This is a genomic window from Streptomyces sp. NPDC003077 (genome assembly GCF_040611095.1).
In the GTDB taxonomy this organism is placed as follows: Bacteria; Actinomycetota; Actinomycetes; order Streptomycetales; family Streptomycetaceae; genus Streptomyces.
Window position 1 is genome coordinate 55,062 of record NZ_JBEXNM010000004.1, and the last position, 218,817, is coordinate 273,878.

The following is a 218,817-nucleotide window of genomic DNA, read 5'->3' on the forward strand; positions in this document are numbered from 1 at the left end:
CCGCCGGCGCCGTGCTGGTTGCCGGCGTCGTCGTACTCGACGTCGAAGACGAGTTCCTTGCGCTCGTTCGGCTTGAACACGGCTTCGGCGTTACGACCCAGGCTCACACGCTTCGGCATATCGAGATCCTCTTCCTGCTTGTAATTGGGGTGTCCGTACCCGTGAATGCGGGTGGAGTTGCGCTTGACGTGACGGCGGTAGACGCCGTCGCCATTGGAGGAACCGTCGTTGTTGGTGTTTCCGCCAATGGTCGTGATGGTGGTCTCGTCGAACGACTCGACGATCTCGGTGTGATCGCCGCCGCCGGGGCCGTAGAAGACGATGGCACCGACGCTCGGCGTGGAGTCGTACAGACCCCGTTCCCTGAACCACGCAACGCCGTTCACACAGGCCGCGTATTTGGGAATGATGTCGTCGTTCCCGGAGTACGCGGCGCAGTACGAAATGAACATCGCGCACCACGGCTGGTGGTTCATCGGGTACCAGACGCCGAACTTGTTGTCGTTGTTCGGGCCTTCCTTGTAGCCGATGTGCTTTGCGCACTCGGCGATCATGGACGATGCGGTATTGGCCATTGCGAAATACGCCCTCCAGTAGGGGTGCTGCGCCGACGAGGCGTCGATACGCGGTCGGTGGAATCGGTGAGCGACCGCGAAATGCGGCGGTCGGTGGTGAGGTTGCGGTGGAGCACCCGGGCACGTGGGCGCCGTACGGGTCCGTGGCGGCGCGCACGTCACGGACTCGGGTATCGGCCAGTCATCGGCGAAGCGATCGACTGGCGGCGCCAGTGGGCAACTCGCATGAGCGGCCATCTGGTTGGTGTGCCGCGGGATCGCGCTCACCGGGTCGTCGCACACGGAGTCGATCGCGGTCACGGCCGACTGGTGGCGCGGAACGGGATCAGCTGCGATGTGGGGCGTCGGTAACGGAGCGGCCCCGAGAGCTCGATGAGCTGGAGATGTTTCCGGGCATGCCGGAGACGGCTCCTATTAGATCACGGATTGATAACGGAAGCAACAGGGGGGACGAGCGGGGTTGTTGGGACGCACCTGATACTCCGTGATACGCGGGGCGGCACGATGTCGCAGCGCCCTGGTGCCTCCAGCGCCGCCCGTGGTGTCGGCGGCACCCCGTACCGTCCGCGGCACCCGCGTCATGCCACATCCCCCGAGAACCAGGTGGCGCCGCCCGCGCCCCGCGCCGCGGACAGCAGCAGGGGAAGGGAGGCCGGCCACTCCCACACCCGGTGCCCCTGTTCGTCGGCGCCGCACGCGGCTCCGGTCGTGCACGTGACAGTGGGCGGCTCGGCAGGGGCGGCGCTGACGCTGAGCGCGCCGCCGCACCCCGGGCAGGGCACCGGCAACGTACGGGTCGCTGTGATCGCTTCCGGAGTGAGCACCCGGGCGATGCGCCGCCGGCCGTCGCGCGTCACGCGGACCACCTCGTCCAGGAGGTGCGCGGGGAGCGGGTCGAACGGCGCGGTAACGGGCGCGCCGGTCCCGTCCCGCTCAGGTTGGGTGCCGGTCCCGAGCACCCGATCCTCGATCCACACGCAGGCCCAGTGCAGGCCGTACGCGCGCGAGCCCGCGGCCCGCAGGCCGTCGACCGCACCGGGGCTGCGCGGGTGCCAGTGCCGGGTGTCCGTGGCGGGCACGTGTTGCACGGCGTCGGCGAGCGCGTCCGCCAGCGCGAAGACGGACCGCTCGACGTGGACGGCGGTATCGAGGGCGTCGAGGTTGGCGGGCGCCGGGTGCTCGCGGAGGACGAGCGGCACCCGGCCGATGACGGGCGCGGTGGGAACGGCGTCGTCCCGCCCGCGGTCGTCGGTGGCGAGCTGGTCGAGGAAGCCGCCACGTTCCCGCGGGGGCCATTCGGTGACCCGGGGGCGTGCGATGGCGTCGAGGAGGTCACCCCACTGTTCGCGTATGGCGACGAGGTCGTCGACCGCGCGGCGTGCGAGCGGGGAGAGGGGGGAGGCGGAGGCGTTCGTCATGTGCGGCAACTCCTGTACGTAGGACGGGTCGTGCTGATGCGTGGGCGAAGGCGGCTGCTTACCCGTAGGGCGTGGCTAGGGCGGCAGCTCACCCTGAGGGCGAGGACAGCGGCGAAGGCGACGACGAGCCGCCCGCGCCCCCGGAGGCGGACAGCGCGGCGGCGTGGGCGGCCTGCCGCTGCGGGTGGGTGTGGTCGCGGAGTTCGGCTCCGGACGGCCGCTTGCACGGCATGGACCGACGAGCCCGGCAGTCGGCGCGCGGGCAGTCGACGGACAGCTCCGGGAAGCGTGTCCTGCGGTTGCCGATGCCTCGTTCGGCCAGTTCGGCCCGTAGGCGGGACGGCATCTCGCCGACCGCTGAGAGACGGGCGGCGAGCTCCGGCGCGGGCCCGCCGGTGGTGAGTTCGCGGAGCGTGGTGGGCGCTGCCGCCCCGGTGGCCACCGCGAGCCGGGTGCCGAGCAGTGCGGCGCGGTAGGCCGCGGGGTCGTCGGGATCGGCGTCGGGCACCGGATCGGTGTGCCGGTCCAGGGCGGCCCGGCGGAAGGCCTGCCACGGACGGACCACGTCGGCGGGCTTGATGGGGTACGGACTGGTGGCGATGTGGTGGCGCACGGCCTGCGCGGCGTCCCAGTGGCGCCCTTCGGGATGCGGCGCGGTGGCGGGTACGTCGGCGAGCAGTTCGTACCACTGGTCGAGGCGGTCGCCGGCCTCCGCCTGGTCGGCGGGGGTGGACCGGGGATCGAGGCGCGCGACGTACGCGAGTAGGGCGGCGGTCTCCTGGCGGTTCACCGTATGGACTCCTGGGGGCTCTCGGCGAGTGCCACGGCGAACAGTTCCGCGGCGGCCCGGACCCGGCGCGGTCCGGCGGGGAGGGGGATGACGTCGGCGTTCGGTGCGGTGGGGGCGCCTTCGGGGACGGGCGGGAGCGCGGCCCAGCCGGGCAGGAAGTAGCGGACGGACCTCGGGCGGCTGCGTGCCCGGTGCCATGCGGCGCACGCGTGCTCCACCAGCACGGCCATCGCGGTCCGTCGGCTGATCGACTCCAGACGGAGCCGGTCGGGGGCGGCCAGGTCCCAGGAGACGATGACGCCGGCAGCCGTCAGGGCGTCGCGCAGCGGCCGGAGACCCTCGGGCACGTCCGCGCACGTGGGGACGGTCTGTTCTACCTCCGTAGGAGGTAGAGGGTTCGGGCCGGGCCGGGCAGAGCGTGACGGGGGCACCGCGTCACTCTGTGACGGGCTGTTCTGACCTGGGGGAACGTGGGGAAAAGACGTCGAGTTCAGGAGTTTTCGGCTCCGCTCCTCCGGTGATTCGTCAGGCGAACGGGAGGCGCCGTGGGCGGGCTCGGTGACCGTTCCGGACGTGTTCCGCCGCGCCGCGGCCTTGTCTCGGGACCGCTGCTGACGCTCGGCTGCCCTGGTCCGGTCGTCTTCCACCCGCGCCCGGCTGGGGTTGTAGTTCAAGAAGTCGTGCATGACGTAGTCCCCCGGGGTGGGTTGGGGACACCGGGCGCACGCGTGCCCGTGCTCGTGCCACAGTCCGGCCGCGACGAGCTTCCTGACCTGTGGCGGTGTGCCGTAAAGCTGGACGACCACGCCCGGTATGGCGCCCTCGGTGAGGTGCTGGGCGGCGTAGGCGCCGGCGCGCAGCCACAGCCCGATGGCGGCGTTGCCCGCCTTCAGCAGTTTGGGGTGGGCGTGCGCGGTGTCGTCGATCTTGAACCAGGGCACAGGTGTCGCTCCTTGGAGAGGCGGCGCCCGAGGAAGGGGCCGCACGGCTCGTCCTCGTCCGTGTCCGGGGGCAGTTGGCGTTGGTGGGGCGGACTGGTGGCTCGTGACGGACAGCTGCCGTGGGGTGTGCAGCCGGAGGGGGAGACTCACGGAACCAGAGGTGAACGCGCTGGTGGCATGCGGTCCGCTGGGCGGCGGTTACGCGGGGCGGCTGCCCTTCCGCGCCAAGATGCGAGCGGCGGTGACGGTGAGGTCGTCCGCGAGGCGGATCGCCTCACGCGGGCTGAGTTCGGCATCGAGGTTTCCGGCCGCGACGACCTCCGCGAGCAGCGCGTCCCGCGTGCCGTCGGCCTGCGCCGCGCGCAGCGCGCGTTCGTGATCGGCCACCTCCGCGCACACGACCGCGTGGTCGAGGGCGCGGACGCTATCCGCGTGCGTGAAGAGCAGCGCGCCGATGACGGCGGGATCCTCGGCGTAGGCGAGGGAGAGCTCGTCGAGCAGTGGCGCCGCGCGGTCGGCGATCGGCAGCCGGACGGCGAGGCCGTCGGCGGTGAGCTGGGGACGGAACATGGGCACGCCTCCGGAAGCGAGCCGAACCCGGCGGGCCGGGCACGGCGGACGTGGTGAACGGGGAGGTGACGCGAGGGGCGGGGCGAGAGGAGGAGAAGGGCGAACAGGCGAAGCCGGTCCCCGTAATGGCCACCCGGCCTGCGCGGACGGAAGCGGGCCGGAGGGCCGGAGGGGGTGGCACGGTTGCCGTGAGGACGGGCGGACGCCGCACTCCAGGGGCGTGCTGTCCGCATCAGAAGGCGTTCTCCTCCGTCCCCTTCCGCCTCAGGCGGCGCTGTCCTCTCGCATCAGGTCGGCGGCCGTGAGTCCGTAGGCCCGCTCTATGGCCGCGAGACCGGACGGGTTGGGGGCGTGGCGCCCGGTCGCCCACCGGTAGGCGGCGAGGTAGGGGACGCCCATGCGCCGCGCCATGTCGGCAGGGGTGCGGTCGCCGAGCCCCTCGGCAGCGACGAGCAGGGCGGCGGGAACATAGGTGGCCATGCCGATCCTCTCGCGAAAGATCGAATCTCTCATGAACGAAACCTATCAGACTCGTTTCGTGCATGAAACGTAATGGCGGGGGCCGAGGGGTGACGGTGCCGACGACTCGTTGTCAGTACGTGGCGGTATGTTTGGGGATGTCAGTGACAGGTGATCATCGTCTGCCTAAACTGCCACTGGTCATTGGGTTCGGCGCGGTGCGGCGGGTGAGGTCGTAGGGGCGGCCTTAAAGGGGGAGGGAAGCTTGCGTAGCCTTGGTTCCGGCTGTGCGTATCTTTCATGCGCGATATCTTTCAGGTATGACATCACGCCCCGCCCATCACACACCGCAAACCTTCGCCACGTGGTTGCGCGATCAGCTTTCCGTCCGAGGCTACGCGGAGCGAGGGGGGCAGAAGCGTTTCTCGGCTGACTCGGGTATCAGTCCTGCCACCGTGTCCCGGCTGCTGCGCGCCGACGGGCTTCCCGACCTGCGGACCCTGCAACTCCTGTCGCAGGCGCTGCACGTTGCCCTGGGCGAGATCCTGGTCCGGGCCGGCGTAGCCGAGCCCGAGGACCTCGCCGCGGCTGCCCGGCCCATCAGCCCTGACCCCATCACGCCTGCACAAGCCGCCGCCGAACTCGGCATCACCGACCCGCAGGCCATCCACGTGTTCGAATCCATGGTTGGCGCTCTCCGTACGCCCGGAGACGGCCGCCGCGTGAGCGGACAGCACAGAGAAAGGCACCGCCTCGATGAGTAATCGCGCGCAGCTCGTCACTACCTTCACCCACACCGTGTTCGCCGCCGGCCTCGCCCTGGTCGCCGCCGGTGCCGCGGCGGACTCCCCCCGGCGTATGAGCATCGGAGCGGGTCTGACCCTCGGCTCCCTGCCTTTCGTCGTCGGCAGCCAGGTCCGGCGCCACCACAGCCTCGCGCGCGACGAGGCGGAGCAGCTTCGCCAGGAGGGCTACCGGTTGGGGCTCGACCACGTGGCCCGCGGTCTGCTCGTCGGCCCGCCCCTGCCGGCCGCCGCGGACCGCGCCCAGCCTGCCGTGCGCCACCTGCCCACCGTCCCGCCGTGCCCCGCGTAGGGGGGCTGGCGACACGGGGTAGCGGAATCGGCAGAGAGATCACGAAGACGGCAGCGACAGAGGACCGCGCACGCCGACGAAGGCACGGCCCACCCCAGGCAGCCCGAAGCCGGCCACGGGCCTGAAGGATCGCTTCGGGGAGGGCAAATCCCGCCGCCGGCCCCGACTTTCGCGGCCTTTTCGACTTCCGCGTCGGCCCCAACTGCCGTATCAACGTGCCCGAACGAGCGCGTGCCCCGCGCGAACAACCCGCGCCGACACTACCCGCCCCTCACTCGATAACGAGGCCGGGCCGACCCCAGGCCTCGGCCGGCGAACGCGGGCAATGTCTTGACGTGCGCTCCCGGCCCGCTCAATGTGGGAGTCCGTCCCACGCACTACCAGTGAGTAGGAGGCTTCGGTGATCGCTCCCGGTCACCTCGGACACAGGAACGGTCGCCTTGAGGACAGGGCCAGGGGAAGCGGGCGTCGGTGATGGCACCCGCGCCGGAGCCGGCGCAACGTCCATGGCGCCGCCGGGCCGTCCGGCCACCGAAGCGGACGGGAGGGCCGAAGCCGCCGTGAGCAGGTCCTCCGCCCACCCAGGCCACAGCAGGGTCCGTTCCACACCAGCCCACCACTGACCGGCAGTCGCCCACCGGATCGACACAGGGCGAGCCCTCCCCGCAAGGAGGCACCCGCCCCGAACCTTCGCAAGAAGGCACCCAGCCAAGCGCGCGGGCGCCCTACCGAGCTCCACGACCGGCAGAATTCCGTGACGCGCACGCACGACGAGCGCGCGCACGAGAACGCGCGCGAAGAAAAGGAGTTCCACGCCCTCATGGCCGACGAAACACCGGAGCCGTCGCCGACAACGTCAGCCGGCCAGGCAGCACCCACATCCCCCGCCCGACCGCGGAGCGGCACGACACACCAGAAGCCGTCCACAGGCGAAGCACCCCGGAATACCCCTGCGGCCACCCCACCCACCACCACCCCATCCCTCATCCACCGCACCCACCACCGCGGCGTCCTCACCCTCACCCTCGACTCCCCGCGCAACCGCAACGCGCTCTCCCGCGCCCTCGTCACCGAGCTGTACGGGGCACTGGCCGACGCCGCGCACGACGATTCCGTCCGGGCCGTCCTGCTCGCGCACACCGGCAACACCTTCTGCGCGGGAGCGGACCTTTCGGAGGCCACCGCCGCGGACGCGCCGACGGCGGGGCCACTCGGGCTGGCCCGCCTGCTGCGCACCATCGTGGAACTCCCCAAGCCCGTGGTGGCCCGCGTCACCGGCCACGTCCGCGCGGGCGGCCTGGGGCTGCTCGGCGCCTGCGACATCTCCGTGGCGGGTCCCGGCGCGTCCTTCGCCTTCACGGAGGCCCGGCTCGGCCTGGCTCCGGCCGTGATCTCCATGCCGCTGCTGCCCCGTCTCGACCCGCGCGCGGCGGCCCGCTACTACCTCACCGGCGAACGGTTCGACGCGCCCGAGGCCGCCCGCATCGGCCTGGTGACCCTGCACGCCGAAGACCCGGACGCCGCCCTCGCCGCCGTCCTGGACGGCCTGCGCAAGGGCTCCCCTCAAGGGCTGGCGGAATCCAAGAAGCTCGTCACCGCCGACATCCTGCGCACCTTCGACCGCGACACCGAGCCTCTCGCCGAGCAGTCCGCCCGTCTGTTCGCCTCGGACGAGGCCCGCGAGGGCATGACGGCCTTCCTCCAACGACGGGACCCGGCATGGGCACGGTAACCCCGGCGGGGACCACCGGCGCTGCCCGCACCACCAAGCAACCCCAGCAAGAACGCAGCCGGGCCACCCGCCTCAAACTGCTGGAATCCGCCATCTCCTGCCTGGCCGAACGCGGTTGGAACGGCAGCACCGTCTCCGTGGTCGCCGAACGTGCCGGCGTCTCCCGCGGTGCCGCCCAGCACCACTTCCGCACCCGCGAGGACCTCTTCACGGCCGCCGTCGAACACGTGGCGGAGAAACGACAGGCCGCCCTCAAAGCGGTCGCCGCCAACCTGCCCCCCGTCGGCTCCCTGGCCCGCACCCGCACCGTCGTCCGCGAAATCGTCGCCCTCTACACCGGCCCCCTCTTCCGCGCCGCCCTCCACCTCTGGGTGGCCGCCACCGACGAGGACCAACTCCGCGACCGCGTCACCGCCTTGGAATCCCGCGTCGGCCGCGAGGCCCACCGCACGGCCATATCCCTGCTCGAAGCCGACGAATCCCTCCCCGGCATCCGCGAAACCGTCCAGGGCCTCCTGGACATGGCCCGCGGCCTGGGCCTCGCCAACCTCCTCACCGACGACCGAGCCCGCCGCGAACGCGTGGTGGAGCAGTGGTCCCGGATCATTGACGAGGCGTTGAGCCCTTCGAAGGAGATGGGGTCGGGGACGGGGACGGGGGATCGACCGGGGTGAGGTCGGGGTTCTCCGGGAGTTTGTCGGCGCCGGGGCAGTGGAGGTGCTGGGCCATTTTGCGGGTGAGGGAGTAGAGGACGGCGGCGCGGGCTCTGTGGGCGTCCTCAGGCTTCATGCTGGACTGCGGGCCCGAGAGCCGGGAACGGAGGTACCGAGTGTTCCCTTTGCGCCAGCTCACCGGTATTTCACACTCGACTGTGCTGAAAGCCAGGTCGTTGGCTACGTAGGTTCCGGCGCCTGCCTCGAAATAAGCCTCACCAGGCCGGGAGGGCCTGGCGGGGGTGGATCCCCAGCCGAAGCTCAGTTGCATCCACTTGTCGTTCACATCGGTGGAATTCGCGCCGCAGGAGTCCACTTCGAGGGAACCCGCGTCGGGTGTCCCTGCTTTGAGTGCGGCTGCAGCACCCTTCAGGCCCTGCTTCGTGTCCTCCTTCAGGCGGGCGCCTGCGAAGAGCTTGCCGAATTCTCGTTGCGCCGAAGGGGGCAAAGATCGTTCGCAGAAAACTGCGGCCAGTTTTTCCGGGGGCGTGCCGTCGGAACCAGGAGCAGGATGGTCCGCTTCTCCGGAGCACCCGGCAAGGAGGACGGCAATAACTGCGACGCCGGAAATGTGGCGTGCGCGGGTAAGTATTCGCATCACTCGTCATCCGACTTGTAAGTGAAAGTGTCGTGCGTCTTGCCGTCTGCGTAACCCTGTTGGGCTGCGGCCACCAACTTCTGTGTGGTCTCCGAGTCCAGTGGGAGCTTGTGGGCTTCTCCGTAAGCCTTCGCGGGATATACGGCGTTGGCCTCTCCCGCCCTCCTGTATTTCTTGTCGGCTTCCTGTATGTCATCGGTCTTGTCTATTTCGAAGCGCTTGATCGCGTCGTCCACCTCGTGGTTTATATGAGTCCCAAGGGCGCCGCCAACGACTCCGGCGGCTATGGGTATGGCGACCGGTGCGGTGGTGCCTCCGGTAACCAGGCTGACTCCTCCGCCTATGACAGTGCCGACGCCCCACTTGACCCAGTCGCCCGTCTTTGCCAGTTCTTCCTTCTGCTTCTCCATGTCATCGTTGGCATCCGCCCGGATCTGGTCAAGGCGTGAGTTGTCGAGCAGCCCGTGCACTTCGGCACCGGCGTAAACCGCTCGGTGAGCCGTCGCCGGGTGTTTGTTGGGGTCGGCGTATTCCGATTCCAGGATCCCGAGGCTATAGGCCTGCTGGGCCTGGGACATCGTGGCGTGTGTATCCTCCGTCTGGCCCATGACGGCAATGAAATCCAGGGCTTGATCGCGCGTGATGGCAGCGTGCGCCTGTCCCTTCGTTTCATAGAGCGGGTGCATTCCGCCGTCCCGGTAGGTACCGAAATCCGCCATCCCGTTGTTCAAATCATCGATGTAAGCCGCCCCCATCTTGGCCACACTGTCCTCGCTCCCCGGCCTCTTGTGCAGCAACTCGGGGTGCTCGCCGTACACCTGCACCACCTGCTCCATGACCTCGGCCCCGTCCTTCGTCCGGTGCAGGGGCGGAACGGGCGCGTCGTAGGGCACGCCGAGCGTCGCGGATTCCAGGGCGTGGCCCAGGGCGTCGTGGCCGGCCAGCGTTTTGCTCTTGTCGCCGTAGATGCTGTCGGAGGGCCATTCCCGTGCGGGGTCGTCGGAGCCGCCGACCAGGTAGTCGAAGTTGTCGCGCTGCTTGAAGAAGTCGGCGGAGGCGGCGGGGTTGTGGCCCAGGGCTTGCATGAACCCCGTCATCGGGTCGCCACCCGCGTCGTTCTCGGCGCCGAAGTTCAGGCGGTCACCGTATATACCGGCTTGCCAAACCTGGTCGAGCCCGCCGTACTCCTTGGCCGTCTTCTTCTCGTACGAGATGAGCTGCTTCCCGTAGTCGGCCAGGAAGTCGTCGTCGTATTTGCCGTGCCGCATCAGGCTGCTCATGACCTGGAAGCCGTTCGGGCTGGAGTTTGAATGGTTGGGGACGTGTCCCGGGCCGAGCTTGAGCATGTCCGATTTCCAGGCTTCCATCGCCTTGCTGTCGGACTGGCTGGCCAGGGCCAGGGTGTGGCTGAGATCGACCTGCATGTTCTTGAGGATGGCCTGGCGTGCCTGGCTGAGCTGTCCGCCCTCCAGGGGGCGGCCGGTGAGTTCGGCCCAGAGCTGGAGGGTGCCCTTCGCCTTCATCTCCACGGCGAACTTCTCCGCGAACTCCTTGTCGCCCCGGTTGTTCTTGAGGAGTTCGTCGAGCTGCTTCAGTTCGGCGTCCGTCATCTTCGCGCCCTTTTTCGCGAGGTCGGTCGCGCGGACGGCGTCGGCGGAGTCGAGGGAAGTGACCAGGCCCTTGGCGTTGAAGTCCTGCTTGTTGCCACCGAGGTTGCGGCTCAGCCCCCAGCAGGCGGTCTCGTCCGCCTCGGCGGCGCGTTGCAGGATGCGCGTCAGGCGTGCGGCCAGGGCGTCGCACTGGTCCTGTTGCTTGCGTATGAGTTCGGGGCCATCCGGGTCGTGTATCGCGCCGCTGTCCTTGGACAGGTCGTGCAGCGGTGTGACCGTTCCCTTCCCGTCGACGCGCAGGCCTTGCTTTTTGGCCTCGACGTCCGCGACCTGGTGCAGTTCGGTTTTGGCCTGCTTCAGTTCCTCGTGCAGGGTGTTGAGGACGCCGTACACGGCCTTGGCTTCCGCCGCCGCGTCGGCGTATTCCTGCTTGGCTTGCTGCGTCTGCTGCTCGGCCTGGCCGGCGGTCGCGGCAGGTTCACTCCAGCCGGCGTCGCGGAAGGGGCGGTCCACGCGATCCGCGAACTCCGTCCCCAGGCCGGTGAATTTCTGCGCGGTCTCCTGCCAGCGATCCGCGGCCGACCGCAGCGGGCCGAGTTCGAGGTGATAAAGCTGTTCGTACTTCGGCACGCCGAGCTCCCCGTGATGATGGTGATGATCGTGGTGATGTGGGTGATCCGAGCAGTGGTGTCGGTGATGTGCGGCAGCGCTCTGATGGTGATCAGTGCGCTGAATACGGGCGATGTGGACGGTGCCTGCCGCGAAGGAAGCGGTGACGCCTGCGCCCAGCACGGCTGGGGGCGCTGATCAGGCCCGGCCGTCGGCGGAAACCGGAAAGGAAGTACGGAATTCCGGGCTTCCGCACGGGGAATGCCCGCCCTCAGCCGAAAGGCGACGTCTCCCGCGGGACCGACCGCATGGTGTGAGCGTTCGTCCGCTCCACGTTGTTGTAGCCGTTGCCCGTGCTCTCCAGGTTGTTCCCCAGCCCCGCCACGCGGTTGACCAGGGCCGAGCACTGCCCCGACCAGGTTTCCGCCAACCCGTTCAGCGCGGAGCCCAGGCCGCCGTCCCAATGGCCGCCGCTGAAGTTCCGGGACGCGGCACGGGTGTCGTCCACCGGGAGTTGACCGGCGGTCTTGGTGTCGCCCGCGACCTGGCGCGCTTGGGTCCCGGCGCTGATGAGTCGCGCCGGATTGCTGATCTTTGTGTTGCCTTCCGCCATGTATGTCCCCCTCGGCTCGCCTGTTCCCGGGCGCGCGGTGCGGCGCGCGTACGTTACGGGCGCCCTGAGGATAGTAAAGGGGAGCTCAAAGCGGCGCCCGGGCGAATCAAGGAAGTGACGGACGTGACACAGGGGGCGACAGCTGATTCCGGCTAACGGCCGGGCGGGACGGCGCGGTGGCCCCGGCGATCGGCCAAGCCGCGGACAAGGCAACGGGGTGCGGCCCCAAGGCCGCACCCCGCGAAGACACGTCATACATCAGCGGCGCAGAGCGCCCTCAAGCGCTCCAAGGGCGTACGTCCAAGCGCCCCGGAAACGCCCCCGAACCGACCAGGAAGCGCCCTGCAAGCGCCCCGAACGCGCCCCGAACGCGCCCCGAACGCGCCCCGAACGCGCCCCGAGCCCGCACCCGCGATCTCAGCCCCCCGCCTTCACCGCCCCCAGCCGCTTCACCGCCGCGTACCCGTCGATGTCGTGCGGGCTGCGGGCCGCCGGGCCGACGTACCGGGCCGACGGGCGGACCAGGCGGCCGGTGCGCTTCTGCTCCAGGATGTGGGCGCTCCACCCGGCCGTGCGGGCGCAGGTGAACATGGACGTGAACATGTGCGCCGGGACCTCGGCGAAGTCCAGCACGATCGCGGCCCAGAACTCGACGTTCGTGGCCAGCACGCGGTCCGGACGCCGGTTGTGCAGCTCCTCCAGGGCGGCCTTCTCCAGCGCCTCGGCGACCTCGAACCGCGGCGCGCCCAGCTCCTTGGCCGTACGGCGCAGCACGCGCGCCCGCGGGTCCTCGGCGCGGTAGACGCGGTGGCCGAAGCCCATCAGGCGCTCGCCGCGGTCCAGGGTCTTGCGGACGTACGCGGCGGCGTCGCCGGTGCGCTCGATCTCCTCGATCATGTGCAGGACGCGGGACGGCGCGCCGCCGTGCAGCGGGCCCGACATGGCGCCCACCGCGCCGGACAGCGCGGCGGCCACGTCGGCGCCGGTGGAGGCGATGACGCGGGCCGTGAAGGTGGAGGCGTTCATGCCGTGCTCGGCGGCCGAGGTCCAGTAGGCGTCCACGGCGGCGACGTGCTTGGGGTCGGGCTCGCCGCGCCAGCGCTTCATGAAGCGCTCCACGACGGTCTCGGCCTTGTCGATCTCCTTCTGCGGCACCATCGGCAGCCCCTGCCCGCGCGCCGACTGGGCGACGTAGGACAGCGCCATGACGGCGGCCCGCGCCAGGTTGTCCCGGGCGGTGGCCTCGTCGATGTCAAGGAGCGGTTTCAGGCCCCACACGGGCGCGAGCATCGCCAGCGCCGACTGCACGTCCACGCGGATGTCCCCGGAGTGGACGGGGATCGGGAACGGCTCGGCGGGCGGCAGACCGGGGTTGAACGCGCCGTCGACGAGGAGGCCCCAGACGTTCCCGAAGGACACCTGTCCGACCAGGTCCTCGATGTCGACACCGCGGTAGCGGAGCGCGCCGCCTTCCTTGTCCGGTTCGGCGATCTCCGTCTCGAACGCGACGACTCCTTCGAGTCCGGGTACGAAGTCGGACATCAGGCGGCTCCTCAAGGTTCGGGCGGCACGCGGCTCCTGACCAAGCGTCGTGCATGCCGTGCTGTCAGCGTCTGGCGTACAGGTCGGAACGGGTACGCGGCTGCGTCCGGCAGCTCGCGGTCCGGTCCGGCCATCCCAGTGATGCCCCGCCCGGGCGTTGGTCACCCGGCGGTCCGTCTCACGGCGGGCCGGCCCGCGGGCACGGCGGCGTGATCACCGGAAAACTCGGTGTGGTGCGTCTCTTCAGGGCGGACACGATATCTCGCCCTGTCCGAAGGCCACAGCGGGCCGAGCCTTGATTTTGGCCGGTCCGATAGCTGCGGGGAAGCGTGACATCCGGCACACTGGGCGATTCGCTTACGTAAGGGTTACCGCGGGGCGTCCAGGGGCAGACTTTCGCCCCTCCCGCCCACCTGTTCCCACGCGATGCTGCAAGATGAGGCCGTGCACTCCGCCGACGCGCCTGTTACCGCCTTCTCCGAGGTCCCCGACCCCTCGACCATGCGCAAGCAGTACCGCGCCGAGGGGCTCGTCGAGAGCGACCTCGCCACCAGCCCGTACGAGCAGTTCGCGCACTGGTTCACAGAAGCGACGGCGAGCGGGCTGCGCGAGCCCAACGCGATGGTCGTCTCGACCGCCGACGCCCGGGGCCGCCCCAGCTCGCGGACCGTCCTGATGAAGAGTTTCGACGAGCGCGGCTTCGTCTTCTTCACCAACTACACGAGCCGCAAAGGCCACGACCTCGCCGAGAACCCGCACGTCTCCCTGCTCTTCCCCTGGCACCCGCTCGCCCGCCAGGTGATCGTCACCGGTACCGCCGAACGGGTCGGGCGGGACGAGACGGCCGCCTACTTCCGCACCCGTCCGCACGGTTCCCAACTGGGTGCCTGGGCGAGCGAGCAGTCGTCCCCCGTCGCCTCCCGGGAGGAACTGGAGCGCGCTTACGAGGAGTTGGCCGCCCGCTACCCGGCGGGCGAGCAGGTGCCCGCCCCGCCGCACTGGGGCGGCATCCGGGTCACCGCCGAGACGGTCGAGTTCTGGCAGGGCCGCGAGAACCGCCTGCACGACCGGCTGCGTTACGTCCGCGCGGAGGCGGGGGCGCGCAACGGAGCGAACCCGGCCGCCGGGGGCGCGGGCAACGGCTGGCGGGTCGAGCGACTGGCACCGTGACGCCGGGGCGGCACCCCGCGCTTCCGGGCGCGTCGTGTGCCGCCTCACGCACCCGCGCGTCACCGCCCGCGCGCTTCGGATCGGCCGGGGCTCCCGATGGCGGGACGAGGTGCCTTCCGCAGGGGCGCGCGAGGAACGGTCGAACGGGCCCCGTCCGGAACGGCGCGCCCTGAGACGACGCGCGCGGGCGAGCGAAACGGCCCCAGAGGATGCATGCGGCCGAGCGAAACGGCGCCCCAAAGGACGCGTGAAAAACGCACGAGGAACGAAACGCAGGCGACCCGCGGGCTGCTCCCCCGCGCCTGAGCGGCGCATGGGGGCCGGTCGGACGAACCGGCAGCCCGCGGGTCGGGTGACTGCTTGGGATTGGGCCGGCTGCGTACGGAGTTCGTACGCCGGACCGGCGTTGCACTGATGCGACGACGGGCCGTCAGCCCGCAGTCACCTCACGCGTCCGGTGTGTGTACATCTGCCGAACCACCTCCCTTCTCGTGTACCGCCACCCTAAGAAGCAGTCCGGAGCCGGACAACCGAATTTCCCGCGGGCACCGATTTCCGCGAATGGGGTGTGGGCTGGGTCACGTTCGAGTTGAATGATCCGACGTGCAGCGCCTGCACCGCGTTCATCGGAACGTCTGCTACCGCGTTCATTGGGGGTGCCCGTGACTGCTTCGTCTCCGTCACACCGCTCCGAGGCCACCCCGGCCGAAGAACCGGACCGGACGATGCCCCGGGAACAGCCGCCGGAGAGCGACGACTCCGGCCTCCTCGCCGCCCTGCTGAACGGAATGGACGCCGCCCTGTGCGCCTTCGGGGCGGACGGCACGGTCACGCACTGGAACCGCGAGGCCGAGCGCCTCCTGGGATGGTCGGCGGACGAGGCGGTCGGCCGCCCTGGGCTGGCCGGCTGGGCGGTCCGCAAGGAGGACGCCGACGAGGTCCAGGCCCGGCTGCTGGCCGCGATGACCGCACCGGGCCGCCAGGTCAACGAGTTCGCGTTGCTGACCAAGGACGGGCGCCGGGTTCTCGTCCGCACCCAGTCCTCCGTTGTCACCGGCACGGACGGCACGCCCGTCGGCGTGTACTGCGCCTTCAGCGAGGTGCACGCGCAGATCGACCTGGAGCGTTCGATCGCGCTCAGTGAGGCGCTGTTCGACGACGCGTCCTGGGGCGTGGTGCTGGTCGACGCCGATCTCCGTCCCGCCGTCGTCAACGCGCACGCGGCCCGCGCCCTGGGGGTGGGGCGGACGGCCCTGTTGGGACGCCCGTTGGGGGACCTGCTCACCCAAGGGGCGGAGGAACTGGAAGGCGCGCTGCAGCACGTCCTCGCGGAGGGGGCGCCGCCCGCGCCCGCCGAGCTGTGGGTGACGCTGCGGTCCGCGGACGCCGAGGAGCCGCGCCGCTGCTGGCGCAGCGGCTTCCTGCGGCTGGCCTCGCCGCTGGCGGAGGAACCGGTTCCGCTGGGTGTGGGCTGGCTCTTCCAGGACGTGACGGAGGCCAAGCGCGCCGAACAGGAGGGCTCGCTGCTGCGCTTCCGCGCCCGCCAGCTGCACCGGGCGGGCCGCGCGGCGGCGGAGTGCGAGGACCCGCTGGAGGCCGCCGTGGTCCACCTCGACTTCGCCCTCGCCGGCTTCGCCGACCACGGCCTGGTGGACGTGGCGACGGGGGCGGAGACGCGGGGCGCACGGCGAGGCGGCACGGAGGAGGTGGACGAGCCGACGCGAGCCTCTGGTGAGCCGGGCGCGTCCGAAGTCTCTGAAATGTCCGGGATGTCCGAGGGGCTGTGCGCGATCACCGAGGAGAGCGCGGAAGGCCGCGGACGGGGAGCGGGCGGCGGGCTCGGCGGGCCGGGGCGGGCCTGGCCCCGGCTGACCCGCGTCATCGCCTCCCCGGCGGGCGCGCCCGGCCCGTCCGAGGCGGTCCCGGCGACCGGCATCCCGGTGGCGTACCCGCCCGGCCACCCCGCGCTGCAGGCGTTCGAACGGTGCGGCTCGGTCCGCGCCGGCGCCGGGTCGTCCGCGCCGTCCCCCGGATGGTCGGCGGCGCGCAAGTGGCCGGACGGCACGGTGCACGGGCTGTGCGTGGTGCTGCGCAGCCGCGGACGGACCCTGGGGGTGACCACGTTCCTGCGCGGGGCCTCCCGCCGCCCCTTCGACCGCGCGGACGCCGCGTACGCGGAGGACGTGGCCGCGCGGATCGCCGCCGCGCTGGATCTGGCGGGGGTGCTGGGGAAGGGGTGAGGGGGCGTTTCGCCGGGCCGGGTCGTCGTACGCGTACGTGCCTGGGCGTGCGAGGGGCTGCCGGGGCACGGGGAGCCGCCGGGGCGCGAGGGACCCACTGATCGTGCGTACGTTCCGCGAGACGCGCCCGATCGCTTCCGCAGGCGAGAAGGCCGCACGGACCGCGCTCGCCGCCGGTGCCAGGGCCTGCCGCGACCGCCGACAGAAGGCAGCCACCGCCCTTACCGCCAGCCACCGCCCCCACTGCGGGTAGCCGCCCCTACTGCCGGTAGAAGATCCGGTCCGCGTACTCCTGCATCACCCGGCCGTTCCACTCGTGCCCGCCGTCCACGTTGCCGGAGCGCAGCAGCGGCGGGTCGATGCCGCGGTCGGCCAGCGCGCCCGCGGCCGTCGCCATCATGGCCTGCATGATCGCGCTGGTGACGACGGTCGAGGCGGGCGCGAACGGCGCCTCGATGCCGGGCACCGACAACTCGGCGTCACCGACCGCGACCTTGCTGTCCACGACGATGTCGCAGTGGTCCTTGAGGTAGGTGCCGGAGACGTGCCGGGACTTGGTCTCGTCCGCGTAGGCCACGGACGTCAGCCCGACGACCTTCAGGCCCAGCGCCCGCGCGTTCATGGCCATCTCCACCGGGAGCGAGTTGCGGCCGGACAGGGAGATGATGACGAGCACGTCGCCGGGGTGCAGCGGGCTGGTGTCCAGGACCGCCCCGGCCAGCCCGTCCACCCGCTCCAGGGCGCTGCCGAGCGTGGCCGGCCGCACGTCCACACCGACGACGCCCGGCACGGACAGCAGGTTCACGACGGCCAGGCCACCGGCGCGGTAGACGGTGTCCTGGGCGGGGAGGGAGGAGTGCCCGGCGCCGAAGGCGAAGATCCGGCCGCCGGCGGCGACGGTGTCGGCGATCAGCTCGCCGGCCGCGTCGATGCGCTCGCCCTCCTCGTCGCGCACCCGGCGCAGCAGGTCGATCGCGGCGTCGAAGTACTGCCCGGTCAGCCGGTCGCTCTCACCCATGCCCGCGGGCCCCTTTCGTCGAAGGTCGTCGCATTCCGTCGGCTGCGGAACCACGGACACTCGTGGCGCGGCTCACGGTGCGGTCTGGACCCGGGCCCTGTCAATACGGGTGTGCGAGGTGATCCGTGAGTGGCGCCCGGCCAGGCGTACACCGGGAGGACAGCCTAGGACTCCTCTCCCGTAAGCGGGCGTGCGCCCACTGGTCCCCCGGTTGCGCGTACGGTGCGCAGTGATCTCCCGGAGAGACGTGGCGGTGGCCCCTTCCGGGAGGCGCGTGGGGGAGCGACGGTGCGGGTCGGCGCGCCGACCGTGCCCCGTTCCCCGGGCGGCGCACGGCGCCGGGACGGCCGCGTTGTCAGTGGGATGCGTCAGAATTGAATGCAGGGCCACCGCACGACTCATCAAGGGGCACGCATGTCCGGACTGATCGACACCACGGAGATGTATCTCCGCACCATCCTCGAACTGGAGGAGGAAGGTGTGGTGCCCATGCGCGCCCGGATCGCCGAGCGGCTGGAGCAGAGCGGCCCCACCGTCAGTCAGACGGTGGCGCGCATGGAACGGGACGGCCTCCTGACGGTCGCGGGCGACCGCCACCTGGAGCTGACCGAGGAGGGCCGCCGGCTGGCGACCCGCGTCATGCGCAAGCACCGCCTCGCCGAGTGCCTGCTCGTGGACGTCATCGGGCTCGAATGGGAGCAGGTGCACGCCGAGGCGTGCCGCTGGGAGCACGTCATGAGCGAGGCGGTCGAGCGCCGCGTCCTGGAGCTGCTCCGCCATCCGACGGAGTCGCCGTACGGCAACCCCATCCCCGGCCTGGAGGAGCTGGGCCAGAAGGCCGAGGTCGATCCGTTCCTCGACGCCGGGATGGTCAGCCTCTCCGATCTGGACGCGGGAGCGGACGGCAAGACGGTCGTCGTGCGCCGGATCGGCGAGCCGATCCAGGCGGACGCGCAGCTGATGTACACCCTCCGCAGGGCGGGCGTGCAGCCGGGCGCCGTGGTGAGCGTCACGGAGTCCCCGGCGGGGGTGCTCGTCGGCAGCAGCGGCGAGGCCGCCGAGCTGGCGACCGACATCGCCTCGCACGTTTTCGTGGCCAAGCGCTGACGCTCCGCTTGTGGGCCCCGCCAGGGCCCTGACCAGCATGTGAACCCGGCCCCGTCGGCTCGTCCCAGGGAGTCCGCTTTTACTCCGTTCGAACGGAGTTGGCGGAACACGAGCGGCGGGGCCGGTGGCGTGCCAGGCTGGCGCTGACGCATCCGTACGCGAGCCATGACGTGTTGCGCTGAAGACCTGGGGCTGAGCGGCTTGAGACGTGCGAGGCTGGACGAGGCTGCCGCCTTTCCCGCAGGTCGGGGAGGGGGCTCGGGGTGCATCCACGGAGTCCGGTACCGCATTCGCCGCCGGTGACCCCGGGCCCGGCCCCGGGGGCGCTCGGTACGCCCCCGCTCTGCCGCTTCGAGGGCGGGCTTCGGGCGGCGGCCGGACTCCGAGGGCCGTGGGAGACGACGGAGCCAGTCACTCCGCGAGGCCGTGTCGACGCCGCCAGGAGCTGTGCGCGTAGCCGCCCGCGAGGGTGGCCGGGGGATTCCGTTCCGGTCCGGAAGGGCGTGGGTGCCGGATGGGCCGCGGGGGCGGCGGGCGCCGACCTGTTTCGAGGAATCCCGGCCGCCGGACGAGGCCCGGGGGCTGAGGGCGCCGACGCGGTTCGAGACGCTGTGGGCGCCGACTCGGTTCGAGAGGCCGCGGGCGCTGGACGTTGCCCGGGAGCCGTGTGTGCCGGACGAGGCCGCAGGGCCGTGGGTGCCGACTGGGGCTCGGGCGCCGTGGCTGTCGGCTTGGGCCGGTCTGCCGTCAGAAGCGGTCGGGCCCGGCGGAGGCGCGCGGGCGGCGGTAAGGCTCTGGGCGACAACGAGGGCCCCGGCGCTGCGAGCTGCCGGGGCCCCGCCTCCCCATGTCCCCCCGTCAAGACCCGGAGCCCCGAGCTCTCAGGGTCTTGGGGCGGCAAGCTCCCTTCCCGGTGGAGCCAGCCTCCCCGTAGCTGTCTCCCCTCGGCGTGCATCGTCAATCCTGCGTGGCGGTCACTCGAACGAGCGGTATTGGGCGCAGGAACGTTGCTTTTCGGGTCCATGCGAATGTCTGTTCGATAATGTGGGGCTGCTCGAAGGATGAGTGGGGGTGCCAGGGCATATGGTGCGGCGCATCGACGTGACGGGAGCCGACGGCATACGGCTCGCGGCCTGGGAGTTCACCGACCCGCCCAAGGGCGAGGGCGAGGGCTGGCAGCACAACGGGCGGAAGCCGGGCGTGCTGCTGCTGCACGGCCTCATGGGCCGCGCCGCACACTGGGCGGACACCGCCCGCTGGCTCGGCGCCCGGTACCGGCCGGTCGGCCTGGACCAGCGCGGCCACGGCCGCAGCGAGAAGCCGGCGGACGGGCCGTTCGACCGCAAGACGTACGTCGATGACGCGGTCGCCGTCATCGAACAGCTCGAACTGGCGCCGGCCGCCGTGGTCGGCCACTCCATGGGCGCGCTCACCGCCTGGCAGCTCGCCGCCTCCCGGCCGGAACTGGTCAGCGCGCTGGTCATCTGCGACATGCGGGCCTCCGCCCTGGGCGCGGCCTCCCAGCGGGAGTGGGCGGACTGGTTCCGCTCCTGGCCGGTGCCCTTCGCCACGCTCGCGGACGTCCGCAAGTGGTTCGGCGAGGACGATCCCACCCTGGAACGCCCCCGGCCCGCCCGTGGCGAGTTCTTCGCCGAGGTGATGGCCGAGCGCGCCGACGGGTGGCGGCCCGTCTTCTCCCGGCGCCAGATGCTCAGCGCCCGGGACGCGTGGGTGCACGACGCCCACTGGGACGACCTGGCGCAGGTGCGGTGCCCGACGGTGGTGGTCCGTGGGCTGGACGGCGAGCTCGGCCGGGCCGAGGCGCAGGAGATGGTCCGTGTGCTGCCGCAGGGCGCCTACGCGGAGATCGCGGACGCCGGCCACTGGCTCCCCTGGGAGCAGCCCGAGGAGTGGCGCCGCATCGTCGAGCCCTTCCTCCAGGCGGTGATACCGACCTGAGCCGGGTACCCGGCCGGTGGTCGGCCGCTGGGGCTCATCTCCTGCCGTGGGTGAGGCCTTCCCGCCGGATACGGGTGGTCAGGGACTCGCCGGTGAGCAGGGAGCCGTAGCCGGTGGCCGACCACAGGCTCCGCTCGGGCGGGACCGTGTAGTACGGGACCTCGGCGCCGTCCAGCCGGTCGACGAGGACTTGCGGCGTCCGCCGTCCGCGCAGGGCGCGGAGGCACCCGTCGCACGCGGCCACGCGTATGTGATCGCGGTCGGCGGACGGACGCCACGGAACGCGGCGGAGGGCCGGGCCGTGGAGCGGGTGGAAGAAGCACAGCGGGAGCGCGTCGGGTGTCCGGGCGAGCGCTGCGCGGCCCTCGGAGACCAGGGCGAACACACCCGCGAGGTCGGGTATGCCACGGGCTTGGCCCAGCACGGTCTCGGCCGTCGAGCAGGACGCCAGCGCCGACTGCGCGCGGGCCGGTTCGGTGTGCGGGGCACGGGCCTCCTGCGCGAGCCGGGCAACCTCCTCGGCGGCCTGCTCCCGCAGCGCCGCGGCGTCCGCCTGGCGCGCGGCGGCGAACACCGAGCGGGGCAGGGCGAACGGTGCGGCCAGGTCACGCAGCCGGCTGCGGCGGCGGAGCAGCAGGAACGTGGCCGTGAGGACGAGGAGCGGCCCGGCGGCGAGCGCCAGCAGGCGGGTCAGCGTCGCGTCGGAAGCCTCGGGGGGACGCGTCTCGCTTTGCAGCGTCGAGGCCAGGTCGGTCCCGCACAGTGTCAGCAGCCACCCGGCCAGCAGTACCGTCCCCGTTCGCAGCACCGCTGCCACCCCCTTCGATCAAAACTTCGACCCGACGCTATCGCGCCTGCCCACACGCGTGCGCAGCCTGTGGATAACTCGCCCCGCGAGCACGCGATTCTCGGGTCGCGGCAGCTCAACGGCTTGATCCCAACCGCCAACGGCTGCTTCGGCCTTGGCGTGCCGCTTTGCCGGCCGGTCGCGCCGGTCGCGTTCGTCCCGTCGGGACTTCAGCGATCGGTGGTGGATTCGGCCGGGTGAGAGGGCTCACCGATGCCGGGTTGAGCGGCTTCACCGATGAGCGCCACCAGCGGCAGTCATCGATCAGCTCTCCCCGGCGTCATCGATCGGCTCCCCCGGCGGTCGGCGGTACCTCCGGCATGTCACCGGTCGGAGACAAGGGCCGCCGCAGGCGCTCGATGGGCCTCCACATGCGACATCGCCCGCGAAAAGCCCCGTGAACGGGACCTTCCGCGGGCGATGCGATGCGGTGGGACGCGGTGCGATGCAGTGCGATGTGATGCAGTGCCGCGACGCGAGACGAGGCGACGTGCCATGACGTGCCGTGCCATGACGTGACGCGGGAAGCCGCCGGCAGCCGAATCGAATCCGGGGCAGCGGCATCGGGGCAGCGGCGTCGCCCCGCCCCCGTTCACCTCACCCCTTGCTCACCGCCGTCAAGATCTCCGGCAGTCGTGCCGCGACCCGTGGCGCCGCCAGCCGCATGCCCAGCAGCGCGGCGCCGAACCCGTACGCCGCGCCCACCGGCAGCAGCACCCACAACAGCCCGCCCATGTCGGCCAGGTGCAGGAAGAGCGTCAGCGCGAGCAGGGGGGCGGCGAAGGCCGCGGCCACCAGGAAGCCGCCCAGCAGGCTGAACCACGCGATGGCGCCCTGGCCCGGGGCGACGTTCTTGTTGCCCTCGGACGGAATCGAGTAGGGGAAGAACACCGAGGCCAGCGCGCCGGTGGCGATGAGTGTGCCGAGCAGCGCCAGCGACAGCCCGTACACCTCGGCGAACGCCGACCACGGGCCGACGAGGGCGGCGGTGCCGACCGTCACCAGCGTCGTGTACGGGAAGGCGACCAGCACCAGCGCCAGGGCGCGCCCCCGCAGCTCCAGGTAGGCGTCGCGCGGTGTGGCGATGGTGGAGGCCACCATCCAGAAGGCGGAGGTGTCCTGCCCGAACTGGTTGTACATCTGCATGCCGAGCAGCGCCGAGGCCGAGAACGCCGTGTAGATGCTGCCGCCGCCCTGGATGAAGGAGATCACCGGGACCAGCAGGCCGACGCCGAGCGCCGTGGCCCAGGACATCTTGGATTTCGGGTCCCGCCACGCGTACCGCAGGGTCCGCAGCATGACCGTGCCGGTGCGCCCCTCCGGGAGGAGGCGTGTGGCCCCGCCGCCCTTCCTGGTGGCGCGGGCGGAATCGCGTCCGCTGTCCTTCTCGACGGCCTGCAGGGTGGAGGAGTCGGGCGAGGTCATCACGGTCGTGAGGGTGCGCTGCCACCACCACAGGAGCAGGACGAGCGCCAGCGCGGCGAGCCCCAGGCCCAGTGCCGCGCGCCCGTAGGCGCCCGTACCGGCCGCGTCGACGGCGTCGATCGCGGAGGCGGGCGGGATCCAGCGCAGCACGTCCGCAACCGGTTCCAGGACCGACAGCCCGTCCGGACGAGCCAGTTTCTGGACGCCGATGTTGACGCCCTGGGCGGCGAACGCGACGATCAGGCCGCTCAGTACGGCCAGGTCGCGGCCCCGGCGGCTGGTCAGCAGCCGCACGTTGGCGGTGGCCACGCCGCGGGCCAGCGCCACGCAGATCAGGAGCAGCAGGACGACGGCCAGGATGCCGGCGACCGCGGCGGCGGCCCCATGGGCCACCAGGATCACCGAACCGACCGCCAGGGCCAGCGTGAACAGCGGGCCGATGCCGATCAACGAGGCCACCAGCAGCGCGCCGGTCAGCGAACGGGGCCGCAGCGGCAGCATCACCAGCCGCGTGGGGTCCAGCGTCTCGTCGCCCCCGGGGAAGAACAGCGGCATGCCCGCCCACCCCAGGGTCAGCAGCGCGGCCAACAGGACGCCCAGCGCGCCGGCGTGCTCCACGCCGCGCAGCGCGATCAGCGCCAGCAGCACGCCCGCCGCGCACAGGAGCGCCATCACGAGGCCCGCCACGTACGCCGCGGTGCGACCGGCGGACTGGCGCAGCCCGTTGCGCAGCAAAGAGAGCTTGAGTCGTACGAAGACCGGCACCAAGGAGGCGGCCGGAGAGGCGGTGCTCGCGGTGCCGGTGCGTGCGGTGGCGGTCATCGGGCGCCGCCGCCGAGCCAGTCCAGGCTGTCGCCGGCCGTGCGGTCGCCCGCGCCGACGAGTTCGAGGAACGCGTCCTGGAGGGTGGTGGCGTCCCCGCGTACGTCCGCGAGCGGGCCGTCCGCCCGGATGCGGCCACCGGCCATCACCGCCACCCAGTCGCACAGCGACTCCACCAGCTCCATGACGTGGCTGGAGAAGATGACGGTCGCGCCGGACGCGGTGTACCGCTCCAGAACGCCGCGGATGGTCTGCGCCGACACCGGGTCCACGCCCTCGAACGGCTCGTCCAGGAAGAGGATTTCCGGGTTGTGCAGCAGCGCCGCGGCCAGGCCGATCTTCTTGCGCATGCCGGTGGAGTAGTCGACGACGAGTTTGCGCTGCGCGCCGGACAGGTCCAGCACCTCCAGCAACTGGTCGGCCCGCTTGTCGACCTCGTCACCAGGCAGGCCGCGCAGCCGCCCTATGTAGGCGAGGAGTTCGCGCCCTGAGAGGCGCTCGAAGAGGCGCAGTCCCTCAGGGAGCACGCCGATGCGGGACTTGACGGCGACGGGGTCGCGCCAGACGTCGTGCCCGCCGATCTCGACCACCCCGGCGTCGGGGCGCAGCAGGCCGGTCACCATCGACAGGGTGGTGGTCTTGCCCGCTCCGTTCGGCCCGACGAGGCCGATGAACCGGCCCGCGGGGAGCGTCAGGTCGATGCCCGCGACGGCGACCTGCTCGCCGAACTTCTTCCACAGCCCCTGGACGCGTACGGCGGTCGGGCCACCGGCCGTGCCCCCCACAGACGCGTCGTGGGGTGTCCCCCTTGGCGCGTCCGAACCGCCCCCGAGCGGAGCCGTCGCGGCTCGCTGGTCGTCGTGCCCTGGCTGGTTGGTCACCGGTCCTGCCCTTCCGTGTCCATACGGGGACCGGTCTCGCCCCCGTCCGTCGTCCCACGATACGGGTGGGGGTCCGGAGCGGCCGGGCTCCGAGATGGCGAAGTCGCAGGTGGCGACGGTGAACGCGAGGAAGGCCGTCGGCAGGACCGGGCGCGGACGGCATGTGCGCCGTGCACGAAGAAGGCCCGCCATCGAAGCGGCGCCCTCTACGGAGCGTCACTTCGGCGACGGGCCCTGGGGCCGGTCGTTCAGCGCCCGCGCGCCGCCGCTGTCTCCCGGCCGCAGGCGTAGGCGAGCGGGCTGATGAGCTCGTCCGCGTCGGGCAGCCAGCGGTTGGCCGGTGTGGGGCGGCGGGCCCACTGCACCGAGCCGTGCGGGCCCACACGGGTCGGCGGCGCCGCGATCCAGTCGCCTTCGCCGCGGGCGATCAGGTCGAGCGCGGCCGGCGGCCAGCCCAGGTTCCGCACCAGACCCGGGAGCTTCGCCACCGCTCCGGGCAGGACGAGGAAGAGCATGCGGCGGTCGGGAGTACGGGTGACGGGCCCCAGAGGGAGGCTCATGCGCTCCATACGGGCCAGCGCCAGGCAGCCCGCCGTCTCGGGGACGTCGAGGGCGTCGAACGTGCGCCCTGTAGGGAGCAGGATCGACGCGCGCGGCTGTTTGGTCCACATGCGGCGGGCGGCCGTCGCGCTGCCGGTGGCCAGCCCGGCCCAGTCGGGGGCGAGCGGGTGCGCGCCCGGCGCGGCGCAGTCGGGGGCGCCGCACGAGCAGCGCGGGCGTTCGCCGTCCTCGTACAGCCATGCGCCGGGGAAGACGTCCCAATGCCGCTCTTCCGCGTAACGCGCCGCAGCGTCGATGAGCTGCTCGCCGCGCTGCTTGGGGATCAGCGTGGCTCCTGTGACTCCAATGGTCTCTTCCACGTTGATGACAACTTGCCTCGTCACCAAGGGTTACGGCCGAGTGGGTGACGTACCCGGCGCACCGCTTCGGCCCGCAGGGCGCATGGATGCATGTCCGGGGGCGCGTGTGCGGCTACGGCACGGGAGCGGGTAGCCACCTGCGTGACGGGCGGAGAGGCCGCCCGGCGGGGGCCCGACCGGCACCGCGACGACCCCGGAAACGGCGGGGCCGGTCCCGGGCGGGCGCCGCGAGCAGCACGCGAGCACGGCACGCCGTCGCCAATTCCCCATAAGCATATGTCCGTCACGTATCACCGGGCGGAGCGCATATCCGTAATAGCGCAGATATTCCGGTGTCGCGGAAAACATGGTTGTCCTCGGAATGCGTCGGGAATCGACCCGCAGCTCCTGAAAACTCTTGTGAAACAGGGATATCGGGGATTACTTGGGGAATTGAGCAGTGGGAACGGCGTTCGCCGGTGAACGCGCAGCACTAACAGGGGGTGCAGCATGGCCGCCAGGCCGCTCGTCGCGCGGCAACCGAACGAACGGTTGCAGGCGCTCATCCAGGAAGCCGCCTGCTCCAACGCCGGGCTGGCCCGCCGCGTGAACATGTGCGGTGCCGAGCACGGCCTCGACCTGCGCTACGACAAGACCTCGGTCGCCCGCTGGCTGCGCGGTCAGCAGCCGCGCGGCCGGGCCCCCGCCATCATCGCGGAGGCTTTGGGGCGGAAGCTCGGGCGCACGGTCACCATCGACGAGATCGGCATGGCGGACGGCAAGAACCTGGCGTCCGGGGTGGGCTTGCAGTTCTCGCCGACGGTTCTCGGCGCGATCGAACAAGTATGTGAGTTGTGGCGCAGTGACGTCGGGCGGCGCGATTTCCTGAGCGGTTCGACGGTGGCGGCCTCGGCCCTGGTGGAGCCCAGCCGCGACTGGCTCATCACCGGCACCGATCCGCAGGTCGCGCGGAGCGCCGGGGCCCGGGTCGGAATGTCGGACGTCGAGGCCGTACGGGCGATGACGACGGCGCTGTGCGAACTGGACCACCGCTATGGCAGTGGCCATGTCCGCCCGGTGGTCGTGCATTACCTCAACAGTGTGGTTTCGGGCTTGCTGGCGGGCTCCTACAGGGAGTCCGTGGGGCGGGAACTGTTCGCGTCCGTCGCGCGGTTGACGGAACTCGGCGGCTACATGGCCGTCGACACGGGCCAGCCGGGGCTGGCGCAGCGGTACTACATCCAGGCGCTGCGGCTGGCGCAGGCGGCGGGCGACCGCGGGTTCGGCGGCTACGTGCTGGCCGCCAGCATGAGCCACCTGGCCGCCTCGCTCGGCAACCCGCGGGAGATCGCGCAGCTCGCGAGGGCCGCGCAGGAGGGCGCGCGGGGGCAGGTGCCGCCTCGGGCCGAGGCCATGTTCTTCGCCGCGGAGGCGCGCGGGCACGCGCTGATGGGGGACGCCCGCGCCTTCCAGACGGTGGCGGGCCGCGCCGTCGGGGCGATGGAGCGGGCCGACGGGGCGACGGAGAAGGGCGACGACCCGTCGTGGATCGCGCACTTCGACCGCGCCTATCTGGCCGACGAACTGGCCCACTGTCACCGGGACCTGGGCCAGGCGCTGGCGGCCCGCCAGCGCGCCCAGGAGGCGCTGGACGGGCACCCGGAGGGGCGGGCGCGCCGCCGCGCGATCGGGCTGGTGCTGCTGGCCAGCGCGCAGGTGCAGCAACGCGAGATCGAGCAGGCCTGCCATACGGGCACGCAGGCCGTGGAGTTGCTGAGCGGGCTGCGCTCCAACCGCGGCGCGGAGTACCTGGAGGACCTCCACCACCGCTTGGAGCCCTACCGGGACGAGCCGGTGGTACGGGAGTTCGGCACACGGGTCGGGCTGCGGCCGGCCGCCGCGTAGATGCCGCTCCCCTAGGGGGCCGGATTTCCCCTAGGGGAACGGCTTTCCCCTAGGGGCCCGGATCGACGGGCTCGGGGCACGCCGGGGGAGGGGAAGCGGCGTGCCGAAGAGCGCCGGTCCGGCGGCCGGTCGCGAGTGGAGGGGGCGAGTGCGGGGGACGAGTGCGGCGGCGGAGGAGGGGTGTCCTGGTCACGGCGGACGATCGTCCGGTGTGACCAGGCGCCTTCGTCGAACCTGCGGACGAACCGGTAGCGTGACCCGACGATTCCGTAAGTCCGCAGATAGTAGGAGTCCCGGTGACGCAGAGCGGTCAGGGCAACGACCCTCAGAATGCTGCGGGTGGACCCGCACCAGAGGGCGTCGCGCTGCCCACGGGCGGCGCCGCGCAGCCCCCCGCCCCCCACAGCGCGCCGTCGGCGGGACAGCCTTGGGGAGGGGCGTGGCCACCGGCGCAGCCGGCGCACGGACAGGAGCAGCCGCTCCCCTACGGGGCCGGGTCCGGGCAATTTCCGGGACAGGTTCAGGGGCCGGATCAGGGTGCGCATGCGGGCCCGCGGCAGGGATCGTTCGCCGGGCCGGGGACGTTTCCGGGGCAGTCGCAGAGCCATGGTCAGTACGCGTACGAAACCGGGCAGCACGCGTACGGAGCCGAGCAGCAGACGTACGAAGGCGGTCGGCAAGCGTACGGAGCCGGACAGCAGACGTACGGCTCCGATCAGCAGACGTATGGCTCCGCTCAGCCCGCCGGACCGGGCCTGACGCCACCGCCCGCGACATACGCCACCGGGCAGCAGCCCATACCCGCGCACGGGCAGCCCGGCCCGCTGGACCTCCCCCCGCACGGACAGCCCGCGCAGGCCGCGTACGGACCGGGCGGCCAGCTCCCGCCTGCCACACCCGCGGCCGGGGTGCCGTTGCCACCGGCCGCCGGGGCATCGGAGGAGACGCGGCTGCTGGCGCCCATCAGCTCGCGGACCGAGGCCCCAGGGGCGCCGCAGGCAGGGCCCCGCACCGAGGGAGCGCCGGGCACGCTCGGAGGCGCGTCCGGGCAGCAGGGCGGGTTCGCCACACCGGACGGAGCCCACCCTGGGTACCGGCAGAACGGACAACCGGGACACGCCGCACCGCCCGCCTGGCCCGGAACGGACGGCCACGGCGCGCCGCTCGCCCCCGGGGCGCCGCAGGCCGCCGGTCCACACGCCGCCGGTCCAGCCATCGGATCTCCAGCAGGGCCGCACGCTGCCGCGCCGTTGCCCCCCGCCGCCATCGATGACAGCACGCAGCTCATCACCCCGTACCGGGGCGAGAGCGGGACGCGGAAGCAGCAGGGCAGCGGGCAGCACCGAGGCCGGCCGGAGCACCTGACCAAGCCGGGCACCCCGGACGGCCCGTCCGCCCCCCACAGACCCGACGACGGCACGCACGGCGGCCACCCGTCTTTCCCCGGTGGCCAGGCGCTCCCGCCGCACGGCGACAGCCACCCCGGCTTCGCCGCGAACGCCCACGCGCCGCTGCCGTCCCCCGCCTCCCGGCCCGAAACCCCGGACGAGTCCACGCAGTTGCTGCGCCCGGTGAAGCAGTCACCGGCCCGGCCCGCAGGACAGCCGCAGCCGCGGCAGGCACCCTCCGCCCCGCAGCCGGGCGCCCCCGCGGCCTCCCCGTCCGAGGAGACGCAGGTCCTCCCGCCCGTCCCGGGTGGCGGCACCCCCACCCCGCCGCCCGGCGCGCCTTTCGGCGGCCCCGCAGGGGCTCCGGCCGATCGCCGGACGCCCGCCGAGTTCGACGGGCTCTTCCGCTCGGGCGCGGCAGGGGCCAGCCCGGCCCCGCCCGCCCCGCCGGTGGCCGACTCCACGCAGCGGCTGCCGGTCTTCGACGACTTGGGCCCGCAGCCGGACGGCCCCTGGGCGGGCCGCCGCGACGACCCGCCGTACGACGCCCCGGACGACGGCGGCCGGCGGCGGCGCCCGGCACGCGCCGTGGTGATCGGTGCCGCCGTCGTGGCGCTGGCCGGAGCGGGGCTCGGCGTGGGCTGGGCGCTCAGCGGCGGCGACGAGGAACCCACGGCCAAGCCCCAGAGCCCCGCCGGCACGCCCTCCGCGTCCGTCCCGGCGGCCGACAAGCCCACGAACGAGCCGAAGCCGACCGCCGACCCCGTGGCGGAGCAGGCCAAGGCGCTGGACGCGCTGCTCGCGGACAGCGGCAGCAGCCGCGCCGCCGTCGTCAACGCCGTCAAGGACATCCGGGGCTGCGACAACCTCAAGGGCGCGGCGAAGGACCTCCGGGGCGCGGCCGGGCAGCGCAACGACCTGGTGACCCGTCTCGGGAAGCTGCCCGTCGACAAGCTTCCCGGCGGTTCGCGGCTGAGCGCCTCGCTCACCGCCGCCTGGAAGTCCTCCGCGTCGGCCGACAACCATTACGCGGCCTGGGCCGGTCAGGTGGCGGGCAAGAAGGGCTGCCACAAGGGCAAGGCCCGCGGCACCAAGGAGACGGCCAAGGGCAACACGGCCAGCGGCGAGGCGACGAAGGCCAAGCGCGAGGCGGCGGCACTGTGGAACCCGATCGCCAAGAGGTACGGCCTGACCGAACGCCGACCGGAACAGTTGTGAGCCGGTCCGGGCGGTCGTGAGCCGCGGATCGGGGACGCGAGCGGGCCGGCCCGGCGCTCCCTGTACCACCGATCTTCGGATCGGTCACCCACCGACGCTCCGCCGATCTTCAGGGTTCGCTGAAGATCGGCAGCGAAGAACGTACGATCGAATACTGTGCAAGGTTCGGAGAACTCTTCCCGTCGCGGCCGTCGCTCCAGCACCATGGGCGGCATGCCGCTCAACGACATGCCGTGGTGGCGCTGGCGCTGCACCGTGCGGTCGGCGCTGCACATGCTGTCCGACCCCGTCTTCCAGCAGGAGACCTGGCTGACGGGCCGCCCCGGCTACGGGGACGTGACGGACGCGGTCTACCGGCTCGTCGAGGACACCTGGCTGGACAACTGGTCGGCGGAGAAGTACGTCGGAACGATCTTCCGGGACTCCCAGGAAGCCTCCCTGGTGGACGCGGCCGTCCTCCAGGTGCTCCGGATCATGCACCAGGTCGGCGCGGACGCCCCGGTGACGAGCTACCTGGAGCATCCCGGCTGGCCGGAGGCCGTACGGGCGGCACGGGACGCCCACGTGCGGATGGCCACGTCGGACGGCGACAACCCGGACGTACCGCCCGTGCCGCTGAACGTGCTGGCCATGATGACCCGGGGGATGACGGTCCGGGTGTGACCGGGACCGCCCGGCGGCGGGTGCCCGGCGGGCACGCGGGGCGAGAGGGCCGGATGATGTGCGACCCTATGAGGTCATGAGCCAGTCGCACCCCAGCACCCCCGACCAGTACGTCCTGACCCTGTCCTGCCCCGACAAGCAGGGCATCGTGCACGCCGTGTCCAGTTACCTGTTCATGACCGGCTGCAACATCGTGGACAGCCAGCAGTTCGGGGACCAGGACACCGGCCTGTTCTTCATGCGGGTGCACTTCGCGGCGGAGGCGTCGGTCGACCTGGAGAAGCTGCGGGCCAGCTTCGCCGCGGTCGGCGGCTCCTTCCAGATGGACTGGCAGATCCACCGGGCGGACGAGCGGATGCGCGTCGTCCTGATGGTGTCCAAGTTCGGGCACTGCCTGAACGACCTGCTCTTCCGGTCCCGCATCGGCGCGCTGCCGATCGAGATCGCGGCCGTGGTCTCCAACCACCAGGACTTCGCCGAGCTGGTCGGCTCGTACGACATCCCCTTCCACCACATCCCGGTGACGAAGGACACGAAGGCGGCGGCCGAGGCGCGGCTGCTGGAGCTCGTCGAGGAGGAGAACGTCGAGCTCGTCGTGCTCGCCCGCTACATGCAGGTGCTCTCCGACGACCTGTGCAAGGCGCTGTCCGGCCGGATCATCAACATCCACCACTCCTTCCTGCCGAGCTTCAAGGGCGCCAAGCCCTACCACCAGGCGCACGCGCGCGGCGTGAAGCTCATCGGCGCCACCGCCCACTACGTGACGGCGGACCTCGACGAGGGCCCGATCATCGAGCAGGAGGTCGAGCGGGTGGGCCACGGCCTGAGCCCCGACCAGCTCGTGGCGGTCGGCCGGGACGTGGAGTGCCAGGCCCTGGCCCGTGCGGTCAAGTGGCACAGCGAGCGGCGGGTGCTCCTGAACGGGACCCGTACGGTCGTCTTCGCCTGAGCCAGAGCCTGAGCCTGAGCCTGGTCCAGAGCCAGACCCTGAGCCGCCGGGCGCGCGGCGCGGGGCTTGTGCGCGGGTGTGCGGGAAGGCCCGGAACCCGTGGCGCGGCCTCTTGAAGGCTTGAAGGGCAGCCGGAGAAGCCCCTGAGGAAGCCGGAAGGCCGACCGCCGCTCAAGGGGCACCCGGAAGGACCCGACCACCCCCAGGGGCGGCCGGGTCCGGCCCGTCCCTCACAACCGGGACAGCGACGCCGTCGCGAACAGCACCTCGCGGATGGCCTCGCGCTCGCCGTCCTGTCCCGCGGCGGCCTCCTCGGGCGAGACGTGCCCGGCCGCGAGCTGGCAGAACTCGACGCTGTCCAGCGCGATGTGCGCCACCGCCCGGTCCGGCGTCCCCCGGGCGGCCGGGGAGTCCAGGGCTATGTACCAGTGCCCGCCGCCACTGCCCTCGACCTCCAGGTGCAGGCACCGGCCCGGGGCACCGGCCTCCACCAGGTACCGGGGCGGGGCGGCCAGTCCGGTGCGGCGCCGGTCGGCCAGCGCGCCGGGCAGCAGGCGGGCGGCCAGGTCGACCATGCTGCTCAGGTGGCCGGCGGCGGGTGGCTCGTACGGATAGTCCACCGCGTCGGCGATGTCGCCCGCGTGCATCCAGCACTCGAAGGCACGGTCCAGGAACGAGTCGCGCAGCGGTAGCGCGGCTTCGCCGTAGGCCACGTCCAGCTCGGCCACCCCGCGGCCGGCGAAGGACGCCGTGGTGATGAGGGTGTGGGACTGCTTCCGCCACGGGGCGCGTGCGGCGCGTGCGCCGCGGCCCTCAGGCACGGACCGCCAGAAGGCCTCCGTACGGGCGGTGGGGGAGGCGGGGGCGCGCGGCGCCGCGTCGCCCAGGGGGTCGGCGAGCCCGAGGGCGGTGGCGACCAGGCCGTCCACCGCCATGAGGTGGCCGATGACCCCGGCGACCGTCGTCCGGCGCTCGACCGGCCGCTCGCCCTCGAACCAGCGCAGCAGCACCGGCGCCCGCCACTCCGCCTCGCCCATGTCGCTCAGCAGCGCGTCCAGCCGCGCGGTCTCGGCGTCGTACGGCGTCGCCCACTCGGGGACGGGGATACGGGCCGGACGGCGGCCGAGGCAGCCCTCCAGCACGCGCGAGCGCAGCAACGGGTCGAGGTCGAGCGGGGCGGGCGGGCGCAGCAGCCCCACCGCGTCGCGCAGCCGCAGGGCCTCGTCGGCGCAGGCGGCGCAGTCGGTGAGGTGCGCCTCGACGGCCTCCGTCTCCTCGGGGGAACACGCGGCCAGCGCCCAGGCGCCCAGCAAGGACTTGAGCACCTTGTGCGGGGGAGCGGGCAACGCGGCGGGCGGGTCGGCCGGCGCGGGGTCCGCCTCCGGGCGGAAGGCGGGCTCGGGAGACGACGGGGGAGCGGCCTTCTCCGGTGGGCGGGGCGCGGGCCCGTTCCGCGGCGTGGCGCGGGGCGGCAGGTCGGGCAGCGGGCCGCGGTCCTCGGCGGCGGGGCGGGGAGCGGGGATGCGGGGCCGGGCGGCCGGGCCGTGGGGGCCGAGCCCGTAAGGGGTTTCACCTCGGGGCGCGTCGTGGTCGTGCGGTTCGTGCCCGTCGTCGTGGTCGCGCTGCCCCGGCGGGCCCGTGTCGTGGGGGCCGGTGTCCTTCGGGCGCCGAGCGCCGCCGTCGCGCTCGGTGCCGTAGGGGTCACCGTACGGATCGCCGTAGGGGTCTCTGTCCTCGTGCGGGCCGTAACCGTCCCAGTCCTCCGGGCGGTTCACAGCGACCGCCCGCGACCGGGGCCGGAGGACGGGGGGTCGACCGTGGCGGACCGCCCGCCGGGGAGCTCCCGTCCCGGCGGGTCCGGCTTTCTCGCGGCCAGGGGGGAGGGCGCGGGAGCGGGGGCCTGGTGGTTGTGCGCCGTGGAGAGCAGTTGCAGGCCCAGGCGGAGCCGGCGACGGGCCTCGTCCTCCGTGACGCCCAGGTCGGCGGCGGCCTGGCGGTAGTCGCGGCGCTGGAAGTAGGCCAGCTCCAGAGCGGCGCGCAGGGGCGCGGGCATGGAGGTCACGATGTAGTCGGCGCGGGCGGCGGTGGACGCCTCGCGGATCTTGCGTTCCATGACGTCGGGACCGGGGGCGTCCGGACCGTGGTGGAGCGCCGAGGCGGCCTCCGACTGGCGCAGCCGGTGGACGGCTTGGCGGTGCGTGAGGGTGGCGACCCACGAGCGCAGCGAGCCCTGCTTGGGGTCGAAGGAGTCCGGGTTCTCCCAGATGTAGCCGAAGACCTCGCGGGTGACGCGGTCGGCGGCGTGCTCGTCGGCGAGTACGCGGTGCGCGAGGCTGTGCACAAGCGAAGCGAAGCGGTCGTACAGCTCCCCGAGGGCCGCCGCCTCGCCGCGGGCGAGCCGTTGCTGCATCCGCCTGTCCCAGCGCGGTGGTGCGTCGTTGCCCATCAGGCTCCCATCCCTCGCCGTCTTGCCGCAGTGCAAACCGCCATAGCTCTCCACCGTGCCTCCGAATGTAGACGGGGGGTCCGACAGTGCGCGCCCTTTGTGGCAATCTGTGCGCGGGGGATGGCTGCGGATGGTATAGCGGTCGTCACTTTCCGGTGTGGTGGTCTGGTTGCGGTGACCTCTGTAGACCGTTGATGCCCAATTCCGGCCAGGTGTTACCCGGGTGTGATCGGACGAGAGGAAAAGAAGCCCGAACTTGGGCATAGCCTTGGCGAGCAGCGGCCCGCCGCCGGAACGCCTCGCGGATCGTTCCCGGACCGGCCCCGGACGGGTTTCGGTGAGGAGCGGCCGGGCAGTCGAGCGAGGAGAGTTGGTTCCGGACAGTTCGAGGAGGCATCCGGACCGCAAGCGAACGAAAGGCTTCGAGCGCGTGTCGTTGAAGGTGGCAGAGGCCGAACAGGGCCGCTGGGCCGTCCTGCGGGTGTCCGGCGAGATGGACCTGCTGACGTCCCCGGCCGTGCGCCAGCACGTGCACGACGCGGTCGCGGACGGCCGGCGCAGCGTGGTGCTCGACCTTTCCGAGGTTCAGTTCTGCGACTCCAGCGGCGTCGGCGTGCTCATCGCCGCCCGCCGCCTCATGCGCTCCTGCCAGGGCCGGTTGCGGCTCATCCTGCCCGCCCAGGGCGCGGTGGACGGCTCGCACGTCAACCGGGTGCTGGCCGCGCTGGGCGTGCGCCGCCTGTTCGAGGTCTACCCGGACGTGACGACGGCGGTGGACGAGGCCGCGGCCCCGCTCACGGCGTAGCGACGCCGCGCACCTTCCGAACGAGCCCGCATCCTGGGCTCACGACCTGGTCGCCACCCCAGGAGAACAGACGAAGCCGCCCCCCATAGGGAAGCGCACGCCCCATCAGGGCTGCCCGCCCCGCCCCGGAAGCCCCGCCGTGGGCCGTGCCGCCCACCGGGCGTCGTACGCGCTGAACCGGGGCCCGGTCGCCAGGATGACGACGGAGGTGCTGGCCACCAGCTCGTACGCCGTGGTCATCAGCGACAACGTGCTCTCGGCGGTCCGCAGCGAGGCGTCGAAGGAACCGGTCACCGCCAGCAGCACCACCATCTGAACGGTCAGGTAGAGCCGCGTTGCCGCGAGGAGCAGCAGCGCCCCGCGCACGTCGGCCCGGGCGCGGCACGCCAGGAACCCCAGGACGAGCAGCGCCACCACCGAGGTCACCGTGCGGAACTCCGGGGAGCCCGCGAGGTCCGTGCCGAAGGGGACCTCGCGCGCGGAGGCGTCCACCAGGCCGCGGAGGTAGCCGCCCACCGCGCCGCGGCCGGCGGCCGGCCCCCACGCCGTCCACGCCAGCACGAGCACGCCCATGATCAGGAACAGCACGCCGCAGACCCGGGAGATCCGGTGGTGCCACCGGGAGGCACCGGTGGCGCCCGGCGGCCCCGGGGCGGGGCGCTCGCCGGCGGGAACGAGCGCGAACAGCACCACCACTGAGGCGACCAGCTCCAAGACCCGGGTGGCGAGGTACCAACCACCCAGCGGATCGGCGGCGTAGCCCGTCCGGTACGTCTCGTGCAGCAGACCGACGCCCTCCCGCAGCGACAGGGCCAGCAGGACCGCCCCGAGCAGCAGCGCGGCGGTGCGCGCCGCCCGCCGCCGCGCCAGCAGCAGCCCGCCCACGGCCGCCGTCGCGACGGTCAGCGCCCACGCGTGCGGCCCGAACAACAGGGGTCCCAGTGCGGCGAGCGGGTTGAACAGTCCTTCCAGGAAGTCCCCGACGCCCAGGTCCGCGTGGAGGACGTCATACAGGGCCCACGCACCCAGTGCCGCTCCATACAGGAGCAGCGCGACGCCCGCCCGTATGTACGCGCCGCTGTGCCGGGCCGCGGCGCGGCCGGGGTGGGGTTCCGGCCGGACCTCCACCGTTCCGTCGTCCTGCATCACCATGCCGTCTCCCCGATCCGCAGCGTGGCCCCAACGGTCACGGTCGCGCGCGACGGCGCGCGCCGCGTCCCCGCGCCACAGCCTTCCCGCACCGTCGACGGCCCGCCGAAAGCCACCGATGGGCGTCCGCCCCCTCCTGCGGCCCCGCGACCCTTTCGTGCGGCGAACTCGACTCGATGAGTAAGGACGGTGGCGGACGGGGCCGGGGTTCCGTCACCGCGTGCGCGGACCCGGCGGATCCGCGGGCCGGGCGTTCGCTTTCGGGAACGCGGTCGTGTGCGCCGTGGCTCTTCGAGCCCGATCGGGGAGCCCTGGCCAAAGGTTGTGGTGCCCCGCCCTCCGCTGCGAGGACCCTGGGGCAAGATGGCCCCATGGGGAGCTTCGGGGGCGGAGGCCGGCTCATCGTCGGCCGCTACCGCCTGCGCGAGCGGCTCGGACGCGGTGGCATGGGAACGGTCTGGCTGGCCACCGACGAACTCCTTGGCCGCCAGGTGGCCGTCAAGGAACTGCACTTGGAAGCGCCGGACGACGACGGCCCCGCCCGCCCCGGAACGCACGCCCGCCTCCGGTTCCACGTGCGACGCGAGCGGACGATGCGGGAGGCGCGCACCGTCGCACGGATCAAGCACCCGAACGTCATCGTCGTGCACGACGTCGTGGAGCAGGACGAACGCCCCTGGATCGTCATGGAGTACGTGGCCGGCGGGTCGCTCGCCGACCGGCTGGCGACCGGTGGCCCCGTCGCGCCCCGCGAGGCGGCCAGGATCGGCCTGGCGCTGATCGGGGCCCTGCGGGTGGCCCACGCCCGCGGGGTGCTGCACCGGGACCTCAGGCCCGCCAACGTCCTTCTGGAATCGGGTACGAACCGGGTCGTCCTCACGGACTTCGGTGTCGCGCAGTTGTCGGGGGCCGCGACGCTCACCGAGACCGGCGGGTTCGTCGGCTCGCCCGAATACGTCGCGCCCGAACTGATCGCTGGCCGGGGCTCGGGGCCGGAAGCGGACCTGTGGTCGCTCGGGGTGCTGCTGTGCGCGGCGCTGAGCGGCCGGACCCCCTTCGGGCGGGACTCCCTGGCCGGCGTGCTGCAAGCGGTCACGCACGACGAGATCGCGTTCCCTGAGGCCGTCCGTCCGCTGCTCGGCGTCGTCCGAGGGCTGCTGGAACGGGACCCGGACCGGCGGACGAACCTCGCGGGCGCCGAGTGGATGCTGCGTGCCTACCTGCGGTACGGACGGGTGCCCGAACCGCCCGCCCCTGAGGACGCGACCCGCAAGGACGGCGATGAGGGACAGGCGGAGGCGGACGCGGAAGGGGATGCCGAGAGGCGCGCGGAGGGGAAGGCGAACGGCGCGGGCCGGGCGCACGGGGCGCCGCTCGCGGAGGCGATAGCCGACCGCGCCCTGGCCGCCGCGGCCCGCCCGCGCACGGGCCGGCTGCGCACCGCCCTGCTCGTGGGCCTGCTGGTCGCGGCGCTGGCGGGGCTGGGCGCCGGAGTGGCCGCCCTGATCGCCGCCTCGGACGACGACCACGGCGACCGCCCTCCGCGGCCCTCGGTTCCGTCGTCCTCGGTGACGGGGCCTCCGGCATCGTCGTCCTCGGAGGCGCCTTCCCGGGCGCCCTGGTGACGCGTGGCCCGGGGTGCGTCTTCTGGTGGTGCGTGCCCCGGAGGCGCGTCCTCTAGTGGCGCGAGGGCTGGAGACGTGCCCTTTGGTGGCGCGTGTTCCGGGGGTGCGTCTTCTAGTGGTGCGCGCCCCGGAGTTGTTCCCCTGGTGGCGCGTGTTCGGGGGACGCGTCCTCTGGTGGTGCGCGCCCCGGAGTTGTGCCCTTGGTGTCGCGTGTTCCGGGGACGCGTCTTCTGGTGGTGCGTGCCCCGGAGTTGTGCCCGTGGTGGCGCGCGTTCGGGGACGCGTCCTCTGGTGGCGCGTGCCCTGGAGGCGCGTCCTCTAGTGGCGCGTGCCCCGGAGTCGTCCCCCTGGTGGCGCGTGCCCCGGTAACGCGTTCCCTGATGGCGAGCACCCCGATCACCTCCCCACCACAACAGCCCACTGCTCGCCCCACCTCCCCCGACAACCCCCAGGCCAACCCCCGTACAGCCAGCGATCACTGGCAATATTGCCGCCCGCACGGAAATCTCGTTACTGACGGGTACCCAACGCGCTCGCTTGGGCCTACGCTCGCCGTCATGACGGACTCGCAGGACACGGGAACAGCCGCCGCCACCACGGGCACCACGCCGGTCGGCGGGAATCCGGTCGCGCCGACCGTTCCGGGCACCCGCACCGCCGCCGACGTGGTCACCCCGGAACTCGTCGCGCGCCTCACCCGGGGTGTCGTCGGCGGCGGACGGACCGCCAACCATTGCCCCTTCACCGGAGCGAAGCTGGCGGACCTGCCCGAGTCCACCCCGGGGGACGTCACCCTCGCCTTCGAACGCGCCCGGCAGGCGCAGCGCCGCTGGGAGCGGACGCCTGTCAAGGAACGGGCCGCGGTGCTGCTGCGCTTCCACGACCTGGTGCTGGAGCGGCAGGCGGAGGTGCTGGACCTGATCCAGCTGGAGACCGGCAAGGCGCGGTTGCACGCGCACGAGGAGATCCAGGCGGTCGCCGTCGCGGCCCGCCACTACGGGCGCAAGGCCCCCGCGTACCTGCGGCCCAAGGGGCACACCGGTGTGGTCCCGACGCTCACCAAAGTGGTCGAACTGCGGCAGCCCCGGGGCGTCGTCGGTCAGATAGCGCCGTGGAACTACCCCTTCGAGCTCTCCGTGGGGGACGCGCTGCCGGCCTTCGCCGCGGGCAACGCCGTCGTCATGAAGCCCGACACGGAGACCGCGCTCACCGCCCTGTGGGCGCGCGAGCGGCTGATCGAGGCCGGGCTGCCGGAGGACGTCTGGCAGGTGGTGCTCGGGGACGGGCCGGTGATCGGCCCGGCCGTCGTCGCGCACGCCGACTACGTCTCGTTCACCGGGTCCACCCGGACCGGCCGCGAGGTCGCCCAGGGCGCCGCCGCCCGCCTGATCGGCGCGTCCCTCGAACTGGGCGGCAAGAACCCCATGTTGGTGCTGCGTGACGCCGACGTGGAGAAGGCCGCGTACGGCGCGGTGCGCGGCTGCTTCTCCTCCGCGGGTCAACTGTGCGTCTCCATCGAGCGCCTGTATGTGCACGAGTCCGTCGCCGACGACTTCGTCCGGCGGTTCGCGGCCCGTACCAAGGCGATGCGGCTGGGCGGCGCCCTCGCGTACGGCGCGGACATGGGATCGCTCGTGGGCGAGCGGCAGTTGGAGACGGTGACGCGGCACGTGGACGAGGCCGTCGCCAAGGGGGCCCGGCTCGTCGCGGGCGGCCGGGCGCGCCCCGACATCGGTCCGCTCTTCTACGAGCCCACCATCCTGGAGGGCGTCCAGGCCCCGATGGCCGTCTGTGAGGAGGAGACCTTCGGGCCGGTCGTGTCGATCTATCGCTTCAGCGACGAGGACGAGGCGGTGGCCCTCGCCAACGCCACCCCGTACGGGCTGAACTCCAGCGTCTGGACCAGGGACGCCCGCCGCGGCCGGGAACTCGCCGCCCGGCTCCGTACCGGCACGGTCAACATCAACGAGTCGTACGCGGCCGGGTACGGCAGCGTCCAGGCGCCCATGGGCGGCATGGGCGACTCCGGCCTCGGCCGCCGGCACGGCGCCGAGGGCATCCTGAAGTACACCGAGGCGCAGACGATCGCCCAGCAGAGGCTGCTGCCCCTCGCGCCGTCCTTCGGGATGGACGACGAGCGGTACGCGGCCTTCATGACCCGCAGCCTGCGCGCGATGAAGGCGCTCCGCCTGCGCTGACGACCACCACCGACCCGCGTCGCCCGCCCATCAGGCGACGCGGGACAGGCCGCCCGGACGAGCCCCTCCGCACGGACGGACCCCTCCGCGCGGCCGGGCCCCACCCGCCGATCCGCACCCGCCGATTCCGCACCGCCTCCGCCCCTCAGGACCGCAAGGCTTCAGGACCTCAAGGAGAGCACGTGTCACGGGACGAGTCCGCCGCCGGGCAGCACCAAGGCCACGACCGCGAGGAGGGGGCCGAAGACCCCGGCACCGCCAAGGGACATGCCGTCGCCGGCGGTGGCGATGCCGCCGACGGCCCCGGCGCCGCCGAGGTCCGCGACAGCGCCGACGACTACGACTACGACGTCCTCGTCATCGGCTCCGGCTTCGGGGGTGCCGTCTCCGCCCTGCGCCTGACGGAGAAGGGTTACCGCGTGGGCGTCCTGGAGGCCGGCCGGCGGTTCACCCGTGCCACCCTGCCGAAGAACTCCTGGGACCTGCGCAACTACCTCTGGGCCCCGTCCCTAGGGTGCTACGGCATCCAGCGGATCCACCTGCTCGGCAACGTCATGGTGCTCGCGGGCGCCGGGGTCGGCGGCGGCTCGCTCAACTACGCCAACACCCTCTACGTCCCCCCGAAGCAGTTCTTCGAGGACCGGCAGTGGGGCCACATCACCGACTGGCAGGAGGAACTGGCGCCGTACTACGAGCAGGCCCGCCGGATGCTCGGCGTCCGCCTCAACCCGACGATGACCCCCTCCGACGTCCACCTCAAGGCCACCGCCGAGAAGATGGGCGTGGGGGAGACCTTCCACCTGGCACCGGTCGGCGTGTTCTTCGGGGACGGGCGGGACGCGGAGGGGACGGTGCGGGCGGCGCCCGGCGAGGAGGTCGCCGACCCGTACTTCGGCGGCGTGGGCCCGTCCCGGCGGGCCTGCACCGAATGCGGCGAGTGCATGACCGGCTGCCGCCACGGCGCCAAGAACACCCTGAACGAGAACTACCTCCACCTCGCCGAACGCGCCGGGGCCGTCATCCACCCGATGACCTCCGTCGTCACCGTCACCGAGGACTCCCGCGGCGGGTTCGCCGTCGGCACGCTGCCCACCGACGACAAGCGGCGCGGCCGGGCCCGGATCTTCCGCGCCCCCAAGGTCGTCATCGCCGCCGGCACCTACGGGACGCAGACCCTGCTGCACCGTATGAAGGACACACGGATGCTCCCGTATCTCTCGCCGCGGTTGGGCGAGTTGACGCGGACGAACTCCGAGGCGCTGGTCGGCGCGCAGACCGACCGCCGTCGCTACCGCAAAGCGCACGGCACGTCGCGGCTCGACTTCAGCCGCGGCGTGGCGATCACCTCGTCCATCCACCCCGACGCCGACACCCACATCGAGCCGGTGCGCTACGGCAGGGGCTCCAACGCCATGGGCAGCCTGACCACCCTCCAGGTGCCGGTGAGCTCGCGCGCCCCCCGCGCGCTGGCCTGGGCCGCGCACTGCGCCCGGCACCCGCTGCTGTTCTTGCGGTCGCTCTCCAACCGCCGCTGGTCCGAGCGCACCATCATCGGTCTGGTCATGCAGTCGCTGGACAACTCCCTGACGACGTACCGCAAGCCCGGCGGCCTCGGAAAGGGCCTGCTCACCGCCCGCCAGGGCCACGGCGCGCCCAACCCCCAGCAGATCCCCGAGGCCACCCGCGCGGCGACGCTGCTCGCCCAGGAGATCAACGGTTTCGCGGGCAGCAACATCGGCGAACTGATGGGCACCCCGCTGACCGCCCACTTCCTCGGCGGCTGCCCGATCGGCGAGGACGCCGACCGCGGCGTCATCGACCCCTACCACCGGCTGTACGGGCACCCCGGCATCTCGGTCGTGGACGGTTCGGCGGTCTCGGCCAACCTGGGAGTGAACCCTTCCCTGACGATCACGGCGCAGGCCGAGCGCGCGATGTCCTTCTGGCCGAACAAGGGCGAGGCGGACCCCCGCCCGGCCCCCGGCCGCCCGTATGTGCGCGTCGCCCCGGTGGCGCCGGTGCGCCCGGCCGTCCCCAAGGACGCGTTCGCGGCGCTGAACCTGCCGCTGCTGCCGGTGCCGGAGGTGCCGGGGAAGCGGAGGGGGTGAACGGGGGCGCCGCTCCCCGGTGGAGTCGCCTTCCCGGTGGAGCCGCCTCCCTGGTGGACACGGCGGGGGCCTGAACGGGAGAGCCGCCGCACCCGCGCGTCGGAATCGAACACGGCGGAGGGCCGCCCCTGGCCAGCAGGGACGGCCCTCTGTCCTGACTACCGGCCGGTGTTACGCGGCCGATCCGGCGTTCTTGCGGCGGCGGACGAGGAACATCGCGCCGACGCCCACGGCGACGGCCGCGCCACCCGCGATGGCGATGGTCGGCAGCGCGTCGGAGGAACCGGTGTCGGCGAGCTTGCCGGTGACCGGGAGCTCCTTCAGGCCGCCCTGCGGGGCGGGCTGGTTGACCGGCTTCTGCTTGCTGGGCTTGCCCTTCGCGTCATCGACGGGACCGGGCTTGGAGCCGGCGACGAGGACATCGAACTCGTAGTCGCTGACCTCGGTGGTGCCGCAGGTGTTCTCCGCGTCCTGGTAGGTGCCGATGGCGAAGGCGAAACCGTAGCTGCCGGGCATCTTCGCGTCGACCTTCAGCCGCATCTTGGCGTCCGAGTACTCACCGGGCTCCAGATCGGCGAGGGAGGCGAAGTAGCCGAACTCGTCGTCCACGTCCTGCCAGCGGCCCTCGTCGGCGTCGTACCACTGGACGGTCAGGTGACCGGAGACGTCGTCGAACTTGTCCTTGTCGATGGCGCCGACGTGGATGTACGCGTCCACGGACTTCATCTTCTGCTCGGAGACGTTGGTCGCCCGGAAGGTGAACCCGTGCCAGCCGGAACCGGCGACCACCTTGGTCGGCAGGCCGTGCAGCGTGGTGGTGATCGCGGCCTCGTCGGACGCCACCTCGCACTCATCCGAGGGCTCCTCGGACGGCTCGGAGGCGCTCGGGGCGGGGCTCGTGGAGCCGGACTCGGAGGGCTTGCCCGGGGCGGTCGACGGCGCGGTGGCGGTCGACGACGGGTCCGTGGACGACGACGGGGTGTTGCCGGGCTTGTCGCCAGGCTTGTCACCGGGCTTGTTTCCGGGCGCCGACGTCGTCGTCTGTCCGTCGGACGGCTCGGTGTTCGGGGAGGTGGAGGTGGACGCCCCCGGCGTCGGGGTGCCGGACGCGGAATTGGCGGAGGAGGGGTTCTCCTCCGCGTACGCGATGGGGGCCGCCATCAGGGCGGCGGGCGCGATGACAGCCGTCGTTGCGACAGCCGTCAGAGCACGGCGAAGCTTCATCGAGAAGACCTCTCGGGGTCTCGGCGCCGTGGTGTCGGCGCCGATTGGCGTGGGCCGTCGCGGTGGGGCGCGGTAGGGCCGTGCGATTACACGTACATGACTGGCCGAACGGGAGAAGGGTTGCCCTCCGAATGGCAAAACGTGAGGTGATCCCAGTCACATACGTCACGCGCGGCGCATGGGTTGCGGATAGGGGCGCGCGTTTCCGGCCAGGCCGCGCCCTTGCCCGTCGGCCGGCGGGGGCCACCCTTCTCGTCGGACGGCGGGCGGGGCGGGGCCGCTCATCGACGGGTGCGGGGGCGTCGGCCGACGGGTGCCCGCGGGCGCGTTCTCTCACCCGTACGGCGCGTGACCGGCCGCCTCGCGCCCTCGTTGATCCCGGTGCCACGCCAGCCAGGCGCGGCACCGCAGGACTACGCGTAGCCGCCGCCCGGCGGGCGGACACGCCGGAGCGATGAGACGCCGACTGGCGAAGCCATCCGCGTCGTGGGACCTCGCACCGGCGCTGTGACCGGTCAGCAGGGGACAGCAGCCCGGTCACAACCGATGGTGCGGCCGGCCCCGGGGACGCCCGAGGCCGACCGCGTCCATTTTTTCTTGGCTGGTGAGCGGCCCGGTGAGATCAGGCTCGTCCGGCTCCCTAGTGGGCGGCGGCCCGGCCCCTTCAAGCCCGTCCGGCGTTTGAGGACAACGCCTCCGGCGTTTACCGGTCCTCAAGCGCACCCGCCACCCGCCCACGAGCCTGCCCACAGGCTCACCGAGGTGGCGCCAGGAGGGCGGCGGTCCAGCAAAATCAAGCCCGTCCGGCGTTTGAGGACAACGCCTCCGGCGTTCACCGGACCCCAAGCGCACCCGCCACTCGCCCACGGGCCTGCCCACGCGCCTGCCCACGCGCCCACCGAGGTGGCCTCAGGTGGGCGGCGGCCCAGCTAAATCAAGCCCGTCCGGCGTTTGAGGACAACGCCCCCGGCGTTCACCGGGCCCCAACGCACCCACCACACGCCCACGAGCCCGCCCACACGCTCACCGAAGCCACCTCGAACCCCGGACGGCCCGGAAGGCCGCACCCCCGACAAGGAAGGCGCGGCCCAAGAGACGGCCCCGACGCTCAGACCTGCCCCCGGCACAGCTCCAGCAACGTCATCGCCAGCGCCGTCCCCGGCCGCCCGAGCTGCCCGCGGTAATGCCCGAGGATCTCCATCTCACGCGAGAGATTCACCCGCCGCCCACCCGAGGCGATGCGCTCGCGCTGGATGAGGGCCGACACGGTCATGCGTTCCTTGACGAGCCCGATGATCCGGGCGTCCAGCTCGTCGATCCGCCCACGCGCGTCCGTGATCACCGCGGCAGCCTCATCGGTACGCGCCCCGGTATCGGGGACGGGAATCCCAGCGGGAACGGAGCCCCCCGTGGAAACGGAGCCCCCCGTGGAAACGGGACCCCCCGTGGGGGCGGGGGCGCCCGCCGCGGCAACGGCGTCATTCACAATCCGAGTGCTCATGCTCATGTCTCCTGTGGTCATACGCACACGCCCCGAAGGCGCACACGTGGCGTACGCCCCGGAACCCGCCCGCCCGACCCGGAAAACACACAGCGCCCCGGGCCTTGCCGGCCCGGGGCGCCTGAGAAGTCGCGTGTCAGTGGTTCAAGCAGCACGACCATGGCAGCCGGACGGGCCGGTGCCATAGGTAAAGACGAAGGTCATCTGCTGGAACATGGTTTCCAGTATGTGCCCGTTAGAATCGAAAGCACAACCCGCACCACCCACCGCCGGAAGGCCGCCGAAGTGCCATCAGCGTCCCCTGCTGCCGCCCCCGACGTCGTCCTGGTCGTCGACTTCGGCGCGCAGTACGCCCAGCTCATCGCTCGCCGCGTCCGTGAGGCCCGGGTTTACAGCGAGATCGTCCCGTCCACCATGCCGGTGGCGGAGATGCTCGCGAAGAACCCGAAGGCGATCATCCTGTCCGGCGGTCCCTCGTCGGTCTACGCCGATTACGCCCCCCGTCTGGACCGCGAGCTGTTCGAGTCGGGCGTCCCGATTTTCGGCATGTGCTACGGCTTCCAGCTCATGGCCACCACTCTCGGCGGCACCGTCGACAACACGGGCGCCCGCGAGTACGGCCGTACGCCGCTGAGCGTCTCCAAGGCCGGTTCCACCCTCTTCGAGGGCACCCCGGTCGAGCAGTCCGTGTGGATGTCGCACGGCGACGCCTGCTCCGCCGCGCCCGAGGGCTTCACCGTCACCGCTTCCACCGATCAGGTGCCGGTGGCTGCGTTCGAGAACGACGAGAAGAAGCTCTACGGCGTTCAGTACCACCCTGAGGTCATGCACAGCACGCACGGCCAGCAGGTTCTGGAGCACTTCCTGTACCGGGGCGCGGGCCTGAAGCCCACCTGGACCACCACGAACGTCGTGGAGGAGCAGGTCGCCGCGATCCGCGAGCGCGTCGGGAACAAGCGCGCCATCTGCGGCCTGTCCGGCGGTGTGGACTCCGCGGTCGCCGCGGCCCTCGTCCAGAAGGCCATCGGCGACCAGCTCACCTGCGTGTACGTCGACCACGGCCTGATGCGCAAGGGCGAGACCGAGCAGGTCCAGAAGGACTTCGTCGCGGCCACGGGCGTGCAGCTCAAGGTCGTGGACGCCGCCGACCGCTTCCTGAACGCCCTCGCCGGTGTCAGCGACCCGGAGACCAAGCGGAAGATCATCGGCCGCGAGTTCATCCGCGTCTTCGAGCAGGCCCAGGCGGAGATCGTCGCCGAGGCCGGCGCGAGCGGCGAGCCCGTCCAGTTCCTGGTGCAGGGCACCCTCTACCCGGACATCGTCGAGTCCGGCGGCGGCACCGGCACCGCGAACATCAAGTCGCACCACAACGTGGGCGGGCTCCCGGAGGACCTGGAGTTCGAGCTCATCGAGCCGCTGCGGCAGCTGTTCAAGGACGAGGTCCGGATGGTCGGCACCGAGCTGGGCCTGCCGGACGAGATCGTCCAGCGCCAGCCGTTCCCCGGCCCCGGCCTGGGCATCCGCATCGTCGGCGAGGTCACCAAGGAGCGGCTGGACCTGCTCCGCGAGGCCGACGCCATCGCCCGCGAGGAGCTGACGGCGGCCGGGCTGGACCGCGAGATCTGGCAGTGCCCGGTCGTGCTGCTCGCCGACGTCCGCTCCGTGGGCGTCCAGGGTGACGGCCGTTCCTACGGGCACCCGATCGTGCTGCGCCCGGTCTCGTCCGAGGACGCCATGACGGCGGACTGGACGCGGATGCCGTACGACGTCCTCGCCCGCATCTCGACCCGCATCACCAACGAGGTCCGGGACGTCAACCGGGTTGTGCTGGACGTGACCAGCAAGCCGCCGGGGACCATCGAGTGGGAGTGACGCCCTCCGGGGCCGTCCGCCCACTCCGCGACGCGTGACACCGACGCCGCCGCTCAGCACCGCTGAGTGGCGGCGTCGGCGTTTTCGGGGCGTGTCAGGGCAAGGGCGGACGGATGGGGTGGGGTATGGCGAGCGCGGATGGGCGGGATGGTTCACGGGGAGGGCGGGCGGGCTCGGGGCGGGATGGGTTGACGGAACTCCGCCGCGCGACCGAGTATGGCAAGAGATTCCGTATAGCGGCATGGAAAGTCCACGTAGCGGAAAGGTGCCACTGGGTTGCTGTGGCAGGTCCCTCGGACGCCCGGCCGTCGTACGGATTCCCGCACCAGTCAGTGAGCAACACAGGAGTGGCGTCAATGAGCACGATCGGTTTCCTCGGCCTCGGCATCATGGGCAGCCCCATGGCGGTCAACCTCGCCAAGCCGGGCCACGCGGTGACCGGCTGGAACCGCAGCCCCGGCCGCGCGGACGCCCTGGTGGCGGCGGGCGGCAAGGAGGCCGCCACGATCGCCGAGGCGGTCGCGGACGCCGACGTGATCATCACGATGGTGCCCGCCTCCCCGCAGGTCGAGGCCCTCGCCTACGGCCCCGATGGCATCCTGGAGAACGCCAGGTCCGGCGCCCTCCTGATCGACATGTCCTCCATCACCCCGCAGACCTCCATCGACCTGGCCAAGAACGCCAAGGAGAAGGGCATCCGCGTCCTGGACGCCCCCGTCTCCGGCGGCGAGGCCGGCGCCATCGAGGCCGTCCTGTCCATCATGGTCGGCGGCGAGCAGGCCGACTTCGACGCCGCCCGCCCCGTCCTGGAGGCGATGGGCAAGACGATCGTGCACTGCGGCCCGCACGGCGCCGGTCAGACCGTCAAGGCCGCCAACCAGCTCATCGTCGCCGTCAACATCCAGGCCTGCGCCGAAGCCGTCGTCTTCCTGGAGAAGTCCGGCGTCGACCTCGCCGCCGCCCTCGACGTCCTGAACGGCGGCCTCGCCGGCTCCACCGTCCTGACCCGCAAGAAGGAAGCCTTCCTGGGCCGCTTCTACCAGCCCGGTTTCAAGCTGAACCTGCACCACAAGGACATGGGCATCGTCACCGACGCCGCCCGCACCGTCGGCGCATCCCTCCCCGTCGGCACCGCCGCCGCCCAGCTCATCGCGTCCGCCGTGGCCCGGGGCGACGGCGAACTGGACCACTCCGCCCTGCTGCGCGGCGTCGAGCTGCTGAGCGGCTACGAGGGCGGGCGCACGGAGTCCTGAGGTCCGCACCGCCGCGCCTCAGGGGCCGTACGTCAGAAGCCGCGCGCCGGGGGCGTGCGCCCGATGGGACGCAGAAGTCCACCGGCCGTGCGCCCGATGAGCGGCAGGGTCCCATCGGTCGTGTGCCCGATGAGCGGCAGGGCCCCACTGGTCGTGTGCCCGATGAGCCGCAGGATTCCACCGGCCGTGCCCCCGATGAGTCGCAGACCCCCGGGAGCCGTACGACTCAGGACCGTACGCGCCTGGAGGAGGCCCGCGATGCCCGAGCCGACGCCCATCCCCACCGACCAGTTGCACTTCGCCATGCCCCCGGCGCACAAGACCGTGGAGGAGGAGCGGCGCCACCGCCAGGAGCGGCTGGTGGCGGCGTTGCGCCTCTTCGGGCGGTTCGGTTACGAGGAAGGTGTCTCCGGACACGTCACCGCCCGGGACCCGGAGTTCGCCGACTGCTTCTGGGTGAACCCCTTCGGGAGGCCCTTCAGGCACGTGCGCGTGAGCGATCTGGTCCTGGCCAACCATGAAGGGAAGGTCGTCGAGGGCCGCTACCACGTCAACCACTTGGCGTCCGCGATCCACTCCCAGGTCCACGCAGCCCGGCCCGATGTCGTCGCCGTGGTGCACAGCCACTCCCCGCACGGCCGCGCGCTGGCCGCGCTGGGCGAACTCCTGGAACCGATCACCCATGAGGCGTGCGTCTTCTACGAGGACCACGCCCTGCACGACCACTACACCGGCGTCGTGGTGGGCGACGAGGAAGGCCGTCGGGTCGCCGCCGCACTCGGGCCGCGCAAGGCCGTGATCCTGCGCAACCACGGTCTGCTGACGGTCGGCAGCACGGTGGACGCGGCGGCCTGGTGGTTCATCACCATGGAACGCTCCTGCCAGGTCCAACTCCTGGCCAAGGCCGCCGGCACTCCCGTGCGGATCGGCCACCAGGACGCCACCGACACCCATGACCGGCTCGGCAGCGACCTGGTGGCGTGGATCAACTACCAGCCTTTGTACGAGCAGATCGCCCGCGCCGAGCCGGATCTCTTCGAGTGAGCGGACAGGGTGCGTACGAGGACCGACAGCTGATTTTCGGCGGAAGGCGCCCCTGAATCCAGCCTCCGGGGGTGGCCTTGGCAGCAGGCGGCCCGGCCTGGCTATGGCAGGAGACGGCACCTGGCGTGGACTGCGCAGCAGTTGGCCCGGTATTCCGCCAACACAGCGGGATACCGGGCCGTTCGCCACCGCCTTATGGCGCGTGTTCAACCTGCCTTTTCTCGACCCTACTTATCGTAGAGCGCCCACTGCTGGTCGGGATCGTCGTCCACGTGCTTGGCCTTTACCGGCTTCTCGTCCCCGTCCGTGGCTTCGAGGCGGAGATCCCGGGCCTTCTCGGGAATGATGGAGGTCTTCTCCAGCGCTGTGTTGACGACCCACCGCTGATTGAGCTGACCGGAAATGCACGGTTCCAGCTTGGCATGCTTGTCCTCACCCTTGAAGGTGAGGCACTTGGCCGCATGGGAAGCGGGAGCGGGCGGAGAAACCGGCCGGATCGTGTAGATGCCCACACCGGCCGTGGTCTTTCCGACACGGTCCCCTCTCCAGACCTGGTTGGTGTGGTAGGCGTATCGCGTCACCACTTCCTCGCCCCTGTACGAGTCGAGGTTGGTGTTGTGTGCGTCGTTCTGGATGGAATGCACCCAGGTGTTGATCGCGGCCGGCATCGGGGCGGGATCGTCCGCCTGAGCGGGGCCGCCGATTCCCAGCAGTGTGCCGGACAGCGCGGCGCTTGATATGAGAACGGTGCAGGTCTTGGCCGAGAGCTTCACGCATCTCTCCTTTTCGCGTTTTCCGCGGGTTTGCTTGCGCAGGGGCGGTACCCGGCTCTCACCCTCCTATTTGCGCGTCCGCTGCAATGGATGAAGCATTCGACCTGTGCGGACCGCATCGACTGGCCTCATTTCCCGGGATGCGTACAATGCGCCCTTTTCTGGGCTGGGAAAGGTGTAGCGCATACCTCCCTCGGGGTGGCGCGAAGACCCGCATCGACATCACCGGGGTCGCCAACCGCCACCCGCCCGACACGGGCTCGTCAACCCGGCACCCGCCCGCGCAGCGGGTCCGTCAACCCCTCGCACGACCATCACCCGCCTCTGACCTGCACTTATCACGTCGTCCGCAACCCCTTGCGGCACAATTCCACGCGTTTACCGGGAGTTGACGACGAGCGCGGCGGGGCGGTAGCGACAGTGGCGGTGGAGACGGCGGGCAGTGCGGGCGAGGCAGGGGAGTACGGGGGCGACAGCCACGAGTGCACCTGCGGCAAGTGCCCGCAGGGCGCCCGCGAGGGGCACCGGCAGGCGGCGGCTGCCTTCCTCGCGCTCCGCGAGGAGTTCGCCGCCGGGCGCGGGGTGCCGGCGGGGCTGGCCCATTCGGCGGGGGCCTCGCGGCAGTGGGTCTCGGACGAACTGGCGCAGTCGGCGCGCGCGGTGGCCGAACGCAGCGCGGCCGAGGGCGGCGCCTGGCTGGACCTGGTGTGGCGGCGCACGGTCCTGGTGCTGTGGTGCGGCATCGCGGCCCTGCTGATGGCGCAGTCGCTCACCGCCATCGACGGCGGGTGGACGAGGACCCGAACGGCCGGACTGGTGGCGGCCGTTGTCCTCGGTCTCGCCTTGACGGGCGCGGCGTGGCTGCACCGGGCGCGGGGCGGGCTGCTGGCTCCCTTGATTGGCGAGGACAACCGGCTGTCCACCTCCCGCGCGGTGGCGGCGGTGTGGCTGCTGCCGGTCGGGTACGCCGTGCTGATGTCGGCGGTCCGGCTGGCGCTGGCTCCGGACGCGCGGGAGCGGGACGCCTTGCTGGACGATCTCCAACTTCCGGGCCCGGCCGGTGTGTTGATCGTCGTTGCCATGACCTGCGGGGTGGCGGTTCTCGTCCGCCGCGTGGTGTCCGTACGGATCCAGACCCGCAAAGTGCAGAAGATCACCGCCGAGCGCCCACGGGGGCTCGACCTGCTGACGGACGACGCCGGACGCGGCAGCTTCGCCGACGCGCAGTACGTGCTGCTCAACTTGATCGCGGTGCTGTTCGCCCTGGCCCTCCTGTGCCGCACGCCGGGTCGGCTGCCGAGCCTGCCGTGGGTTCTGGTTGCTCTGGTGGCCATCGGTACGGCCACCTATCTGGCGGGCAAGTACGCGGAGGGCGGCCGTCCGGTCGTGCTCTCCGTCGTACGGGTCCGTGAGGTCGGCGACCTGGCCGCCCCGGTCCGTACCGGCGACGACATCGAGATCCGGGGCAGCGGCTTCGTCCCCCCGGGCGCGCAGTCCCCGGACCGGCTCGCGCGCACCATCGTCCGCATCGGCGCCGTGTACGTCCCGGTGCCCCTCGTCCCGATCACCGGCGGTTTCGCCAACCCCACGGACGACGTACTGACCGTGCCGGTGCCCGCCGACGTCGAGCCGGGCCGGGTGGACGTCCGCGTCATCACGGCGGCGGGCGTCGAGACCAACAGCTACGCGATCGACGTGGTGGAGTAGCGGGACGGGCGGGTGACGGTGCCGGGCTGCCGGGGCGCGCCCGCACCGGACGCCCGCTGAACGCGGCGTACCGCTTGCCCGTATCCCTCGGTGAACGCGCCCGGCCGGTGGACCGGCCACGCTGCCGGCACGGACGCGACCGATCAAGCCGCTAGCCTCGCGCGCTCGCGAGGGAACGGGCGCTCGCGAGGGAACGGGCGCCGATGATGTGACGCGCACCGCCACGAGATGCCCAGTACGGGCACGGGACGGGTTCCGGTCACCGGACGGGCAGCAGGGGCCGCGAGACGGGTACGGGTCACGGCGCGGGCGCGGGGTCCGGGCGCGGGTCACGGCACGGATACCGGCGACGAGGCGAGCACTGCCGACGGGGCGAGCACGTGTGTCACGCCGCGCCCCCGCGCCGGTATGGACGAGACGAGGGAAAGGCGGGCGTCATGGCCCACGTGGACCGTACGGCCGATACGGACCGGAGCGGCGCGGCACCGGCGGACGGCGGTGACCGCGGGCGCCGCCGCGGCGTCCTGGCCCGCTACGCCTTGCTCCCCCTGCGCGTCTTCCTCGGCGTGACGCTGATCTACGCCTCCCTGGACAAGCTCACGGACCCGGCCTTCTTCGCCGGCCACGGTGCCGGTTCGGTGGGCGAGATGATGCGGCAGGTACGCGACACCTCGGCCGTCCCGCAACTGGTCGACCTCGCCCTCAAGAACCCCGCCGGTTTCGGCTACGCCATCGCCTTCGGTGAGCTGGCGGTCGGCATCGGCACGCTGGTCGGCCTGTTCGGTCGACTGGCGGCCCTCGGCGGCGCGCTGCTCTCGCTGAGCTTCTGGCTAACCGTGAGCTGGGCGACCAAGCCGTACTACTACGGCAACGACCTGGCCTACCTGATGGCGTGGCTCCCCCTCGTGCTGGCCGGTACGTCGATGCTGTCCCTGGACGCCGTCCTGCACCGTCGCCGCCACCGCCAGGGCCGTCACGCCGTCGGCTGAGGCCCGCCCCCGGGCCACCTCACCAGGTGTCCCGTCCGCGAGCGTCGCCGCGCCTGATCGCTGTTCCTGATCGGTTCCTCCCTTCGTCCGTGACGGGTCCCGCGCTTTGGCCGCGGGGCACGCCCTTCGTACGTGACGGGCTCCTGCCCTCCGGCTGGTCAGTCGCCGTGGGACTTGCGGTCCCGGGTCATCCACAGCCCGGCTATGCAGCCGATCGCCACCACGCCGCACGCCACCTGGAGCACGAGCTGCTGTGCGTCGCGTTCGGCCGCGAGGCTGAAATAGACGTTGCCGGCCACGCTGAGCATGAGGGCGAGCCAGAGCGCGGGTTTCATTGGGGTCCTCCGTAGGTCTGCGGTGTGCCACCACTCTCCGGCACAAAGATCACCGGCACGAGAGGGATAACCCCCCAATCGAGGGTGCGGCCACCTGTACATCGGACCGTCGGACGCGTGCTTCGGTGCGGCACCTCCTCACTCTCCGGTGGGCGTGGATCGGTGGTGGTGCGAGCCGCGCAGCGCGGCGGTGATGCCCGCCAGGCAGAGCCCGGCCGGGATGGCCAGCACCGGCCAGGCTCCCGGTATGTCCAGGACGTCGAACGCGTCGAGTCCGTAGGCGCCGCCCACGCCCAGTGCCGTCAGACCGGTGATCAGCCGGGCGGGCTCGAAGTCGTGTCGCATCATGGGCGGGCTCCCGGGGTGCTCGGGGCGCTCGGAGCGCTCGGGGTGGGGGCCGGTGGCCCGGGCGGGGGTGAGGCGGGCTCGTCGCGGAGCACCTTGATCTCTCCGGCGCCGAGCTGGAGGTCGAGTTCCAGCGTGCCGTGCGGCTTCTCGCCTTCCTTGAGTCCCTTGGCGGGGAGGGTGTAGGTCTCCTCGTGACCGGGATCGATGTCGATGTCCCGGGGCGATTCGCCGGGCAGCGTCACGTCACCCAGGCCGATCCGGACGTGCATCCGCGCGGTGACGCCGTTCGGCACGATCACCCGGATCTGGCCCGCGCCCACGTCCGCGGCGGTGCGCACGGTCTCCCCGTCCTTCAGGTGGAGGTCGGACAGGTTCAAGGTGGCGCGGCCCGAGCCCAATTCGTAGGTGGTGTGCAGGGCCGCCACGTTCTCCGGCCGCCAGGTGCGTTGCCTCCAATCCGTGGTGATGTTCTTGGGGATGAAGACGGAGCCCGCGAGGAGCGCTGCCGTGAGGATCACCATGAAGATCGTGCCGCCGCCGGTCCGGCCGATCCAGGCGCTGAGCACCAGCCCGATGCCGAACACGGCCAGGGCGCAGGCCAGGCCCGTCTGCAGCATGACGGCCAAGCGGTGGTCGGGGAGGACGGAGAAGGTGCCCGCCGCGCCGGCGGCCATCGCGAGCAGGAAGGTCAGGCCGCCGATGGAGCGGCCGGTGCGCTGGGCTTTGCGCGGCGCCGCCACAGGGGTGGGTGTTATCGGCCCCATCGGCCCGGAATGTCTCCTATCCGTACCCGGCCCGACGGGGGCGCTGGGATCCGCCGTCCTGTGCCGGTATGCGTATTCGACGCTGAGGTGGGCGTCGCTCGGCCCCCAGAGGTAGTCCGCGGGGGGCTGGCCTTCCTTCGTCAGGGGGCTGCGCCACCAGGAAGGACTGTCCGGCGAGGGAGGGGCCACCGTCTCGGGCGGGGCGTCGGCGACCGCCTGGGCCGTGGCCGGGTCCACCGCTTCGGCTCCCTGCGTCTGTGCCCTGCGGCGCTGCCGGGACCAGTACGCCGACCCGGCGACGGCCAGCGACAGCATGACCGTGAAGGACACCATGCCACTTCTGTTCAGGGTGGAGAGGAAGAGGCCGCAGCCGACGATCGCGAACAGCAAGGCCGTCAGCGCCGCCCCCTCGACCCGGCCGGAGAGCAGCCTGCGCCCCTCGTTCTCCTCTTCTCCTTCCAAGGGGATCAGCAGCCAGGCGAACCCGTACGCGATCAGACCGACACCGCCGGAGACGGTGAGGACGACCAGGACGATGCGCAGGATCACGGGATCGAGGTCCCAGTGCCGGGCCGCGCCTCCGCACACGCCGGAGATGACCTTGTGCCGCCGGCTGCGGCGCAGGGGCGCGGGTGGCGCGGAGCCGGGCGCTTCGGGAGTCGCCGTCAGTTCCTCGGCGGGCGTTGGATCGGTCATGAGCCCATGGTGACAAGTTCGCGGACCGGCCGACATCCGTGAAAACCCTGGTCGATCCCTGAGACGGACTCAGGGTCCGGGTGGGGTTTGCCCGGAGCGGTCGCGTCGAGCCCCTGCCCACAGGCGGTGCCGCCGGGCGCGCCGACTATCGTTGCGCCTTGAAGGTGTAGGGGTCGGAGGGGCGTGCGGTGACGGAAGCGGCGGCGGACGACAGACAACTGGTCGCCGGGCGGTACCGCCTGCTGGAGCAGATAGGCCGGGGCGGCATGGGCACCGTCTGGCGCTCCCGGGACGAACTGCTCGGCCGGGAGGTGGCGGTCAAGCGGTTGCACGTGTCGCCCGGGATCGACGCGGACGAACTCGCGACCCGCAACGAACGCACCCGCCGCGAGGCCCAGGCAGCGGCCCGCATCAACCATCCGAACGTCGTGGTCGTCCACGACGTCGTCGACGACAACGGCCTGCCGTGCATCGTCATGGAATACGTGCCGTCCGGCACGCTCGGCGACCTCATCAAGGAGGCCGCGCGGGCGGACGGCACGGTGCCCCCGCACGAGGTCGCCCGGATCGGACGCGGAATGATCGCCGCGCTCAAGGCGGCGCACTCCGCCGGGGTCCTGCACCGCGACGTCAAGCCCGGGAACGTCCTGCTCGGCAAGAACGGCCGGGTCGTCCTCACGGACTTCGGCATCGCCGTCTCCACCGGCACCTCCACCCTGACAAAAACGGGCGAACTGATCGGATCGGTCGACTACCTGGCTCCCGAGCGGGTCAAGGGCGGAAGGCCGGGGCCCGCCTCGGACCTGTGGGCGCTGGGCGCCACCCTCTACCAGGCGCTGGAGGGGCGCCCCCCGTTCCGCAAGGCCACGGCGGTGGAGACGGCCTACGCGATAGCCATGGACCCCGTTGACCCGCCGCGCAACGCCGGCCCCCTGACCGGGTTGGTGACGGCGCTGCTCGCCAAGGAACCTGACGACCGCCCCACGGCACACGAGGTGGAGCAGGAGCTGCGGGCCCAGGCCGCGGAGCCCGAGACCGCGCTGATGCGCACGCCCGCCTGGGCCGCGGACGCGCCGTCCGGCACCACCTATTCCGCCACCCTCCCGCTGCTGCCCACGTCGGGCGGCGCTTCCGCGTCGGACGGGACGAGGACAAAAACGGGGGCCGGAGCCGACGCCGGAGCGGTAGCCGACGCGAAGGCCGGAGCCACCACCGATGTAGGGGACGGGGCCGGTGCCGGAAGCGCCGCCGGTGCCGGGCCCGACGCCCCCGCCCACGCGGGGGCCACCGCCGAGGGTTCCGGCAGCGCCCCTTCCTCTCTTTCCGCTCCCGTCGCCGAGACGGCCGCGACGACACCCATGGCCGGGTCGGCCGGGCCCGAAGCGCGCCCGGCCACGGAGCCGTCCGGCGCGGCCCGCGGTGGCACGACCCGCGGCGGCGCGACGCTGCTCGGCGCGGCGCGCGAGGAAAAGGGGACGGACCCGGCGGACGCGAGCGGCGGGAAGAAGCGTGGCCGCGCGGTCGTGTGGAGCGTCGTGGGCGCGGTGGTGGCCGTGGCCGTCGCGGGTGGCGCGCTGTACGCGGTGGACTTGTGGAAGACGGACGACGCGCCCGGCACGCGGGAAACGCTGCCGCGGGACCACCCGGCCTCGGCCAAGTCCACTCCCAAGCCGACCCCCAAGGCGAGCGAGCCCACCCCCGCCGTGAGCGAGCCGCCGCCCCTGCCCGCGGGCTACCGCCGCGTCGCGGAGCCCAGGCTGGGCATCTCCTTCCCCGTCCCCGAGGGATGGACCCGCGAGATCAGGGAGGGTGGCCGGGAGGTCAACTACGTCGACCCGACCCGGCTCGTGAACCTCAAGATCAATGTTCTGGACTTCGCGACCGCCGACCAGGTCGAACACTTCAAAGAGGTCGAAGCCGACTTCAAGGAGAAATACCCGGTATACAAGCGCCTGCGCCTCCAAGACACCATTTATCAGGGCGCTCCCGCCGCGATATGGGAGTTCACCTTCCAGGGCCGGACCCGTGAGTGGCGGGCCGCCGACCTCGGCTTCGGCCGCGAAGGCGGCAACGAGTACGCCATCTACCTCTCGGCCCCCAAGCAGCAGTGGGACACGTACGCGGAGATCTTCACCAACGTCAAGAACGGTTTCCAGCAGGCGAAGCAGTAACGAATCAGCTGTGGGCGGGTAAGGACGATCAGCCCGGGGGTGCCGGGCTTCGGGCCGCGCGTCCGTCGAGCCGAGAGCCGGGCCGTGTTTCGGAAGCCGGGCCGTGCTTCGGGGCTCGGGCTTCGGGCCTGCGGCTTCGGGCCTCGGCCTCGGAGAGGCGGGGGCCTATGCTCCGGCCTCTCCCACGTCCCCCGCGTCCCAGCTCCCCGCCGATGATCCGTGCCCCCGGCGTGACCCTGAGTCGGGGTCCGGGATCGATCAGGGAGTTCCCTGATGCTCCCCGGCCCCACGGCGTGTGACGATCGGGACATGAACACCGCAGCGCCCCGCGCCGACGGCCCCCGCGCCCCGGCGCACGACCTCGACGAGCCACCCGTGCGCAAGCTGTACCGCAGCGCCGACGGGCGGTTGCTCGGCGGTGTCGCACGCGGCCTCGCCGGCCACCTGGGGCTGCCTGTCGCTTGGGTCCGCATCGTCTTCCTCGCCCTGCTGATGGCGGAGGGGATGGGCGCCCTGCTCTACGCGGCCTTCTGGTTCATCGTGCCGCTGGGCGTCGGGGGCGTGGAGGTGCCCCGGCCGGCAGCGGACGCGAAGGGCCGACCGGACATACGAGGGGAACGGGAGAAGGACGGCAGACGGCGGCTGCTGGCCCGCAAGCCGGACAAGGGCCAGCTCCTGGCCCTGATGACCCTGCTCATCGGCGCGGGCATCGTCGCCTCCCGGTTCCAGCTCGGCCGCGTCAGCCACTACCTGTGGCCGGTGCTGCTGATAGCTGCCGGTGTCGCCCTGGTGTGGCGACAGGCCGACAACGCCCGCCGCGCCCAGTGGCTGCAGCTCGGCCGCCGCAAGGGCCTGATACCGGTGCTGCGCGGGGCCGCCGGCGTCCTGCTGGTCGTCGTCGGGGTGACGGGCATCTTCGTCCTGCAGGGCTCGGTCGGACACCTGGGTTCGGTTCTCCAGGCCGCGTTGGCCATCGTCGTCGGCATCGCGCTGCTGGCGGGCCCCTGGCTCGTACGGATGGTGCAGGACCTGTCCGCGGAGCGGCTGATGCGGATCCGCGCGCAGGAACGGGCCGAGGTGGCCGCCCACGTCCACGACTCCGTCCTGCACACACTGACCCTGATCCAGCGCAACGCCGACAACCCCCGGGAGGTGGCCCGCCTGGCCCGTTCGCAGGAGCGCGAGCTGCGCTCCTGGCTCTACAAGCCGGAGGGCCGGGGCAAGGACGAGACCGAGGAGCCGGACACCCTCGCCGAGGCGGTCCGCAAGACGGCGGCCGAGGTCGAGGACCATCACGGCGTGCCGATCGAGGTGGTCGTCGTCGGTGACTGCGCGCTGGACGAGAGGCTGGGCGCCCAGATGCAGGCCGCGCGGGAAGCCATGGTCAACGCGGCCAAGTACGGGGGCGAGGGCGGCCCGGTCCAGGTGTACGCGGAGGTCGAGGGCGGCCGGACGGTCTTCATCTCCGTGAAGGACCGGGGGCCGGGGTTCGACCTGGACGCGGTGCCCGAGGACCGGATGGGCGTCCGCGAATCCATCATCGGCCGGATGCAGCGTAACGGCGGCACTGCCCACCTGCGCAACGGCCCCGACGGGGGAACGGTGGTGGAACTGGAGATGGAGCGTGCCGAATGACGAGCACGCCGGGCGTCGGCGGGGACCGCGCGCGGCGGGGGATGATGACGCGGAACGAGTCGACGAGGGACGGACGGACGAGATGAGCAGCGACGCCGCACAGGAAGGCCGGAGCACGACCGGGACGGGGGCCGAGCCCGAAGCCGGCACGGCGGCCGAGCGCGCCCTCGGCGCGGCGGACCCAGCCCCGGCCGGTGAACAGGCATCGGCGGGCGAGCAGGCGCCGACCGGTGAGCAGGCTCCGGCCGGGGGCACGGCCACGGCTCAGCCCCGGACGGCGCCGGACGCGGAGGACGAGACCGGCGGACAGGCGCGCACCGTGCGAGTGGTCCTGGTGGACGACCACCGGATGTTCCGGACGGGCGTCCAGGCCGAGATCGGGCAGACCGAGCGCACGGGCGTGGAGGTGGTCGGCGAGGCCGCCGACGTCGACCAGGCCATCACGGTCATCACCGCCACCCGCCCCGAAGTCGTCCTGCTGGACGTCCACCTGCCCGGCGGCGGCGGGGTGGAGGTGCTGCGCCGCAGCGCCGCCATGATGGTCGACCCCGAGCGCCCGGTCCGGTTCCTGGCGCTGTCCGTCTCCGACGCGGCCGAGGACGTCATCGGCGTCATCCGGGGCGGTGCCCGTGGCTACGTCACCAAGACGATCACGGGGAAGGACCTGGTGGCGTCCATCTTCCGGGTGCAGGACGGCGACGCGGTGTTCTCGCCCCGCCTGGCCGGGTTCGTCCTCGACGCCTTCGCCTCCACGGACGCCCCGCCGGTGGACGAGGACCTGGACCGCCTCACACAGCGCGAACGGGAGGTGTTGCGTCTGATCGCGCGCGGTTACGCCTACAAGGAGATCGCCAAGCAACTGTTCATCTCCGTGAAGACGGTGGAGTCCCATGTCTCCGCCGTCCTCAGGAAACTCCAGCTGTCCAATCGCCACGAACTGACGCGGTGGGCGACGGCCCGCCGTCTGGTGTGACGACACTCAGCGCGAACCACACGGTCTTGCCGGTGCCGGTGCCGGTGCCGGTGCCGGTGCGGTAGGGGCGCGGGCGCACGCCGCCCCAGTCGTCCGCGAGCGCGGTGACGAGTGCGAGACCCCACGCGTCCTCCGCGTCCTCGTCACCGTCGTCCGGGTCCCGAAGCTCGGGTTGTTCGACGGCCGTGTCGGACACCTCCACGCGCAGCACGCCCGTGCGCAGGGAACAGCTCACATGGATCTCCCGCTCTGGGGAGACGTGCGCGTGAGCGCAGGCATTGGTGAGCAGTTCGCTGAGGAGGAGGGCGGCGGTGACGGTGGTGTCCGGCGGCAGATCCCACGCACCGGCCTGTTCCCGCAGCAGTTTGCGCGCCCGGCCGACGCTTCGAGGGTGGCGGGTGAACCGCCATGCACTCGGTGGGCGAGGGGTTAGTGCATTCACGGTTCAGACGATGACGGCTGCGGCGTAGCTTCGGGAGGGGCAAAGCAGGTACAAAGCCCGTTGTACCCGGTGTGCTCTGAGAGGGCTGCCGACGGTGAGAAAGCTCGGTCGCGACCAGCGGCGGTGTGGCGCTACTGCGGGAATCAGCTCAAGCTTTGGCGAACTCGGGCGGGAGTGACACGGGGAGAACCGCGCTTCCCGCCTCTCGAAGAGAAGACGCGTGAGGCACGGGTCGCTGCTCGATTGCGGAGGCAGGACAGGCTGAAGGAGCCGACCGTAACCTTCGGTTTCCTCGTCTATGAGGCTGCATTCCGGACCATGATCGGGGGAGCTGAGGTGATGAGGAAGCAACTTCTTCGGGTCGCGGACGTGAGTCGGCGGCGCAATTCTCCGTTCAGGTTCTGCCGATGACGAGGGCCTCGTCCTCCGCGCTCAGTGGCGCGCTGGTACTTCTGGAAACCGCTGATCACATGCGGTACGCGTTCGTCGAAGCACAGGAAACGAGTGCTCTGTATGCCGACGCTGAGAGGGTCAGTGCCTTTACGCAGCGCCATAGCGCGATCTGTGCGCACTGCTTGAGTGTTGAGGAGTCGGCGCACTTCATCGGAAAGTTGGCGGAGGAGCTATGAGCGGCGAGCTGATGTGGTTCAAGTCCAGCTACAGCGACGACGAGGGCGGTAATTGTTTGGAAATCGCCTACGCACGGCGGAAATCGAGTTATAGCGATGATCAAGGCGGCGCCTGCCTAGAGGTGTCTGCTCGTCCCGGCCTCGTCCCCGGCGCCGTCCGCGTCCGCGACTCGAAGGACAAAGCAGGGGCCCAACTCGCTTTCTCGGAGGCGGCTTGGGGCGCCTTCATCTCCCACGTGTCCGGGGCTTGAGCTTCGGGGGTCGGGACTCGGGTGGCTTGTCTGTGGAAGGGGTGGGTTGGGCACAACCCACCCACCCTCCCAGGCGGTTCCGCTCGAACGGGTTTAACTTTCTGTGTTCGGGTTGCGCCGCTGCGTGAGGGGCCCCTAGCGTTCCCAGCGCCACAAAGCGACCCCGGCGATGCTCCAACATCGGTCCGGGGTCTGGCCAACAAGATCCAGAACGAGAGAAAGGGATCTCGTGGCGTTCCACGACCTTAGCTCCGCGCCCTGCGCACCCGCACACCCCCGCGCCGCTTCCGGCTACGGAAAGCGTTCCGCCCCAGGTCAGGCCCCCTCGCGTCGAGACGATTTCGCGCATCTGCCGGAGCGGGAGGCGTACTTGGCGGCGTACATCGACCGGCTGTCGGACGGTTCGGCCATCGACGTGAAGACGCTGGCCGCCGTTCAGCCGCGCTATGGCCAGCAGGCCGTTCGTACCGCTCTGACCAGGCTCGATGAGGCCGGTCACCTGCGGCGGAGGCGGGAAGTGGTCGGGGAGGGGCGTACGCAGTGGGTGTTCCGGACGTACTTCTCGCGTACCGCGCGCCCGCTGGAGTGGTGGGGGCGATTTTTGGCGGGGGAGGTTGTTGAGGGGGCGGCAACGGAGGCCCCGTCAACCGCTGTTGAAGCTCCGAACTCGCAGCACCCGCAGCCGTATTCGCGGTCGCAGCACCCGCAGTCGCAGCACCCGCACCCGCACCCGGAGAAGCCCCCGCAAGCGAGGCCGCAGTCGGAGCCTCGTCCCCGTGGCCGGGCCGGGCGTTCGCAGGCGTACGAGGCGTTGGCCGCGCTGGGGGCCGTCGATTCGCGCATGATCTTGTCGGCTGCCGAATGCGCCCAGTTGGAAGACCTGGCCGCGCAGTGGTTGGCGCGAGGTGTCACGCGTCCCCAGCTCGCCGCCGCGCTGACCGCCGGGCTCCCCGCTCAGGTCCACTCGCCGGGTGCCATCGCCCGCCGCCGCCTCACCGACAAACTCCCGCCCGAGCCCGCCACGGTTTCCCGGCCGGGTCGGAACCTCGCCGTTCAGGCCGCGTCCGCCGCCTCGTCCGACCCCCTGACCGAGTGTGCGGAATGCCGGGCCCCCGCCCGCGCCTCCGGCCTCGTGGACGGCCGCTGTCGCCCCTGTCGAGGCGAAGGGCGCGAACCCCGCCCCGCCGATTTCGAAGCCCTCGCGCAGGAGGTTCATCGGCGTGCGGATGGGCTGCGGGAGATGGTTCGGGCTCACGCGGGTTCTCATGGCCGTACGTGAACCGGCGCGGGCGGGAAGGCCCGGTTGCGTAAATAAGGTCCAAAGGCGGGCAACCGGGACGCCGGGGAACGCCATCTAAGGCGACGGAAAGGCTCGCTGCTCCGTGGAGACGGGGGCCGGAACCATCCCCATGTCGTCCACGTCGCTGCGTCCGTATGTCGCGTCGGTGCGCATGCGGCGTGTGCGTCGACCCGTATGTGCCTCATGTCGCGGGACGCGTCCCGGCAGCACAGGTCCTGGAAGCGAGACAGATTCCGCGATGAGCCTCACAGGTACGCCGTTCTTCCTCACGTCGATCGCGTTGGTGGTCGTGGCGATCGTGTTGCCGCTGACGCTGTGGAGCCGGGTGCGGGGGCCGTGGCTCGTGCGTGGGCTGGTGCGGCTGGTGATGGTGCTGTTCGCGCAGGTCACGGCCGTCACGTTGGTGTTCGTCATCGTCAACAACGCGAACAGCCTGTACGACACCTGGGGGGACCTGTTCGGTACCGCCGATCATGTGGGGACCGCGCGTGACCTGGGGCCGGACGGGCTGGGCGGGACGCGGATCAAGGACGAGCCGAGGCAGGCGCAGGAGTTCGTTCCGGCGACGGACCCGGTGGTGGGGGCGGGGGTGCGGCAAACCGAATTCAAGGGGAAGGTTTCGGGCGTCAGCGGTGAGGTCTATGTGTGGCTGCCACCGCAGTACGACGATCCGGCGTACCGGGGGAAGAAGTTCCCGGTGGTGGAGGTGCTGCCCGGGTTCCCGGGGTCGGCCAAGTCGTGGCTGGGGACCTTGAAGGCCGGTGAGCAGTTGCGGCCCCTCATGGAGCAGGGGAAGGTCAAGCCGTTCATCCTGGTGGCGCCCCGTACGACGCTGCTGGGTTCGGTGGACACCGGGTGCGTCAACATCGCGGGGAAGGTGAACGCGGACAGTTGGCTGTCCGTGGACGTGCGGCAGATGGTGATCGACACCTTCCGGGCCGAAGAAAAGGCGGATTCCTGGGCGGTGGCGGGCTACTCCGCAGGCGCCCACTGTGCGACCAAACTCGCGCTGGCCCATCCGGACCGCTATCGCGCGGCGGTCAGCCTCTCCGGCTACAACGACCCGGCGCAGGAGCCCGCGTCCCTGGCCGGCCGGAACCCCGTGCTGCGGGCGCGGTCCAATCCGCTCAACATCCTGAAGGCCGCCAACGAGAAGGGCGCGCCGCCGCGTACGGCGCTGTTCGTCTCTGGGGCGTCGGGGGACGGTTACGAGGCGGGCCTCGCGCTCCAGAGGCTCGCGAAGGAACCGACGACGGTGCGGGTCGAGCACATCCCCGCAGGGGCCGGCGGGCACGGGACGGGCGTGTGGAAGGCGCAGGTGCCGGAGGTGTTCCGGTGGTTGAGCGGAGTGCTGGCGCCGTAGAAGCCGCAGGGGCCCGGGGGACGGGCGTTTGGGTCCGGCGGCGGCCCGTAACAGGGGGAGCGGGCCGCCGCCGTCCCTCTTGGCGGGGGCGGCCGACAGTCGCCGGGGCGGAAACCGGCGACGGTGGGGAGTCGGCCGCCTGGGTGAGGACGCTAAACCTCGTGCGCACGAAAGACGGCCGGGTTGCCGGGTAATGGCCGCTTGCGGTCGTACGGGGCGGGGTTCTGCATGGCTGTGACCGTGGGATGTGCGGGGGCGGACCGCTGCTGTGCTGAAAGCTGACCGGTCCCGTCATCCGGCCCATTCGGACGGGGCGTTCCGGCTGGCCCGGCTGTTCAGCCGGAGGTCGTTCCAGCCGACATTTGAAAAGCGGACCGACGGTCCGTACTGTTGAAGCGGACCGACGGTCCGTATTCAAGGCGAGCAGTGAAGGAGCACCCCCATGCCTGCGCACACCCCACCGGCGGATCTCTACCGCCACAGCCTGCGCCTGCTGCTGGACAAGGACATCGCGGCCTGGGTCGCCCTGTGGGCCGAGGACGGCGTCATGGAGTTCCCCTTCGCCCCTGAGGGCTGGCCCAAGCGCCTTGAGGGCAGGGAGGCCGTCGCCGCCTATATGCGTGGCTATCCCGATCACATCGACCTGCACGAGTTCCCCGAGCTGCGGATTCACCAGACGACCGACCCGGAGACCCTGGTGGTCGAGATGCGGGGCGTGGGCCGCCTGGTGCAGACCGGGGAGCCCTTCGACATGACCTACATCGCCGTCGTCACCGTCCGGAACGGGCTCATCACCTCCTACCGCGACTACTGGAACCCCCTCGCCTTGCAGGCGCCCGGCACCGACTTCGTCACGTCCGGCACCGGTTCCGGCACACGTCCCGAAGCCCGTTCCGGCACCGGTTCCGACGTGCCCGGGACGGACGGCGTCTCGTCCGATGGCGATTTCGTCGGGAGCGCTCGGTGATCAACAGCACCACCACACTGGTCATCGGCGCCACCGGCACCACCGGCAGCCGCACCACCGCGCAACTGATCGCCGAAGGTCACCGCGTCAAGGCCGCCAGCCGTCGCGCGGCGCCGCTCCCGGGGGCGGAGCCGGTCCGCTTCGACTGGTACGACCCCGGCACGCACGGCGCCGCTCTCGACGGGGCCGACCGCGTGTACCTCGTACCGCCGCTGGGCGACCCCGACCCGGCCGCCGTCATGCTGCCCTTCCTGCGGCGGGCCCGGGACGCCGGCGTGCGACGCGCGGTGCTGCTCAGCTCGTCGGCCGTCCCGGAAGGCGGTCCGGCGGTGGGGGTGGTGCACCAGGCGCTGCCCAGCCTGTTCGAGGAGTGGGCGGTGCTGCGGCCGTCCTGGTTCATGCAGAACTTCACCGGCGCGCACGCCCACGCCGACAGCATCCGCGAGGCCGGCGTCATCCTGACGGCGGCGGGGAGCGGTCGGGTGGGCTTCGTCGACGCCGAGGACATCGCGGCGGTCGCCGTGCGCGCTCTGACGGACGACCGCGCTCCCAATAGGGACCTCGTTCTCACCGGCCCTGAGGCGCTCAGTTACGACGACATCGCCGCGATCGTCACCGAAGTCGGCGGCCGGACCGTCGTCCACCGGCAGGTGAGCTACGAGCGCCAGCGGGAGCGGCTGACGGGCGTGGTGTCGCCCGAGTTCGCCACGATGCTGGCCGACATGGACCGCGCCATCGCGCAAGGCGCCGAGGACCGCACCACCGACGTCGTGCGGCGCGTCACCGGCCGCGCGCCCCACAGCTTCCGCGTGGTCGCCGAACGGGAGCTGGTGCGCGGCGGCAACTGAGGGGTGGTGGCCGGTGGCTCGTACGTACACGGCGCGCTATGAAGGGAACTCGTACGTGCACGGCGCGTTACGAAGGAAACTCGTACGTCGCCCCCCGTGTGCAGACGGATCGGCCTGCTTATCGAGGGCCGTGCGCCGCCCGCCCCTCCCCAAGATCGGCGATTTCGGGCGGATACGATCGATCACTATGGACGTAGTAATCAATATCTTCGTCGGTCTGCACATCATCGGTATCGCCTCGCTCCTCGGCGGCTTCCTCACCCAGATGAAGGCGATGAGCGCGGGCACGGCCCGTTTCGTACCGGCCATGCTGCACGGCGCGCTGACGATGCTCGTCACCGGCATCGTCCTGGTCGGCCTGAACCAGGCCCAGGACTACTCGGTGAACAACATCAAGATCGGCATCAAGCTGGCCGTGCTGGTCGTGATCCTCGGCCTGGTCTACGTGAAGCGGGACGAGGAGAAGGTCGCCAAGCCGCTGTTCGGCATCGTGGGGCTGCTGACCATGGTCAACATCTTCATCGCCGTGGTGTGGACGTGATGACGGGCTGATGATCCAGAGCCGTCACGGGGTGGGCAGCCTGTGGCGGTGGTTCGGTGGGCGGGGCGAGGTCCCGGAAGTCCCCGCCCCGCGCGCGTGTCCGTGGGCCGCGCAACTGCCTTTATGGGGATGAGGGTGGCCCCCTTTATGGGGACGAGGATCGGCCCGTTCCCCACCGGCTCGTCACAGCTCAGCTCGATTCACGGCAGCCCGCTGTGGCCTACGGCGGCTTGCTGCCGCTCACCGTGGCTCGCCGGCACTCACGACGGCCGGATGCTCCCGTAGATCGGCATCGTGTAGATCGACTCGACCCGTACGCTCGCACCCGGCTTCGGCGCGTGGATCATCTGTCCGCCGCCGATGTACATCCCGACGTGGCTGATGTCGCCGAAGAAGAACACCAGGTCACCGGGTGCGAGGGCGGACGTGGAGACGCGTTGGCCGACCTTGACCTGGTCCCACGTCGTACGGGGCAGGGAGACGCCCGCCGCCCGCCAGGCCGCCTGGGTGAGGCCGGAGCAGTCGTAGGAGCTCGGCCCGGTCGCGCCCCAGACGTACGGCTTCCCGACCTGTGCGCGGGCGAAGGAGATCGCCTGCCCGGCCCGTCCGGAGTACGAACCCGAAGGCGCGCCCGCGAAGGTGCCCGCGCTCTGTTTCCGCGTTTCCTGTTGGCGGCGGCGTTCGGCGGCGGCCTGCTGACGGGCCAGTTCCTGGGCCTTGCGTTTGGCCTCGGCCGCCCGCTTGCGTTCCAGGGCCGCGAGCCGGGCCTTCTCCTCGGCGGTCAGGCGGGCCAGCAGTTGCCGGGCCTGACGCAACTTGTCCTGAACGGCGCTCTTGTTCCGCTTGAGGTCGGCCTCCGTGTCCCGCAGCTGTTCCAGGCTCCGGGCGGCCTGGGCGCGCTTGCGCGTGGTCTGGGCCCGCTGCTCCTGGTAGTCGGTGACCGCCTGCTGCTGCCGGTCGGTCAGCCGCTCCATGAGGTGCTTGCGGTCGGCGAACTCCTGCGGCTCGTCGGCGAGCATCAGTTGGGCGGTCGGGCTCATGGCGCCCGAGCGGTACTGGGCGGAGGCGTAGACGCCGAGGTCGCGCCGGGCGTCGTTCATCTTCTGGGCGAGCCGGGCGATCTCGTCCTGGAGGGCTTCGACCGCGTCGCGCTGCCGGTCGGCGCGCTCCTTGGCCGCGTTGTACTTCTGGGTCGCCGTCCCGGCCTGGTGGTAGAGGTCGTCGACCTGCCGTTTGACCTGCTCGATGGTGGGCTTCGGGGCTTTGGGCGAGCCGGGCGCCGCGTCCGCGGCCTGGGCGAACAGCGTGACGGAGGCGAGCGCCGCGGTGGTGAGCCCGGCGGCGGCGCGGCGGACGGTCGAGTCGAGTAAGCGTGGGCGCGGCTTTCGGTGGGACGCCAAGGCCGGTGACTCCTTCCGTGGACCGCCTACCGGGTGAGCTGTCGGGTTCGGGCGGTGGCGCTGACGGAAGGGTTGCCCTACGGCCGTACGGTCTCCCGGGGGCTGCGGCCGGTGGCGTCGCCGAGCTCTCCAGGGGGCCGGACCGACCGATTCACCCCGGTGGTACGTGTGGGTCCCCGGCTCCGGACGCCTCGGGCGGTACGGCTCGTGGCAGGCCGGACTCGGCGGAGGCGGCCCGTGCCGGCGCTGTCACCGACGAGGGGTCGGGCCGTCTGAGCGAGCACGGTAGCCACCGGGTGCGAGTTCTGTGAAGGCTGGTGTTCGATATGGCCCGAATCCTTTTCGTGGTGCGTGGAACCCTTCCGGGCGGGGAGCGAGGCGGTTCCGGGGTGGACCGAGGGTGTCCGGGGGTGGACTGAGAGTCTCTGGGGGCGGACGAGGGCGCCCGAAGGTGCCCGAGGAGCGGCGGAGCTTCGTACGTCGCGTCTGCCCGTGCCCGGCCGCTCACTTCTCGTACGGAGTCCCTTGGCGCTCGTACGCCTCCGCCGTGGCCTCCTGTAGCCGTTCCGCAGCCGCCCGTACGTCCTCAACCAGCCGTTTCCCCTCCGCCGCCGTGGGATGTCAGTGGGTCGGCCTACACTCGGTGGGCGATGAGCAGCCTCTTTGACGACAGCTTCCTGGCGGATCTGGACCCCAAGGGCGAGGAACTTCCGCCGCCTCCCGAGGACGAGGACCGTCCGGCACCGGAGGAGATCCCGGCCGACCTCTTCGGGGACGCGTTCGACGTGCCGCCCGCCCCCCGGGACGCGTACTACCGGGACGGCGCCGCGCGCCCCGTCATCGACACGTCGTCGCTGCTCGTCGGGCTGAACGAGCAGCAGAAGGCGGCCGTGGTGCACACGGGATCGCCGCTGCTGATCGTCGCGGGCGCGGGCTCCGGCAAGACCCGCGTGCTGACCCACCGCATCGCGCACCTGCTCGGCGCGCGCGGGGTGCACCCCGGCCAGATCCTGGCGATCACCTTCACCAACAAGGCCGCGGGCGAGATGAAGGAGCGGGTGGCCGAGCTGGTGGGGCCGCGCGCCAATGTGATGTGGGTCTCCACGTTCCACAGCGCGTGCGTGCGCATCCTGCGCCGGGAGTCCAAGAAGCTGGGCTTCACGTCGTCGTTCTCGATCTACGACGCGGCCGATTCCAAGCGCCTGATGGCGCTGGTGTGCCGGGATCTGGATCTGGACCCCAAGCGCTTCCCGCCCAAGTCCTTCAGCGCGAAGATCTCCAACCTCAAGAACGAGCTCGTCGACGAGGAGGCCTTCGCGGCTCAGGCCGCCGATGGTTTCGAAAAGACGCTGGCCCAGGCGTACGCGCTGTACCAGTCGCGGCTGCGCGAGGCCAACGCGCTGGACTTCGACGACATCATCATGACGACGGTCCACCTGCTCCAGGCGTTCCCCGACGTCGCCGAGCACTACCGCCGCCGCTTCCGGCACGTCCTGGTGGACGAGTACCAGGACACCAACCACGCGCAGTACACCCTCGTCCGCGAGCTGGTGGGCCCGGCGGAGGACGCCGCCGAGCTGTGCGTGGTGGGCGACGCCGACCAGTCGATCTACGCGTTCCGGGGCGCCACGATCCGCAACATCCTCCAGTTCGAGGAGGACTATCCGGACGCCACGACGATCATGCTGGAGCAGAACTACCGCTCCTCGCAGACGATCCTGAACGCCGCCAACGCCGTCATCGAGCGCAACGAGAACCGCCGCCCGAAGAACCTGTGGACCGAGGCCGGCGCCGGCGCCAAGATCACCGGGTATGTGGCCGACACCGAGCACGACGAGGCCCAGTTCGTCGCCGACGAGATCGACCGGCTCACCGACGCGGGCGACGCCAAGGCGAGCGACGTCGCGGTCTTCTACCGCACCAACGCGCAGTCCCGTGTCTTCGAAGAGATCTTCATCCGGGTCGGGCTGCCCTACAAGGTCGTCGGCGGCGTGCGCTTCTACGAGCGCAAGGAGGTCCGGGACGTCCTGGCGTACCTGCGGGTGCTGGCCAACCCGGAGGACACCGTCCCGCTGCGCCGCATCCTCAACGTCCCCAAGCGCGGCATCGGCGAGCGCGCGGAGGCGATGATCGACGCGCTGTCCCTGCGCGAGAAGATCAGCTTCCCGCAGGCGCTGCGCCGGGTGGACGAGGCCTACGGCATGGCCGCCCGCTCCGCCAACGCCGTCAAGCGCTTCAACACGCTGATGGAGGAGCTGCGCACCATCGTGGAGTCCGGCGCGGGCCCGGCCACCGTCCTGGAAGCGGTGCTGGAGCGCACCGGCTACCTGGCCGAGCTCCAGGCCTCCACCGACCCCCAGGACGAGACCCGCATCGAGAACCTCCAGGAGCTCGCCGCCGTCGCCCTCGAATTCGAGCAGGACCGCGGCGAGGAGAACCCGGGCACCCTCGCGGAGTTCCTGGAGCAGGTCGCCCTCGTCGCCGACTCCGACCAGATCCCGGACGAGGACGAGGAAGGCGGCGGCGTCATCACCCTCATGACCCTGCACACCGCCAAGGGCCTCGAATTCCCCGTGGTCTTCCTGACGGGCATGGAGGACGGCGTCTTCCCGCACATGCGCGCCCTGGGCCAGGCCAAGGAGCTGGAGGAGGAGCGGCGGCTCGCGTACGTGGGCATCACGCGCGCCCGCGAGCGGCTGTACGTGACGCGCTCCACGATGCGCAGCGCCTGGGGCCAGCCCTCGTACAACCCGCCGTCCCGCTTCCTGGAGGAGATCCCGGACGAGTACGTGGAGTGGAAGCGGACGGGGCCCGCGACGCCGTCCGCGTCCATGGGCGGCGGCCGGTCGGGGTCCGGCTCGGGCTCCGGCTTCGGTTCCGGCTCGGGATTCGGCGGTTCGGGCATCGGGTCGTCGCTGTCCTCGTCCCGCTCCAAGGCCGGCCCGACCGGTTTCGCGACCCGGCGGGCCAAGGACCGGCAGGTCGTCTCGCTGGCGGTCGGCGACCGCGTCACGCACGACAGTTTCGGACTCGGCACGGTCGTCGGCGTCAAGGGCAGCGGGGACAACGCGGAGGCGACGATCGACTTCGGCGGCGAGAAGCCGAAGCGGCTGCTGCTGCGGTACGCGCCGGTGGAGAAGCTGTAGCTAGCGGTACGGCTGGTCGCCGTCGCGCCTTGTGGTGGGTGACGGCGGTGGGGACGAGGCCCGGCCGGGCTTCGTCCCCAGTGTGGTTTCCGGCGCGTGGCTGCTGGGGTTTCCGGTGCTGCCCGGTGTGGTTTCCGGCGTGTGCCTGCTGGGGTTTCGGTGCGTGCCTGCTGGGGTTTCGGCGCGTCCCCGTTGGGGTTCCCGGCGCGTGCCCGCTGGGGTTCCCGGCGCCCGGTCAGCTCGGGTCGAGGCCGCGGGTGCGCAGCCACGGCAGCGGGTCGATGGCCGAGCCGCCACCGGGGCGGACCTCGAAGTGCAGGTGTGGCCCGGTGGAGTTGCCGGAATTGCCGGAGTAGGCGATCTGCTCACCGGCCTTGACCGACCCCGAGCGGATCTTGGTGCTGCTCAGGTGGCAGTACCAGGTCTCCGTGCCGTCGGGCGCGGTTACGATCGCCATGTTGCCGTACGCGGAATTCCACTGGGTCCGCACGGTGCCGTCGGTGGCGGCCATGACGGGGGTGCCGTAACCGACCGGGAAGTCGATCCCGGTGTGCAGCGACATCCAGTTGACGCCCGCCTGCCCGTAGTAGGCGCTCAGTCCGTGCTGCGCGACCGGCAGCAGGAACTTGGGGCGCTCGCGCTCCTTGCGCGCCTCCTCCTCCGCACGGCGCTTGCGCTCCTCTTCCTGGCGCGCCTTGAGGTCGATGCGCTCCTGGGTGCGGCTGGCGCGGTCGGCGAAGTCGTCGGCGCCCGCGCTGAGGCCCGCGAGCTGGGTGTCGAGCTTGCTGTTGGCCACGGCGGACTGGACGGTGGGGACGCTGGACGCCGCCTGCGTGGTCGTCGTGTCCTTCTTCTCGCTGTCGCCGCCACCCAGCCCGCTGACGGACGCGGCGGCGACGGCGCACACGCCCATCGCCGCGACGGACGGCACGGCGACGGTCAGCAGCGCCGAGCGCTTGGCGGTGCGGCGCCTGTTCCGGCTTCGCGAGCCGCTTCCGGTGCCGCCGCGCGCACCGGAACCCTTACGGGCCCCGGACGCGGAACGCGAGCTCGGGATGCGGGGCGCATCGCCCGCGCCGGCGCCTTTGGCGTTGCCGTCCGCGACGTTGCCGTTTCCGGTGTCGCCGTCTTCGGTGGTGCCGTCCTCGGCGTTGCCGTTTCGGGGGCCGGGCAGGTCGGCGGGCAGCACCATCGGCGCCGTCATGGTCAGGGCCTCGGCGGCCTCGCCACGCTGATCATCAGGCGTGCCGCCCGGGGCCTGCCGGGAGGGGCCGGACTCCGCCTGGGGGCGCGCCTCTCCGCCCTGACGCGGGACCTCCCCGTAGGGGCCCATCCCGTAGGTGGTCTCCTCGTAGCCGGCGTTCTCGTAGACGCCCTCCACGTAGGCGGCCTTGCCGTACTCCCCGTACGCCCCGAACTCCTCGTACGAGACGACGTCGCCGTAGGGGGCGCCGGACTCGTCATATGAGGCGCTCGTCGCTTCGTACGGCGCACCGGCCTGTCTGTAAGGCGTGCCGGACTCCCCGAACGGGGCGCCGAGTTCCCCGTGTGAGTCGCCGGGCGCGGCCTGCCACGAAGCGCTGCCTCCACCCAGCGTGGCCGACCCCCACGCCGTGCTGTCCCACTGTCCGGTGGCCCCGGTGTCGTACGGGGTGCCGGTGCCGATGGGCACCTCGGGGACCCGCAAGGTGGGCTCCGGTGCGGCGTAACCCGCCACTCCCGCGCCGTACCCGCTCGTGTGGAACGTTTCGCTGGCCACCGCCTCATCCGCACCATGCGCACCGGCACCGTACGCACCGGCGGCGGACGCCCCGATTCCGTATGCGCCGGTGCCGTACGTGCTCATGTCGTACGCGCCCGTGTCGTAGCCGGTGCCGCCGTACGTGCCGTCGGTGTACGCGCCGGTGCCGTACGCGTTCATGCCGCCCGTGCCGACGGGGTAGCCGCCCGTGCCGTAGGACCCCGTGTCGAGGGAGCCGGTGTCGTAGGCCCCTGTGTCGTAGGCCCCGGCGAACTGCGCCCCCGCGCCGTACGTGCCGGTTCCGTAGGTGGCGGTGTCGTGCGCACCTGCGGGCTGCGTACCGGGCAGGGCGCCGAAGAGGGGGTCCGTGCCGCCGTATCCGGCGTAACCCGCCTGCGTGTCCTGTTGCCCATAAGGGGCGTACGGGTCGTAGGGCGGGAAATGCCCGGACGAGGCGGGGGGAGAGGGGTCGATCGGAGTCGGAACCTCCGACGAGTGACGGTCGTTCACCACCACTTCTCTTTCGCCTCGGCAGCAGGAGAATTAGCGGCGACTGTACCGGGCGGTACGCGACGGCGACAATCTTCGGCAGGTTTCACCCCGGGAGTAGGGACATTTGGCCGCCTAACGGCGGACGAAATGCGCGTTCTTGGCGCCGCGTTCGAAATTTGTTCGAGGTCAATGGGGGCAAAGTGAATAAGGCTGTCCGGGAGGTGGCCGTCATCGAAAGCGGCGGTCGTGATCGATGCGCCGGACGTGCTGCCAGGTGGACCGGACGACCAGGGAGGACGCGGCTCACGCCACCGAAATGGCGTGGTCCGTGCCCTGGGCCGCCTCCGCCGCCGTCAGGGCCTCGCGTATTCCGGCGGCGACCGCGCCGTTGACCGGCAGCGCGAGATGCCCGACGCCGGAGACCCGCACGCTGTGCGCGATCAAATCCGGATGATCGATGCGCGCCGTTCCCACCGGGACCATCAACTGGTCCAGGTCACTCCAGAAGCAGACGAAATGCGTACGGCAATTCGGCGCGGGGCGCGCCAACTCCGCTATCACCTCGGAATCCGGGCGCATCTGGCGCACGATCGGGTGGGCCGACATCACCGGCGCCACGCGGGTACCGGCGTGCGGCGTGCCGAGGGTGACCAGCGTGCGGACCCGGCGGTCCCCGCCGAGACGCTGTACGTAATAGCGCGCGATGAGCCCGCCCAGACTGTGGCCCACGACATCGACCCGCTGGTGCCCCGTGCGCTCGCAGAATCCCTCCACATGCCGCCCCAGCAACTCGGCGGCCTTGCGGATGTCGCAGGTGAGCGGGGAGTAGTTGAGCGCTTCGACGTGCCGCCAGCCGTGCCGGACGAGGGAGCGGCGCAGCAGGACGAAGATCGAGCGGTTGTCGATGAAACCGTGCAGGAGGAGGACCGGGGCGTGCGCGTCGTCCTTGGGAGGCGGGAGGGGCCGCGTGGACGAGGGCGTCCGGGCCCGCGCGGCCGAGGGATCCGGGGCGCGGGCCGGTCTGCGGCCCGGGTCCGGTTCCGGGTCCGTGCTCCGCTCGGAGGGCGCGCCGTGCTGGTTCGAGGGGTGCCGCACGGTGTCGTCGGGCTCCAGAAGCAGGCCGGCGGCGCGGCGTTCCTGGTGGATGCCGGTCGGATAGAGGAGTACGTGCCCGGCGAAGATCAGGAGATCGACGACCGTCGCGCGCAGCAGCGCGGAGGGGCGAGCCAGACAACAGAGAAAGGGCAGGGCCTTCATGGCCGACCTCCCGAATGGCACGCGGGAGGACGACTCTGTCCCCCGTGTGCCCTCTGGGGAAGCCGTAGGCGAACTCCTGTCACCCGTACGGGTAGCCGATACTTGACGCCCGTAGGCGGTGGCGGTAACGGCGGTATGCACGGACTCGGGCGGTCATCGCCGTACCGTGCGGCTGGCGGAAGGGCGACCCGATCCGACTGCGGCTCCCCTCGCGCCCGCTCCGTGCGCACCCCTTCTCCGGCGAACAGCGGCCGGATCGCGCCCTCGTCCGACGACGGGGGCGGGGAGGTGCGTCGAGCGCGACGCGTAGCGAACGTGTCCCATTATGTGATTTCCCCCTCCCTCAGGGTCACGAAACGGCTGGGTGCGGGATGCTGTCGATAACGTTCGTTCACGCTTGAGGCCGTCGACGCGGCCCACGCATTCGGTTGTCGGCTCGGCGGCCCTCACGTGGTCCGGGGCCGTACATGGCTTGGAGGCATTGATGGGTGTGACAGGTCCGATCCGCGTGGTGGTGGCCAAGCCGGGGCTCGACGGTCACGACCGGGGCGCCAAGGTCATCGCACGCGCACTGCGCGACGCCGGTATGGAGGTCATCTACACCGGTCTGCACCAGACGCCCGAGCAGATCGTCGACACGGCCATCCAGGAGGACGCCGACGCGATCGGGCTCTCGATCCTCTCGGGCGCCCACAACACACTGTTCGCCAAGGTGTTGGAGCTGCTGAAGGAACGGGACGCGACGGACATCAAGGTCTTCGGCGGCGGCATCATCCCCGAAGCGGACATTCCTCCTCTCAAGGAGCAGGGTGTGGCCGAGATCTTCACTCCCGGTGCCACCACCGCCTCCATCGTGGACTGGGTCAACGCCAACATCCGCCAGCTCGCCGCCTGACGGCCGCCCGGCCGCGTCGGCGAACCGCGCGGCCGAGCCGCTGATGTGGGGCGCCCGATGCGGGGCGTCTGATGTGGGGCCCGGCCAGGGTGCTGGTTCGGCGCCTTGGGCTGGGGGCGGTGCCGGTGTGGGCCGGGTGAGGGCCGGTGCCGGGTGCGGCGCGGGGAGCCGGGCCGACCGGCCTCACCCGGCCAGTTCGGCGAGCATCGCGGCGCGCATGCGCAGGGTGCCGACGAGCCGTTGGAAGGCCTCGGACCAGTAGCCGACGGCACCCGGTGAGCCGTCGGCCGGTTCGTCCGGTATCGCGGTGAGCATGTCGAGCCGGTCGGCCGCGGACGGGTCCAGGCAGCGCTCGGCCAGGCCCATCACGCCGCTGAAACTCCACGGGTAACTCCCCGCGTCCCGCGCGATGTCCAGTGCGTCGACGACGGCCCGGCCCAGGGGCTCGGACCAGGGGACGGCGCACACCCCGAGCATGCGGAACGCGTCCGAAAGGCCGTTGGCCGCCACGAACTCCGCGACCCAGGCCGCTCGCTCCCCGTCCGGCAGCACCGTCAGCAGCTTCGCCGGATCACGCGTGGAACCGGCGCCCGGAGCGGTGACGGCCTCCGCGGCCGGGCCATCGGGTGTGGGGGTGGGGGTGCCGAGCAGGGCGCGGGCCCAGGCGGTGTTCCGCTGGCGCACGGCGGCCCGGCACCAGGCGTCGTGCAGTTCGGTGCGCCAGCCGTCGGCCACCGGGAGGGCCACGATCTCCTCCGGCGTGCGGCCGTCCAGCCGCTGTGACCAGCCGTCCAGCGGCGCCGCTTCCACCAACTGCCCGAACCACCAGGAGCGCTCCCCGCGGCCCGACGGCGGCTTGGGCACGATGCCGTCGCGCTGCATGCCCGCATCGCATTCGTGCGGGGCCTCGATGACGATCGTCGGTGTGCCGCCGGGCCGTCCGGCGGCGCCTCCCCGGCCCTCGTCGCCTGGCCCCGGTGGGGCGGGGGAGCGGTCGAGGGAGACGCAGGAGCGGGCGCGTTCGGCCATCCGGGCGGCCAGCGCGGAGCCCGGCAGCGCGGACAGCAGCTCGGCGGCGGTGGATCGGACGTTGCGGCTGCGGTCGGACAGCGCCTGTTCGAGGAAGGGCTCGTCCTCGGGGGAGAGGCCGGTGCGCAGGGTGTCCAGGAACATCAGGCGGTCCTCGGCCCGCTCGGTGTCCCAGGTGCCGGCGAGCAGGTCGCGGCCGGCGCGGGAATCCCGGCGGCGCAAGGCCGTCAGCAGCGCCACCCGCTCGGCGAACAGCCCCTCCTCCCAGAGGGCCCGCACGGCCGCGGGGTCGTTGGCGTTCAGGAGGGCGGAGGTGCCGCCCGTCCCCCGGAGCGCGAACTTCCACTCGTCGTTCAGCCGGGCCAGCCACAGGGCGCGCGGCCCGGCCAGCGCGAGCGCGGCGGGCCGGAGGTCGGTGCGGGCGTGGGCGGCGTCGAGCAGCGCCGGGAGCAGGGCTTCGGGAGCCCGGTAGCCGCGCGCGTCCGCCGCCGCCAGCCACTGCGGCAGCAACTCGGTGAGGTCCGGTGCCGTGCCGCGGCGGTTGCCGGACGGGCCGCCGCGGTCGGCCAGCAGCAGGGCCAGTCTCCGCCGGGCGGCGGGCGGCAGGGGAGGGCGCGGATCGACGGGGGCGGGGCCGGGGCGCTCGTTCGCCGGTGCCGGGCGCAGGGCCGCCCGCCGCCGGACGGTGCTCACCGCTGCCGCGTCCAGCAGCGCGGCGGCGGGCGACCGGCCCGGACGGGCCGGTACGGGTGGGGTGCGCCGCTCGGTACCGAGCAGCGCGGTGGTCACGAGATCGCCCCAGGGGGCGGGAGTGCCGTGCATGTCGTACCTCCAAGCAGGCCCCGGTGCTCCGGGCACCGGCGGGCGGAAGGGACGGCCACCGCGGAGAGCGGTGGGCCGTCCACGGGTGTGGGTCAGGGTCGGTGGTTGTCGTCGTCCGAAGAAGACCGGTCGAAGTGGGTGGCCGGGAGGGAGGGGAGGCCCGGGGTTCGGGGGAGGAGGTTGCCTGTGCCGTGGTGGGAGGCGAGGTGCGGGAGCTGGTGGGGCTGCTGGAAAACGGTGTGCGGAATCAGTGGTCGTCCTTAGTCAGTCGGGTCGATGAGGATGCGCGCGACGAGATCGGAAGGGCGGGCGCGAGGGGCGGGGCCAAGCGGGCACCGGCCCGCGCGCGTGCCGGCATGAAGTGAGAGACCGGTCCGCGGTCGCGACGGGATCGGTACCAGGAGGAAACGGACCCCCGGCGGGCCCGCGGTGAGTCGGTAGTGGATCGAAGAGTCGATGGGTGATGACTGTCAGTGATCGGCGGTAATCGGCGGTGATCGGCAGTGATCAACGGGCGTCGGTGGTTCGTCGACGCGGAGGCCGGTTCGGTGGGTGAGGGGCCGGATCAGGGACGGGAGAGCCCGTCCGGGAACGGAAGGGTCGACCCGGGAGCGGAAGGGCCGGTCCGGGATGGGGCGATCGGTCTGGTGGTCCGGGCCCTTCGGCCGTAGGGAGCCGGGCTGTGCTGAGAGGTCCTCAGGTCACAGAGAGATCAGGTCACAGAGAGACCGGTTCCGGGTCCCAGACGGTGAGAGGGGTGAAGCCGCGGTGGCCGCATTCGCCGAAGACCGTGACGGGCTCCCCGCCGGATATGGACGCCAGTTGCCAGCGGCTGCACCGCCCTGACCAGCGCGGATCGAGGGGGAGCGCGGACTCGCCGTCCGCGTCGGCGAGCTGCCAGTCCCCGCTGCCCCGCCCGGGTATCGGTACGACGTCCGCCAGCACGACCGGCCAGGCGTCGAGCCAGGGGTCGTCGCGCAGCGCGTCGCCGTACGCGGCCAGGGCCGCGTCGACGCCGCCGCCCTGCGGTACGCCGCCGGAGGCCGTCGGAGCGCGGCGTTCGCCGAGCGCGGCGCGCAGCGGGCGGGCGCCCGGGTAGTAGGCGAGGTCGGCGTCGAGGACGAGGCCTGGCGGTAAGGCCAGGTCCAAGGGGCGGTCGGGTCCGGAGAAGGAGAGGTGCAGCGCCATGCGGCCGGTTCGTTCGCCCCGCATCCAGATCCGCCGTGCGGTGAGCCTGCCGTCCTCCCTGTCCTGTTGGCCGAGGACGAGCCAGCGGTCCCGGATCGTGGTGGTGTCCGGCCCGGACAGGACCTCCGCTGCGTCCGTGTTCAGGCCCACCCGTGAGCGCACCGTGGCGGCGAGCGGCGCCGGAAGCCGCTCGATGCCGAGGAATCCCTCGTCGAGCAGGTGGAGCAGGGCCAGCTCCTCCAGGAGGCGAGCGGGCCAGTCCGGGCCGGAGGCCGGGACGGAGCCCAACTCCCTCACCCGCGCGGCGAGCCCGGGCGCCTGGGCGTCGACCATGCGCGCGGCGGTCTCGTCCCACGGGCCGTATCCGGCCCGCTCCATGGACGCCAGCCCGGACAGCAGCATGTCCTCCAGGCGCTGCTCCAACTCCGAGGCCCCGGCGGCGATCCGCCGAGCCCGCGCCTGCGCCCGGCGCCGCGCGGCGTCCGCGTTGGCGGTGGCCCGGTGGCTCTCTGAACTGGCCGGGCTAACGGCGGCATTGGCCGCTGGCTCGGCCCTATTCCTGCGCGCGGTGAGCCACTCGTTCGCCCAGCGCGGTGGTTCCGCGCCGGTGGTGGGCACCGCGCCCCCGGCCCACAGCAACGACAAGGCCAAGGCGTGCTTGCACGGAAACTTGCGGCTCGGGCAACCGCACGCGAAGGCGGGCCCGGTGGTGTCCACGACGGTGCGGTACCGCGTGCCGCCGCTGCCTTCGCACAGCCCCCACAGCGCGCCGTCCCCGGCGCCCGCGTCCGACCAGGGCCCGGGCTCCGCGAGCCGGGCACCGGCCTTGCGCGAGGCGGCGTCAGGTGCCAGTGCGAGCACCTGCTCCGCCGTCCAGATCTCCCCCTGCTGTTCCATGCCGAAAACGCTAGGGGGTACCACTGACAATCGCTCTGACCAGCGGAAAGAGCGCTGAAACGGGGGTTGGGCGGCGGCGGTGGCCGTGCTCGGGCGGCGTGGCGTGGCGCGGACGCGTGCCGGGGGAGCATGCCGGGACGTGGCGGGGGAGCGGGCCGGGGCGTGGCGAGCTCGCGCCGACGGATCGTCCCGGGCCCGTCGCGCATCGGCCGCGCGGCGGTGAACTCGCAGGTCGGCAACGGTTTTCGGGCCATTGTCAGTGGTGTGGTGCAGGGTGGATTCCGCAAGCGGCCGGCGGGTTGCGGGGTGCCGGTAGCACACCTTGTGACGAGGGGGAGTCATGCCCGAGAACACCACTGGGACGATCGACGCGGAGGTGCTGCGTCCGCACGCGGAGGACGCGTTCGCGGACGAACTGAAGGCGCTGGCGTCGGCGGACGACCGCCCCCGGCCGGAGCGCTGGCGGCTGTCGCCGTGGGCGGTGGCCACTTACCTGCTGGGCGGCACTCTTCCCGACGGCACGGTCATCACGCCGAAGTACGTGGGCCCGCGGCGGATCATCGAGGTCGCGGTCACGACGCTGGCGACCGACCGGGCGTTGCTGCTCCTCGGCGTGCCGGGCACGGCCAAGACCTGGGTGTCGGAGCACCTGGCGGCGGCGGTCAGCGGCGATTCCACGTTGCTGGTGCAGGGGACGGCCGGGACGCCCGAGGAGGCGATTCGCTACGGCTGGAACTACGCCCGACTGCTCGCCCACGGCCCCAGCCGCGACGCGCTGGTGCCCAGCCCCGTCATGCGGGCGATGGCCGGGGGCATGACGGCCCGCGTCGAGGAGCTGACGCGCATCCCGGCCGATGTGCAGGACTCGTTGATCACGGTGCTCTCGGAGAAGACGCTGCCCGTGCCCGAGCTGGGGGAAGAGGTCCAGGCGGTCCGCGGCTTCAACCTGATCGCCACGGCCAACGACCGCGACCGCGGCGTGAACGACCTGTCCAGTGCGTTGCGTCGGCGCTTCAACACGGTCGTGCTGCCGCTGCCCGGCACGCCGGAGGAGGAGGTGGACATCGTCTCCCGGCGCGTCGAACAGATCGGCCGGTCGCTCGACCTGCCGCCCGCCCCCGACGGCCTGGACGAGATCCGCCGCGTGGTCACGGTCTTCCGCGAACTGCGGGAGGGCGTCACCACGGACGGCCGCACGAAGGTCAAGTCGCCCTCGGGCACGCTGTCCACGGCCGAGGCCATCTCCGTGGTGACCAACGGCTTGGCGCTGGCCACCCACTTCGGCGACGGCGTCCTGCGGGCCGGGGACGTGGCGGCCGGCATCCTCGGAGCGGTGGTCCGCGACCCGGCCTCGGACCGCGTCGTCTGGCAGGAGTACCTGGAGACGGTCGTGCGGGAGCGGGACGGCTGGAAGGACTTCTACCGCGCCTGCCGTGAGGTCGGCGCATGAGCACGCGGACGGCGAACGGGCCCGAGCCCCGTCAGCCGGCGGCCGGTCCGCTGCTGCTCGGGGTGCGGCATTACGGCCCCGGCTCGGCGCGCGCGGTGCGTTCCGTGCTGGAGCGGTACGAGCCGGAGGCCGTTCTCATAGAGGGCCCGCCGGAAGCGGACGCGCTGGTCGCCCTCGCGGGGGACGAGCGGATGCGCCCGCCGGTCGCCCTGCTGGCGCACGTGCTGGACGACCCGGGGCGGGCGGCGTTCTGGCCGCTGGCCGAGTTCTCCCCGGAGTGGGTGGCGATGCGGTGGGCCGTGGGGCGGGGCGTCCCGGTGCGCTTCATCGACCTGCCTGCGGCCCACACGCTGGCGTCGGTGGAGGTGCCGGAAGGCGGCGGCGGCTCCCGTTCCGGCTCCGGATCCGGCTCCGGCTCCGAGGCCGGGCCGGGGAGGGGGACGGACGCGGACGACGGTGCGCCGGAGGTGCGGATCGATCCGCTGGCGGTGCTCGCGGAGACCGCTGGGTACGACGATCCCGAGCGGTGGTGGGAGGACGTCGTCGAACACCGCGCCGGTGGGGAAAGGGATCGGGGCACAAGGCCGGGCAGCACCGGCGGGCACGTCGTCAGCCCGTCCGACGACGCGGAACGGCCGGACGTGCTCGCACCGTTCGAGGCGCTCGCCGAGGCGATGGGCGTGCTGCGCGAGACGTACGGAGACGGCGGGCACGGCCGGGACGCGGTGCGCGAGGCCCATATGCGGCTGCGGCTGCGCGCGGCCCGCAAGGAGTTCGGGGACAACGTCGCCGTCGTCTGCGGCGCCTGGCACGTACCGGCCCTGAGGGGCAAGAGCACGGTCACGGCGGACCGGCAGAAGCTCAAGGGCCTGCCCAAGGCCAAGGTCTCCGTCACCTGGGTGCCGTGGACGCACCGCAGGCTCACCCGGCGCGGCGGGCACGGCGCCGGGATCGCATCGCCCGGCTGGTACGGCCATCTCTTCAGCGCTCCGGACCGCCCCGTCACCCGCTGGATGACGAAGGTGGCCGGGCTCCTCCGGGAGGAGGACTACGCCGTCTCCTCGGCGCACGTCATCGAGGCGGTGCGGCTCGCGGAGGCGCTGGCCGCCATGCGGGGGCGCCCGCTCGCCGGACTGGCGGAGACCGGGGACGCGATCCGCGCCGTGATGGGGGACGGTTCGGACGTCCCCTCCGCCCTGATCCACGAGCGGCTGGTCGTCGGCGACGTCCTGGGCGAGGTGCCCGAGGAAGCACCGGCGGTACCGCTCCAGCAGGACATCACCCGCACCCAGCGCACGCTGCGCCTGAAGCCCGAGGCGGCGGAACGCGAGATCGAGCTGGACCTGCGCAAGGAGACCGACGCCGCCCGCAGCCGTCTGCTGCACCGTCTGCGGCTCCTCGGCGTCCCTTGGGGCGAACCGGTGTCCTCCCGCGCCAGTACCGGCACCTTCCGGGAGACCTGGCGGCTGCGCTGGGAACCGGAGCTGTCCGTGCGGGTCGCGGAGGCCGGAATATGGGGAACGACCGTGCTGTCCGCCGCCACCGCCAAGGCGGAATCGGACGCGGCCGGGGCCCCGGCCCTCGCCGACGTGACGGCCCTCGCCGAGCACTGCCTGCTCGCGGGCCTGCCCGACGCGCTCCCCGCGGTGATGCGCGTCCTGGCGGACCGGGCCGCACTGGACGCGGACGTCGGCCACCTCGCGCAGGCGCTGCCCGCCCTGGTGCGCTCCCTCCGGTACGGGGACGTGCGGGGCACGGACGCCGCCGCACTGGGCGAGGTCGCGACCGGCCTGGCCGAGCGGGTCTTCGTCGGACTGCCGCCCGCCTGCGCGGGGCTGGACGAGGAAGGCGCGTCGGACATGCGCCACCACCTGGACGCGACCCACCACGCGGTGGGGCTCCTCTGCCAGGCAGGGCGCGACGAGCACGGCGGAGCACGGGCCCGGCACGACACGGGGGACGACGAGCCGTCGACGCACCCCGCGCCCGGTGGGGAGGACGGCGGGCTGCGCGGACGATGGGCGAAGGTGCTGGACAAGCTCGCCGGTCGGGAGGCGATACCCGGCCTCATACGCGGACGCGCGGCCCGACTCCTGCTGGACGACGGGAGGTTGGCGCAGGACGGGGCGGAGCGGCTCATGGGGCGTGCGCTCTCACCGGCCTCCCCGCCGGCCGACGCGGCGGCCTGGATCGAGGGTTTCGTCGGCGGCGGGGACGGCGGCGGGCTGCTGCTGGTCCACGACGAGCGGTTGCTCGCCCTGGTGGACGGCTGGCTGACGGGCGTGCCGGGAGAGGCGTTCACCGACGTCCTGCCCCTGCTGCGCCGCACGTTCGGCCAGTACGAACCGGGTGTCCGGCGCACCCTCGGCGAACTGGTCCGGCGTGGACCCGATACGGCGGCGGGCCCGGCGGGTGGCGGTGGCGCCACCGGCGAGGAACCGGGCGCTCCGGGGTTCGGCCCGGGGCTGGACCGGGACCGTGCCGCCGCCGTGCTGCCCACCCTGCGCCTGCTGCTGGGGAGCGAGGAACGGGCGGGCACGCGGGCATGAGGAGCGGCCGTCGACGCGCGGTGGGCCGGGCCTGTGCAGAGGAGTTCTATGCCAAGGCGGTCTGTGCCAAGAAGGCCCGGGCCACGGAAGCCCGTGCCGACGACACCCGACGAGGAAGCGCGAGGAAGCGCGAGGAAGTGCGAGGGGGAGACGATGAGCGGTAGCAGTGAGCCGCAAGAGGAGCGGCTGCGGCGGTGGCGGCTGGTGCTGGGCGGCGGAGACGCCGAGGGCACGGGCCACGAGTTGCGGGGACGGGACGCCGCCATGGACGGCGCGCTGGCGGCGCTCTACGGCCGTCGGGGGGACGAGCGGCGCCCCGGTGGGGGCCGGGCGGGCGACGACCGGGGGGAACGCTCGGCGGGGCTGGGGGCGTCCGCGCCCGGCGTGGCGCGGTGGCTGGGCGACATCCGCACGTACTTCCCGACCTCGGTGGTGCGGGTCATGCAGCGGGACGCGATAGACCGCCTGGGGCTGTCCGCGCTGCTGCTCGAACCGGAGATGCTGGAGGCCGTGGAGGCGGACGTCCACCTGGTCGGCACGCTCCTCACACTCAACAAGGCCATGCCGGAGACGACCAGGGAAACCGCGCGGGCCGTGGTGCGCAAGGTCGTGCGCCAACTGGAGCAGCGGCTGGCGACGCGTACCCGCGCGGCGGTCACCGGGGCCCTGGACCGCTCGGCCAGGATCAGCCGTCCCCGCCACCGCGACATCGACTGGGACCGCACGGTCCGCGCGAACCTGAAGAACTACCTCCCCGAGTACCGCACGGTCGTCCCGGAACGGCTGATCGGCTACGGGCGGGCCGCGCGGTCGGTGAAGAAGGAGGTGGTGCTCTGCGTCGACCAGTCCGGTTCGATGGCCGCGTCCGTCGTCTACGCGTCGGTGTTCGGGGCGGTGCTGGCCTCGATGCGCTCCCTGTCGACCCGGCTGGTCGTCTTCGACACGTCGGTGGTCGACCTGACGGAACAACTGGACGACCCGGTGGACGTCCTCTTCGGCACCCAGCTCGGCGGCGGCACGGACATCAACCGCGCGCTGGCGTACTGCCAGTCGCGGATCACCCGGCCCACCGACACCGTCGTCGTCCTGATCAGCGACCTCTACGAGGGCGGGATACGCGACGAGATGCTCAAGCGGGTGGCGGCGATGAAGGCGTCGGGGGTGCGGTTCGTCACGCTGCTCGCCCTGTCCGACGAGGGCGCGCCCGCCTACGACCGGGAGCACGCGGCGGCACTGGCGGCGCTCGGCGCGCCCGCGTTCGCCTGTACGCCGGACCTGTTCCCGGAGGTGATGGCGGCGGCGATCGAGAAGCGGCCCTTGCCGGTGCCGGATGTGACGGGATGACAGCGCCCCCGGCCCGGCGGACAGCCCGGCCCGGCACGCTGCCGAAAGCCCGGCACGGGGCGCGCTGCCGAAAGCCCATCACGGCGCACATACGGAACGCCCATCACGGCACATGTACGGAACACCCGGCACGGCGCCCCTACAGATCACCGGCACGGCGCGCTTCCGGAAGGGCCGTACGGCCGCCCCACGGGAAATAGGGCCGTACGGCCGCCCTACGGGAAATGCGGTACGGAATCCGTACGGGAGGAGGGGGACAGGTTGGTCCCCGGAGGGGAAAGCGCTGGTCCGGGCCGTGGCGCGGAGTGCCGCGCCGGATCCCGGAACGGATCCGGTGCGAAGGCGGGTCGGGAGCACAGGTGCGCTGGTCGGAGGGGGGTGGGCCGCCGGGTTGGAGGGCGTGCTGAGAGGCCGTCGGGCGGTCCGGCCCGTGTGACCGTTATCACCGCCGCAGTGTGATCTGTGATTTAGGGCCGTAGGTCCCGCGGGGATAACCTGCGAGACGGACATGCCGCGTACCGGTCACCGCTACGCCTCCCTTTGTGACAGCGCAGTCACGTTGCCCATCGCGGCACGCCCATGCAGACAACGAACCGCGATCACTACGGCGATTCTGAGTAGACAAGGGACGGACGCGCGTGGACCTGTTCGAGTACCAGGCGAGGGACCTCTTCGCCAAGCACGGTGTACCGGTGCTGGCCGGTGAAGTCATCGACACGCCTGAGGCGGCGCGCGAGGTGGCCGAGCGGATGGGCGGCAAGGCCGTCGTCAAGGCTCAGGTCAAGGTCGGCGGTCGCGGCAAGGCCGGCGGCGTCAAGCTGGCCTCCGACCCCGAGGACGCGGTGGCCAAGGCCGGCCAGATCCTGGGCATGGACATCAAGGGCCACACGGTCAACAAGGTGATGCTGGCCCAGACCGCGGACATCGCGGAGGAGTACTACGTCTCCTTCCTCCTGGACCGCACCAACCGGACCTTCCTCGCCATGGCCTCCGTCGAGGGCGGCGTGGAGATCGAGGTCGTCGCGGAGCAGAACCCCGAGGCGCTGGCCAAGATCCCGGTGGACGCCAACGAGGGCTGCACCCCGGAGAAGGCCGCCGAGATCGTCGCCGCCGCGAAGTTCCCGGCCGAGATCGCCGACCAGGTCGCCGAGGTCCTGCAGAAGCTGTGGACCGTCTTCATCAAGGAGGACGCCCTCCTGGTCGAGGTCAACCCGCTGATCAAGTCCGGCGACGGCAAGATCATCGCGCTGGACGGCAAGGTCTCCCTCGACGACAACGCCGACTTCCGCCAGCCCGAGCACGAGGCGCTTGAGGACAAGGCCGCAGCTAACCCGCTCGAAGCTGCTGCCAAGGCCAAGGGCCTGAACTACGTCAAGCTCGACGGCGAGGTCGGCATCATCGGCAACGGCGCGGGTCTCGTTATGAGCACCCTGGACGTCGTCGCGTACGCCGGTGAGAAGCACGGCAACGTCAAGCCCGCCAACTTCCTGGACATCGGTGGCGGCGCGTCCGCCGAGGTCATGGCCAACGGCCTGGAGATCATCCTGGGTGACCCGGACGTGAAGTCCGTCTTCGTCAACGTCTTCGGTGGCATCACCGCCTGCGACGAGGTCGCCAACGGCATCGTGCAGGCGCTGGAGCTCCTCAAGTCCAAGGGCGAAGAGGTCACCAAGCCGCTGGTCGTGCGCCTCGACGGCAACAACGCGGAGCTGGGTCGCAAGATCCTCTCCGACGCCAACCACCCGCTGGTGCAGCGCGTGGACACCATGGACGGCGCGGCCGACAAGGCCGCCGAGCTGGCTGCGGCTAAGTAAGGGACGAGGACACCACAACCATGGCTATCTTCCTCACCAAGGACAGCAAGGTCATCGTCCAGGGGATGACCGGCGCCACCGGCATGAAGCACACCAAGCTGATGCTCGGTGACGGCACCAACATCGTCGGCGGTGTGAACCCGCGCAAGGCCGGCACCAACGTCGACTTCGACGGCAAGGAGGTCCCGGTCTTCGGGACCGTCAAGGAGGCGATGGAGAAGACCGGCGCGGACGTCTCCGTCCTCTTCGTGCCGCCGGCCTTCGCCAAGGCCGCCGTCATCGAGGCCATCGACGCCGAGATCCCGCTGGCCGTCGTCATCACCGAGGGCATCGCGGTGCACGACTCCGCCGCCTTCTGGGCGTACGCGGGCAGCAAGGGCAACAAGACCCGGATCATCGGCCCCAACTGCCCCGGTCTGATCACCCCGGGCCAGTCCAACGCCGGCATCATCCCGGGCGACATCACCAAGCCCGGCCGCATCGGCCTGGTGTCCAAGTCGGGCACGCTGACCTACCAGATGATGTACGAGCTGCGCGACATCGGCTTCTCGTCCTGCGTCGGCATCGGCGGTGACCCGGTCATCGGCACCACCCACATCGACGCGCTGGCCGCCTTCGAGGCCGACCCCGACACCGACCTGATCGTCATGATCGGCGAGATCGGCGGCGACGCCGAGGAGCGGGCCGCGGACTTCATCAAGGCCAACGTCACCAAGCCGGTCGTCGGCTACGTCGCGGGCTTCACCGCGCCCGAGGGCAAGACCATGGGCCACGCCGGCGCCATCGTCTCCGGCTCCTCCGGCACCGCCCAGGCGAAGAAGGAGGCCCTGGAGGCCGCCGGCGTCAAGGTCGGCAAGACCCCGTCGGAGACCGCCCGCCTGGCGCGCGAGATCCTCGTCGGCTGAGGTCGTTGACCGTGTGATCGTCGTCGGCTGAGGTCTTCGGCTGGGTTTTCCGGCCGAGATCGTTGGCTTGCGCGGTCGTTGGAGCCGGCCGTCTCCGGCTCCGTCTGTGGGCCCGCGTCCCCGGGGGGACGCGGGCCCGCGGTGTTCTGCGGCCTGGGGTGTTCTGGGGCCTGGGGTGTTCTGTGGCCCTGGGTGGGGCCGGTGAGGTTCTTCTTCACTGGTGGGGCGGGGTTTTGGGGCGTCCCCTCGCCGATGGGGCGGTGTTCCTGTTCACCGTTCCTCTTCACCGTTGGGGGAGGGTGCGATCAGTGTTCGCCCGGGGTGAGTCGGGTGTCCTGGAGGGGGTTTCGTCCGGCGGGTGGGAGGAGGTCTTCCGTCCCGCCGTCCGCGAGGTCCGAGCCTGGGCCTGGCGCCGGTCCATCGCTTCCGCCGCCCGTTCCGGAGCCGGTCGGTTTCTCGTGGGCTTGGGGGGACGGGGCCCTGCCGTCGCCTGCCGTGTCGGGGGCGGGCCCGGCGGTGGGCGCGCCGCCGCCCGGCTTCCGTGGCTGCTTGGCGTCGTGGCGCGGGTCCGGCGGGCGGTTGCCGCGCCCCGGCCCGTCCGACGCGTCAGCTCCCGGTGCGTGGTCGCCCGGTGCGCCGTCGTCCGGTGCGTGGTTGTCTGGCTGCCCGCCGTCGCGCGTGGGGGGCGTCCGCTTGCGGCCGTTCGGCGTGCCTGACGGGTGGGTGCCGTCGGCCCGCTCGTCCGTGTCCCGTTCGGTCCCGGGGTCCTCGCCCCGGTTGCGGGCGTCGTCGGCCTGGTCGGTGCCGCCGGGGTGCCGCGCGTTCGGTGACGGGCCCGGGCGGGACGGCGGGGAGGCGACGGCCGGTTGGTGAGCCGATGCGGCGGGCGAGGGGGCCATCGCCGAGCCGGTGGCCGGCAGGGTGGCCAACGGGTTCGGGGCGTAGACGAGGGTGAAGGCGGTCGCCGCCGCGATCATCGCGGTCAGGCCGAAGGCGCCGCGCGTCATGAGCTGGACGACGCGTTCGCTGCCGTCGCGGACGAGCCGGGGTTCGGGCGGTGCCACGGGATGGACGGCGGCCAGCGCCGTCAGCCGCTCGTGCAGGATCTCGCCTTGCCGGACCGGTGACACGCCCTTGAGCCGCAGCCCGGGCAGCCGGGCCGCGAGGGTGTCGCGGGCGTAGGTCAGCCGCCCGGCGGTCGCGGGCGTGCTGGCCTCGGTCTCGGCGGCGGTCTCGCACAGCCCGAGGCCGACGCCGTCGTGGAGCAGCAGGGTCCGGCGGTAGGGGGACGGCAGGGCCAGCAGCGCGTCCAACAGGGCCTGGTCCGCCGGGGGTACGGGCGGGGGAGCGGGGGCCTTGGGGGACGGTTTCCGTGCGGGCCCGTTTCCCGGGCGCAGGCGGTGCCAGGGGGAGAGCGCGTACTCGTACGCGGTCGCCCGCACCCAACCCGCCGGGCTCGGGTCCACCGCGACCTCGGGCCAGCGTTGCCAGGCCGTGTGGAAGGCCCGTTCGACGGCCTCCTGGGCCAGGCGCGGACGGCCGGTGAGGAGCAGCGCCTGACGGATCAGCGAGGGCGCGTGCCGCTCGTACAGCGCGTCGAAGGCAGCGGCGGCGCTCCTGTGGGCGGGGAGGGGAGAGGCGCCGGACGCCGGGGCGGCGCTGCCGTACGGAGGAGGCGCGGCCGGGGACGCGGGAGCGGGGCCCACGGACGGGGCGGCGGCAGGGGTAGCGGCGGGAGTGGTCAGCCGCTTGGTGCGCGGTGGGGTGCGTGCGGGTGCGGCCGGGCCGGCGGCCGGCGCCGGGGCCCGGGGGGCTCGCTGTCCGTCCGTTCGGTTCACGCCGTCGTGCCCGCGCTGGTTCATGCCCGCCTTCTCATGTGACCTGTGACCTGTGACCTGTGACCGCCCTGTGGGGCGACGACTCCGGCACCTCCTCGCGCAGGGGTGCGCCGCGTCCGCCCGCCCCCGCGAAAAGCAGATAACCATATCTTTTGCGACACGTCCGGCATTTACCTGCTACACGGATGAAAGGGATGTTGTTGGCAGCATGACCATGTGAGTCAGGTGACCGAGCACGGCCAGTCGGTGTCCGCGCCGAGCCGTACGCCCGCGCGCGGCACCGCCGCGCGGCCACCGGGCGGTCGGCGGTCCCCGGCGCGGCGCCCCCCGACCCTCGGTACCGGAGCGCTCGCCGGCGGACTGGCCGCGGGGCTCGGCCTCGGGTCGATCGCCGTCGTCGTGCTGCTCCTGTGGATCGCCTCGCCCTACCCCGACCACGGCTCGCCCCAGGCCCTGCGCCTCGCCGCCGACCTGTGGTTCCTCGCGCACGGCGCGGACCTCGTACGGACCGGCTCCGGCCCGCCGGCCCCGGTGGCCGTGACGCCCCTCCTGCTGACCGCGCTGCCCGTGTGGTTGCTGTACCGGGCGGCCCGGCACGTCCTCCTGCGGTCCGCGCGGTACGGGGACCGGCCGGACCGTTCCCAGCCGGACGGCCTCCTGGGCGGTCGGCCGGGCGGCCTCCCGGGCGACCAGCGGGGCGGCCTTCCGGGCGATCAGCGGGGCGGCCTTCCGGGCGATCAGCGGGGCGGCCTCCTGGACGACCCGGACGTCCCGCCCACGGACGGCGCCCTGCTCCGCGCGGTGCTCGCGGGCTACCTGCTCGTCGCGATGGCCGCGCTGCTGTACGCCTCGGCCACCGGGCCGCTGCGCGTGGCTCCGCTCGGGGCCCTGGTCTGCGTGCCGTTCGTCGCCGGGTGCGTGCTGGCGGTGGCGGCCTGGCGGGCCCTGGGACGGTCGGCGTTCACACCGCTGCCCGCCCCCCTGGAGCACCTACGCGAGGGCCTGCCCGCCGGAGTGCGGCGGCTCCTCGAACGTCACCGCCTCACCGCCGCGCTCCGGGCGGCAGCCGCGGCCTCGGCGGCGCTGGCGCTGTCCGGTGCGCTGTTCGGCCTGGTCTCGCTCGGGCGGCACGCGGGGGAGGTGTGGCACCAGTTCCTCCACCTGGCGCCGGACTGGCCGGGCCGCTGCTCCGTGGTCCTCGTGACGCTGGCCCTGCTGCCCAACGTCGCCGTCTGGGGCGCGGCGTACGGGCTCGGCCCCGGGTTCACCGTCGGCGCGGGCAGCGTGGCGGGTCCGCTGGGCGTCGCCGGCTACCCGTCCCTGCCGCCCTTCCCGCTCCTGGGCCTGCTCCCGGACGAGGGTGTCGGCGGCGCGCTGAGCTGGGCGACGGCCGTGGCTCCGGCGGCGGCCGGGGTCGCGCTGTCCTGGTACGCGGCGCTGCCGGCCCGGGCGGCGTACGGGCGGGGGAAGCCGGGGGACGGGCCGGGGCCCGGCACCGGTTCAGGGCCCGGCATCGGTGCGGGGATCGGCTCCCGGCCTTCGTCGCTCTCGGGTCCGGACGCGGTCCAGGTCGTGGTCGACGGGTCAGCGCATCCCTCGGCAGGCGTCTCAGCCCACGCCAAGACCGGCGCTCCCGGCGGCTCCGGGTCCGAAGGAACGATTCCTCCCGCGGCCCACGCGCCGGACGAAACCCCCGCGAACGCCCCTGCGCCGGACGCGCCGCACACCGCTCCCGCCCACCTCCCGGACGGCGGGAGAACCAGCGACGACGCCCCTGACACGTCCAGCACCTGGAACCCCTCCGTCCCCCCGCGCTGGGACTGGCGAGCCACCGCGTCCGTGGCCGCGCTCGGCGCCGGATGCTGCGGGGTGGCGATGACGATGCTCGCGGGGCTGGCGGGCGGAGCCATGGGCAACGCGGCGCTCGCCGACTTCGGCCCCGACCCCTGGCTCACGGGCCTCGCGGCGGCCGGGTGGACGGCCCTGCTCGGCATCCCGGGAGCGCTGATCCTGCACTTCTGGTGGCGCCACACCGGCCGGTCGGCGCGGCACGCGAAGGCCCCGGCGACACCGGGGCGACGCCGCCGACCCGACCGGACCCGCCCCCGCCGCGGCGGGAAAGCCCGCCTGCGGCCCGTACGCCGCCAACGCCAGGCCCCGCGCACGCGGCCCGCCCGCGAGAGCGGCCCGGCATCCCGCACGGAGCCGGCTCCGCCCCGTCACCGTCAGCCTCCCGCGGCGGCCCGCCCCACGCGGCGGCGTCGGTCCGCCCCGGCGGCCGGGCCCGCCCGCCACCGTCAGCCGCGCACCCGTACCGTTCCGTGGCGCCGTTCGCCGGACCCGTCCGCCGGGCGGGACCCGTCCACCGGGCGGGACTCGTCCACCGGGCGGCGGGCCGGACGGTCCCGGGGGCTGTTCCGGACGAGGACGAGGTCCCGCCGGGCCACCGCCCCGCCGGACGCGGACGTGGCCCCGGACGCGTACGAGGCCGCACCGCCCGACGCCCACCCAACGGCATGAAGCCCCGTCAGGCCCGTCAGCGCCTCAGACATGTCAGGCCCGTCAGGGCGGTCAGCCCCGTGCGTATCTCAGGTCTCGTTCCCCGTCCCGCTACCGCTGGATGCTCAGGAGCGGACGGAGTTGCTCGGGCAGCAGGTTCTCGCAGGACTTGGCCGCGGAGCGGGTCAAGGCGTCGTCCACACACGTGAAGTAGTCGCGGTAGACGAACTGGAGGGTGAACGTCGCCGCCACCATGACGAGGGCGAGCGAGGCCACGACGAGCCCGGCGACCGCCGCCGTCGTCTGGGGTTTGGCCGATGTCGCCCCGGCCGCCCCGGGCCCGGCCGCCCCGGAACCCGTCGCGCCGGAGGCGTCCGCACGGGGAGGCGCGCCGCCCGACACCGCCGCCACACTGGCCCGGCCTGTTCGCGTCCCGGCCTTCGTTTCCGCGCCGGGCTTGGCGCGCAGCGAACTGATGCCCCAGTAGAAAGCCAGCGCACCCAGGAGCAGAGCTACCTCCGGGAGGCTGAACAGGATGAAGAAGAAAGCCCACATGCCGGACAGCAGCGCGTAGCGCGCCCGCCGCTGGGCCGGGTCGGTGGGGTCCCAGCGCAGCCCGCCGGGGCCGCCCGGCCGCCCCGGGCCGGACTGGTTGCCCCGCCCGCCGGGACCGGTGCCGAAGCCGCCGCTCTCGCGGCCCGGCTGCCGGCTGCTCCACTGGCTGCCCCAGGACGGCGGTTGGCCCTCGCCGGAGGACTGCCGGTCCCCGTCCTGCCCGCCTTCCTGGGAGTGCTTGCCGCCGTGGCCCTGGGAGGAGGCGTGACGGGGGCGCCACGGCCGGTCGGGCGTGCCGGCGGGCGGCGCCGCGAAGGGGTTCTCCTGCTCCCCCTGCCGGCCTTTCTCCGTCCCCGAGGCCCCATCCGAGCCGGAGCCGGACCCGGAGCCAGAACCCGACCCGGAGTCGGGCCGGGACCCGGAGTCGGGCCGGGACCCGGCACCCGAACCACCCGAAGCACCCGAATCGGAGCCCCCGGAGCCCTCGGACCCCTCCGGCGCCCCGGCGCCCCCCGCCCCCGATGAAGCGGCGGACGACCAGCGCTCTCGCGGCAGCAGTACCGCCCCCGGAGCGGTCGCGGGGAGCGGGAGGAGGAGGGCAGCGCGGCGGCGTCGGTCCGGCATGTGGAGTCTGTCTTCCCCTTGTCTCGTCCGTCCCCCGGCGATCGGGCCGGTCGGACGGATTCCACGAACAACGTGCGTGCTCACGCCCGACGCTACCTCCCGCGACCGCCCCCGTCCCGTGGGGGCCGCTCGGTGTGCCGGTATCGTTGCTGACGGTCGGCGCCTTCGTAGGGTTCCCCGGTTTTCCGTGGTCCACGGCTTTGGGTGAACGTACAAAGCGACAGGAAATGGGGACGGGGCGAAGCCGGGCACCCCGCGAGACGCCCGTCCACCCGCGACGCAACACCCACCCGAGGTCCGAAACCGAGCCCCCCGGCCACCGACGGTGCCCACCGCCCGCCCTCACCACGCGAGAAAGAACCCCACCGTGAGCCCCACCGTGGCGTCCTCCGCCTCCGACTCCGACCCCGGCCGCGATCACGGCCCTGGCCCCGGCCACGCTTCCGGCCCCGACCACGGTTCCGGTTCGGTCTCGCCCGCCCGGCTCGTCGTGCTCGTCTCCGGTTCCGGGACGAACCTGCAGGCGCTCCTCGACGCCATCGCCGACCAAGGCCCCCGGGCGTACGGCGCCGAGATCGTGGCCGTGGGCGCCGACCGCGACGGCATCGCGGGGCTGGAGCGCGCCGAGCGCGCCGGGCTGCCGACGTTCGTGTGCCGGGTCAAGGACTACGAGGACCGCGCGTCCTGGGACCGCGCGCTGGCCGCCGCGACCGGCGCGTACGCACCGGACCTGGTGGTCTCGGCGGGGTTCATGAAGATCGTGGGCAAGGAGTTCCTGGCCCGGTTCGGCGGCCGGTTCGTCAACACCCATCCGGCCCTGCTGCCCAGCTTTCCCGGGGCCCACGGCGTACGCGACGCGCTCGCGTACGGCGCGAAGGTCACCGGGTGCACCGTCCACTTCGTCGACGACGGCGTCGACACCGGCCCGATCATCGCGCAGGGCGTGGTCGAGGTCCGGGACGAGGACGACGAATCCGCGCTGCATGAGCGCATCAAAGAAGTCGAGCGAACGCTGCTCGTCGATGTCGTGGGGCGTCTGGCCCGTCACGGCTATCGCATTGAGGGACGAAAGGTAGTGCAGCCCCGATGAGTGAGATTGGCGCCTCCGCGACCACGGAGACCACGCACGCGCCCGGCGCGGACGGCACGCGGCGGGCCATCCGCCGCGCGCTGGTCAGCGTCTACGACAAGACCGGGCTGGAGGAGCTGGCCCAGGGGCTGCACGCGGCGGGCGTCCAGCTCGTCTCCACCGGCTCGACGGCGGCCCGGATCGCGGCGGCCGGGGTGCCGGTCACCAAGGTCGAGGAGCTGACGGGCTTCCCGGAGTGCCTGGACGGCAGGGTCAAGACCCTGCACCCGAAGGTGCACGCGGGCATCCTCGCCGACCTGCGGCTGGAGGACCACCGGCAGCAGCTCGCCGAGCTGGACGTGGAGCCCTTCGACCTGGTGGTCGTCAACCTCTACCCGTTCCGGGAGACCGTCGCCTCCGGCGCCTCCCCGGACGAGTGCGTGGAGCAGATCGACATCGGCGGCCCCTCGATGGTGCGCGCCGCGGCCAAGAACCACCCCTCGGTGGCGGTCGTCGTCAACCCGTCCCGGTACGCGGACGTGACCCAGGCGGTCGCGGACGGCGGCTTCGACCTGGCCGCCCGCAAGCGGCTGGCGGCGGAGGCGTTCGCGCACACCGCCGCGTACGACGCGGCCGTCGCCTCCTGGTTCGCCGCGGACTACGCCGGTGACGGCGAGGCGTTCCCGGACTTCCTGGGCGCCACGTACACGCGCAAGAACGTGCTGCGCTACGGCGAGAACCCGCACCAGTCCGCCGCCCTCTACACCGAGGGCCGCGGCGGCCTGGCCGAGGCGGAGCAGCTGCACGGCAAGGAGATGTCCTACAACAACTACACGGACACCGAGGCCGCGCGCCGGGCCGCGTACGACCACGCCGAGCCGTGCGTGGCGATCATCAAGCACGCCAACCCGTGCGGCATCGCGGTCGGTTCGGACGTGGCCGAGGCGCACCGCAAGGCGCACGCGTGTGACCCGCTGTCCGCCTTCGGCGGCGTCATCGCCGTCAACCGGCCGGTGTCGGTGGCGATGGCCGAGCAGGTCGCGGAGGTCTTCACCGAGGTGATCGTCGCGCCGGACTACGAGGACGGCGCGGTGGAGGTCCTCTCCCGCAAGAAGAACATCCGCGTGCTGCGCTGCCCGGAGGCGCCGCAGGCGCTGGCCGAGTTCCGGCCGATCGACGGCGGCGGGCTGGCCCAGGTCAAGGACGTGCTCCAGGCCGAGGGCGACAACCCCGAGACGTGGACGCTGGCCACCGGCGCACCGCTGTCCGCCGACGAGCTGGCCGAGCTGGCTTTCGCCTGGCGGGCCTGCCGCGCGGTGAAGTCCAACGCGATCCTGCTCGCCAAGGACGGGGCCACGGTCGGCGTCGGCATGGGCCAGGTCAACCGCGTGGACTCGGCGAGGCTGGCGGTCCAGCGCGCGGGCGAGGAGCGGGCGCGCGGCTCGTACGCCGCCTCGGACGCGTTCTTCCCGTTCCCGGACGGGCTGGAGGTGCTGCTGGAGGCCGGCGTCAAGGCCGTCGCGCAGCCGGGCGGTTCGGTCCGTGACGAGCAGGTCATCGAGGCGGCGAAGGCCGCAGGCGTGACGCTGTACCTGACCGGGACGCGGCACTTCTTCCACTGATCCCCAGGAGCGGGCGCCGCGTGCCCTGATACGCGGCGCCCGTACACGCGGCGGCCCCCTTCCCGACCGGACGCGGGAAGGGGGCCGCCGCATGGGGCCGCTGGTGGCTCAGTAGCGCGGGCGGTTGAACCACGCCGCGCCGTCGGCCTTGGCCACGAACACGATGATCAGAATGCCGAAGATCAGGTGGATGAAACCGACCGTGATCATGAACAGGCTGATGGCGATCGTCAGGGCGCCAAAAATGATCGCCGCTATCCGCACGCCGTTGCCGCCCTTGGCGAACTGCAGGGCCAGCACCATCGCCGCGGCGGCGTAGAGCACGATGAAGATGATGAAGCCGATCAGCACGCCCTTGCCGACCCGCAGCATCTCCAGTGCGTCGGAGGTGGAGTAGAAGTCGGTGGCGGACGCCTTGCTCACCAGGTTCAGCGCGACCACGCAGCCGATGAGGCCGATCAGGCCGAGGCCGGTCAGCACGAACAGGAACACGCGGGCGGCCTTCACCCCGCCCGGCATCGCCATCGGGAACGGCATTCCGCCGCCGGGCATCCCGCCGCCCGGCATTCCGCCTCCGGGCATGCCGCCCGGGTAGGGCGCGTAGGGCTGGCCGGGCTGCTGCTGCGGATAGCCGTAACCCGGCTGCGGCGGACCCGAGGGCGGTCCGTAGGGGTTGTTCTGGTTGGGATAGCTCACGAGCGGTTCCTTTAGAGCTTGTGGGTTATCAGCGATTCCGGGGACGACCCCGTGCGGGGCTTCGTCATGATCATGGGTTTGTACGGCCGCTGTCCATCCCATATGGACGGCGGCCCGGTGCCATATAGACAGCGGTCCGCCCCATAGGGATGCCGACTCGTCCCCCTATGGACGTCGGCCGATATCCGAGGACAACGCTGTTTTCGTCATGCTGCTTTGCGGCAGGGTGCGGAGCTTTGCGGAAGGTGCGGTGCTTTGCGAGGGGACGGCGTTTTTGTCGCGGCGACCGCTTCGGTATGCCGTGCGCGCCGGTTCGCGCCCGGCCGCACGGTGTGTGCGGCCGGGCGACGTTTGCGAAGTGACGGGGCGTTGCCCACCGTTCGCCGGAATGGGACGCGCGGAACGGAACGTCCGGAGAAGCACGTCGGGAACGGAGCGTCCGGAGCGGAAACGTCCGGAACGGAGTGTTCAGTACGGTCGGAACGGAGTGTTCAGTACGGTCGGAACGGAGTGTTCAGTACGGTCGGAACGGAGTGTTGAGAACGTTCGGAGCGGGACGTTGGGAACGTTCGGAGCGGAACGGAAAGGCACCCGTGAAAGCGCGGCACGGGCCGCGCCCGGCTCACTTCGTGCGGACGACGACCGTGCCGAGGAACTTGTCGGCGAACGTCTGCGACTTCTCGTCCCACAGCGGCCACAGGTAGCCGATGTAGCAGGGCAAGCTGTCCACGATGTGGCAGATACGGCGCACGACGGCCATACCGAACCCGAGCGGCTGCCCGGTGGCCTCGCTGACGAGCTTGATGTTCAGAGCCTTCTTGCCCGGGGTCTGGCCGGTGGAGCCTTCCTTGGCGGCCATGAACAGGAACCCGATGAGGCCCACCAGACCGGCCAGCGACATCAGGATGAGGCCGCCCGTCGGGGGCCCCGAGGAAGCGACGGTGGTGGAGGCGCTGCTGTAGGCATCGCTGATGCACTGCGGGTCCCCGGCGCAGTGGGAGGTGTCGGGGAGGACGTTCTTGACGGTCTGGGAGACGACCATCACCCAGCCCACGACGAACAGGATTCCCGGCAGCAGCCCCATGATCAGGCCGTCGATGAGCGTGGCCCCGAGCCGGGCGCCCCAGCTCGCGTACCCCAGCGACATGCCCATGCCCGGCATGCCACCGCCCTGCGCGCCGTAGGGCGGCGCGGGGGGCTGCTGCGCGTACCCGCCGGCGTAGGGCTGGGCGGGCTGCTGCTGCGGGTAGCCGTACTGCGGGTCGGCCGGTGCCTGCTGGGGGTAGCCGTAGGGCTGGGCGGCGGGCGCCTGCTGCGGGTAGCCGTAACCCGGCTGGGCCTGCGGCTGCTGCTGGCCGTACGGTCCCGGGGCGGGCTGGCCGTACGGGCCGGGCGGCGGGGCCTGCGGCGGTTGTCCGTAAGGATTGTTCGGATCGCCGAAACTCATGGGCGGGGGTTCCTCCGTTGTGTCAGTCAGTGGGGGACGACGCGGCGTACTCGGAGGAAGAAAACGTTCAGATGCCCGCCCCCGATGATGCCCGCGGCACTGGGCGGCAATCTTTCTAGTCGCGCAATATTATTGTCCAGTCAAGATCGGGATGTGTTGTGCAAGTGCAATGATCCATTCCGGCGCGCATTCCGCCGCGGGCCCCTCCGGACGCAGGGCCCGTAAGGCGCATTCACCGCGCGGTAAGCCCGTTCGGCACCCGCCGCGATTGGCCTGCCGGCGGGGTTCCATACGTGGCGTACTCCGCCGAATACACGCCCCCGTGGTGCGCGGTCTTCGCCGGTCCTCGGACGGGAGGGGCCCACTCCCCGTGCCGTGCGCGGGAAGCGCGGATTGCGGGCTTCTTCTCCAGGCGGTCTCCAGGGGGTTCCCCGGCCGGTTCTTCAGCGCGTTCCCCGGCCCGTTCTCCATCGGGTTCCCCGGCCCCTTCTCCGGTCGGTGCGCCTGCCGGGAGCGGGTGCCCGGCCCGGTTCCCCGCGCGCCCTGATTGGAACGCGGGTGCCCCCATCCGGGAGGATGGGGGTATGAGCGCCCAGATTCTCGATGGCAAGGCCACCGCAGCCGCGATCAAGTCCGAACTCGTCACCCGCGTCGAGGCCCTGAAGGCCAAGGGCGTCCAGCCCGGCCTGGGCACCCTCCTGGTCGGCGACGACCCGGGCAGCCGCTGGTACGTCAACGGCAAGCACCGCGACTGCGCCCAGGTCGGCATCGCCTCCATCCAGCGGGAACTGCCCGCCACCGCCACCCAGGAGGACATCGAGGCCGTCGTACGGGAGCTGAACGAGAACCCGGACTGCACCGGCTACATCGTCCAACTGCCGCTTCCCAAGGGCATCGACACCAACCGCGTGCTGGAGCTGATGGACCCGGCCAAGGACGCGGACGGCCTGCACCCGACGAACCTGGGCCGCCTGGTGCTCAACGAGCCCGGCCCGCTGCCCTGCACCCCCTACGGCATCGTCCAGTTGCTGCGCCGCCACAACGTGGAGATCAAGGGCGCGCACGTGGTCGTCGTCGGGCGCGGCATCACGGTGGGGCGCCCGCTGCCGCTGCTGCTGACCCGCCGGTCCGAGAACGCCACCGTCACGCAGTGCCACACCGGCACCCGCGACCTGTCCGCCGAGCTGAAGCGGGCCGACATCATCGTGGCCGCGGCCGGCGTGCCGCACATCGTCAAGCCGGAGGACGTCAAGCCGGGCGCGGCCGTGCTGGACGTCGGCGTGAGCCGGGACGAGAACGGCAAGATCGTCGGGGACGTGCACCCGGGCGTCGCCGAGGTCGCCGGCTGGATCTCGCCGAACCCCGGCGGCGTGGGCCCGATGACCCGTGCCCAGCTGCTGGTCAACGTCGTCGAGGCGGCCGAGCGCGCCGCGGGCTGACCCGGCCGCGACCCGTAACGGACCTGGACAGGGGAAGGGACTGGCAACCATGGGGGCCGGAGCGCCCGCGGACGGGACGTCCGAGCCGCGGCGGACATCGCGCCGCTTTCCGCTGATCACGAAGGACACCGCCCGTCCGGAGGGCGGCGGCCGGGCCGCCCCCGGGGACGCGCCCGCACCGGCCCGGCAGTGGCCGCTGCTGGCGGTCATGGGCGGCGTCGCGCTGGGGCTGCTGGTCGTGGCCTTCGACGCGTTCCGCGTCGGCACGCTGCTGATCGGGCTGTCGCTGCTGGGCGGCGCGGTGCTGCGGCGGATACTGCCGACGGTGGGGATGCTGGCCGTCCGGTCCCGCTTCACCGACATGGCGACGTACGGGGGCCTCGGGCTGGCCATCATCCTGCTCTCCCTGATGGCCCAGCCCGCGCCGTGGCTGGAGATCCCGTTCCTGGACGACATCCTGCACTTCACGGTGCGGTGAGGCGAGGTGGAGCGGGGCGTGGGGCGCCAAGACGCGGGCGTGAGATGCGGGCCGCCGAACGCGGGGTGCGAGACGTAGTTCGCCGGGCGCGGGGCGTGTAGCGCGGGTGTGTGTGGAGGCCGGGGCCGATCGGGGGCCCCGGCCTCCGTGTGTTCGGTGGGGGGATCGGCCGGTGGTCCCGGCCTCCGTGCGTTTGAGGCGGGGGATCGGCCGGTGGCTCTGGGGGCTTCACCCGTCTGTCGGACGCGTTCCCCCATCCGCACGTCAGGACTCCCAAAGAATCCCGACGTCGAGTATCTTGACGCCAAGATAAATCGACGAGTCGCTGACCTCGCCGATCAGCTGCTGTGCGAGAGGGACGTTCCGCCTGATGGCCAAGATCAAGGTAGCCAACCCCGTCGTCGAGCTCGACGGCGATGAGATGACCCGCATCATCTGGCAGTTCATCAAGGACCGGCTGATCCTGCCGTACCTCGATGTCGAGCTGAAGTACTACGACCTGGGCATCGAGAACCGGGACGCCACCAACGACCAGGTGACCGTGGACGCCGCCCATGCCATCAAGGAGCACGGGGTGGGCGTCAAGTGCGCCACCATCACGCCGGACGAGGGCCGGGTCGAGGAGTTCAACCTCAAGGCGATGTACCGCTCGCCGAACGGCACCATCCGCAACATCCTCGGCGGCGTGATCTTCCGCGAGCCGATCATCCTGAACAACGTCCCGCGGCTCGTCCCCGGCTGGACCAAGCCGATCGTCGTCGGCCGCCACGCCTTCGGCGACCAGTACCGCGCCACCGACCTGAAGGTCCCCGGCGAGGGCACGCTGACCATGACCTTCACGCCGAAGGACGGCTCCGAGCCGATCGAGCTGGAGGTCTACGAGTTCCCCGGCGCGGGTGTCGCGCTGTCGATGTACAACTTGGACGAGGCCATCCGCGACTTCGCGCGTGCCTCGTTCCGCTACGGGCTGGCCCGGGAGTACCCGGTCTACATGTCGACGAAGAACACGATCCTGAAGAAGTACGACGGGCGCTTCAAGGACATCTTCCAGGAGGTCTTCGACGCCGAGTTCAAGGCCGACTTCGACGCCAAGGGCCTGACCTACGAGCACCGCCTGATCGACGACATGGTCGCCTCGGCGCTCAAGTGGGAGGGCGGCTACGTCTGGGCCTGCAAGAACTACGACGGCGACGTCCAGTCCGACATCGTCGCCCAGGGGTTCGGCTCGCTCGGCCTGATGACCTCCGTCCTGATGTCCCCCGACGGCCGGACCGTCGAGGCCGAGGCCGCGCACGGCACGGTCACCCGCCACTACCGGCAGCACCAGGCGGGCAAGGCGACCTCCACCAACCCGATCGCCTCGATCTTCGCCTGGACCCGGGGCTTGGCTCACCGGGGCAAGCTGGACGGCACGCCGGAGGTCACGGCGTTCGCCCAGACCCTGGAACAGGTCTGCGTCGAGACCGTCGAGGGCGGCCAGATGACCAAGGACCTGGCGCTGCTCATCTCCAAGGACCAGCCGTGGCTGACCACCGAGCAGTTCCTCGACGCGCTCGACGAGAACCTCAAGAAGAAGATGGCCGGTTGAGGGCGGGCGGTGGGCTGGGGCCGTCCGGCCGCCTGAGGACCGTTCCGGGGCTTGCGTTCGTCCGGTTGCCTGGGGTCCGTTCGGCTGCCTGAGTCCGTCCGGTCGCGTGGAATCGTTCGGCTGTCTGAGTCCGTCCGGCCGCCCGTCCGAGAACGTCCGGCTGTCTGAGCTCGTCCGACTGCCTGAGATCGTCCACTCGCGCGGGAACGTCCGGGCCGGTGACGCGGTGGTGGTAGCGCGCATGCGGCATCGGCGTGCGGCTCGTGCCTGACGGTGCCGGCCCCGCGCGTCGGCGGCGGCCCGTCCTCTCCCCCCAGGTGGAGGACGGGCCGCTGTCCGTGCCGCCGTCCGCCGACGGGTCCGGCGGACGGCGGGCTCCTGGGCGGGGCCGGAGGGCGCCGCGACGGGCTTCCCGTGGCGGCGGGTGTTCCCTTCGGCCCCTCGCGCACGTCACTTGCAGGACGGGCTGTTGCGGATGTCGATCGCGTAGAGCCGCCAGCCCGGGGTGACGTGGTAGCGCGAGTTCGGCCGGGCGCAGCTCCAGCGGCGCGCGCCACTGCTGTGGATGCCGTAGACGCGGGCCCCGTCGTCGTTCCGGCTGTTGTAGACGCTGGTGGCCTGCTGGGACTGACGGCCGAGCCGCTGGTAGCCCATGTCCTTGTACGCGCCGACCCGTCGGCCGCCCTTGTAGAAGCAGACGTACGGCCAGGGGCAGGACGCCCTGTCGGCCCGCGCGCTCTGCTGGGCCTCGACGACCGGTCGCTGGGCCTTCTGCGACGCGGCGGCGCTGGGCAGCGCACTCGCCGTGATGAGCCCGCTGCCGAGGACGAGTGCCGAGGTGCTGAGGGCTATGTACTTCCGTGCGTTCATGAGAGTTCCGTTCCTCCCCTGAGTGGTTTTCCCCGAGTGATTTCCGCTGAGTGATTTCTTCGTTCGATTCGGGCGTGCGATTTCCGGGCGACCGGCGCGCCGTTTGCCGCTGTCGGCCGTTTGTGCGATGGAGGTGCGGTGCCGGATGGTCGTGTGCTGCTGACCGCCCGGGGTGCCGGGGCATAGGGGCGGCGCGGGGTGGACCGCGCCGCCCGGTGAACACCACCGACTTTGCCGCCCGCCGCGTCGCATGCGCCAGGGTCGGCGGGAGAACTGGGATCTTGTGGGATGTCCCAGCCTCCGACCTGCGAAGACATTCCCGCCGAGGACGCCTTCATGGGACGTGCGCGGATCATCGCGATTGGCCCGATCCAGTGCGGTAAATGTGAGGGCGGGAACCATGCGCACCGTCTCCGTCATCATCGGCAGAAGAAAGGGGCGCGACGCCCCGGAATTGCAAACGCGTGTGGGGTGGAACATGCCGCGTTGGAAGGAATTACCCGCGCCGCTCGATCACCGAGCGCGCCAACTTGTCGTACAAATGCGGCGCTTGAAAGATCACAGCGGATTGAGCCTGATCGCGTTGGCCGCGAAGACGGCGTACAGCAAATCCTCTTGGGAGCGGTATCTCAACGGAAGGAAACTGCCCCCCAAAGAAGCCGTGGAAGCCTTGGCGCGCGCCTGCGGCGCCGACCCGGTGCGGTTGCTGGCCCTGCACGAAGTGGCGGCGGCGGCCTGGCCGGCCGGCACGGGGCCGGGGGCCGAAGAACCGCCCGGTGCTCGTCCCGGCGGTGACGACCCGCAGACCAAAACGGTGGGATCGGGCGGCGGTGAGGGGGCGGACCCCGGAGGGCTCCTTGCCGACGGTCACGCCGCGGCGGACCGGGGGACAGGGGCGGGGGACGACCCGGGAGGCGCTGCGGAGGAAGGCGGCCGGGAAGCGGGAGCGTCCACAGGTCGGGTCTCCGAACCGGTCGCGGTTCGGGCCCCGGGGCCGTACAGGGGCGGAGCGGACGACGGGAAAGGGCGGGACCGGGCGCGCCGGCGGGGGGCGCGCGTCGGGACGCTGGCCGTCGGTGTGGCCGCGGCGCTGCTGGGCGGGGTCATGGGCGGCGTCCTGGTGGCCCGGCCCTGGCAGGCCGAGGGCGGTGGTGGCGACGGTCAGGCCGCCGTGCGGACCGGGGCGTTCGTCCACGAGCCGGGGCAGGCGTTCCGGTGTCACGTGCGGCGTACGCGCGGGGTGTTGTCCGCCGGACGCAGTGATACGACGCAGGCCCTTCTGGGTAATGGGGCGATGGGCTGGCCGGTCGTGGAGGCGCAGTGCCTGCTGCTGTACCACGGCCATGATCCCGGGATCGTGGACGGCATCGTCGGCGAGAACACCATGCGGGCCGTCAAGCGTTTCCAGACCGCGGTCGAACTGCCCGCCGACGGCATCGTGGGACCGGACACGTGGGGGGAGCTGCGCCGATGAACGAGGTCGAGCCGTCCCGGTCCGTGGAGAACGTACGGCTGTCGGCAGGGTTGCGGCGGCTCCGTCAGAGCACGGGGCTGAGCCTGGCCGCGCTCGCCGACAAGACCGTCTACAGCAAGTCGTCCTGGGAGCGGTACCTCAACGGGAAGAAACTGCCGCCCCGGGGCGCGGTCGAAGCGCTGTGCCGACTGGCCGGGGAACATCCCGGGCGGCTGCTGGCCCTCTGGGAACTGGCCGAACCGGCTTGGGCCGGGCGTGCGCGATCGGCGGCACCTGGTGCGCCGTCCAGGGGGACCGGCGCGGTGCCGCCCGGCTTGCGGGGAGGAGCGTCTGCGCCTCTTGCCGCCTCCTCGTCCGCCGCGCCCGCCTCGTCGACCACACCCACGGAGTCGGTCGCATCGGGTGAGGGTTCTCCCACGCCCGCGCGCCCGGATGGATGCTCCGTTCCCGGCCCCCGGCAGGACACGAAGGGGCCCGGGAACGCGTACGACCGGAGGCACGCCGACGATCGCGCGACGGTGGACGAGCCTCGAACGGCAACCAGCCCCGAGCCGGCGGCATCGGGCCGGGACATGGCACCGGACCGGCGCTTCGAGCGGCACCAGAAGACGTACGACGGAGACGACGCCCCCGAACCGGCGCCCACCAAGGAACGCGCCCCTGCCCGCGGCACGGCACGCGCCCGGGACGGACGCGACGGCGACCGCGGTGAGGCGCCCGGCCTCACCTGGCGCCGGGCCGTGCCGGTGCTGATGAGGGCGGTCGGCGGCAGGGCGGGTCTCGCGCTGGCCGTGTTCTCCGCCGTGGTGGCGGCGGTCGTGGCGACGCTGATGGCGTCGGCGCCGTGGGGCGGCGCGTGGTGGAACCAGGAGGGGAGCGGGGCGCGTTCGGGCGCCGGGACGCAGGCGGGCGGCGACACCGTGCCGTCGTTCGCGGTGCTCACGGGTTGCCAGGGCAAGGCGTGCGACGGCAAGAACCCGATGTCGATGTCCTGCGGCAGGGAAGGCGCGGTGTCCACCGTTCTGGAGCGCACCACCGCGGGGAACCGGCAGGTCCAACTCCGCTACAGCACGGCGTGCGGGGCGGCCTGGGGACGGATGCGCAGCGGCCGGATCGGCGACCGCATGGAGGTCGCCGTGCGGGGTGGCCCGCCGAAGGGTGCGGAGGTCCTCGACAGGTTCGACGCCGAGGGGTATTTCGTCACGCCGATGGCCGCGGTCGGCAGGCCGTCAGGCATCCGGCTGTGTCTGGATCCGGTGGGTCGCGCACCTAGCGAGTGCTTCCTCACGCGGTGAGAATCCGACGAAGCCCCGCCTGGTCCTTGAGTCCTGGTGGTCGTCGCGACACCCCTGCTCAAGGGGGGCGATGCACTCCCAACTTCCCAAGGACAGAGGGGGCGGGGGCGCGTTCGCGGGAGAGGGAGGGGCGCGCGTGTGGGGCGCGCGATACCGGAACGCTCCCGTGCGCCCGGCAGAGGGGAACTGGCATCCTGACAGCGGACATCCCTGTGGGGCGGAGGGGCGCAACGCCTGGCGGCGGGCCCCTGGACAAGCAGCGGCAAGATCACTGATCGGCGCAGGCCACGCGTACAGGGCAAGAGGGGGAGGCTATGCCTCGTTGGAGGGCGCTACCGGAAGAACTCGATCCGCAGGTACGGGAGTTCACCACCCAGCTGCGCAGGCTCGTGGAACGCAGCGGGTTCAGTGTGGCCACCGTCGCGGACCGCACCGGCTACAGCAAGACATCGTGGGAGCGGTACCTCAATGGCCGGTTACTGCCGCCGCAGCGCGCGGTGGTCGCACTGTCGGAGGTGACCGGCGCCAATACGGGCCACCTGACGACGATGTGGGAGCTGGCCGAGCGGGCCTGGAGCCGGTCGGAGATGCGGCACGACGTGACCATGGAGGCCATACGGGTGGCGCAGGCGCGCGCCGCTCTGGGGGAGTTCGGGCCCGCACCGGGTGATCCAAAGGGCAAGGGGAAGGGGAAGTGGTCCAAAGGGCGAGCGAAGGAGGGCCGTTCATCCGAGCCCCCTGACCCGTCCGCGGGATCCTCAACGCCCTCCTTCCAGGCCGGGACGGCTTCTCCTGCTTCTTCGGCCGGGGCGGCGCCGCCCGGCGCGGGCTCGTTACCGGCCGCGGACGCCGGGACTTCCGGGTCGCCCGGGCCGTCCGCCCCGTCCGCGCCGTCCGCGTCGGCTCCGCGCCCGGCGTCGCCTTCTTCGTCACCCTCTGGCGCCTCGCCTTCCTCGCCTTCCTCTCCTTCCTCTCCGTCGGCGTCCTCGGCACCGCCTCCGGTGCCCTCACCCCCGCCGGTGGGCCGTTCGACGGCGGGTGGGGCGGGAGCCGCGCGGCCCGCGTCGTGGCCCGCGGTCTCGGTTCCTTCGGGCATGGCGTCCGGTGATGGCGGGCGGTCGCCCGGAGGGCCGCCGGGAGCCCCGTCCGGAGGGGGCGCCGGGGCCTCATGGGGCGCGGCGGCGGAGCAACCAGGCGAGGTGGAACGGCAGCGAAGGCGGTACCGCCTCACGATGTTCCTCGCCGGAATCGTGGGGGCGCTGCTCGTCATCGCCGCCGGCGTTCTGCTGCTGGACCTGCGCGGGGACGACGAGGGCCGGAAGGCGGCGCCCGCGCCGTCGCCCTCCCAGAGCAAGCGGGCCGATCTGCCGGCCGGGGTGAAGTGCGAGGGCACCGGTTGCGCGGGCAAAGACCCGGAGGAGATGGGGTGCGGCGGCCGGCACGCCACCAGCCCGTCCCGGGGGCTGGCGGGCGGCACGCTCGTGGAAGTCCGGTACAGCAAGGTTTGCCGCACGGCCTGGGCCCGGATCACCGGCGGTTCACTCGGCGACGCCGCCACCATCACCTCCGCGGGCCGCAGCGAGACGGCCACGTCGGGGCGGGACGGCGACGCGTACACGGCCATGGTGCCGGTGACCGGCGACCCGAAGAAGGTCAAGGCCTGCGGTACGACCGCCGCGGGCGTGAAGGGGTGTACGAAGCCGGCGGCCGGGTAGGGGCGGGCGGTCGGAGTCGCGGGCGCGCGGGCCAGGCGCTGACGGCCTGCCGCTGTGCAGGCGTGGCGTCGCGCAGGCGTGCCGCTGTGCAGGCGTGGCGCTGGGCGGTGCGCTGTCCGGGGGCGGGGCGTCCGTGCCTGGTCTGTCTTGTCCAGTCAGGCACGGAAGGGGAGGGGCGAGGGACCGGGGCACGCCCCACCGGAAGGCCCGTCAGGACACACGCACCGCGAGAGGCGAGCCGGCCTCCGGTGAGCCTTGCCACACCGGCCCGGGGCCTCGGCCCGGCGGCCGTCCGATAGCCTGGCCGCCGAATCTCTTGATACCAAGAGATCTCGGTAAATGGGCAGGGCCACCTTTCGCCGGCAATGGGGTAAGAGGGGCTTGCCCCCGGAAAACAGCGCGCAGGAGATCGCCATGACCCGCACTCCCGTCAATGTCACCGTCACCGGCGCCGCCGGCCAGATCGGTTACGCCCTCCTCTTCCGCATCGCCTCCGGTCACCTCCTCGGCGCGGACGTGCCGGTCAAGCTGCGCCTCCTGGAGATCCCCCAGGGCCTGAAGGCCGCCGAGGGCACCGCCATGGAACTCGACGACTGCGCCTTCCCGCTGCTGCGCGGCATCGACATCACCGACGACCCGAACGTGGCCTTCGACGGCGCCAACGTCGCGCTGCTCGTCGGCGCCCGCCCCCGTACGAAGGGCATGGAGCGCGGTGACCTGCTGGAGGCCAACGGCGGCATCTTCAAGCCGCAGGGCCAGGCCATCAATGCGCACGCCGCGGACGACATCAAGGTGCTGGTGGTCGGCAACCCGGCCAACACCAACGCGCTCATCGCCCAGGCCGCCGCGCCGGACGTGCCGCGCGACCGCTTCACCGCGATGACCCGCCTGGACCACAACCGCGCCATCTCCCAGCTCGCGCAGAAGACCGGCGCCCAGGTTTCGGACATCCGCCGCCTGACCATCTGGGGCAACCACTCCGCCACCCAGTACCCGGACATCTTCCACGCCGAGGTCGCCGGCAAGAACGCCGCCGAGGTCGTCAACGACCAGGCCTGGCTGGCCGACACCTTCATCCCCACCGTGGCCAAGCGCGGTGCCGCGATCATCGAGGCCCGTGGCGCCTCCTCGGCGGCCTCCGCCGCCAACGCCGCCATCGACCACGTCCACACCTGGGTCAACGGCACCGCGGACGGCGACTGGACCTCCATGGGTATCCCGTCGGACGGTTCCTACGGCGTGCCCGAGGGCCTCATCTCGTCCTTCCCGGTCACCACCAAGGACGGCAAGTACGAGATCGTCCAGGGCCTGGAGATCAACGAGTTCTCGCGCGAGCGCATCGACGCGTCGGTGCGTGAGCTGGAGGAGGAGCGGGAGGCCGTCCGCGCCCTCGGCCTGATCTGACCGACCGGTGACCGGGGGCGGGCCTCCCGTCCGCGCTCCGGCTGGGGCCGCCGCCCTTCCTCACCAGGCACGCCGCCGTTTCTTCCCGGACGGCCGGCTCGCCTTCCGACCCGAGCCCGTACAGCACCGCGAGGTCTGTACGGGCTCGGGTCGTTCCGGTTGAGGCGCGGCGGTGCATATCCGCGTCACCCGCGTTGTCCACAGCCCTCGGCGCGGTGGTCCCGTCCGTGCCTACGCTGCGTTTCCCGCGACGCTTCAGTCGCGGACAGACCATGTGGGCAGGGGGGGACGAGTGGGGGCATACCAGCGGACGGCACCACGACAACCGGAGGGCGGCGGCCCGGACCGGGGCTCCGAGCGAGGCCCGGACCGAGGCTCCGACCGAACCGGTCGAACCGGTCGAACCAGCCGGACCGGCCGAACCGGCGGCGGTGCCGGTCGTCCAGGCCGACGACGACCCGCCCGGCGTCAGCCCCGGTGCACGATCAGCGCCCACGTCAGGCAGCCGAGCGCGGCGGTGTTGAGGAGCGTCCGCACGACGTTCCAGCGGACCCAGCGCTCCTCGAAGTCGGCCCGCACCTGCGCCAGTTCGGAGTCGGGTAGGCGGCCCGGGTCGCCGGCGGCGTCGAGCCGGTTGTTGAGCGGGATGTTGACCACGCGGGTGATCACCAGGACGGCCACGTACAGGACGAGCGAGGCGAGGATCCAGGGCAGCGCGGACCGCCCGTCGTCCCGCAGGTGCAGCGCCGCGGCGACCGCCGTGAACACGGGCGTACCGGCGAAGACGAGGGCGAACCATCCATTGAGGATCGCCCTGTTGATGTGGCGCGTCGCCGTGACGAAGGTGCGGTCGTCGGCCCGGCGGAGCCCGGGCATGACGGCGCGCGAGAAGGCGAAGAAGAGGCCCGCGGCGAGCCCTGTCGTGATGGTGGCCACGACCAGCGCGGCGGTGCTGAACGACTCGTACATCTTTGGTGTTTCCTCCCCTTGCCCATGGTGGCCCGGCGGCACGCCGAAGCCCTCCCCTGCCATGGTCCGTGCGGTCGGTCGTCCGGTTCCCCGGCCGGTGGTGCCTCCTGTCGTCCGTCGAACGGAGACGGAAGGCGCTCCGGCCCCCTGTCGGAGCGGAAACCACGGCGCGGGACCGCTGCGAGATCCTACGAACGCCCCTCCTGCCCTGTCGTCGCCTACCGGCTGTGCGGCCCTGGAGCAGATGAGTCGATCAGGCCTGGGGCGGATGAGACGAGCGGCCCTGGGATCGACGAGTTGTCCGGTCCCGGGGCGGATGAGACGAGCGAGCCTCTCGCAGCTGAGACGCGCGGTGCTCGGCCGGATGAGCCGCGAGGATATCGGGCGGTCGGGACGCGCGGACATCGGCCGCAGGGACGATTTCCCCTGGCTGGGGAAACGCTGGAGTAAGCCCCCTCGCCTTCACGGACGCCACCCGGAACCGGATCGCCGTCAGCACGGGCAAGGCCCCGGCCGTCGTCCACCGAGCCCGGGGCCCCGGTCGCCACCCGTTCGGAGCAAGCGGGGGAGGGGCGCGAAGACCCGAGATGGGGCGCCCCGTAGGCGTCGGATCGGGCGGGACGAGGAGCCGTCCCGGCATGCGGCGCCCGGCGCACCACCGCAGAATCGAAGTCCGTGTGGAGGGAACCCGCGAGCGACGGACGCCGACAGTCCGGAGAAACGGTGACCGGCCGGAGAAGCGGCGACCGGCCGGAGCGGAGACGACGCGGAGGCAGGTGACGCCGGGCAGCGGGCGACAACGACAGGGCAAGACGACCAGCGGCGAGACGACCAGCGGCGAGGCGACGGGGAGGGGCGACCGCAGACGGCAGTAGGCGAGCCAACCGACGGACGAGGCAGGTGGCACAGGGATGGACGACACCACCGCGCGCACGGGACCGGTACCGGCGGCGGGAGCGGAGACGGCGGAGGCGGGCGTGGGCCCCGCGCCGCCCACGGGGCCCATACCGCCGCCCGCGCCGGTCGAGGCCGCGATGCGGGCGCTGGTGACCACGAAGGCGCACCTCATGCGGGGCGCCGACCTGAGGGAGAGCCTGGGCGCGGGCGACGACCGGTGGCGCGCTTTCGCCGCCCACTGGGAGGAGCTGTCACCGGACCGGTACGCCGCCGAGCGCGGCACCCGTCGGCTCCGCCGGTACGGGCAGTTCTCGTTGGACGCCGTCACGGGCGAGATATCCCCGCTCTCGCACGTCGCCTTCGTCCAGCCGGAGAACACCAACTACCTGTACGAAGGCGTGGACCGGGAATTCGAGCCGCTGACCGACGCCTTCGTGCGCGACCCCCTTTTCCGGGCCGTGATGGCGCTGCTCGGCCGGATCGGTGCCGTCCTGGACAGCACCCCGACGTGGACCGCGAAGGTGCACCCCTTCCGCGTCGTCGCCTCGCCGGACGGCGAGGGGGATCCCACTCCCGAGGGGCGGCACCGGGACGGTGTGACGCTGGTCAGCTCGCTCCTGATCGACCGGCGGAACGTCGCCGGCGGCGAGAGCTCCGTCACCACGCCGGAAGGCCGGCGGTTGCTGGGCGCCACCCTCAGCGAACCCGGTGACCTCCTGCTGGGGGACGACCGTCTCACCCTGCACGAGGTCACGCCCGTTCGCCCGGTGGACCCGGCGCAACCCGCCTACCGGGACGTTCTGGTGACGACCCTGACGGTGAGCAGCTGAGGCGCGGCCCGGTTAGCGCGCCCACCCGCCGCGAGGGGAGCCCGGTTCCCCCGGCTCGCGCCCGCCGCCCACGCCCCGTGGCGATCACCAGCGGTGCCGAGCACACTGGGCGGGGCCATCGTTCGCGCGCACCGGAAGGGGCCACCTATGACGCACCGCCAGGAACAGAACGGCCAGGTCGGCGGTCCGTCGTCCAGCCCTGGTGACCCCGGCAACCCCATGCCCGAGGGCGACGAGGACAGCTCTTGCCACGATGAGGACGAGTAGCGCGCCACGACGGGGATGAGCGGCGTGCCACGGCGGGGATGAGCGGCGGACCACGGTGGGGGCGAGTGGCGCGGCCGGGTGACCGGGCAGGGGGCGAGGGGACAGGACGTCCCGGTAGGCCGGTGAAGGCGTGCTGTGGGAGGCCGGAGTCGGCGGGTGAAGGCATCGTGGCGATCGACGCGTGCGCCGCGCTGTGGGCCGGGGAACCGGCTGGCCTCGCCGGTGAAGGCGCAGGTCGTGGACGTGTGTCCGCCCCGCCTCCGGCGCGGGCGGGGCGCGGTCTAGGCTGATCCGACGCGCGGCCGGTCGGCCGGTCGATGGTGTTCGGCGGTGTGGGCGCGCGGACGTACCGATCAGGACGTACGGGCGCAGGCGCGCGAGATCCACCGCGGTCCGGCGGCGCGGCGCCCGCCAACGGGGACATACGGGGACTCGGGGGAAGACGAAGCATGGCGGAGAAGAGACGACGGCGGCTGCGGTCCGGTGCGGTGGTGCTGGGCGGGATGGGGGCGCTCGCGGCGGCGCTCACCGCGTGCGGCTCGGAGCCGGACAAGCGGTGCGTGGACCGCAACAGCTACAACGCGTTGAAGGGTTACCGGATCCTCGGTGACGCGGCGTGCGCGCCCGGCGCTCGGCAGACGCCGAGCGGTTCGGACGCGACCCGCACGCCGGGCGCCGTACCCCACACGCCGAGCAAGAAGGCTCTTCCGGGTAAAGCGGGCAAGAAGGGCCTCGCGGGCAAGAAGGATTTCCCGGCCGCCCTGCCGAGCTCGCGTCCGTCCGCCGGCTCGTCGGCCAGCCGGGACCCGCAGTGGTACTACGACCCCACGGTGGACGGCCAGTGGGCCGATTACGGGACGTTCAACAAAGAGGCGGCCGTGGAGCGGGACGGTTTCGGCTCCGGCTCCGGATCCAGCGGAGGGTGAGGGCGGCCCGATGGAGTCCACGCACATAGGCCGGACGGGGTCCACGCGCACAGGCCGGATGAAGTCCACGCGCAGAGGCCCGTTGGGGTCCACGCGCACAGGCCTGATGGGGTCCGCGCGCACAGGCGAGCGCCCGGGCAGCGCGGGAAGGGCGGTGACCCGATGAAGCGGTACCGGATCGATCCCCGTCCCGGCTGGCAGGAGACCGTGGAGGCGCAGGGGCTGATCTACCCCCTGACCCGCCACGCGGACGGTGTGCTGCGCCCGTACTGGGACGAGAGCGCGTACTACGAGTTCTCGCTGCCCGAGGTCGAGGCCCTGGAAGAGGTGGTGGAGGAACTGCACGGCATGTGCCTGGCCGCCGCCGCGCACATGGTCGAGCACGAGCGCTTCGCCGACCTGGGCATCACCGATCCCCGGCTGGCGGGACTGGTCGCCGAGTCCTGGCGGCGCCGGGACGAACTGCCCTCGGTCTACGGGCGGTTCGACCTGCGGTACGACGGGACGGGCCCGGCGAAGATGCTGGAGTACAACGCCGACACACCGACCTCCCTGGTGGAGGCCGCGAGCCCGCAGTGGTTCTGGATGGAGGAACGGTTCCCCGGCGCCGACCAGTGGAACTCGCTCCACGAACGCCTGGTCGCGGCCTGGAAACGGCAGGCCGCCCTGCTCCCTCCGGGCGCGCCGCTGCACTTCGCCCACTCGGCGGGGGACGAACTCGGCGAGGACCTGATGACGGTCGCCTACCTGGAGGAGACCGCGCAGCAGGCGGGCCTGGAGACGGTGGCGATCTCCATGGAGGACATCGGCTGGGACCGGCTCGCGGGCCGGTTCGTCGACCAACGGCTCCGGTTCATGCGCGCCTGCTTCAAGCTGTATCCGTGGGAGTGGCTGACCACGGACACCTTCGGCCCGCACGTTCTGGACACCCTCGACAACGGCGGCGGCACCGGCAGCACGCTGTGGATCGAACCGGCCTGGAAGATGCTGCTCTCCAACAAGGCGCTGCTGGCGGTGCTGTGGGAGCTGTTCCCGGGCCACCCCAACCTCCTGCCCGCCTACCTCGACGGGCCGCGCGAGCTGGCCGCCCCGGACGGCCCCGGCTACGTCGCGAAACCCCTGCTCGGCCGGGAGGGCGCGGGGGTGACCGTCCACGAGCCGGGCGCGCCCGCCGCCACCGCTCCCGTACGGGAGGAAGCGTGCTGCTACCAGGAACTGGCCCCGCTGCCCGACTTCGACGGCAACCGGGTGGTGCTCGGCGCCTGGGTCGTCGAGGACGAGGCGGCGGGACTCGGCATCCGCGAGTCCGCCGGGCTGGTCACGGACGAGTACGCGCGGTTCGTACCGCATGTGATCCGCTGAGGTGAGACGGGGCGGGCGAGGACGGTTCGGGGCGGGCGGCCCGGGCGCGGCGGTTCGGCGCGCCGCTGATGGGCCCCCGCCCCTCCCCCTCTTCTGCGGGCCAGGGAATCCCCGCGTCTACCGGGCCACTGCCCCTACGGGAATTCCCCGCCCTTACGGGATCTCCCTGCCGCCATTAGATCTCCCTGCCCTACGGGAACGGCCCTACGGGAACGCCCCCAGGGGAACGCCCCCACAGGAACACCTCCACGGACTCACCCCGCCCCCAGCACCGCCCGGAGCTGGTCGAGCCCCCAGTCCAGGTCCTCCTTGCTGATGACCAGCGGCGGGGCGATGCGGATGGTGCTGCCGTGGGTGTCCTTGACCAGGACCCGGCGTTCCATGAGCCGTTCGGAGATGTGGCGGCCGGTGCCGAGGGCGGGGTTGACGTCGACGCCCGCCCACAGGCCGCGTACGCGGATCGCGTCCACGGCGCCCCCGCCGGCCAGCGGACCCAGCTCGCTCAACAGGTGCTCGCCCAGCTCCTTGGCCCGGTCCTGGTACTCGCCGGTCCGCAGCATGGCGATCACCTCCAGGGCGACCGCGCAGGCGAGCGGGTTCCCGCCGAAGGTCGAACCGTGTTCGCCGGGCCGGTACACGCCCAGGACCTCGCGCGAGGCCACCACCGCCGACACCGGCACGACCCCGCCGCCCAGCGCCTTCCCCAGGACGTACACGTCCGGGACCACGTCCTCGTGGTCGCAGGCGAAGGTGCGGCCGGTGCGGCCGAGGCCGGACTGGATCTCGTCCGCGATGAACAGCACGCCACGCGCCCGCGTCAGTTCCCGCACGCCCTTCAGGTAGCCGGTCGGCGGGATCAGCACGCCCGCCTCGCCCTGGATCGGCTCCAGGAGCACCGCGACCGTGGAGTCGTCGACGGCGGCCTCCAGCGCCGCCAGGTCCCCGTAAGGGACGATCTCGAAGCCGGGGGTGTACGGACCGTAGTCGGCGCGGGCCTCGGGGTCGGTGGAGAAGGAGATGATCGTGGTCGTCCGCCCGTGGAAGTTCCCTTCCGCTACGACGATCTTCGCTTGCCCGTCCGGGACGCCCTTGACCTGGTAGCCCCACTTGCGGGCCGTCTTCACGGCCGTCTCGATCGCCTCCGCGCCGGTGTTCATCGGCAGCACCATCTCCTTGCCGCACAGCTCGGCCAGCCGCGTACAGAACTCGGCGAACCGGTCGTGGTGGAAGGCGCGGGAGGTCAGCGTCAGCCGCTCCAGCTGGGCCTTGGCCGCGTCGAGCAGCCGGCGGTTGCCGTGCCCGAAGTTGAGCGCGGAGTAGCCGGCGAGCATGTCCAGATAGCGGCGTCCCTCCACGTCGGTCATCCAGGCGCCCTCGGCGGACGAGACGACGACGGGGAGGGGGTGGTAGTTGTGCGCGCTGTGGGCTTCTGCGGCGGCGATGCTGCGTTCCGTGGACGTCACCGTTGACTCCGTTCGGTAGGCCGTGCGAGCAGTGCGGCGGATCCCGCTGGGTGCGGGCCGCTGGTCCCTTTGTAACGCCGTGAGGACGGGCGACGGCCGACTTTGCCAGGACGCGTCCGGTTCGGTGGCGGTACGACTCGTGTTCGCCCGGCTGTCGCGTTCCGGGCGAGGAGGAGGATCGTCGCCTGGGTTCCGCTCGCGGTGGGGGAGGGGCGGGGCGCCGACCGCACGGGCCGATCCCTGGCCCGGCCTGCTCCCGGCCGCATGGCTCGTCCCCATGGCTCGTCCGCGTGGCTCGTCCGCATGGCTCGTCCCCGTGGGCTCGTCCCTTTGCGAACGGACCGCGACCGCGACCGTGACCGTGACGCACCGCAGTCACCTCGTCACGACACCCGCGCCCCGATTTCCTCCCCTCCCCCGTGGCTCGACCCGTTCGATTGCCCGACGGATTCCGGTCCCGGGCCGGACGCCGTGCGCGGACCTGAGACAATGAGTGCCATGGCTCTCGATCGTCCGCGTGTGCTCTCCGGCATCCAGCCCACCGCCGGCTCCTTCCACCTCGGCAATTACCTCGGCGCGGTGCGCCAGTGGGTGGCGCTCCAGGAGTCCCACGACGCCTTCTACATGGTCGTCGACCTCCACGCGATCACCATCCCGAAGGACCCGGCCGAGCTGCGGCTCAACACCCGCGTCGCGGTGGCGCAGCTCCTCGCCGCCGGGCTCGACCCGGAGCGCTGCACCCTCTTCGTCCAGAGCCATGTGCCCGAGCACGCCCAGCTCGCGTGGATCATGAACTGCCTGACCGGCTTCGGCGAGGCCGGCCGGATGACGCAGTTCAAGGACAAGTCCGCCAAGCAGGGCGCCGACCGCACCAGCGTCGGCCTGTTCACGTACCCGATCCTCCAGGTCGCCGACATCCTCCTGTACCAGGCCAACCAGGTGCCGGTGGGCGAGGACCAGCGCCAGCACATCGAGCTGACCCGCGACCTGGCCGAGCGGTTCAACGGGCGGTACGGCCAGACCTTCACCGTCCCGGCGCCGTACATCCTCAAGGAGACGGGCAAGGTCTACGACCTCCAGGACCCGTCGATCAAGATGAGCAAGTCGGCCTCCTCGCCGAAGGGCATCATCAACCTCCTCGACGACCCGAAGACCTCGGCCAAGAAGATCAAGAGCGCCGTCACGGACACCGACACCGTGATCCGCTTCGACGCCGAGGCCAAGCCGGGCGTCTCCAACCTCCTGACCATCTACTCCACGCTGACCGGGACCTCCATCCCCGAGCTGGAGCAGAAGTACGAGGGCAAGGGCTACGGCGCGCTGAAGGGCGACCTGGCCGAGGTCATGGTGGAGTTCGTGACGCCGTTCCACGACCGCACGCAGGAGTACCTGGACGACCCGGAGACGCTGGACTCCATCCTGGCCAAGGGCGCCGAGAAGGCCCGCGCGGTCGCGGCGGAGACGCTGGCGGCGGCGTACGACCGGATCGGGTTCCTTCCGGCGAAGCACTGACGACCGCGGCGCGGGGCCCCGCCCGGGGTCCCGCGCCGCGCCGCGCCGGGACCGCGAGGGACCCGGCGAGCGGCACGCGCCCGCGGGCACATTGGTGCGGGAGGGCGCGCGCCCCCGGGGAACAGCCCCGTCCAGCAGGAACACGGAGGGAGAACGCAGTGGGGACCGTTGGGACCGTAACGCTGGGCGTTTCGCTCGCGGTCCCGGAGCCGTACGGCAGCTTCCTGCAGGAGCAGCGCGCGGCCTTCGGAGACACCGCCGCCCACGGCATTCCCACCCACATCACCCTCCTGCCACCGACGGAGGTCCTCCGGGCCGAGCTCCCGGGCATCGAGGAGCACCTCGCCGAGGTCGCGGCGTCCTTCAGCCCCTTCCGGCTGCGGTTGGAGGGGACGGACACCTTCCGGCCGCTGTCCCCCGTGGTCTTCGTCAAGGTCGTCGAGGGCGAGGAGGAGTGCGCCGCGCTCCAGGAGCGGGTCCGCGCCGCCTCCGGGCCCTGCGCCCGTGAGCTGCAGTTCCCGTACCACCCGCACGTCACCGTCGCGCACGGCATCGACGAGGAGGCGATGGACCGGGCGTTCGCGGAGCTCAAGGACTTCGAGGCGTCCTGGACGATCGACGGGTTCGCGCTGTACGAGCAGGGCGCGGACGAGGTGTGGCGACTGGACCGCGAGTACCCGTTCGGCGCGCCCGGGACGGACGTCCCGCAGCAGGCCGATCTCTCCCGGCCGTCGGCCCCGTCGTTCTGAGGGCGGCCGGCCGGGTGTGGGGCCCGCCGTGGTGCGGGCCCTACCGATCTCGTGGCACCGAGCCGCATGCTGGTCGTCCCACGGCCGGTGGTGCGGCGGTGCTCCGGTGATCGATGCCGGACGGCGTACGAGTATCGAGTACCGGGTGATCCGCGCGTCGGCCGCGGCCGTTCTGCACCACGCACCGATGGCGTTCGGCACTGAGCACCACTGGGCACTGAGCACCACTGAGCACTGACGGCACGGCGTTCCGTATGCATAGAGGAAGCGCCCACAGCGTTCCGCACGAAGCCCGTCACATCCGGCACGAAACGCGTAACGCCTGACAGACATCGTCCGCAGCAGGCAGCAGGCAGCAGGCAGCAGGCAGCAGGCAGCAGGCAGCAGGCAGCAGGCGCGAGGCGTGGTGTGCTGGGGGCGTTTCGTGCGGAGTGCCGTGGCACCGCCCCACCGAGTCCCCGGCCGCACCGCCACCAGCCCTGCCGCCGGGTCTTCCGAAGGGACAGGCCATGCAGATCAGCATCATCGGCACAGGCAATGTCGGTTCCGTCCTCGCCCGCCGCTGCGCCGAACTCGGCCACGGCGTCACCACCGCGAACTCCTCCACCGAACGGGCCCAGGTCGCCCGGGATGCCGGCGCCGCCGACGTCGTCGTCCTCGCGGTGCCCTACGACGCGGTCGCCGGGCTCGACGCGCAGATCAAGGCGGCTCTGGCGGGCAAGGTCGTCATCGACGCGACCAACCCGCTGGCCGCCGACTTCCTGTCGCTGACCGTGGGCCACACCACCTCCGGCGCGGAACGGAACGCGGAGGCGCTGCCGGGCGCCCGGCTCGTGAAGGCGTTCAACATGGTGCTCGCCGCCAACCAGAACACCGGCACCCTGAAGGGGGCGGCGCTCTTCCTGCCCGTCGTCGGGGACGATCAGGACGCCAAGGAAACCGTGATCGAACTGGCTTCGCGGCTCGGCTTCGACGCCGTCGACGCCGGTCCGCTCTCCAACGCCCGCTACACCGAGCCCGTCGCCGAACTCCTCATCCAGCTCGCTTACGGCAGCGGCATGGGCACCGGCATCGGCCTGGGCCTGCTCCGCGGCTGAGATCCGGGGACGCCCCGGGGGACGGGTGCACAGCCTCCGGCTGTCGGCGGGCACGTGGCCCCGGGCGACGAGTAACGCGTTCCCCGGGCGACGCGCACGCGCTCCCCGGGTGACGAGTGACGCGGTCCCCGGGCGACGACTACGCGCTCCCCGGGCCACGAGTAGGCGAGACGCGGGCGGCAGGGTTCCGCCACTCGGGGGCAGCGGACATCGGCGCACGGTGACGAAGGTGGCGGCCGGGTAGGCGCAAGGCCATGGAATGGTTGAGCAAGCTGCCGTTCGTCGGCCCGGTCGTCACCTGGCTGATGACCACCCACCTGTGGCGGGCCTACGAGCGCATGCAACGCGTGCACTGGACCCGGCTGGCCGCCGCCATCACCTTCACCAGCTTCGTCGCGCTCTTCCCCCTCCTGACGGTGGCCGCCGCGATCGGTGCCGCCCTCCTCACCCCGGAACGGCTGCACGACCTGGAGGACAAGCTCGCCGAACAGGTCCCGGGGATCTCCGCGCAGCTCGACATCGGCGGGCTGGTCGACAACGCCGGCACCATCGGGGTGATCGCCGCCGTCGCGCTGCTGTTCACGGGGCTGGGCTGGATCGAGGCGCTGCGGGACTGCCTGCGCGCGGTGTGGGGGAAGGACGACGACGACAGCAACATCGTGGTCGGCAAGCTCCGGGACGGGGCGCTGCTGCTCGGCCTGGGCGGCGTCGCCGTGCTCTCCTTCGCCTGCTCGGCCTTCGCTTCGGCCGCCGTGGGCCGGGTGGCCAAGGCGCTCGGCCTGGAGGAGGGCGGGGCGGGGAGCGTGCTGCTGTCCGCGGCGGGGTTCTGCATCGCCGTCCTCGCGGACTTCCTCCTGCTGCTCTACATCCTGACGCGGCTGCCCGGGGTCCATCCGCCGCGCCGGTCGGTGGTCCTCGCCGGCTTCATCGGCGCGATCGGGTTCGAGCTGCTGAAGCTGCTGCTCAGCGGCTATCTCCAGGGCGTGGCGGCGAAGAGCATGTACGGCGCCTTCGGCACGCCGATCGCCCTGCTGCTCTGGATCAACTTCACGGCGAAGCTGCTGGTCCTCTGCTCGGCGTGGACGGCCACGTGTGACGCGAAGGGACCGGGCGCCCGTACGGAGTGCCTGGGCCCCGAGAGCGTCGGAGCGGGCGCGGCGACGGGCGCCAAAGGGGAGGGGCCGGGCGTCACCGAGCGCGGCTCGCTCCTCGCCGGGCGCGTCCTGCGCCTGGCCGAGCGCGGCCGGGCCTTCGCGCGCATGGTTCCACGTGAAACATGGCCGCCTCGCTTCCTGCTGTTCCTGCCGCGAAGGGCAGGCCGGGGTCTGAAGCGGTAGTTGTCGGGGCGCGTACGCCGACGAAAGGGGCGGGACCCGGCGGCCGGTGGCCACAGGTCCCGCCCCTCTTCTGCGTCAAAGGGCCCGCGTCAGCTCCGGGAGCGGGGCCAGCGGCGATGCACCGCGAACCCCACACCGCCGAGGACGACCAGCGCCCCGGCCCCTATCCCCAGCGCGGTGAGCGCGCCACCCGAGTCCCCGGGGGAGGGGGTGCCTATGGATGCCTGGGTCCGCTGCCGGTTCCCGCCGTCCGCGGCGTTGCCCTCCTCGCTCCGCGGGCCGACGAGGCGGCCGACCGGCTCCACCTTGTCCGCCGCCGCGAACCCCCAGTCGAACAGCTTGGCCGTCTCCCGGTACACCTCGTTGTGCTGCTGGATCTGCGGATTCATGACCGTGACGAGCAGCTTGCGCTCTCCGCGCTGGGCGACACCGGTGAACGTCGAGCCGGCGTTGGTGGTGTAGCCGTTCTTCACGCCGGCGATGCCCGGGTACGGCTTGAGGTCGTGGTCGCCGGTGAGCAGCCGGTTGGTGTTCTGGATGCCGAACGTCTCGCGCTTGCCCTTGTTCATCTTGCCGGGGAACTGCGCGGTCGCCGTCGAGGCGTACTCGCGGAAGTCCGCGTCCCGCAGCCCCGCGCGGGCGAACAGCGTCAGGTCGTACGCGCTGGAGACCTGCCCCGGCGCGTCGTAACCGTCCGGCGTGACGACGTGCGTGTCCAGCGCGTTCAGCTCCTGGGCGTGCCGCTGCATCTCCTTGACGGTCTTGTCCGTGCCGCCGTTCATCGCGGAGAGCGTGTGTACCGCGTCGTTCCCCGACCGCAGGAAGACCCCCAGCCACAGGTCGTGGACCGAGTAGGACATGTTCTCCTTGATGCCGACGAGGCTGCTGCCCTCGCCCATCCCCGCCAGGTCGGACGGCTTGACCGTGTGCTTCTGGTCCTTGGGGAACTTCGGCATGACCGTGTCGGCGAACAACATCTTCAGCGTGCTCGCCGGCGGGAGCTTCCAGTGCGCGTTGTGCGAGGCCAGCACCTTGCCGGACTCCGCGTCCGACACCAGCCAGGACAGGCCCGACAGCCCGTCCGGCAGTTTGGGCGCGCCGGGCTTGAGCCGCACCTGCGTCCCGGGCAGCCCGAGCTGATCACCACCCACCTTCGACATGTCGGCGGGCGGCTGCGGTGCCTTGGACTCCTTCGCCGCCTCCTTTCCGGCTGCCTGCCCGGTCTCCTTCTTGGGGTCCTTGCCGTCCGCGTAGGCGGGGGCGGCCAGGAGGACGGTCGGGAGCAGAACGGCGCTCGCCACGACCGCCACGGCGGTACGCAGGGTGGTCGCGCGGCCGGCCTTCGCCGGTGGCGCGGAGACGGACGAGGGCGCGTTCACGTCCGTAGGAAAAGCGGGAAATGTCGTCGGCACGTCGGTGAACGTACCCGGCACCGAAGCGTCCCCGGACAGCGCCCCACGGAAGAGTGCCCCAGCCGACGGCCGGATGGAGCCGCTGCTCATACTGGATTCCATGAAGCTCTCACGCCCCGTTTCCTGGTTCCTGCTCGCCTTCGGGGTCTGGAGCTGGTTCATTTGGATCACTTTCGCCAAGAATTTGATGAAGGACGGGAGCGGCCTCGCCTTCGACGACGCGGGTGACCCGACCGCCTACTTCTGGGTTCATCTGCTGCTCGCGGTGACGTCCTTTCTCTTGGGGACGGCCATTGGTGTGATCGGGTTCCGTGGAGTGCGGGCGCTGCGCCGTACGACTGCCGCAGAGGCCACGACGTCCGGCTCTTCCTGACGGGGGACGGTCCGGCTCTTCCGGCGGGGGACGGTCCGGTCCTTCCTGATGGGGGACGGCCCAGCTCTTCCGGCGAGGGACGGTCCAGCTCTTCCTGACGGGGAACGGTCCGGCTCTTCCGGCGGGGGACGGTCCGGTCCTTCCCGGCGTGGGGCGGGCCGGTCTTTCCAGGTGGGGAACGGTTCAGCCCTTCCGGGTGCGGAACGGGCGGGGAAACAAGAGGGGGAACCTTGCTCTTCGCGGTCATCGTGCTCGTCGCCGTCTTACTGCTGGTCGCCATCCACCGTTACCTGTGGGTGCGCCTGGTCCGCGACACGACGGCACCGGGGAGCGGCCCACGCCGCGCGGGCACGGCCGCGGCCGTCGTGCTGCCGATCGTCGCCCTCGGCGCCCTGATGTCCGGCCGCGTCGGCGCCCCGTTCGCGGTGGAGCGCGCGCTGGCCTGGCCGGGGTATCTGTGGCTCGCGCTGGTGCTGTACCTCACGTTGGCGTTGGCGGTGGGGGAGGCGGTGCGGGGCGTCTGGCTGCGGATCCTTCGCCGTCGGTCCGGTGAGGCGCGGACGGGGCCGAGGACGGAGGCGGACGAGGATGAGGACGAGGCGTTGGTGCCTGCCGCGCCCACGGACCTCGACGACGCATCGGCGTCCGCGGCGGCAGGTGAGCCGTCTCCCGTAACTGGGCAGTCGTCGGTGGTGGCAGGAGAGCCGTCTCCCGTAACTGGGCAGTCGTCGGTGGTGGCAGGAGAGCCGTCTCCCGCAACCGGGCAGTCCTCCCCAGCGGCCCGCGAGTCGCACGACGCGGCAGAACCCGTGCCGACCGAACCCCCGGCCCCGGCCGCCCCCGCTCCGGACACCACGGAACCCGCCCCCCTCCACCCCTCCCGCCGCCTGTTCGTCGCGCGGTCGGTGGCGGCGGGCGCCGCCGCGGTGGCCACCGCCACCGTCGGGTACGGCACGTACAGCGTGCTGCGCGGCCCGAGCCTCAAGCGGGTGACCGTCCCCCTCGCCAAGCTGCCGCGCCGCGCGCACGGCTTCCGGATCGCGGTGGTCAGCGACATCCACCTCGGCCCGATCCTCGGCCGCGACCACACCGAACGGATCGTCGCCACGATCAACCGCACCAGCCCCGACCTGGTCGCCATCGTCGGCGACCTGGTCGACGGGAGCGTGGCCGACCTCGGACCGGCCGCCGAACCCTTGCGCCGCCTGCGATCCCGTTTCGGCAGCTATTTCGTGACGGGGAACCATGAATATTATTCCGGTGCCGCTGAATGGGTGAACCACGTGCGGGAATTGGGTGTTCATCCCTTGGAGAATGCCCGCACCGAACTGCCTGCATTCGACCTCGCCGGGGTCAACGACATCTCCGGCACGACCCACCACGCGGGCCCCGATTACGGACTCGCCCTCGGCGACCGCGACCCGTCCCGCGCTTCGGTCCTACTCGCCCACCAACCCGTCATGATTCACGAGGCGGTTCGGCACGGCGTGGATCTCCAGCTCTCCGGTCACACCCACGGTGGCCAGATGTGGCCCGTCACCTACATCGCCGAGGCCACCAATCCCACCGTCGCCGGACTGGAACGCTACGGAGACACCCAGTTGTACGTCACCCGGGGCGCGGGCGCCTGGGGCCCGCCGGTACGCGTGGGCGCGCCGCCGGACGTCACTCTCGTCCAACTGGCATCCATCGACGCATAGATGCTTTCCAGTCACCAAGCCCCCCGGTAAATCCGACAAGCCGGACGGCCCCCAGCCTTACGATCTTGCCGCCGTGTCCCTCATTTAACTAAACTTGACAGCATTTACCTCCCCTTGCCGGCAGTCCGCCGACCGCGACGCCGGACAAGGGTGAGCACACGCAAACGGGGCGAACGGGGAAGATTGTCATGGCCGACGAGTACAGGGTTGACCTGGGCGAACTGGAGACCGTGGTCCGCAAGCTCAAGGATTTGCAGCGCGACATGGACGGCCCGGGCCAGAAGGTGAAGTACGGGACCACCCTCCCGCAGGGTGCCTTCGGGGCGGGCGACTTCCAGGAGGCGCATCAGCTGAGTGCAAGCCACGACCGGATGCAGAGCTACATGTCGCAGGTCGTCACCGCACTCAATGACCTTATCCGCGATTTCGGCGACAAGACCGAGCGCAGTCGGGGTGCGTACGAGGACCGGGAGCAAGAAGTCAAGTCCGCCATGCGAAGCTGACTTCCGTCACGTGAGACAAGGAACAGGGGGGATGGTCCATGGTCGACGCAGGCACTGACAGGGACGCCACCAAGGCGTACGGGAAGAAGAACGACGAGAGGCACCACCAAGAGAAGCTCAAGGAATTCAACAATGAATTCAAGGACTACAAGCCCATTGAGCCCTCTGCCTCGAACTTCCACCACCACGGGATCGACGCTCTACGAGCGATGATCGCGAACGCGAACCCCGGAGCCCTGGAGACCGCAGGGAATCACTGGCGAGCGTCGGCGGACGAACTCGGGGGAGCGGACGGCACGGGCGGGATCCGCAAGGCGTTCATGGAAGCCGTTGATCACGCCTCGGCCCACTGGCAGGGCAAGGCCGCCGATGCGTTCCGGCGTGAGGCCGTCAAGATCCTCAAAAAGCTCGACCTGACCTATCTGCATGCGCGCAACGCGGAGCAGATGCTCATCGGCACCGTGAAATCGGGTCCCAAGGCTGGTGTCGCGTACAACTTGCGCAAGGCCCAGGAGACCATGTCGAAGATCGAGGACCCGGGCGTGCTGGAGAGGATCTTCGACGCGCATGACGACGACAGCCAGTTCCACAAGGACATGGCGAACCCCAAGATGGACGCCCGTATGGCGCTGGAAGCCAACAGGAACCAGCTGTCCCTGAGCAAGGAACGCCAGGTCGAGGCCGTCATCGTGATGGAGGAACTGGCGAGCCATTACCGGGCGCACCAGGGCAATGTGACGCTGGGCGACGCCGGCTGGCCGGGAAGCAGCCCCGATTGGCCTTCGAAGCCCGCGCAACCCACTGCGGTGCCACCTGTGAACATGCCGATTCCCGGTGGCGGTGGCCCCAAGGGGACAGCGACGGTTCCGCAGGCCCCGAAGGGGGGTGGCGTGGGGAGCGCGCCGCACGGGTTTGGTGGGGCGACCGTGAAGTCACCGACGAGCGGGGCGATGCGGCCTGGGGTCCCCGGCGTGCACGGTGGGTCTGTCGTATCGGGTGGCACAGGCCTCCACGGCGGGGTCGGGATGCCGGGCGCTCGTGTCGGCGGCGTCGGTGGTGGCGGAAGGCCCGTTCCTCGGGGCGATGAGGACGGTGGGGGCAGGGTCACGCCCGCCGAGATCCCCAGTGGCTCCTTGCCGCCCGTGCCGCCGGGTCCCATTGGTGGGTCGAAGAGTCCGATGGGCGGCAGCGGCAGGCGGGACCGGGCGACTGGTGACGCGATCGGCGCGGGAGGCATGGTTCCGGGGGTTCCCGGTGGCGTGAGCGGTGGTGGCAGGGCCGTCGGCGGGAGAGGCACCATCGGTGGCGGCGTTCCGGTGGGCGGGGCGCCGGTCGGTGGCGGAAGCATCGCAGGTCGTCCGGGTGCCACGGTCCGTACCCCCGGTGGAGTGGTTGGGGCTCCCGGAAGTCCATCGGCGCCGGGTGGCAGCCAGGGCGGTTCCGGGCTGCACCGCAGCCGTGGCGGCGCCCAAGGCGTGCCGACGGGACAGCCCGGTATGGGCTCTCCGGGAATGCCGGGTGCGCGCGGAAACCAGGACAAGGATCGCGAGACGAAGCAGCGTCCCGACTACCTCGTTGAGGATGAGGAGACGTGGGCTCCGCAGCGTGATGTGGCGCCGCGCGTGATCGAGTAACAGAGGATCCTGAGCCGACGGTGGCCTGAACCACGAGGGGTGCTTCACGCTCCGGCGCGAAGCACCCCTCGGCCGGCAGAGTCCGCTGAGAACCGAAGTTGTGAGGAGCAGGGCATGAGAGTCACGCGGACACTGCGTGCGGTCGCCGGTGCCACGCTGGCGGGAGCGTTGCTCCTGGCTTCTGGCGGGAGCGCGGCTGCCGATCCGGCGCGAAAATATCTTTGGCCTCTTGAAGCCTTTGACGCACAGGACATCTGGAAGGAGGCCACCGGGAAAGGCGTCACCGTTGCGGTGATCGACTCGGGGTTTCGTAACTCGCACCAAGACCTGGCGGGACAATTCTTGCCCGGTAAGGAATTCGACATTCCTTCCGTTGATGACAACCCAGCGCTCCGGGAACGGGGTGGCGACATCCGCGATCACGGGACAGGCGTGGCCAGTCTGATCGCGGGCCATGGACACGGACCGGGTGGTAGCTCGGGTATCAAAGGCCTGGCGCCTGACGCCAAGCTCCTCCCGCTGGTAGTCGACAAAGATGGTCCTGCCGCGACGCGCTATGCGGTTGATCAAGGAGCGGACGTTATCAACATGTCGTACGTCGCGGACAAGCTCACCCCCGACATGTGCCAATCCATTCATTACGCGATCGAAAAGGGCGTCGTGGTGGTGGCGGGTGTTGGCAATGACGGCTGGGATGAGGAGCGCTTCCCGGCGGCCTGTCCGGGAGTCATCGGCGCGGGCGCCGTGGACATGTACGGCAAGGCATGGGGAATGAGCAACTACAACTCCACCGTGGACGTACTCGCTCCGGGTGTGAAAATCCCCGTCGCGACCGGCAAGTCGGATTCCTCCTACGGAACCAGTGACGGCACATCCCTCGCCACCGCCTACGTCTCCGCCGCCGTGGCCCTCCTCAAGGAGAAGTTCCCCGACTACACCCCCGGCCAGATCGCCAATCGCCTGGTCAAAAGCGCGGGGCTGACGGCCTCCGTCAAGAAGCAGAACCTCAAGCTTCCCGACGCCCATTACGGCTACGGGTTCATTCAGCCTTATGGGGCCCTGACCCGTGACATCCCGCCCGGCCCGCCGGAGGGCCCGCTCCCCATGCCCAAGGGCAAAGCCTCGGCGACCGCCGTCAGGCCCGGGGCCGAGAAGGGGCCGGACCCGGACCCGCCGATGGATGGGAGGCAGAAGCTGCTCGTCTTCGGTGGCGGGGCCGTTGGCCTGCTCGCCGTCGCCGGTATCGCTGCCACTGTTGTGGCTGTGATCCGGCACCGCCGTAAGAACGCGGCGTCGCACGGCTGGAGTTGAGAGGAAGCCCGCAGGGGACGGTTCCGCAGGCCCCGAAGGGGGCGGCGCGGGGAGCGCACCACACGGCGGCGCCATCGGTGGCGGCGGCGTTCCGGTGGGCGGGGCACCGGTCGGTGGCGGAAGCATCGCCGGTCGTCCGGGTGTCACGGTCCGCTGCAGCAGAGAACGCCGAGTTGGCGGAGACCGCTCGGGAAGGGGTGCTCGTGCTGCGCCTCGAAGCACCCCTTCCAGGGTCGGAACCCGTTCGGAACGGAAGTTGCGAGGAGCGAGGCATGAGAGCCACGCGGACGCTGCGTGCGGCGACCGGTGCTGTGCTGACCGGGGCGTTGCTCCTGGGCGCCGGTGGGACGGCTGTGGCCGATGAGGTGCGTGACAAGCAGTGGCCGCTGTCGGCCACTGCTTTTGACGCGCAGGACATCTGGAAGGAGGCCACCGGCAAGGGTGTCACCGTTGCTGTGATCGACAAAGGGTTTCGGACCACTCATCAGGACTTGGTGGGGCAGTTCCTCCCAGGCAAGAAATTTGTCGCAGCAGGTGACAGGGAAGACCTCAGGTCGGGGGAAGACATCAGGGACCACGGAACGGGCATGGCGAGCCTCATCGCCGGCCACGGCCATGGCCCAAACGGAAGTGAGGGCATAAAGGGGTTGGCACCGGACGCAAAGATCCTGCCACTGGTGGCCAACAAGGCCACGCCGGAGGCGACCCGATATGCCGTTGACCACGGGGCGGATGTCATCAACATGTCGTACGTGGCTGACAAGCTCACTCCGGACATGTGTCAATCCATCCATTACGCCATTGAAAAGGGCGTCGTGGTGGTGGCGGGTGTGGGAAATGATGGCTGGGAGATGGAGGAATACCCGGCCGGTTGTCCCGGTGTGATCGGCGTGGGAGCCGTGGATGAGTACGGCAAAGCGTGGGACGGTAACAACTTCAATTCGACAGTAGATGTCCTCGCTCCTGGAGTGGACATGGCTATGGCCCATGGCAAGAGCGACACGGATTACTCAGTGACGAGTAAGGGCACATCCCTCGCCACCGCCTATGTCTCCGCCGCCGCGGCCCTCCTCAAGGAGAAGTTCCCCGACTACACCCCCGGCCAGATCGCCAATCGCCTGGTCAAGGCCGCCGGCCTGGCAGTCAGCGTCAAGAAGCAGAACCTCAAGCTCCCCGATGTCCACTACGGCTACGGATTCATCCAGCCGTATGGCGCCCTGACCCGCGACATTCCGCCCGGCCCGCCGGAGGGCCCGCTCCCCATGCCCAAAGGCAAGGCATCGGCGACCGTGATCAAGCCCGGAGCCGACAAGGGGCCGAACCCCGACCCGCCGATGGGTGGCAAGCAGAAGCTGCTCATCTTCGGCGGTGGGACCATTGGCCTGCTCGCCGTCGCCGGTATCGCTGCCACTGTTGTGGCTGTGATCCGGCACCGCCGTAAGAACGCGGCGTTGCACGGTCGGAGTTGAGGGGAAGCCCGCGAGATCGGGCGGGGCTTCGCATAATTCAGGCGACGGACGCGCGTGGCGGTGTTAGCTTGCCGGATTATGGAACCAATGGGTGAGAAAGAGATACGGGCGTCCTTCGTCAATTGCTCGAAGGGAGAGGCGAGCAGGATCAACCTGCCCGTGGGATTGGACGGTCTGCCGTGGGCGGATCTGGATTTCCTCGGGTGGCGTGATCCGGGCGCGCCCGACCGTAGCTATATCGTCGCTCCGCGTGCGGACGGCGTCGTCGGTGTCACGCTGCGCGTGCCGCAGGGGGTGCGGCGGAGTTTCACCAAGACGACGGTGTGTTCCCTGTGCGTGACCGGCCACCCAGGTTCCGGAGTGAGTTTGCTGGCTGCCCGGAAGGCGGGGCCTTCCGGGCGGCAGGGAAATACCGTGGGTACGTATATCTGCGCCGATCTGGCGTGTTCGCTGTACGTGCGGGGGAAGAAGCGGTCTCAGCTCGCGTCCGCGCGTTATGAGGAGACGCTTCCGTTGGAGGACCGGATCGCCCGGATCGTCATGAACCTCGACGCGTTCCTCGACAAGGTTTTTGAGGAGTAGAAGAGGAGTAGGAGAGGAGCAGGAAGAGCGCGAGCCGCGGTGGCTTACTGCGGTGCTATTTCCGGGCGGCACCACGGATTTCCCGTGGGCCGCCCCTCCCGCGACCCCCTCACGGATTCTCGAACCTCACCTCCGGGTTCTGCTCGCTGGGCCCGTCCAGCAGCGGCTGGTGGATGCCCCGCAAGTGCTGGTCGAAGAAGGCGCCGACGTATCCACGGGTGATGGCGGCCGAGCGTGGGCCGGACAGCGGGGCCGTGGGGTCCGGGTAACCCGCCTGGTCTCCCAGGACCGGGAAGTCGGTGAAGGAGAAGTGGCCGCTGCCGGCCACGGTCAGCCAGCGTTTCCAGCCGTCGAGCGCCTGCCAGTCCCGCAGCCAGGTGGCGTCCTCGGTGCCGGGCGCGTGGTAGGCCGGAACGCCGAGCAGGAGGAACGGGCGTCCGCCGAGGCCGGAGGCCGGGACGGGGGCGAAGAACGTGCCGTCCATGTTCACGCCGGCGCGGATGCGGTGGTCCTTCTCCATGGCGGTGGCCGCGCTGTTGCCTCCGATGGAGTGGCCCGCCATGCCGATGCGGCGGGCGTCGATCAGGCTGGCGCGGTGCCACGGGGAGCGCGGGGACAGCAGCCGGTCGAGGGCGAAGGACACGTCGGCGGCCCGGCCCCGGGCGACCTCGGCCAGCAGGGCCATCTGCTTGTCCTCGTCCGGCTCTTGCTCGACCCGGTCGCAGGCCACGCAGGTCAGCGTGCGTCCACCGGGGAAGGCGGTGCCGAACGTCTCGTAGGCGTGGTCGATCAGCGCGACGACGTAGCCGCGCGACGCCAGGTCCTCGGAGAGGAGCGTCAGGGTGGCGCGGTGGGCAGTGAAACCGGGCGAGAGGACCACCAGCGGGTGCTTGCCGCCGACCGGACGGGCGTCGGTACGCGCGTGGACGCGGGTGTTGCCGAACGACTCGGGCGGGATGACGTCCGCCAGCCCCTGCTTCTCCAGCAGCAGCCGGGCCTCCTCGGTGGTCATGTACGAGGCGGGGCGGCCCGTGTCGGAACGCGCGGGGTAGAACAGCGACAGCATCAGTTCGCGCCCGGCGGCGGACGGCACCCACGGGTCCTTACGCTGCCGGTCGACGAGGTGCAGGGTGTCCTTGCCGACGGCGTACGGGCCGGTGGGGCGCGGGAGTTGGAAGGTCGTGGCGACGGCCGGAGCAGTGTTGGCGACCGGAACGGTGATGGCGGCCTGGGCGGGGGCGGTGGCAGCTGTGGTCGGGGCGGCGACGGAGGGGCTGGTGGCAGCTGTGGCCGGGGCGGCTGCGGCGAGGGGTAAGGGCAGGGCGAGGGCGAGCAGGGCGGCGACGGCGCCGCGACGGAATCGCGTCATCATGTGATCACCGTAGGAACGGGCCGTGCGGTGCGGTACTGACGTACGTCAGAAGATCGGGCGTGATCGAGCGGCTTTGTGTTCCCTTGGGGCGGCGGACGGTACGGAGTAATTACCGGGCCTGTCCGCACATTCGAAGATCGTGAGGCTTCCTTCTCAAGCTTTCTCGGATTCCTCGGATTCCTCGGATTCCTCGGATTCCTCGGATTCCTCGGATTCCTCGGATTCCTCGGATTCCCCGGATTCCCCGAACTCCTCGGGCGCCCCGGAACGCGTTCACCCGCCGGTGTTCTGCGGTGGCGGTGGGGCGCCGTCCGGGTGACAGTGGCCCTGACCGTCACCGACGACGAGCCTGACCGTCACCGACGACGAGCCTGACCGTCACCGACGACGGCCCTGACCATCACCGACGCCCGAAGGAGCACCATGCACCTGCGTACTCTCCGTCGCTCCGGTCTGGCCGTGGGCCTGGCCCTCACCGCCACCACCGCGCTCGGTGGCGCCGCCACGGCGGCGGCTCCGGCCACCGCCCAACCCGGGCGCTCCACCGCCCAGCCCGTGCACTACACCGCCCGGCAAGTGCACGGCTTCCTCGTAGGCTTCTACGGCCACCACGGCCCCAGCCCTTACGACCGTGTGCACAAAGTGACGCCCGAGCTGCGGAAGAAGGCGGCGCAGACCAAGGACTACGACCTGTTGCTGTGCGCGCAGAACACCCCGCGGGACATCAGCGTCGGCAAGGTCACCACGGCGCAGAGCGCGGGGGTGGGCTGGGCCACGATCACGACCCACTGGAAGGCCGGCCCGGACCGGAAGTTCACCGCCTACGTGGGGCTGGACGCCCGCAAGCCCATGAAGCTCTACGACGTCCAGTGCCCCAGGAGGCGATGAGGCGGCGGTGAGGAGCGGCGAAGGCGGCCGAACACCCGGGAAACGCGCCTACAGCCCATGCTTGGCCAGGAACGTCTCGATCAGCTCGTGCCACTCCTCCGGGCGCTCCGCCATCGGCAGGTGGCCCGTCTCCAGCTCCGCGTACTCGGCGCCGGGGATGTGGTCCGCCAGGTAGCGGGAGCCGTCCGGGTGGATCAGGCCGTCCTGTGAGGTGGAGATGACCAGCGTCGGGACGGAGACGCGGGGCAGGTCGTCAACGGCGTCCACCTCGGCTATGAGCGCGGTCTGCTCCGCGGTGCCCGGTTGCAGGAGTTCCGGACGCGGGTCCAGGACGGCCTCCCGCTGCTCCGGGGACATCGCGTCCAGGTACCGGGGGCCCCAGGCGGCGATGGCGCGGGCGCGGGCGAGCCCGGCGTAGTCCTCGTTCGCCAGGAGGCGCAGCCACAGTTCGGACCAGAGCCGGGCCCGCGCGTCGGGCCTGACGAACCCCGCGGTCAGGACGAGGCCGCGCACCCGCTCGGGGTGCCGGACCGCGGCCCGTACGGAGACGGCCGTACCGACGGAGAAGCCCAGGAGCGTGAAGGTCTCGACGCCGGCCTCGACCGCCTCGGCGACGATCGCGTCGGCGAGCGCGTCCAGCGTCAGCGGCTCCTCGGCACGCGGGGTCTCGCCGGAACCGGGGTAGTCCGGCGCCACGACGGTGTGGCCGGAGGCCGTCAGGACGGGGATGAGGCCGGTGAAGTTGTCCGCGATGCTGCCGGTCGCACCGTGCGCGAGCAGGATGCCGCGGCTGGGGGCGGAGCCAGTCCCGGACCCGGACCCGGACGCGTCCGGGGCGGACGAGCCAGCGGCGGACGAGCCCCCGGCGGTCGAGCCGTGAGCGGGACGGGCGACGGTGGTGGACAGACGGGGGAACGGCGAAACCGGAGCGTGCTGAGTCATGGCCATAGCGTGCAGCCTCACATCGGTGTGAAGGTCAAGCCCGCTGACGCTCACCCGCCGCAAACACCGCCCGTCAAAGCTCACGCACCGGACAGCGCGCACCAAGACCCCCACACACCCAAAGCCCCGCTCCTACGCCGATCCACCCCCAAAGCCCCGCCCACCCCCGCGCCCAAGCACGCCAAAAGCCCCGCCCCCCGCGCCAAAGCGCGGGAGACGGGGCTTGGAGCACGGGGCTCGGAGCACGCGGCCTCGAAGCAAGCGACCGGCCGCAAGCCGACGCCCTCGCAGGTCAGATCAGACCAGCCCAGATCAGCCCAGCCCAGAGCAGACCAGATCAGCCCAGCCCAGATCAGAAGCGCCGAGTGATCAGCGCCCGCTTGACCTCCTGGATGGCCTTGGTGACCTCGATGCCGCGCGGGCAGGCGTCCGTGCAGTTGAAGGTCGTGCGGCAGCGCCAGACGCCGTCCTTGTCGTTCAGGATCTCCAGGCGCTGCTCGCCGCCCTCGTCGCGCGAGTCGAAGATGAAGCGGTGCGCGTTGACGATCGCCGCCGGGCCGAAGTACTGGCCGTCGTTCCAGAACACCGGGCACGAGGAGGTGCACGCGGCGCACAGGATGCACTTGGTGGTGTCGTCGAAGCGCTCGCGGTCCTCGGCGGACTGCCGGCGCTCGCGGGTGGGCTCGTTGCCGGTCGTGATGAGGAAGGGCATCACGTCGCGGTAGGCCTGGAAGAACGGCTCCATGTCCACGACGAGGTCCTTCAGGACCGTCAGGCCCTTGATCGCCTCGACCGTGATGGGCTTGTCCGGGTTGATGTCCTTGATCAGCGTCTTGCACGCGAGGCGGTTCTTGCCGTTGATGCGCATCGCGTCGGAGCCGCAGATGCCGTGCGCGCAGGAACGCCGGAAGGTCAGCGTGCCGTCCTGCTCCCACTTGATCTTGTGGAGAGCGTCGAGCACCCGCTCCTTGGGGTCCATGTCGAGCTGGAAGTCCTGCCAGCTCGCCTCCTCCGCGACCTCCGGGTTGAACCGGCGGATGCGGAAGGTGACCTTGATCGTGTGCGAGGCGCCGCTCTCGGCCGCGTCCAGCGCCGCCGAGTGCTTTTCGAGAGTCGGGGTGCTCATCAGTACTTACGCTCCATCGGCTGGTAGCGGGTCTGCACGACCGGCTTGTAGTCGAGGCGGATCGACTCCTTGCCGTCGGCGCCCACCTCGCGGTACGCCATGGTGTGCCGCATGAAGTTGACGTCGTCGCGGTTCGGGTAGTCCTCGCGGTAGTGACCGCCGCGGGACTCCTTGCGGGCGAGCGCGGAGACGGCCATGACCTCGGCCAGGTCGAGCAGGTTGCCCAGCTCGATGGCCTCCAGCAGGTCGGTGTTGAACCGCTTGCCCTTGTCCTGGATGGCGACGTTCTTGTACCGCTCGCGCAGCTCGCCGATCTTCTCGACGGCCGTCTTGATCGTCTGCTCGGTGCGGAACACCATCACGTTGGCGTCCATGCACTCCTGCAGCTCCTTGCGGATCTCGGTGACCCGCTCACCGCCGGTGGAGGTGCGCAGCCGCTCCACCTGCTCGGTGACGAACTGCTCGGGGTCCTCGGGGAGCTCGACGAAGTCGTTCTCGGCCGCGTACTTCGCGGCGGCGATGCCGGCGCGGCGACCGAAGACGTTGATGTCCAGCAGCGAGTTGGTGCCCAGGCGGTTGGCGCCGTGCACGGACACGCAGGCGACCTCGCCGGCGGCGTACAGGCCCGGCACGACGGTGGTGTTGTCGGCCAGCACCTCGCCCTCGACGTTGGTCGGGATGCCGCCCATGGCGTAGTGCGCGGTCGGCTGGATCGGGATCGGGTCGGTGTACGGCTCGATGCCCAGGTAGGTGCGCGCGAACTCGGTGATGTCCGGCAACTTGGCGTCCAGCTGCTCCGGCGGCAGGTGGGTGAGGTCCAGGTAGACGTGGTCGCCGTCGGGGCCGCAGCCGCGGCCCTCGCGGATCTCCGTGTAGATGGAGCGCGAGACGACGTCACGCGAGGCGAGGTCCTTCATGACGGGCGCGTACTTCTCCATGAAGCGCTCGCCGTCCTTGTTGCGCAGGATGCCGCCCTCGCCGCGCGCGCCCTCGGTCAGGAGGATGCCCATCCGCCAGATGCCGGTCGGGTGGAACTGGAAGAACTCCATGTCCTCCAGCGGCAGTCCGCGCCGCCAGGCCGCGGCCTGGCCGTCACCGGTGAGGGTGTGCGCGTTGGAGGTCACCTTGAAGAACTTGCCGGTGCCGCCGGACGCGAAGATGATCGCCTTCGCCTGGAAGACGTGGATCTCGCCGGTGGCCAGCTCGTAGGCGATGACGCCGGAGGCCTTCTTGACCCCGTCGACCTCGTTGAGCAGCAGGTCCAGGACGTAGAACTCGTTGAAGAACTCCACGCCCTCCTTGACGCAGTTTTGGTACAGCGTCTGGAGGATCATGTGGCCGGTGCGGTCCGAGGCGTAGCAGGACCGGCGGACCGGGGCCTCGCCGTGGTTGCGGCTGTGGCCGCCGAAGCGGCGCTGGTCGATGGTGCCGTCCGGGGTGCGGTTGAACGGCAGGCCCATCTTCTCCAGGTCGAGGACGGAGTCGATGGCCTCCTTCGCGAGGATCTCGGCGGCGTCCTGGTCGACCAGGTAGTCACCGCCCTTGATCGTGTCGAAGGTGTGCCACTCCCAGTTGTCCTCCTCCACGTTGGCGAGCGCGGCGGCCATGCCGCCCTGCGCCGCGCCGGTGTGGGAGCGGGTGGGGTAGAGCTTGGTGAGCACGGCGGTGCGGCTGCGCTTGGTGGCCTCGATGGCGGCGCGCATGCCCGCGCCACCGGCACCGACGATGACCGTGTCGTACTTGTGGATCTTCATGGGTGGATTACCTCAGCCCCGTGGCCTAGCGGATGTTCGGGTCGAAGGTGAAGATCACCAGCGTGCCCAGGAGGACGGTGAACACCGTGGCGGTGTAGAGCAGCATCTTCAGCCAGAACCGGGTCCGGTCGCGCTGCGCGTAGTCGTTGATGACGGTGCGCAGGCCGTTGGCGCCGTGCAGCATCGCCAGCCACAGCATGGTCAGGTCCCAGACCTGCCAGAACGGCGAGGCCCAGCGGCCGGCCACGAAGGCGAAGCCGACCTTGGACACGCCGCCGTCCAGCACGAGCTGGATCAGCAGGTGGCCCAGGACCAGGACGACCAGCACGATGCCGGACAGGCGCATGAACAGCCAGCCGTACATCTCGAAGTTCGTGCGGGTCGACTTCGGCGTCTTCTTCGTGCGCTTGCGGGGCGGCTCGATCACGGGAGCCGGGTTGTCCACGTCGTACAGCGTCACGGCGTCGGCGGTGGCAGGAGTCGTCTCGGCAGACATCTCGCGTCATCAGCTCCCGAAGATCGTGCGCAGCGTGTGCTGCAGCACGGGGTAGAAGGCGCCGGCCATCAGGACGACCCAGACGCCGACAACGGTCCACAGCATCTGCTTCTGGTACTTCGGGCCCTTGGCCCAGAAGTCCACGGCGATGACGCGGAGGCCGTTGAGAGCGTGGAAGAGGATGGCGGCGACGAGGCCGTACTCCATCACGTTGACCAGGGGCGTCTTGTACGTGGAGACGACGTCGTCGTAGGCCTCGGGGGAGACGCGGACGAGAGCGGTGTCCAGGACGTGCACGAACAGGAAGAAGAAAATGAGGACGCCGGTGACTCGGTGAGCCACCCAGGACCACATGCCTTCCCGGCCGCGGTACAGCGTTCCAGCCGGCACGGAAAAACCCTCCGGGAGCGGGGATTGGGGCCTGCCGGCTTCACTGTCGGTCGGGCCCGGCCGGGTACGGTCCACCGGCCCTGGCCATCGTAGCGACGTGTTGTCGGTTCCTCCCTTCGGGGCCCTTAGGTGTGATCAAACAGGCACGTAAGGGCTATCACACACGGCGGTAACGCCTGATTCCGGCACATAAAGGGTGAGGTGGGCGGGGGGATTCGGTGTGTGCCGGGGCGGTGACGGAGCGAGGGCGGGGCGACGGCGGGACGAGGCGGGGACGGGGGCGGCTGGGGCGGCAGATGTGGGGAATTTGGCTGGAATAAGGGGACTTTCGCGTGTGTGAGGGGAGGGAGGATCAGACCTCCGGCAATACTTCGTCCTGTATAGGGAGGTTTTGCGCATATGGGCATGCGGAGGCGGAAGCGGTCCTGGACGTGGCCGTCGGCGCGGGCCGGCGCGCGAACGACGGACGGAGGGGCGTACGCGGGCAGCGTGGCACGCCCCGCGCCGCCCGGGGCAGGGGCCGGACGGCCCTGCGCGTGGCCCCGGCGGCCGGTGGCGCGGGCGCGGCCCGCGGTACGGGCGACAGCGGGAACGGTCGCCGTGGTCGCCGCGCTCGCGGCCTGCTCGGGGGGCTCGGGGGGCTCCGGATCGGGCGGCTCGGGCGGTAGCCCGGCCTCCTCCGGAAGCAGCCGCGCCCCCACGTCCTCCACCGCCCCCACGCCGACCTGGGCCCGGGTGAGCGGACCGCCGCGCACCATCCCCGCCGTACGCGAGTTCCGCCCGGCCGACGGCCGGGGCTGGCGGCCGACCAAGGACGCCCGCGTCGTCGTGCCCGCCGGCGAACGCAGCCCGATCGCCGACGAGGCCCGCCTCCTCGCCCGCGACCTGGGCGGCCTGCGGACGGTGTGGGGCGGCGAACCCGTACGGCCCGGGGATGTGGAACTGCGGCTGGCGGGTGGGGCGGACGACCGGGGTGGGGACGCGGACGGGCGGCGGGCGCCGGGAGCGGGGGAGGGGGACGGGAGGGGGACGGGCGCTCCTGCCGACTCGGGCGAGGTGGTCTCGTCCGACGCGGGGAATCGTTCCGACGAGGTGGATCGTTCCGACGGGGCGGATCGTCTCGACGAGGAGAATCGTCCCGACAAAGCGGATCGTCTCGACCAGGCGGATCGTCTCGACCAGGAGAATCGTCCCGACGAGAAAGGGCGCGCCGACGAGAAGGGGCGAACCGACGAGAGCGCTTCGCGCGACGCGGCCCGCGCGCCGGGGCCCGGCGACGGCGCCGACGGCCCCCGCCAGGCCAGCGCCCCCTCGGGCCCGGACGCCGGCGACACCGCGCACGAGCGCTACACCCTCACCGCCCGCGACACCCGCCTGACCCTCACGGCCCCCACCGACACCGGCCTCTTCAACGGCACCCGCACGATCGTCCAGTCCGTACGGGCCTCCGGCGGCGTCCCGGAGGGCACCATCGAGGACCGCCCCGACCGGGCGCAGCGCGGCCTGTCGCTCGACATCGCCCGCAAGCACTTCGACGCCGGATGGATCGAGGACCGCATCCGCGACCTCGCCGGCCTCAAGATGAACCAGCTCCAGCTGCACTTCTCCGACGACCAGGGCTTCCGCATCGAGAGCGAGCGGCACCCCGAGATCGTCTCCCGCGACCACCTCACCAAGGACCAGGTGCGTCACCTGGTCCAGCTCGGGCAGAGCCTGCACGTCGAGGTGATCCCGGAGCTCGACTCCCCCGGCCACCTCGGCGCGGCCCTGCGTGCCCACCCCGACCTGGAGCTGAAGGACGTCCGCGGCCGGACGGCCCGCGGCGCGCTGGACATCTCCCGACCGGGCGCCGCCCGGCTCGTCGACGACCTGCTGCGCGAGTTCGCACCGCTGTTCCCCAGCGGTCACTGGCACCTGGGCGGCGACGAGTACCGCGCCCTGATGGCGAGCTCACCGAGCGCCTCGTACCCGCAGCTCGCCAAGGCGGCCCGGGAGAAGTACGGGTCCGGGGCCACCATCCAGGACCTGGCCACCGGCTGGCTCAACGACCGCGGCCGAACGCTCAAGGACGCCGGCGCGCGGGCCATCGAGGCATGGAACGACGGCTACTTCCGCGGCGGCAAGGTCGCCCCGGACGCCGAGCGCACCGTCGCCTACTGGACCGGCAAGGAGATCGGCGCCCGCCGGCCCGCCGAGTACCTGAAGGCGGGCCACCGGATGGTGAACCTCAACGACGAGTACCTCTACTACGTCCTCGGCGAGCCCAACGAGTTCCGCTACCCGACCGGCGAGCGCATCTACCGGTCGTGGACCCCGGCGGTCCTGCGCGGGACCACGGCGGTGTCGGGCACCGGGCCGGACCGGGTGCTGGGCGCGCGGTTCGCGGTGTGGGGCGACCGGGCCGGAGCCCAGACGGCCCAGCAGGTCGCCCAGGGCATCCGGATGCCGCTGCGGGCCCTGGCCCAGAAGACCTGGGATCCGCGTCGGCCCGGTTTGTCCTGGCAGGAGTTCCGGAAGCTGGCCGATCGGGTGTGAGGGTTCCGTCTCGCGGACGGGGACGGAGCCTCGTCAGCGGACGGAGTCTCGTGAGCGGAAGGGGACCTCGTTAGCGGACGGGGACGGGGACCCCGTTCGGGGACGGCACGAGGACCGCTCCCACGACGCACGGCCGCACACATAAGGACGGCCGCACACAAGGACGGCCGGGGTCGCCACCCCCCACAGGAGAGACCCCGGCCGCCGTTCGCCAGGGACCCGTCACCGGGTCCCCATCCATAACAGCGCCACCGGGCCCGAAAGCGTCACAGCCGGTCGGCGCGGGCGCGCGCCCGCGCGGCCCGGAGCCCGACGCGCCCCGCCACCCCTGTGCCCGTCCGTGGTTCCCGGGCCGCCCGTGACTCTGGACGCAGGTGGGGCGCCGCCCGTACCGTGCGGGCTCCGCGCCGGGTGCGTACGAGGGGGGTGGGCCGGGTTACGGCGGGCCGGACGGACCGGGTTACGGTCTGCGGGAACAGTCGAGCCGCCGGGCGCACCGGGGCTCCGGCGGCGGGCGGCGACGGCGGCGAGGAAGCCCCGGGGCCGGGTGGGCGGACTTTCCGCGTGCGACAGGATGGACCCGTGCGAGGGGACGACATTCAGCCGGACGACGACCGGCTGACGGTCGCCATACAGGCGGCGCAGAACGGCGACGAGGCGGCCTTTCGTACGGTCTACCGTGCAATACATCCCCGTTTGCTCGGATATGTCCGGACCCTGGTGGGGGAAGCGGAAGCCGAGGACGTCGCCTCGGAGACCTGGCTCCAAATCACCCGCGACCTCGACCGCTTCAGCGGCGACGCGGACCGCTTCCGCGGCTGGACCGCGCGGATAGCCCGTAACCGCGCCCTGGACCACGTGCGGATGCGGGGGCGCCGGCCCGCCACCGGAGGCGACGAGTCCGAGCTGACCGACAGACCGGGCGACGCCGACACCGCCGACGCGGCCCTGGAGGCCCTCGGCACCGACCGCACCTTCCGCCTCCTCGCCCGGCTCCCGCAGGACCAGGCCGAGGCCGTGGCGCTCCGGGTGGTCGTCGGGCTGGACGCGAAGAGCGCGGCCGGGGTGCTCGGCAAGCGGCCCGGCGCGGTGCGGACCGCCGCACACCGGGGGCTGCGGCGGCTGGCCGAGCTGATCACCGGTGACCGCGACCGGTACGGGAGCGGCGACGGCGGCCGGGAGGGGAAGCCCGAGGACGGGGCGCCGGAGCGGAACGCGCCGGGCCTCCAGGGCGCCGCGTCCGCCCATCGCGCGGACGACGGCCACCCGACGGCGCGCCCCCGCCCGGAGGGCGGCGCACCGCGCGGCGACCTCCCGGCCGCGCCGCCCGCCCGGAGCATGGGCACGGGAACGCAACCGGGAGCGGCAACGGGAGCGGTATCGGGACCGGGAACGGCAACGGGACCGGGAGCGGAGAAAGGCGGCGGCGCGGTGGGGCAGGTTCCCCTGCGGGGCCGCCGACGCCGGAACAAGCCGGTCGAATCGTACGTACCGGGTGTGACGGAACCGGCCATACGAACGCTGAAGGACATGTGATGGCCGACGACCGGTACCACTGGCTCGACAAGGACGCCGCCGAGCGGTTGCTGCGCGGGGAGCCGGTCGGGTCCCCGCAGGACGCGGGCGCGGCGGAACTCGTCGGGCTGCTGCGCGCCGCCGCGTCGCCGGAGGCGGCCGGGCCCGGACCGCTGCCGGGCGAGGAGGCCGCCGTCGCCGCCTTCCGGCAGGCGCACGGCGCCGCGTCCGAGGGGGCGCGCACCCCCGTCGGTGAGGCCGCCGCGCCGGAGCCGCCGCTGGTCACCGTGCGCACCGCGCGCCCTCCGAGACCGACCCTCGGCTCCCGGCTCGGCCGCCCGTTCCGGCGCGGCCTCGCGGTCGCGCTGGCGGCCTGCGCGCTCGGCGGCGTCGCCGTCGCCGCGGGCACCGGCGTGCTGACCGTCCCGTTCCAGAGCAGCCCCGAACCGGCGACGAGCGTCACGGCGGTCGGCACCCCGGGCCCGTACGGCGACCAGCCGGGCGACGGACAGCGCCCCGCCGACGCCTCCCCCTCCGGCGAGCCCACCCCGACCGCGCCCGGCACCACCAAGCCCTCCGGCCCCACCGGCGGGCCCACCGACCGCGACGGCGACGGGCAGGACCCGGCGCGGAACGGTGCCGGTGGGCAGGACGGCGGCGACGGAGCCGACGGCGACGACGGCGACGACCGGAAGGACGGCGGGCGGAACGGCGCCGGGGACGGGGCGCCGGACGGCAAGGGCCGGGGCAAGGACAAGGGCAAGGACAAGGGCGAGAAGGGCCGGGAGGGGGACGGGCCGGGCCGCGAAGGCCGGCGGTTCCTGCGCGGCCTCTGCCGCGAGTACGAGTCCGACCGGAGGTCGGCCATGGCCCGGGAACTGCTGCGCCGCCTCGAACGCGAGGCAGGCTCCCGGGGCATCCATGCCTTCTGCCGTCAGTACGAGGCGCATGCCTCGCGGCCCGACCATGCCGGTGGGGGCAAGGAGCACGGCCGGGACGGGGCCGGGTGGGGACGGCCCGGCTACGTGGGCGGCCGGGACGACCAGGGCGCCGGCTGGGGACGGGATCAGCCGGGTCCCCGGCCGGGGGAGCATGGGGCCGGTGGTCGTGACCATGGCGGCCGTGGGCATGGCGGTGGCCATGGACGGGGTGAGGAGCGTGGACGCCAGCACGCCCGGGGCGCGGTGCCGGCGCCGCTGCTCACGCTTGCGCGCGAGGTGCCGGTGGTTTCTGGTGCGGTGTCCTGACGTGGGGGGCGAGCCCGCCGCTTACAGCCCGTCCGGCCACAAATTCCAGCCCGTCCGGCGTTTGAGGACGCGTGACAGGAGCCGGGACGAGCCGCGGCTCATCTCCCCGTGCTCCCGGGGCCGAGCCCGCCATCCCCAGCCTGTCCGGCGTTTGAGGACGCGGTGACAGGAGTCGGGACGGGCGGCAGTCGGCCGCAGCGATGTTTTGGGGTCGAGCCCGCCACTCCCAGCCCGTCCGGCGTTTGAGGACACCCGGCGAGCGCGGGTACGGGCTCTTGGGCGGGTGGTGGGTGATCTTCGGTACCGGTGAACGCCGGGGGCGTTGTCCTCAATCGCCGGACGGGCTTGAAGTTGCCGGGCCGCCGTCCATCAGCGGCCCGGACGGGCGCCACTGCACGAGGTGTGACACTTTTTCGTCCCCCGGCGCAGTACTGGATGAAGCCGACTGGTCATCGGCTGCGCGGTAAGCCGGGGTTCCCCCCGTACCTACGGTGCCGCGCGTTGATGGCGCGGGCGGGGCACGTTCCCCCAGCCCTGCCCGCGCCCTCCCATCCCGCCTGAGCCGGGCGCCCGGACTCCCACCCGTGTCCCCCGAGTACGGCCGTCGTCACTTGTAGATGACGACCTTGTCCCCCGGTCGCACCGCGGCGAACAGTGCCGCGATCTTCGACTTGTCCCGTACGTTGACGCAGCCGTGCGAGGCGCCGCGGTAGCCGCGGGCCGCGAAGTCGGTGGAGTAGTGCACCGCCTGGCCGCCGCTGAAGAACATCGCGTAGGGCATGGGCGTGTGGTAGATCGTCGAGACGTGGTGCCGGCTCTTGCGGAAGACGGTGAAGGTGCCTTCGCGGGTGGGGGCGTACTGCGAGCCGAAGCGCACGTCCATGGAGGACACCACCTGGCCGTCGATCATCCACGCCAGGGTGTCGCTCCGCTTGCTGATGCACAGCACGCGCCCCACCAGGCACCGCGCGTCCGGCGTGCTGATCGGCCGGGTCGTCGTGGGGTAGAGCTGGCCGAGGGTCGGCTGCTGGGTGAGGGTGCGCAGCGTGCGCCAGGTGGCGGGCCCGGCCGCGCCGGTGCGGGGCAGGCCCTGCTGGCGCTGGAAGCTGATGACCGCCTCCGTGGTGACGGAGCCGAAGTAGCCCGTCGGGGAACGGTCCAGGATCCGCAGCTCGACCAGCCGCGCCTGGAGCTCGCGCACCCGCACGCCGCGGGAGCCCGGGGCGAGGACGACGCTGTCCGCCGCGTCTTGGCGCTCGCGCGGGGGCGTCGCGGCGCCGGGGTCCGTGCCCGCCGCCGTCCGCCCGGCCGGGGCCGTCCCGTTGCCGGGGGCTCCGGTGACGGGGGCACCGGGCCCGCCGGGTGAGGAGGCTCCGCCGGGCGTCCAGCCGGACGCGTTCGGATCGATCCGGCAGCCGGCCGTCACGGTGAGGACGAGCAACCCGAAGGCCACCGCCCGTGTCCGCCGCTTCCACCGCACGCGGAACCACCTCCTGCGCCGCCGCTCTCCCGGGTGTTCCCGGCGCGCTCACCGCTGATACCGCCGGCGTTTCCTGGCACCCCTGGGATTTCTGTGATGATTCCCCCGGCCGTGGAACGACGAACCTATCGTCACTCAGTGTGCAATCGCCCCCCTTGTGGGTGAATCGCCATGCCGTCCAGGACGGTCCGGACCTGCGGCGGCCTGTGCGAATCGTTCCGTCGCCGGGTAAGCGCTCCGTGACGGCGCTGTGAGCAAGGTCCCAGCGCGCGCCCCTCCACGGGGCGCACGCCCGCCGCTACAGTCCGTCGCGATACCTGTTCCAACCACCGGTAGCAAGCGGTACAGCGGGAGGCGTAACACCCATGTCGCGCGAGACGGAGTCCGGACTGCCCATCGAGCCGGTGTACGGGCCGGAGGCGCTCGGGCAGTGGGATCCGGCGGAGAAGCTGGGGGCGCCCGGCGCGTATCCCTTCACCCGGGGTGTGTACCCCACGATGTACACGGGGCGGCCGTGGACGATGCGGCAGTACGCGGGGTTCGGGACCGCGGCGGAGTCCAACGCCCGCTATCAGCAGCTGATCGCCAACGGGACGATGGGCCTGTCGGTCGCTTTTGATCTGCCCACGCAGATGGGGCACGACTCGGACGCCCCGATCGCCTCGGGGGAGGTGGGCAAGGTGGGGGTGGCGATCGACTCCATCGAGGACATGCGGGTGCTGTTCGACGGCATCCCGCTGGACAAGGTGTCCACCTCGATGACCATCAACGCGCCCGGGGCGCTGCTGCTGCTCCTGTACCAGCTGGTGGGCGAGGAGCAGGGCGTGCCGGCCGACAAGCTGACCGGCACCATCCAAAACGACGTGCTCAAGGAGTACATCGCGCGCGGCACCTACATCTTCCCGCCCAAGCCCTCGCTGCGGCTGATCGCCGACATCTTCCAGTACTGCCGGGCGGAGATCCCCCGGTGGAACACCATCTCCATCTCCGGCTACCACATGGCCGAGGCCGGCGCCTCGCCCGCCCAGGAGATCGCCTTCACCCTGGCCAACGGCATCGAGTACGTGCGCACCGCGGTGGCCGCCGGGATGGAGGTGGACGACTTCGCGCCCCGGCTGTCCTTCTTCTTCGTGGCCCGCACCACCCTCTTGGAGGAGGTCGCCAAGTTCCGCGCGGCCCGCCGGATCTGGGCGAAGGTGATGCGCGAGGAGTTCGGCGCCAAGAACCCCAAGTCGCTGATGCTGCGCTTCCACACCCAGACCGCCGGGGTCCAGCTCACCGCCCAGCAGCCCGAGGTCAACCTCGTCCGAGTCGCCATACAGGGGCTGGGCGCGGTGCTGGGCGGCACCCAGTCCCTGCACACCAACTCCTTCGACGAGGCCATCGCGCTGCCCACCGACAAGTCCGCCCGGCTGGCCCTGCGCACCCAGCAGGTGCTGGCGTATGAGACGGACGTGACCGCCACGGTGGACCCCTTCGCCGGGTCCTACGTCATCGAGTCGATGACCGATCAGATCGAGGACGCCGCCGTGGACTTGATGCGCCGGGTCGAAGACCTGGGCGGCGCGGTGGCGGCCATCGAGCAGGGCTTCCAGAAGAACGAGATCGAACGCAACGCCTACCGCATCGCCCAGGAAACCGACGCCGGCGAGCGGGTGGTGGTCGGCGTCAACCGCTTCCAGCTCGACGAGGAGGAGCCCTACGAGCCGCTGCGGGTGGACCCGGCCATCGAGGCCCAGCAGGCCGCCCGCCTGGCCACGCTGCGCGCCGCCCGCGACCGGGCCGCGGTGGACGCGGCGCTGACCGACCTGAAGAAGGCCGCGGCCGGCACGGACAACGTGCTGTATCCGATGCGGGAGGCGCTGCGCGCCAGGGCGACGGTGGGGGAGGTCTGCAATGCGTTGCGGGAGGTGTGGGGGACCTACGTGCCCACGGACGCGTTCTGATCGTTCCGGTCGTTCGGGGCGGTGGACCGGGGCCGCCTTCTCCCGCCCGTCCGGCGTGTGGACGCTTCGGTGAGCGGGGGTGCGGGCTCGGGGCGGGGGTGGGTGATGTTTGGTGCCGGTGAACGCCGGGGGCGTTGTCCTCAATCGCCGGACGGGCTTGTATTTGCCGGGCGGCCGTCGGCAGGGAGTCGGGCGGGCTGGAATTGGGCCCCCGTCATGCCCACCTGTGAGGGAGGCGCAGGCCCCGGCATACCCACCTATAGACCTGCGTCAGACTGGTGGCATGTCTTCGCCCCGCCGTGCGTGTCCTGTGTGCACGCGAGAGATCGCCGTGGTCGGTGGCCGGTTCGCCCGGCACGACCCGCCGGGCCGTCGTACGAGCCTGGAGCTGATCTCGTGCCCCGGGTCGCGGCGGATCGCCCCCATGATGGCCCCGGCGGAGCGGCTGTTCGACCCGGAGGAGCCGCCGTTCCCGGGGCAGCAGCCGCTGTTCTGAGGTGATCCAGCCGCTGTGCCGGTGAGCGGGCCGCCGTTCTGAAAAGCGAGTCCCCGCCCCGATAGCAGGGCGGGCCGATCCCCCCACCCCGCCCGCCCTTACGGCGCGAGCACGTCCAGTTCCGCCATCGCGCCCGCCGTGATCTCCCGTGTCAGCTCCTCGGCGCGCCGGGCGTCGCCCGTCCGTACCGCCTCGGCGACCTGGACGTGGAGGGTGACGGCGGCCGGGTCCGGGTCGCTGAACATGACGTGGTGGTGGGTGCGGCCGGTGAGGACGGCGGCGACCACGTCGCCGAGGCGCGCGAACATCTCGTTGCCGGAGGCGCGGAGCACGACCCGGTGGAAGGCCATGTCGTGCACGAGGTAGGCCTCCAGTTGCTGGCCGCGTGAGGTGGCGACCATGCCCATGGCGTGCTCGGTGAGCTCGGCGCACTGCTGGGGGGAGGCGTGGCGCGCGGCGAGCCCGGCGGCGACCGGTTCGACGGCCGAGCGCAGCACGGTCAGGGAGCGGAGCTGGCGGGGGCGGTCGCGGCCGGCCAGCCGCCATTCGATGACCCGGGGGTCGTAGACGTTCCACTCCTCGGTGGGCTGGACGGTGACGCCGACCCGCCGCCGGGAGGTGACCAGGTGCATGGACTCCAGGACCCGTATGGCCTCCCGGATGACCGTGCGCGAGACGTCGAACCGCTCGGCGAGTTCGTCGGTGCGCAGGATCGTGCCGGGCGGGTATTCCCCGGCGGTGATGGCGGGCCCGAGGGACTCCAGCACCCGCGCGTGCAGTCCCTGCCCCTGGTTTTCCATGGCGCCAAGCCTACGTTCCCTATCACCCCGCCCCCGCGCGCGTGGCGGGGGGTCGGGGTGACGGTTCCGGTCAGGGATGTATTAAGTATGACGTTTGCGTCACATCCCCTTGAATACGTCATACCTAATGGGTTTCAGTGGGGTGTCGCAGAGGTCGATGACGACAGCGGAGACAGCGAGGTAAATGGGATGAGCACCCCCCACGTGATCGTCGTGATGGGCGTGGCCGGCACCGGCAAGACGACGATCGGCCCGCTGGTCGCCGCCGAACTCGGTGTCCCGTACGCCGAGGGCGACGACTTCCACCCCCCGGCCAACATCGCCAAGATGTCGGCCGGTACCCCGCTGGACGACGACGACCGCGGCCCGTGGCTCGACGCCATCGGTGCCTGGGCGCACGGCCGCGCCGGGCAGGGCGGCGTCGTCAGCAGCTCCGCGCTCAAGCGCCGGTACCGCGACCGCCTCCGGGCCGCCGCCCCCGGCATCGTCTTCCTGCACCTCACCGGTGACCGGGCGCTGATCGAGGCCCGGATGACCGAGCGCAAGGGCCACTTCATGCCCACCGCGCTCCTGGACTCCCAGTTCGCCACCCTCGAACCGCTCGGCGACGACGAGGCGGGCGTGGCGGTGGACGTGTCCGGCACGCCGGAGGAGATAGCCGGCCGGGCGGTCGTCGCACTGCGCCGCCTCGACCAGGCCTGATCGCCCGGGTCGGGTTCGTCAACGGATCTGATCGCCCGGGTCGGGTCCGTAAGCAGGCCTGACCGCCCATGTCAGATCCGTGAACAGACCTGATCGACGGGTCGGGCCCGTAATCCAAGCCTGACCCACCACCGGGCCCGCGCCCCCTCCGGGAGGCAACGGCCCTTCGTACTCCGTCGCCGGAACCGGTCCCACCGGCCACCGGCACCAGGACGCCGCCCCCCGGCGACGTCACCCCCACTCCGCGCACGCGCCGCCCCCCCCGGGCGGCGCAGGGGACCCAGGCCCCACCGGTGAACGGCGCCGGCCGGCCGCCCCCGCGCTCCACGCACCACACGAACGAGGAAAACGCCGTGGCACATCTCAGCGTCGAGATGCTGGCAGCGGACGCGACCGAGCCCATCACCTCGGCCGGTCATGCGCAGCTGGGCATCGCCGTCCTGGCGGGCATCGCCGTCATCGTCCTGCTCATCACCAAGTTCAAGCTGCACGCCTTCCTGTCCCTGATCATCGGTTCGCTGGTGCTCGGGGCGGTCGCGGGCGCGCCGCTGGACAAGCCCATCGCCAGCTTCTCGTCCGGACTGGGGTCCACGGTCTCCGGTACGGGCATCCTGATCGCGCTCGGCGCGATCCTGGGCAAACTGCTCGCCGACTCCGGAGGCGCGGACCAGATCGTCGACACGATCCTGGCGAAGTCCAGCAAACGGGCGATGCCCTGGGCGATGGTGCTCATCGCCTGCGTCGTCGGGCTCCCGATCTTCTTCGAGGTCGGCATCGTCCTGCTGATCCCGGTCGTCCTGCTGGTCGCCAAGCGCGGCGGCTTCTCGCTGATGCGGATCGGCATCCCGGCGCTGGCCGGTCTGTCCGTCATGCACGGCCTGATCCCGCCGCACCCCGGCCCGCTGGTCGCGATCGACGCGGTGGGCGCCAACCTGGGCATCACCCTCGCGCTGGGCGTGATCGTCGCCATCCCGACGGCGATCGTCGCCGGTCCGCTGTTCTCCCGCTACGCGGCCCGCTGGGTGGACATCGAGCCGCCGCAGTCGATGGTCCCGCAGCGCGCCTCGGACGACCTGGACCGGCGGCCCAGCTTCGGCATCACCGTCGCCACCGTCCTGCTGCCGGTCGTCATGATGCTGGCCAAGGCGCTCGTCGACATCATCGTGGACGACCCCAAGGACCTCACCCAGCGGATCTTCGACGTGGTCGGCTCGCCGATGATCGCGCTGCTCACCGCCGTGATCGTGGCCATGTTCACGCTCGGCCGGGCGGCCGGGTTCACCAAGGGCCGCACCGCCACCACCGTCGAGAAGTCGCTCGGCCCGATCGCCGGCGTGCTGCTGATCGTCGGCGCCGGCGGCGGGTTCAAGCAGACGCTGGTGGACGCCGGGGTCGGCAAGATGATCCTGGAGGTCTCGCAGGGCTGGCACATCTCCGCGCTGCTGCTGGCCTGGCTGATCGCGGTCGCCATCCGGCTCGCGACCGGCTCGGCGACGGTGGCCACCATCTCGGCCGCGGGCCTGGTCGCGCCGCTGGCCGCCGACATGAGCACCACGCACGGTGCGCTGCTGGTGCTGGCCATCGGTTCCGGTTCGCTCTTCTTCAGCCATGTGAACGACGCCGGGTTCTGGATGGTCAAGGAGTACTTCGGCATGAACGTCGGCCAGACGCTCAAGACCTGGTCGGCGCTGGAGACGATCATCTCGGTCATGGGCATCGTGTGCGTGCTGCTGCTGTCGCTGGTGCTGTAGCGGCCTGCCCTGAGCGGTGATCGAGCGCCCCGGTGAGGATTCGTCCTCGCCGGGGCGCTTGTCTTTTCCGGTGTCCTGGCGAGGATTCCCCCCGCCGGGGCGCTCGGCGTTCGGGCGGGTGGCGGTCCGTGGTTACGCCACGTTCGCCACCGCGCCCGAGCCCGTCGGCACGCCCACGGCGCGCAGCGCGGCGGGCAGGTCGCGGGCGTCGTGGGTGGCGCAGGCGAGGTAGCCGTCCGGGCGGACCAGGAACAGGCCCTCGCCGTAGGCCCGCCGCGCGTGCCCGTCGGTGTCGATCAGGTCGGTGGCGACCGGGTTGGTGGTGACCAGGTCGGTGGCGGGCAGGCCGGCGCCGACCGGTTCGGCGCCCCCCGCCGCCCCGACCCGGTACGTGCGCACCAGCTCCGCCGCCTCGCCGTCCAGGGCCGGCGGCTCGGCGTCGCCCACCGCGAGCAGCGTGAAGTGCGGGCCACGGAAGACGTCGAAGAGGCGGACGGGCGTGCCGTCCGGCGCGGTGCAGGGGGCGTCGGGGGCCCGGTCGCCGGCCCGGGCGACGCCGTCCGGGAGGGGGTGGCGGTGTTCGGCGGTCAGGGGGCTGTCGGGGTAGCCGACGTCGAGCTGGTGCAGTTCCCGGCCGCGCCGCATCTCCTGGGTGCGGTGCAGGCGGCTGCTGGTGTCGAGGATGCGGGCGGCGATGGGCAGCCGCTCGGCCTCGTACGTGTCGAGCAGGGCGTCGCCGGCGCCGTGCCGGAGGACCTGGGCCAGCTTCCAGCCGAGGTTGTAGGCGTCCTGGACGCTGGTGTTCAGGCCCTGGCCCCCGGCGGGGGAGTGGATGTGCGCCGCGTCGCCGGCGAGGAAGACCCGGCCGACGCGGAAGCGGTCGGCCATCGCGGCGCGCGGCCGGAAGACCGAGGTCCAGCGGACCTCGGTGATCTGGTCGGCGGTCAGGTGGGTGCGCGCGGCGAGCAGCGCGCGCACGCCCTCGGGCGAGGTGTCGGGCTCGGCGTCCAGCCCCTCGAAGCCGCAGACGGACTGGAAGAGGTCGGTGCCGGCCAGCGGCAGCAGGGCGGCGAACACGCCGGTGGACCGGGACCACATGTGCCAGTTGTCCCGGTCGAGGCCGGTGATCCGGACGTCGGCGAGGAGCATGGTGTGCGCCGTCACGGCCTGCCCGGCCATGCCGATGCCGAGCGCCTTGCGGACGGTGCTGCGCCCGCCGTCGGCGGCGACGAGGTACCGGGCGCGCACGGTGCGGGTCGTGCCGTCCGCCTGTGTGAGGAGAGCGCTGACGCCCCGCTCGTCCTGCGTGAACGACTCCAGTGCGGCGCCGAGGGTGACCGACCCGCCGAGTTCCCGCAGCCGGTCGTGCAGCAGTTCCAGGTTGCGCCACTGCGGGAGCATCCAGGGGGTGCCGAAGGGCGCGGACGGGGTCGGCTCGACCTCTTCGATCATCGCCCGCTCCGCGACCTTGCGGCCGTCCTCCCATACGGCGATCTTCGGGTACCGGCCGCCGGCCGCCCGCATGGCCGCCAGCAGGCCGAGGTCCTCGTACACCTCCTGGGTGCGCGGCTGGAGGCCGGTGCCGCGGGCGCCCTGGGACAGCCGGTCCGCCCGCTCGGCGACGAGGGCGCGTACCCCGCGCCGGGCGAGGTCGATGGCGAGGACGAGACCGGTCGGCCCGGCGCCCGCTATCAGGACGTCGGTGTCGAAGGAGGGATCGGCGGAGGCGGCGACGTTTCCGGGCAGGGTGGCGGACGAGTCCTTAACGTTGTTAAGTGCCATGTTTCCGAGCATGGCTTTAACGGTGTTAAGTTGTCAACGTGGGAACGCGACTGGACCGGAAACAGGTAGTGGAGACAGCGCTGCGGCTGCTGAACGACGTGGGGCAGGAGGGGCTCACGCTGCGCCGTATCGCCACCGAGCTGAACGTCCAGGCGCCCGCCCTGTACTGGCACTTCAAGAACAAGCAGGAACTGCTGGACGAGATGGCCAGCGAGATGTACCGGCGGATGACCGGCCCGATGCTCGGGGAGGACTTCGGCGCCCAGGGCTGGCGCGCGCAGCTCGCCGAGACCGCCCGCCGCCTGCGGGCCGAACTCCTCCGCTACCGCGAGGGCGCCAAGATCTTCAGCGGCACCCGAATGTCCCCGGAGGTCTCCTACGAGCCCCTGGAACGCATGCTGGGGCTCCTGGTGTCGGCGGGTTTCACGCCGCGCGGCGCCGTCCGCGCGTGGTTCACCGCGTACAGCTTCGTCGTCGGCTTCGTGATCGAGGAGCAGTCCGTGCACCCGATGCCGGGCGAGCGCGACCCGGCGTACGACCTGGAGGAGCGGGAGCGACGGCTGGCCGACCTCCCGCTCAGCAGGGAGGCCGGGCCGACGATGTTCGACGACTTCGACCAGGGCTTCGAGGAGGGGCTGCGCATCGTCCTCGCGGGGATCGAGGCGACGAAGGGCGGGGAGGGCTGACCTGGGGGTTTACCGGGGGCAAGCCAGGGGGCCTGTCAGGGATGCCCCGGAGACGGCTCGGGGTTTCCCGAAGGCGTGACGGGGGCTCGTCAGGGGTGCTCCCGGAGGCGGCCCGGGCTTCCCGGGGGCGGACGTGCCGTCGCCCCCGGGCGGGCGCCCTCACCCCTTCCCCGCCACCGCCCGCTTCAGCACCGGCGTCAGCGGCCGTTCCACCCACCGGTGCATCACCCACGCCAGCAGCAGCATCCCGCCGACGGTCAGCGCGAGGGTGGCGGACGAGGACAGGCCCAGCCCCTGGTGCAGGGCCTGCACCACGACCCAGCCCAGGTGCTCGTGCACGAGGTAGAACGGGTACGTCAGGGCGCCCGCGACCGTCAGCCAGCGCCAGTTGGCCCAGTCGAACTTCCCCAGCGCGATGAGGACGACCAGCAGGAACCCGACCGTGACGACGGCGATGATGCCGACCGCGGACCGGTAGGAGAAGGCGTTCGCGGTGGGCGGGTGCCACAGGCCCGCGACCGCCTCGTGCTGGCCGATCAGCCAGCTCACGCCGACGATGGCCCAGGCGATGGGGTCCTTCGCGCCGTAGCGGTGCAGCAGGTAGATCCCGATGCCGCCGATGAAGAACGGCGCGTACTCCGGCATCAGGACCAGGTCCAGCGCCGGAACGTGCGCGGCCTTGGCGAGCGCGGCGGCCAGCGTCCAGCCCGCGCAGAACAGCACGACCCGCCGCCGGGTGGCCCCCGGCAGGATCACGCACAGCGCGAACAGCGCGTAGAAGCGCATCTCGGCCCACAGCGTCCAGCACACGCCCAGCACCCGCTTGGCGCCCAGCGGCTGCTGGAGCATCGTCAGGTTCGTCAGCACATCGCTGGGACCGAGCGCCTTGAAGGCCACCCACGGCAGCGCGAAGACCGCCGTGACCAGCAGGATCGCCACCCAGTACGCCGGGTAGAGCCGGGATACGCGGGAGGCGATGAAGGCGCGCAGCGTCCGTCCCCAGCCGCTCATGCAGATGACGAAGCCGCTGATGACGAAGAAGATCTGCACGCCCAGGCACCCGTACGCGAACAGCACGGACGCCGTGGGGAACTGCTGGGACGGGGACGAGCCCCAGGCCGTCGCGATCTCGCCGCCCCGCCCGCCCAGGTGGTACAGCGCGACCATCAGGGCGGCGATCAGCCGCAGCCCGTCCAGCGCGCGCAGCCGGGACGGGCGCCTGGCCCGGGGCGCGGGGACGCCGGGCAGCGCCGGGGCGGCCGGGGCCGTGCCGTCCAGCACCGCCGTGCCCCGGCCGGCCGCGTGCCCGTCGGCGCCGGGTCTCTCGGGCGGCAGCGGAGCGCTCATCGCGAGGTCGCGCCCTTCTTGATGCGGCGCTGGACCGCGCGGGCCCGCCGCGCCACCCGCCGCACGGCCGGGTTGCGCGGGATGAACGACAGGTGGGACGGGATCGCGCCGGGCAGCGCCAGCGCGGTCAGCCGGCGGCGCTTGAAGTAGCGCCGGGTGCGCTCGTTCAGGTGCGCGGCCAGGAAGCGTTCGGCGGCCGGGCGCAGCTCGGGGTGGAGCTCGTGCTGCATGGCGTAACCGACCGCCGTGAGCAGTCCGTTGAGGCGCTCGACGGGCATGGGGCGCGGGGTGCCGCGGTCGGCGACGTCCGGGACCAGCGCGTCGACGATGGTGACGGGGACCCGGTTGCTGTTCTGGTACGGCGCGAGGCGCTCCAGCAGCAGCTCCGTGCCGACCCGTGCGGTGGGCAGGCCGTAGAAGGTCGAGGCGGTCAGCAGCGCGGTGGAGAAGCAGCCGACGACGAGGGCGGGGCGGGCCCGCTGGTAGACGACCTCCGCCAGGACCGGCGTGTCCAGCACGGTCAGCTCCGCGCCCAGCGCCTCGGCCTCCCGCTCCAGCATCTCCGACCAGCGGGCGGGCGCGGAGGGGTGCGGCTTGAAGACCACCGTGCGGTGCCCGCGCCGGACGGCGCCCCGCAACATCCGGACGTGCAGGTTCTCCTCTTCCTCGGGGGTGAGGATGTTCAGCGCGGACAGGTACTGGCCGAGCAGCAGCGCGGCGCCCTCGGGAACGTCCAACGCGCCCGTGGCCTCGGCCAGTTCGCCGAGCACCTTGAGGAAGGCGTCCCCCGCCACGGTCCGCGCGCCCACCCCGAACTCGGTGAGCAGCAGCGGCTTCAGGCCGGGCACCAGGTCCAGGTGCAGCAGCCGGCGCACCCGCGTGCCCACGAGCGGGTCGAGCTTGTCGCGGGTGGGCCCGTAGCTCATCAGCCCGTCCGCGTACACCTCGATCGGCGCGTCCTGGAAGATCCGCACCACCGCCTGCGCCGGGTTGACCTGCAAGGACTCCACGACGAGCTCGATGTCGTCGTCACCCAGGCCCCACAGCAGCCGCAGGTGCCGCTCCCACAGCGGCGCGTCGTCGGCGCGCGGCGACCAGCCGCCGGGGTGGAAGGGGCGGATCGTCTCGTTCCAGGACACCACTTGGTCGAACCGGGCGCGCAGCGGAGCGAAACCGGGTGCCGCGTCCATCCCCGGGGTGGTCTCCGGGATCGCCGCGTTGTTGGCGACCAGCAGGACGCGGCGGTCGGCCGCCGGGAAGCGGCCGGTGTCCAGGGCGGCGGCGAGCGTGGCGCCGCCGTACAGGGTGGAGGCGAGGAAGATCTGCGTGCGGGCACGCTTCCCGGCCGTGTCGCGGGTGGGCATCAGGCCGCCGCCTCCCCGGTGACGGGGCGGCGGCGCAACCGCCGCAGCCGCGTCGCGCGCTGCGTGTCCATCGAGTTCAGTGCTCTTTCCAGTACGTCCTGGGGCATCCGGCGCAGCGCCGCGGCGCTGGAGATGCGCAGTTGCTTGGCGACCTGCGGTTCGAAGCGTTCGATCGAGCCGAGGTGGTGCGCGATGATCGCGCAGTAGGTGCGGACGGCCTTGGGCATCAGCCGGTCCGCGTCCCGGTCCTTCGCCGTCTCGTCGAGCACCTGGTCGAAGGCGCGCAGGAAGTCCAGCTGCCGCACGTCACCGGTCTGGGTCAGCGACGAGGCGACGCCGCGCCGGTAGAAGACGCCGAGCAGACCGACGATCGCCATGGACTCCGCCTCGCGGTGCAGCCGCCAGATCCACGGCCGGTCCTCGGCGGTGCGCAGCCCGTGCGGGAAGTGCAGCAGCCCGTCCTCCAGCAGCCGGCGGTGGTAGATCCCGGCCCAGGCGTACGGGTAGTCGACGGACGTCGAGCGGTCGGCGGGCAGGATCAGCTCGCGCGGGTTCAGGACGACGCCGCGCCTGCCGTGCGGCACCCGGCGGATCGTCCGGGCGCGGGCGGTGCACTGGACGTGGTCGGTGCGCAGGAAGTCGCACCCCAGCTCCTCCATCGCGGCCACCAGCCGCGGGTAGTAGCCGGGCGCGAGCCAGTCGTCCCCGTCCAGGAACGTCAGGTACCGGCCGCGGGCGGCGTCCAGTCCGGTGTTGCGCGCGGTGGCCAGCCCGCCGTTCCGCTCGTGCCGCAGCAGCCGGGCGCCCGGCAGCTCCCGCTCGGCGCGTTCCAGGATGCGCAGGGTCTCATCCCGGGAACAGTCTTCGACCAGCAGGAACTCGATGTCCTCGCGGGCGTTGGACGCGAGGCTCCTGAGGGTGTCGGGCGCGTATGTCTGCACGTTGAAGAACGGCACGATGACGGAGAGCTTGACCACCCGCGTGACGTTAGGCGGCCTTCCCGGCATCCGTCTTGACGGGCCGCCGACCTGGGCGTGAACGGCGCGTGGCGGGATGGTGAACCGGCCGTCCCCCAGGGCCGGTTCGCTGATCGTCGATGTTCTGTTAACCCGCTGTTGCGACGTGGTTGGCCCACTGAACGAAATGCCTTCCTAGCGTCGTTGACGTGCCATCACGTACCACTCCCCAGCCGCGCGTCGCGGTGCTCGCCGACTCGGACACCCGCTGGAAATGGGGCGCCCTGACGGCGTCCCGCATCCAGTCGGAACCGTCCCTGGACGGCTTCCTGCTGCGTGGGCGCGCCACCCCCACGGTCCGCCAGCTCGACGAGGTCGGCGCCCGTGCGGACGCGCTGCGCGAGATCCGCGCCGTCGACTTCGTGCGGACGGTGGACCGCGCGGCGTACGACGTGGTGGTGCTGGCCTGCGTGGGCGGCGCGGTCCAGGCGGTGCTGCACGGCCTGGCGCGCGCCTGGGAGGGCGCCGAGCGCCGCCCCGTCGTCGTCACCGGCTACGTGGGCGTGGTGTACGAGAAGCTCGCGGACGGGCTGCTGCTGCGGCACGGCGCGGACGTGGTGCTCGCCAACTCCCGGCACGACGCCGAGCGGTTCCGCGCGGTGTACGAGGGCGTGGGCGCGGACGCGGGCAGCGTCGTCGAGTGCGCGCTGCCCTTCCTGGGCGGCGCGCCGTACGAGCGCGAACACGCCCCGTACACGGTGGTGTTCGCCGCCCAGCCGTCCGTGCCCGAGCGCCGCGAGGACCGCGTGTACCTGCTGCGCCGGGCGGTCCAGCACGCCCGCCGGCACCCGGACCGCGAGGTGCTGATCAAGCTCCGCAGCAAGCCCGGCGAGCACACCACGCACATCGAGGAACTCCCGTACCAGAAGCTCGCCGCCCGCGTCCCCGGCGGCCTGCCCCCCAACTGCCGCCTGGTGTACGGGAACATGGGCGAGGTCCTGGACCGCACCGACCTGCTGGTGACGGTCAGCTCCACGGCCGCCCTGGAATCCCTGCACCGAGGCATCCCGACGGCTGTCCTGACCGACCTCGGCATCCGCGAGGTGCTGGGCAACCATCACTTCCTCGGGTCCGGGTGCCTGGCGTCCTGGGACGACCTGGACGCGGGGCACCGGCCGGTGCCGGACGCGGGGTGGCTGGCCCGGCAGGGCGTGGGGGCGGCTCCGGTGGCGGAGGGGGAGCGGGACGGGGCGGAGTCGGTGGCTGCCGGGCCGGGCCCGGCGGGCGCCGAGGTGGCCGGCGGTGCCGGGGCGTCCGGGTCGTCCGGGGCGTCCGGGTCGTCCGGAACGGCGCGCGCCGGAGTGCACGCCGCCGCGTACGCCAGCGCCTTCGACGCCGCGCGCGCCCGCGTGGACGCCCTGCGCACGGCGGACCGGCTGCCCCCGCTCGCGCCGTACTACACGGCGCGCACCGCCCCCGGCTACCTCCCCGGCATCCTCGCCCGGCACGGCCTGGACCCCAAGGGTGACCCGCTGCCTGGCTACGAGGAGACGGACGACGAGGCGCCCGGCGGGCTGCGCCGGGTGGCCCGCGACACCGTGCGCGAGGCCGCGCGGGGGGCCTACCGGCACGGGGTGCAGCGGGTGGCGCCGGTCATCCGGCGGTGGGGGCAGCTGTGAGGCCGTTCGCCGGGGCGTCGGGTGCGGCCCTTCCGTCTGCCGCGTCCCCGATCGCCGCTTCGTTGTCTGCCGCGTCTCCGGCCGTCGCTTTCTCGTCTGCTGTGTTCACGGCCCCGGCTTCCTCGTCTGCTGTGTCCACGGTCCCCACTTCCTCGTCTGCTGTGTTCACGGCCGTCGCGCCTGTGCCGTCCGGGGCGGCCGACCTTCCGTCGGAGGGCGCACCCGTGAGCCCGTCCGCTGCCTCTCCGCTGTCTGAGGCCGCCGTTCCCCCGGTCGTCGCGCCCGTGTCGTCCGGGGCTGCCGATCTTCCGCCGGAGGGCGCACCCGTAAGCCCGTCCGCCGCCTCCCCGCCGCCCGGGTCCGCCGTCCCCTCGTCGTCCGCCGCGTCCCCGCCGCCCCGGGCCGCGCTCTCCCCGTCCGTTCGCCCCCGGAGCCCCCGTGGCACCCGGAAGGAGCCCGACATGCCGTCCGACCCGCAACCGTCCCCGAGCCCGCACGCCTCCGCCGCGGACCGGCCCACCGTCGTGGCCGTCATCCCGGCCCGCGGCGGCTCCAAGGGCGTGCCCGCCAAGAACCTCGCCACCGTCGGGGGCGTGCCGCTGATCGCCCGCGCGGTGCGCGCGTGCCGGGGCGCGCGGCTGGTCACCGACGTGGTGGTCTCCACCGACGACGCGGGGATCGCCGCCGCGGCGCGCGGCGCGGGCGCGGTGGTCATACGCCGGCCCGCGGACATCGCGGGCGACACCGCGACCAGCGAGGCGGCGGTGCTGCACGCCATGGACGCGTACGAGAGCGAGCACGGCGCCCGGGTGGACGCGGTCCTGCTGGTGCAGTGCACCAGCCCCTTCCTGGACCGCGCCGACATCGACGGGGTCGCCGCGGCGGTCGTGGAGGGCGGCGCGGACAGCGCGCTGACCGTCGCCCCCTTCCACGGCTTCGTCTGGCGGGACGCGGCGGACGACGCGGACGCGGGGGTGCCCGGCCCGCGCACGGCCGCAGAGGGGGACGGTGCCCAGGCGACCGACGGCGCGGCCCCAGCAGGGAACACCGCCCCGGCCCCCGGCGCCGTGGCGACCGGCACCGCCCCCGGCGGCTACGGCGTCAACCACGACAAGTCCTTCCGCCCCCGCCGCCAGGACCGCCCGCAGGACCTGCTGGAGACCGGCGCCGCCTACGCCATGGACGCCGCCGGCTTCCGCGCCGCCCGCCACCGCTTCTTCGGCCGCACCGAACTCGTCCGCACCGACCCCGCGCGCGTCCTGGAGATCGACGACCCGCACGACCTGGCCCGCGCCCGCGCGCTGGCGCCCCTCCTGGACACCGTTCCCGGCCACGACGGGAGCCCGGCCCGGCCCGCCACCCTGCCGACCCGCGAGGATGTCGACGCGGTGGTCCTGGACTTCGACGGCACCCAGACCGACGACCGGGTGCTGATCGACGCCGACGGCCGCGAACTGGTCGCCGTGCACCGGGGCGACGGGCTGGGCGTCGCGGCGCTGCGCAACGCCGGGCTGCGGCTGCTGATCCTGTCCACCGAGCAGAACCCGGTCGTCGCCGCGCGGGCCCGCAAGCTCAAGGTGCCCGTCCTGCACGGCATCGACCGCAAGGACGTCGCGCTCAAGCAGTGGTGCGCGGACGAGGGCGTCGACCCCGAGCGCGTGCTCTACGTCGGCAACGACGTCAACGACCTGCCGTGCTTCGGCCTGGTGGGCTGGCCGGTGGCGGTCGCCGACGCGCACGACGTGGTGCGCGGCGCCGCCCGCGCCGTCACCACGAAGCCCGGCGGTGACGGCGCGATCCGCGAACTCGCCGGCTGGCTCCTCGGCCCGTCCCTGTGACCCGCCGCCGCACCCCGTCCCCGTAACCCCGGCCCGTCGGCCCGTCCGGCGGACCACCGACGAACCGCCCCGCGGGCACCGACGAACCGCCCCTCGCACGGACCCGCGAACCGGACCGCCCTCGTGCGGACCCACGAACCGAACCGCCCCTCACGGCGGACCCACGAACCACCCACCGCACCACCCGACGACCCCACCGATAAGGAACCTTCCGCCATGACCAGCACCACGCGCCTGCGCACCCTCGGCGAGCAGACGGTCGGCCCCGGCCACCCCGTCTACGTGACCGGCGAGATCGGCATCAACCACAACGGCGACCTGGAGAACGCGTTCGCGCTGATCGACGCCGCCGCCGACGCCGGCTGCGACGCGGTGAAGTTCCAAAAGCGCACCCCGGAGATCTGCACCCCGCGCGACCAGTGGGACATCGAGCGCGACACCCCCTGGGGCCGCATGACCTACATCGACTACCGCCACCGCGTGGAGTTCGACGAGGACGGCTACCGCGCCATCGACGAGTACTGCAAGAAGCGGAACATCGCCTGGTTCGCCTCTCCCTGGGACGTGGAGTCCGTCGCCTTCCTGGAGAAGTTCGACGTGCCCTGCTACAAGGTCGCCTCCGCGTCCCTGACCGACGACGAGCTGCTGCGCGCGATGCGCGCCACCGGCCGCACCGTCATCCTGTCCACCGGCATGTCCACCCCCAAGCAGATCCGGCACGCCGTCGAGGTGCTGGGCAGCGACAACATCGTCCTGTGCCACGCCACCTCCACCTACCCGGCCAAGGCCGAGGAGCTCAACCTGCGGATGATCCACACCCTGCAGGCCGAGTACCCCAACGTGCCCATCGGCTACAGCGGCCACGAGACCGGCCTCCAGACCACCCTGGCCGCCGTCGCCCTCGGCGCCACCTTCGTGGAGCGCCACATCACCCTCGACCGCGCCATGTGGGGCTCGGACCAGGCCGCCTCCGTCGAGCCCGGCGGCCTGGCCCGCCTGGTCCGCGACATCCGCATCATCGAGGAGTCCCTGGGTGACGGCGTCAAGAAGGTGTACGAGAGCGAGCTGGGCCCGATGAAGAAGCTGCGCCGGGTCGCGGGCGTGGTGGCCGAGACCGAGGCCGCCGGTGCCGACCGCGAGCCGGTCTCGGTGTGACGGCCCGAGGGACGGGACGGACACCGTGAGCTCATTCGACGGGGTCGCGGACCCGCCCCGGGAGACGGGGAGCCGTCTCCCGGGGGCGTCCCGGCCCGCCACCGCGCCGGCCCGCGATCCGGCCGGCGCCCCCGCGCGCGCCCCCGCCACGGCGGCGCGCGCCCCTGACGGCCCGGCCGGTGCCCCCGGCACCGCCCCGGACCGTGCCCCGCACACCGACCTGCGTCCCGGCCCGGCCCACGCCTCCCCGGACCGCACCCCGGAGCCCCGGCCCGCCACCGCGCCGTCCCCCGAGCCGGACGCCTCCCCGGCCCCCGGCCCGCGCACCGCCCCGGAGGCCTGGGCCCGCACCACCCCGGACCGCGCCCCCGAGCTGGGCGCCGCGAAGTCCGGCTCGGACACCCTCGCCTTCGTCGAGAGCCCGGTCCAGCTCCTGAACGTCCTGGAGTGGATCCACGCCGCGCGGGCCACCTCCGTCACGGTCGTGGTGCTCTCGCCGCACGACCCCATGTCTCGCGGCCAGCTCCGCAGGATGGCCGAACTCGCCCGCCAGGACGGCTGCGCGGTCCGCTGGGAGGACGCGCGCGGCGGGATGAGCGCGCCGGCGCTCACCATCGGCGGCCTCGCGCCCCGGCTGCGCCGCGCCCGCCGCATCGTCATCGGCGACCCGTTCTCCCGTTACGTGCAGCTCCTGCTGACCCTGGCCCGGGCCCGGGAGCTGGTGGTGGTCGACGACGGGACGGCCACGATGGAGTTCGTCAAGCAACTGTCGGGCGGCGAACGGCTGGTGCGCTGGCACCGGCGCGGGGGCGGGCGCGACGTGCGGGACCTGGTCTTCGCGCCGTTCACCGCGACCGCGCGCCGTCGGCTCACGCCCGCGCGCGAAGGCGGCGGGCGCGCCGTCGGCCTCTTCACGTCCATGCCGGTGCAGGCCCCGCCGGGCGTGGAGGTCACCCGCAACACCTTCGCCTGGACCCGCGAGCGCTTCGGGCCGCCGCTGCTGACGCGGGGCACCGACATCGTCGGCACGTCCCTGGTGGAGACCGGTGTCGTGGACGGCGACCGCTACCTGGAGGCGGTCCGCGCGCTGGCCGGCACCCACCACGCCACCCGCTACTTCGCGCACCGCCGGGAGAGCGCCGAGAAGCTGCACCGCCTGGCGGCCGTGACCGGCCTGGAGGTCGTCCGCCCGGACCTGCCCCTGGAACTCATCGCGCGGCGCGGCCCGATCGGGCGGCTGATCCTCAGCTTCCCGTCCACCGTGGTCCACACGCTGCCGCTCGCGCTCGTCGGCACCGACGTCAAGGTCGCGGTCTGCGACGTCGATCCGTCCTGGCTGACGAGCAAGGCGTCGCCGCGCGCGGAGGGCTTCCTCTCCGGCGTCACGGACACCGCGCGGGACGCCCACCGGCTGGACCGCACGGCACTCGCGCCGCGGTGGGCGGCCGGCTGACGGCCGGGCGGCGCCGCCCCGTACGGCCGGGCACGCCGCGGGGGACGGCCGGGGCGGCGCCGCCGCGCGCCGGGGGCGCGAACCTCCGCGCACACGGGCACAGGTTTCCGCATATACGGGCACGGATTTCCGCGTACACGGGCGCGGTTCTCGCACGAGGGGACGATGCGAGTACCCCCTCCAGAGCGAAACCTCTACGAATACCCCGTTGATGAGTCACCTATGCGCCGGGCGGCCTAGATCTCCTTCCCCTATCGGGCTGAACTTTTGTTGTTCGAGGGACAGTTGCCCTCGCACGCCCCGTACCCTTCAACGGGTGAACGACGTGAGGTCCCACGAATCCGAAGTCGAATCCGAAGCCGAAGACGCCTCTGCCGGGGAAGCGCTGCCCGGCGCGCTGCCAGAGGAACTGCGCGCCGAACTCGTCGCCTTCCGGCGCGACTTGCACATGCACCCGGAGCTGGGCGGCCAGGAGTTCCGCACCACCGCCGCTCTCAAGGCCCGGCTGGAGCGCGCGGGCCTGGAACCCCGCGTCCTCGACACGGGCACGGGCCTCATCTGCGACATCGGCACGGACCCGAGCGCGCCCCGCCCGGGGTCCCCCGCGCCCGGCGCCGCCGACGCGGACGGCGCGCGGCCCATGCTCGCGCTCCGCGCGGACATCGACGGCCTGCCCATCCCGGACACCAAGACCGTCGGCTACCGCTCCACCATCCCCGACCGCGCGCACGCCTGCGGCCACGACGTGCACACCACCGTCGTCCTCGGCGCCGGCCTGATCCTCGCCGGCCTGGCCCGCGCGGGCCGGCTGCCGCATCCGGTCCGGCTGATCTTCCAGCCCGCCGAGGAGGTGCTGCCCGGCGGCGCCACCGACGCCATCGACTGCGGGGTGCTCAAGGGCGTGGGCCGCATCCTGGCCGTGCACTGCGACCCGCGGGTGGACGTCGGCCGGATCGGGCTGCGCACCGGCGCCATCACCTCCGCCTGCGACCGGCTGGAGATCGAGCTGCGCGGCCCCGGCGGGCACACCGCGCGCCCGCACCTGACCACCGACCTGGTCACCGCCACCGCCCGGGTCGCGGTGGACGTCCCCTCGCTGCTCTCCCGCCGGGTGGACTCGCGCGGCGGGATGGCCGTCACCTGGGGCCGGCTGCGCACCGGCCACACCTGCAACGTCATCCCGCAGGTCGCCGAACTGGCCGGGACGGTCCGCTGCCTGGACCTGTCGGTGTGGCGCACCGCGCCGGAGATGCTGCAGGCCGCGGTGGAGGAGGTGGCCGCGCTGTACGGGGCGACCGCGCAGACCCAGTACTTCCGCGGGGTGCCGCCGGTGGTCAACGAGGCGTCGATGGTGCAGCTGCTGCACGACGCGATGGCGGCCCGGCGCGGCCCGCACGCCGTCGAGGACACCGACCAGTCCCTCGGCGGCGAGGACTTCTCCTGGTATCTGGAGGAGGTCCCCGGCGCGATGGCCCGGCTGGGGGTGCGGGAGATCGGCGACACCGCCCGGCGTGACCTGCATCGTGGTGATTTCGACGTGGACGAGCGCGCGATCCAGGTCGGCGTCGAGCTGTTCACCGCGGCGGCGCTGCTCGACCGCAACCCTGTGTGAGGGCACAGGTCAAGTCCAGTTCACGACGATCCGATAACGGCTTACAGACACCCCTTTATCTGGCATCTACGCGCGTTACGATGCGGCCGAATCAGCGCCAATGGTGGCGCTACGAGTCGAAGGGGTCCTCGTGCGCCGGGTATCCAAGATCACCGCTGCGGGCATAGCCACCGCGGCCCTCACCGTTTCGCTCTCCGCCTGTGGCGCTTCCTCCACGGAGGCCGGCGGCAAGGACAAGGGCGTCGGCCTCGCCTTCGACGTCGGCGGCCGGGACGACCACTCGTTCAACGAGGCCGCGGCGCGGGGTGTGGACAAGGCCGAGAAGGAGCTCGGCGTCTCGTCGAAGATGATGACCGCCAAGAACGGCGAGACCGAGGCCGACCGCGAGCAGCGGCTGACCTCGCTCGCCCAGGCGGGCTACAACCCCGTCATCGGCGTGGGCTTCAACTACGGCAAGTCCATCAACAAGGTCGCGGCCAAGTTCCCGAACGTCACCTTCGGCGTCGTGGACTCCACCTCGCAGACCAAGAACGTCGTGGGCATGGTCTTCGCCGAGCACGAGGGCTCCTACCTGGCGGGCGTCGCCGCGGCGCTGAAGAGCAAGACGCACAAGGTCGGCTTCATCGGCGGCGTGAACAACGCGCTGATCCAGAAGTTCCAGGCGGGCTTCGAGCAGGGCGTCGCGGACACCGACCCCAAGGCGAAGATCACCTCGGAGTACCTGTACGCCAACGACGACAAGGGCTTCAACGACCCGGCCGCCGCCAAGGGCAAGGCCAAGGGCATGCTCGACAGCGGCATCGACGTGATCTACACCGCCGCGGGCCAGTCCGGCAACGGCGCCATCGAGACCGTCGCGGGCAAGAAGGGCACCTGGGCGATCGGCGTCGACTCCGACCAGCACGAGCAGCCCGGCCTGGCGCAGTACAAGAACTCCATCCTCACCTCGGTCGTCAAGAACGTCGACGTGGCGGTCTTCGACCTCGTCAAGAGCGTCAAGGACAAGAAGCCCCTGAGCGGCAACAAGAACTACACGCTCAAGGAGAACGGCGTCCGCCTGACCACCTCCGGCGGGTTCATCGACGACATCCAGGCCAAGATCGAAGAGGCCCGGAAGAAGGTCGCGGAGGGCAAGGTCACGGTCCGCGAGACCCCGGCCAAGTAACACGAGCGGATCCGGCGGGCGGTCCTCGCGGCCGTCCCGCCGGGCCGGTGACCGCGGCCCGGTGCCGCACCCGCCGGGCGCCCCGCCCGCGAAGCGACGCACCCGTCACGCGCGACGCGTCCGCACCCCGGCGCGGCCTTCTGCGAACGCCGGCACCCGGCTCACCGCGCCGACCGCGCCCGTCACCCGTACGAGTCCGCACCGGTCTCCGTACGGCGGCGCTCCCGCACCCGTACGACGACGGCCCCCGCCGCCGGGACCCGACCCGTATCCCCCGGTCGGACGGCCCGCCGCAGCGGAAGCGCCGGGCCGCGCCCCGGCCGTCAACCTCGTCCACGCCGGGCGTCAACACTACGCGCGTAGCGACGAGTTGCCGCGATATCGTCACCAACCGCTCCTCCTTACCCCTCCCTGTCCCTTCGAGGAGAGTGCGCCATCAAAGCGTCCAGCAGCCCTCAGGCCGGCAGTGCGTCCGCCGCCGCTCCCGCCGTCGTCCTGCGCGGGATCACCAAGCGGTTCCCGGGCGTCGTGGCCAACCACGACATCGACATCACCGTCCACCGCGGCACCGTCCACGCCCTGTGCGGCGAGAACGGCGCGGGCAAGTCCACCCTGATGAAGATCCTCTACGGCATGCAGAAGCCGGACGAGGGCACCATCACGATCGACGGCGAACAGGTCTCCTTCCACAGCCCCGCCGAAGCCATCGCGCGCGGCATCGGCATGGTGCACCAGCACTTCATGCTCGCCGACAACCTCACCGTCCTGGAGAACATCGTCCTGGGCGGCGAACGGCTGCACGGCATCGGCGGCAAGGCGCGCGCCGAGATCCTGCGGATCTCCGACCGGTACGGCCTGGGCGTGCGCCCGGACGTGCTGGTGGAGGACCTGGGTGTGGCCGACCGCCAGCGCGTGGAGATCCTCAAGGTCCTCTACCGGGGCGCCCGCACGCTCATCCTGGACGAGCCCACGGCCGTCCTGGTGCCGCAGGAGGTCGACGCGCTCTTCGCCAACCTGCGCGAGCTCAAGGCCGAGGGCCTGACCGTCATCTTCATCTCCCACAAGCTGGGGGAGGTGCTGTCGGTCGCCGACGACATCACCGTCATCCGGCGCGGCACCACCGTCGCGTCCGTCGAGCCGAGCGCGACCACCCCCAAGCAGCTCGCGGAGCTGATGGTCGGCAGCGAACTGCCCTCCCCGGAGACCCGCGAGTCCACCGTCACCGACGTCAAGATGCTGGAGGTCTCCGGCCTGCGGCTGGACGTCACCGACGCCGAGGGCGTGCGCCGCACCGTCCTGGACGACGTGTCGCTGACGATCCACAAGGGCGAGGTCCTGGGCATCGCGGGCGTCGAGGGCAACGGCCAGGCCGAACTGGTCGAGGCCATCATGGGCATGCGCGACCCCGACGCCGGGACCGTCGTCCTGGACGGCACCGACATCAGCCGGCTGCCCACCCGCACCCGGCGCGAGGACGGCATCGGCTACATCCCCGAGGACCGGCACCGGCACGGCCTGCTGCTGGAGGCGCCCCTGTGGGAGAACCGCATCCTGGGCCACGTCACCGAGAAGCCCAACAGCAAGGGCCGGCTGCTGGACCTGAAGGCCGCGCGCGCCGACACCGAGCGGATCGTCGCCGAGTACGACGTGCGCACCCCCGGCATCGAGGTCACCGCGGCCTCGCTGTCCGGCGGCAACCAGCAGAAGCTGATCGTCGGCCGCGAGATGAGCCACGACCCGAAGCTCCTGATCGCCGCCCACCCCACCCGCGGCGTGGACGTCGGCGCGCAGGCGCAGATCTGGGACCAGATCCGCACCGCCCGCCGCGCCGGGCTGGCCGTCCTGCTGATCTCCGCCGACCTGGACGAGCTGATCGGCCTGTCGGACACCCTGCGGGTGATGTTCCGCGGCCGGCTGGTCGCGGACGCCGACCCCGCCACGATCACCCCGGAGGAGCTGGGCTCGGCGATGACCGGCGCCGCCTCCGGCCATCTGGAACACACCGAGGACGCGGCCCCGGAGGCCGCCGACGCGGACGAGCCGGGGAGCACCCCGGAGAAGGCCCCCGGGACCGGCGCCGCCAAGGCGTCCGGCACCGGCGGCCAGGACACCCCCGGGGACACCCCGGGCACTTCCGGGAAGGCCCCGGACTCCTCCGGGAAGACCCCGGACTCTCCCGGGAAGTCCCCGGACACGACTGAGGAAGGAGGCGCGTCCCAGTGAAGAAGCTGGACAAGAACAAGCTGATCCTGGGCATCGCCGCCCCCGTCCTGGCGATCGTCGCCGCCCTGGCCATCACCTCGGTGATCATCCTGGCGACCGGCAAGGACCCGTTCCACGCGTACGCGGTCATGGCCGACTTCGGCTCCAAGAGCGACAGCCAGGTCTGGATCATCAACAAGGCCGTCCCGTACTACCTGTCCGCGCTGGCCGTCGCCATCGGCTTCCGGATGAACCTGTTCAACATCGGCGTGGACGGCCAGTACCGCATCGCGGCGTTCTTCGCCGCCGTGGTCGGCGGCGCGCTGACGCTGCCCGGCTTCGTCCAGATCCCGCTGATCATCATCGTCGCGATGCTGGTCGGCTCGGTGTGGGCGGGGATCGCGGGTCTGCTGAAGACCACCCGCGGGGTCAGCGAGGTGATCACCACGATCATGCTGAACTCCATCGCCGCCGCCGTCATCGGCTACTTCCTCCAGGAAGGCCGCCTGGCGCAGAAGGACGGCAACCTCTTCCACACCCCGAACATCCCCGAGTCCAGCCACTTCTTCACGATCCCGACCACCCCCGCGCCCCTGGACGGCTTCGTCGTGATCGCGGCCGTCGTCGGCGTCGCGTACTGGTTCGTCCTCAACCGCACCCGCTTCGGCTTCGACCTGCGCACCGTCGGTATGTCCGAGTCCGCGGCGCAGGCCGGCGGCGTGAGCGTCAAGCGGATGGTCATCACCTCGATGCTGCTCTCCGGCGCCGCCGCGGGCCTGATCGGCATGCCCACCCTGCTCGGCGTCTCGTACAACTACGGCACCGACTTCCCCATCGGCATCGGCTTCACCGGCATCGCCATCGCGCTGCTGGGCCGCAACCACCCGGTGGGCATGGCCGCGGGCGCGCTCCTGTGGGGCTTCCTGGAGCGCACCGGCACCCAGCTCGAATTCGAGGACTACGAGCAGGAGATCGTCGGCGTCATGCAGGGCGTCATCGTCCTGTGCGTGGTGATCGCGTACGAACTCGTGCGCCGCTACGGCCTCAAGCTCCAGCAGCGGCGGGTCGGCGAGGAACTCGCCGCCCAGGCCCGCAAGACCGACAAGGCGGAGGTGTCCGCGTGAGCCAGAACCTCACGGCCACGGTCGGCAAGGACCCCGGCAACGGCAAGAACGGCACGACGGGGAAGAAGACCGGCAAGCTCGGACTCACCTACCCCAAGGTGCTGCTGATCATCTCGGGCGGGCTGATCCTGCTCTCCCTGCTGCGCGTGGTCACCGGCGCCAACGCGCTCACCGAGTCCGGCCAGTACACGGCGGCGCTCAACGCCGCCGTCCCGATCGGCCTGGCGGGCCTCGGCGGCCTGTGGGCCGAGCGCTCCGGCGTGGTCAACATCGGGCTCGAAGGCATGATGATGCTCGGCGCGTTCGCGGCCGGCGCGGTCGGCTGGCAGTACGGCCCGTGGGCCGCCGCGCTGGCCGGCGTCGTCGGCGGCGCGCTCGGCGGGCTGCTGCACGCCGTCGCCACCGTCACCTTCGGCGTGGACCACATCATCTCCGGCGTCGCGATCAACATCATGGCGCTCGGCCTGACGCAGTTCCTGGCCAAGCTGTGGTTCGGCGCGGAGGGCAGCGCCGCCGCGGCGGCGGGCGGCAACGACAAGCAGTCGCCCCCCATGGACGACATGCCGACGTTCACCATCCCGGGCCTCTCGGACTGGCTGCTGTCCATCGAGAAGCACCACTGGTTCCTGGTCTCCGACCTCGCCGGCATCCTCGGCTCGGCGGTCACCAACGTCTCCTGGCTGACGATCGCCGCCGTGGTGGTCTTCGTCCTCAGCTTCTTCCTGCTGTGGCGCTCCTCGTTCGGCCTGCGGCTGCGGTCCTGCGGCGAGAGCCCGGTGGCGGCCGAGTCGCTGGGCGTCAACGTCTACACGTACAAGTACGCGGCGGTCATGGTCTCCGGCGCGCTGGCCGGCCTCGGCGGCGCCTTCCTCGCCATCTACGTGCACATCTACCAGGACGGCCAGACCGGCGGCCGGGGCTACATCGGCCTCGCCACCATGATCTTCGGCAACTGGCGGCCGGGCGGCGTGGCCATGGGCGCGGGCCTGTTCGGCTTCATGGACGCGCTCCAGCTCCGCGGCGGCGGCCCGACCGTGCACGCGCTGCTGCTCCTGCTCGCGGTGCTGCTGGTGGGCCTTGCGGTGTGGAAGCTGCGCGCCGGGCGGCGGGTCCAGGGCGGCATCAGCCTGGCCGTGGCCGTGCTGCTCGCGGTCTGGTACTCGGTGTCCGACACGGTCGCCCTGGAGATCGTCAGCGTCGCCCCGTACATCGCCACGCTGCTCGTCCTGTCGCTGGCCGCCCAACGGCTGCGCCCGCCGAAATCGGTGGGCAAGCCCTACCGGAAGGGCCAGGGCAAGTGACCGTCACCCCCGACTGGGAGGCGCTGCGCGCGCACGCCCGGGACGCCATGTCCCGGGCGTACGCCCCCTACTCCGGCTATCCGGTGGGCGTCGCGGCCCTCGTCGACGACGGCCGCACCATCACCGGCTGCAACGTCGAGAACGCCTCCTACGGCCTGGGCCTGTGCGCCGAATGCGGCCTGATATCCACCCTCTTCGCCACCGGCGGCGGCCGGCTCACCGCCTTCACCTGCGTCGACGGTGAGGGCAACCTGCTGGTCCCGTGCGGCCGGTGCCGCCAGCTCCTGTACGAACACGGCGGCCCCGACCTGCCGGTGGACACCGCCAAGGGCATCCGCCCGCTGTCCGACCTGCTGCCGGACGCGTTCGGCCCGGACCACCTGACGCGCTGACGTGACGGGCCCGCGCGCTCCGGCGTGCGGGCCCGCGCGTTTTGCCGGCGCGCGCCCGCGTACGAGCCCGTGTGCCGCGCTTACGTACGCCCGCGTACGGGCCCCCGCTCACCGACTCCGCCCGGGGCCGCACACCCCGGCGCACGGCCCGTTTCTCTGTCGGCCATCTCACCCCTCATGCACGGCATCTCCCACCCCTCCCCCTCTCGATCTTCTTGATCTATGCGGGTAGAACAGGAGATACCCGTTCGAAAGGAAGTCCCATGGACGTCATCTCCGTCATCCGCACCAAGCGCGACCGCGGCGAACTGACCCCCAATCAGATCGACTGGGTCATCGACGCCTACACCCGCGGCGAGGTCGCCCACGAGCAGATGTCGGCCCTGGCCATGGCGATCTTCCTGAACGGCATGAACCGCGCCGAGATCGCCCGCTGGACCGCCGCGATGATCGCCTCCGGCGAGCGGATGGACTTCTCCTCCCTGCCCCGCCCCACCGCCGACAAGCACTCCACCGGCGGCGTCGGCGACAAGATCACCCTGCCGCTCGCCCCCCTGGTCGCCGCCTGCGGCGCCGCCGTCCCCCAGCTCTCCGGCCGGGGCCTGGGCCACACCGGCGGCACCCTGGACAAGCTGGAGGCCATCCCCGGCTGGCGCGCCCTGCTCTCCAACGACGAGATGATGGGCGTCCTGCGCGACGTCGGCTCGGTCATCTGCGCCGCGGGCGACGGCCTGGCCCCCGCCGACAAGAAGCTCTACGCGCTGCGCGACGTCACCGGCACCGTCGAGGCCATCCCGCTGATCGCCTCCTCCATCATGTCCAAGAAGATCGCCGAGGGCACCGGCTCCCTCGTCCTGGACGTCAAGGTCGGCTCCGGCGCGTTCATGAAGAACCTGGACGACGCCCGCGAACTCGCCTCCACCATGGTCGAACTCGGCACCGACCACGGCGTGCGCACCACCGCCCTGCTCACCGACATGTCCACCCCGCTCGGCCTCACCGCCGGCAACGCCCTCGAAGTCCGCGAATCCGTCGAGGTCCTGGCCGGCGGCGGCCCCGCCGACGTGGTCGAACTGACCCTCGCCCTGGCCCGCGAGATGCTCACCGCCGCCGGCCTCCCCGACGCCGACCCGGCCAAGGCGCTCGCCGACGGCTCCGCCATGGACCACTGGCGCCGCATGATCCAGGCCCAGGGTGGCGACCCCGACGCCCCCCTCCCCGTCGCCCGCGAACAGCACACCGTCACCGCCGACTCCTCCGGCGTCCTGACCACCCTCGACGCCTACGCCGTCGGCGTCGCCGCCTGGCGCCTGGGCGCCGGCCGCGCCCGCAAGGAGGACCCGGTCCAGGCAGGCGCCGGCATCGAACTCCACGCCAAGCCCGGCGACAAGATCACCGCCGGCCAGCCCCTCCTCACCCTCCACACCGACACCCCCGAAAAGTTCCCCTACGCCCTGGAGGCCCTCAACGGCGGCGTCGACATCGCTCCGGAGGACACCGACTTCACGGCGAAGCCGATCGTGCTGGACCGGATCGGCTGACGCGGGACGCCTCTGGCCCCGGCTGTTCCGGCCGGGGCGCACCAGACTCCCGGCTGACCCAGCCGGGCCGAGGCGAAGCCGCCCGCCCCACGCTGCGTGGGAAAGGGTCGTGGGGCGGGCGGCTTCTTCACACGGGCCATGCGCACAGGCGCTCGTCCCGCTCCGCGGCTTCCTAGACTCCCCGCGTGAGCAACAGCCGCAGCAACCAGCGGTCAACGCCGCTGCACTCGGTATCCGTCGCAGGCGCCGTCATCCGCGACGATGGCCGCCTCCTGGCGATCCGGCGCGCCGACAACGGCACCTGGGAACCGCCCGGCGGAGTGCTGGAACTCGCCGAGACGCCGGAAGACGGCGTGCGCCGGGAGGTCCAGGAGGAGACCGGCGTCCACGTGGAGGTCGGCCGACTCACCGGGGTCTACAAGAACATGCCGCGCGGCATCGTGGCCCTCGTCTTCCGCTGCCGCCCGAACGGGGGCACGGCACGCCCCACGGACGAGGCCACGGCGGTCGCCTGGCTCACCCCCGAGGAGGTCGAGCACGGCATGAGCGAGGTGTACGCCGTACGGCTGCTCGACGCGCTCGGGGACGATCCCCCGTATGTCCGGGCCCACGACGGGCGGCGGCTGGTCCCTGGGCGGTAGGGGGCGGCCAGGAACGCCCCCTCTTCTCGTACGAGTGAACGGCCCCCGTACGCCACCCGGCGCCCAAACCGCTCCGCCAGGCTCACGTCGGCAGATCACCGGCGGACCAAAGGAGAGCGGCGATGGACGTCCGCACCAAGCAGGGCGGCGGCACCAAGCAGGGCGGCGGCACCAAGCAGGACATCGAAACCAGGCAAGGCATCGATTGGGAAGCGGCCCTGGAGCTGTGGCGGGACACGCGCGCCCCCGACGGCGCCAGGACGGAGATCATCGACGGCCTCGTCACGGTGTCCCCGCTACGGCCGGCCCGCCACGCCTTCATGGCCGGACGCGTCGTCCGGCACCTGTGCGAGGTCCTTCCCGAGGACTGGGGTGCCTACCAGACGCTCGCGGTGACGATCCCCGCCCGCCTGGGGCTCTATGTGCCGGATCTGGCGGTGGCCCCTGAGGAGGCGCTGAACGCCTCAGCCGATCATGTACCGGCCTCCGCCCTCTCGCTGGTCATGGAGATCACCGGGCCGGGCCCCGCCCGCCACGACCGGGTGAACAAGATGACGGGGTACGCGCGGGCCGGCGTCCCGCTGTATCTCCTCGTCGACACATGCAGGGACTGCGGACCGTCGTTCACGCTCTACGGAAAGCCGGAGGACGGCGGCTACCGGGTGCTGCAAACGGCGAGGCTCGGCGAAGACATCCAGGTCCCGGCGCCTTTCCACGCGACCATCCGCACCGGCGACTTCCCCACCTGAGGAAGACGGGCCGACGGCCGTGCGGGGGCGCCGCGTCTCGCCCGCAGCGCGCGCCGTCCCTCCGGGGACGCCTCCGACGCGCGTCACGCGGCTCCGGGTGCTGTCCTGGACAGGCGACGCGAGGGGACGTAATCCATGGCGAAGAAGAAGGACGCGGACGGGAAGGGCCTGCGCAAAGGCGACCGGGTCTCCTGGAAGAGCCACGGCAGCGAAGCCGTCGGCAAGGTGGAGAAGAAGATCACCCGACGCACGGAGTCCGCGGGCCGGACCGTGGACGCCTCCCCGGACGAGCCGCAGTACCAGCTCCGCAGCGAGAAGTCCGGGCGCGCGGCGGTGCACAAGCCGCAGGCCCTGCACCGGAAGAAGGGCTCCTGAGGCATGGCGGACGACGAGCACGACAAGATCCGGCACGAGTTCCGTGACGCGGTCAACATGTCCGCCTCCGAGCTGAACCGGTGGCTGGAGACGGACGAGTCCCAGTCGGCCGGACAGCACAAGGACGGCGGCGAGTCGACCGGACACGCGTCCGGACGGCGGATCGTCCAGCTCCTGCACACCAAGCGCGGCGACCTCGGCGACGACGACTACGCCCACATGCGCAAGGTCACCGGCTACGTCCACCGCCACCTCGCGCAGCGTCCGGACGGGGACGTGTCCGGCACCCGGTGGCGGCACTCGCTGATGAACTGGGGGCACGACCCGCTCAAGGAGTGACCTGGTGGCTCGGACCGACACGTGTGTGTGATCGAGGACGGCCCGACACGTCAGTAGGCCGTACGTGCGAAAAGGAACGTCTGACCTGCGCGTTCTCGTAAGGATGAACGATACCGATGGACCACCCGGGCCTCGGATCGGCATGCTGGGATCGGTGACAAAGCGACAGAGGAGAACCGCCATGAGCGCACTCACCGTCGAACAGGTGCTGGGCTCCGGCCTTGACTGGGAGGAATCCGTCCGGACCTGGGAAGAGACGGACGGCCCCGAGGGCGGCAAGGTGGAGATCATCGAGGGGTTCGTCACCGTGTCACCAGCGCCCGCGAATCATCACAACGACATCGTCGATTCGGTCCAGCGCCGGATCTACTCCGTGGTCCCGGACGACTGGGGGGTATACGGCACCCAATCGGTGGCCGTTCCCACGCGCAGAGGTCTCTACGTACCCGACCTCGTCGTGATCCCGAAGTCGGTGGTTCAGGGCGAGGCCGGCAGCTACCTTCCGGCCGCGGCGGCGGAGTTGGTGGTGGAGGTCACTTCGCCGTCCAACGCCGGCCGTGACCGCACCGTCAAGGCGGCGGGATACGCCCAGGCAGGGATCCCGTACTACCTGCTCATCGACGCCTGGGCGCCGGACAACCCCATGATCACGCTCTATGGGGAACCGAAGGGCGGCGTCTACCAGGCCCTGCAGACGGTGAAGTCCGGTGAGCCGGTTCACCTGCCCGCCCCCTTCGACGTCGATATCGAGACGGCTTCCTTCCCGGTGGAAAGGCGGGAGTGAGACGCGTCAGACGACCGGCAGGCGCGACCCGCCGTCGGATACGGCAAAGGGGCCGCCCCACCAGGACAGGTGACGGGGCGGCCCCTTTGGGACCAAAGGCGGCGGTTCGCGGCCCGGGAAGGGCTACGCCGCCTTCCCCAGCCGCAGCACCCGCTGCTCCGCCGCGGCCTTCCGCGTCGCGTACAGGGTGATGCCGGCCGCGCCGACCATGGCCGCCAGGCCCAGGGCCACCGTGGCCTCCCAGCCACCGGCGTGGAAGGCGGCGGCGCCGAGTGCGCCGCCCAGGCTGCTGCCGAGGTAGTAGGCGCTCTGGTACAGGGCGGACGCCTGGGCGCGGCCCGTGGTGGCCGTGCGGCTGACGGAGGACGAGGCGACCGCGTGGCCCGCGAAGAAGCCGGCCGTGATGAGGACCAGGCCGAGCAGGACCGCGGCGACCGAGTCGAGCAGCGACAGCAGCAGGCCCGTCGCCGTCATGCCGACGGCAAGGTAGAGGGCGCCGCGCCGGCCGACCCGGCCGACGAGCCGTCCGGCGGCGGCCGAGGAGACCGTGCCGACCAGGTAGATCAGGAAGATGGAGCCGACCAGGCCCTGCGGCAGGTTGAACGGATCGGCGACCAGCCGGTAGCCGACCACGGTGTAGACCGCGCCGAAGACCGTCATGAACAGGGCGCCGATGGCGTAGAGGCGGCACAGCAGCGGGTCCCGCAGGTGGCCGCCGAGCGTCCGGGCCAGGGCGCGCGGCCCGACCTTGCGCGGCGTGAAGTGCCGCGCCTTGGGGACGAGCAGCCGGAACGCCACCGCGCACACGACCGCCATGGCGCCCACCGCGCCGAGCGCGGCCCGCCAGCCCCACGCCTGGGCGACCCAGCCGGTCACGATGCGGCCGGACATGCCGCCGATGCTGTTGCCCGCCACGAAGAGCCCGATCGCGGCGACCAGTGCCTTGGCCCGTACCTCCTCGGCGAGGAACGCCATCGCGGAGGCGGGCAGCCCGGCCAGCGCCACACCCTGGACGGCGCGCAGCCCGATCAGCCAGCCCAGCGAGGGGGCGAACGGGACGATGACGGCCAGCAGGGTGGCGACCGTGAGGGAGGCGGTCATCATCGCGCGGCGGCCGAAGCGTTCGGACAGGGCGCTGAGCGGGATCACCGCGAGCGCCAGGCCGAAGGTCGCGGCGGACACGGTCCAGCTCGCCTGGTCCGGCGTCACCCGCAGGTCGTCGGAGATGGCCGGCAGCAGCGCCTGCGTCGAGTACAGCAGCGCGAAGGTGGACACGCCGGCGGCGAAGAGGGCCAGGCTCATCCGGCGGAAGCCGGGGCCGCCCGGGCGCAGCTTGCCCGACTCGGGGTCGGGGTCGGCGTCGGCGGTGTCGCCGGGGGCCGGGGCGGCGGAGGAGAGGGTACGAGGGGAGGACTGGGCGGAGGCGTCCGCGCGGGTTGCGGCGGACGCCCCGGTATCAGCGGGAGGCATGCATCGAACGTAGGACCGTCACCACTCATGCGTCCAATGCATGGAAACGCGATAATCGATGCCGTGACGCATGACCGCAGTTCAGAGCCGCCTCTGTCGCAAATTCGCAACAGAAAAGACACCGTGGGAACACCTCCGGCCCCCGCCCCGCCCCGGGAGCCCGCCGAGCCCGCGGAACTGGGCGCCGACTCCTGGGCGCTGGCCCTCTCGCCCCGGCTCGCCCAGTTCGCCGCGGTCGCCCGCCACGAGCACGTCACCCGCGCCGCGCACGAACTCGGCATGCCGCAGCCGACCCTGAGCCGCGCCCTCGTCCGCCTCGAAGCGGACCTCGGCGTCGCCCTCTTCGCCCGGCACGGCCGCACGCTGTCCCTGACCCCGGCCGGTCGCGCGTTCCTCGCCTCCACCGAACGCGCGCTGGCCGACATCGAGCGCGCCGCCGAATCCGTACGGACCGACGCCGACCCCACCGCGGGCAAGGTCGCCTTCGGCTTCCTGCACACCCTCGGCCCGGAGACGGTACCCGGCCTGCTCCGTACCTTCCGCGCCGACCACCCCCGCGTCCGCTTCCAGCTCGTCCAGAACTATGGCGAGGCCATGATCGAACGCCTCCGCGCCGGCGACCTCGATCTGTGCCTGACCTCGCCCGTCCCCGACTACCCGGACCTCGTGGCCCGCCGCCTGGACGAACAGAAACTCTTCCTCGTCGTCCCCGAGGACCACCGCCTCGCCCGCCGCAAACGCGTCCGCCTCGCCGAGGCCGCCACCGAACTCTTCGTCACCCTCGAACCGGGTTACGGGCTCCGCCGCATCACCGACGCCCTGTGCGCCGCGGCCGGCTTCACCCCGAAGGTCGCCTTCGAGGGCGAGGAGGCCGAAACCCTCCGCGGCCTCGTCGCAGCCGGACTCGGCGTCGCCCTCCTGCCCCCGCCCGCCGTCCCCCGCCCCGGCGTGGTCGAACTGACGGTGACGGCCCCGCGCGCCGTCCGCGAGATCGGCGTCGCCTGGCTGGACGGTCACCCGGACACGGCCCCGGTCGCCGCCTTCAAGAAGTTCCTGCTGGGGCGGCGGGGGCAGTTGATTCCGCGGTGAGCGGCGAGCGGGCGGACACCGGCCGCAGGTGACGCAGCGCGTCGACCACCTCGCCGCCGAAGACGACGGCGGCCCCCGGAGCGTCCACGCGTCGCACTATGGCGTACAGGACGTCGCCGAACGGATGGACCTGAAGGGAACGCAACACCTCGGCCGCCTCATGCTCCTCACCGGCACTCATCTGGCGCGCCCAGTCCCGCAGCATCGACTTGCAGCGGACGTAGGCACGGGAGCGCCCCTGTTCCAGGACCGGCCGTCCCAATCCGAAGACGCGGAGGGTCGCCTCGCCCTTCGCCGTGCGGCCCGCGTACCGGCCGGTGGCCAGGGTGAGCGCCAGGTGGTCGTACGGGTCCTCCCGGCACGGATCGATCAGCAGGCACCGGCCGTGCTCGTCGACGGGGTAGTGGTCCCGTTTCTCGTTGCTGTTGCAATGCGAGCAGGCGAGGAAGTGATTGCTCCACGAGAAGACGTGGCGGGCGTCGTGGGCCAGGGGCATCAGGTGGTCGATGTCCGTGCCCTGGCCGTCCCCGCAGTACATGCAGCGGGAGAAGCCGAAGGCCATGCCGCCCAGGACGATCTTCAGGTCGTGGCGGATCGCCTTGGCACCGCGCCAGGCGGCACGGGCCTTCTCCCCGTCCTCCCGCCGTAACCCCCGGGACTTCTCTTCGAGGCGAGCGGCGAGACGGTCGTCCAGCGGGGCGCGGGGGATCGGGATCACTCCGTCGCCCCACCGAGCCGCGCCGCCACTTCGTCCACGCGGGCGGACGAGGAACTCGTCAGCCGTTCGCTCAGCTCCTGGTACCGGTGTACCTCGTCCTCCGTCGCGGCGCCGGAGAAGACCCGTTCCTCCAAGCGGACGAGCTCGCGCCTGACGTCTTCGGCGCGCCGGGAGTACGGCGAGTCCAGGCCGAACAGCTCCGACAGCGCCGCGTCGTCCCCGCTTCCGTACACGACGCGGCGGTACAGGGATTCGTCGACCACGCGAGGCGGTTCGTCCTCGTCGGGCCCGGCGAGCCGGATCAGTCCGCCGGGGTCCGCGGACTGGCAGATGTACGGGCTGTGGGTCGTGACGATGAACTGGACGAGGGGGAAATGGGCCTTGAGCCAGTCCCCGATGCGTTGCTGCCAGCTCACGTGCAGGTGCGCGTCGATCTCGTCGATCAGGACGACCCCGGGCAGGCGGACGGCCGGTACCCCCGTGGACCGGTCGAGGGGGATCGCACCGTGGAAGTCGTGCAGGGCGCGGACGAGGTCGAGCACCAGGGCGGTGACGGTGCGGTATCCGTCGCTCATGTGCCGGAGGGGGAATTCGCCGCCGTCGCCCGACACCCACAGTCCGTCCGAGTCCACGCGCTGGACGCGGTGTCCGTCCGGCAGCAGCCCGTCAGCCAGGAGGGCGAGCACCGCGTCGAGGAGCGCGCCCGCGCCCTCGCGCTGCTCCAGTTTCCGCAGGTGGAGGCCGATCAGCCAGGACACGCTCTCGCCGAGGGCCGCGTCCTCGCTGAAGAGCGTGGCGAAGCGGGCGGCAGCCTCGTTGCCGTCGAAGCGGTTCGTCCGGGCCTCGGGGTGGGCGGTGGACAGGCGGCGGAAGGGGCCGTATCCGGCGGCGAAGGAGTCTCTGATGGGCCCCGGAGCCATACGGGCCGCCTCTCCTGTCCCCGTGCGTTGCCGGTCGTGTGCGCCGACCGGGAAGCTGGCGGACCGACGTGTCACAACAGGCCAGCGGGGTCCGTCTCTCTCTTCCCGTGAGGGTGCCGGAAGGGTGATGTCGGCCGTGAACGTCTTGGGCCCCTCGGCGTCGAACTCCTCGGCCTCCTTCGCGTCGAGCAGGAAACCCGCCGCCAAATGGCCGTCCTTCTCGGACCGCGCCCGCCAATCGGCATACCCCGGAGCCAGCGCCCACCCCGCCCGGCTGTCCAGCAGCAACAGCGCCAGGCACCGCAGCAAAGACGTCTTGCCGGAGCCGTTGCGCCCGGCCAGAACGGTGAGACCGGCGTAGGTCCCGTCCGGCCTCGCGAAGTCCAGATCGACGTTTCTGGCGCCGTGGAAACCGAGGACATCACTGATCTTCAGGTTCGTGACATACACATGGCCTCCCGGCGTGGCCCCGCCCGACTGCCGCGCAGTCTAGGGCGGCCGACGCCCGGCCCTGCCGAACGCGACCAGCCCTACTTCCCCAACGTCTCCCCGAACCCCGCCGCCAGCGGCATCCGCAGCCCCAGCGGCGGCGGTGCCGCCAGGGCGTCGGCCACGGGGCGGGAGTAGGTGTGGGTGAAGAGGGAGCCGAGGAGGAAGTCGGTGGTGAGGGCGTGGACTTCGGAGCGGTGCTGGTGGAGGGCGTGGCCGTCGGAGTGGACCTCGAAGCGGCAGATGTCGCGGTTGGTCTTCTTGGCGCGTTCGGCGTAGCGGTAGGAGAGTTCGGGGTCGGTGCGGGCGTCGTTGGTGCCGTGGACGAGGAGGACCTGGCGGCCGATGAGCTGTTTGACCGGGTCGGCGGGTTCGGTGGCCGGGCCGTGGGGCGGCGGGGCGGGGAGCCAGGGGGCCAGGGAGACGACGGAGGTGACGGCCGGGTGGCCGGCGGCGTGGAGGGCGGCCCGGCCGCCGACGCCGATGCCGACGAGGCAGACCGGTACGTCGCCGTAGCGGCGGACGATCTCCTCCAGCGCCCATGCGGCGTCCCGGGGCGGGTCGAGGGCGGCGCCGTTCCAGCCGCGGCGGCGGTAGTGCAGGACGTGGGCGACCAGGCCCTCGGCCCGGCCCGCGCGGGCCAGCCGGCCGGCGAGTGGGCGGGCGGGCAGCGCGGCCAGGGGGGCGGGGCGGCGGGTGCCGGGCGGTTCGGCCTCCGGGAGCAGCAGCGCGACGGCGCCGACGGTGTGGCCGGCGGCCCGGCCGCCGCCTTTCCAGCGGAGTGCCGCGCGCGTTCCGTCGACGGCCGTTCCCAGCGGTTTTCCCAGCCGGGCGACGCGCTCCGGCAACGCTTGCAGAGCCATGAGCCACACGATGGCAGAAGGTGGCGCGGGGTCCACCCGGTGTACGGGTCACCGTTGGATATCGTTCAGTGAGATCTACGCGCGTAGGCGCTACAGTGCCGCAATGACGAGCGAGACCACCAACCTTCCGACCGCAGAACACGTCCGCCGCGCGCCCAAGGTGCTGCTGCACGACCACCTCGACGGCGGGCTGCGTCCCGCCACGATCGTCGAGCTGGCGCAGGCCATCGGGTACGACGGGCTCCCCGAGACCGACCCCGAGAAGCTGGGCGTCTGGTTCCGCGAGGCCGCCGACTCCGGCTCGCTGGAGCGCTACCTGGAGACCTTCGCGCACACCTGCGCCGTCATGCAGACCCGCGAGGCGCTGACCCGGGTCGCGGCCGAGTGCGCCGAGGACCTGGCCGCGGACGGCGTCGTGTACGCCGAGATCCGTTACGCGCCCGAGCAGCACCTGGAGGGCGGCCTGACCCTCGAAGAGGTCGTCGAGGCCGTCAACGAGGGCTTCCGCGAGGGCGAGCGGCGGGCGCTGGCCGACGGCCACCGCATCCGCGTGGGCGCCCTGCTCACCGCCATGCGGCACGCGGCCCGCGCCCTGGAGATCGCCGAGCTGGCCAACCGCTACCGCGACCTGGGCGTCGCCGGCTTCGACATCGCGGGCGCCGAGGCCGGCCACCCGCCGACCCGTCACCTGGACGCGTTCGAGTACCTCAAGCGCGAGAACAACCACTTCACCATCCACGCCGGCGAGGCGTTCGGACTGCCCTCCATCTGGCAGGCGCTCCAGTGGTGCGGCGCGGACCGCCTCGGCCACGGCGTCCGGATCATCGACGACATACAGGTGTCGGACGACGGCACCGTGAAGCTGGGCCGCCTGGCCTCCTACGTGCGGGACAAGCGCATCCCCCTGGAGATGTGCCCGACCTCCAACCTCCAGACGGGCGCCGCCCCCTCCTACGCCGAGCACCCGATCGGGCTGCTGCGGCGCCTGCAGTTCCGGCTCACGGTCAACACCGACAACCGACTGATGAGCGGGACGAGCATGTCGCGCGAGTTCCAGCACCTGGTGGACACCTTCGGGTACACGCTCGACGACATGCAGTGGTTCACCGTCAATGCGATGAAATCAGCATTCATTCCTTTCGATGAACGCCTCGCGATGATCAACGACGTGATCAAGCCCGGCTACGCCAAGCTGCGTTCCGAATGGCTGTTCCGCCAGGTGGGCACGGCTCCGGCCGTGAGCAGCGACTCTCACTCTGCGTGAGGTCGGCGTAAGGGCAGCCCGTAAGGGGGCGTGCGGCGGCCGGGCGGGGGCGCCCGGCCGTCCCCCTGGCGCGCCGGGTGTTTGCGGGTCCGGCGCACGCGTCACTAGGTTGCGGGCCGGTCAAGCCCCCACCACGAGGATGTATGCGATGAAGCAGGGAACCATCAAGACCCTCGGCGTCGCCGCGATCGGTGCCGCCTTCGCCGCCACCGCCGCGGGCAGCGCCGCCGCAGCCGAGCCGGTCCAGCCCGTCACCAGCGGCAACGCGGGCCTCCTGAGCACCCTTCCGGTCGACCAGGCCGGGGACATGCTCTCCCCTCAGGCGAACGCCTCCCGGCCGGGCTCGCAGCAGGGCACCGACCTGCTCGGCGGGATGCCGGTCACGAACGGCACGCCCGGGAGCGGCCTGACGGCCGACACGGTGGGCGACGCCGTGTCGGGCGGATCCTCGGTCCTCGGCGGCTGAGCGACCGCGGGACGTCCCGCGGCGACGACGCCCCGGCCCGTACGCGAACAGCGCGTGCGGGCCGGGGCGTCGTCGTGTGCGTGGGGCCCGCCGCAGGGCGTAGGGGCGTGCGGCGCTGTTACCAGGAGGCCTGCTGGTGGGTCTTCTCCGTGGGGATGAACAGCCACAGGCCCAGGTAGATCAGGAACTGCGGGCCGGGCAGCAGGCACGAGAGCAGGAAGATCACCCGTACCTTGTTGGGAGTGGTGCCGAAGCGCTGGGCCAGTCCCGCGCACACTCCGGCGATCACCCTGTTGTTCCGGGGACGGACCAGTGCGGCAGCCATGTCTCACGACTCCTTGTCGGCTCTGTACGGGGCGTCTGCCCCATGCCTCAAAAGTAGGTCCGTGAGCCGCTCAGGGCATCGGCCCTGGGAGCCATCCCGACCCTGGTGATCGTCGGGGTCCGACCCTGAGGGGTCTCCTCCCGGCGGCGGAGCCGGGACCGGGTCCCTGGTACGACCAAGAGGTGCGCGAGTGCTACTCCGGTGGTGTTCAGCAGCACCGTGTCCACGTCCGGAACCCGGCCCGGTACGCCCGTCTGGAGCAGCACGATCAGCGACGACACCAGTGCTCCGGCCACCACCGTGCGGGCCATCGACGCCACGGGCGAGACCCGCAGCCGCCCGGCGATCAGGGGCAGCAGCACACCCAGCGGGGCGAGCAGCAGCACCGCCCCGCCCAGGCTCTGCGCGGCCTCCCACGGGCCGCGTGCCAGTTCGGCGCGGATGGTGGCCATGGGGCGGAGGTTGGCAGCCGGCACCCAGGGGACGCTGCGGGGCCGTAGCGTCAGCGAGCCGACGACCAGCAGGTGCGTCACGAGGAGAACGAGACCGGTGACGCGCAATCGGAGGGCGGCGGTGCCGCCGGGGCCATGACGCTGCACACAGGCCAGGACGCGGCGGACCGGGGAGTCGGTTCCTGACGAGCCGGGCCGCTCCCCGCGCGCCCCCTTGACATCATCGGGACAGGGGCCGTCCTCAGGACGTCGTCCGGGCGGGGCTGTCCTCAGGAACGTCGTCCGGGCAGGGCTGTCCTCAGGACGTCATCAGGACAAGGCCCGTCTCAAGGACGTCACCCGGGCAGGGCCGTCCCCAGGTCGTCATCCGGACGGGGCCGTGCCCCGGACATCACCCGGGCATCACCCGGACAGGGGCCGTCCCCAGCCGGCGTTCTGGGCGATGTCCGGGTGGGCCAGTACGCCCGCGGAGCAGTCGTAACGCTGCGCCGGTCCGCCGTCGGGCCCGCCCAGGACGGCCGCCCGCGTCTTGCCGAGCGCCGCGCTGCCGCCGTACGTGCAGACGATCTGGGCGAGCGCGAAGGAGGGGAGGTCCTCGGGGCGCACGCTCAGCCGCAACGCGTTCGCCGGGTCGCCCGGGTGCGCCGCGCCGACCTCCAGGTTCTCCGGGACGGAGGTGCTGAACCCGGCCTCCTCCTCGGCGCGGCCCGGCCGCTCCTGGAGCTCGTCCAGCAGGGCGCGGGCCGTGCGCAGCCGGTCGGTGCCGGTCCCGCCGCGGGGCACCGGCACCGTGCGCGTCACCTCGGTCAGCGTGGAGCCGCAGACGAGGAAGACCTTCACCGGCACGGAGGCGGCACCCTCCGCGCCCGGCCCGCCGGGGACCTGCGGCGCCTTGCAGCTGACGCGCGAGGGCGCGGGCCCGGCGTCCACCGGAACGGACGTCCCCCGGATGCCGCAACCCGCCGCGGCGAGCGCCAGCGCCGCCAGCGCGGCGGCGCGCCGCCAGGCGCGGGGGGTGGTGGGGCGGAGCCGCGCGCGCCCGGCGCGCGGTGCGGGGCGGTGCGGGGCCTGGGCGCTGCCGCTCCCGGCGCGCGGGGCCTCGGTGCCTGTGCTCCCGGCCTGGACGCGCGGATCCGTCACGTTCCCGGCCTGGACGCGCGGGTCCATGGCGCTCCCGGCCTGGACGCGCGGGTCCATGGCGCTCCCGGCCTGGACGCGCGGGTCCATGACGTTCCCGGCCTGGACGCGCGGATCCATGACGCTCCCGGCCTCAACACACGGGTCCATGGCGCTCCCGGCCCCCGCGTCCCGGTGCCGGTTCGCGCTGCGTTCGGTCATCGCTCGCCGTCCTTGCCCGCGTCGGTGGCGTGGTCCCTGGGGGCCGTACGCGTTCCCCGGCCCGCACGGAAGAGACCCTTACGGGGTCCACGGGGCGCCCGCGCCTCCCGCGTCGCTCCGGTGCCGCGGGCGGAGCCGCGAGCGGAGGCGCCGTCGCGGGCGGGGCGGCCGTGTTCGGTGTCGGTGCCGGGGTTCCGCCGGGACTCGTCCGGACGGGTGGCGTTCGGGCCGCCCGCGTCGGGGTGGTGACCGCCGGACTCCGGGGAGCCCGTGCCGGGCTCCGCCGGGTCCTCCTCCTCGGACTCCTCGGCCGTCAGGCGGGACGCGTCCTTGGGGAGCCGCAGGGTGAAGACCGCGCCGCCCTCCGGATGGTTGGCGGCCGTGATCTCGCCGCCGTGGATGTGCGCGTTCTCCATGGCGATCGACAGGCCCAGGCCGCTGCCCTCGGAGCGCGGCCGGGAGGCGCTCGCCTTGTAGAAGCGGTCGAAGACGTGCGGCAGTACGTCCTCCGGGATGCCGGGGCCGTGGTCGCGGACGCGGATCAGCAGGTCGTCACCGGCCGGCGTCTCCTCCGTCCGCACGGAGACCCTTACGGGGGAGCCGCCGTGCTTGAGGGCGTTGCCGATGAGGTTGGCGAGCACGACGTCCAGGCGGCGCGGGTCGAGGCGGGCGACGATGCCGCGCTCGGCGTCCAGCTCGACGGCGTCCAGCCAGGCGCGGGCGTCGATGCAGGCCGTGACCTGGTCGGCGACGTCCACGTCGTCCAGGACCAGGCGTGCCGTGCCCGCGTCGAAGCGGGTGACCTCCATCAGGTTCTCCACCAGGTCGTTCAGCCGCCGGGTCTCGCTGACCACGAGCTGGACCGCCGGGGCGATCATCGGGTCGAGCGAGTCGGCTTCCTCCTCCAGGACCTCCGTCACGGCGGTGATGGCGGTGAGCGGGGTGCGCAGCTCGTGCGACATGTCGGCCACGAACCGGCGGGAGGAGGCCTCGCGCGCGCTCAGCTCCGCCACCCGCTGCTCCAGCCGCTCGGCGGTGCGGTTGAAGGTCCGGGAGAGGTCGGCGAGTTCGTCGGTGCCGGTCACCCGCAGCCGGGTGTCCAGCCGCCCCTCGCCGAGCTGCCGGGCCGCGTGCCCGAGCCGCTGGACGGGCCGCAGCACCGTGGTCGCGGCGGCCTGCGCCAGCAGCGCCGAGCCGACCAGGGCGAGCGCCGTGGCGATGCCCAGCGACCAGGCCAGGGAGTTGAGGTCCTGGCGCTCGTTGGCCAGCGACTTGAGCATGTAGCCGGTCGGTCCGCCGCCGGTCATCCTGGCGCCGGCGACCAGGTACGGCGTGCCGTTCAGCTCCTCGCGCTGCCAGTACATGTGGTACGGGGCGCGGTTGGTGTCGTCCACCGCGCGCTTCTGGTTGACGGCCTTGCGCAGCGACTCCGGCACGTTCGGCAGCGTCAGCAGGTCCTTGTGGGTGGTGGCGGCGCAGTCCTTGCCGTCGCCGTCCACGCCGATCAGCAGCACCGAGTAGTTCTGCGGACCGGCGGCCATCTGGCGTGCGGCGTTGTGGAGTTCCTGGCAGCCGGGGTGCAGCGGCAGCGCGCGGGTGCTGTCCTCCAGCGACTTGCGGAAGTCGTTCAGCGCGGCGTTCTGTGTCCGGTCCAGGACGGCGTTGCGGTTGAGCCAGTACGCGATGCCGGACGCGGAGACCGCCGCCGTCAGCGCCACCAGCGCGAAGACGACGACCAGCCGCAGCCGCAGGCTGGTCCAGCGGAGCAGCCCGACGCGGGCGAGCAGGCGGCCCAGCGGCCGGCCGGCCGTGCGGCCGGGGGAGGCTTCGGTCACTGCGGGGCGTCCAGTCGGTAGCCGACGCCGCGGACCGTGCGGATGAGGGTCGGCGAGGACGGCACGTCCTCCACCTTCGCGCGCAGCCGCTGCACGCACGCGTCCACCAGGCGCGAGTCGCCGAGGTAGTCGTGCTCCCACACCAGGCGCAGCAGCTGCTGCCGGGACAGCGCCTGCCCGGGACGGCGGCTGAGCTCCAGCAGCAACCGCAGCTCGGTCGGTGTCAGTTGCAGATCCTCGCCGTTCTTGGTGACCGTCATCGCGGACCGGTCGATGACCAGCGACCCGAAGGCGGCCGAGTCGTTGGCCTCCCGCTCGCCGCGCCGCAGCACGGCCCTGATGCGGGCGTCCAGCACCCGGCCCTGCACGGGCTTGACGACGTAGTCGTCCGCGCCGGACTCCAGCCCGACCACGACGTCGATGTCGTCGTTGCGGGCGGTGAGCAGGATGATGGGCAGCTGGTCCGTACGCCTGATCCGCCGGCATACCTCGAAACCGTCGATACCGGGCAGCATGACGTCCAGCACGATCAGATCCGGACGCTGCTCGCGCAGCAGTTTGAGGCCGTCCTCACCGGTGGCCGCGGTCACGACCCGGTGACCTTGGCGTGTCAGCGAGAGTTCGAGGGCCGTGCGGATGGCGTCGTCGTCCTCGATCAGCAACAGAAAAGGCACATCGGCCATTCTGGCCCATGCCGCGCCAGGAGTTCGACCGGCGCCGAGCGCGCCGCGCGCGGCGCCGGCGACCGGGCCGAACGGCGGACGACACGCCCCGGACGCGGCCCACCCGGCCCTGTGACAGGGCTGTGACAGTCGACGGACACCGCCATGAAACTGCTCCGGCAGTCTTTTGGACAACCGGGAGGACGTGAGGCCCGGGAGCAAGCCGACGCAAGCAGGCTCTACCGACGGGGGGCGTGAGATGACGACCACACCGCACAGCACCACGACCGGCGCGGTCGTCACGCGGCTCCACGACATCGTTCGGGCCGGTGAGAAGTCCGGTGCCGTGAACGGGCGGGGGTGCGCTCGCGGCACCGGGCGTCAGCGGCCGACGCACATCGTGGCCGTCGACGCCATCACGGGGGGCCGTGGCCACGGGGGGGCCGCGGAGCACGACGGGGGAACCGGGGGAAACCCGGGGGGGACGTCGTCGTACGGGGAGGCCCGGGGGGGACGCTCCACGGCGGAGGCGGGCGCCGAAGCGGCGTTCACCGCCTACGTCCAGGAGCGCCGCGCCTCCCTGTACGCGACGGCGTACCACCTGACCGGTGACCGCTACGAGGCCGAGGATCTGCTCCAGAGCGCGCTGTTCTCGACCTTCCGCGCCTGGGACCGGATCAGCGACAAGGCGGCGCTCGGGGGGTACCTGCGCCGCACGATGACGAACCTGCACATCAGCGCCTGGCGCCGGCGCAAGCTCAACGAGTACCCGACGGAGGAGCTGCCGGAGACGGTGGGCGACGCCGACGCGATGCGTGGCACGGAACTGCGCGCCGTGCTGTGGCAGGCGCTGGCCCGGCTGCCGGAGACGCAGCGCACGATGCTCGTCCTGCGCTACTACGAGGGCCGGACGGACCCGGAGATCGCGGACATACTGGGCATCAGTGTCGGCACGGTGAAGTCGAGCATCTGGCGCTCCCTGCGCCGGCTGCGCGACGACGAGGTCCTCAGCTTCGGCCGGGACCGGGAGGAGTCCTTCGGCGAGCTGGTGGCCTGACGCCGGGGCACGGGGGAGCACGCGGGGGTACGGGGGAAGCGTACGAGGCCCGAGGGGGTAGGTGGAGGAGCGGGGGGGGGGGGGGCGGGGGGGGGGGGGCGGCCCCCCCCCCCACCGCTCCTTCGTGTGTGCGGCGGCGGCTGCCCGGCTTCGTGGGGGGCGGCTGCTGTGAAGCTCGCGGTTACGGAACGGCCGGCGTTTCGGACAGGGCGCGGACCGTGACCTCTGGCTCGGTGCGGATCGGGAAGTTCACCGACGCCGCGATGAAGCACCGCTCGTGCGCGGCGGTGTGCAACTCCCGCGCCCGCTCCACCAGCTCGGCCGAGGCCACCTGGACGTGCGGACGCAGCACCGCCTCGGTGTACCGGCCGCCGCCCTTGCCGTCCTGGGTCACCGTGCCGGTCGCCCGGTCCGTGTAGGCCGTGACGGTCACCCCCTCCAGGGAGCACAGCGCCAGGTAGGTCAGCATGTGGCACTGCGAGAGCGAGGCGAGCAGCAACTGCTCCGGGTTCCAGCGCTCGGAGTCGCCCCGGAAGGCCGGGTCCGCGCTGCCCTGGAACGGCGGTGGGCCGTCGGCGCGCACTTCGTGGTCCCGGCGGTACGCCCGGTAGTTCTCGGTGCCGGAGCCGGTGTTGCCGGTCCAGGTGGTGCGGGTTTCGTACGTGTGCGCGCGCTGCCCCTTCTTCTTCCCACCATCCTTATTTTTTTCGTCTTCTTTTTCCGGCATCGTCGTTCCCCTTGTTCGTCCTGAGCCTGGGCCTGGCCTGGGGCCCGGGCCTGGGTCTGAGCCGTCACCGGCCGACCGGCAAGATCGTACGACCGGCCGGGCTCCGCCCTACCGCTCCGCAACCGCCCCACGCGCCGCGCCGATCCGGCTCAGCGCCTCCGCCTTGGCGCACGGGTGCGCGCCGAGGGCCGCGTGCCGGGCCACGATCGCGCGTTCCGCCCGCATCAGCCGCAGGCCGCGGCGTACGAGGTAGAGCGGGGGCTTGCGGCCCTCGCGCAGGTCGCGGGCCAGGCGGCGGCGGAAGGTGGTGGAGGGCCGGCCGCGCAGGCACAGCGCGTCGGCGAGCAGGCCGGCCGCGCGGCAGCGGGCGATGACGTCGGCGGCGAAGATGCCCTCCGCTATGAACAGCCGCGCGTCCCCGATGTCGAGCGCGGTCTCGCCGGTCCGGGAGCTGGTGGCGATGTCGTACACGGGGACGGAGGTGCGGCCCGTCCGGCACAGGGAGTCGATCGCGGCGAGCGCGGTGTCGGCGTCCCAGGAGAGCGGCGAGTCCCAGTCGGCGCCGTCACTGTGCGCGAGGCGCGGGAGCGACGGGTCGGTGCCCTCCTTGTAGAAGTCGTCGAGGTTGAGGACGGGCAGGCCGGTCAGGGCGGCCAGCGAGGTCTTGCCGGACCCCGACGGGCCGGTGAGCAGGACGACCCGGGCGGCGGGCGGGCGCGAGGGCGTCGGCGCGTGCGTCCGGGCAGCGGCGGACGCCGGTCCGAAGGACCGTGTGGAGGACTGGGAGTTCACGGGTCACCATTGTCGCGCATTGGGCCGTGCGGGGGACCCAGGGCGTGCGGGGTGGAACGCCCGGAAGGCCGGTGGCTACGCTGGGGAACCGTTCGTTCACAGCATGCCGATCGGTCGTCGTCCGGGCCGCTCGCGCGCCGAGACACCTGGCAGGTGGCATGGCCTCTCACTCCCGTTCCCCGCGCCGGCGCGGCCGTGCGGTCGGCGGCCTGGTCCGCGTCGGCCTCGTCCTCTCGGCCGCCGGTGCCGCGCTGACGGCGGGCGGGGCGCCCGCCGAGGCCGCCGCGTCAGGGGACGGGGGACCGGCCGGGAACGTGGTCCGAGGCGGTTACAAGATCCTGTCGACGGCGCTCCACAACTCCCTGTCGCCGACCGCCGAAGGCAGCATCGGCCCCGTCAAGCGGCTGCCCCTCGACCCGCTGGCGGGCACCGGCGTCGACCCGCTGGACAACAGCGTCGGCACCCAGGTCGCCGACTTCAAGCCGGTGGGCACCAACCTGCTGACCGACCCGCTCACCAGGGGCGGATCGCTGGACGACCTGCCTTTGGCGGGCGAGGCGATCCGGCGGCTGCCGGGCTGAGGGAGTTCCCCGTACGCCGCGGGGTTTCTCCGTACGCCGCAGGGCCCGTATGCCGCGGACTCCGTACGCCGCAGGGGCCTTCCGTACGCCACAGGGCTCCATCCGCCCCAAACCCCGTACGCCACAGGGCTCCATCCCGAGGGATGGAGCCCTGTCGTCACGCGCGCGGCACCGGGCCGCGGCCGAGGTCACCGGATGGGGTCACCGGATCGGGGGCGGGCCCCCATCAGGCGGTGCGGAGGTCAGACCCCCATCGGGTGCCACACCGTCTTCGTCTCCAGGAAGGTCAGGAGGCGGGTGGTGTCCGGTTCGGCGGACCAGTCCACAGGCTGTGGACGGAGAACGCGCTTGAGGTTGTCGGCCGCCGCCGTCTCCAGGGCGGTGGCCAACTGCGCGTCACCAAAGGCGCCCGCCAGGTCGATGGCGTTGACGTCCTGGTGGGCGGCGAGCGGGCCGGAGAGCTCCGCGGTGCGGCCGGAGAGGATGTTGACGACGCCGCCGGGCAGGTCGGAGGTGGCCAGCACCTCGCCCAGGGACAGCGCGGGCAGCGGGGCGTTCTCCGACGCGACCACCACGACCGTGTTGCCGGTGACGATCGCCGGGGCGATCACCGACACCAGGCCCAGGAACGAGGACTCCTGCGGGGCGATGACGGCCACCACACCGGTCGGCTCCGGGGTGGACAGGTTGAAGAACGGGCCCGCGACCGGGTTGGCGGCGCCGGCGATCTGGGCGACCTTGTCGGACCAGCCCGCGTACCAGACCCAGCGGTCGATGGCGGCGTCCACCTGGGCGGCGGCCTTGGACTTGGACAGCCCCTCGGCGTCCGCCACCTCGGCGGCGAACTGCTCGCGGCGGCCCTCCAGCATCTCGGCGACGCGGTAGAGGATCTGGCCCCGGTTGTAGGCCGTGGCGCCGGACCAGCCGCCGAACGCCTTGCGGGCGGCGACCACCGCGTCCCGGGCGTCCTTGCGGGAGGACAGGGGGGCGTTGGCCAGCCAGTTCCCCTTAGAGTCGGTCACCTCGTACACCCGTCCGCTCTCGGACCGGGGGAACTTGCCCCCGACGAACAGCTTGTAGGTCTTCAGAACACTGAGCCGGTCAGGCTGCTTCACTGGTCGCGCTCCCCTTCTCGCTCGCTGCGCTCCCTCGGCGGCTCGGCCGCTCCGGCGAGGTACGCCTCCAGGCCGTGACGACCGCCCTCGCGGCCGTAGCCCGACTCCTTGTAGCCGCCGAAGGGCGAGGCCGGGTCGAACTTGTTGAACGTGTTGGACCAGACGATGCCCGCGCGCAGCTTGCCCGCCATCCACAGGCTGCGGCTGCCCTTCTCCGTCCAGATGCCGGCCGACAGCCCGTAGGGGGTGTTGTTGGCCTTCTCCACGGCCTCGTCCGGCGTACGGAAGGTCAGCACGGACAGCACCGGGCCGAAGATCTCCTCGCGGGCGATGCGGTGCGCCTGCGTGACGCCCGTGAAGAGGGTCGGCGCGAACCAGTAGCCGGAGTCGGGCAGGTCGCAGGCCGGGGCCCAGCGCTCGGCGCCCTCCTGCTCGCCCGCGTCGGCCAGCTCCTTGATGCGGGCGAGCTGCTCGGCGGAGTTGATGGCGCCGATGTCGGTGTTCTTGTCCAGCGGGTCGCCGACGCGCAGGGTGGCCATCCGGCGCTTGAGCGCGTCCAGCAGCTCGTCCTGCACGGACTCCTGCACCAGGAGGCGGGAGCCGGCGCAGCAGACGTGGCCCTGGTTGAAGAAGATGCCGTTGACGATGCCCTCGACGGCCTGGTCGATCGGCGCGTCGTCGAAGACGATGTTGGCGGCCTTGCCGCCCAGCTCCAGGGTCAGCTTCTTGTCCGTACCGGCGACGGTGCGGGCGATGGCCTTGCCGACGGCGGTGGAACCGGTGAAGGCGACCTTGTTGACGTCCGGGTGCGCGACCAGCTCGGCGCCGGTGGTGCCGTCACCCGTCACGATGTTGACGACGCCCTTGGGCAGGCCCGCCTGGCGGCAGATGTCCGCGAAGAACAGCGCGGACAGCGGGGTCGTCTCGGCGGGCTTGAGGACCACGGTGTTGCCGCAGGCCAGCGCCGGGGCGATCTTCCACGCGAGCATCAGCAGCGGGAAGTTCCACGGGATGACCTGGCCGGCGACGCCCAGCGGGCGCGGGTTCGCGCCGAAGCCCGCGTGCGAGAGCTTGTCGGCCCAGCCCGCGTAGTAGAAGAAGTGCGCGGCGACCAGCGGCAGATCGGAGTCGCGGGACTCGCGGATCGGCTTGCCGTTGTCCAGCGTCTCCAGGACGGCCAGTTCGCGGGAGCGCTCCTGGATGATCCGGGCGATCCGGAACAGGTACTTGGCGCGCTCGGAGCCTGGCAGCGCGGACCACTTCTCGAACGCCTTGCGGGCGGCCTTCACGGCCCGGTCCACGTCCTGGGCGCTGCCCTGCGCGACCTCGGAGAGGACCTCCTCGGTCGAGGGAGAGACGGTCTTGAAGACCTTGCCGTCGGCGGCCTCGGTGAACTCGCCGTCGATGAACAGGCCGTAGGACGGCGCGATGTCGACGACCGAACGGGATTCGGGTGCCGGTGCGTATTCAAAAGCCATGGTCAGTCCACCGTGACGTAGTCGGGGCCGGAGTAACGGCCGGTGCTGAGCTTCTGGCGCTGCATCAGCAGGTCGTTCAGGAGGCTGGAGGCGCCGAAGCGGAACCAGTCCGGGTTCAGCCAGTCCTCGCCCAGCGTCTCGTTGACCATCACCAGGTACTTGATGGCGTCCTTGGTCGTCCGGATGCCGCCGGCCGGCTTCACGCCGACCTGCACGCCGGTGGCGGCGTGGAAGTCGCGGACGGCCTCCAGCATGAGGAGGGTGACCGGCGGGGTGGCGTTGACGGAGACCTTGCCCGTCGAGGTCTTGATGAAGTCGGCGCCGGCCAGCATCGACAGCCAGGACGCGCGGCGCACGTTGTCGTACGTCTTCAGCTCGCCCGTCTCGAAGATGACCTTCAGGTGCGCGGCGCTGCCGTCCTCGCGGCGGCACGCCTCCTTCACCTGCTTGATCTCCTCGAAGACCGTCATGTAGCGGCCGGAGAGGAAGGCGCCGCGGTCGATCACCATGTCGATCTCGTCGGCGCCGACGGCGACCGCGTCACGGGTGTCGGCCAGCTTGACGGGCAGCGCGGCGCGGCCCGCCGGGAAGGCGGTGGCCACGGACGCGACGTGGATGCCCGTGCCGGTCAGCGCCTCCTTGGCGGTGGCGACCATGTCCGGGTAGACGCAGATCGCGGCGACCTGGGGGGCGGTGCGGTCGGTCGGGTCGGGGTTGACGCCCTTGGCGCACAGCGCCCGGACCTTGCCCGGGGTGTCCGCGCCTTCCAGCGTCGTCAGGTCGATCATGGAAATGGCGAGGTCGATGGCGTACGCCTTCGCCGTGGACTTGATCGAGCGGGTGCCGAGAGCGGCGGCGCGGGCCTGAAGGCCGACCGCGTCGACGCCCGGGAGGCCGTGGAGGAAGCGGCGCAGCGCACCGTCGGAGGCGGTCACGTCCGCCATCGACGCCAGACGCCCCGCGGCTTCCTTGCCGTATGCGGGAACAGTGGTGGGCATGGTCACGAGGGGAGCATATCTACGCGCGTAGCGTCTGTCACCCCCTTGCTTGTGCCGGGGGGCGGGGTGGGGGAATCGAGGGGGTGGAGGGGAGGCGTGACGAAAGGGGGACGAGGGTGCTGCGGACATCGGTTGTCGACGGTCGCGGGAAGGCGGGCCGACGGAGCGCGGCAGGCAATGTGAGAAATCGGTTACGAGCGGACGGATTCCTGTCGAATGCCCGTGACGGAACGGCGAGGTGGCCATCACACCTGGTCAATAGGTTTTCTCTCGCACCGCAGCGCTCCTCGGCCGTACGGGCCGGGGGAGGGGTCGGTTGTCGATCGCCGATTGACGACTGAGCAGAACAGGGGAGAAGCACATGTCCGTCCAGATCACACGCCGTGCCAAGGTCCTGCGCGCCGCCGCCGTCACCGCGGCCGTGGGCGCCGTCGTCCTCGGGCCGGTCTCCGGGGCGTTCGCGGCCTCCGGGCACGCCGCCACACCGGCTGCCGCGTCCCAGAAGGTCACCGCCGCGAAGGCGGGCAAGGGGACGTTCGTCCGGCAGGTGAAGCTTGTGGATGGCTCGATCGCCAAGGTTTACAAGGTGGGGGCGCAGCACTTCCGGGTGGAGTGCTACTCCGGCAAGGTGGTGATCGGCAACTTTGAGTCGACGCCCACCAAGCCGTACTCGGGGGGCGAGAACAACGGGACGATCGTGGCCTTCGGTCCGAACGGACAGATCGCCTCGTGGAACAGGCCGTTGAGCAACCACGCCGGCGGGGCCCACACCGAGGTGCTCGCGGATGCCCGTACCACCGCGAAGGTGACCAGCCTCGGCGGGATGAACTACAAGGCCACGCTGACCAACGGTGGGCGCGTCGTCGGCACGATCGAGGCGCGCGACAAGGACGGGAAGCACTACGGCGCCACCAAGATCGGCAAGATGTGGGTTGTCCTGAACATCGAGGGCCGGATCACGTCGCACGTCGAGGGCGGCGCCTCGAAGTGAGCGGCGCGCTGCTGAGCGGTGGGGAAGTGGAATGCTCTCCGCGACATCCCCCCTTCCCCTTGCTTTCAGGCGACTTCGCAGCCTCATGACACATCCGAACGTCCCGGCCGGCGCTTTTCGAAGTGCCGGCCGGGACGTTCGTCGTGGCGGTGGGATGCCGGAGGTGGCTCGTCGGCTGGACCGGTCGCATGTGGAGAAGCGCAGGTCAGAGGAGCCATGGCGGCCGAATGTGAGAGAACGGTCACAATTGCGCGGGTTTCCGTCGAACTTCCGTTACATAACGGCGAGATGACCATCAAATGGCGTTTCTAAAGTCTTTCTCATCACCTGAACCCCTCGCCCCAAACTGCGAAGGGGGGTGTCCACCAGCCACCGGCGATTGAGTTTTCGATCCGTGACCTTACGGGAGCCCGTCCATGTCCGCCCTGTCATCGCCCCGTCGTAGCGCCCTGCGTGCCGCCGCCGTCGCAGCCGCCGTAGGTGCCGTCGTCCTCGGCCCGGTCTCCGGTGCCTTCGCCGCCTCCGGCCCCGTCGCCGCGTCGGCCGCCGAGCAGTCCGCCACGCAGCAGCCCTCCGCGGAGCAGCCGGGCGCGACCACGCCCGACGAGTCCAAGCCGGGCACGACCACCCCCGACCAGACCAAGCCGGGCACGCCGACCCCGGACAAGCCGGGCACCCCCGCGCCGGACGAGAGCAAGCCGGGCACCCCGAAGCCGTCCGAGTCGAAGCCGGGTACCCCCAAGCCGTCCGAGTCGAAGCCGGGCACCCCCAAGCCCACCGAGTCCAAGCCGGGTACGCCCAAGCCGGAGGCCACCAAGCCGGCCGGGGTTCCCCCTAGGGGCACCTTCCCCAGCGGTGACTGCACGGTGAGCCGGTACCAGTCCATCGGCGCCGGCACCTGGGCCATCCTGACCAACGGTCCCAAGGGCCCCAAGGTGCAGTTCGCCGAGTTGGCCAGCCCGTACAAGCTGGAGGGTCCCGTCCTGGACCGTCGGCACCCCTCGTACCGCCCCTTCGGCGCGAAGATCGTCAACCCGGGCAGCGACCAGCCGACGTTCACGTTCAAGATGCAGGGCGGCGGCTACCCGGCCGGTTACGCCTCGTTCCCGAAGAAGCCCACGTCCTGCTCCGGGCACGCCAGCAACGGTCAGGGCCCGGTCGGCCCGGCCCCGGCCGGCAAGCAGGCCGTGAACACCGGTACGCAGGCGAAGGCCACCGGCGGCCAGACCAAGGTGCTGCCCAAGGGCGGCGTGGCGGCGGGTGCCGAGGGCGTGGCGGCGGGCGCCGACACGACCCTGATCGCGGTCGGCGGCGGCTTCGCGGCGCTGGGTGCCGCGGGCATCGGCTTCGCGGTGCTGCGCCGCCGCCAGGCGGAGGGCTCGCGGGCTTGAGCCGACGGTCGCCGGGGCGTGGGGCGGGCCGCTGGATCATGGCGGCCTGCCTCCCCCTCCTCGCACTGGGCGGTGTGCTGATCGCCGTGGGCGTGAAGGACGGCGGCGCTTCGAACGGGGTGCCGTCCGTCCACGTGGCCGCGGACGGTTCGACGGCCGCGAAGCGGGCGGGTGCGTCCGCGTCCCCGTCCGCCGCGCCGCTGCCCGCCGCCAAGCCGACGCGCGTCCGGATCCCGGCGGCCGGTGTCGACACCGGACCGGTGCTGGACCTCGGGCTCGCCGCCGACGGCACGGTCGAGGTGCCCTCCGTGGCGCAGGCCGACCGCATCGGCTGGTACGACAAGGGCGTGACGCCCGGCGAGACCGGTCCCGCCGTCCTCATCGGCCACTACGACACCGCCGAGGGCCCCGCCGTGCTCCAGCACGTCGGGCGGATGAAGGCCGGCGACAAGATCTACGTGGACCGGGCGGACGGGCGGACGGCCGTCTTCGTGGTCCGTGCCCTGGAGCAGGTCGACAAGAAGTCCTTCCCCACCCAGAAGGTCTACGGCGACACCAGCCGCCCCGAACTGCGCCTGATCACCTGCGGCGGCGACCTGGTGGACGGCCACCGGCCGGACAACATCGTTCTCTATGCCGATCTTGTGTCCTGACGGTTATCGGAGGCTCCCTGAAGGCTTTCCGAAGGTTTTTCGAAGGCTTTCCGAAGGCTTCGGGAACAGGGCGGGTCTCGTCCGCTCCCGGACGCGTTCTCCGACGCGTTCTCTCGTCCGTTCGAACTGATGCCGTAACGAAACGTCCGGCTTCCGGACGCTCAGGCACAATCGCACCATGACGAGCCCGCAGCATCCCACCGCCTCCGACCAGCAGTACGCCGACCGCGGCTACCGTTCTCCCGCCGGTATCGCCGGCGGGGTGCTGCTGCTCGCGCTCGCCGCCTGGCTGGGCGGGGACGCGCTGGTACGGGGCAGCGGTCACACCCGGCTGCTGGCGGTGGCCGGGCTGCTGTTCGCCGTGCCGCTGGTCGTCGCGTTCACCTTGCGGCCCGTGGTGCGGGCGGGGGCGGACAAGATGATCGTCCGGAACCCGTTCCGCACCATCACGCTCCCGTGGAACTCGGTGGAGGACCTGAGGGCGTCCTTCTCCAGTGAGGTCTTCGCGGGCGGTACGAAGTACCAGCTCTGGTCGATCCCCGTGTCGCTGCGGCAGCGCAAGAAGGCCAACCGGCAGGCGTCCCGCATCGCCAACCGCGCCGCCGGCGGCCACCCCGAGGCGACCACCGACACCGTCCGGCGCGCCACGGCCGACCGGGCGCTCGACGAGCTGCGCGCCCTCAAGGAGAACGCGGCGGGCCGCGACGGCGCCGAGGGCACGCCGGTGGTGCGCTGGGCGTACGAGATCATCGCGCCGTGTGTGGTGGGCGCGGTGGGGCTGGTGGTGTTGATCGCGCTGTAAGGCCGGGCGTCCCGTGGGCGGACGGCGGGGGAGTGCGGGCCCCTGAGCGGGATCTGCGTCCGCCGCCCTGGCCGGAGAACGTGAAGCGGGCCTCGGTCACATCAGACCGAGGCCCGCTTTTCGTGTGTGTGCGTTTCCGTACGCGCGCGGTGGGTGTCCTTAAGGCGCTCAGATACCCGCCGCCGCCGACAGGTCGGCCTTGATGGCGGCCAGGGCCGCGTTCGCCGTGCCGCGGGCCTCGTCCGGGGACTGGCCGGAGACGACCGGGACGACGACCTCCAGGTAGCACTTGAGCTTGGGCTCGGTGCCGCTGGGGCGGACCACGACGCGGCCGGAGCGGACGCCGAGGGTCTGCGAGCCCGCGAGGTAGTAGCGCAGGCCGTCGGTCGGCGGCAGCTCGTCCGAACCCTGCGACAGGTCGTCGGCCTGGGTCACCGAGAGGCCCGCCAGCGCGGTCGGCGGCTGCTCGCGCAGGCGCCGCATCGCGTCGGCGATCAGGGAGAGGTCCTGGACGCGGACGGAGAGCTGGTCGGTGGCGTGCAGGCCGTGCTCCACGGCGAGGTCGTCGAGCAGGTCGACCAGGGTGCGGCCGTCGCGCTTGAGCTCGGCGGCGAGTTCGGCGACGAGCAGGGCGGCGGTGATGCCGTCCTTGTCGCGGACGCCCTCGGGGTCGACGCAGTAGCCCAGCGCCTCCTCGTAGCCGTAGCGCAGGCCGTCCACGCGGGCGAGCCACTTGAAGCCGGTCAGCGTCTCGGTGTAGCGGAGCTTGGCGGTGGCCGCGATCCGGGACAGCAGGGTGGAGGAGACGATCGTGGTGGCGAAGACGCCGTGGGCCTGCTTGCCGACCAGGTGGGCGGCGAGCAGCGCGCCGACCTCGTCGCCGCGCAGCATCCGCCAGCCCGCCTCGGTGCCGGGGGCCGGGACGGCGACGGCGCAGCGGTCCGCGTCCGGGTCGTTGGCGATGACGATGTCGGGTCCGGCGGCGCGGGCGGTGGCGAACGCGAGGTCCATCGCGCCGGGCTCTTCCGGGTTGGGGAAGGCGACGGTCGGGAAGTCGGGGTCCGGCTCGGCCTGCTCGGCGACCACGGTCGGCGCCGGGAACCCGGCCCGCGCGAACGCGGCGACCAGGGTGTCCCGGCCCACGCCGTGCATCGGCGTGTAGACAACGTCTACGTCGCGCGCGGAACCGGGGGAGAGCACCGCGTCGGTCCGCTCCAGGTACGCGTTCAGCACGTCGTCGCCCAGCACGTCCCAGCCCTCGGACGGGCGCGGCACGTCGTTGAGGGAGGCCACGGCGGCGATCTGCGTGGCGATCTCGCCGTCGGCGGGCGGCACGATCTGCGAGCCGTCGCCCAGGTAGACCTTGTAGCCGTTGTCGCGCGGCGGGTTGTGGCTCGCGGTGACCTCGACACCGGCGACCGCGCCCAGGTGACGTATCGCGAAGGCGAGGACGGGGGTGGGCAGCGGGCGCGGCAGCAGCGCGGCCTTCAGGCCCGCGCCGACCATGACGGCGGCGGTGTCCCGGGCGAAGTCGGCGCTCTTGTGGCGGGCGTCGTAGCCGATGACGACCAGGCCCTCGCCCTGCCCCTTGTCCTTGAGGTACGCGGCCAGACCGGCCGCCGCGCGGATGACGACGGCGCGGTTCATCCGCATCGGACCCGCACCCAGCTCCCCGCGCAGCCCGGCCGTGCCGAACTGGAGGGTGCCCGCGAACCGGGCGGCCAGCTCGGCGGTGTCCTCGGCGTCGATGAGCTTGGTCAGCTCCTCCCGGGTCTCGGGATCGGGGTCCTCGGCCAGCCATGCCTTCGCCCGGCTGATCAGCTCCAGCTCCGCGGAATCGGTTGCCACGTCATGCTCCTGACTGTGGGGATGGGGTGCACTGGGTTGTGGGGACGCTGTGGGCGCGCCCGGCGTACGCCGCCCCGGACCGGCGGCTTCTTCGTGGCGGGGGCCGCGGGCCGTGGAGGGAACGGCGTACGGGTACCCGGATCGTGCCACGGCTATGAGGCGCGTCGACCACCCGTCTTGGTCGGGCGTCTCGTACGTTCGTACGGGATTCCCGGGCTGCGGGCGCCGAACCCTCGGAGGGGGGCCTTACGGGGCGAGCCCGAGGGTGGGTCAAGGTGCGGGTCGGGTGCGAGCCCGGGGGTGGGCCGGGGTGCAGGTCGGGTGCGGGTCGCGCTCGGTGGGTCCCGTGCGGGGTGGCCCTTACGAGGCGTGAGCCGAGTGCGGTGGCCCGTGAGGGTGGCCCTTAGGGGGTGTGCGCGGGGCGCGGTGGCCTGCGGTGGTCCCCTCCGGGTGGCCCTTACGGGTTTGGGCCGTGCGCGACGGTCCCGTACGGGTGGCACCTTCGGGTCCGGGCCACGTGGGTGGCCGGCCCTTACGGGGCGCGTCCCCTTCCGTCACCGGCGGCCCGTCAGGCCCAGACTCCCGCTCCCGTCAGACCCCGGCTTCCGCTCCGGCCGGACCCCGGCCCGGTGCGCGTCCCGATCTGCCGGGAGTGGCACCGGGCGGGGGCCCGGCCGGTCGGAGGCCACGGGCGGCGGCCCCGCCCCCCCCGGCCCGGCCCCGCAGGAGCCCCGCCCCCCCGCGGCCCGCGCCGCCCCCCCCCCCGGCCGCCCCGCGGCCGGGGGGCCCTCCCGATGGGGGGGGTGGGCCCCGGGGGGGGGCCCCGGCCGGTGGGAGCCCCCGGGCGGCGGCCCGGCCGCCGACGGCCGGGCCCAGCAGGAGCCCGGCCCGAAGGCGGCCCGGTCAGCCCGACCGGCCCGACGAGCCCGCCTCGGCCCGACCGGCCCGCCTCGGCCCGGTCAGCCCGGATCGCTCGTCAGAGCTTCGGCAGCACCTGGGCGAGCAGGCTGCCCATGCGGGTCGCGGAGTCGCGGCCGGCCTGGAGCACCTCTTCGTGGTTGAGCGGCTCGCCGGTCATGCCCGCGGCGAGGTTCGTCACCAGCGACAGGCCCAGGACCTCGGCACCGGCCTCGCGGGCGGCGATGGCCTCCAGCACGGTGGACATGCCGACGAGGTCGGCGCCCATGGTGCGGAGCATTTTGATCTCGGCCGGGGTCTCGTAGTGCGGGCCGGGGAGCTGGGCGTAGACGCCCTCCTCCAGGGTCGCGTCGACCTCCTTGCACAGCTCGCGCAGGCGCGAGGAGTACAGGTCGGTCAGGTCGACGAAGTTCGCGCCGACGATGGGCGAGGTGGCGGTGAGGTTCAGGTGGTCGCTGATCAGGACCGGCTGGCCGGGGCGCATGCCGTCGCGCAGACCACCGCAGCCGTTGGTCAGGACGATGGTCTTGCAGCCCGCGGCGGCGGCGGTGCGGATGCCGTGCACGACGGAGGCCACGCCGCGGCCCTCGTAGAAGTGCGTGCGGCCCAGGAAGACCAGGGCGCGCTTCTCGCCGATCTTGTACGAGCGGATCTTGCCGCCGTGACCGGCCACGGCCGGCGCGGGGAACCCGGGCAGCTCGGTGACCAGGAACTCGTGCTCGGGCTCGCCGAGCGCGTCGGCGGCGGGGGCCCAGCCGGAGCCCATCACGAGGGCGACGTCGTGGGTCTCGGCGCCGGTCAGTTCGCGCAGGCGGGCGGCGGCGTCGGCGGCGGCACCCTGGGGGTCTGCCTGGATCTCCGAAGTAGCAAATGCGTTCACGCCGACGAGGGTAGCCGCAATTCTCCTACGCGCGTAGATGTCGCCGGCAACGGTGCTGGGATCGTTGCTTTGTCGGTTCGCACAGGCGACGGAGCAAACGGACGAACCGGGCGGCGCCACGACACCCGTAAGGGCCACCCCGTGTACCCGTAAGGGTCAGCCGTACGGGTAGCCCGCGCGGGCGCATGGCCCGGAACGTCCCGTACGCCCCCTAGGGGGACGCGGCCTCGGGGTGACCCCAGGGCGGCGTCAGCACGGCCGCTTGCGCAGCTCCATCACGTAGTCGTGCGGCGCGCCCGCCGACTCCGCGGCGTCCGCGATCTCCCCCAGGTAGCGCGCCGACGGCAGCCCGCCCTCGTACCCGTTGAGGACGAAGAGCCAGGCAGCCTCGTCGCCGTCCAGCGTGTGCACCCGCACCCGCATCCGCCGGTAGACGTCCAGGCCCACGCCCTCCCAGCGGTCCATGGAGTCCTCGTCCATGGGGGCGATCTCGTAGAGGGCGACGAAGACCTGGGAGCCGGGCGCTTCCACGATGGTGGGCAGGGCGCCCTCCCAGCCCATCTGTTCGCCCCCGAAGGTGAGCCGCCAGCCGTCCAGCCAGCCGGTCCCACGCAGCGGCGAGTGCGGTGCGCGGCGGGACATCAGCCGCGCGTCGAGGTTGCCGGCGTACGCGGCGTAGAGCGACATGGTCCGAGAGTACGGGAGCCGGTCCGTCCGCCTCCGGGTCCGCGGGAGGCATGGCGCCGACGCGACGGCCCGTACGGGGACCCGTAGGGGGTCGGTGCGACGACTCCCGGAGGCCGTCCGCACGTCACCCCTTGGAGGTGGTCCGGGCCATGACCCCGGCGGTCGGCAGGCACCGGCCCGGGCGAAGGCGGTCGCGCGCCGACCCGGCAGGCGGCGCCCGTCAGGGCGCGCATCACCCCCTCAGGCAACGTCCCGACCAGCGCCCGGGGATGGGCGGCGCGAACGTTCGGCCCCGGAGCGAGCCCCGGGACACAAGTGCGAGACAATGGAGTACGTGACTCGGATCGTGATCATCGGTGGCGGACCCGGCGGATACGAGGCGGCCCTGGTGGCCGCCTCACTCGGCGCGGAGGTGACCGTCGTCGACTGCGACGGTCTGGGCGGGGCGTCGGTGCTCACCGACTGCGTCCCCTCGAAGACCCTCATCGCGACGGCCGAGGTGATGACGACGTTCGACTCCTCGTACGAGGAGCTGGGCATCATCGTCGAGGACGACACCCCGTACGTCGACCGCCCGGCGCGGGTCGTCGGGGTGGACCTCGGGAAGGTCAACCGCCGCGTCAAGCGCCTCGCGCTGGCCCAGTCGCACGACATCACCGCCTCCGTGACGCGGGCCGGCGGCCGGGTGCTGCGGGGGCGCGGGCGGCTGGAGCCGGGGCAGTCGCCGGACGGTTCGCGCCGGGTGACGGTCACGATGTGCGACGACACCGAGGAGACGCTGACCGCCGACGCGGTACTGATCGCGACGGGCGCCCACCCGCGCGAGATCCCCGACGCCCAGCCGGACGGCGAGCGCATCCTGAACTGGACCCAGGTCTACGACCTGGACGAGCTGCCCGAAGAGCTCATCGTGGTCGGATCGGGCGTCACCGGCGCCGAGTTCGCGGGCGCCTACCAGGCCCTGGGCTCGCGCGTCACGCTGGTCTCCTCCCGGGACCGGGTGCTGCCGGGCGAGGACCCGGACGCGGCGGCCGTCCTGGAGGACGTCTTCCGCCGCCGCGGCATGAACGTGATGGCCCGCTCCCGCGCCGCCTCCGCCAAGCGGGTGGGCGACCGCGTCGAGGTCACTCTTTCGGACGGTCGCACGATCAGCGGCACGCACTGCCTGATGGCCGTCGGCTCCATCCCGAACACCGCGGGCATCGGCCTGGAGGAGGCCGGGGTCACCCTCACCGAGTCGGGCCACATCAAGACCGACCGGGTCTCGCGCACCTCCGCGCCGGGCGTGTACGCGGCCGGTGACTGCACGGGCGTCCTGGCGCTCGCGTCCGTCGCCGCCATGCAGGGCCGCATCGCGATGTACCACTTCCTGGGCGACGCGGTCACGCCGCTGAACCTGAAGTCCGTCTCGGCGAACGTCTTCACCGACCCGGAGATCGCCACCGTCGGCTATTCGCAGGCCGACGTGGACGCCGGTGTCATCGACGCGCGCGTGGTCAAGCTGCCGCTGCTGCGCAATCCGCGCGCCAAGATGCAGGGCATTCGCGACGGATTCGTGAAACTGTTCTGCCGCCCCGGCACCGGCATCGTCGTCGGCGGTGTGGTGGTCTCGCCGCGCGCCAGCGAACTGATCCACCCGATCTCCATCGCCGTCGACAACAATCTGACGGTGGAGCAGATCGCCAATGCCTTCACCGTGTACCCGTCGCTGTCCGGCTCGCTCGCCGAGGTGGCGCGGCAGTTGCACACCCGCAAGGCGGCGAGCGAATAACGGCGCGCATTATCGGGATTCCGGTATATCCGGATGCCGGATCCCGGTGACTGCTTACCGATGACCTCGGATACCGCGACCGTAGAAATACCGAAATATCAAAGTACCGAACGGTCGAACCGAACAAAGGCGCTGGTCGCCAGGCGAACGGGCGCCCCTTGCCAGGCGAGTCGGGCCAACGGCATATACCACGGGCGGCCATCGGTAACGAACAACTTCCGTTAATTGGTGCAACCTGCTGAAAAGAGACGGTCGTTGGCGTTACTGTCAGTTTCGTGTTCGCTGCAGAACGTCGCCAATTGATCCTAGAAATGGTGCGCGCGAACGGAGCGGTTTCGCTCCGTGAGCTCGCCCGTGTCGTCCAGACCTCCGAAGTGACCGTACGGCGGGATGTGCGGGCTCTGGAGGCAGAAGGACTGCTCGACCGCCGGCACGGCGGTGCGGTCCTGCCCGGGGGGTTCGCCCGTGAATCCGGGTTTCCTCAGAAATCCCATCTAGCGACCGCGGAGAAGACGGCCATCGCCGATCTCGCGGCGGGCTTCGTCGAAGAGGGCGAGGCCATCGTCGTCGGGGCCGGGACGACCACGCAGGAGCTGGCCCGCCGGCTGGCCCGCGTGCCCGGTCTGACCGTGGTCACCAATTCCCTGCTGGTCGCCCAGGCGCTGGCCCATGCCAACCGCGTCGAGGTCGTCATGACCGGCGGCACCCTGCGCGGGTCCAACTACGCCCTGGTGGGCAGCGGGGCCGAACAGTCCCTCCAGGGGCTGCGGGTGTCGCGCGCCTTCCTGTCGGGCAGCGGCCTGACCGCGGAGCGCGGCCTGTCCACCTCCAACATGCTCTCCGCCAGCGTCGACCGGGCGCTGGTGCAGGCGGCGGCGGAAGTCGTGGTGCTCGCCGATCACACCAAGCTCGGGACGGACACCATGTTCCAGACCGTGCCGACGGACGTGATCACCCGCCTGGTGACCGACGAGCCGTCAGGGCACGACGAGCGCGCCGCGACCGAGCTCCAGGCCCTGGCCGACCAGGGCGTGCAGATCTCGGTGGCGGGCGGGCCGGACGCCGGGGCCGGGGCGGGCCAGCCGCACAGAGAGGCCGGCCCGGTCGACCGGCGGGCGCCCAGGAGGGAGGTACCGCTGCCGGGTCAGCGGCGCGGTCATCCCGCCAACGGGGCCGGCCCGGCGCCGCAGCTGCGCACGGCCCCGCCGCTCGGCGAACAGCCCCCGGGCCGGATCGCCGATCTGGCCCCTCGCCGGCGCTGATCGAGAGGGCCGAGCCGTTCGGGCCGAGTCGATCGGGCTGGCTCGGTCAGGTTGGGTTGATCGGGCTGGGTCATGCGGCTGAGTCGATCGGGCCGAGTGCCGTTCGGCTCAGTCGTTCGGGTTGCGCCGTTCGGGGAGTTCCGCGGGGTCGTACGGAGGAACCGGTGAGTGGGGTTCCGCGGGGCCGTACGGAGGAACCGGCGGGCGGGGTGTCATCGGGCTCGCGGAGAGCCGGTGAGCGGAGTGCACGGGCCCTAACGGGACCGGCCGCCGCGTCCCGTAAGGGTCACCCCGCCGCTCGGACGGCCCCTGTACTCGGCCGATCGGCCGGTCCCGCCGCTCGGGCCGGCCGGGCCCGTAAGGGAAACCCGTACGAGACGAGAACGGCCAAGAGAAGTCCGTACGACACGAGACCGGCCATCGGCGCCCGTGCCCGACCGGACGGAACAGGCGCCCGGGCAGAGCCGGGCGGGACGGGCCACGAGGGGCGCCACAGGGGCGCCACGAGGGCGCCCAAGGGCAGAGCTCAGGAAGCCCTGCCGCCCGTCGGCTTGAGGCCGGTGAGGGTGAGGGTCAGCAGCCGGTCGGCCAGTTCGGGGTCGTCCGGCGACTCCTCGGCGGCCAGCGCGATGCCGTTGGTCAGCTGCATCAGGTCGTGGATCGTCACGTCGGGGCGCACCGCCCCGGCCCGCTGCGCGCGGTCCAGCAGCTCGCTCCCCGCCTCCCGCATCGGGACCCGGCACCGCGCCAGCCCCGAGCTCTCGTCGGCGGGGGCGGCCATCAGCGCCCGCGACAGACCGCGGTACGTGCTGGCGTGCGTGACGATCGCGCGCAGCCACGCGACCAGCGCCGCGCACGGCTCGGCCGCGTCGCTCAGCTCCCGGGCGCGCGTCAGCAGCGCCTCCACCTCGCCTTGGAAGACGGCGCCCATCAGGGCCGTGCGGTTGGGGAAGTGCCGGTACAGGGTGCCGATGCCGACGCCGGCGCGGCGCGCGATGTCCTCCAGCGACGCGTCCGTGCCGTGCTCGGTGAAGGCCGTCCGGGCCACCGCCAGCAGCCGCTCGTAGTTGCGCCGGGCGTCGGCGCGCATGGGACGGACCGCGTCGTGCGCCGCGGCCTGCCGCTCCGCCTGCTGCCGCGGCGCGGCCCCGTGGTGCGCCGGGGGCTGCGGTGCCGCCGGTCCGGCTCCCGCGGCCCGGTGTTCCGCGGGGCGCCGCCCCGCCGTCTCGGTCGTCGCCATACTCGCCGTCCTCCCTCGCCCCGGCCCGTCCAGGTCCGGTCAGTCCAGCATGCCACCGCCCGCACGCCGGTCACGTCCGTGTGACCTGCGCCGGTGCCCCGTCCGCCGGTTTCCGGCAGGGGGCCGCGGCACGGTCCTCCGTGTGTCCGGACGCCGGTCCGCCGTCCGGCGCGCCCCGCTCGCCGGGCCCGTGGCCCCCGCGTCCGCACCGTCCCAGGCTTTCCGGCGGGCCGGGTGTCCAAAAGCGGTACGGGAGGCGAAGCACGGACATACCGCGAGGGGCGCGTGGGCGAACACCTGCGCGAGGTGGCAACGGACGCCCCTCAGATGGCATCAAACCTGGCGCAATGAGGTCGTCGACGGCCGATGGAACGCGTGAGGGAACCTGAGGAACGCAATGGGACTGACCAGCCGGTCGCTGCTGTACACGATGATCGCGCTCGCCGTGGTCTGCGTGGGGCTCACCCTGTGGCTGTGGCCCCGGTTCGCCGGACGGGGGCCGCGCGCGCTGCTCGGGAGGCTGGGCAGCGTCGTGGTGACGCAGGTGGCCATCGTCGCCGCCCTGGGGCTCGCCGTGAACGCCAACTTCCAGTTCTACGGGTCGTGGCAGGAACTCCTCGGCACCTACGACGACGCCCCGGGCGCCGTGGGCAAGTGGGGCGACCAGGGCGCCGCCGGGCCCGCCGGCGACCCGGCCAAGGGCCTGGTCCAGGCGTCCGGACCGGAGGGCCTGGACAAGGTGCACGGCGTCCCCAAAGGCGCGCCGGATCAGGTCGGCAAGGTGGAGACCGTACGGATCGTGGGCAAGCGGACCAAGGTCGTCAACCCGGCGTACGTCTTCCTGCCGCCGCAGTACTTCCAGCCCCAGTACGCCCGGCAGCGGTTCCCCGTCGTCGTGGCGATCAGCGGGTACCCGGGCGGGGTGTTCCTCCTCGGGCAGCACCTGCGGCTGCCGCAGACCGCGGCCGACCTGATGCGCAAGGGCAAGATGCAGCCGGCCGTCATCGTCATGCTGCGGCCCACCATCGCGCCGCCGCGCGACACCCAGTGCGTGGACGTGCCGGACGGGCCGCAGGCCGAGACGTTCTTCGCCAAGGACGTGCCGGACGCGCTCAAGGCCCACTACCGGGTCGGCCACGACCCGAGCGGCTGGGGCGTGCTGGGCTACTCCTCCGGCGGGAGCTGCGCGCTCCAGCTGACGATGCGGCACCCGCACACGTACACCGCGGCGGCGGCGCTCTCGCCCGACTACAAGGTGACCAACGACCCGACCACCGGGAACCTCTTCGGTGACGGCAAGGACCGGATCAAGCGGAAGCAGGGCCACGACCTGATGTGGCGGCTCGAACACCTGCCCGCTCCGCAGGTCTCCGTCCTGGTGGGCACCAGCAAGGAGGGGGAGAAGAACTACCCGGCGGCGCGGCGGTTCCTGGACGCCGTCCGTCCGCCGATGCGCGCGGAGTCGATCGTCCTGGACCACGGCAGCCACAACTTCGCCACCTGGCGGCGCGAACTCCCGGCCGCCCTGGAGTGGATGAGCAGGGAGCTGACGTTCCCGGAGGACGTGGTCGGGAAGTCGTAGGGGCGGGTGCGGGGCGGCTGCGCGGGGTCTCCGGTACGGGAGGTCCCGTAGGGGCGTTCCCGTAGGGGCGTTCCCGTACGGAGAAAGCCGCAGGGGATTCCCCGTACGGGATGGGCCGGAGGGGATGTCCCGTAGGAAACAGGCCGTAAGGGCCTCCCCGTACGGGAAAAGCCGTAGGGGGTCCCCCGTACGGAAAAAGCCGTACGAGGAACCCCCTACGGGAGAATCAGCGACCCTCGGGGACCGTCAGGCAGTCCTTCGGTCCTCGGTCCTTGAGTCTTCGGTCCTCGGTCCTTCAGTCCTTGATCTCGCAGATGACGGCGCCGGAGGAGAGCGAGGCGCCGACCTCGGCGTTCAGGCCCTTGATCGTGCCGGCCTTGTGCGCGTTCAGGGGCTGCTCCATCTTCATGGCCTCCAGGACGACGACCAGCTCGCCCTCGGCGACCTCCTGGCCCTCCTCCACGGCGACCTTGACGATGGTGCCCTGCATCGGCGAGGCCAGCGCGTCACCGGAGGCGGCGGAGCCGGACTTCTTGGCGGCCTTGCGCTTGGGCTTGGCGCCCCCGGCGACGGCGGCCCGGGCCAGCGGCATGCCCAGCGAGGAGGGCAGCGAGACCTCCAGCCGCTTGCCGCCGACCTCGACCACGACCGTCTCGCGGCTGTCCGCCTCGGCCTCGTCGGTGCCCGCGCCCGCGAACGGCTTGATCTCGTTGACGAACTCGGTCTCGATCCAGCGGGTGTGGACGGTGAACGGGTCCGCCGAGCCGGTCAGCTCCGGCGCGAAGGCCGGATCCTTGACCACCGCGCGGTGGAAGGGGATGGCGGTGGCCATGCCCTCCACCTGGAACTCCTCCAGCGCGCGGGCGGCGCGCTGGAGCGCCTGCTCGCGGCTGGCGCCGGTGACGACGAGCTTGGCCAGCAGGGAGTCCCAGGCCGGGCCGATGACGCTGCCGGACTCCACGCCCGCGTCCAGTCGCACGCCCGGGCCGGACGGCGGGGCGAAGCGGGTGACGGTGCCCGGGGCGGGCAGGAAGTTGCGGCCCGGGTCCTCGCCGTTGATGCGGAACTCGAAGGAGTGGCCGCGCACCGGCGGGTCGTCGTAGCCGAGCTCCTCGCCGTCGGCGATGCGGAACATCTCGCGGACCAGGTCCAGGCCGGTGACCTCCTCGGTCACCGGGTGCTCGACCTGGAGGCGGGTGTTGACCTCAAGGAAGGAGATGGTGCCGTCCTGGCCGACCAGGAACTCGCAGGTGCCGGCGCCCTCGTACCCCGCCTCGCGCAGGATCGCCTTGGACGCGCGGTACAGCTCCGCGTTCTGCTCCTCCGTCAGGAACGGCGCGGGCGCCTCCTCGACGAGCTTCTGGTGGCGGCGCTGGAGGGAGCAGTCACGGGTGGAGACGACGACCACGTTGCCGTGCTTGTCGGCCAGGCACTGGGTCTCGACGTGCCGGGGGCGGTCCAGGTAGCGCTCCACGAAGCACTCGCCGCGCCCGAAGGCGGCGACCGCCTCGCGCACCGCCGAGTCGTACAGCTCGGGGACCTCTTCCAGCGTGCGGGCGACCTTCAGGCCGCGCCCGCCACCGCCGAAGGCCGCCTTGATGGCGATCGGCAGGCCGTGCTCCTCGGCGAAGGCCACGACCTCGTCCGCCCCGGAGACCGGGTCGGGGGTGCCGGCCACCAGCGGCGCGCCGGCGCGCTGGGCGATGTGCCGGGCGGCGACCTTGTCGCCGAGGTCGCGGATGGCCTGCGGCGGCGGGCCGATCCAGGTCAGCCCGGCGTCGAGGACGGCCTGGGCGAACTCGGCGTTCTCCGAGAGGAAGCCGTAACCGGGGTGGACGGCGTCCGCGCCGGAGTCGGCGGCGGCCTGCAGCACCTTGGAGATGTCCAGGTAGCTGGTGGCAGGAGTGTCACCGCCCAGGGCGTATGCCTCATCAGCCGCACGGACATGCAGAGCATCCCGGTCCGGGTCCGCGTAGACGGCTACGCTCCCGATCCCGGCGTCCCGGCATGCACGGGCAACGCGAACAGCGATTTCGCCACGATTGGCGATGAGCACCTTGCGCACGATGACTCCCTCCTTGAAACAAGCCGAGTTTAGGGAATGGCGACACCGCGTGCCGACCCGTACCCAGGGGTGAGCTTGCCCACACGGAATGCCTCCCGGGGCCTCCCGGGACGCCTTACTCCCTATATACCCCCAGGTGAGGCCCTCGGTCGGGGGAAAACTAGGGGTTTCCCCATGATCGGGACCACTGCGGGCGCGTAATTACCGGGGAGTGGTTTCTTTGTGGAGTCCCTACGAATGGGCGAAGGAAACTTTGCCGCCGTTCCCCGTCGGCGACCCGTCCCCGCGCGACCGGCGCAGACCCCTTGCCCTGCCTATTACCCGTTAGTAGCGTGCCCGATGTCCTCTGTACTCGCGGTAACAGGCACAGCGGAAGGGGGTGGGCGCGGGTGGCGGCACGCAAATCCGTGGCCCTGGCCGCGGCCGTGCTCCTGGTCCTGGAGGGCCTGGGAATCCTGCTCCTCAACTGGATCCTGGGCCTGGTCGTGGACCGGCAGCAGATGTCACTGGCGGGCGTCGACCCCGGGGTGATGTCCGTCGGCGCCTGGGTGGGCGGCGGCCTGTTCGCCCTCTTCCTCTTCGCCTGCGCCTACCCGCTGGCCCGCTGCGGCCTCCGCGACCACGCCCCCGGCCGCTTCGCCCGCATCGTCCTCATCACCTGCGCCGTCGTCCACGGCCTGCTCGCCGCCGTCACGGTGGGGCCGTTCGGGTGGGCCGCGTTCGTGGTGATGATGGCGGTGGTGGGCCTGATCGTGCTGACGTTGATGATGTACGGGGAGACGGACGGGGTGGCGGACGGCGCGCCAGGGGGCAAGGCCGGTGACGTTACTGACGGCCCGTCGGACGGCGGCGGAACCGCGGACCCCGGCTCCGGCGGCGGTGAACCGGGAGGCCCGGCCCCGGCGTCCACGTGAGGCGCGTGGGCGGGACGAGCACAGGTGAGTGCGCCCGGCCCGCCACCCACTGACTGCGCCCGGCCCGCCCCCGCCGTCCGGCGCTCAGAACTGCTGCTGCTTCGCGTCCGGGGGGAGGAAGCAGGAGGTCGTCACCGTGAACTGAAGCTGGTCGGGGTTGTCGAGGCTGTAGAGGCGGACGTGGAACCTCTCCTTCTTGTTGTGGCCCCGCATGTCCACCGGGCGCGAGTCCTGGGGGCGCTCCGTGGTGGTGATCCCGGTGATGCCGTGCTGCTCCAAGGCCGTGCGAAGCTTTCGGGCGGCGGCTATGTGCCGGTCGCGCGGGAGGTCCCCCTCGATGTGATACGTGAGAGTGAAACGGCCGTCCTCGGCGACTTCGTCGTTCTTTCCCACGCAGTTGTGGAAGCGCTTCACCTCGGTCTTCGGTGCCGGTTTCACGTCCGCGTCGTGCGCCATGGCCCGGGTGTACTGCTGGGCCCAGCGCAGCGCTTCTTCTCTGCTCTTGCGGGGCAGTGGCGCGTTGATGTCCGCGCCGCCGGACATGCAGGCTGTTGTGAGGAAGAGCGCGGCGACGCACAGGACGCGCGGCGCGGTACGGGCGGTGGCCAAAGTGGTGTCCCTTCGCGGGCTGCTCGCCGTTGTCCGAGGGAGCCGCGGGATGTCGTTGTCAGGCGTCCGCGTCAGGCGTTTCCGTGAGGCGGTGGGGGTTGCGGACACGTGCGGAGGTGTGTCCCCGACCCCCACCGCGTGGTGCCCCGGTCGCTTGGGATCGCCGGAGCCTTCCAGGTCGGTTCAGAACTGCTGCTGCTTCGCGTCCGGGGGGAGGAAGCAGGAGGTGCTGACGGAGAGGCGCAGGGTGTTCGGTGGCTTCACCGTGTCGGCGATGACGAGGAACTTCTCGGCGGTGTGCTTGCCGTAGAGCGTCACCTTGTGCGCGTCCGTCTCCTCGGTGTAGTCGGAGACGTCCACCCCGTGGTCCTTCAGGGCCGCGCGCAGTTTGCGGACCGCCGCGATGTGCTGTTCGCGCGGGAGGTGGGCGTACACGGTGTACGTGAGGCTGAAGCGGCCGTCCTCGGCCACCTCGTCGTGCTTGCCGACGCACGCTTCGAAGTCGGTGAACGGCCCGGGGCCGTCGGCGATCGCCACCTCGGCGTAGTGCGCCATGGTCGAGGTGTACTGCTTGGCCCACGCGAGGGCGTCGGCCCGGCTCTTGCGCGGCAGGGGGGCGTTGATGTCGTCGGACGGCTGGGACACGCAGGCTCCGGTGAACAGGAGGGACAGGACGATCAGGAGGAGGGAGAGCGGTCTCCGGCGGCGCGGGACCGCGCCGGACGGAGGCCGGGGCGTACGGAAGCTGCCGGGCGGGCGCCGGGACATCGGGACATCGCCGGACGAGCGCCGTGACACCGGGACACCGTCGGGCGGGCGCCGTGACACCGGGAAACCGCCGGGCGGGCGCCGGTGCGCTCGGACGCCGCCGGACGGTTCTGGCCCCGGGCGGGCCGTGGCGGACGGCCCCGGGTCCTCCGGTGGCGTGCCGGATGGACCACGGCTCACGGGTGCGGGCCCAACGGGATGTTCGGGCGGTTCGGGTCGCCGATGGTCTCCTTGGGGGCGGGTGTCGGCTTGGAGCCCGCGATGATCTTCCCCTGGTTGGCGAGGCTCTGGCTGGGGCCGTCCTTCGTCTCGTCCCAATAGCCGCTGTGGCCCTCGGTGTCGACCTTGAACCGGTGGCCGCCGAACATGTCCGTGATCGCCGGGTCGGAACCGAGCGTGGCACCGGCGGCCCACTTGATGCCGTCGTCCTTCGCCCGGCCGACGTAGACGTGGTCCGGGTCGATGTTGAGGTCCTCCGCCTTCCGCACGGTCATGCCGGGGCTGCCGACCACGGCGATGTCGTCGGCGCCCAGGCCCCCGTCGTGCGCGGCGGCGGCGCCGACCACGGTGGAGCCGTAGCTGTGGCCGAGCACGGTGAGGTGGGCCGGGCTGTCGCCCTCGTGCGAGGCGCGCAGGCCGTGGGTGAAGTTCCGCAGGTCCGGCGCGGCGTCCTCGGCGCGCCCGGTACCGGCCACGGAGAGGTTCGCGGCCTGGGAGACGGGGATCTCCGGGGCGTCGTAACCGAGCCAGTAGACCATCGACGTGCTCGCGTTCGGGTCCTCGCGCATGGCGGCCCGCTGGAGCTTGTCCATGCGGTCGAGCTGCCCGCCGGTGGACTCCATGGTGGTGTCGGTGCCGGGCACCTGCACGCCGACGTTGTCCGCCGTGTCCGGGTTCCCCTGGGCGATCACGGCCTGGCCGTCGCCCTCGGAGTCGAAGTTGAGCAGGTAGAGCTGCTTGCGGCCGGTCTCGCCGTCCCGCTTGTCCATCTCGCGTTGCAGCGTCAGGAGGTTGTTCAGCCGCTTGTTGTAGTCGTCGGTGGAGTACTTGTCGTGGTACTCGGAGTTCTCCAGCGCGCTCAGTTCCTGCTCCAGCGCGAGCCGGTTGGCGTCGTCGCGGACGTTGGAGGGCAGGCCGTCGACCTTGCCGATCACTTCGGGGTGGAGGGCGGCGAGGGAGGTGCGCTGTTCCTCCGGGAGGTCCTTCCACCACTTCGCGGCTTCCTTGGGGTCCTCCGGTGCGACGGGGGCGGCGAGCTTGTCCATCGTCTTGCCCAGCTGGGCGACGTCGTGCTGGGCCTCGCCGCCCGAGTCGTCGATGTTGCCCTGGAGGATGTCGCCGTCGAGGATGCCGAGGTTCTTGGCGAGCTCGTCGTCGGCCTCCTTGGCGGAGTCGAGGGCGATGTTGATTTCGCGCTGGTAGATCCCCATCAGGTTGGACAGGGAGGCCCGGTCGGCCTGTGCCTGGACGTCGTCCCCGGACGTGGCCTCCTTCTGGCGCGCCGACGTGTCCAGCTTGCCGTCGTCCTTGACGACGAAACCCTCTGCCTCGGCGTTCTTCACGCTCTCGCGCAGGCTCCGCTGGGCGTCCTGGAGCTTGGCGTGCCCGACGGTGATGACCTCGGCGATGGCCATGGCCTCGGTACGGGCGATGCCGAAGCGTTTCTCCAGGTCTTCGAGGAAGAAGAGGGCGGAATTGGCGTCATCGCCCTTCCAGTTGGCGTGCAGCGGGCCGGTCACCTTGGTGCGGTGCCGGTCGGTGAGCGTGTCCATGGTGGTGGACAGCTTCCGCCAGGCCGCGGCCGATTCCTCGACATCGGACAGGTCCAGTTTCATGAGACGTGCGTAGATGGAGCTCACGTGCGCTTTCCCCCGTTGGAGCGGTTTCCCGTGTCGGTGTCATGAGAGAGCGGGCCGTCCGCCCGCGGAGGCCGCCCCCGGAACCACGTCTTCGGGGACGGCCGGCGGCGGCTCACCCGAAGGGCGAGTTCCCGGTCGGCGTCGCCATGGGCTTGGCGTTCGCCATGTCCTCCGGCGTCCACTTCGCGCCGGGGTCGGGACCGGTGTACGCGGGTCCGCCGTTGCCCGGGCGGAGGTGGTCCGCGCCCGGCATGGGGTGGGTGCCTTCGGATCCGGCCGCTCCCGGGCCGCCGATGTCGCTGAGGCCGGGTGGGCGGTTCGCGTTCGGCATGGGGTGGGTGCCCTCGGATCCGGCCGCTCCCGGGCCGCCGATGGTGCCGTTGTCCGGGCGGAGGTGGTCCGCGCCCGGCATGGGGTGGGTGCCTTCGGACCCGGCGGCGCCGGGGCCGCCGATGTCGCTGAGGCCGGGTGGGCGGATCGCGTTCGGCATGGGGTGGGTGCCCTCGGAGCCCGCCGCACCCGGGCCGCCGATGGCGCCGGGGCCGCCGGCGGGCGCGCTCATCGTCCGCAGCGCCGACTGGGTCTGCGTCTCGGCGCCCTTCTTCTCGAAGTCCCGGTAGGTGTCTTCCTCGTTCCACTCATGGCCGGACGCCGTGGCGCGCAGGTTGTTGGCGCCCGCCTTGGCGCGGGCGTGCATGCCGTCCAGTGAGGGCTTCCAACTGTCGGCGAGCTGCTGGAGGGCCTTCCCGGCGGCCCAGCCCGTGAGCGCCTGGGCGGCATCCTTGGACGTGGAGACGGCCTTGTCGTTCGGTTCCTTCATGTCGTCCGCTATCGCGTCCTCGGCCTGCGCGGACGCGCGCAACTCGGCCGGATCAACCGCTGTCTTGCCGGACACTCGCGTGCTGCCTTTCCCCCGACATTGTCATGGCGCAGGCAGGTTATCAACGCCCGGGAATCGGCTGACCTGTGACTCGTACCGAGAGGTTTTTTTACGTGGCACCGCCGAACGACGCCCCCTCCGGCCTCCCGCCCCGCGCGACGGAGACGGCCGGGCGCCCTCCTGGAGCGCCCGGCCGTGGGGGTCGGGAACGCGATCGAGGGCGCCCGGCCGTGAAGGGTCGGGAACGCGGCCGAGGCCGCGTCGTCCTCACTGCGACCAGAGGTCCGTGATCCGTACGTCGAGGCCGGACAGCAGCAGGCGCAGGAGCGGGAGGGACAGGCCGATGACGTTGCCCGGGTCGCCGTCGATGCCGTCGATGAACGGTGCCGAGCGGCCGTCGAGCGTGAAGGCGCCCGCGACGTACAGGGGCTCGCCGGTGGCGACGTACGCGGCGATCTCGGCGTCGGTCGGTTCGCCGAAGCGGACGGTGGTGGAGGCGGTGGCCGAGGACCGCCGGCCGCTTCGGTTGTCGATCACGCAGTGGCCGGTGCGCAGCACGCCCTCCCGGCCGCGCATGGACTTCCAGCGGGTCGTGGCGTCCTCCGCGTCGACCGGCTTGCCGAGCGCCCGCCCGTCCAGCTCCAGCACCGAGTCGCAGCCGACGACCAGGGCGTCGGCGGCCTCGGGGCGTACGGAGACCGCGTCGGCCTTGGCCTCGGCCAGGACGCGGGCCAGCGCGTCGGGGGTGTCGGCGGTGATCGCGTCCTCGTCCACGCCGCTGACCACGACCTCCGGGGCGAACCCGGCCTGTTCCAGCAGCTTGAGGCGGGCGGGGGACTGGGAGGCGAGGACGAGGCGACGGCGGGGCTGTTCGGTCATGACGGCCATCGTAGAGGGGCGGGGAGGGGACGAAGGCGGCATACCGCCCGGAGGGGCGGGTGCGGGCCCCGCCCCTCCGGCGTATGGACACAGACTGGCCTGAGGACGCAGGCCGACCTGTGGGCACAGACCGACCTGAGCACGCAGACCGGCCTGAGCACGCAGGCCCGGCCCGGCCCCCCGCCTCGGCTCACCTGTTCAGCACGGCCTCCATGACCTTCTTGGCGATGGGGCCGCCCAGCTTGCCGCCCGCGATCTCCGCGCGCGGGATGTCCATGTCCTTGGGGTCCACGAAGACCGCCACCGCGACCGGCGTCTCGTTGCCCTTCTTGGCGTACGCGACGAACCAGGCGTACGGCCGCTCGTCCCGGACGTTCGCGCCGTGCTGCGCGGTGCCGGTCTTGGCGCCCACGGTCACGCCGTCGATCAGCGCCTTCTTGGCGGTGCCGTTCTCCGCGGTGTTCACCATCATCTCCTGCACCAGCTTCGCGGTGCGCTCGGAGACGGCCTGGCTGTATTCCTTGGGCGCGAACTTCTCCAGCGTGGAGAGGTCCGGTCCACGCAGCTCGTCCACCATGTACGGGTTCATCACCTTGCCGTCGTTGGCGATGCCCGCGACCACCATGGCCATCTGGAGCGGAGTGCTGGTCAGGCTGCCCTGGCCCATGCCGGTGAGGGCGGTCTGCGGCTTGTCCAGCTTCTCCGGGTAGCCGCTGGCGGTGGTGCGGACGGGCGTGAAGATCTCCTTGTTGAAGCCGAACTTCTCGGCCGTCTCGCGCATCTTGTCGACGCCGACGTTCTTGGCGGCGTCCAGGAAGACGTTGTTGCAGGACCACTGCATGCCGACCTTCATCGACACCTTGTCGCACATCGAGTTCGGCACGTCGTTGCCGACCGAGGTCCTGGTGTTGGGCAGCGTGTACGGGGCCGGGGCGCCCGAGGGGGCGTTGATGTCGCCGACCGTGCCGTGCTCCAGGGCCGCCGCGGCGGTGAGGATCTTGAAGGTGGAGCCCGGGGGGTAGATCTCGCGGGTCGCCCGGTTGTTCAGCGGCTTGGACTTGTCGTTGTCCAGCTCCTTGAACTTGCGGCCCTCGGCGAAGGAACTGCCGGAGAAGACGGAGGGGTCGTACGACGGCGTGCTCGCCATGGCCAGGATCTTGCCGGTGGCGGGCTCCAGGGCGACCACCGCGCCGTTGGCCTTCAGGTCGGTCAGGCTCTTGTACGCGACCCGCTGGGCCTTCTCGTTGATCGTGGTGATCACGTCGCCGCCGCGCGGCTTGTCACCGGTGATGATGTCCTTGGCCCGGTTGAGGAACAGCCGCTTGTCCTTGCCCGAGAGCAACTCGTCGTAGACGCCCTCCAGGAAGGTCGTGCCCTGGGCCTGCGAGGAGTACCCGGTGATCGGGGCGTACATCGGGCCGTCCTTGAAGACCCGCTTGTACTTGAAGTCGGATCCGGCGACCTCCACCGAGTCGGTGATGGGCTTCCCGCCGACGATGATGTTGCCGCGCGGCTCCGCGAACCTGGAGATGACCACGCGCCGGTTGTGCTTGTCGCTGGCCAGCGCGTCCGCCTGCACGAACTGGATCCAGGTACCACGCACCATCAAGGCGAGCACGAGCAGCCCGCAGAAGACGGCTATGTGTCTGAGCGGCCTGTTCATCGTTCCCTCACTCCGTCTCTCACTCCGTCCTTCATCCCTTTGCGACGTACGGACGTCCTGATGGTGCTCCAAGGGTGAAAGATGCGTTCGAGGGGGGTGGTGGTTGCGGTGTGACGGGTTTCGGCCGTTTTCCGATTTCGGGCTTCCGGCTCCGGGCCTCCGGTTCCGGGCTTCCGGTTTCCGGCTCCGGGCCTCCGGCGGACGCGGGCCGGTCTACGGGCGTAGCACCCGGAGCCGGTTCAGTGGCCGCCCACCATGAACATGAGGATCACCGCGGCCACGGCCATCACGATCCCCATCCGCCGGAGCATGGCCTGCGCTTGGCGCAGCTCCTCAGGGGGCTCGTCGGGCGGGTCGGACCACAGCATTCCTCGATCCTCCGCCCGCGAACACCCCCAGCGCCTGAGTACGCGTACTCAGGCGCCTGGTGGGGATGGCCACACGGAGGAACGGAGGGCGGGGTGGACGGACGGCGTAGGGGCGGACCGGTGGGCGGACCGGTGGGACGCCGCGGACGCCGTCGGGCCGGCGGGTGGACCTCACGGGCCGGGCCGGATCGGCGTGCTCGTCAGGTTGGCCGGATCCGTCCTGTTCGCCGGGCGTCCGCCCTGTTCGCCGGGCGTCCGCCCCGCTCAGCGCGGCCAGAAACTGGTCCGCCACGCTCCCGGGGCCGGGCGCGGCATCCGGCGCGCGGCGACCGCGGCGGCCGGGGACGCCCACTCGTCCGTGCGCTCGGGGCCGGGCGCGACGGCCGTACCGGCCGCCGCGCGGGCTCGGACCACCGCCAGGGCGGCGGCCAGCTCCTCGGGGGTCGGATTGCCGCGCACCACGCGGATCGGGGCGTGCGGATCGCCGGGGGACGGATGGGGGCCGGTGCCCCCAGGGGAGTACGGCATCGCCTGCTGCCTCCTTCGGGCCTTCGGGCGGGGTGCGACGGGGCCGGTTGCCCGCGTCGCGGACGGGCGTGCGTGCGGTGACGTGCCAGGGGCCGTGTGCCCATCCCGTACGGGCCGGCCCGGAGAGGCGGTCCCTTACGGGCGAGACCCGTAAGGGACGGCCCGTACGGGGTGCCCCGTAAGGAACGTCCCGGTGGGGGTGCCCCGTAAGGAACGTCCCGTACGGGATGCCCCGTAAGGAACGGCCCGGAGGGGTCACCTGTACGGGATGCCCCGGAGGGGGCGCCCCCTACCGGTGGTCCCGGAAGGGGCAGCCGTACGGGATCGGCATCGCGCCCCGCCGCCCGCCTCGCGGCGAGGGCGGGCACCGCGCGTCACAGCGGAATGTTGCCGTGCTTCTTCGGAGGCAGCGCCTCGCGCTTGTTACGCAGCGTGCGCAGCCCGCGGACGATGTGGCGGCGGGTGTCGGACGGCATGATCACCGCGTCCACGTAGCCGCGCTCGGCCGCCACGTACGGGTTGAGCAGCGTGTCCTCGTACTCCTGGATCAGCTCCTGGCGCCGGGCGTCCTGGTCGGCCGGGTCCTCGATGGCCGCGAGCGTGCGGCGGTGCAGGATGTTGACCGCGCCCTGCGCGCCCATGACGGCGATCTGGGCGGTCGGCCAGGCCAGATTGAGGTCGGCGCCCAGGTGCTTGGAGCCCATGACGTCGTACGCGCCGCCGAACGCCTTCCGGGTGATGACGGTGATCAGCGGCACCGTGGCCTCGGCGTACGCGTAGATCAGCTTGGCGCCGCGCCGGATGATGCCGTCCCACTCCTGGTCCGTGCCCGGCAGGAAGCCCGGCACGTCCACGAAGGTCAGGACCGGGATGTTGTACGCGTCGCAGGTGCGCACGAAGCGCGCGGCCTTCTCGCTCGCGTTGATGTCCAGGCACCCGGCGAACTGCAGCGGCTGGTTGGCCACGATGCCCACCGAATGGCCCTCGACCCGCCCGAAGCCCGTGATGATGTTCGGCGCGAAGAGCGCCTGGGTCTCCAGGAACTCGCCGTCGTCCAGCACGTGCTCGATGGCGGTGTGCATGTCGTACGGCTGGTTCGCCGAGTCCGGGATGAGGGTGTCCAGCTCGCGGTCGGTGTCCGAGGTCTCCAGGTCGGCCTCCTCGGGGAAGGCCGGCGGCTCGGAGAGGTTGTTGGACGGCAGGTAGGACAGCAGCGCCTTGACGTACTCGATGGCGTCCTTCTCGTCACCCGCCATGTGGTGCGCCACGCCGGAGGTGGTGTTGTGCGTCCGGGCGCCGCCCAGCTCCTCGAAGCCCACGTCCTCGCCGGTGACGGTCTTGATGACGTCCGGGCCGGTGATGAACATGTGCGAGGTCTGGTCGACCATGACCGTGAAGTCGGTGATGGCGGGGGAGTAGACCGCGCCGCCCGCGCACGGGCCGACGATCAGGCTGATCTGCGGGACGACGCCGGAGGCGTGCACGTTCCGCCGGAAGATCTCCGCGAAGAGCCCGAGGGCGACCACGCCCTCCTGGATGCGCGCCCCGCCGCCGTCGTTGATGCCGACGACCGGGCACCCGGTCTTCAGCGCGAAGTCCATCACCTTGACGATCTTCTCGCCGTACACCTCGCCGAGCGAGCCGCCGAAGATGGTGAAGTCCTGCGAGTACACGCAGATGGGGCGGCCGTCGACGGTGCCGTAGCCGGTGACCACGCCATCACCGTAGGGACGGTTCTTCTCGATGCCGAAGTTGGTGGAGCGGTGCCGCGCGAACTCGTCCAGCTCCACGAACGAGCCCTCGTCGAGCAGCAGCTCGATCCGCTCACGGGCCGTCAACTTGCCCTTCGCGTGCTGCTTCTCCACGGCGCGGGCGGAGCCGGCGTGGGTGGCCTCGTCGATCCGGCGCCGCAGGTCGGCCAGCTTGCCCGCGGTGGTGTGGATGTCTGCGTTGCTGACGGGGGGTGCTTCCGGCTCGGACATCGGGATGCGGCTCCTGCTCGTCCTGGACTGGTGCTCGTACGAGGGTGATACGGGTTCGGCTACCAACTCGTAGCGTAACCGCGGGTCCGTCCGGTGACACTGCGTCGTTGACCACACCTAGGCTGGGCCCATGACGCCTCAACCACCGGAAAACCAGGACAAAGACCTCCCGGACGACGGCCCGGAACCCCGCGCGCACGACTGTCCCGACGCGCGCCCCGAAGGCACGCGGCGTGCCGGTGCCGACGCTGCCGGGCCGGGGTCCGCCGCGTCCGGCGGGCGCTGGTCCGACCTGGACCGGCCGCCGCTGAACGCGATGGGGCTGCGCCGCGCCCTGGTGCGCCCCGGCGGGCTGTGGACCTCCCTGGACGTCGTCCCGGCCACCGGCTCCACCAACTCCGACCTGGCGGCCAGGGCCGCGAACACGCCCGAGGGCGCCGTGCTCGTCGCCGAGGAGCAGACGGCCGGGCGCGGACGGCTGGACCGGCGGTGGTCCGCGCCGCCGCGCTCCGGGCTGTTCTTCTCCGTCCTCCTCAAGCCGCGGGTGCCGGTGGAGCGCTGGGGGTGGCTGCCGCTGCTCGCCGGGGTCGCCACCGCCACCGCGCTGTCCCGGGCGGCCGGCGTGGACACCGCGCTGAAGTGGCCCAACGACCTGCTGGTGACCTGCCCGGCGGCCGAGAGCCCGGCGGACCTGCGCACCGTGGACGTGGAGGCGGGCGAGGAGCGCAAGGCCGGCGGCATCCTGGCCGAGCGCGCCGCGGACGGCGTCGTCCTCGGCATCGGGCTGAACGTTTCGCTGCGCGCCGACGAACTGCCGGTGCCGGGCGCCGGCTCGCTCGCCATGGCCGGCGCGCGCAACCTGGACCGGGACCCGCTGCTGCGCGCCGTCCTGCGGTCGCTGGAGCAGTGGTACGGCCAGTGGCAGCACGCCGACGGCGACCCGGCGGACAGTCGCCTCCAGGAGACGTACGCGGCGGGCTGCGCGACCCTCGGCCGCCATGTCCGCGCCGAACTCCCCGGCGACCGGGTGCTGTCCGGCGAGGCGGTGGCCGTGGACGGCGACGGCCGGCTGGTCCTGGCCACGGAGGACGGCGTGCAGCAGCCGGTCTCGGCCGGGGACATCGTCCACCTGCGTCCGGGGGAGGGCGGCTGGGGGAGGGGGTGAGGGACGGGGCGAGGGACGGGGTTTCCCGTAGGGGGCCGGAGCCCTGCGGGGAATCGCGGGTTTCCCCGTAGGGGACGGCGGGGGCGGGGTGCTTCCGCGAGCCGAGCCCGTAAGGGACGCCCTCCAGGGGTGGCGAGACCGGTGGGGAAGGGCTTCCCGGGCGGGGCGGCGTCCGTAGGGAGCCGGGTTCCCAGGGTGGGGCGGCGTCCGTGCGGGCCGGGTTCCCAGGGCGGGGCGGTGTCCGTACGGGCCGGGTTCCCAGGGAGGGGCGGCGTCCGTACGGAGTCGGGCCCCGGGCGGTTTTTCCCATAAGGCCGCCGCTGCCCGGAAGGGCTCGGGGGACCAACCAGAAGCGCCCGGCAGAAATGGCCTCTTCCGTAAGAGGTGGGTCTGATTCCGTACGGGACGGTTCCGTGACCGACCGGGATTCTGCCCCTACGGGACGCGACGCGTCCCGGCCCGGGTTCTCCCGTAAGGGGCCGGGACGGTGCCGGACCGCTACCCCCAGCAGTGGACGCGTGGCCGGGAAACCGTCGTCGGCGGACGTGTGGACGTGACGCGTCCCTGGTGGACGCGCGGGCTGGACCAATCGCTCTTATGGGGCGATCGGGGCGATAGGGGTGGGACGGAAGAGTGAGCCAGAGCACACCTGCCGTATCGTTGAGGCGATCCGCCGTGCAGCGGACACGAGCGAGAAGTGATCGGAAGGGCAGTGCGCAGGGATCGGACAGGGAGCGGGCGGTGACCGCCGACGACTCGGGGGCCGTTCCGCGCGAGACGGACGTCGCCCCACGTGACGCCGCCGCCACCCGCGGCGACGGTGCCGCCGCAAGCAACGGCGCGAGCAACGCCGCGAAGAACGGCGCGCCCGGCGGACCGGCGCCGGCCGCCGGCGCCAAC

Annotated in this window: 175 protein-coding genes, 4 pseudogenes and 1 riboswitch; of the genes and pseudogenes, 102 read left to right on the forward strand and 77 right to left on the reverse strand. The window is 72.0% G+C overall.

Annotation, left to right across the window (positions count from 1 at the left end):
• The 6 genes from ABZX96_RS04260 to ABZX96_RS04285 all read right to left on the reverse strand — a co-directional run.
• Positions 1-575, reverse strand: a 575-nt coding sequence (locus tag ABZX96_RS04260) for a CHAP domain-containing protein (protein ID WP_355537555.1), incomplete at its 3' end; no start/stop codon positions are given.
• Positions 576-1,153: 578 nt separating this feature from the next.
• Positions 1,154-1,993 carry a hypothetical protein gene (locus tag ABZX96_RS04265; RefSeq protein ID WP_355537558.1) on the reverse strand — a complete coding sequence of 280 codons (840 nt, stop codon included), beginning with the start codon at positions 1,991-1,993 and terminating at the stop codon, positions 1,154-1,156.
• Between the two features lie 88 nt (positions 1,994-2,081).
• The gene (locus tag ABZX96_RS04270) at positions 2,082-2,783 is read right to left on the reverse strand and encodes a cell surface glycoprotein (protein WP_355537561.1); all 702 of its coding nucleotides are present in this window, start codon (positions 2,781-2,783) and stop codon (positions 2,082-2,084) included.
• Positions 2,780-3,724, reverse strand: a complete 945-nt coding sequence (locus tag ABZX96_RS04275) for a mucin-2 (RefSeq protein WP_355537564.1) — start codon at positions 3,722-3,724, stop codon at positions 2,780-2,782. The genes ABZX96_RS04270 and ABZX96_RS04275 overlap by 4 nt, the downstream gene beginning before the upstream one ends.
• A gap of 198 nt (positions 3,725-3,922) precedes the next feature.
• Positions 3,923-4,294 carry a hypothetical protein gene (locus ABZX96_RS04280; protein WP_355537567.1) on the reverse strand — a complete coding sequence of 124 codons (372 nt, stop codon included), beginning with the start codon at positions 4,292-4,294 and terminating at the stop codon, positions 3,923-3,925.
• A gap of 264 nt (positions 4,295-4,558) precedes the next feature.
• The gene (locus tag ABZX96_RS04285) at positions 4,559-4,807 is read right to left on the reverse strand and encodes a helix-turn-helix transcriptional regulator (RefSeq protein WP_355537570.1); all 249 of its coding nucleotides are present in this window, start codon (positions 4,805-4,807) and stop codon (positions 4,559-4,561) included.
• A 266-nt stretch (positions 4,808-5,073) separates the two neighbouring features.
• On the opposite strand from ABZX96_RS04285, the gene ABZX96_RS04290 reads away from it, so the two are divergent.
• The 4 genes from ABZX96_RS04290 to ABZX96_RS04305 all read left to right on the forward strand — a co-directional run bounded on the left by ABZX96_RS04290 (position 5,074) and on the right by ABZX96_RS04305 (position 8,254).
• Entirely contained in the window at positions 5,074-5,517 is a 444-nt protein-coding gene (locus ABZX96_RS04290) for a helix-turn-helix transcriptional regulator (RefSeq protein ID WP_355537573.1), read from the forward strand.
• Entirely contained in the window at positions 5,510-5,848 is a 339-nt protein-coding gene (locus ABZX96_RS04295; RefSeq protein ID WP_355537575.1) for a hypothetical protein, read from the forward strand. Before ABZX96_RS04290 ends, ABZX96_RS04295 begins: the two co-directional genes overlap by 8 nt.
• Positions 5,849-6,833: 985 nt before the next feature.
• Entirely contained in the window at positions 6,834-7,580 is a 747-nt protein-coding gene (locus tag ABZX96_RS04300; protein WP_355538014.1) for an enoyl-CoA hydratase family protein, read from the forward strand.
• Entirely contained in the window at positions 7,568-8,254 is a 687-nt protein-coding gene (locus ABZX96_RS04305; protein ID WP_355537578.1) for a TetR/AcrR family transcriptional regulator, read from the forward strand. The genes ABZX96_RS04300 and ABZX96_RS04305 overlap by 13 nt, the downstream gene beginning before the upstream one ends.
• Before the next feature lie 636 nt (positions 8,255-8,890).
• On the opposite strand, the gene ABZX96_RS04310 is transcribed toward ABZX96_RS04305, so the two are convergent.
• The gene (locus tag ABZX96_RS04310; RefSeq protein ID WP_355537581.1) at positions 8,891-11,131 is read right to left on the reverse strand and encodes a hypothetical protein; all 2,241 of its coding nucleotides are present in this window, start codon (positions 11,129-11,131) and stop codon (positions 8,891-8,893) included.
• 15 nt (positions 11,132-11,146) lie between these two features.
• Between ABZX96_RS04310 and ABZX96_RS04315 the strand changes: the two genes are divergently transcribed.
• Positions 11,147-11,308, forward strand: a complete 162-nt coding sequence (locus ABZX96_RS04315) for a hypothetical protein (protein ID WP_355537584.1) — start codon at positions 11,147-11,149, stop codon at positions 11,306-11,308.
• A 73-nt stretch (positions 11,309-11,381) separates the two neighbouring features.
• Here the strand turns inward: ABZX96_RS04315 and ABZX96_RS04320 are convergent, their stop codons facing one another.
• The gene (locus ABZX96_RS04320) at positions 11,382-11,723 is read right to left on the reverse strand and encodes a type VII secretion target (protein WP_355537587.1); all 342 of its coding nucleotides are present in this window, start codon (positions 11,721-11,723) and stop codon (positions 11,382-11,384) included.
• A 417-nt stretch (positions 11,724-12,140) separates the two neighbouring features.
• The gene (locus ABZX96_RS04325) at positions 12,141-13,265 is read right to left on the reverse strand and encodes a citrate synthase 2 (protein WP_355537590.1); all 1,125 of its coding nucleotides are present in this window, start codon (positions 13,263-13,265) and stop codon (positions 12,141-12,143) included.
• A 501-nt stretch (positions 13,266-13,766) separates the two neighbouring features.
• Here ABZX96_RS04325 and pdxH point away from each other — a divergent pair.
• Both pdxH and ABZX96_RS04335 read left to right on the forward strand, forming a co-directional pair.
• On the forward strand, positions 13,767-14,435 hold the full coding sequence (gene pdxH / locus ABZX96_RS04330; protein ID WP_355538017.1) for a pyridoxamine 5'-phosphate oxidase: 669 nt from the start codon (positions 13,767-13,769) through the stop codon (positions 14,433-14,435).
• Between the two features lie 725 nt (positions 14,436-15,160).
• Complete coding sequence (locus ABZX96_RS04335) at positions 15,161-16,675, forward strand: PAS domain-containing protein (protein WP_355538020.1); 1,515 nt, start codon at positions 15,161-15,163, stop codon at positions 16,673-16,675.
• 259 nt (positions 16,676-16,934) lie between these two features.
• Here ABZX96_RS04335 and ABZX96_RS04340 read toward each other — a convergent pair whose 3' ends face one another.
• Entirely contained in the window at positions 16,935-17,693 is a 759-nt protein-coding gene (locus tag ABZX96_RS04340; protein ID WP_355537593.1) for an SIS domain-containing protein, read from the reverse strand.
• A gap of 414 nt (positions 17,694-18,107) precedes the next feature.
• Here ABZX96_RS04340 and ABZX96_RS04345 point away from each other — a divergent pair, with 414 nt between their 5' ends.
• Positions 18,108-18,800, forward strand: coding sequence for a metal-dependent transcriptional regulator (locus tag ABZX96_RS04345; protein ID WP_355537596.1), 693 nt, complete (start codon positions 18,108-18,110; stop codon positions 18,798-18,800).
• Between the two features lie 1,083 nt (positions 18,801-19,883).
• Complete coding sequence (locus ABZX96_RS04350; protein ID WP_355538023.1) at positions 19,884-20,759, forward strand: alpha/beta hydrolase; 876 nt, start codon at positions 19,884-19,886, stop codon at positions 20,757-20,759.
• A gap of 34 nt (positions 20,760-20,793) precedes the next feature.
• On the opposite strand, the gene ABZX96_RS04355 is transcribed toward ABZX96_RS04350, so the two are convergent.
• The 4 genes from ABZX96_RS04355 to ABZX96_RS04370 all read right to left on the reverse strand — a co-directional run bounded on the left by ABZX96_RS04355 (position 20,794) and on the right by ABZX96_RS04370 (position 25,654).
• Positions 20,794-21,576, reverse strand: a complete 783-nt coding sequence (locus tag ABZX96_RS04355; RefSeq protein ID WP_355537599.1) for a hypothetical protein — start codon at positions 21,574-21,576, stop codon at positions 20,794-20,796.
• 627 nt (positions 21,577-22,203) lie between these two features.
• On the reverse strand, positions 22,204-23,853 hold the full coding sequence (locus ABZX96_RS04360; RefSeq protein WP_355537602.1) for a transporter: 1,650 nt from the start codon (positions 23,851-23,853) through the stop codon (positions 22,204-22,206).
• A complete protein-coding gene (locus ABZX96_RS04365; RefSeq protein ID WP_355538026.1) occupies positions 23,850-24,638 on the reverse strand; it encodes an ABC transporter ATP-binding protein in 789 nt (262 codons plus the stop codon). The genes ABZX96_RS04360 and ABZX96_RS04365 overlap by 4 nt, the downstream gene beginning before the upstream one ends.
• Before the next feature lie 344 nt (positions 24,639-24,982).
• On the reverse strand, positions 24,983-25,654 hold the full coding sequence (locus tag ABZX96_RS04370; RefSeq protein WP_355537605.1) for a bifunctional DNA primase/polymerase: 672 nt from the start codon (positions 25,652-25,654) through the stop codon (positions 24,983-24,985).
• Between the two features lie 489 nt (positions 25,655-26,143).
• On the opposite strand from ABZX96_RS04370, the gene ABZX96_RS04375 reads away from it, so the two are divergent.
• The 4 genes from ABZX96_RS04375 (at position 26,144) to purU (ending at position 31,756) form a co-directional block, all read left to right on the forward strand.
• The gene (locus tag ABZX96_RS04375; protein WP_355537608.1) at positions 26,144-27,538 is read left to right on the forward strand and encodes a transcriptional regulator; all 1,395 of its coding nucleotides are present in this window, start codon (positions 26,144-26,146) and stop codon (positions 27,536-27,538) included.
• 1,250 nt (positions 27,539-28,788) lie between these two features.
• Complete coding sequence (locus ABZX96_RS04380; RefSeq protein ID WP_355537611.1) at positions 28,789-30,144, forward strand: hypothetical protein; 1,356 nt, start codon at positions 28,789-28,791, stop codon at positions 30,142-30,144.
• A 213-nt stretch (positions 30,145-30,357) separates the two neighbouring features.
• Positions 30,358-30,807, forward strand: coding sequence for a hypothetical protein (locus ABZX96_RS04385; RefSeq protein WP_355537614.1), 450 nt, complete (start codon positions 30,358-30,360; stop codon positions 30,805-30,807).
• Between the two features lie 76 nt (positions 30,808-30,883).
• Complete coding sequence (purU, locus tag ABZX96_RS04390) at positions 30,884-31,756, forward strand: formyltetrahydrofolate deformylase (RefSeq protein ID WP_355537617.1); 873 nt, start codon at positions 30,884-30,886, stop codon at positions 31,754-31,756.
• Between the two features lie 230 nt (positions 31,757-31,986).
• On the opposite strand, the gene ABZX96_RS04395 is transcribed toward purU, so the two are convergent.
• Both ABZX96_RS04395 and ABZX96_RS04400 read right to left on the reverse strand, forming a co-directional pair.
• Positions 31,987-33,279 carry a zf-HC2 domain-containing protein gene (locus ABZX96_RS04395; protein ID WP_355538029.1) on the reverse strand — a complete coding sequence of 431 codons (1,293 nt, stop codon included), beginning with the start codon at positions 33,277-33,279 and terminating at the stop codon, positions 31,987-31,989.
• Between the two features lie 248 nt (positions 33,280-33,527).
• Positions 33,528-34,202, reverse strand: a complete 675-nt coding sequence (locus ABZX96_RS04400) for a sigma-70 family RNA polymerase sigma factor (protein WP_355537620.1) — start codon at positions 34,200-34,202, stop codon at positions 33,528-33,530.
• Positions 34,203-34,632: 430 nt separating this feature from the next.
• Here ABZX96_RS04400 and ABZX96_RS04405 point away from each other — a divergent pair, with 430 nt between their 5' ends.
• The gene (locus ABZX96_RS04405; RefSeq protein WP_355537623.1) at positions 34,633-35,007 is read left to right on the forward strand and encodes an STAS domain-containing protein; all 375 of its coding nucleotides are present in this window, start codon (positions 34,633-34,635) and stop codon (positions 35,005-35,007) included.
• 105 nt (positions 35,008-35,112) lie between these two features.
• On the opposite strand, the gene ABZX96_RS04410 is transcribed toward ABZX96_RS04405, so the two are convergent.
• Positions 35,113-36,159, reverse strand: a complete 1,047-nt coding sequence (locus ABZX96_RS04410; RefSeq protein ID WP_355537626.1) for a hypothetical protein — start codon at positions 36,157-36,159, stop codon at positions 35,113-35,115.
• Between the two features lie 368 nt (positions 36,160-36,527).
• On the opposite strand from ABZX96_RS04410, the gene ABZX96_RS04415 reads away from it, so the two are divergent.
• From ABZX96_RS04415 to ABZX96_RS04425, 3 genes are all read left to right on the forward strand, one after another.
• A complete protein-coding gene (locus ABZX96_RS04415; protein WP_355537629.1) occupies positions 36,528-37,781 on the forward strand; it encodes a serine/threonine-protein kinase in 1,254 nt (417 codons plus the stop codon).
• Between the two features lie 557 nt (positions 37,782-38,338).
• Positions 38,339-39,979, forward strand: a complete 1,641-nt coding sequence (locus ABZX96_RS04420) for a succinic semialdehyde dehydrogenase (protein WP_355537632.1) — start codon at positions 38,339-38,341, stop codon at positions 39,977-39,979.
• 182 nt (positions 39,980-40,161) lie between these two features.
• Positions 40,162-42,087 carry a GMC family oxidoreductase gene (locus ABZX96_RS04425; RefSeq protein ID WP_355537635.1) on the forward strand — a complete coding sequence of 642 codons (1,926 nt, stop codon included), beginning with the start codon at positions 40,162-40,164 and terminating at the stop codon, positions 42,085-42,087.
• 171 nt (positions 42,088-42,258) lie between these two features.
• On the opposite strand, the gene ABZX96_RS04430 is transcribed toward ABZX96_RS04425, so the two are convergent.
• A complete protein-coding gene (locus ABZX96_RS04430) occupies positions 42,259-43,311 on the reverse strand; it encodes an LPXTG cell wall anchor domain-containing protein (RefSeq protein ID WP_355537638.1) in 1,053 nt (350 codons plus the stop codon).
• Positions 43,312-44,419: 1,108 nt separating this feature from the next.
• On the reverse strand, positions 44,420-44,818 hold the full coding sequence (locus ABZX96_RS04435; protein ID WP_355537641.1) for a chorismate mutase: 399 nt from the start codon (positions 44,816-44,818) through the stop codon (positions 44,420-44,422).
• A gap of 279 nt (positions 44,819-45,097) precedes the next feature.
• On the opposite strand from ABZX96_RS04435, the gene guaA reads away from it, so the two are divergent.
• The 3 genes from guaA to ABZX96_RS04450 all read left to right on the forward strand — a co-directional run bounded on the left by guaA (position 45,098) and on the right by ABZX96_RS04450 (position 48,981).
• Entirely contained in the window at positions 45,098-46,684 is a 1,587-nt protein-coding gene (guaA, locus tag ABZX96_RS04440; protein ID WP_355537644.1) for a glutamine-hydrolyzing GMP synthase, read from the forward strand.
• A 356-nt stretch (positions 46,685-47,040) separates the two neighbouring features.
• Positions 47,041-47,937 (forward strand): 2-hydroxy-3-oxopropionate reductase, encoded by an 897-nt coding sequence (locus tag ABZX96_RS04445; protein ID WP_355537647.1) that lies wholly within the window; start codon positions 47,041-47,043, stop codon positions 47,935-47,937.
• Between the two features lie 258 nt (positions 47,938-48,195).
• Entirely contained in the window at positions 48,196-48,981 is a 786-nt protein-coding gene (locus ABZX96_RS04450; protein ID WP_355537650.1) for a class II aldolase/adducin family protein, read from the forward strand.
• Between the two features lie 227 nt (positions 48,982-49,208).
• On the opposite strand, the gene ABZX96_RS04455 is transcribed toward ABZX96_RS04450, so the two are convergent.
• Positions 49,209-49,754 (reverse strand): RICIN domain-containing protein, encoded by a 546-nt coding sequence (locus tag ABZX96_RS04455; protein WP_355537653.1) that lies wholly within the window; start codon positions 49,752-49,754, stop codon positions 49,209-49,211.
• 426 nt (positions 49,755-50,180) lie between these two features.
• Between ABZX96_RS04455 and ABZX96_RS04460 the strand changes: the two genes are divergently transcribed.
• Positions 50,181-51,461 carry a hypothetical protein gene (locus tag ABZX96_RS04460; RefSeq protein ID WP_355538032.1) on the forward strand — a complete coding sequence of 427 codons (1,281 nt, stop codon included), beginning with the start codon at positions 50,181-50,183 and terminating at the stop codon, positions 51,459-51,461.
• A 437-nt stretch (positions 51,462-51,898) separates the two neighbouring features.
• The gene (locus ABZX96_RS04465; RefSeq protein WP_355537656.1) at positions 51,899-52,450 is read left to right on the forward strand and encodes a DoxX family membrane protein; all 552 of its coding nucleotides are present in this window, start codon (positions 51,899-51,901) and stop codon (positions 52,448-52,450) included.
• A gap of 158 nt (positions 52,451-52,608) precedes the next feature.
• Here the strand turns inward: ABZX96_RS04465 and ABZX96_RS04470 are convergent, their stop codons facing one another.
• The 3 genes from ABZX96_RS04470 to ABZX96_RS04480 form a co-directional block, all read right to left on the reverse strand.
• On the reverse strand, positions 52,609-52,785 hold the full coding sequence (locus tag ABZX96_RS04470; protein ID WP_355537659.1) for a hypothetical protein: 177 nt from the start codon (positions 52,783-52,785) through the stop codon (positions 52,609-52,611).
• 138 nt (positions 52,786-52,923) lie between these two features.
• Positions 52,924-53,133 carry a hypothetical protein gene (locus ABZX96_RS04475; RefSeq protein WP_355537662.1) on the reverse strand — a complete coding sequence of 70 codons (210 nt, stop codon included), beginning with the start codon at positions 53,131-53,133 and terminating at the stop codon, positions 52,924-52,926.
• Complete coding sequence (locus tag ABZX96_RS04480; protein WP_355537665.1) at positions 53,130-54,593, reverse strand: PspC domain-containing protein; 1,464 nt, start codon at positions 54,591-54,593, stop codon at positions 53,130-53,132. The genes ABZX96_RS04475 and ABZX96_RS04480 overlap by 4 nt, the downstream gene beginning before the upstream one ends.
• Before the next feature lie 188 nt (positions 54,594-54,781).
• On the opposite strand from ABZX96_RS04480, the gene ABZX96_RS04485 reads away from it, so the two are divergent.
• From ABZX96_RS04485 to ABZX96_RS04495, 3 genes are all read left to right on the forward strand, one after another.
• Complete coding sequence (locus ABZX96_RS04485; protein WP_355537668.1) at positions 54,782-56,764, forward strand: protein kinase; 1,983 nt, start codon at positions 54,782-54,784, stop codon at positions 56,762-56,764.
• A gap of 309 nt (positions 56,765-57,073) precedes the next feature.
• Entirely contained in the window at positions 57,074-58,399 is a 1,326-nt protein-coding gene (locus ABZX96_RS04490) for a PspC domain-containing protein (RefSeq protein ID WP_355537671.1), read from the forward strand.
• A 319-nt stretch (positions 58,400-58,718) separates the two neighbouring features.
• Positions 58,719-59,372: a response regulator transcription factor gene (locus tag ABZX96_RS04495; RefSeq protein ID WP_355538035.1), complete on the forward strand. Its 654-nt coding sequence runs from the start codon at positions 58,719-58,721 to the stop codon at positions 59,370-59,372.
• Here ABZX96_RS04495 and ABZX96_RS04500 read toward each other — a convergent pair.
• The gene (locus tag ABZX96_RS04500) at positions 59,305-59,814 is read right to left on the reverse strand and encodes an ATP-binding protein (RefSeq protein ID WP_355537674.1); all 510 of its coding nucleotides are present in this window, start codon (positions 59,812-59,814) and stop codon (positions 59,305-59,307) included. The genes ABZX96_RS04495 and ABZX96_RS04500 overlap by 68 nt on opposite strands.
• 174 nt (positions 59,815-59,988) lie before the next feature.
• On the opposite strand from ABZX96_RS04500, the pseudogene ABZX96_RS04505 reads away from it, so the two are divergent.
• The 6 genes and pseudogenes from ABZX96_RS04505 to ABZX96_RS04530 all read left to right on the forward strand — a co-directional run bounded on the left by ABZX96_RS04505 (position 59,989) and on the right by ABZX96_RS04530 (position 65,713).
• Positions 59,989-60,443: pseudogene (locus tag ABZX96_RS04505) on the forward strand (Scr1 family TA system antitoxin-like transcriptional regulator).
• Complete coding sequence (locus ABZX96_RS04510; RefSeq protein ID WP_355537677.1) at positions 60,440-60,694, forward strand: DUF397 domain-containing protein; 255 nt, start codon at positions 60,440-60,442, stop codon at positions 60,692-60,694. The pseudogene ABZX96_RS04505 and the gene ABZX96_RS04510 overlap by 4 nt, the downstream one beginning before the upstream one ends.
• 1,538 nt (positions 60,695-62,232) lie before the next feature.
• Positions 62,233-63,357 carry an alpha/beta hydrolase-fold protein gene (locus ABZX96_RS04515; protein WP_355537680.1) on the forward strand — a complete coding sequence of 375 codons (1,125 nt, stop codon included), beginning with the start codon at positions 62,233-62,235 and terminating at the stop codon, positions 63,355-63,357.
• A gap of 442 nt (positions 63,358-63,799) precedes the next feature.
• A pseudogene (locus ABZX96_RS04520) lies at positions 63,800-64,207 on the forward strand (nuclear transport factor 2 family protein); the annotation flags it as partial.
• Positions 64,208-64,320: 113 nt separating this feature from the next.
• Positions 64,321-65,172, forward strand: coding sequence for an NAD(P)H-binding protein (locus ABZX96_RS04525; RefSeq protein ID WP_355537683.1), 852 nt, complete (start codon positions 64,321-64,323; stop codon positions 65,170-65,172).
• Between the two features lie 187 nt (positions 65,173-65,359).
• Positions 65,360-65,713: a hypothetical protein gene (locus tag ABZX96_RS04530; RefSeq protein ID WP_355537686.1), complete on the forward strand. Its 354-nt coding sequence runs from the start codon at positions 65,360-65,362 to the stop codon at positions 65,711-65,713.
• Positions 65,714-65,973: 260 nt separating this feature from the next.
• Here ABZX96_RS04530 and ABZX96_RS04535 read toward each other — a convergent pair whose 3' ends face one another.
• Positions 65,974-67,113 (reverse strand): NlpC/P60 family protein, encoded by a 1,140-nt coding sequence (locus ABZX96_RS04535; protein WP_355537689.1) that lies wholly within the window; start codon positions 67,111-67,113, stop codon positions 65,974-65,976.
• A gap of 7 nt (positions 67,114-67,120) precedes the next feature.
• A riboswitch (cyclic di-AMP (ydaO/yuaA leader) is annotated at positions 67,121-67,321 on the reverse strand.
• Between the two features lie 442 nt (positions 67,322-67,763).
• On the opposite strand from ABZX96_RS04535, the gene pcrA reads away from it, so the two are divergent.
• Positions 67,764-70,259, forward strand: coding sequence for a DNA helicase PcrA (gene pcrA, locus ABZX96_RS04540; RefSeq protein WP_355537692.1), 2,496 nt, complete (start codon positions 67,764-67,766; stop codon positions 70,257-70,259).
• A gap of 235 nt (positions 70,260-70,494) precedes the next feature.
• Here pcrA and ABZX96_RS04545 read toward each other — a convergent pair whose 3' ends face one another.
• Positions 70,495-72,510: a peptidoglycan DD-metalloendopeptidase family protein gene (locus ABZX96_RS04545; protein WP_355537695.1), complete on the reverse strand. Its 2,016-nt coding sequence runs from the start codon at positions 72,508-72,510 to the stop codon at positions 70,495-70,497.
• A 285-nt stretch (positions 72,511-72,795) separates the two neighbouring features.
• Positions 72,796-73,749, reverse strand: coding sequence for an alpha/beta fold hydrolase (locus ABZX96_RS04550; RefSeq protein ID WP_355537698.1), 954 nt, complete (start codon positions 73,747-73,749; stop codon positions 72,796-72,798).
• A gap of 484 nt (positions 73,750-74,233) precedes the next feature.
• On the opposite strand from ABZX96_RS04550, the gene ABZX96_RS04555 reads away from it, so the two are divergent.
• On the forward strand, positions 74,234-74,644 hold the full coding sequence (locus ABZX96_RS04555; protein WP_355537701.1) for a cobalamin B12-binding domain-containing protein: 411 nt from the start codon (positions 74,234-74,236) through the stop codon (positions 74,642-74,644).
• Positions 74,645-74,827: 183 nt separating this feature from the next.
• On the opposite strand, the gene ABZX96_RS04560 is transcribed toward ABZX96_RS04555, so the two are convergent.
• On the reverse strand, positions 74,828-76,495 hold the full coding sequence (locus ABZX96_RS04560) for a DUF5691 domain-containing protein (protein ID WP_355537704.1): 1,668 nt from the start codon (positions 76,493-76,495) through the stop codon (positions 74,828-74,830).
• A 717-nt stretch (positions 76,496-77,212) separates the two neighbouring features.
• Positions 77,213-78,580, reverse strand: a complete 1,368-nt coding sequence (locus ABZX96_RS04565; protein WP_355537707.1) for an SWIM zinc finger family protein — start codon at positions 78,578-78,580, stop codon at positions 77,213-77,215.
• A gap of 340 nt (positions 78,581-78,920) precedes the next feature.
• Between ABZX96_RS04565 and ABZX96_RS04570 the strand changes: the two genes are divergently transcribed.
• The 5 genes from ABZX96_RS04570 (at position 78,921) to sucD (ending at position 86,642) form a co-directional block, all read left to right on the forward strand.
• Positions 78,921-80,030 (forward strand): AAA family ATPase, encoded by a 1,110-nt coding sequence (locus ABZX96_RS04570; RefSeq protein WP_355537709.1) that lies wholly within the window; start codon positions 78,921-78,923, stop codon positions 80,028-80,030.
• Positions 80,027-82,579, forward strand: a complete 2,553-nt coding sequence (locus tag ABZX96_RS04575; RefSeq protein ID WP_355537712.1) for a DUF5682 family protein — start codon at positions 80,027-80,029, stop codon at positions 82,577-82,579. Before ABZX96_RS04570 ends, ABZX96_RS04575 begins: the two co-directional genes overlap by 4 nt.
• Before the next feature lie 153 nt (positions 82,580-82,732).
• A complete protein-coding gene (locus tag ABZX96_RS04580; protein WP_355537715.1) occupies positions 82,733-83,923 on the forward strand; it encodes a VWA domain-containing protein in 1,191 nt (396 codons plus the stop codon).
• A gap of 638 nt (positions 83,924-84,561) precedes the next feature.
• Positions 84,562-85,737, forward strand: coding sequence for an ADP-forming succinate--CoA ligase subunit beta (sucC, locus tag ABZX96_RS04585; protein WP_355537718.1), 1,176 nt, complete (start codon positions 84,562-84,564; stop codon positions 85,735-85,737).
• 20 nt (positions 85,738-85,757) lie between these two features.
• Complete coding sequence (gene sucD / locus ABZX96_RS04590) at positions 85,758-86,642, forward strand: succinate--CoA ligase subunit alpha (protein WP_355537721.1); 885 nt, start codon at positions 85,758-85,760, stop codon at positions 86,640-86,642.
• A gap of 935 nt (positions 86,643-87,577) precedes the next feature.
• Here the strand turns inward: sucD and ABZX96_RS04595 are convergent.
• Positions 87,578-88,504 (reverse strand): annotated as a pseudogene (locus ABZX96_RS04595) (DNA-directed RNA polymerase sigma-70 factor); the annotation flags it as partial.
• Between the two features lie 336 nt (positions 88,505-88,840).
• Between ABZX96_RS04595 and ABZX96_RS04600 the strand changes: the two are divergent.
• A complete protein-coding gene (locus tag ABZX96_RS04600) occupies positions 88,841-91,000 on the forward strand; it encodes a DUF6350 family protein (RefSeq protein WP_355538038.1) in 2,160 nt (719 codons plus the stop codon).
• A 90-nt stretch (positions 91,001-91,090) separates the two neighbouring features.
• Here ABZX96_RS04600 and ABZX96_RS04605 read toward each other — a convergent pair whose 3' ends face one another.
• A complete protein-coding gene (locus ABZX96_RS04605; RefSeq protein ID WP_355537724.1) occupies positions 91,091-92,158 on the reverse strand; it encodes a hypothetical protein in 1,068 nt (355 codons plus the stop codon).
• A gap of 490 nt (positions 92,159-92,648) precedes the next feature.
• On the opposite strand from ABZX96_RS04605, the gene purN reads away from it, so the two are divergent.
• Positions 92,649-93,248, forward strand: coding sequence for a phosphoribosylglycinamide formyltransferase (gene purN / locus ABZX96_RS04610; RefSeq protein ID WP_355538041.1), 600 nt, complete (start codon positions 92,649-92,651; stop codon positions 93,246-93,248).
• Positions 93,245-94,849 carry a bifunctional phosphoribosylaminoimidazolecarboxamide formyltransferase/IMP cyclohydrolase gene (purH, locus tag ABZX96_RS04615; protein ID WP_355537727.1) on the forward strand — a complete coding sequence of 535 codons (1,605 nt, stop codon included), beginning with the start codon at positions 93,245-93,247 and terminating at the stop codon, positions 94,847-94,849. The genes purN and purH overlap by 4 nt, the downstream gene beginning before the upstream one ends.
• Before the next feature lie 108 nt (positions 94,850-94,957).
• On the opposite strand, the gene ABZX96_RS04620 is transcribed toward purH, so the two are convergent.
• Entirely contained in the window at positions 94,958-95,545 is a 588-nt protein-coding gene (locus ABZX96_RS04620) for a hypothetical protein (protein WP_355537730.1), read from the reverse strand.
• Between the two features lie 622 nt (positions 95,546-96,167).
• Complete coding sequence (locus ABZX96_RS04625; RefSeq protein WP_355537733.1) at positions 96,168-96,992, reverse strand: RDD family protein; 825 nt, start codon at positions 96,990-96,992, stop codon at positions 96,168-96,170.
• A gap of 584 nt (positions 96,993-97,576) precedes the next feature.
• Here ABZX96_RS04625 and ABZX96_RS04630 point away from each other — a divergent pair.
• The 3 genes from ABZX96_RS04630 (at position 97,577) to ABZX96_RS04640 (ending at position 100,497) form a co-directional block, all read left to right on the forward strand.
• A complete protein-coding gene (locus ABZX96_RS04630; protein ID WP_355537736.1) occupies positions 97,577-98,431 on the forward strand; it encodes a bifunctional methylenetetrahydrofolate dehydrogenase/methenyltetrahydrofolate cyclohydrolase in 855 nt (284 codons plus the stop codon).
• 49 nt (positions 98,432-98,480) lie between these two features.
• The gene (locus ABZX96_RS04635) at positions 98,481-98,909 is read left to right on the forward strand and encodes a DUF3017 domain-containing protein (RefSeq protein ID WP_355537739.1); all 429 of its coding nucleotides are present in this window, start codon (positions 98,481-98,483) and stop codon (positions 98,907-98,909) included.
• 370 nt (positions 98,910-99,279) lie between these two features.
• Entirely contained in the window at positions 99,280-100,497 is a 1,218-nt protein-coding gene (locus tag ABZX96_RS04640; protein WP_355537742.1) for an NADP-dependent isocitrate dehydrogenase, read from the forward strand.
• 450 nt (positions 100,498-100,947) lie between these two features.
• Here ABZX96_RS04640 and ABZX96_RS04645 read toward each other — a convergent pair whose 3' ends face one another.
• Positions 100,948-101,367, reverse strand: a complete 420-nt coding sequence (locus tag ABZX96_RS04645; protein WP_355537745.1) for a hypothetical protein — start codon at positions 101,365-101,367, stop codon at positions 100,948-100,950.
• A 478-nt stretch (positions 101,368-101,845) separates the two neighbouring features.
• On the opposite strand from ABZX96_RS04645, the gene ABZX96_RS04650 reads away from it, so the two are divergent.
• The 5 genes and pseudogenes from ABZX96_RS04650 (at position 101,846) to ABZX96_RS04670 (ending at position 107,255) form a co-directional block, all read left to right on the forward strand.
• Positions 101,846-102,841 carry a helix-turn-helix domain-containing protein gene (locus tag ABZX96_RS04650; protein ID WP_355537748.1) on the forward strand — a complete coding sequence of 332 codons (996 nt, stop codon included), beginning with the start codon at positions 101,846-101,848 and terminating at the stop codon, positions 102,839-102,841.
• Positions 102,838-104,136, forward strand: coding sequence for a DUF2690 domain-containing protein (locus ABZX96_RS04655; RefSeq protein ID WP_355537751.1), 1,299 nt, complete (start codon positions 102,838-102,840; stop codon positions 104,134-104,136). Before ABZX96_RS04650 ends, ABZX96_RS04655 begins: the two co-directional genes overlap by 4 nt.
• 314 nt (positions 104,137-104,450) lie before the next feature.
• Positions 104,451-104,663 (forward strand): annotated as a pseudogene (locus tag ABZX96_RS04660) (helix-turn-helix transcriptional regulator); the annotation flags it as partial.
• A 705-nt stretch (positions 104,664-105,368) separates the two neighbouring features.
• A complete protein-coding gene (locus ABZX96_RS04665) occupies positions 105,369-105,851 on the forward strand; it encodes a DUF2690 domain-containing protein (RefSeq protein ID WP_355538044.1) in 483 nt (160 codons plus the stop codon).
• Positions 105,852-106,265: 414 nt separating this feature from the next.
• Entirely contained in the window at positions 106,266-107,255 is a 990-nt protein-coding gene (locus ABZX96_RS04670; protein WP_355537754.1) for a malate dehydrogenase, read from the forward strand.
• 468 nt (positions 107,256-107,723) lie between these two features.
• On the opposite strand, the gene ABZX96_RS04675 is transcribed toward ABZX96_RS04670, so the two are convergent.
• Positions 107,724-108,224, reverse strand: a complete 501-nt coding sequence (locus tag ABZX96_RS04675; RefSeq protein ID WP_355537757.1) for a DUF1772 domain-containing protein — start codon at positions 108,222-108,224, stop codon at positions 107,724-107,726.
• A 911-nt stretch (positions 108,225-109,135) separates the two neighbouring features.
• On the opposite strand from ABZX96_RS04675, the gene ABZX96_RS04680 reads away from it, so the two are divergent.
• From ABZX96_RS04680 to ABZX96_RS04690, 3 genes are all read left to right on the forward strand, one after another.
• Complete coding sequence (locus tag ABZX96_RS04680) at positions 109,136-109,951, forward strand: 2OG-Fe dioxygenase family protein (protein WP_355537760.1); 816 nt, start codon at positions 109,136-109,138, stop codon at positions 109,949-109,951.
• A 716-nt stretch (positions 109,952-110,667) separates the two neighbouring features.
• The gene (locus tag ABZX96_RS04685; RefSeq protein ID WP_355537763.1) at positions 110,668-111,144 is read left to right on the forward strand and encodes a hypothetical protein; all 477 of its coding nucleotides are present in this window, start codon (positions 110,668-110,670) and stop codon (positions 111,142-111,144) included.
• A 162-nt stretch (positions 111,145-111,306) separates the two neighbouring features.
• Positions 111,307-112,506, forward strand: coding sequence for a glutathionylspermidine synthase family protein (locus tag ABZX96_RS04690; RefSeq protein ID WP_355537766.1), 1,200 nt, complete (start codon positions 111,307-111,309; stop codon positions 112,504-112,506).
• Between the two features lie 254 nt (positions 112,507-112,760).
• Here the strand turns inward: ABZX96_RS04690 and rocD are convergent, their stop codons facing one another.
• Positions 112,761-113,969 carry an ornithine--oxo-acid transaminase gene (gene rocD / locus ABZX96_RS04695; protein ID WP_355537769.1) on the reverse strand — a complete coding sequence of 403 codons (1,209 nt, stop codon included), beginning with the start codon at positions 113,967-113,969 and terminating at the stop codon, positions 112,761-112,763.
• Between the two features lie 498 nt (positions 113,970-114,467).
• Here rocD and trpS point away from each other — a divergent pair, with 498 nt between their 5' ends.
• From trpS to ABZX96_RS04715, 4 genes are all read left to right on the forward strand, one after another.
• Positions 114,468-115,481 (forward strand): tryptophan--tRNA ligase, encoded by a 1,014-nt coding sequence (gene trpS, locus ABZX96_RS04700; protein ID WP_355537772.1) that lies wholly within the window; start codon positions 114,468-114,470, stop codon positions 115,479-115,481.
• 158 nt (positions 115,482-115,639) lie between these two features.
• Complete coding sequence (locus ABZX96_RS04705; protein ID WP_355537775.1) at positions 115,640-116,230, forward strand: 2'-5' RNA ligase family protein; 591 nt, start codon at positions 115,640-115,642, stop codon at positions 116,228-116,230.
• Between the two features lie 509 nt (positions 116,231-116,739).
• Entirely contained in the window at positions 116,740-117,327 is a 588-nt protein-coding gene (locus tag ABZX96_RS04710) for an NADPH-dependent F420 reductase (protein ID WP_355537778.1), read from the forward strand.
• 254 nt (positions 117,328-117,581) lie between these two features.
• Positions 117,582-118,664: a YihY/virulence factor BrkB family protein gene (locus ABZX96_RS04715; RefSeq protein ID WP_355537781.1), complete on the forward strand. Its 1,083-nt coding sequence runs from the start codon at positions 117,582-117,584 to the stop codon at positions 118,662-118,664.
• Between the two features lie 89 nt (positions 118,665-118,753).
• Here the strand turns inward: ABZX96_RS04715 and ABZX96_RS04720 are convergent, their stop codons facing one another.
• Positions 118,754-120,178, reverse strand: coding sequence for a D-alanyl-D-alanine carboxypeptidase (locus ABZX96_RS04720; RefSeq protein WP_355537784.1), 1,425 nt, complete (start codon positions 120,176-120,178; stop codon positions 118,754-118,756).
• Between ABZX96_RS04720 and ABZX96_RS04725 the strand changes: the two genes are divergently transcribed.
• The 7 genes from ABZX96_RS04725 (at position 120,177) to ABZX96_RS04755 (ending at position 127,648) form a co-directional block, all read left to right on the forward strand.
• On the forward strand, positions 120,177-120,449 hold the full coding sequence (locus tag ABZX96_RS04725; protein ID WP_355537787.1) for a hypothetical protein: 273 nt from the start codon (positions 120,177-120,179) through the stop codon (positions 120,447-120,449). The two genes, ABZX96_RS04720 and ABZX96_RS04725, sit on opposite strands and share 2 nt — an antisense overlap.
• 230 nt (positions 120,450-120,679) lie before the next feature.
• Complete coding sequence (locus ABZX96_RS04730; RefSeq protein WP_355537790.1) at positions 120,680-122,149, forward strand: metallophosphoesterase; 1,470 nt, start codon at positions 120,680-120,682, stop codon at positions 122,147-122,149.
• Positions 122,150-122,337: 188 nt separating this feature from the next.
• Positions 122,338-122,652 carry a hypothetical protein gene (locus tag ABZX96_RS04735; RefSeq protein ID WP_355537793.1) on the forward strand — a complete coding sequence of 105 codons (315 nt, stop codon included), beginning with the start codon at positions 122,338-122,340 and terminating at the stop codon, positions 122,650-122,652.
• 38 nt (positions 122,653-122,690) lie between these two features.
• On the forward strand, positions 122,691-124,286 hold the full coding sequence (locus ABZX96_RS04740) for a hypothetical protein (protein ID WP_355537796.1): 1,596 nt from the start codon (positions 122,691-122,693) through the stop codon (positions 124,284-124,286).
• A gap of 114 nt (positions 124,287-124,400) precedes the next feature.
• Positions 124,401-125,597: a S8 family serine peptidase gene (locus tag ABZX96_RS04745; protein ID WP_355537799.1), complete on the forward strand. Its 1,197-nt coding sequence runs from the start codon at positions 124,401-124,403 to the stop codon at positions 125,595-125,597.
• A 272-nt stretch (positions 125,598-125,869) separates the two neighbouring features.
• A complete protein-coding gene (locus tag ABZX96_RS04750; protein WP_355537802.1) occupies positions 125,870-127,066 on the forward strand; it encodes a S8 family serine peptidase in 1,197 nt (398 codons plus the stop codon).
• A 78-nt stretch (positions 127,067-127,144) separates the two neighbouring features.
• Positions 127,145-127,648, forward strand: a complete 504-nt coding sequence (locus tag ABZX96_RS04755; protein ID WP_355537805.1) for an FBP domain-containing protein — start codon at positions 127,145-127,147, stop codon at positions 127,646-127,648.
• 109 nt (positions 127,649-127,757) lie between these two features.
• On the opposite strand, the gene ABZX96_RS04760 is transcribed toward ABZX96_RS04755, so the two are convergent.
• Entirely contained in the window at positions 127,758-129,020 is a 1,263-nt protein-coding gene (locus ABZX96_RS04760) for an alpha/beta hydrolase (protein ID WP_355537808.1), read from the reverse strand.
• Positions 129,021-129,443: 423 nt separating this feature from the next.
• Between ABZX96_RS04760 and ABZX96_RS04765 the strand changes: the two genes are divergently transcribed.
• The gene (locus ABZX96_RS04765) at positions 129,444-129,908 is read left to right on the forward strand and encodes a hypothetical protein (protein ID WP_355537812.1); all 465 of its coding nucleotides are present in this window, start codon (positions 129,444-129,446) and stop codon (positions 129,906-129,908) included.
• Between the two features lie 48 nt (positions 129,909-129,956).
• Here ABZX96_RS04765 and ABZX96_RS04770 read toward each other — a convergent pair whose 3' ends face one another.
• From ABZX96_RS04770 to sdhC, 5 genes are all read right to left on the reverse strand, one after another.
• Entirely contained in the window at positions 129,957-130,850 is an 894-nt protein-coding gene (locus ABZX96_RS04770) for an alpha/beta hydrolase (RefSeq protein WP_355537815.1), read from the reverse strand.
• 352 nt (positions 130,851-131,202) lie between these two features.
• Positions 131,203-131,976: a succinate dehydrogenase iron-sulfur subunit gene (locus ABZX96_RS04775; protein ID WP_355537818.1), complete on the reverse strand. Its 774-nt coding sequence runs from the start codon at positions 131,974-131,976 to the stop codon at positions 131,203-131,205.
• Positions 131,976-133,730: a succinate dehydrogenase flavoprotein subunit gene (sdhA, locus tag ABZX96_RS04780; protein ID WP_355537821.1), complete on the reverse strand. Its 1,755-nt coding sequence runs from the start codon at positions 133,728-133,730 to the stop codon at positions 131,976-131,978. The genes ABZX96_RS04775 and sdhA overlap by 1 nt, the downstream gene beginning before the upstream one ends.
• A 25-nt stretch (positions 133,731-133,755) precedes the next feature.
• Positions 133,756-134,226 (reverse strand): succinate dehydrogenase hydrophobic membrane anchor subunit, encoded by a 471-nt coding sequence (locus tag ABZX96_RS04785; RefSeq protein ID WP_355537824.1) that lies wholly within the window; start codon positions 134,224-134,226, stop codon positions 133,756-133,758.
• A 9-nt stretch (positions 134,227-134,235) separates the two neighbouring features.
• Positions 134,236-134,616: a succinate dehydrogenase, cytochrome b556 subunit gene (gene sdhC, locus ABZX96_RS04790; RefSeq protein WP_355537827.1), complete on the reverse strand. Its 381-nt coding sequence runs from the start codon at positions 134,614-134,616 to the stop codon at positions 134,236-134,238.
• A gap of 735 nt (positions 134,617-135,351) precedes the next feature.
• Here sdhC and ABZX96_RS04795 point away from each other — a divergent pair.
• From ABZX96_RS04795 to ABZX96_RS04805, 3 genes are all read left to right on the forward strand, one after another.
• A complete protein-coding gene (locus ABZX96_RS04795; protein ID WP_355537830.1) occupies positions 135,352-137,151 on the forward strand; it encodes a family 20 glycosylhydrolase in 1,800 nt (599 codons plus the stop codon).
• Positions 137,152-137,748: 597 nt separating this feature from the next.
• Positions 137,749-138,687, forward strand: a complete 939-nt coding sequence (locus tag ABZX96_RS04800) for a sigma-70 family RNA polymerase sigma factor (RefSeq protein ID WP_355538047.1) — start codon at positions 137,749-137,751, stop codon at positions 138,685-138,687.
• The gene (locus ABZX96_RS04805; protein ID WP_355537833.1) at positions 138,687-139,913 is read left to right on the forward strand and encodes a hypothetical protein; all 1,227 of its coding nucleotides are present in this window, start codon (positions 138,687-138,689) and stop codon (positions 139,911-139,913) included. Before ABZX96_RS04800 ends, ABZX96_RS04805 begins: the two co-directional genes overlap by 1 nt.
• A 607-nt stretch (positions 139,914-140,520) precedes the next feature.
• On the opposite strand, the gene ABZX96_RS04810 is transcribed toward ABZX96_RS04805, so the two are convergent.
• Positions 140,521-141,393 (reverse strand): L,D-transpeptidase family protein, encoded by an 873-nt coding sequence (locus ABZX96_RS04810; protein ID WP_355537836.1) that lies wholly within the window; start codon positions 141,391-141,393, stop codon positions 140,521-140,523.
• Positions 141,394-141,758: 365 nt separating this feature from the next.
• Here ABZX96_RS04810 and ABZX96_RS04815 point away from each other — a divergent pair, with 365 nt between their 5' ends.
• Positions 141,759-143,339, forward strand: coding sequence for a methylmalonyl-CoA mutase family protein (locus ABZX96_RS04815; protein WP_355537839.1), 1,581 nt, complete (start codon positions 141,759-141,761; stop codon positions 143,337-143,339).
• A gap of 283 nt (positions 143,340-143,622) precedes the next feature.
• Complete coding sequence (locus ABZX96_RS04820) at positions 143,623-143,835, forward strand: hypothetical protein (RefSeq protein ID WP_355537842.1); 213 nt, start codon at positions 143,623-143,625, stop codon at positions 143,833-143,835.
• A 98-nt stretch (positions 143,836-143,933) separates the two neighbouring features.
• On the opposite strand, the gene ABZX96_RS04825 is transcribed toward ABZX96_RS04820, so the two are convergent.
• The gene (locus ABZX96_RS04825) at positions 143,934-144,635 is read right to left on the reverse strand and encodes a FadR/GntR family transcriptional regulator (protein WP_355537845.1); all 702 of its coding nucleotides are present in this window, start codon (positions 144,633-144,635) and stop codon (positions 143,934-143,936) included.
• A 189-nt stretch (positions 144,636-144,824) separates the two neighbouring features.
• Here ABZX96_RS04825 and ABZX96_RS04830 point away from each other — a divergent pair, with 189 nt between their 5' ends.
• Positions 144,825-145,337 (forward strand): gluconokinase, encoded by a 513-nt coding sequence (locus ABZX96_RS04830; protein WP_355537848.1) that lies wholly within the window; start codon positions 144,825-144,827, stop codon positions 145,335-145,337.
• 353 nt (positions 145,338-145,690) lie between these two features.
• Positions 145,691-147,088 (forward strand): gluconate:H+ symporter, encoded by a 1,398-nt coding sequence (locus tag ABZX96_RS04835; protein ID WP_355537851.1) that lies wholly within the window; start codon positions 145,691-145,693, stop codon positions 147,086-147,088.
• A gap of 132 nt (positions 147,089-147,220) precedes the next feature.
• Here the strand turns inward: ABZX96_RS04835 and ABZX96_RS04840 are convergent, their stop codons facing one another.
• On the reverse strand, positions 147,221-148,870 hold the full coding sequence (locus ABZX96_RS04840) for an FAD-dependent monooxygenase (protein ID WP_355537854.1): 1,650 nt from the start codon (positions 148,868-148,870) through the stop codon (positions 147,221-147,223).
• A 38-nt stretch (positions 148,871-148,908) separates the two neighbouring features.
• Between ABZX96_RS04840 and ABZX96_RS04845 the strand changes: the two genes are divergently transcribed.
• Positions 148,909-149,556, forward strand: a complete 648-nt coding sequence (locus tag ABZX96_RS04845) for a TetR/AcrR family transcriptional regulator C-terminal domain-containing protein (protein ID WP_355537857.1) — start codon at positions 148,909-148,911, stop codon at positions 149,554-149,556.
• Between the two features lie 159 nt (positions 149,557-149,715).
• On the opposite strand, the gene ABZX96_RS04850 is transcribed toward ABZX96_RS04845, so the two are convergent.
• Genes ABZX96_RS04850 through ABZX96_RS04860 form a run of 3 tightly spaced genes read right to left on the reverse strand, consistent with a single transcriptional unit; the run spans position 149,716 to position 153,244 of the window.
• Complete coding sequence (locus ABZX96_RS04850; protein ID WP_355537860.1) at positions 149,716-150,903, reverse strand: acyltransferase; 1,188 nt, start codon at positions 150,901-150,903, stop codon at positions 149,716-149,718.
• Positions 150,900-152,267: an alpha-2,8-polysialyltransferase family protein gene (locus tag ABZX96_RS04855; RefSeq protein WP_355537863.1), complete on the reverse strand. Its 1,368-nt coding sequence runs from the start codon at positions 152,265-152,267 to the stop codon at positions 150,900-150,902. The genes ABZX96_RS04850 and ABZX96_RS04855 overlap by 4 nt, the downstream gene beginning before the upstream one ends.
• Positions 152,267-153,244, reverse strand: coding sequence for a glycosyltransferase family 2 protein (locus ABZX96_RS04860; protein WP_355537866.1), 978 nt, complete (start codon positions 153,242-153,244; stop codon positions 152,267-152,269). The genes ABZX96_RS04855 and ABZX96_RS04860 overlap by 1 nt, the downstream gene beginning before the upstream one ends.
• A 188-nt stretch (positions 153,245-153,432) precedes the next feature.
• On the opposite strand from ABZX96_RS04860, the gene ABZX96_RS04865 reads away from it, so the two are divergent.
• From ABZX96_RS04865 to ABZX96_RS04940, 16 genes are all read left to right on the forward strand, one after another.
• The gene (locus tag ABZX96_RS04865) at positions 153,433-154,902 is read left to right on the forward strand and encodes a DUF6716 putative glycosyltransferase (RefSeq protein ID WP_355537868.1); all 1,470 of its coding nucleotides are present in this window, start codon (positions 153,433-153,435) and stop codon (positions 154,900-154,902) included.
• 461 nt (positions 154,903-155,363) lie between these two features.
• Positions 155,364-156,740, forward strand: coding sequence for an acylneuraminate cytidylyltransferase (locus ABZX96_RS04870; protein WP_355537871.1), 1,377 nt, complete (start codon positions 155,364-155,366; stop codon positions 156,738-156,740).
• Positions 156,741-156,956: 216 nt separating this feature from the next.
• Entirely contained in the window at positions 156,957-157,895 is a 939-nt protein-coding gene (locus ABZX96_RS04875; RefSeq protein WP_355537874.1) for an N-acetylneuraminate synthase family protein, read from the forward strand.
• Positions 157,896-158,268: 373 nt separating this feature from the next.
• Positions 158,269-159,348, forward strand: a complete 1,080-nt coding sequence (locus ABZX96_RS04880; RefSeq protein WP_355538050.1) for a hypothetical protein — start codon at positions 158,269-158,271, stop codon at positions 159,346-159,348.
• A 325-nt stretch (positions 159,349-159,673) separates the two neighbouring features.
• A complete protein-coding gene (locus tag ABZX96_RS04885; RefSeq protein ID WP_355538053.1) occupies positions 159,674-160,960 on the forward strand; it encodes an amidohydrolase in 1,287 nt (428 codons plus the stop codon).
• A gap of 130 nt (positions 160,961-161,090) precedes the next feature.
• Positions 161,091-162,125: a BMP family ABC transporter substrate-binding protein gene (locus tag ABZX96_RS04890; RefSeq protein WP_355537877.1), complete on the forward strand. Its 1,035-nt coding sequence runs from the start codon at positions 161,091-161,093 to the stop codon at positions 162,123-162,125.
• A gap of 435 nt (positions 162,126-162,560) precedes the next feature.
• On the forward strand, positions 162,561-164,348 hold the full coding sequence (locus ABZX96_RS04895) for an ABC transporter ATP-binding protein (protein ID WP_355538056.1): 1,788 nt from the start codon (positions 162,561-162,563) through the stop codon (positions 164,346-164,348).
• Positions 164,345-165,451 carry an ABC transporter permease gene (locus ABZX96_RS04900; protein ID WP_355537880.1) on the forward strand — a complete coding sequence of 369 codons (1,107 nt, stop codon included), beginning with the start codon at positions 164,345-164,347 and terminating at the stop codon, positions 165,449-165,451. The genes ABZX96_RS04895 and ABZX96_RS04900 overlap by 4 nt, the downstream gene beginning before the upstream one ends.
• Positions 165,448-166,752 (forward strand): ABC transporter permease, encoded by a 1,305-nt coding sequence (locus ABZX96_RS04905; protein WP_355537882.1) that lies wholly within the window; start codon positions 165,448-165,450, stop codon positions 166,750-166,752. The genes ABZX96_RS04900 and ABZX96_RS04905 overlap by 4 nt, the downstream gene beginning before the upstream one ends.
• On the forward strand, positions 166,749-167,144 hold the full coding sequence (locus ABZX96_RS04910) for a cytidine deaminase (protein ID WP_355537885.1): 396 nt from the start codon (positions 166,749-166,751) through the stop codon (positions 167,142-167,144). The genes ABZX96_RS04905 and ABZX96_RS04910 overlap by 4 nt, the downstream gene beginning before the upstream one ends.
• A 263-nt stretch (positions 167,145-167,407) precedes the next feature.
• Positions 167,408-168,685 (forward strand): thymidine phosphorylase, encoded by a 1,278-nt coding sequence (locus ABZX96_RS04915; RefSeq protein WP_355537888.1) that lies wholly within the window; start codon positions 167,408-167,410, stop codon positions 168,683-168,685.
• Positions 168,686-168,870: 185 nt separating this feature from the next.
• On the forward strand, positions 168,871-169,326 hold the full coding sequence (locus ABZX96_RS04920) for an NUDIX domain-containing protein (protein WP_355537891.1): 456 nt from the start codon (positions 168,871-168,873) through the stop codon (positions 169,324-169,326).
• A gap of 122 nt (positions 169,327-169,448) precedes the next feature.
• Positions 169,449-170,075: a Uma2 family endonuclease gene (locus ABZX96_RS04925; protein WP_355537894.1), complete on the forward strand. Its 627-nt coding sequence runs from the start codon at positions 169,449-169,451 to the stop codon at positions 170,073-170,075.
• Positions 170,076-170,210: 135 nt separating this feature from the next.
• Positions 170,211-170,450 (forward strand): DUF2945 domain-containing protein, encoded by a 240-nt coding sequence (locus ABZX96_RS04930; protein ID WP_355537897.1) that lies wholly within the window; start codon positions 170,211-170,213, stop codon positions 170,448-170,450.
• 3 nt (positions 170,451-170,453) lie between these two features.
• Entirely contained in the window at positions 170,454-170,789 is a 336-nt protein-coding gene (locus tag ABZX96_RS04935; RefSeq protein ID WP_355537900.1) for a DUF3140 domain-containing protein, read from the forward strand.
• A 181-nt stretch (positions 170,790-170,970) separates the two neighbouring features.
• On the forward strand, positions 170,971-171,573 hold the full coding sequence (locus ABZX96_RS04940; RefSeq protein WP_355537903.1) for a Uma2 family endonuclease: 603 nt from the start codon (positions 170,971-170,973) through the stop codon (positions 171,571-171,573).
• A gap of 123 nt (positions 171,574-171,696) precedes the next feature.
• Here the strand turns inward: ABZX96_RS04940 and ABZX96_RS04945 are convergent, their stop codons facing one another.
• On the reverse strand, positions 171,697-173,043 hold the full coding sequence (locus tag ABZX96_RS04945; protein ID WP_355537906.1) for an MFS transporter: 1,347 nt from the start codon (positions 173,041-173,043) through the stop codon (positions 171,697-171,699).
• 36 nt (positions 173,044-173,079) lie between these two features.
• On the opposite strand from ABZX96_RS04945, the gene ABZX96_RS04950 reads away from it, so the two are divergent.
• A complete protein-coding gene (locus tag ABZX96_RS04950) occupies positions 173,080-174,132 on the forward strand; it encodes a LysR family transcriptional regulator (RefSeq protein ID WP_355538059.1) in 1,053 nt (350 codons plus the stop codon).
• Here ABZX96_RS04950 and ABZX96_RS04955 read toward each other — a convergent pair.
• The 3 genes from ABZX96_RS04955 to ABZX96_RS04965 form a co-directional block, all read right to left on the reverse strand.
• Positions 174,086-174,850: an HNH endonuclease gene (locus ABZX96_RS04955; protein ID WP_355537909.1), complete on the reverse strand. Its 765-nt coding sequence runs from the start codon at positions 174,848-174,850 to the stop codon at positions 174,086-174,088. The genes ABZX96_RS04950 and ABZX96_RS04955 overlap by 47 nt on opposite strands.
• Positions 174,847-176,220, reverse strand: coding sequence for an AAA family ATPase (locus ABZX96_RS04960; RefSeq protein ID WP_355537912.1), 1,374 nt, complete (start codon positions 176,218-176,220; stop codon positions 174,847-174,849). Before ABZX96_RS04960 ends, ABZX96_RS04955 begins: the two co-directional genes overlap by 4 nt.
• Before the next feature lie 80 nt (positions 176,221-176,300).
• Positions 176,301-177,122 carry an alpha/beta hydrolase gene (locus ABZX96_RS04965; protein ID WP_355537915.1) on the reverse strand — a complete coding sequence of 274 codons (822 nt, stop codon included), beginning with the start codon at positions 177,120-177,122 and terminating at the stop codon, positions 176,301-176,303.
• A 103-nt stretch (positions 177,123-177,225) separates the two neighbouring features.
• On the opposite strand from ABZX96_RS04965, the gene ABZX96_RS04970 reads away from it, so the two are divergent.
• Together ABZX96_RS04970 and ABZX96_RS04975 are read left to right on the forward strand one after the other, a co-directional pair.
• On the forward strand, positions 177,226-178,386 hold the full coding sequence (locus ABZX96_RS04970) for an adenosine deaminase (protein ID WP_355537918.1): 1,161 nt from the start codon (positions 177,226-177,228) through the stop codon (positions 178,384-178,386).
• Between the two features lie 148 nt (positions 178,387-178,534).
• The gene (locus tag ABZX96_RS04975; protein WP_355537921.1) at positions 178,535-178,852 is read left to right on the forward strand and encodes a hypothetical protein; all 318 of its coding nucleotides are present in this window, start codon (positions 178,535-178,537) and stop codon (positions 178,850-178,852) included.
• 118 nt (positions 178,853-178,970) lie between these two features.
• On the opposite strand, the gene ABZX96_RS04980 is transcribed toward ABZX96_RS04975, so the two are convergent.
• The 5 genes from ABZX96_RS04980 to afsQ1 form a co-directional block, all read right to left on the reverse strand.
• The gene (locus ABZX96_RS04980) at positions 178,971-179,177 is read right to left on the reverse strand and encodes a PspC domain-containing protein (RefSeq protein ID WP_355537924.1); all 207 of its coding nucleotides are present in this window, start codon (positions 179,175-179,177) and stop codon (positions 178,971-178,973) included.
• A 47-nt stretch (positions 179,178-179,224) separates the two neighbouring features.
• On the reverse strand, positions 179,225-179,710 hold the full coding sequence (locus ABZX96_RS04985) for a VanZ family protein (RefSeq protein ID WP_355537927.1): 486 nt from the start codon (positions 179,708-179,710) through the stop codon (positions 179,225-179,227).
• A gap of 321 nt (positions 179,711-180,031) precedes the next feature.
• Positions 180,032-180,967 carry a hypothetical protein gene (locus ABZX96_RS04990; protein ID WP_355537930.1) on the reverse strand — a complete coding sequence of 312 codons (936 nt, stop codon included), beginning with the start codon at positions 180,965-180,967 and terminating at the stop codon, positions 180,032-180,034.
• Positions 180,964-182,763: a HAMP domain-containing sensor histidine kinase gene (locus ABZX96_RS04995; RefSeq protein ID WP_355538062.1), complete on the reverse strand. Its 1,800-nt coding sequence runs from the start codon at positions 182,761-182,763 to the stop codon at positions 180,964-180,966. Before ABZX96_RS04995 ends, ABZX96_RS04990 begins: the two co-directional genes overlap by 4 nt.
• A gap of 35 nt (positions 182,764-182,798) precedes the next feature.
• Entirely contained in the window at positions 182,799-183,476 is a 678-nt protein-coding gene (afsQ1, locus tag ABZX96_RS05000) for a two-component system response regulator AfsQ1 (RefSeq protein WP_355537933.1), read from the reverse strand.
• A gap of 247 nt (positions 183,477-183,723) precedes the next feature.
• Here afsQ1 and ABZX96_RS05005 point away from each other — a divergent pair, with 247 nt between their 5' ends.
• Positions 183,724-184,521 carry a SigE family RNA polymerase sigma factor gene (locus ABZX96_RS05005; RefSeq protein ID WP_355537936.1) on the forward strand — a complete coding sequence of 266 codons (798 nt, stop codon included), beginning with the start codon at positions 183,724-183,726 and terminating at the stop codon, positions 184,519-184,521.
• 181 nt (positions 184,522-184,702) lie between these two features.
• Here the strand turns inward: ABZX96_RS05005 and ABZX96_RS05010 are convergent, their stop codons facing one another.
• Together ABZX96_RS05010 and ABZX96_RS05015 are read right to left on the reverse strand one after the other, a co-directional pair.
• A complete protein-coding gene (locus ABZX96_RS05010) occupies positions 184,703-185,248 on the reverse strand; it encodes an OsmC family protein (protein ID WP_355537939.1) in 546 nt (181 codons plus the stop codon).
• 108 nt (positions 185,249-185,356) lie between these two features.
• Positions 185,357-185,941 (reverse strand): ATP-binding protein, encoded by a 585-nt coding sequence (locus tag ABZX96_RS05015; protein ID WP_355538065.1) that lies wholly within the window; start codon positions 185,939-185,941, stop codon positions 185,357-185,359.
• Between the two features lie 257 nt (positions 185,942-186,198).
• Here ABZX96_RS05015 and ABZX96_RS05020 point away from each other — a divergent pair, with 257 nt between their 5' ends.
• Positions 186,199-186,621, forward strand: coding sequence for a hypothetical protein (locus ABZX96_RS05020; RefSeq protein WP_355537942.1), 423 nt, complete (start codon positions 186,199-186,201; stop codon positions 186,619-186,621).
• A gap of 242 nt (positions 186,622-186,863) precedes the next feature.
• On the opposite strand, the gene ABZX96_RS05025 is transcribed toward ABZX96_RS05020, so the two are convergent.
• Genes ABZX96_RS05025 through deoC form a run of 3 tightly spaced genes read right to left on the reverse strand, consistent with a single transcriptional unit; the run spans position 186,864 to position 190,212 of the window.
• Positions 186,864-187,736, reverse strand: coding sequence for an aldehyde dehydrogenase family protein (locus tag ABZX96_RS05025; protein WP_355537945.1), 873 nt, complete (start codon positions 187,734-187,736; stop codon positions 186,864-186,866).
• Positions 187,733-189,214 carry an aldehyde dehydrogenase family protein gene (locus ABZX96_RS05030; protein WP_355537948.1) on the reverse strand — a complete coding sequence of 494 codons (1,482 nt, stop codon included), beginning with the start codon at positions 189,212-189,214 and terminating at the stop codon, positions 187,733-187,735. Before ABZX96_RS05030 ends, ABZX96_RS05025 begins: the two co-directional genes overlap by 4 nt.
• A 2-nt stretch (positions 189,215-189,216) precedes the next feature.
• The gene (gene deoC / locus ABZX96_RS05035) at positions 189,217-190,212 is read right to left on the reverse strand and encodes a deoxyribose-phosphate aldolase (protein WP_355538068.1); all 996 of its coding nucleotides are present in this window, start codon (positions 190,210-190,212) and stop codon (positions 189,217-189,219) included.
• Between the two features lie 361 nt (positions 190,213-190,573).
• Here deoC and ABZX96_RS05040 point away from each other — a divergent pair, with 361 nt between their 5' ends.
• The 4 genes from ABZX96_RS05040 to ABZX96_RS05055 all read left to right on the forward strand — a co-directional run bounded on the left by ABZX96_RS05040 (position 190,574) and on the right by ABZX96_RS05055 (position 194,049).
• On the forward strand, positions 190,574-191,203 hold the full coding sequence (locus tag ABZX96_RS05040; RefSeq protein ID WP_355537951.1) for a hypothetical protein: 630 nt from the start codon (positions 190,574-190,576) through the stop codon (positions 191,201-191,203).
• A 416-nt stretch (positions 191,204-191,619) separates the two neighbouring features.
• Positions 191,620-192,594, forward strand: coding sequence for a hypothetical protein (locus ABZX96_RS05045; RefSeq protein WP_355537954.1), 975 nt, complete (start codon positions 191,620-191,622; stop codon positions 192,592-192,594).
• Positions 192,591-193,247, forward strand: coding sequence for a class F sortase (locus tag ABZX96_RS05050; protein ID WP_355537957.1), 657 nt, complete (start codon positions 192,591-192,593; stop codon positions 193,245-193,247). The genes ABZX96_RS05045 and ABZX96_RS05050 overlap by 4 nt, the downstream gene beginning before the upstream one ends.
• Positions 193,248-193,425: 178 nt before the next feature.
• Positions 193,426-194,049 carry a PH domain-containing protein gene (locus tag ABZX96_RS05055; protein ID WP_355537960.1) on the forward strand — a complete coding sequence of 208 codons (624 nt, stop codon included), beginning with the start codon at positions 193,426-193,428 and terminating at the stop codon, positions 194,047-194,049.
• A 168-nt stretch (positions 194,050-194,217) separates the two neighbouring features.
• Here ABZX96_RS05055 and ABZX96_RS05060 read toward each other — a convergent pair whose 3' ends face one another.
• The 3 genes from ABZX96_RS05060 to ABZX96_RS05070 all read right to left on the reverse strand — a co-directional run bounded on the left by ABZX96_RS05060 (position 194,218) and on the right by ABZX96_RS05070 (position 198,382).
• Positions 194,218-195,897, reverse strand: coding sequence for a phospho-sugar mutase (locus tag ABZX96_RS05060; protein WP_355537963.1), 1,680 nt, complete (start codon positions 195,895-195,897; stop codon positions 194,218-194,220).
• A gap of 976 nt (positions 195,898-196,873) precedes the next feature.
• On the reverse strand, positions 196,874-197,695 hold the full coding sequence (locus ABZX96_RS05065; RefSeq protein ID WP_355537966.1) for a purine-nucleoside phosphorylase: 822 nt from the start codon (positions 197,693-197,695) through the stop codon (positions 196,874-196,876).
• A 249-nt stretch (positions 197,696-197,944) separates the two neighbouring features.
• Entirely contained in the window at positions 197,945-198,382 is a 438-nt protein-coding gene (locus ABZX96_RS05070) for a gamma-glutamylcyclotransferase (protein ID WP_355537969.1), read from the reverse strand.
• Between the two features lie 325 nt (positions 198,383-198,707).
• Between ABZX96_RS05070 and ABZX96_RS05075 the strand changes: the two genes are divergently transcribed.
• Positions 198,708-200,153 carry an NAD(P)H-quinone dehydrogenase gene (locus ABZX96_RS05075; protein WP_355537972.1) on the forward strand — a complete coding sequence of 482 codons (1,446 nt, stop codon included), beginning with the start codon at positions 198,708-198,710 and terminating at the stop codon, positions 200,151-200,153.
• 275 nt (positions 200,154-200,428) lie between these two features.
• Positions 200,429-201,415, forward strand: a complete 987-nt coding sequence (locus ABZX96_RS05080) for a DeoR/GlpR family DNA-binding transcription regulator (RefSeq protein WP_355537975.1) — start codon at positions 200,429-200,431, stop codon at positions 201,413-201,415.
• A gap of 526 nt (positions 201,416-201,941) precedes the next feature.
• Here ABZX96_RS05080 and ABZX96_RS05085 read toward each other — a convergent pair.
• Positions 201,942-202,505: a helix-turn-helix domain-containing protein gene (locus tag ABZX96_RS05085; protein WP_355538071.1), complete on the reverse strand. Its 564-nt coding sequence runs from the start codon at positions 202,503-202,505 to the stop codon at positions 201,942-201,944.
• A 547-nt stretch (positions 202,506-203,052) separates the two neighbouring features.
• Between ABZX96_RS05085 and ABZX96_RS05090 the strand changes: the two genes are divergently transcribed.
• Positions 203,053-204,237 (forward strand): alpha/beta hydrolase-fold protein, encoded by a 1,185-nt coding sequence (locus tag ABZX96_RS05090; RefSeq protein WP_355537978.1) that lies wholly within the window; start codon positions 203,053-203,055, stop codon positions 204,235-204,237.
• A gap of 295 nt (positions 204,238-204,532) precedes the next feature.
• Here the strand turns inward: ABZX96_RS05090 and ABZX96_RS05095 are convergent, their stop codons facing one another.
• Positions 204,533-206,302: a biotin carboxylase N-terminal domain-containing protein gene (locus ABZX96_RS05095; RefSeq protein ID WP_355537981.1), complete on the reverse strand. Its 1,770-nt coding sequence runs from the start codon at positions 206,300-206,302 to the stop codon at positions 204,533-204,535.
• Between the two features lie 389 nt (positions 206,303-206,691).
• On the opposite strand from ABZX96_RS05095, the gene ABZX96_RS05100 reads away from it, so the two are divergent.
• Entirely contained in the window at positions 206,692-207,216 is a 525-nt protein-coding gene (locus ABZX96_RS05100; RefSeq protein WP_355537984.1) for a hypothetical protein, read from the forward strand.
• A gap of 84 nt (positions 207,217-207,300) precedes the next feature.
• Here the strand turns inward: ABZX96_RS05100 and ABZX96_RS05105 are convergent, their stop codons facing one another.
• The 9 genes from ABZX96_RS05105 to ABZX96_RS05145 form a co-directional block, all read right to left on the reverse strand.
• Positions 207,301-207,825 (reverse strand): hypothetical protein, encoded by a 525-nt coding sequence (locus tag ABZX96_RS05105; RefSeq protein ID WP_355537987.1) that lies wholly within the window; start codon positions 207,823-207,825, stop codon positions 207,301-207,303.
• Between the two features lie 183 nt (positions 207,826-208,008).
• Entirely contained in the window at positions 208,009-208,593 is a 585-nt protein-coding gene (locus ABZX96_RS05110) for a hypothetical protein (protein ID WP_355537990.1), read from the reverse strand.
• Between the two features lie 176 nt (positions 208,594-208,769).
• The gene (locus ABZX96_RS05115; protein ID WP_355537993.1) at positions 208,770-210,428 is read right to left on the reverse strand and encodes an alpha/beta hydrolase; all 1,659 of its coding nucleotides are present in this window, start codon (positions 210,426-210,428) and stop codon (positions 208,770-208,772) included.
• Positions 210,429-210,564: 136 nt separating this feature from the next.
• Positions 210,565-211,347: a hypothetical protein gene (locus ABZX96_RS05120; protein WP_355537996.1), complete on the reverse strand. Its 783-nt coding sequence runs from the start codon at positions 211,345-211,347 to the stop codon at positions 210,565-210,567.
• A gap of 252 nt (positions 211,348-211,599) precedes the next feature.
• Positions 211,600-212,211 carry a nucleoside triphosphate pyrophosphatase gene (locus tag ABZX96_RS05125; RefSeq protein ID WP_355537999.1) on the reverse strand — a complete coding sequence of 204 codons (612 nt, stop codon included), beginning with the start codon at positions 212,209-212,211 and terminating at the stop codon, positions 211,600-211,602.
• Positions 212,212-212,401: 190 nt separating this feature from the next.
• Positions 212,402-213,874, reverse strand: coding sequence for a penicillin-binding protein 2 (locus tag ABZX96_RS05130; protein ID WP_355538002.1), 1,473 nt, complete (start codon positions 213,872-213,874; stop codon positions 212,402-212,404).
• A gap of 239 nt (positions 213,875-214,113) precedes the next feature.
• Positions 214,114-214,242, reverse strand: coding sequence for a hypothetical protein (locus ABZX96_RS05135; RefSeq protein WP_355538005.1), 129 nt, complete (start codon positions 214,240-214,242; stop codon positions 214,114-214,116).
• Between the two features lie 264 nt (positions 214,243-214,506).
• Positions 214,507-214,710, reverse strand: a complete 204-nt coding sequence (locus tag ABZX96_RS05140) for an acyl-CoA carboxylase epsilon subunit (RefSeq protein ID WP_355538074.1) — start codon at positions 214,708-214,710, stop codon at positions 214,507-214,509.
• 434 nt (positions 214,711-215,144) lie between these two features.
• The gene (locus ABZX96_RS05145; protein WP_355538008.1) at positions 215,145-216,752 is read right to left on the reverse strand and encodes an acyl-CoA carboxylase subunit beta; all 1,608 of its coding nucleotides are present in this window, start codon (positions 216,750-216,752) and stop codon (positions 215,145-215,147) included.
• Positions 216,753-216,882: 130 nt separating this feature from the next.
• Here ABZX96_RS05145 and ABZX96_RS05150 point away from each other — a divergent pair, with 130 nt between their 5' ends.
• The gene (locus tag ABZX96_RS05150) at positions 216,883-217,917 is read left to right on the forward strand and encodes a biotin--[acetyl-CoA-carboxylase] ligase (protein ID WP_355538011.1); all 1,035 of its coding nucleotides are present in this window, start codon (positions 216,883-216,885) and stop codon (positions 217,915-217,917) included.
• Positions 217,918-218,817: the final 900 nt, after the last annotated feature.

Bases quoted from the DNA above. Each gene is read 5' to 3' on its own strand.
- ABZX96_RS04265 (WP_355537558.1), bottom strand. From the start codon at position 1,993: ATGACGAACGCCTCCGCCTCCCCCCTCTCCCCGCTCGCACGCCGCGCG.
- ABZX96_RS04280 (WP_355537567.1), bottom strand. From the start codon at position 4,294: ATGTTCCGTCCCCAGCTCACCGCCGACGGCCTCGCCGTCCGGCTGCCG.
- ABZX96_RS04285 (WP_355537570.1), bottom strand. From the start codon at position 4,807: ATGAGAGATTCGATCTTTCGCGAGAGGATCGGCATGGCCACCTATGTT.
- ABZX96_RS04290 (WP_355537573.1), top strand. From the start codon at position 5,074: ATGACATCACGCCCCGCCCATCACACACCGCAAACCTTCGCCACGTGG.
- ABZX96_RS04295 (WP_355537575.1), top strand. From the start codon at position 5,510: ATGAGTAATCGCGCGCAGCTCGTCACTACCTTCACCCACACCGTGTTC.
- ABZX96_RS04305 (WP_355537578.1), top strand. From the start codon at position 7,568: ATGGGCACGGTAACCCCGGCGGGGACCACCGGCGCTGCCCGCACCACC.
- ABZX96_RS04315 (WP_355537584.1), top strand. From the start codon at position 11,147: ATGATGGTGATGATCGTGGTGATGTGGGTGATCCGAGCAGTGGTGTCG.
- ABZX96_RS04320 (WP_355537587.1), bottom strand. From the start codon at position 11,723: ATGGCGGAAGGCAACACAAAGATCAGCAATCCGGCGCGACTCATCAGC.
- ABZX96_RS04325 (WP_355537590.1), bottom strand. From the start codon at position 13,265: ATGTCCGACTTCGTACCCGGACTCGAAGGAGTCGTCGCGTTCGAGACG.
- pdxH (WP_355538017.1), top strand. From the start codon at position 13,767: ATGCGCAAGCAGTACCGCGCCGAGGGGCTCGTCGAGAGCGACCTCGCC.
- ABZX96_RS04335 (WP_355538020.1), top strand. From the start codon at position 15,161: ATGCCCCGGGAACAGCCGCCGGAGAGCGACGACTCCGGCCTCCTCGCC.
- ABZX96_RS04340 (WP_355537593.1), bottom strand. From the start codon at position 17,693: ATGGGTGAGAGCGACCGGCTGACCGGGCAGTACTTCGACGCCGCGATC.
- ABZX96_RS04345 (WP_355537596.1), top strand. From the start codon at position 18,108: ATGTCCGGACTGATCGACACCACGGAGATGTATCTCCGCACCATCCTC.
- ABZX96_RS04350 (WP_355538023.1), top strand. From the start codon at position 19,884: ATGGTGCGGCGCATCGACGTGACGGGAGCCGACGGCATACGGCTCGCG.
- ABZX96_RS04360 (WP_355537602.1), bottom strand. From the start codon at position 23,853: ATGACCGCCACCGCACGCACCGGCACCGCGAGCACCGCCTCTCCGGCC.
- ABZX96_RS04375 (WP_355537608.1), top strand. From the start codon at position 26,144: ATGGCCGCCAGGCCGCTCGTCGCGCGGCAACCGAACGAACGGTTGCAG.
- ABZX96_RS04385 (WP_355537614.1), top strand. From the start codon at position 30,358: ATGCCGCTCAACGACATGCCGTGGTGGCGCTGGCGCTGCACCGTGCGG.
- purU (WP_355537617.1), top strand. From the start codon at position 30,884: ATGAGCCAGTCGCACCCCAGCACCCCCGACCAGTACGTCCTGACCCTG.
- ABZX96_RS04400 (WP_355537620.1), bottom strand. From the start codon at position 34,202: ATGGGCAACGACGCACCACCGCGCTGGGACAGGCGGATGCAGCAACGG.
- ABZX96_RS04410 (WP_355537626.1), bottom strand. From the start codon at position 36,159: ATGGTGATGCAGGACGACGGAACGGTGGAGGTCCGGCCGGAACCCCAC.
- ABZX96_RS04415 (WP_355537629.1), top strand. From the start codon at position 36,528: ATGGGGAGCTTCGGGGGCGGAGGCCGGCTCATCGTCGGCCGCTACCGC.
- ABZX96_RS04420 (WP_355537632.1), top strand. From the start codon at position 38,339: ATGACGGACTCGCAGGACACGGGAACAGCCGCCGCCACCACGGGCACC.
- ABZX96_RS04430 (WP_355537638.1), bottom strand. From the start codon at position 43,311: ATGAAGCTTCGCCGTGCTCTGACGGCTGTCGCAACGACGGCTGTCATC.
- ABZX96_RS04435 (WP_355537641.1), bottom strand. From the start codon at position 44,818: ATGAGCATGAGCACTCGGATTGTGAATGACGCCGTTGCCGCGGCGGGC.
- ABZX96_RS04445 (WP_355537647.1), top strand. From the start codon at position 47,041: ATGAGCACGATCGGTTTCCTCGGCCTCGGCATCATGGGCAGCCCCATG.
- ABZX96_RS04450 (WP_355537650.1), top strand. From the start codon at position 48,196: ATGCCCGAGCCGACGCCCATCCCCACCGACCAGTTGCACTTCGCCATG.
- ABZX96_RS04465 (WP_355537656.1), top strand. From the start codon at position 51,899: ATGGCCCACGTGGACCGTACGGCCGATACGGACCGGAGCGGCGCGGCA.
- ABZX96_RS04470 (WP_355537659.1), bottom strand. From the start codon at position 52,785: ATGAAACCCGCGCTCTGGCTCGCCCTCATGCTCAGCGTGGCCGGCAAC.
- ABZX96_RS04475 (WP_355537662.1), bottom strand. From the start codon at position 53,133: ATGATGCGACACGACTTCGAGCCCGCCCGGCTGATCACCGGTCTGACG.
- ABZX96_RS04480 (WP_355537665.1), bottom strand. From the start codon at position 54,593: ATGACCGATCCAACGCCCGCCGAGGAACTGACGGCGACTCCCGAAGCG.
- ABZX96_RS04490 (WP_355537671.1), top strand. From the start codon at position 57,074: ATGAACACCGCAGCGCCCCGCGCCGACGGCCCCCGCGCCCCGGCGCAC.
- ABZX96_RS04510 (WP_355537677.1), top strand. From the start codon at position 60,440: ATGAGCGGCGAGCTGATGTGGTTCAAGTCCAGCTACAGCGACGACGAG.
- ABZX96_RS04515 (WP_355537680.1), top strand. From the start codon at position 62,233: ATGAGCCTCACAGGTACGCCGTTCTTCCTCACGTCGATCGCGTTGGTG.
- ABZX96_RS04530 (WP_355537686.1), top strand. From the start codon at position 65,360: ATGGACGTAGTAATCAATATCTTCGTCGGTCTGCACATCATCGGTATC.
- pcrA (WP_355537692.1), top strand. From the start codon at position 67,764: ATGAGCAGCCTCTTTGACGACAGCTTCCTGGCGGATCTGGACCCCAAG.
- ABZX96_RS04550 (WP_355537698.1), bottom strand. From the start codon at position 73,749: ATGAAGGCCCTGCCCTTTCTCTGTTGTCTGGCTCGCCCCTCCGCGCTG.
- ABZX96_RS04555 (WP_355537701.1), top strand. From the start codon at position 74,234: ATGGGTGTGACAGGTCCGATCCGCGTGGTGGTGGCCAAGCCGGGGCTC.
- ABZX96_RS04560 (WP_355537704.1), bottom strand. From the start codon at position 76,495: ATGCACGGCACTCCCGCCCCCTGGGGCGATCTCGTGACCACCGCGCTG.
- ABZX96_RS04565 (WP_355537707.1), bottom strand. From the start codon at position 78,580: ATGGAACAGCAGGGGGAGATCTGGACGGCGGAGCAGGTGCTCGCACTG.
- ABZX96_RS04570 (WP_355537709.1), top strand. From the start codon at position 78,921: ATGCCCGAGAACACCACTGGGACGATCGACGCGGAGGTGCTGCGTCCG.
- ABZX96_RS04575 (WP_355537712.1), top strand. From the start codon at position 80,027: ATGAGCACGCGGACGGCGAACGGGCCCGAGCCCCGTCAGCCGGCGGCC.
- ABZX96_RS04580 (WP_355537715.1), top strand. From the start codon at position 82,733: ATGAGCGGTAGCAGTGAGCCGCAAGAGGAGCGGCTGCGGCGGTGGCGG.
- sucD (WP_355537721.1), top strand. From the start codon at position 85,758: ATGGCTATCTTCCTCACCAAGGACAGCAAGGTCATCGTCCAGGGGATG.
- ABZX96_RS04605 (WP_355537724.1), bottom strand. From the start codon at position 92,158: ATGCCGGACCGACGCCGCCGCGCTGCCCTCCTCCTCCCGCTCCCCGCG.
- purH (WP_355537727.1), top strand. From the start codon at position 93,245: ATGAGTGAGATTGGCGCCTCCGCGACCACGGAGACCACGCACGCGCCC.
- ABZX96_RS04625 (WP_355537733.1), bottom strand. From the start codon at position 96,992: ATGAGTTTCGGCGATCCGAACAATCCTTACGGACAACCGCCGCAGGCC.
- ABZX96_RS04630 (WP_355537736.1), top strand. From the start codon at position 97,577: ATGAGCGCCCAGATTCTCGATGGCAAGGCCACCGCAGCCGCGATCAAG.
- ABZX96_RS04635 (WP_355537739.1), top strand. From the start codon at position 98,481: ATGGGGGCCGGAGCGCCCGCGGACGGGACGTCCGAGCCGCGGCGGACA.
- ABZX96_RS04640 (WP_355537742.1), top strand. From the start codon at position 99,280: ATGGCCAAGATCAAGGTAGCCAACCCCGTCGTCGAGCTCGACGGCGAT.
- ABZX96_RS04645 (WP_355537745.1), bottom strand. From the start codon at position 101,367: ATGAACGCACGGAAGTACATAGCCCTCAGCACCTCGGCACTCGTCCTC.
- ABZX96_RS04650 (WP_355537748.1), top strand. From the start codon at position 101,846: ATGCCGCGTTGGAAGGAATTACCCGCGCCGCTCGATCACCGAGCGCGC.
- ABZX96_RS04655 (WP_355537751.1), top strand. From the start codon at position 102,838: ATGAACGAGGTCGAGCCGTCCCGGTCCGTGGAGAACGTACGGCTGTCG.
- ABZX96_RS04665 (WP_355538044.1), top strand. From the start codon at position 105,369: ATGTTCCTCGCCGGAATCGTGGGGGCGCTGCTCGTCATCGCCGCCGGC.
- ABZX96_RS04670 (WP_355537754.1), top strand. From the start codon at position 106,266: ATGACCCGCACTCCCGTCAATGTCACCGTCACCGGCGCCGCCGGCCAG.
- ABZX96_RS04675 (WP_355537757.1), bottom strand. From the start codon at position 108,224: ATGTACGAGTCGTTCAGCACCGCCGCGCTGGTCGTGGCCACCATCACG.
- ABZX96_RS04680 (WP_355537760.1), top strand. From the start codon at position 109,136: ATGGACGACACCACCGCGCGCACGGGACCGGTACCGGCGGCGGGAGCG.
- ABZX96_RS04685 (WP_355537763.1), top strand. From the start codon at position 110,668: ATGGCGGAGAAGAGACGACGGCGGCTGCGGTCCGGTGCGGTGGTGCTG.
- ABZX96_RS04690 (WP_355537766.1), top strand. From the start codon at position 111,307: ATGAAGCGGTACCGGATCGATCCCCGTCCCGGCTGGCAGGAGACCGTG.
- trpS (WP_355537772.1), top strand. From the start codon at position 114,468: ATGGCTCTCGATCGTCCGCGTGTGCTCTCCGGCATCCAGCCCACCGCC.
- ABZX96_RS04710 (WP_355537778.1), top strand. From the start codon at position 116,740: ATGCAGATCAGCATCATCGGCACAGGCAATGTCGGTTCCGTCCTCGCC.
- ABZX96_RS04715 (WP_355537781.1), top strand. From the start codon at position 117,582: ATGGAATGGTTGAGCAAGCTGCCGTTCGTCGGCCCGGTCGTCACCTGG.
- ABZX96_RS04725 (WP_355537787.1), top strand. From the start codon at position 120,177: ATGAAGCTCTCACGCCCCGTTTCCTGGTTCCTGCTCGCCTTCGGGGTC.
- ABZX96_RS04720 (WP_355537784.1), bottom strand. From the start codon at position 120,178: ATGGAATCCAGTATGAGCAGCGGCTCCATCCGGCCGTCGGCTGGGGCA.
- ABZX96_RS04735 (WP_355537793.1), top strand. From the start codon at position 122,338: ATGGCCGACGAGTACAGGGTTGACCTGGGCGAACTGGAGACCGTGGTC.
- ABZX96_RS04740 (WP_355537796.1), top strand. From the start codon at position 122,691: ATGGTCGACGCAGGCACTGACAGGGACGCCACCAAGGCGTACGGGAAG.
- ABZX96_RS04745 (WP_355537799.1), top strand. From the start codon at position 124,401: ATGAGAGTCACGCGGACACTGCGTGCGGTCGCCGGTGCCACGCTGGCG.
- ABZX96_RS04750 (WP_355537802.1), top strand. From the start codon at position 125,870: ATGAGAGCCACGCGGACGCTGCGTGCGGCGACCGGTGCTGTGCTGACC.
- ABZX96_RS04755 (WP_355537805.1), top strand. From the start codon at position 127,145: ATGGAACCAATGGGTGAGAAAGAGATACGGGCGTCCTTCGTCAATTGC.
- ABZX96_RS04760 (WP_355537808.1), bottom strand. From the start codon at position 129,020: ATGATGACGCGATTCCGTCGCGGCGCCGTCGCCGCCCTGCTCGCCCTC.
- ABZX96_RS04765 (WP_355537812.1), top strand. From the start codon at position 129,444: ATGCACCTGCGTACTCTCCGTCGCTCCGGTCTGGCCGTGGGCCTGGCC.
- ABZX96_RS04770 (WP_355537815.1), bottom strand. From the start codon at position 130,850: ATGACTCAGCACGCTCCGGTTTCGCCGTTCCCCCGTCTGTCCACCACC.
- ABZX96_RS04775 (WP_355537818.1), bottom strand. From the start codon at position 131,976: ATGAGCACCCCGACTCTCGAAAAGCACTCGGCGGCGCTGGACGCGGCC.
- sdhA (WP_355537821.1), bottom strand. From the start codon at position 133,730: ATGAAGATCCACAAGTACGACACGGTCATCGTCGGTGCCGGTGGCGCG.
- ABZX96_RS04785 (WP_355537824.1), bottom strand. From the start codon at position 134,226: ATGTCTGCCGAGACGACTCCTGCCACCGCCGACGCCGTGACGCTGTAC.
- ABZX96_RS04805 (WP_355537833.1), top strand. From the start codon at position 138,687: ATGGCCGACGACCGGTACCACTGGCTCGACAAGGACGCCGCCGAGCGG.
- ABZX96_RS04815 (WP_355537839.1), top strand. From the start codon at position 141,759: ATGTCGCGCGAGACGGAGTCCGGACTGCCCATCGAGCCGGTGTACGGG.
- ABZX96_RS04820 (WP_355537842.1), top strand. From the start codon at position 143,623: ATGTCTTCGCCCCGCCGTGCGTGTCCTGTGTGCACGCGAGAGATCGCC.
- ABZX96_RS04825 (WP_355537845.1), bottom strand. From the start codon at position 144,635: ATGGAAAACCAGGGGCAGGGACTGCACGCGCGGGTGCTGGAGTCCCTC.
- ABZX96_RS04830 (WP_355537848.1), top strand. From the start codon at position 144,825: ATGAGCACCCCCCACGTGATCGTCGTGATGGGCGTGGCCGGCACCGGC.
- ABZX96_RS04840 (WP_355537854.1), bottom strand. From the start codon at position 148,870: ATGGCACTTAACAACGTTAAGGACTCGTCCGCCACCCTGCCCGGAAAC.
- ABZX96_RS04850 (WP_355537860.1), bottom strand. From the start codon at position 150,903: ATGAGCGCTCCGCTGCCGCCCGAGAGACCCGGCGCCGACGGGCACGCG.
- ABZX96_RS04855 (WP_355537863.1), bottom strand. From the start codon at position 152,267: ATGCCCACCCGCGACACGGCCGGGAAGCGTGCCCGCACGCAGATCTTC.
- ABZX96_RS04870 (WP_355537871.1), top strand. From the start codon at position 155,364: ATGCCGTCCGACCCGCAACCGTCCCCGAGCCCGCACGCCTCCGCCGCG.
- ABZX96_RS04875 (WP_355537874.1), top strand. From the start codon at position 156,957: ATGACCAGCACCACGCGCCTGCGCACCCTCGGCGAGCAGACGGTCGGC.
- ABZX96_RS04915 (WP_355537888.1), top strand. From the start codon at position 167,408: ATGGACGTCATCTCCGTCATCCGCACCAAGCGCGACCGCGGCGAACTG.
- ABZX96_RS04925 (WP_355537894.1), top strand. From the start codon at position 169,449: ATGGACGTCCGCACCAAGCAGGGCGGCGGCACCAAGCAGGGCGGCGGC.
- ABZX96_RS04930 (WP_355537897.1), top strand. From the start codon at position 170,211: ATGGCGAAGAAGAAGGACGCGGACGGGAAGGGCCTGCGCAAAGGCGAC.
- ABZX96_RS04935 (WP_355537900.1), top strand. From the start codon at position 170,454: ATGGCGGACGACGAGCACGACAAGATCCGGCACGAGTTCCGTGACGCG.
- ABZX96_RS04940 (WP_355537903.1), top strand. From the start codon at position 170,971: ATGAGCGCACTCACCGTCGAACAGGTGCTGGGCTCCGGCCTTGACTGG.
- ABZX96_RS04945 (WP_355537906.1), bottom strand. From the start codon at position 173,043: ATGCCTCCCGCTGATACCGGGGCGTCCGCCGCAACCCGCGCGGACGCC.
- ABZX96_RS04950 (WP_355538059.1), top strand. From the start codon at position 173,080: ATGCATGGAAACGCGATAATCGATGCCGTGACGCATGACCGCAGTTCA.
- ABZX96_RS04965 (WP_355537915.1), bottom strand. From the start codon at position 177,122: ATGGCTCTGCAAGCGTTGCCGGAGCGCGTCGCCCGGCTGGGAAAACCG.
- ABZX96_RS04970 (WP_355537918.1), top strand. From the start codon at position 177,226: ATGACGAGCGAGACCACCAACCTTCCGACCGCAGAACACGTCCGCCGC.
- ABZX96_RS04975 (WP_355537921.1), top strand. From the start codon at position 178,535: ATGAAGCAGGGAACCATCAAGACCCTCGGCGTCGCCGCGATCGGTGCC.
- ABZX96_RS04980 (WP_355537924.1), bottom strand. From the start codon at position 179,177: ATGGCTGCCGCACTGGTCCGTCCCCGGAACAACAGGGTGATCGCCGGA.
- ABZX96_RS04990 (WP_355537930.1), bottom strand. From the start codon at position 180,967: ATGACCGAACGCAGCGCGAACCGGCACCGGGACGCGGGGGCCGGGAGC.
- ABZX96_RS05005 (WP_355537936.1), top strand. From the start codon at position 183,724: ATGACGACCACACCGCACAGCACCACGACCGGCGCGGTCGTCACGCGG.
- ABZX96_RS05010 (WP_355537939.1), bottom strand. From the start codon at position 185,248: ATGCCGGAAAAAGAAGACGAAAAAAATAAGGATGGTGGGAAGAAGAAG.
- ABZX96_RS05020 (WP_355537942.1), top strand. From the start codon at position 186,199: ATGGCCTCTCACTCCCGTTCCCCGCGCCGGCGCGGCCGTGCGGTCGGC.
- ABZX96_RS05030 (WP_355537948.1), bottom strand. From the start codon at position 189,214: ATGGCTTTTGAATACGCACCGGCACCCGAATCCCGTTCGGTCGTCGAC.
- deoC (WP_355538068.1), bottom strand. From the start codon at position 190,212: ATGCCCACCACTGTTCCCGCATACGGCAAGGAAGCCGCGGGGCGTCTG.
- ABZX96_RS05040 (WP_355537951.1), top strand. From the start codon at position 190,574: ATGTCCGTCCAGATCACACGCCGTGCCAAGGTCCTGCGCGCCGCCGCC.
- ABZX96_RS05045 (WP_355537954.1), top strand. From the start codon at position 191,620: ATGTCCGCCCTGTCATCGCCCCGTCGTAGCGCCCTGCGTGCCGCCGCC.
- ABZX96_RS05055 (WP_355537960.1), top strand. From the start codon at position 193,426: ATGACGAGCCCGCAGCATCCCACCGCCTCCGACCAGCAGTACGCCGAC.
- ABZX96_RS05070 (WP_355537969.1), bottom strand. From the start codon at position 198,382: ATGTCGCTCTACGCCGCGTACGCCGGCAACCTCGACGCGCGGCTGATG.
- ABZX96_RS05075 (WP_355537972.1), top strand. From the start codon at position 198,708: ATGGAGTACGTGACTCGGATCGTGATCATCGGTGGCGGACCCGGCGGA.
- ABZX96_RS05085 (WP_355538071.1), bottom strand. From the start codon at position 202,505: ATGCGCGCCGACGCCCGGCGCAACTACGAGCGGCTGCTGGCGGTGGCC.
- ABZX96_RS05090 (WP_355537978.1), top strand. From the start codon at position 203,053: ATGGGACTGACCAGCCGGTCGCTGCTGTACACGATGATCGCGCTCGCC.
- ABZX96_RS05110 (WP_355537990.1), bottom strand. From the start codon at position 208,593: ATGTCCCGGCGCCCGCCCGGCAGCTTCCGTACGCCCCGGCCTCCGTCC.
- ABZX96_RS05115 (WP_355537993.1), bottom strand. From the start codon at position 210,428: ATGAAACTGGACCTGTCCGATGTCGAGGAATCGGCCGCGGCCTGGCGG.
- ABZX96_RS05125 (WP_355537999.1), bottom strand. From the start codon at position 212,211: ATGACCGAACAGCCCCGCCGTCGCCTCGTCCTCGCCTCCCAGTCCCCC.
- ABZX96_RS05130 (WP_355538002.1), bottom strand. From the start codon at position 213,874: ATGAACAGGCCGCTCAGACACATAGCCGTCTTCTGCGGGCTGCTCGTG.
- ABZX96_RS05135 (WP_355538005.1), bottom strand. From the start codon at position 214,242: ATGCTGTGGTCCGACCCGCCCGACGAGCCCCCTGAGGAGCTGCGCCAA.
- ABZX96_RS05145 (WP_355538008.1), bottom strand. From the start codon at position 216,752: ATGTCCGAGCCGGAAGCACCCCCCGTCAGCAACGCAGACATCCACACC.
- ABZX96_RS05150 (WP_355538011.1), top strand. From the start codon at position 216,883: ATGACGCCTCAACCACCGGAAAACCAGGACAAAGACCTCCCGGACGAC.